The sequence below is a fragment of the Methylobacterium sp. NPDC097929 genome (assembly GCF_049543375.1).
Classification (GTDB): domain Bacteria; phylum Pseudomonadota; class Alphaproteobacteria; order Rhizobiales; family Beijerinckiaceae; genus Methylobacterium.
The window spans coordinates 613,251-830,011 of sequence record NZ_JBMVEP010000001.1; the positions used below are offsets into that span (position 1 = coordinate 613,251).

226 protein-coding genes and 2 tRNA genes (1 of these 228 only partly in view) are annotated in these 216,761 nt (G+C 70.3%); 114 read left to right on the plus strand and 114 right to left on the minus strand.

Annotated features, from left to right (window positions below):
- Positions 1-798, plus strand: a protein-coding gene (prfB, locus tag ACPCJR_RS02880; RefSeq protein ID WP_391510779.1) for a peptide chain release factor 2; it begins 331 nt to the left of the window's first position. Within the gene, positions 1-798 belong to an annotated coding region that runs on past the window's edge; the region does not span the whole gene.
- A 42-nt stretch (positions 799-840) separates the two neighbouring features.
- Here the strand turns inward: prfB and ACPCJR_RS02885 are convergent.
- Entirely contained in the window at positions 841-2,004 is a 1,164-nt protein-coding gene (locus ACPCJR_RS02885; RefSeq protein WP_391510778.1) for a M23 family metallopeptidase, read from the minus strand.
- A 403-nt stretch (positions 2,005-2,407) separates the two neighbouring features.
- Between ACPCJR_RS02885 and ACPCJR_RS02890 the strand changes: the two genes are divergently transcribed.
- From ACPCJR_RS02890 to ACPCJR_RS02920, 7 genes are read left to right on the plus strand one after another with little or no spacing between them, the layout of a single operon-like run.
- On the plus strand, positions 2,408-2,497 hold the full coding sequence (locus ACPCJR_RS02890) for a K(+)-transporting ATPase subunit F (RefSeq protein ID WP_391510777.1): 90 nt from the start codon (positions 2,408-2,410) through the stop codon (positions 2,495-2,497).
- A 24-nt stretch (positions 2,498-2,521) separates the two neighbouring features.
- On the plus strand, positions 2,522-4,237 hold the full coding sequence (gene kdpA / locus ACPCJR_RS02895) for a potassium-transporting ATPase subunit KdpA (protein ID WP_391510776.1): 1,716 nt from the start codon (positions 2,522-2,524) through the stop codon (positions 4,235-4,237).
- Between the two features lies 1 nt (position 4,238).
- Positions 4,239-4,454, plus strand: coding sequence for a hypothetical protein (locus ACPCJR_RS02900; RefSeq protein ID WP_391510775.1), 216 nt, complete (start codon positions 4,239-4,241; stop codon positions 4,452-4,454).
- Positions 4,455-4,512: 58 nt separating this feature from the next.
- Positions 4,513-6,597 (plus strand): potassium-transporting ATPase subunit KdpB, encoded by a 2,085-nt coding sequence (gene kdpB, locus ACPCJR_RS02905; protein WP_391510774.1) that lies wholly within the window; start codon positions 4,513-4,515, stop codon positions 6,595-6,597.
- A 24-nt stretch (positions 6,598-6,621) separates the two neighbouring features.
- Positions 6,622-7,227, plus strand: a complete 606-nt coding sequence (locus ACPCJR_RS02910; protein ID WP_391510773.1) for a K(+)-transporting ATPase subunit C — start codon at positions 6,622-6,624, stop codon at positions 7,225-7,227.
- Positions 7,228-7,239: 12 nt separating this feature from the next.
- Positions 7,240-9,954, plus strand: coding sequence for a DUF4118 domain-containing protein (locus ACPCJR_RS02915; RefSeq protein WP_391510771.1), 2,715 nt, complete (start codon positions 7,240-7,242; stop codon positions 9,952-9,954).
- Positions 9,951-10,694 (plus strand): response regulator, encoded by a 744-nt coding sequence (locus ACPCJR_RS02920; RefSeq protein WP_391510770.1) that lies wholly within the window; start codon positions 9,951-9,953, stop codon positions 10,692-10,694. Before ACPCJR_RS02915 ends, ACPCJR_RS02920 begins: the two co-directional genes overlap by 4 nt.
- Positions 10,695-10,844: 150 nt before the next feature.
- On the opposite strand, the gene ACPCJR_RS02925 is transcribed toward ACPCJR_RS02920, so the two are convergent.
- Both ACPCJR_RS02925 and ACPCJR_RS02930 read right to left on the minus strand, forming a co-directional pair.
- Entirely contained in the window at positions 10,845-11,078 is a 234-nt protein-coding gene (locus tag ACPCJR_RS02925; RefSeq protein ID WP_391510769.1) for a hypothetical protein, read from the minus strand.
- A 152-nt stretch (positions 11,079-11,230) separates the two neighbouring features.
- Complete coding sequence (locus ACPCJR_RS02930; RefSeq protein WP_391510768.1) at positions 11,231-11,698, minus strand: peroxiredoxin; 468 nt, start codon at positions 11,696-11,698, stop codon at positions 11,231-11,233.
- Between the two features lie 151 nt (positions 11,699-11,849).
- On the opposite strand from ACPCJR_RS02930, the gene ACPCJR_RS02935 reads away from it, so the two are divergent.
- The 4 genes from ACPCJR_RS02935 to ACPCJR_RS02950 all read left to right on the plus strand — a co-directional run bounded on the left by ACPCJR_RS02935 (position 11,850) and on the right by ACPCJR_RS02950 (position 18,654).
- Complete coding sequence (locus ACPCJR_RS02935) at positions 11,850-15,305, plus strand: AsmA-like C-terminal region-containing protein (protein WP_391510767.1); 3,456 nt, start codon at positions 11,850-11,852, stop codon at positions 15,303-15,305.
- A 378-nt stretch (positions 15,306-15,683) separates the two neighbouring features.
- Positions 15,684-16,856, plus strand: a complete 1,173-nt coding sequence (locus ACPCJR_RS02940) for a zinc-dependent alcohol dehydrogenase (protein ID WP_391510766.1) — start codon at positions 15,684-15,686, stop codon at positions 16,854-16,856.
- A 71-nt stretch (positions 16,857-16,927) separates the two neighbouring features.
- A complete protein-coding gene (locus ACPCJR_RS02945; protein ID WP_391510765.1) occupies positions 16,928-17,533 on the plus strand; it encodes a cyclase dehydrase in 606 nt (201 codons plus the stop codon).
- A gap of 23 nt (positions 17,534-17,556) precedes the next feature.
- Positions 17,557-18,654: a two pore domain potassium channel family protein gene (locus tag ACPCJR_RS02950; RefSeq protein ID WP_391511210.1), complete on the plus strand. Its 1,098-nt coding sequence runs from the start codon at positions 17,557-17,559 to the stop codon at positions 18,652-18,654.
- Positions 18,655-19,084: 430 nt separating this feature from the next.
- Here ACPCJR_RS02950 and tyrS read toward each other — a convergent pair whose 3' ends face one another.
- A complete protein-coding gene (gene tyrS / locus ACPCJR_RS02955; RefSeq protein WP_391510764.1) occupies positions 19,085-20,356 on the minus strand; it encodes a tyrosine--tRNA ligase in 1,272 nt (423 codons plus the stop codon).
- Between the two features lie 130 nt (positions 20,357-20,486).
- On the opposite strand from tyrS, the gene ACPCJR_RS02960 reads away from it, so the two are divergent.
- The 5 genes from ACPCJR_RS02960 to ACPCJR_RS02980 all read left to right on the plus strand — a co-directional run bounded on the left by ACPCJR_RS02960 (position 20,487) and on the right by ACPCJR_RS02980 (position 24,883).
- Positions 20,487-21,620, plus strand: coding sequence for an anhydro-N-acetylmuramic acid kinase (locus ACPCJR_RS02960; RefSeq protein ID WP_391510763.1), 1,134 nt, complete (start codon positions 20,487-20,489; stop codon positions 21,618-21,620).
- Positions 21,617-22,210, plus strand: coding sequence for a DUF3578 domain-containing protein (locus ACPCJR_RS02965; protein WP_391510762.1), 594 nt, complete (start codon positions 21,617-21,619; stop codon positions 22,208-22,210). The genes ACPCJR_RS02960 and ACPCJR_RS02965 overlap by 4 nt, the downstream gene beginning before the upstream one ends.
- Positions 22,211-22,346: 136 nt before the next feature.
- On the plus strand, positions 22,347-23,438 hold the full coding sequence (gene aroC / locus ACPCJR_RS02970) for a chorismate synthase (protein ID WP_391510761.1): 1,092 nt from the start codon (positions 22,347-22,349) through the stop codon (positions 23,436-23,438).
- A 35-nt stretch (positions 23,439-23,473) separates the two neighbouring features.
- The gene (ribB, locus tag ACPCJR_RS02975; protein WP_391510760.1) at positions 23,474-24,550 is read left to right on the plus strand and encodes a 3,4-dihydroxy-2-butanone-4-phosphate synthase; all 1,077 of its coding nucleotides are present in this window, start codon (positions 23,474-23,476) and stop codon (positions 24,548-24,550) included.
- A 99-nt stretch (positions 24,551-24,649) separates the two neighbouring features.
- Entirely contained in the window at positions 24,650-24,883 is a 234-nt protein-coding gene (locus ACPCJR_RS02980; protein WP_391510759.1) for a hypothetical protein, read from the plus strand.
- 25 nt (positions 24,884-24,908) lie between these two features.
- Here ACPCJR_RS02980 and ACPCJR_RS02985 read toward each other — a convergent pair whose 3' ends face one another.
- Positions 24,909-25,838: a histone deacetylase family protein gene (locus ACPCJR_RS02985; protein WP_331289054.1), complete on the minus strand. Its 930-nt coding sequence runs from the start codon at positions 25,836-25,838 to the stop codon at positions 24,909-24,911.
- A 303-nt stretch (positions 25,839-26,141) separates the two neighbouring features.
- On the opposite strand from ACPCJR_RS02985, the gene ACPCJR_RS02990 reads away from it, so the two are divergent.
- The 7 genes from ACPCJR_RS02990 to ACPCJR_RS03020 all read left to right on the plus strand — a co-directional run bounded on the left by ACPCJR_RS02990 (position 26,142) and on the right by ACPCJR_RS03020 (position 31,838).
- On the plus strand, positions 26,142-26,801 hold the full coding sequence (locus tag ACPCJR_RS02990; protein ID WP_391510758.1) for a L,D-transpeptidase: 660 nt from the start codon (positions 26,142-26,144) through the stop codon (positions 26,799-26,801).
- Between the two features lie 172 nt (positions 26,802-26,973).
- Complete coding sequence (locus ACPCJR_RS02995; RefSeq protein ID WP_391510757.1) at positions 26,974-27,417, plus strand: hypothetical protein; 444 nt, start codon at positions 26,974-26,976, stop codon at positions 27,415-27,417.
- A 238-nt stretch (positions 27,418-27,655) separates the two neighbouring features.
- Positions 27,656-29,659, plus strand: a complete 2,004-nt coding sequence (locus ACPCJR_RS03000; RefSeq protein WP_391510756.1) for an acetyl-CoA carboxylase biotin carboxylase subunit — start codon at positions 27,656-27,658, stop codon at positions 29,657-29,659.
- Positions 29,660-29,939: 280 nt separating this feature from the next.
- On the plus strand, positions 29,940-30,371 hold the full coding sequence (locus tag ACPCJR_RS03005) for a gamma-glutamylcyclotransferase family protein (RefSeq protein ID WP_391510755.1): 432 nt from the start codon (positions 29,940-29,942) through the stop codon (positions 30,369-30,371).
- A gap of 136 nt (positions 30,372-30,507) precedes the next feature.
- A complete protein-coding gene (locus tag ACPCJR_RS03010; protein ID WP_391510754.1) occupies positions 30,508-30,786 on the plus strand; it encodes an acylphosphatase in 279 nt (92 codons plus the stop codon).
- 85 nt (positions 30,787-30,871) lie between these two features.
- Positions 30,872-31,585, plus strand: coding sequence for a DUF599 domain-containing protein (locus ACPCJR_RS03015; protein WP_391510753.1), 714 nt, complete (start codon positions 30,872-30,874; stop codon positions 31,583-31,585).
- Positions 31,575-31,838, plus strand: coding sequence for a DUF3253 domain-containing protein (locus tag ACPCJR_RS03020; protein WP_391510752.1), 264 nt, complete (start codon positions 31,575-31,577; stop codon positions 31,836-31,838). The genes ACPCJR_RS03015 and ACPCJR_RS03020 overlap by 11 nt, the downstream gene beginning before the upstream one ends.
- A gap of 170 nt (positions 31,839-32,008) precedes the next feature.
- Here the strand turns inward: ACPCJR_RS03020 and ACPCJR_RS03025 are convergent, their stop codons facing one another.
- The 4 genes from ACPCJR_RS03025 to epmA form a co-directional block, all read right to left on the minus strand.
- Positions 32,009-32,806, minus strand: coding sequence for a YdcF family protein (locus ACPCJR_RS03025; protein WP_391511209.1), 798 nt, complete (start codon positions 32,804-32,806; stop codon positions 32,009-32,011).
- 61 nt (positions 32,807-32,867) lie between these two features.
- On the minus strand, positions 32,868-33,491 hold the full coding sequence (locus ACPCJR_RS03030; protein WP_391510751.1) for a glutathione S-transferase family protein: 624 nt from the start codon (positions 33,489-33,491) through the stop codon (positions 32,868-32,870).
- Positions 33,488-34,549, minus strand: coding sequence for a lysine-2,3-aminomutase-like protein (locus tag ACPCJR_RS03035; RefSeq protein ID WP_391510750.1), 1,062 nt, complete (start codon positions 34,547-34,549; stop codon positions 33,488-33,490). The genes ACPCJR_RS03030 and ACPCJR_RS03035 overlap by 4 nt, the downstream gene beginning before the upstream one ends.
- The gene (epmA, locus tag ACPCJR_RS03040; RefSeq protein ID WP_391510749.1) at positions 34,546-35,604 is read right to left on the minus strand and encodes an EF-P lysine aminoacylase EpmA; all 1,059 of its coding nucleotides are present in this window, start codon (positions 35,602-35,604) and stop codon (positions 34,546-34,548) included. The genes ACPCJR_RS03035 and epmA overlap by 4 nt, the downstream gene beginning before the upstream one ends.
- A 123-nt stretch (positions 35,605-35,727) precedes the next feature.
- Here epmA and efp point away from each other — a divergent pair, with 123 nt between their 5' ends.
- On the plus strand, positions 35,728-36,294 hold the full coding sequence (gene efp, locus ACPCJR_RS03045; protein WP_391510748.1) for an elongation factor P: 567 nt from the start codon (positions 35,728-35,730) through the stop codon (positions 36,292-36,294).
- A 4-nt stretch (positions 36,295-36,298) separates the two neighbouring features.
- Here the strand turns inward: efp and ACPCJR_RS03050 are convergent, their stop codons facing one another.
- Positions 36,299-37,276, minus strand: coding sequence for a DUF1624 domain-containing protein (locus ACPCJR_RS03050; protein WP_391510747.1), 978 nt, complete (start codon positions 37,274-37,276; stop codon positions 36,299-36,301).
- Between the two features lie 245 nt (positions 37,277-37,521).
- Between ACPCJR_RS03050 and ACPCJR_RS03055 the strand changes: the two genes are divergently transcribed.
- The 6 genes from ACPCJR_RS03055 (at position 37,522) to ACPCJR_RS03080 (ending at position 43,950) form a co-directional block, all read left to right on the plus strand.
- Complete coding sequence (locus ACPCJR_RS03055) at positions 37,522-38,130, plus strand: cold-shock protein (protein ID WP_110349826.1); 609 nt, start codon at positions 37,522-37,524, stop codon at positions 38,128-38,130.
- On the plus strand, positions 38,127-38,636 hold the full coding sequence (locus tag ACPCJR_RS03060) for a DUF192 domain-containing protein (protein WP_391511208.1): 510 nt from the start codon (positions 38,127-38,129) through the stop codon (positions 38,634-38,636). Before ACPCJR_RS03055 ends, ACPCJR_RS03060 begins: the two co-directional genes overlap by 4 nt.
- Positions 38,637-38,641: 5 nt before the next feature.
- Positions 38,642-40,408, plus strand: coding sequence for a magnesium chelatase subunit D (locus tag ACPCJR_RS03065; RefSeq protein ID WP_391510745.1), 1,767 nt, complete (start codon positions 38,642-38,644; stop codon positions 40,406-40,408).
- Positions 40,409-40,422: 14 nt separating this feature from the next.
- A complete protein-coding gene (gene bchO / locus ACPCJR_RS03070) occupies positions 40,423-41,316 on the plus strand; it encodes an alpha/beta fold hydrolase BchO (protein WP_391510744.1) in 894 nt (297 codons plus the stop codon).
- A 65-nt stretch (positions 41,317-41,381) separates the two neighbouring features.
- The gene (locus ACPCJR_RS03075) at positions 41,382-42,908 is read left to right on the plus strand and encodes a phytoene desaturase (RefSeq protein ID WP_391510743.1); all 1,527 of its coding nucleotides are present in this window, start codon (positions 41,382-41,384) and stop codon (positions 42,906-42,908) included.
- A complete protein-coding gene (locus ACPCJR_RS03080; RefSeq protein WP_391510742.1) occupies positions 42,889-43,950 on the plus strand; it encodes a phytoene/squalene synthase family protein in 1,062 nt (353 codons plus the stop codon). The genes ACPCJR_RS03075 and ACPCJR_RS03080 overlap by 20 nt, the downstream gene beginning before the upstream one ends.
- 141 nt (positions 43,951-44,091) lie before the next feature.
- Here the strand turns inward: ACPCJR_RS03080 and ureG are convergent, their stop codons facing one another.
- The 9 genes from ureG to ACPCJR_RS03125 form a co-directional block, all read right to left on the minus strand.
- Entirely contained in the window at positions 44,092-44,706 is a 615-nt protein-coding gene (gene ureG / locus ACPCJR_RS03085) for an urease accessory protein UreG (protein ID WP_391510741.1), read from the minus strand.
- Between the two features lie 16 nt (positions 44,707-44,722).
- Positions 44,723-45,391, minus strand: a complete 669-nt coding sequence (locus ACPCJR_RS03090) for an urease accessory protein UreF (RefSeq protein ID WP_391516787.1) — start codon at positions 45,389-45,391, stop codon at positions 44,723-44,725.
- Positions 45,384-45,887 (minus strand): urease accessory protein UreE, encoded by a 504-nt coding sequence (locus ACPCJR_RS03095; RefSeq protein ID WP_391510739.1) that lies wholly within the window; start codon positions 45,885-45,887, stop codon positions 45,384-45,386. Before ACPCJR_RS03095 ends, ACPCJR_RS03090 begins: the two co-directional genes overlap by 8 nt.
- On the minus strand, positions 45,884-46,396 hold the full coding sequence (locus ACPCJR_RS03100) for a DUF29 domain-containing protein (protein WP_391510738.1): 513 nt from the start codon (positions 46,394-46,396) through the stop codon (positions 45,884-45,886). Before ACPCJR_RS03100 ends, ACPCJR_RS03095 begins: the two co-directional genes overlap by 4 nt.
- Entirely contained in the window at positions 46,396-46,854 is a 459-nt protein-coding gene (locus ACPCJR_RS03105) for a DUF29 domain-containing protein (RefSeq protein WP_391510737.1), read from the minus strand. Before ACPCJR_RS03105 ends, ACPCJR_RS03100 begins: the two co-directional genes overlap by 1 nt.
- Positions 46,855-46,886: 32 nt before the next feature.
- The gene (gene ureC / locus ACPCJR_RS03110; protein WP_391510736.1) at positions 46,887-48,614 is read right to left on the minus strand and encodes an urease subunit alpha; all 1,728 of its coding nucleotides are present in this window, start codon (positions 48,612-48,614) and stop codon (positions 46,887-46,889) included.
- A gap of 2 nt (positions 48,615-48,616) precedes the next feature.
- Positions 48,617-49,177, minus strand: a complete 561-nt coding sequence (locus tag ACPCJR_RS03115; RefSeq protein WP_391510735.1) for an HD domain-containing protein — start codon at positions 49,175-49,177, stop codon at positions 48,617-48,619.
- A complete protein-coding gene (locus tag ACPCJR_RS03120) occupies positions 49,174-49,794 on the minus strand; it encodes an urease subunit gamma (RefSeq protein WP_391510734.1) in 621 nt (206 codons plus the stop codon). The genes ACPCJR_RS03115 and ACPCJR_RS03120 overlap by 4 nt, the downstream gene beginning before the upstream one ends.
- A 79-nt stretch (positions 49,795-49,873) precedes the next feature.
- Positions 49,874-50,779: an urease accessory protein UreD gene (locus ACPCJR_RS03125; RefSeq protein WP_391511207.1), complete on the minus strand. Its 906-nt coding sequence runs from the start codon at positions 50,777-50,779 to the stop codon at positions 49,874-49,876.
- Positions 50,780-51,070: 291 nt separating this feature from the next.
- On the opposite strand from ACPCJR_RS03125, the gene ACPCJR_RS03130 reads away from it, so the two are divergent.
- Positions 51,071-51,592 carry a flavin reductase gene (locus ACPCJR_RS03130; RefSeq protein WP_391510733.1) on the plus strand — a complete coding sequence of 174 codons (522 nt, stop codon included), beginning with the start codon at positions 51,071-51,073 and terminating at the stop codon, positions 51,590-51,592.
- Between the two features lie 197 nt (positions 51,593-51,789).
- On the opposite strand, the gene ACPCJR_RS03135 is transcribed toward ACPCJR_RS03130, so the two are convergent.
- From ACPCJR_RS03135 to ACPCJR_RS03145, 3 genes are read right to left on the minus strand one after another with little or no spacing between them, the layout of a single operon-like run.
- A complete protein-coding gene (locus ACPCJR_RS03135; RefSeq protein ID WP_391510732.1) occupies positions 51,790-52,272 on the minus strand; it encodes a hypothetical protein in 483 nt (160 codons plus the stop codon).
- Entirely contained in the window at positions 52,262-52,621 is a 360-nt protein-coding gene (locus tag ACPCJR_RS03140; RefSeq protein WP_391510731.1) for a rod-binding protein, read from the minus strand. Before ACPCJR_RS03140 ends, ACPCJR_RS03135 begins: the two co-directional genes overlap by 11 nt.
- Positions 52,622-52,647: 26 nt before the next feature.
- Complete coding sequence (locus tag ACPCJR_RS03145) at positions 52,648-53,775, minus strand: flagellar basal body P-ring protein FlgI (RefSeq protein ID WP_110349810.1); 1,128 nt, start codon at positions 53,773-53,775, stop codon at positions 52,648-52,650.
- Between the two features lie 254 nt (positions 53,776-54,029).
- On the opposite strand from ACPCJR_RS03145, the gene ACPCJR_RS03150 reads away from it, so the two are divergent.
- On the plus strand, positions 54,030-54,464 hold the full coding sequence (locus ACPCJR_RS03150) for a flagellar assembly protein FliX (protein ID WP_391510730.1): 435 nt from the start codon (positions 54,030-54,032) through the stop codon (positions 54,462-54,464).
- Between the two features lie 43 nt (positions 54,465-54,507).
- Here the strand turns inward: ACPCJR_RS03150 and ACPCJR_RS03155 are convergent, their stop codons facing one another.
- Positions 54,508-54,816, minus strand: coding sequence for a GCG_CRPN prefix-to-repeats domain-containing protein (locus ACPCJR_RS03155; RefSeq protein ID WP_391510729.1), 309 nt, complete (start codon positions 54,814-54,816; stop codon positions 54,508-54,510).
- A 271-nt stretch (positions 54,817-55,087) separates the two neighbouring features.
- On the opposite strand from ACPCJR_RS03155, the gene ACPCJR_RS03160 reads away from it, so the two are divergent.
- From ACPCJR_RS03160 to dksA, 3 genes are all read left to right on the plus strand, one after another.
- Positions 55,088-56,461 (plus strand): MBOAT family O-acyltransferase, encoded by a 1,374-nt coding sequence (locus ACPCJR_RS03160; protein ID WP_391510728.1) that lies wholly within the window; start codon positions 55,088-55,090, stop codon positions 56,459-56,461.
- Position 56,462: 1 nt separating this feature from the next.
- A complete protein-coding gene (locus ACPCJR_RS03165; RefSeq protein ID WP_391510727.1) occupies positions 56,463-57,494 on the plus strand; it encodes a hypothetical protein in 1,032 nt (343 codons plus the stop codon).
- A 192-nt stretch (positions 57,495-57,686) separates the two neighbouring features.
- On the plus strand, positions 57,687-58,106 hold the full coding sequence (gene dksA / locus ACPCJR_RS03170) for an RNA polymerase-binding protein DksA (protein WP_110349805.1): 420 nt from the start codon (positions 57,687-57,689) through the stop codon (positions 58,104-58,106).
- A 60-nt stretch (positions 58,107-58,166) separates the two neighbouring features.
- Here the strand turns inward: dksA and ACPCJR_RS03175 are convergent, their stop codons facing one another.
- Positions 58,167-58,490: a porin gene (locus ACPCJR_RS03175; RefSeq protein WP_391510726.1), complete on the minus strand. Its 324-nt coding sequence runs from the start codon at positions 58,488-58,490 to the stop codon at positions 58,167-58,169.
- 46 nt (positions 58,491-58,536) lie between these two features.
- Positions 58,537-58,764 (minus strand): SlyX family protein, encoded by a 228-nt coding sequence (locus tag ACPCJR_RS03180; RefSeq protein ID WP_391510725.1) that lies wholly within the window; start codon positions 58,762-58,764, stop codon positions 58,537-58,539.
- 430 nt (positions 58,765-59,194) lie between these two features.
- Between ACPCJR_RS03180 and ACPCJR_RS03185 the strand changes: the two genes are divergently transcribed.
- From ACPCJR_RS03185 to ACPCJR_RS03195, 3 genes are all read left to right on the plus strand, one after another.
- Positions 59,195-59,770: a PilZ domain-containing protein gene (locus ACPCJR_RS03185; protein ID WP_391516788.1), complete on the plus strand. Its 576-nt coding sequence runs from the start codon at positions 59,195-59,197 to the stop codon at positions 59,768-59,770.
- Positions 59,771-59,862: 92 nt separating this feature from the next.
- Complete coding sequence (ilvA, locus tag ACPCJR_RS03190) at positions 59,863-61,419, plus strand: threonine ammonia-lyase, biosynthetic (protein ID WP_391510723.1); 1,557 nt, start codon at positions 59,863-59,865, stop codon at positions 61,417-61,419.
- Positions 61,420-61,482: 63 nt separating this feature from the next.
- Positions 61,483-61,809: a hypothetical protein gene (locus ACPCJR_RS03195; RefSeq protein ID WP_391510722.1), complete on the plus strand. Its 327-nt coding sequence runs from the start codon at positions 61,483-61,485 to the stop codon at positions 61,807-61,809.
- 15 nt (positions 61,810-61,824) lie between these two features.
- On the opposite strand, the gene ACPCJR_RS03200 is transcribed toward ACPCJR_RS03195, so the two are convergent.
- The gene (locus ACPCJR_RS03200) at positions 61,825-62,094 is read right to left on the minus strand and encodes a hypothetical protein (protein ID WP_391510721.1); all 270 of its coding nucleotides are present in this window, start codon (positions 62,092-62,094) and stop codon (positions 61,825-61,827) included.
- Between the two features lie 203 nt (positions 62,095-62,297).
- Positions 62,298-62,525 carry a hypothetical protein gene (locus ACPCJR_RS03205; protein WP_391510720.1) on the minus strand — a complete coding sequence of 76 codons (228 nt, stop codon included), beginning with the start codon at positions 62,523-62,525 and terminating at the stop codon, positions 62,298-62,300.
- A gap of 508 nt (positions 62,526-63,033) precedes the next feature.
- Between ACPCJR_RS03205 and ACPCJR_RS03210 the strand changes: the two genes are divergently transcribed.
- The gene (locus ACPCJR_RS03210) at positions 63,034-63,378 is read left to right on the plus strand and encodes a hypothetical protein (protein WP_391510719.1); all 345 of its coding nucleotides are present in this window, start codon (positions 63,034-63,036) and stop codon (positions 63,376-63,378) included.
- Between the two features lie 33 nt (positions 63,379-63,411).
- On the opposite strand, the gene ACPCJR_RS03215 is transcribed toward ACPCJR_RS03210, so the two are convergent.
- Complete coding sequence (locus ACPCJR_RS03215) at positions 63,412-64,425, minus strand: NAD-dependent epimerase/dehydratase family protein (RefSeq protein WP_391510718.1); 1,014 nt, start codon at positions 64,423-64,425, stop codon at positions 63,412-63,414.
- Between the two features lie 392 nt (positions 64,426-64,817).
- Here ACPCJR_RS03215 and ACPCJR_RS03220 point away from each other — a divergent pair, with 392 nt between their 5' ends.
- Positions 64,818-65,051: a hypothetical protein gene (locus tag ACPCJR_RS03220; RefSeq protein ID WP_391510717.1), complete on the plus strand. Its 234-nt coding sequence runs from the start codon at positions 64,818-64,820 to the stop codon at positions 65,049-65,051.
- A 58-nt stretch (positions 65,052-65,109) separates the two neighbouring features.
- Here ACPCJR_RS03220 and ACPCJR_RS03225 read toward each other — a convergent pair whose 3' ends face one another.
- On the minus strand, positions 65,110-65,739 hold the full coding sequence (locus ACPCJR_RS03225) for a hypothetical protein (protein WP_391510716.1): 630 nt from the start codon (positions 65,737-65,739) through the stop codon (positions 65,110-65,112).
- Between the two features lie 266 nt (positions 65,740-66,005).
- Here ACPCJR_RS03225 and ACPCJR_RS03230 point away from each other — a divergent pair, with 266 nt between their 5' ends.
- Positions 66,006-67,361: an 8-oxoguanine deaminase gene (locus ACPCJR_RS03230; RefSeq protein WP_391510715.1), complete on the plus strand. Its 1,356-nt coding sequence runs from the start codon at positions 66,006-66,008 to the stop codon at positions 67,359-67,361.
- An 11-nt stretch (positions 67,362-67,372) separates the two neighbouring features.
- Here ACPCJR_RS03230 and uraD read toward each other — a convergent pair whose 3' ends face one another.
- On the minus strand, positions 67,373-68,257 hold the full coding sequence (gene uraD / locus ACPCJR_RS03235; protein WP_391510714.1) for a 2-oxo-4-hydroxy-4-carboxy-5-ureidoimidazoline decarboxylase: 885 nt from the start codon (positions 68,255-68,257) through the stop codon (positions 67,373-67,375).
- A gap of 137 nt (positions 68,258-68,394) precedes the next feature.
- On the opposite strand from uraD, the gene pucL reads away from it, so the two are divergent.
- The 3 genes from pucL (at position 68,395) to ACPCJR_RS03250 (ending at position 70,602) form a co-directional block, all read left to right on the plus strand.
- Complete coding sequence (gene pucL / locus ACPCJR_RS03240) at positions 68,395-69,252, plus strand: factor-independent urate hydroxylase (protein WP_391510713.1); 858 nt, start codon at positions 68,395-68,397, stop codon at positions 69,250-69,252.
- Between the two features lie 764 nt (positions 69,253-70,016).
- Positions 70,017-70,265, plus strand: coding sequence for a hypothetical protein (locus ACPCJR_RS03245; protein ID WP_391510712.1), 249 nt, complete (start codon positions 70,017-70,019; stop codon positions 70,263-70,265).
- A gap of 160 nt (positions 70,266-70,425) precedes the next feature.
- The gene (locus ACPCJR_RS03250; RefSeq protein WP_181425401.1) at positions 70,426-70,602 is read left to right on the plus strand and encodes a hypothetical protein; all 177 of its coding nucleotides are present in this window, start codon (positions 70,426-70,428) and stop codon (positions 70,600-70,602) included.
- Positions 70,603-70,641: 39 nt separating this feature from the next.
- Here the strand turns inward: ACPCJR_RS03250 and flgH are convergent, their stop codons facing one another.
- The 4 genes from flgH to flgF are packed head-to-tail and all read right to left on the minus strand — an operon-like array spanning position 70,642 to position 74,080.
- On the minus strand, positions 70,642-71,394 hold the full coding sequence (flgH, locus tag ACPCJR_RS03255) for a flagellar basal body L-ring protein FlgH (protein ID WP_391510711.1): 753 nt from the start codon (positions 71,392-71,394) through the stop codon (positions 70,642-70,644).
- A gap of 53 nt (positions 71,395-71,447) precedes the next feature.
- A complete protein-coding gene (flgA, locus tag ACPCJR_RS03260) occupies positions 71,448-72,518 on the minus strand; it encodes a flagellar basal body P-ring formation chaperone FlgA (protein ID WP_391510710.1) in 1,071 nt (356 codons plus the stop codon).
- Between the two features lie 11 nt (positions 72,519-72,529).
- Positions 72,530-73,321: a flagellar basal-body rod protein FlgG gene (flgG, locus tag ACPCJR_RS03265; RefSeq protein WP_391510709.1), complete on the minus strand. Its 792-nt coding sequence runs from the start codon at positions 73,319-73,321 to the stop codon at positions 72,530-72,532.
- Positions 73,322-73,342: 21 nt separating this feature from the next.
- Entirely contained in the window at positions 73,343-74,080 is a 738-nt protein-coding gene (gene flgF / locus ACPCJR_RS03270) for a flagellar basal-body rod protein FlgF (protein ID WP_391510708.1), read from the minus strand.
- 295 nt (positions 74,081-74,375) lie between these two features.
- Here flgF and fliL point away from each other — a divergent pair, with 295 nt between their 5' ends.
- The 4 genes from fliL (at position 74,376) to ACPCJR_RS03290 (ending at position 77,511) form a co-directional block, all read left to right on the plus strand.
- A complete protein-coding gene (gene fliL / locus ACPCJR_RS03275) occupies positions 74,376-74,894 on the plus strand; it encodes a flagellar basal body-associated protein FliL (RefSeq protein WP_391510707.1) in 519 nt (172 codons plus the stop codon).
- A 70-nt stretch (positions 74,895-74,964) separates the two neighbouring features.
- Positions 74,965-76,185, plus strand: a complete 1,221-nt coding sequence (gene fliM / locus ACPCJR_RS03280; RefSeq protein WP_110349784.1) for a flagellar motor switch protein FliM — start codon at positions 74,965-74,967, stop codon at positions 76,183-76,185.
- A gap of 13 nt (positions 76,186-76,198) precedes the next feature.
- On the plus strand, positions 76,199-76,717 hold the full coding sequence (locus ACPCJR_RS03285; protein WP_391510706.1) for a DUF6468 domain-containing protein: 519 nt from the start codon (positions 76,199-76,201) through the stop codon (positions 76,715-76,717).
- A complete protein-coding gene (locus ACPCJR_RS03290) occupies positions 76,714-77,511 on the plus strand; it encodes a MotE family protein (protein ID WP_391510705.1) in 798 nt (265 codons plus the stop codon). Before ACPCJR_RS03285 ends, ACPCJR_RS03290 begins: the two co-directional genes overlap by 4 nt.
- 4 nt (positions 77,512-77,515) lie before the next feature.
- Here ACPCJR_RS03290 and ACPCJR_RS03295 read toward each other — a convergent pair whose 3' ends face one another.
- Positions 77,516-78,010 carry a glutathione peroxidase gene (locus ACPCJR_RS03295; RefSeq protein WP_110349781.1) on the minus strand — a complete coding sequence of 165 codons (495 nt, stop codon included), beginning with the start codon at positions 78,008-78,010 and terminating at the stop codon, positions 77,516-77,518.
- A 188-nt stretch (positions 78,011-78,198) separates the two neighbouring features.
- On the opposite strand from ACPCJR_RS03295, the gene ACPCJR_RS03300 reads away from it, so the two are divergent.
- The 3 genes from ACPCJR_RS03300 to ACPCJR_RS03310 are packed head-to-tail and all read left to right on the plus strand — an operon-like array spanning position 78,199 to position 80,783.
- Positions 78,199-78,912, plus strand: a complete 714-nt coding sequence (locus tag ACPCJR_RS03300) for an invasion associated locus B family protein (protein WP_391510704.1) — start codon at positions 78,199-78,201, stop codon at positions 78,910-78,912.
- 48 nt (positions 78,913-78,960) lie between these two features.
- Positions 78,961-80,199, plus strand: a complete 1,239-nt coding sequence (locus ACPCJR_RS03305; RefSeq protein ID WP_391510703.1) for a lytic murein transglycosylase — start codon at positions 78,961-78,963, stop codon at positions 80,197-80,199.
- Entirely contained in the window at positions 80,199-80,783 is a 585-nt protein-coding gene (locus ACPCJR_RS03310; RefSeq protein WP_391510702.1) for an NAD(P)H-dependent oxidoreductase, read from the plus strand. The genes ACPCJR_RS03305 and ACPCJR_RS03310 overlap by 1 nt, the downstream gene beginning before the upstream one ends.
- A gap of 6 nt (positions 80,784-80,789) precedes the next feature.
- On the opposite strand, the gene ACPCJR_RS03315 is transcribed toward ACPCJR_RS03310, so the two are convergent.
- On the minus strand, positions 80,790-81,185 hold the full coding sequence (locus ACPCJR_RS03315) for a GFA family protein (protein ID WP_391510701.1): 396 nt from the start codon (positions 81,183-81,185) through the stop codon (positions 80,790-80,792).
- Positions 81,186-81,335: 150 nt separating this feature from the next.
- The gene (locus ACPCJR_RS03320) at positions 81,336-82,682 is read right to left on the minus strand and encodes a dicarboxylate/amino acid:cation symporter (protein ID WP_391510700.1); all 1,347 of its coding nucleotides are present in this window, start codon (positions 82,680-82,682) and stop codon (positions 81,336-81,338) included.
- Positions 82,683-82,994: 312 nt separating this feature from the next.
- Here ACPCJR_RS03320 and ACPCJR_RS03325 point away from each other — a divergent pair, with 312 nt between their 5' ends.
- Positions 82,995-84,860 (plus strand): ATP-binding protein, encoded by a 1,866-nt coding sequence (locus tag ACPCJR_RS03325; protein WP_391510699.1) that lies wholly within the window; start codon positions 82,995-82,997, stop codon positions 84,858-84,860.
- Positions 84,857-86,218 (plus strand): sigma-54-dependent transcriptional regulator, encoded by a 1,362-nt coding sequence (locus ACPCJR_RS03330; protein WP_391510697.1) that lies wholly within the window; start codon positions 84,857-84,859, stop codon positions 86,216-86,218. Before ACPCJR_RS03325 ends, ACPCJR_RS03330 begins: the two co-directional genes overlap by 4 nt.
- A gap of 10 nt (positions 86,219-86,228) precedes the next feature.
- Here the strand turns inward: ACPCJR_RS03330 and ACPCJR_RS03335 are convergent, their stop codons facing one another.
- From ACPCJR_RS03335 to ACPCJR_RS03360, 6 genes are all read right to left on the minus strand, one after another.
- On the minus strand, positions 86,229-87,290 hold the full coding sequence (locus ACPCJR_RS03335; RefSeq protein WP_391510696.1) for a GGDEF domain-containing protein: 1,062 nt from the start codon (positions 87,288-87,290) through the stop codon (positions 86,229-86,231).
- Between the two features lie 240 nt (positions 87,291-87,530).
- On the minus strand, positions 87,531-89,003 hold the full coding sequence (gene gatB, locus ACPCJR_RS03340; RefSeq protein ID WP_391510695.1) for an Asp-tRNA(Asn)/Glu-tRNA(Gln) amidotransferase subunit GatB: 1,473 nt from the start codon (positions 89,001-89,003) through the stop codon (positions 87,531-87,533).
- Positions 89,004-89,076: 73 nt separating this feature from the next.
- Entirely contained in the window at positions 89,077-89,859 is a 783-nt protein-coding gene (locus ACPCJR_RS03345; protein ID WP_391510694.1) for a class I SAM-dependent methyltransferase, read from the minus strand.
- A 145-nt stretch (positions 89,860-90,004) separates the two neighbouring features.
- Positions 90,005-90,892 carry a cation diffusion facilitator family transporter gene (locus tag ACPCJR_RS03350; RefSeq protein ID WP_391510693.1) on the minus strand — a complete coding sequence of 296 codons (888 nt, stop codon included), beginning with the start codon at positions 90,890-90,892 and terminating at the stop codon, positions 90,005-90,007.
- Positions 90,893-90,964: 72 nt separating this feature from the next.
- A complete protein-coding gene (locus ACPCJR_RS03355) occupies positions 90,965-91,267 on the minus strand; it encodes a hypothetical protein (RefSeq protein WP_391510692.1) in 303 nt (100 codons plus the stop codon).
- 31 nt (positions 91,268-91,298) lie between these two features.
- Positions 91,299-91,547 carry a hypothetical protein gene (locus ACPCJR_RS03360; protein ID WP_110349768.1) on the minus strand — a complete coding sequence of 83 codons (249 nt, stop codon included), beginning with the start codon at positions 91,545-91,547 and terminating at the stop codon, positions 91,299-91,301.
- A gap of 159 nt (positions 91,548-91,706) precedes the next feature.
- Here ACPCJR_RS03360 and queA point away from each other — a divergent pair, with 159 nt between their 5' ends.
- The 3 genes from queA to tgt are packed head-to-tail and all read left to right on the plus strand — an operon-like array spanning position 91,707 to position 94,767.
- Positions 91,707-92,795 carry a tRNA preQ1(34) S-adenosylmethionine ribosyltransferase-isomerase QueA gene (gene queA, locus ACPCJR_RS03365; protein ID WP_391510691.1) on the plus strand — a complete coding sequence of 363 codons (1,089 nt, stop codon included), beginning with the start codon at positions 91,707-91,709 and terminating at the stop codon, positions 92,793-92,795.
- Entirely contained in the window at positions 92,792-93,631 is an 840-nt protein-coding gene (locus tag ACPCJR_RS03370; protein ID WP_391510690.1) for an aminoglycoside adenylyltransferase domain-containing protein, read from the plus strand. The genes queA and ACPCJR_RS03370 overlap by 4 nt, the downstream gene beginning before the upstream one ends.
- Complete coding sequence (gene tgt / locus ACPCJR_RS03375; RefSeq protein ID WP_391510689.1) at positions 93,628-94,767, plus strand: tRNA guanosine(34) transglycosylase Tgt; 1,140 nt, start codon at positions 93,628-93,630, stop codon at positions 94,765-94,767. Before ACPCJR_RS03370 ends, tgt begins: the two co-directional genes overlap by 4 nt.
- 64 nt (positions 94,768-94,831) lie before the next feature.
- Here tgt and ACPCJR_RS03380 read toward each other — a convergent pair whose 3' ends face one another.
- Positions 94,832-95,089 carry a hypothetical protein gene (locus ACPCJR_RS03380; protein WP_110350236.1) on the minus strand — a complete coding sequence of 86 codons (258 nt, stop codon included), beginning with the start codon at positions 95,087-95,089 and terminating at the stop codon, positions 94,832-94,834.
- A gap of 214 nt (positions 95,090-95,303) precedes the next feature.
- Positions 95,304-96,371 carry a hypothetical protein gene (locus tag ACPCJR_RS03385; protein WP_391510688.1) on the minus strand — a complete coding sequence of 356 codons (1,068 nt, stop codon included), beginning with the start codon at positions 96,369-96,371 and terminating at the stop codon, positions 95,304-95,306.
- Positions 96,372-96,500: 129 nt separating this feature from the next.
- Here ACPCJR_RS03385 and ACPCJR_RS03390 point away from each other — a divergent pair.
- From ACPCJR_RS03390 to ACPCJR_RS03430, 9 genes are all read left to right on the plus strand, one after another.
- Positions 96,501-96,576 (plus strand) — tRNA-Lys (locus tag ACPCJR_RS03390).
- 229 nt (positions 96,577-96,805) lie between these two features.
- Positions 96,806-98,080, plus strand: a complete 1,275-nt coding sequence (locus ACPCJR_RS03395; protein WP_391510687.1) for a hypothetical protein — start codon at positions 96,806-96,808, stop codon at positions 98,078-98,080.
- A 1,459-nt stretch (positions 98,081-99,539) separates the two neighbouring features.
- Positions 99,540-100,271 (plus strand): ABC transporter ATP-binding protein, encoded by a 732-nt coding sequence (locus tag ACPCJR_RS03400; protein WP_391510686.1) that lies wholly within the window; start codon positions 99,540-99,542, stop codon positions 100,269-100,271.
- 22 nt (positions 100,272-100,293) lie between these two features.
- Complete coding sequence (locus tag ACPCJR_RS03405) at positions 100,294-101,517, plus strand: ABC transporter substrate-binding protein (protein ID WP_391510685.1); 1,224 nt, start codon at positions 100,294-100,296, stop codon at positions 101,515-101,517.
- On the plus strand, positions 101,514-102,359 hold the full coding sequence (locus ACPCJR_RS03410) for an ABC transporter permease (protein ID WP_391510684.1): 846 nt from the start codon (positions 101,514-101,516) through the stop codon (positions 102,357-102,359). Before ACPCJR_RS03405 ends, ACPCJR_RS03410 begins: the two co-directional genes overlap by 4 nt.
- An 11-nt stretch (positions 102,360-102,370) precedes the next feature.
- Entirely contained in the window at positions 102,371-102,913 is a 543-nt protein-coding gene (locus ACPCJR_RS03415) for an OsmC family protein (RefSeq protein ID WP_391510683.1), read from the plus strand.
- Between the two features lie 8 nt (positions 102,914-102,921).
- Complete coding sequence (locus ACPCJR_RS03420; protein ID WP_391510682.1) at positions 102,922-103,998, plus strand: acyl-CoA dehydrogenase family protein; 1,077 nt, start codon at positions 102,922-102,924, stop codon at positions 103,996-103,998.
- Positions 103,999-104,380: 382 nt separating this feature from the next.
- Positions 104,381-106,486 (plus strand): M48 family metallopeptidase, encoded by a 2,106-nt coding sequence (locus ACPCJR_RS03425; RefSeq protein ID WP_391510681.1) that lies wholly within the window; start codon positions 104,381-104,383, stop codon positions 106,484-106,486.
- Positions 106,487-106,494: 8 nt separating this feature from the next.
- On the plus strand, positions 106,495-107,010 hold the full coding sequence (locus tag ACPCJR_RS03430; protein ID WP_110350234.1) for a hypothetical protein: 516 nt from the start codon (positions 106,495-106,497) through the stop codon (positions 107,008-107,010).
- Positions 107,011-107,045: 35 nt separating this feature from the next.
- Here ACPCJR_RS03430 and ACPCJR_RS03435 read toward each other — a convergent pair whose 3' ends face one another.
- Entirely contained in the window at positions 107,046-107,393 is a 348-nt protein-coding gene (locus tag ACPCJR_RS03435; protein ID WP_391510680.1) for a hypothetical protein, read from the minus strand.
- 65 nt (positions 107,394-107,458) lie between these two features.
- Between ACPCJR_RS03435 and ACPCJR_RS03440 the strand changes: the two genes are divergently transcribed.
- The 6 genes from ACPCJR_RS03440 (at position 107,459) to ACPCJR_RS03465 (ending at position 114,908) form a co-directional block, all read left to right on the plus strand.
- Positions 107,459-107,959, plus strand: coding sequence for a hypothetical protein (locus ACPCJR_RS03440; protein ID WP_391510679.1), 501 nt, complete (start codon positions 107,459-107,461; stop codon positions 107,957-107,959).
- Entirely contained in the window at positions 107,956-108,588 is a 633-nt protein-coding gene (locus ACPCJR_RS03445; protein ID WP_391510678.1) for a hypothetical protein, read from the plus strand. The genes ACPCJR_RS03440 and ACPCJR_RS03445 overlap by 4 nt, the downstream gene beginning before the upstream one ends.
- A 1-nt stretch (position 108,589) precedes the next feature.
- The gene (locus tag ACPCJR_RS03450) at positions 108,590-109,246 is read left to right on the plus strand and encodes an HD domain-containing protein (protein WP_391510677.1); all 657 of its coding nucleotides are present in this window, start codon (positions 108,590-108,592) and stop codon (positions 109,244-109,246) included.
- 393 nt (positions 109,247-109,639) lie between these two features.
- Positions 109,640-109,924: a hypothetical protein gene (locus tag ACPCJR_RS03455; protein WP_391510676.1), complete on the plus strand. Its 285-nt coding sequence runs from the start codon at positions 109,640-109,642 to the stop codon at positions 109,922-109,924.
- Positions 109,925-110,613: 689 nt separating this feature from the next.
- Positions 110,614-111,723, plus strand: a complete 1,110-nt coding sequence (locus ACPCJR_RS03460) for an efflux RND transporter periplasmic adaptor subunit (protein WP_391510675.1) — start codon at positions 110,614-110,616, stop codon at positions 111,721-111,723.
- A 2-nt stretch (positions 111,724-111,725) separates the two neighbouring features.
- Positions 111,726-114,908 carry an efflux RND transporter permease subunit gene (locus tag ACPCJR_RS03465; protein WP_391510674.1) on the plus strand — a complete coding sequence of 1,061 codons (3,183 nt, stop codon included), beginning with the start codon at positions 111,726-111,728 and terminating at the stop codon, positions 114,906-114,908.
- Positions 114,909-114,927: 19 nt separating this feature from the next.
- Here the strand turns inward: ACPCJR_RS03465 and ACPCJR_RS03470 are convergent, their stop codons facing one another.
- On the minus strand, positions 114,928-115,170 hold the full coding sequence (locus ACPCJR_RS03470) for a hypothetical protein (protein WP_391510673.1): 243 nt from the start codon (positions 115,168-115,170) through the stop codon (positions 114,928-114,930).
- A 158-nt stretch (positions 115,171-115,328) separates the two neighbouring features.
- Between ACPCJR_RS03470 and ACPCJR_RS03475 the strand changes: the two genes are divergently transcribed.
- The 3 genes from ACPCJR_RS03475 to ACPCJR_RS03485 all read left to right on the plus strand — a co-directional run bounded on the left by ACPCJR_RS03475 (position 115,329) and on the right by ACPCJR_RS03485 (position 118,923).
- On the plus strand, positions 115,329-116,654 hold the full coding sequence (locus ACPCJR_RS03475; protein WP_391510672.1) for a leucine-rich repeat-containing protein kinase family protein: 1,326 nt from the start codon (positions 115,329-115,331) through the stop codon (positions 116,652-116,654).
- A 98-nt stretch (positions 116,655-116,752) separates the two neighbouring features.
- Positions 116,753-118,291 carry a CHAD domain-containing protein gene (locus ACPCJR_RS03480; RefSeq protein WP_391510670.1) on the plus strand — a complete coding sequence of 513 codons (1,539 nt, stop codon included), beginning with the start codon at positions 116,753-116,755 and terminating at the stop codon, positions 118,289-118,291.
- A 125-nt stretch (positions 118,292-118,416) separates the two neighbouring features.
- A complete protein-coding gene (locus ACPCJR_RS03485; RefSeq protein WP_391510669.1) occupies positions 118,417-118,923 on the plus strand; it encodes a CYTH domain-containing protein in 507 nt (168 codons plus the stop codon).
- Between the two features lie 16 nt (positions 118,924-118,939).
- Here ACPCJR_RS03485 and ACPCJR_RS03490 read toward each other — a convergent pair whose 3' ends face one another.
- Genes ACPCJR_RS03490 through ACPCJR_RS03500 form a run of 3 tightly spaced genes read right to left on the minus strand, consistent with a single transcriptional unit; the run spans position 118,940 to position 120,749 of the window.
- Positions 118,940-119,824, minus strand: a complete 885-nt coding sequence (locus ACPCJR_RS03490; protein ID WP_391510668.1) for a sigma-70 family RNA polymerase sigma factor — start codon at positions 119,822-119,824, stop codon at positions 118,940-118,942.
- On the minus strand, positions 119,814-120,278 hold the full coding sequence (locus tag ACPCJR_RS03495; RefSeq protein ID WP_391510667.1) for a carboxymuconolactone decarboxylase family protein: 465 nt from the start codon (positions 120,276-120,278) through the stop codon (positions 119,814-119,816). The genes ACPCJR_RS03490 and ACPCJR_RS03495 overlap by 11 nt, the downstream gene beginning before the upstream one ends.
- Positions 120,279-120,311: 33 nt before the next feature.
- The gene (locus ACPCJR_RS03500) at positions 120,312-120,749 is read right to left on the minus strand and encodes a cupin domain-containing protein (protein WP_391510666.1); all 438 of its coding nucleotides are present in this window, start codon (positions 120,747-120,749) and stop codon (positions 120,312-120,314) included.
- Between the two features lie 181 nt (positions 120,750-120,930).
- Between ACPCJR_RS03500 and ACPCJR_RS03505 the strand changes: the two genes are divergently transcribed.
- On the plus strand, positions 120,931-122,661 hold the full coding sequence (locus tag ACPCJR_RS03505) for an adenylate/guanylate cyclase domain-containing protein (RefSeq protein WP_391510665.1): 1,731 nt from the start codon (positions 120,931-120,933) through the stop codon (positions 122,659-122,661).
- A gap of 26 nt (positions 122,662-122,687) precedes the next feature.
- On the opposite strand, the gene ACPCJR_RS03510 is transcribed toward ACPCJR_RS03505, so the two are convergent.
- Entirely contained in the window at positions 122,688-123,887 is a 1,200-nt protein-coding gene (locus ACPCJR_RS03510; RefSeq protein WP_391510664.1) for an L-dopachrome tautomerase-related protein, read from the minus strand.
- A 382-nt stretch (positions 123,888-124,269) separates the two neighbouring features.
- Here ACPCJR_RS03510 and ACPCJR_RS03515 point away from each other — a divergent pair, with 382 nt between their 5' ends.
- Entirely contained in the window at positions 124,270-124,515 is a 246-nt protein-coding gene (locus ACPCJR_RS03515; RefSeq protein WP_391510663.1) for a hypothetical protein, read from the plus strand.
- Between the two features lie 79 nt (positions 124,516-124,594).
- Here ACPCJR_RS03515 and ACPCJR_RS03520 read toward each other — a convergent pair whose 3' ends face one another.
- The 5 genes from ACPCJR_RS03520 to ACPCJR_RS03540 all read right to left on the minus strand — a co-directional run bounded on the left by ACPCJR_RS03520 (position 124,595) and on the right by ACPCJR_RS03540 (position 129,634).
- Positions 124,595-126,727: a sodium-translocating pyrophosphatase gene (locus tag ACPCJR_RS03520; protein ID WP_391510662.1), complete on the minus strand. Its 2,133-nt coding sequence runs from the start codon at positions 126,725-126,727 to the stop codon at positions 124,595-124,597.
- A 337-nt stretch (positions 126,728-127,064) separates the two neighbouring features.
- On the minus strand, positions 127,065-127,412 hold the full coding sequence (locus ACPCJR_RS03525; RefSeq protein ID WP_391510661.1) for a hypothetical protein: 348 nt from the start codon (positions 127,410-127,412) through the stop codon (positions 127,065-127,067).
- A gap of 112 nt (positions 127,413-127,524) precedes the next feature.
- Positions 127,525-127,740, minus strand: coding sequence for a hypothetical protein (locus ACPCJR_RS03530; protein WP_391510660.1), 216 nt, complete (start codon positions 127,738-127,740; stop codon positions 127,525-127,527).
- A gap of 178 nt (positions 127,741-127,918) precedes the next feature.
- A complete protein-coding gene (locus ACPCJR_RS03535; protein ID WP_110350232.1) occupies positions 127,919-129,139 on the minus strand; it encodes an LL-diaminopimelate aminotransferase in 1,221 nt (406 codons plus the stop codon).
- 135 nt (positions 129,140-129,274) lie between these two features.
- Positions 129,275-129,634, minus strand: coding sequence for a hypothetical protein (locus ACPCJR_RS03540; RefSeq protein ID WP_391510659.1), 360 nt, complete (start codon positions 129,632-129,634; stop codon positions 129,275-129,277).
- A gap of 126 nt (positions 129,635-129,760) precedes the next feature.
- Between ACPCJR_RS03540 and ACPCJR_RS03545 the strand changes: the two genes are divergently transcribed.
- Both ACPCJR_RS03545 and ybaL read left to right on the plus strand, forming a co-directional pair.
- Complete coding sequence (locus ACPCJR_RS03545; RefSeq protein ID WP_391510658.1) at positions 129,761-131,572, plus strand: PHA/PHB synthase family protein; 1,812 nt, start codon at positions 129,761-129,763, stop codon at positions 131,570-131,572.
- A gap of 108 nt (positions 131,573-131,680) precedes the next feature.
- Complete coding sequence (gene ybaL / locus ACPCJR_RS03550) at positions 131,681-133,501, plus strand: YbaL family putative K(+) efflux transporter (RefSeq protein WP_391511206.1); 1,821 nt, start codon at positions 131,681-131,683, stop codon at positions 133,499-133,501.
- Between the two features lie 10 nt (positions 133,502-133,511).
- On the opposite strand, the gene ACPCJR_RS03555 is transcribed toward ybaL, so the two are convergent.
- From ACPCJR_RS03555 to ACPCJR_RS03580, 6 genes are all read right to left on the minus strand, one after another.
- Positions 133,512-134,633 carry a helix-turn-helix transcriptional regulator gene (locus tag ACPCJR_RS03555; RefSeq protein WP_391510657.1) on the minus strand — a complete coding sequence of 374 codons (1,122 nt, stop codon included), beginning with the start codon at positions 134,631-134,633 and terminating at the stop codon, positions 133,512-133,514.
- Positions 134,634-134,959: 326 nt separating this feature from the next.
- Positions 134,960-137,212, minus strand: a complete 2,253-nt coding sequence (glyS, locus tag ACPCJR_RS03560; protein ID WP_391510656.1) for a glycine--tRNA ligase subunit beta — start codon at positions 137,210-137,212, stop codon at positions 134,960-134,962.
- A 284-nt stretch (positions 137,213-137,496) separates the two neighbouring features.
- A complete protein-coding gene (locus tag ACPCJR_RS03565; protein ID WP_391510655.1) occupies positions 137,497-139,398 on the minus strand; it encodes a PhoX family protein in 1,902 nt (633 codons plus the stop codon).
- A 90-nt stretch (positions 139,399-139,488) separates the two neighbouring features.
- Complete coding sequence (locus ACPCJR_RS03570; protein ID WP_391510654.1) at positions 139,489-139,932, minus strand: DUF3828 domain-containing protein; 444 nt, start codon at positions 139,930-139,932, stop codon at positions 139,489-139,491.
- 4 nt (positions 139,933-139,936) lie between these two features.
- Complete coding sequence (locus tag ACPCJR_RS03575) at positions 139,937-140,875, minus strand: glycine--tRNA ligase subunit alpha (protein ID WP_391510653.1); 939 nt, start codon at positions 140,873-140,875, stop codon at positions 139,937-139,939.
- A gap of 84 nt (positions 140,876-140,959) precedes the next feature.
- Complete coding sequence (locus tag ACPCJR_RS03580) at positions 140,960-141,118, minus strand: hypothetical protein (protein WP_391510652.1); 159 nt, start codon at positions 141,116-141,118, stop codon at positions 140,960-140,962.
- Positions 141,119-141,367: 249 nt separating this feature from the next.
- Here ACPCJR_RS03580 and ACPCJR_RS03585 point away from each other — a divergent pair, with 249 nt between their 5' ends.
- Positions 141,368-141,613 (plus strand): hypothetical protein, encoded by a 246-nt coding sequence (locus ACPCJR_RS03585; protein ID WP_391510651.1) that lies wholly within the window; start codon positions 141,368-141,370, stop codon positions 141,611-141,613.
- Positions 141,614-141,617: 4 nt separating this feature from the next.
- On the opposite strand, the gene ACPCJR_RS03590 is transcribed toward ACPCJR_RS03585, so the two are convergent.
- From ACPCJR_RS03590 to ACPCJR_RS03600, 3 genes are all read right to left on the minus strand, one after another.
- Positions 141,618-142,190 (minus strand): TetR/AcrR family transcriptional regulator, encoded by a 573-nt coding sequence (locus tag ACPCJR_RS03590; protein ID WP_391510650.1) that lies wholly within the window; start codon positions 142,188-142,190, stop codon positions 141,618-141,620.
- Positions 142,191-142,193: 3 nt separating this feature from the next.
- Positions 142,194-142,658: a DUF1348 family protein gene (locus ACPCJR_RS03595; RefSeq protein WP_391510649.1), complete on the minus strand. Its 465-nt coding sequence runs from the start codon at positions 142,656-142,658 to the stop codon at positions 142,194-142,196.
- Positions 142,659-143,315: 657 nt separating this feature from the next.
- Positions 143,316-144,176 carry a S49 family peptidase gene (locus tag ACPCJR_RS03600; RefSeq protein WP_391510648.1) on the minus strand — a complete coding sequence of 287 codons (861 nt, stop codon included), beginning with the start codon at positions 144,174-144,176 and terminating at the stop codon, positions 143,316-143,318.
- 256 nt (positions 144,177-144,432) lie between these two features.
- Here ACPCJR_RS03600 and ACPCJR_RS03605 point away from each other — a divergent pair, with 256 nt between their 5' ends.
- Positions 144,433-144,825, plus strand: coding sequence for a hypothetical protein (locus ACPCJR_RS03605; RefSeq protein ID WP_391510647.1), 393 nt, complete (start codon positions 144,433-144,435; stop codon positions 144,823-144,825).
- Between the two features lie 48 nt (positions 144,826-144,873).
- Here the strand turns inward: ACPCJR_RS03605 and ACPCJR_RS03610 are convergent, their stop codons facing one another.
- Together ACPCJR_RS03610 and ACPCJR_RS03615 are read right to left on the minus strand one after the other, a co-directional pair.
- On the minus strand, positions 144,874-145,626 hold the full coding sequence (locus ACPCJR_RS03610) for a tRNA1(Val) (adenine(37)-N6)-methyltransferase (protein WP_391510646.1): 753 nt from the start codon (positions 145,624-145,626) through the stop codon (positions 144,874-144,876).
- Positions 145,616-145,843, minus strand: a complete 228-nt coding sequence (locus ACPCJR_RS03615; RefSeq protein ID WP_391510645.1) for a DUF2007 domain-containing protein — start codon at positions 145,841-145,843, stop codon at positions 145,616-145,618. Before ACPCJR_RS03615 ends, ACPCJR_RS03610 begins: the two co-directional genes overlap by 11 nt.
- 298 nt (positions 145,844-146,141) lie before the next feature.
- Between ACPCJR_RS03615 and ACPCJR_RS03620 the strand changes: the two genes are divergently transcribed.
- Entirely contained in the window at positions 146,142-147,176 is a 1,035-nt protein-coding gene (locus ACPCJR_RS03620; RefSeq protein ID WP_391510644.1) for a polyprenyl synthetase family protein, read from the plus strand.
- Positions 147,177-147,197: 21 nt separating this feature from the next.
- Here the strand turns inward: ACPCJR_RS03620 and ACPCJR_RS03625 are convergent, their stop codons facing one another.
- The 4 genes from ACPCJR_RS03625 to ACPCJR_RS03640 all read right to left on the minus strand — a co-directional run bounded on the left by ACPCJR_RS03625 (position 147,198) and on the right by ACPCJR_RS03640 (position 150,936).
- Positions 147,198-148,073: a 4-(cytidine 5'-diphospho)-2-C-methyl-D-erythritol kinase gene (locus ACPCJR_RS03625; protein ID WP_391516789.1), complete on the minus strand. Its 876-nt coding sequence runs from the start codon at positions 148,071-148,073 to the stop codon at positions 147,198-147,200.
- Positions 148,074-148,227: 154 nt separating this feature from the next.
- Positions 148,228-150,123, minus strand: coding sequence for a tetratricopeptide repeat protein (locus tag ACPCJR_RS03630; RefSeq protein ID WP_391511205.1), 1,896 nt, complete (start codon positions 150,121-150,123; stop codon positions 148,228-148,230).
- A 288-nt stretch (positions 150,124-150,411) separates the two neighbouring features.
- The gene (locus ACPCJR_RS03635; protein WP_391510642.1) at positions 150,412-150,708 is read right to left on the minus strand and encodes a hypothetical protein; all 297 of its coding nucleotides are present in this window, start codon (positions 150,706-150,708) and stop codon (positions 150,412-150,414) included.
- An 18-nt stretch (positions 150,709-150,726) separates the two neighbouring features.
- Positions 150,727-150,936 (minus strand): hypothetical protein, encoded by a 210-nt coding sequence (locus tag ACPCJR_RS03640; RefSeq protein WP_391510641.1) that lies wholly within the window; start codon positions 150,934-150,936, stop codon positions 150,727-150,729.
- 191 nt (positions 150,937-151,127) lie between these two features.
- On the opposite strand from ACPCJR_RS03640, the gene ACPCJR_RS03645 reads away from it, so the two are divergent.
- Together ACPCJR_RS03645 and ACPCJR_RS03650 are read left to right on the plus strand one after the other, a co-directional pair.
- Complete coding sequence (locus ACPCJR_RS03645) at positions 151,128-151,559, plus strand: hypothetical protein (RefSeq protein WP_391510640.1); 432 nt, start codon at positions 151,128-151,130, stop codon at positions 151,557-151,559.
- A 73-nt stretch (positions 151,560-151,632) separates the two neighbouring features.
- The gene (locus tag ACPCJR_RS03650; protein ID WP_391510639.1) at positions 151,633-151,959 is read left to right on the plus strand and encodes a hypothetical protein; all 327 of its coding nucleotides are present in this window, start codon (positions 151,633-151,635) and stop codon (positions 151,957-151,959) included.
- A gap of 39 nt (positions 151,960-151,998) precedes the next feature.
- Here ACPCJR_RS03650 and ACPCJR_RS03655 read toward each other — a convergent pair whose 3' ends face one another.
- On the minus strand, positions 151,999-153,333 hold the full coding sequence (locus ACPCJR_RS03655; RefSeq protein WP_391510638.1) for an LLM class flavin-dependent oxidoreductase: 1,335 nt from the start codon (positions 153,331-153,333) through the stop codon (positions 151,999-152,001).
- A 146-nt stretch (positions 153,334-153,479) separates the two neighbouring features.
- On the opposite strand from ACPCJR_RS03655, the gene ACPCJR_RS03660 reads away from it, so the two are divergent.
- From ACPCJR_RS03660 to ACPCJR_RS03670, 3 genes are all read left to right on the plus strand, one after another.
- Positions 153,480-154,457 (plus strand): SPFH domain-containing protein, encoded by a 978-nt coding sequence (locus ACPCJR_RS03660; RefSeq protein WP_391510637.1) that lies wholly within the window; start codon positions 153,480-153,482, stop codon positions 154,455-154,457.
- A gap of 138 nt (positions 154,458-154,595) precedes the next feature.
- A complete protein-coding gene (locus ACPCJR_RS03665) occupies positions 154,596-154,871 on the plus strand; it encodes a prevent-host-death protein (protein ID WP_391510636.1) in 276 nt (91 codons plus the stop codon).
- Positions 154,868-155,269, plus strand: a complete 402-nt coding sequence (locus ACPCJR_RS03670; protein WP_391510635.1) for a type II toxin-antitoxin system VapC family toxin — start codon at positions 154,868-154,870, stop codon at positions 155,267-155,269. Before ACPCJR_RS03665 ends, ACPCJR_RS03670 begins: the two co-directional genes overlap by 4 nt.
- A 104-nt stretch (positions 155,270-155,373) precedes the next feature.
- Here ACPCJR_RS03670 and parE read toward each other — a convergent pair whose 3' ends face one another.
- A complete protein-coding gene (gene parE / locus ACPCJR_RS03675; protein WP_391510634.1) occupies positions 155,374-157,434 on the minus strand; it encodes a DNA topoisomerase IV subunit B in 2,061 nt (686 codons plus the stop codon).
- Positions 157,435-157,824: 390 nt separating this feature from the next.
- On the opposite strand from parE, the gene ACPCJR_RS03680 reads away from it, so the two are divergent.
- Positions 157,825-158,016: a hypothetical protein gene (locus tag ACPCJR_RS03680; protein WP_391510633.1), complete on the plus strand. Its 192-nt coding sequence runs from the start codon at positions 157,825-157,827 to the stop codon at positions 158,014-158,016.
- A 16-nt stretch (positions 158,017-158,032) separates the two neighbouring features.
- Here the strand turns inward: ACPCJR_RS03680 and ACPCJR_RS03685 are convergent, their stop codons facing one another.
- The 4 genes from ACPCJR_RS03685 to ACPCJR_RS03700 form a co-directional block, all read right to left on the minus strand.
- Positions 158,033-159,073 (minus strand): threonine aldolase family protein, encoded by a 1,041-nt coding sequence (locus ACPCJR_RS03685; protein ID WP_391510632.1) that lies wholly within the window; start codon positions 159,071-159,073, stop codon positions 158,033-158,035.
- A 135-nt stretch (positions 159,074-159,208) separates the two neighbouring features.
- The gene (locus ACPCJR_RS03690; protein WP_331286368.1) at positions 159,209-160,975 is read right to left on the minus strand and encodes an ABC transporter ATP-binding protein; all 1,767 of its coding nucleotides are present in this window, start codon (positions 160,973-160,975) and stop codon (positions 159,209-159,211) included.
- Positions 160,976-161,208: 233 nt separating this feature from the next.
- Positions 161,209-162,564, minus strand: a complete 1,356-nt coding sequence (locus ACPCJR_RS03695) for an MFS transporter (protein ID WP_391510631.1) — start codon at positions 162,562-162,564, stop codon at positions 161,209-161,211.
- Positions 162,561-163,232, minus strand: a complete 672-nt coding sequence (locus ACPCJR_RS03700) for a PRC-barrel domain-containing protein (protein WP_391510630.1) — start codon at positions 163,230-163,232, stop codon at positions 162,561-162,563. Before ACPCJR_RS03700 ends, ACPCJR_RS03695 begins: the two co-directional genes overlap by 4 nt.
- A 305-nt stretch (positions 163,233-163,537) precedes the next feature.
- On the opposite strand from ACPCJR_RS03700, the gene ACPCJR_RS03705 reads away from it, so the two are divergent.
- Positions 163,538-163,909 carry a hypothetical protein gene (locus ACPCJR_RS03705; protein WP_391510629.1) on the plus strand — a complete coding sequence of 124 codons (372 nt, stop codon included), beginning with the start codon at positions 163,538-163,540 and terminating at the stop codon, positions 163,907-163,909.
- Between the two features lie 16 nt (positions 163,910-163,925).
- Here the strand turns inward: ACPCJR_RS03705 and ACPCJR_RS03710 are convergent, their stop codons facing one another.
- A complete protein-coding gene (locus ACPCJR_RS03710; protein ID WP_391510628.1) occupies positions 163,926-164,366 on the minus strand; it encodes a PRC-barrel domain-containing protein in 441 nt (146 codons plus the stop codon).
- Positions 164,367-164,652: 286 nt separating this feature from the next.
- Here ACPCJR_RS03710 and ACPCJR_RS03715 point away from each other — a divergent pair, with 286 nt between their 5' ends.
- The gene (locus tag ACPCJR_RS03715) at positions 164,653-164,985 is read left to right on the plus strand and encodes an SWIB/MDM2 domain-containing protein (protein WP_017486375.1); all 333 of its coding nucleotides are present in this window, start codon (positions 164,653-164,655) and stop codon (positions 164,983-164,985) included.
- Between the two features lie 96 nt (positions 164,986-165,081).
- Here the strand turns inward: ACPCJR_RS03715 and ACPCJR_RS03720 are convergent, their stop codons facing one another.
- Together ACPCJR_RS03720 and ACPCJR_RS03725 are read right to left on the minus strand one after the other, a co-directional pair.
- Positions 165,082-165,873 carry an SDR family NAD(P)-dependent oxidoreductase gene (locus ACPCJR_RS03720; protein ID WP_391510627.1) on the minus strand — a complete coding sequence of 264 codons (792 nt, stop codon included), beginning with the start codon at positions 165,871-165,873 and terminating at the stop codon, positions 165,082-165,084.
- A 90-nt stretch (positions 165,874-165,963) separates the two neighbouring features.
- Positions 165,964-167,379 (minus strand): MFS transporter, encoded by a 1,416-nt coding sequence (locus ACPCJR_RS03725; protein WP_391510626.1) that lies wholly within the window; start codon positions 167,377-167,379, stop codon positions 165,964-165,966.
- A 69-nt stretch (positions 167,380-167,448) separates the two neighbouring features.
- On the opposite strand from ACPCJR_RS03725, the gene ACPCJR_RS03730 reads away from it, so the two are divergent.
- A complete protein-coding gene (locus ACPCJR_RS03730) occupies positions 167,449-168,468 on the plus strand; it encodes an alpha/beta fold hydrolase (RefSeq protein ID WP_391510625.1) in 1,020 nt (339 codons plus the stop codon).
- A 61-nt stretch (positions 168,469-168,529) separates the two neighbouring features.
- Positions 168,530-169,396 carry an NAD(P)-dependent oxidoreductase gene (locus ACPCJR_RS03735; protein ID WP_391510624.1) on the plus strand — a complete coding sequence of 289 codons (867 nt, stop codon included), beginning with the start codon at positions 168,530-168,532 and terminating at the stop codon, positions 169,394-169,396.
- Between the two features lie 22 nt (positions 169,397-169,418).
- On the opposite strand, the gene ACPCJR_RS03740 is transcribed toward ACPCJR_RS03735, so the two are convergent.
- On the minus strand, positions 169,419-170,126 hold the full coding sequence (locus ACPCJR_RS03740) for a glutathione binding-like protein (protein ID WP_391510623.1): 708 nt from the start codon (positions 170,124-170,126) through the stop codon (positions 169,419-169,421).
- A gap of 160 nt (positions 170,127-170,286) precedes the next feature.
- Complete coding sequence (locus ACPCJR_RS03745) at positions 170,287-170,622, minus strand: hypothetical protein (protein WP_391510622.1); 336 nt, start codon at positions 170,620-170,622, stop codon at positions 170,287-170,289.
- Between the two features lie 103 nt (positions 170,623-170,725).
- On the opposite strand from ACPCJR_RS03745, the gene ACPCJR_RS03750 reads away from it, so the two are divergent.
- From ACPCJR_RS03750 to ACPCJR_RS03765, 4 genes are all read left to right on the plus strand, one after another.
- Positions 170,726-171,319, plus strand: a complete 594-nt coding sequence (locus ACPCJR_RS03750) for a PAS domain-containing protein (RefSeq protein WP_391510621.1) — start codon at positions 170,726-170,728, stop codon at positions 171,317-171,319.
- A gap of 191 nt (positions 171,320-171,510) precedes the next feature.
- The gene (locus tag ACPCJR_RS03755) at positions 171,511-171,729 is read left to right on the plus strand and encodes a hypothetical protein (protein ID WP_391516790.1); all 219 of its coding nucleotides are present in this window, start codon (positions 171,511-171,513) and stop codon (positions 171,727-171,729) included.
- A 99-nt stretch (positions 171,730-171,828) separates the two neighbouring features.
- Positions 171,829-171,905 (plus strand) — tRNA-Pro (locus ACPCJR_RS03760).
- Positions 171,906-171,935: 30 nt separating this feature from the next.
- Positions 171,936-172,247 carry an ETC complex I subunit gene (locus tag ACPCJR_RS03765; protein ID WP_391510619.1) on the plus strand — a complete coding sequence of 104 codons (312 nt, stop codon included), beginning with the start codon at positions 171,936-171,938 and terminating at the stop codon, positions 172,245-172,247.
- Positions 172,248-172,272: 25 nt separating this feature from the next.
- Here ACPCJR_RS03765 and ACPCJR_RS03770 read toward each other — a convergent pair whose 3' ends face one another.
- From ACPCJR_RS03770 to ACPCJR_RS03780, 3 genes are all read right to left on the minus strand, one after another.
- Complete coding sequence (locus ACPCJR_RS03770) at positions 172,273-172,734, minus strand: nucleoside deaminase (protein ID WP_391510618.1); 462 nt, start codon at positions 172,732-172,734, stop codon at positions 172,273-172,275.
- Positions 172,735-172,748: 14 nt separating this feature from the next.
- Positions 172,749-173,813 carry a spore photoproduct lyase family protein gene (locus ACPCJR_RS03775; RefSeq protein WP_391510617.1) on the minus strand — a complete coding sequence of 355 codons (1,065 nt, stop codon included), beginning with the start codon at positions 173,811-173,813 and terminating at the stop codon, positions 172,749-172,751.
- A 198-nt stretch (positions 173,814-174,011) separates the two neighbouring features.
- A complete protein-coding gene (locus ACPCJR_RS03780; RefSeq protein WP_391510616.1) occupies positions 174,012-174,791 on the minus strand; it encodes an SHOCT domain-containing protein in 780 nt (259 codons plus the stop codon).
- Between the two features lie 226 nt (positions 174,792-175,017).
- Between ACPCJR_RS03780 and glgX the strand changes: the two genes are divergently transcribed.
- The 3 genes from glgX to ACPCJR_RS03795 all read left to right on the plus strand — a co-directional run bounded on the left by glgX (position 175,018) and on the right by ACPCJR_RS03795 (position 179,436).
- A complete protein-coding gene (glgX, locus tag ACPCJR_RS03785) occupies positions 175,018-177,288 on the plus strand; it encodes a glycogen debranching protein GlgX (protein WP_391510615.1) in 2,271 nt (756 codons plus the stop codon).
- A gap of 204 nt (positions 177,289-177,492) precedes the next feature.
- Positions 177,493-179,082, plus strand: a complete 1,590-nt coding sequence (locus tag ACPCJR_RS03790) for a histidine kinase famiy protein (protein WP_391510614.1) — start codon at positions 177,493-177,495, stop codon at positions 179,080-179,082.
- 33 nt (positions 179,083-179,115) lie between these two features.
- Positions 179,116-179,436: a plasmid stabilization protein gene (locus ACPCJR_RS03795; RefSeq protein ID WP_391510613.1), complete on the plus strand. Its 321-nt coding sequence runs from the start codon at positions 179,116-179,118 to the stop codon at positions 179,434-179,436.
- A 353-nt stretch (positions 179,437-179,789) separates the two neighbouring features.
- On the opposite strand, the gene ACPCJR_RS03800 is transcribed toward ACPCJR_RS03795, so the two are convergent.
- Entirely contained in the window at positions 179,790-180,080 is a 291-nt protein-coding gene (locus ACPCJR_RS03800) for a hypothetical protein (protein WP_391510612.1), read from the minus strand.
- Positions 180,081-180,241: 161 nt separating this feature from the next.
- On the opposite strand from ACPCJR_RS03800, the gene ACPCJR_RS03805 reads away from it, so the two are divergent.
- From ACPCJR_RS03805 to ACPCJR_RS03815, 3 genes are read left to right on the plus strand one after another with little or no spacing between them, the layout of a single operon-like run.
- A complete protein-coding gene (locus ACPCJR_RS03805) occupies positions 180,242-180,361 on the plus strand; it encodes a hypothetical protein (protein WP_391510611.1) in 120 nt (39 codons plus the stop codon).
- A gap of 26 nt (positions 180,362-180,387) precedes the next feature.
- The gene (locus ACPCJR_RS03810; protein WP_391510610.1) at positions 180,388-181,089 is read left to right on the plus strand and encodes a hypothetical protein; all 702 of its coding nucleotides are present in this window, start codon (positions 180,388-180,390) and stop codon (positions 181,087-181,089) included.
- Between the two features lie 3 nt (positions 181,090-181,092).
- A complete protein-coding gene (locus ACPCJR_RS03815) occupies positions 181,093-181,446 on the plus strand; it encodes a hypothetical protein (protein WP_391510609.1) in 354 nt (117 codons plus the stop codon).
- Between the two features lie 10 nt (positions 181,447-181,456).
- Here the strand turns inward: ACPCJR_RS03815 and ACPCJR_RS03820 are convergent, their stop codons facing one another.
- The 3 genes from ACPCJR_RS03820 to ACPCJR_RS03830 are packed head-to-tail and all read right to left on the minus strand — an operon-like array spanning position 181,457 to position 183,215.
- Positions 181,457-181,786 carry a DUF4123 domain-containing protein gene (locus ACPCJR_RS03820; RefSeq protein ID WP_391510608.1) on the minus strand — a complete coding sequence of 110 codons (330 nt, stop codon included), beginning with the start codon at positions 181,784-181,786 and terminating at the stop codon, positions 181,457-181,459.
- Positions 181,787-181,789: 3 nt separating this feature from the next.
- Positions 181,790-181,972, minus strand: coding sequence for a hypothetical protein (locus tag ACPCJR_RS03825; RefSeq protein ID WP_391510607.1), 183 nt, complete (start codon positions 181,970-181,972; stop codon positions 181,790-181,792).
- Positions 181,973-182,000: 28 nt separating this feature from the next.
- On the minus strand, positions 182,001-183,215 hold the full coding sequence (locus ACPCJR_RS03830; protein ID WP_391510606.1) for an NADP-dependent isocitrate dehydrogenase: 1,215 nt from the start codon (positions 183,213-183,215) through the stop codon (positions 182,001-182,003).
- 334 nt (positions 183,216-183,549) lie between these two features.
- On the opposite strand from ACPCJR_RS03830, the gene ACPCJR_RS03835 reads away from it, so the two are divergent.
- Entirely contained in the window at positions 183,550-184,098 is a 549-nt protein-coding gene (locus ACPCJR_RS03835) for a formaldehyde-activating enzyme (protein WP_003597938.1), read from the plus strand.
- Between the two features lie 67 nt (positions 184,099-184,165).
- Positions 184,166-184,900, plus strand: a complete 735-nt coding sequence (locus ACPCJR_RS03840; protein ID WP_391510605.1) for an RNA methyltransferase — start codon at positions 184,166-184,168, stop codon at positions 184,898-184,900.
- 116 nt (positions 184,901-185,016) lie between these two features.
- Here the strand turns inward: ACPCJR_RS03840 and ACPCJR_RS03845 are convergent, their stop codons facing one another.
- The 8 genes from ACPCJR_RS03845 to ACPCJR_RS03880 form a co-directional block, all read right to left on the minus strand.
- Entirely contained in the window at positions 185,017-185,358 is a 342-nt protein-coding gene (locus ACPCJR_RS03845) for a hypothetical protein (RefSeq protein WP_391510604.1), read from the minus strand.
- A 27-nt stretch (positions 185,359-185,385) separates the two neighbouring features.
- On the minus strand, positions 185,386-186,399 hold the full coding sequence (locus tag ACPCJR_RS03850; protein ID WP_391510603.1) for a zinc-dependent alcohol dehydrogenase family protein: 1,014 nt from the start codon (positions 186,397-186,399) through the stop codon (positions 185,386-185,388).
- Positions 186,400-186,518: 119 nt separating this feature from the next.
- Positions 186,519-186,683 (minus strand): hypothetical protein, encoded by a 165-nt coding sequence (locus tag ACPCJR_RS03855; protein ID WP_391510602.1) that lies wholly within the window; start codon positions 186,681-186,683, stop codon positions 186,519-186,521.
- Positions 186,684-186,935: 252 nt separating this feature from the next.
- On the minus strand, positions 186,936-187,481 hold the full coding sequence (locus ACPCJR_RS03860; RefSeq protein WP_391510601.1) for a L,D-transpeptidase family protein: 546 nt from the start codon (positions 187,479-187,481) through the stop codon (positions 186,936-186,938).
- Between the two features lie 5 nt (positions 187,482-187,486).
- Positions 187,487-188,782, minus strand: coding sequence for an O-acetylhomoserine aminocarboxypropyltransferase/cysteine synthase family protein (locus ACPCJR_RS03865; RefSeq protein ID WP_391510600.1), 1,296 nt, complete (start codon positions 188,780-188,782; stop codon positions 187,487-187,489).
- A gap of 144 nt (positions 188,783-188,926) precedes the next feature.
- Positions 188,927-189,313: a response regulator gene (locus ACPCJR_RS03870; protein ID WP_331286349.1), complete on the minus strand. Its 387-nt coding sequence runs from the start codon at positions 189,311-189,313 to the stop codon at positions 188,927-188,929.
- 113 nt (positions 189,314-189,426) lie between these two features.
- Positions 189,427-190,824: a heterodisulfide reductase-related iron-sulfur binding cluster gene (locus ACPCJR_RS03875; protein ID WP_391510599.1), complete on the minus strand. Its 1,398-nt coding sequence runs from the start codon at positions 190,822-190,824 to the stop codon at positions 189,427-189,429.
- Positions 190,825-190,956: 132 nt separating this feature from the next.
- Entirely contained in the window at positions 190,957-191,313 is a 357-nt protein-coding gene (locus tag ACPCJR_RS03880; protein ID WP_391510598.1) for a DUF6460 domain-containing protein, read from the minus strand.
- 229 nt (positions 191,314-191,542) lie between these two features.
- Between ACPCJR_RS03880 and ACPCJR_RS03885 the strand changes: the two genes are divergently transcribed.
- From ACPCJR_RS03885 to ACPCJR_RS03905, 5 genes are all read left to right on the plus strand, one after another.
- Entirely contained in the window at positions 191,543-192,493 is a 951-nt protein-coding gene (locus tag ACPCJR_RS03885; protein ID WP_391510596.1) for an alpha/beta hydrolase, read from the plus strand.
- Between the two features lie 128 nt (positions 192,494-192,621).
- On the plus strand, positions 192,622-193,716 hold the full coding sequence (locus ACPCJR_RS03890; RefSeq protein WP_391510595.1) for a hypothetical protein: 1,095 nt from the start codon (positions 192,622-192,624) through the stop codon (positions 193,714-193,716).
- Between the two features lie 87 nt (positions 193,717-193,803).
- Positions 193,804-196,518 (plus strand): ligase-associated DNA damage response DEXH box helicase, encoded by a 2,715-nt coding sequence (locus tag ACPCJR_RS03895; RefSeq protein ID WP_391510594.1) that lies wholly within the window; start codon positions 193,804-193,806, stop codon positions 196,516-196,518.
- Between the two features lie 55 nt (positions 196,519-196,573).
- Entirely contained in the window at positions 196,574-197,287 is a 714-nt protein-coding gene (pdeM, locus tag ACPCJR_RS03900; protein WP_391510593.1) for a ligase-associated DNA damage response endonuclease PdeM, read from the plus strand.
- Between the two features lie 386 nt (positions 197,288-197,673).
- Positions 197,674-198,447 carry a class I SAM-dependent methyltransferase gene (locus ACPCJR_RS03905; RefSeq protein WP_391510592.1) on the plus strand — a complete coding sequence of 258 codons (774 nt, stop codon included), beginning with the start codon at positions 197,674-197,676 and terminating at the stop codon, positions 198,445-198,447.
- Between the two features lie 11 nt (positions 198,448-198,458).
- Here the strand turns inward: ACPCJR_RS03905 and ACPCJR_RS03910 are convergent, their stop codons facing one another.
- Positions 198,459-198,896 (minus strand): DUF3429 domain-containing protein, encoded by a 438-nt coding sequence (locus ACPCJR_RS03910; protein ID WP_331286341.1) that lies wholly within the window; start codon positions 198,894-198,896, stop codon positions 198,459-198,461.
- Between the two features lie 298 nt (positions 198,897-199,194).
- On the opposite strand from ACPCJR_RS03910, the gene ACPCJR_RS03915 reads away from it, so the two are divergent.
- The 3 genes from ACPCJR_RS03915 to ACPCJR_RS03925 all read left to right on the plus strand — a co-directional run bounded on the left by ACPCJR_RS03915 (position 199,195) and on the right by ACPCJR_RS03925 (position 201,622).
- Positions 199,195-200,517 (plus strand): chloride channel protein, encoded by a 1,323-nt coding sequence (locus ACPCJR_RS03915; protein WP_391511204.1) that lies wholly within the window; start codon positions 199,195-199,197, stop codon positions 200,515-200,517.
- Positions 200,518-200,589: 72 nt separating this feature from the next.
- Positions 200,590-200,769 (plus strand): DUF1328 domain-containing protein, encoded by a 180-nt coding sequence (locus tag ACPCJR_RS03920; protein WP_009866949.1) that lies wholly within the window; start codon positions 200,590-200,592, stop codon positions 200,767-200,769.
- Between the two features lie 4 nt (positions 200,770-200,773).
- Positions 200,774-201,622, plus strand: coding sequence for an SDR family oxidoreductase (locus tag ACPCJR_RS03925; protein WP_391510590.1), 849 nt, complete (start codon positions 200,774-200,776; stop codon positions 201,620-201,622).
- Positions 201,623-201,872: 250 nt separating this feature from the next.
- On the opposite strand, the gene thiL is transcribed toward ACPCJR_RS03925, so the two are convergent.
- The 15 genes from thiL to ACPCJR_RS04000 all read right to left on the minus strand — a co-directional run bounded on the left by thiL (position 201,873) and on the right by ACPCJR_RS04000 (position 213,242).
- The gene (thiL, locus tag ACPCJR_RS03930; RefSeq protein WP_391510588.1) at positions 201,873-202,850 is read right to left on the minus strand and encodes a thiamine-phosphate kinase; all 978 of its coding nucleotides are present in this window, start codon (positions 202,848-202,850) and stop codon (positions 201,873-201,875) included.
- A gap of 5 nt (positions 202,851-202,855) precedes the next feature.
- Complete coding sequence (gene nusB, locus ACPCJR_RS03935) at positions 202,856-203,377, minus strand: transcription antitermination factor NusB (RefSeq protein WP_391510587.1); 522 nt, start codon at positions 203,375-203,377, stop codon at positions 202,856-202,858.
- Complete coding sequence (ribH, locus tag ACPCJR_RS03940) at positions 203,374-203,883, minus strand: 6,7-dimethyl-8-ribityllumazine synthase (RefSeq protein ID WP_391510586.1); 510 nt, start codon at positions 203,881-203,883, stop codon at positions 203,374-203,376. The genes nusB and ribH overlap by 4 nt, the downstream gene beginning before the upstream one ends.
- Positions 203,884-203,985: 102 nt before the next feature.
- A complete protein-coding gene (locus ACPCJR_RS03945; RefSeq protein WP_391510585.1) occupies positions 203,986-204,624 on the minus strand; it encodes a riboflavin synthase in 639 nt (212 codons plus the stop codon).
- A gap of 1 nt (position 204,625) precedes the next feature.
- Entirely contained in the window at positions 204,626-205,702 is a 1,077-nt protein-coding gene (ribD, locus tag ACPCJR_RS03950; RefSeq protein ID WP_391511203.1) for a bifunctional diaminohydroxyphosphoribosylaminopyrimidine deaminase/5-amino-6-(5-phosphoribosylamino)uracil reductase RibD, read from the minus strand.
- Between the two features lie 50 nt (positions 205,703-205,752).
- Positions 205,753-206,304, minus strand: a complete 552-nt coding sequence (gene nrdR / locus ACPCJR_RS03955) for a transcriptional regulator NrdR (protein WP_391510584.1) — start codon at positions 206,302-206,304, stop codon at positions 205,753-205,755.
- 291 nt (positions 206,305-206,595) lie between these two features.
- On the minus strand, positions 206,596-207,900 hold the full coding sequence (gene glyA, locus ACPCJR_RS03960; protein WP_391510583.1) for a serine hydroxymethyltransferase: 1,305 nt from the start codon (positions 207,898-207,900) through the stop codon (positions 206,596-206,598).
- 374 nt (positions 207,901-208,274) lie between these two features.
- Complete coding sequence (locus tag ACPCJR_RS03965; RefSeq protein WP_391511202.1) at positions 208,275-208,760, minus strand: ATP F0F1 synthase subunit B; 486 nt, start codon at positions 208,758-208,760, stop codon at positions 208,275-208,277.
- A gap of 96 nt (positions 208,761-208,856) precedes the next feature.
- Positions 208,857-209,462 (minus strand): F0F1 ATP synthase subunit B', encoded by a 606-nt coding sequence (locus ACPCJR_RS03970; RefSeq protein ID WP_391510581.1) that lies wholly within the window; start codon positions 209,460-209,462, stop codon positions 208,857-208,859.
- Positions 209,463-209,587: 125 nt separating this feature from the next.
- Positions 209,588-209,815, minus strand: a complete 228-nt coding sequence (locus ACPCJR_RS03975) for a F0F1 ATP synthase subunit C (RefSeq protein ID WP_003601125.1) — start codon at positions 209,813-209,815, stop codon at positions 209,588-209,590.
- A gap of 58 nt (positions 209,816-209,873) precedes the next feature.
- Complete coding sequence (locus ACPCJR_RS03980) at positions 209,874-210,629, minus strand: F0F1 ATP synthase subunit A (protein WP_017486420.1); 756 nt, start codon at positions 210,627-210,629, stop codon at positions 209,874-209,876.
- A gap of 116 nt (positions 210,630-210,745) precedes the next feature.
- On the minus strand, positions 210,746-211,114 hold the full coding sequence (locus ACPCJR_RS03985; protein ID WP_391510580.1) for an AtpZ/AtpI family protein: 369 nt from the start codon (positions 211,112-211,114) through the stop codon (positions 210,746-210,748).
- A gap of 177 nt (positions 211,115-211,291) precedes the next feature.
- Positions 211,292-211,945, minus strand: a complete 654-nt coding sequence (locus ACPCJR_RS03990) for a DsbA family protein (RefSeq protein WP_110349670.1) — start codon at positions 211,943-211,945, stop codon at positions 211,292-211,294.
- A gap of 310 nt (positions 211,946-212,255) precedes the next feature.
- Entirely contained in the window at positions 212,256-212,738 is a 483-nt protein-coding gene (locus ACPCJR_RS03995; protein ID WP_391510579.1) for a DUF721 domain-containing protein, read from the minus strand.
- A gap of 150 nt (positions 212,739-212,888) precedes the next feature.
- Positions 212,889-213,242 carry a DUF1428 domain-containing protein gene (locus ACPCJR_RS04000; protein ID WP_391510578.1) on the minus strand — a complete coding sequence of 118 codons (354 nt, stop codon included), beginning with the start codon at positions 213,240-213,242 and terminating at the stop codon, positions 212,889-212,891.
- Positions 213,243-213,378: 136 nt separating this feature from the next.
- On the opposite strand from ACPCJR_RS04000, the gene mutY reads away from it, so the two are divergent.
- A complete protein-coding gene (mutY, locus tag ACPCJR_RS04005; RefSeq protein ID WP_391510577.1) occupies positions 213,379-214,599 on the plus strand; it encodes an A/G-specific adenine glycosylase in 1,221 nt (406 codons plus the stop codon).
- 68 nt (positions 214,600-214,667) lie between these two features.
- Here the strand turns inward: mutY and ACPCJR_RS04010 are convergent, their stop codons facing one another.
- Complete coding sequence (locus tag ACPCJR_RS04010; protein ID WP_391510576.1) at positions 214,668-215,864, minus strand: site-specific DNA-methyltransferase; 1,197 nt, start codon at positions 215,862-215,864, stop codon at positions 214,668-214,670.
- Positions 215,865-216,292: 428 nt separating this feature from the next.
- On the opposite strand from ACPCJR_RS04010, the gene ACPCJR_RS04015 reads away from it, so the two are divergent.
- Positions 216,293-216,640: a septal ring lytic transglycosylase RlpA family protein gene (locus ACPCJR_RS04015; protein ID WP_110349666.1), complete on the plus strand. Its 348-nt coding sequence runs from the start codon at positions 216,293-216,295 to the stop codon at positions 216,638-216,640.
- The last annotated feature ends 121 nt before the right edge of the window (positions 216,641-216,761 follow it).

Sequence of the window (216,761 nt, forward strand, 5' to 3'; positions counted from 1 at the left end):
CGGCAGGTCGAGACCCTGCTCTCGGGCGAGGCCGACGGCTTCGACACCTATCTCGAAGTCCATGCGGGCGCGGGCGGCACCGAGAGCCAGGACTGGGCCAACATGCTCCAGCGCATGTATGCCCGCTGGGCCGAGCGCCGGAAGTTCAAGGTCGAGATCGTCGAGATGACCGACGGCGAAGAGGCCGGGATCAAGGGCGCAACGCTCCTGATCAAAGGCCACAACGCCTATGGCTGGCTCAAGACCGAATCGGGCGTGCACCGGCTGGTGCGGATCTCGCCCTACGATTCCAACGCGCGGCGGCACACCAGCTTCGCGAGCGTCTGGGTCTATCCGGTCGTCGACGACCGGATCGAGATCGAGATCAAGGAATCGGACTGCCGCATCGACACCTACCGCTCGTCGGGCGCGGGCGGCCAGCACGTCAACACGACCGATTCGGCGGTGCGCATCACGCACAACCCGACCGGCATCGTCGTGGCCTGCCAGCAGGAGCGTTCGCAGCACAAGAACCGGGCCACCGCCTGGAACATGCTGCGCGCCCGCCTCTACGAGGCCGAGTTGAAGAAGCGCGAGGAGAAGGCCAACGCCGAGGCCGCCTCGAAGACCGAGATCGGCTGGGGCCACCAGATCCGATCCTACGTGCTTCAGCCGTACCAGCTCGTGAAGGATCTGCGCACCGGCACGCAATCGACCGATCCGGACGAGGTGCTGGACGGCGACCTCGACCCGTTCATGGAAGCCTCACTGGCGCAGCGGGTCTATGGCGGCAGCGAGGAAGTGGCCGATATCGACTGAGCGCGACACCCTCTCCCCGGCTGTCCGGGGCGGGGGTCTCCGTCAATCGGCGAAGACGAGCTGCGCACCCGCGCGCAGAAACCGCTGCGGATCGACCGGCTCGCCGTCGATGCGGGTCTCGTAGTGCAGGTGGCTCCCGGTGGAGCGCCCCGTCGAACCCGCCCATCCGATCACGCTGCCCGCCTCGACCCGCTGGCCGACGGAGACCGCGGCCGCGGAGAGATGCGCGTAGCGGGTGACGAGGCCGCGGCCGTGATCGACCTCGACCATGTTGCCGTAGCCGCCGGCATAGTCGGCGGCGGTCACCCGCCCGGCCGCCGTGGCGTGGACGGGGGCACCGGTCGCCGCGCGCATGTCGAGGCCCGTGTGGAGGGCGTAGCCGCGGGTGAAGGGATCGAGCCGGGCGCCGAAGCCGCTGCTGAAGGTGATCTCGCCGGGCAGGGGCTGGCGGAAGGGGAGGGCGGCGGCGACCCGGCGCAGATGCGTCTCTTCCTCGATCTGGCGGCGGGTCTCGCTCAACGCCCGCTCGAAGGCGTCGCCGGCGAACGGCACCAGGGGACCGCCGACGCCCTCCTTCGGCGCGTCGAAGCGGGCGGGCGAGAGCCCGGTGCGGGCGATCAGGTCGCGAAACCGCTCGGCGCTGCGCTCGGCTTGGCGCGCGACGCCGGCCAGCGCCCGGGACTGGGCCTCGCCGATCCGGTCGAGGGCGGTTTCCAGCCGGGCCACGCGGGCGCCCGGGCCCGGATCCGCCTCGGCGCGGTCGTCGCCGCCGAACCGCAGTTCCGGCGTCGGGAACGGCTTGACCACCCGCGGCGCCTCGGAGACCGGGGCGGGCGCCGGCGGCACGTCGATCTGGGCCGCCGCACCGCCGAGACCGGACAGCAGACCCTGGCGCTTCTCGATCAGGTCCTGCCGCTCGGCCAGAGCCGCCAGACGGCTCTCGACGCCGCCGCGGGCCGTCTGGCGCTCGGCGGCCGCGCGATCGAGCGCACGCTGGAGGGCCCCGAGCCGCTCCTCGTAGGCGTATTGCATCGCGCTCTGACGGGAGACGAAGCGGGCCAGCGCCTCGTCGTGAAAGACGAGATAATAGCTCGCCGCCAGCGCCCAGAGGATGGCGAGGGCGCATCCGATGCCGAGCGTGAGGGCAAGGCGGCGCTCTGAGACGGGGAGGGCGGCGCTGCGGCCGGCCCGGGCAGTCGATGGCATGGGCACGTCGGACGTTCGGTGAGACGTCAGATCACAGCCGATTAAGGTTAAGGAAGCTTGATCCGGCCGGGCGGCCCGCGCCCGTCCCGATGACGCCCCCATGCCGGAGCCTCTGCCGCCGACCTGCTCCCTGAAGGGCTGAGCGACACGTCTCGCGTCGCCGGGCTTGGGCCGATCCTCATGCGATCCTCACGCGATCGCCGTCCGCCCCCTCTCGAACCCTAACGCGGTTCCCGGCCAGATTCCGGGACGGCCGCTCAGGCCCCGCTGCTCCCGGAATCGAGCGGCCGAACGGACAGGGACGCCCCATGCTCGACATCGTCTTCATCGCCGCGGGCCTCGCCTTCTTCGCGCTCGCCGCGGGCTACGCCGCGCTCTGCGAGCGCCTCTGAAGGAAGCCCCCATGACGCTCGACCTCGCCCTCGGCGCCTGCGTGGCGGCCGGACTCCTCGTCTACCTCACCTACGCCCTCATCCGCCCCGAGCGGTTCTGAGCGGCCGAGCACGGACTTTCCCCGATGACACTCCAAGGCTGGATGCAGATCGCGCTGTACGGCGCGGTCGTGCTGGCGCTCGTCAAGCCGCTCGGCGGCTACATGACCCGCGTCTTCAACGGTGAGCGCACCCTGCTCTCACCCGTAATCGTCCCGATCGAGCGCGGCCTCTACCGTCTCTCCGGCATCGAGGCGCGTCAGGAGCAGGGCTGGCTCGGCTACGCGGGCGCGATGGTCGTGTTCAACGGGCTCGGCTTCGTGCTGCTCTACGCGCTGCTGCGCCTGCAGGCGGGGCTGCCGCTGAACCCGGCCGGGCAGGCCGCGGTGGCGCCCGACCTCGCCTTCAACACCGCGACGAGTTTCGTCACCAACACGAACTGGCAATCCTACGGCGGCGAGACCACGCTCTCGTACTTGAGCCAGATGCTCGGGCTCACGGTCCAGAACTTCGTCTCGGCGGGGTCGGGCATGGCGGTCGCCGTGGCGCTGATCCGCGGCTTCGGCCGCGCCTCGACGAAAACGCTCGGCTCGTTCTGGGTCGATCTGACCCGCGCCACCCTCTACGTCCTGCTCCCGCTCTGCCTCCTGCTCGCACTGGTTCTAGTCTCGCAGGGGATGCCGCAGACGCTCGCGCCGTCCGTCGAGGCCACGACCCTGGAGGGCGTCAGGCAGACCATCGCGGTCGGGCCGGTGGCGAGCCAGGTCGCGATCAAGATGCTCGGCACCAACGGCGGCGGCTTCTTCAACGCCAACGCGGCGCATCCCTTCGAGAACCCGACGGCGCTCTCGAACCTCCTGCAGATGGTGGCGATCTTCGCGATCGGCGCGGCGATGACCAACGTGTTCGGCCGCATGGTCGGGGATGAGCGTCAGGGCTGGGCGATCCTCTCGGCGATGGGCGTGCTGTTCCTGGCCGGCGTCCTCGTCACCTACTGGGCCGAGGCGAACGCCAACGGCGTCCTCGCCCATCTCGGCCTGGGCGGCGGAAACATGGAGGGCAAGGAGGTCCGCTTCGGCATCGCGGCCTCCGCGCTCTTCGCGACCATCACCACCGCTGCCTCCTGCGGCGCAGTCAACGCCATGCACGACTCGTTCACGGCGCTCGGCGGCCTCGTGCCCCTGCTCAACATGCAGCTCGGCGAGGTCATCGTCGGCGGCGTCGGCGCCGGGCTCTACGGCATGCTCGTCTTCGTGATCGTGGCGATCTTCGTCGCCGGCCTGATGGTCGGCCGCACCCCCGAATATCTCGGCAAGAAGATCGAGGCCCGGGAGGTGAAGATGGCGATGCTCGGCATCCTCTGCCTGCCGCTGACGATGCTCGGTTTCACGGCGCTAGCGACCGTGCTGCCCGCCGGACTCGCAGGGCCCGCCAATGCCGGCCCGCACGGCTTCTCGGAGATCCTCTACGCCTACACTTCCGCGGCGGCCAACAACGGCTCGGCCTTCGGCGGGCTCACGGCCAACACGCCGTTCTACAACGCCACCCTGGCGGTCGCGATGCTGGTCGGGCGCTTCTTCGTGAAGATCCCGGTCCTGGCCATCGCGGGCTCGCTGGCGGCCAAGAAGACGCTCCCGGCCTCCGCCGGCACGCTGCCGACCCATGGCGGTCTGTTCGTCGGCCTCCTCGTCGGCGTGGTGCTCATCATCGGCGGCCTCACCTTCTTCCCCTCCCTGGCCCTCGGGCCGATCGTCGAGCACCTCGCGGGCGAGGCCGGCCAGACCTTCCCGGCGGGCGGCTGAGATGGCGCTCATCCATCCTTCCCCGCGTCTAACCTCCCGGCGCCTTCCGCGCCGCGGCCTGCCGCGGCAGCGGCCGCCGCTCCATCGCGCCCACGGCGGCGGGCTGAACCCCCTGCGCACCTCCGACCTCGTCCTGGCGCTCCTCGGCGTCGCCCTGCTCGGCGGCCTCGCCCTGATGGCGGCCTTCGCCCTGGCAGGCGGGGCGACCGCCCCCTGAACCGACACGGCCCGGCCCGCTGCCGAGCCCCCTCGCTCCCTCCCGGACACCGACATCCATGTCCCGCAAGACCTCGTCCCTGTTCGCCGCCGCCCTGGTCGGGCCGGCGCTCCTCGGCTCGCTCAGGAAGCTCGACCCGCGCGCCATGATCCGAAACCCGGTCATGTTCGTGGTCGAGGTCGTGGCCGCCCTGACCACCGTGCTGTTCCTGCGCGATCTCGCCACGGGCGGGCCCGACCTGTTCTTCTCCGGGCAGATCGTGCTCTGGCTCTGGTTCACCCTGCTGTTCGCCAACTTCGCCGAGGCCTTGGCCGAGGGGCGCGGGAAGGCTCAGGCCGATTCGCTCCGGCGCACCCGCACCGAGATGACGGCCAAGCGCCTCACCGGGCGCGGGCGGGACTACGAGACGGTGGCCGGCACCGCCCTCAAGGTCGGCGACGTCGTCCTGGTGGAAGCCGGCGATCTCATCCCCTCGGACGGCGAGGTGATCGAGGGCGTCGCCTCCGTGAACGAGGCCGCCATCACCGGCGAATCCGCGCCCGTGATCCGCGAATCCGGCGGCGACCGCTCGGCGGTGACCGGGGGCACGCAGGTGCTCTCCGATGCGATCAAGGTGCGCATCACCGCCGCCGCCGGCTCGACCTTCGTCGATCGCATGATCGCCCTGGTCGAGGGCGCCGCGCGCCAGAAGACGCCCAACGAGATCGCGCTCAACATCCTGCTCGCCGGGCTCACCCTCGTCTTCGTCATCGCGGTGGCGAGCATCCCGAGCTTCGCGAGCTATGCCGGCGGCGCCATCCCCGTGATCGTGCTGGTCGCGCTGTTCGTGACGCTGATCCCCACCACGATCGGCGCACTGCTCTCGGCCATCGGCATCGCCGGCATGGACCGGCTCGTGCGCTTCAACGTGCTGGCCCTGTCCGGTCGCGCCGTCGAGGCGGCAGGCGATGTCGATACGCTGCTCCTCGACAAGACCGGCACCATCACCCTGGGCAATCGGCAGGCGACGGAGTTTCGCGCCGTGCGCGGCGTCTCCGAGCAGGAACTGGCGGATGCGGCACAGCTCGCCTCGCTTGCCGACGAGACGCCGGAGGGGCGCTCGATCGTCGTGCTCGCCAAGGAGGCCTACGGCATCCGGGCGCGTGACATGGCGGAGTTGCGCGCCACCTTCGTCCCCTTCACCGCGCAGTCGCGCATGAGCGGGATCGACATCGACGGCGCCTCGATCCGCAAGGGGGCGGTCGAGGCCGTCATCGCCGCCGTCTCCGGCCCGGTGCCGGCGCGCGGCGAGGCGGATCTCACCCTGGCCGTCCGGCCGGAAATTGAGGCCGTCGCCGAGGTGCGCGCCCTCGCCGAGGCGATCGCCCGAGCCGGCGGCACGCCGCTCGCGGTCGCGCGCGACGGACGGCTGCTCGGCGTCGTCGCGCTCAAGGACATCGTGAAGGGCGGCATCCGCGAGCGCTTCGCGCAACTGCGCCGGATGGGCATCCGCACGGTGATGATCACCGGCGACAATCCCGTCACCGCGGCCGCCATCGCGGCGGAGGCCGGAGTCGACGACTTCCTCGCCCAGGCGACGCCCGAGGACAAGCTGGCGCTGATCCGGCGCGAGCAGGCCGACGGAAAGCTGGTGGCGATGTGCGGCGACGGCACCAACGACGCGCCCGCGCTCGCCCAGGCCGATGTCGGCGTGGCCATGAACACCGGCACGGTGGCGGCGCGAGAGGCCGGCAACATGGTCGATCTCGATTCCGACCCGACCAAGCTCATCGAAATCGTCGGCATCGGCAAGCAATTGCTGATGACGCGCGGGGCGCTCACCACCTTCTCCATCGCCAACGACGTGGCGAAGTATTTCGCGATCCTTCCGGCCATGTTCCTGACGCTCTACCCGCAGCTTCAGGCGCTCAACGTCATGGGCCTCGCGTCACCGCAGAGCGCGATCCTCTCGGCGATCATCTTCAACGCCCTCATCATCGTGGCGCTGATCCCGCTGGCTCTGCGGGGCGTCACCTACCGCGCGGTCGGTGCGGCCGCGCTCCTGCGCCGAAACCTCCTCGTCTACGGCCTCGGCGGCGTCGCGGTGCCCTTCCTCGGCATCAAGCTCATCGACCTCGCCGTCACCGCCCTGCACCTCGCCTGAAGTCCCGGGCACCGGAGATCCCCCATGTCGAACCCGCTTCGCCCCGCCCTCGTCCTGCTGGTCGCCCTGACGGCGGTCACGGGCCTTGCCTATCCCCTCGCCGTGACCGGCCTCGCCGGGGCGATCTTCCCGGCAAAGGCCGCCGGCAGCCTGATCGAGCGCGGCGGCCGCGTCGTCGGCTCCGAGCTGATCGGCCAGAACTTCGCGAGCGCCGGCTACTTCCACGGCCGGCCCTCGGCGACGACGGCACCGGACCCGGCCGATCCCGCCAAGTCCGTCCCGGCGCCCTACAACGCGGGCAACTCCATGGGCTCGAACCTCGGGCCTACGAGCGCGGCTCTGGCGGAGCGGGTGCGGGGCGATCTCGACGCGCTTCGGGCGGAGAACCCGGGCCGGCCGGTGCCGGTCGATCTCGTCACGGCCAGCGGCTCGGGCCTCGACCCCGACATCTCGCCCGAGGCTGCCCTGTTCCAGGTGCCGCGCGTTGCCAAGGCCCGCACCATCCCGGAGGACAGGCTGCGCGACCTCGTCGCCGGCCAGGTTCGGGGGCGCACCCTCGGCCTCCTCGGCGAGCCGCGCGTGAACGTCCTGGCGCTCAACCTCGCGCTGGACGAGCTGAGCTCGCGCTGAGACTCTCAAAAAATGCCCGAGACCGGCCGCGATCCGAACCGCCCCTCGCCCGACGCCCTGCTCGAAGCGGCGCGCCGGGAGGAGCGGACGCGCGGCCGGCTCAAGATCTTCCTCGGGGCGGCTCCGGGCGTCGGCAAGACCTACGAGATGCTGACTGTCGGCCGGGCCCGGCTGAGGGCCGGCGCCGACGTGGTGGTCGGGGTCGTGGAGACCCACGGCCGGGCCGAGACCGAGGCGCTGCTCGACGGCTTCGCGGTGATCCCCCGCCGCGCCGTGCCCTATCACGGCACGGCGCTGGAGGAGATGGATCTCGACGCGCTGCTCGCCCGCCGGCCGCAGCTCGCCCTCGTCGACGAACTCGCTCACACCAACGCGCCCGGCTCGCGCCATCCCAAGCGTTATCAGGATGTCGAGGAATTGCTCGACGCCGGCATCGACGTGCTGACCACCCTCAACATCCAGCATGTCGAGAGCCTCAACGACGTGGTGGCCTCCATCACCCGCATCCGCGTCCGTGAGACCGTGCCGGACGGCATCCTCGACCGGGCCGACGACATCGAGGTGGTGGACCTCAACCCCGACGACCTGATCGAGCGGCTGAAGGCGGGCAAGGTCTACGTGCCCACCCATGCCGAGCGGGCTTTGCGGCACTACTTCTCACGCGGAAACCTCACGGCCTTGCGCGAACTCGCGCTCCGGCGCACCGCCGACCGGGTCGATGACGAGCTCCTGAGCCACATGCGGGCCAATGCCATTCCCGGTCCCTGGGCGGCGGGCGAGCGGGTTCTGGTCTGCGTCAGCGAGGATCCCCGCTCGGCCGGTCTGGTGCGCCACGCCAAGCGGCTCGCCGACCGCCTGCACGCCCCCTGGACGGCGCTGTTCGTCGAGGGCGCCCGCTCCGCCTCCCTGAGCGAGGGAGAGCGCGACCGCATCGCCGAGGCCCTGCGGCTCGCCGACCGGCTCGGGGGCGACGCCGTGACGATGCCGGGCGGGCGGCGGATCGCCGACGACATCCTCGCCTATGCCCGCACGGCCAACGTGAACCACATCGTGGTCGGCAAGGCGACGCGCTCCTGGGCCTTCGAGCTTCTGAACGGCTCGGTGGTGCACGACCTCGTGCGGGGCTCCGGCAACATCAGCGTCCACGTGGTGCCCGGCGAGGCGGCGCCCGCCGAGTCCTCCTCGCGGCGCGCGGTCGCCACGCGTCCGCCCTCCGCCGCGCCCGATCTTCGCGCCTACGCGACCGCCCTCTTGGCCACCGCGCTCGGGCTCGGGCTCGCCCTGCTGCTGCAGCCCTATACGGGCGTCGAGAACGCCGACCTGATCCTGCTGACGGCGGTGGTGGCGGTGGCGGTGCGCCTCGGCCTCGGCCCGTCGCTGGCGGCGGTGGTGATGGCCTCGCTCGCCTACAACTTCTTCTTCCTTCCGCCGGTCTACACCCTGACCATCGCCGACCCGACCAACGTCGCGGCCTTCCTGCTCTTCACCGTGGTGGCGGTTCTGGTCTCGAACCTCGCCGCACGCGTGCGCCGGTCCGCGATGGTCAGCCAGAGCCGGGCGCGGGCGACCGAGCGGCTCTACGGCTTCTCCCGCAAGCTCTCGGGCTGCGGCACCCTCGACGACGTGCTCTGGGCCACCGCGGCGCAGGTCGCGGCCATGCTGAAGGTCCGGGTCGTGCTGCTGCTGCCCGAGGACGAGACCGTCACCGTCCGGGCCGGCTACCCGCCCGAGGACAGGCTGGACGAGGCCGACCGCGCCGCCGCCCAATGGGCCTTCGACAACGAGCGCCCGGCCGGGCGCGGCGCCGACACGCTGCCGGGCGCCCGGCGCCTGTTCCTGCCCCTGCGCACGGGAAGAGGCACAATCGGCGTGATCGGCCTCGACGCGGACGGGACCGGGCCGATCCTGACCCCGGACGGGCGGCGCCTCCTCGATGCGCTCGCCGATATGGGCGCGCTCGCCATCGAGCGGGTGCGGCTCGTGGAGGATCTCGACCGGGCCGAGCGCGCCGCCGAGACCGACCGCCTGGCCCGGGCCCTCCTCACCTCGATCAGCCACGATCTTCGGACGCCGCTCGCCTCCGTGCTCGGCGCGGCCAGCACCCTGCGCGACCTCGACGCGGCGCTTCCGCCCGAGGCCAAGGCGGATCTGCTGGCGACGATCATCGAGGAATCGGAGCGGCTGAACCGCTTCATCGCGAACCTGCTCGACATGACCCGCCTGGAGGCGGGGGCGGTGGCGCCGAACCTCGTGGCCCAGGACGTGACCGAGAGCGTCGACACGGCGCTCCGGCGCCTGGAGAAGGTGCTCTCCGGGCATCGGATCGCGGTCGCCCTCGCGCCCGACCTGCCGACGCTCCGGCTCGATCCGATCCTGTTCGAACAGGTGCTCGTCAACCTGCTCGACAACGCCGCCAAATACGCGCCCGAGGGCACGACGGTGACGGTGCGCGCCCGCCGGGCGGGCGGGAGCGTGCGCATCGAAATCCTCGACGAGGGCGACGGCCTGCTCGAGGCGGAGGCCGAGCGCGTGTTCGACAAGTTCTACCGGGTGCGCAAGAGCGACCGGGTCCGCGCCGGGACGGGACTCGGGCTGGCCATCGCGCGCGGCTTCGTCGAGGCGATGGGCGGCCGCGTCACCGCGGCCAACCGGCCGGACCGCGCGGGCGCCTGCCTGACCGTGACGCTGCCGGTGCCGTCCGGCTCCGCGAAGGACATCGCCGCATGAGCCCGACCATCCTCGTCATCGACGACGAGCCGCCGATCCGAAAACTGCTGCGCATGGGGCTCGCCACCCAGGGCTACGCCATTCTGGAAGCGGCGAACGCCGCCGCCGCACGCGAAACCCTCGGGCGGCAGAGGATCGATCTGATCATCCTCGACCTCGGCCTGCCCGACATGCGCGGCCACGACCTGCTGCGCGCGATCCGGGCGAGCCATCCCGACCTGCCGGTGGTGGTGCTGTCGAGCCGCGACGACGAGGGCGGCAAGGTCGAGGCGCTCGATCTCGGCGCCGACGACTACGTCACCAAGCCCTTCGGCATGGCCGAGTTGCTGGCCCGGCTGCGCACGGCACTGCGCCACCAGCTCGCCGCGATGGGCGAGCGCCCGATCTTCCGCGTCGACGGCCTGTCGGTCGATCTCGTGCGGCGCATCGTGCGGGTCGCGGGCGCCGAGGTGAAGCTCACGCCGCGCGAGTACGACTTCCTGCGGGTTCTGGTGCTCCATGCCGGCAAGGTGCTGACCCATGCCCAGCTGATGCGGTCTGTCTCGGTCTCCTCGGACCCGCAATATCTGCGCGTCTACATGCGCCAGCTTCGGCAAAAGCTGGAGGCCGACCCCGAGCGGCCCCGCATCCTGCTGACCGAGACCGGCGTCGGCTACCGGCTGCGCGCCCCCGACGACGAGCCGAGCCTCGGGCCGCCCGCGATCGGAGAAGCGCCGCCCGATCCGGGAACGAGCCTGTGATGTCCTCTCGCGCATCGCGCCGGCCGGCGCGACGACCGTCGCGACGTGGGATCGGGCCGACGACGGGTGAAGACGACGCCGGCTGGGCTCACTCGGATCGCTCGCCGTCCTTGCGAGGCGGAACCCGAAGGCAATCCGCCGGACGCCGCCTCACAGGCGCAGCTCGACGCGCTCCCCGGACAGGAGCACGGCGTCGGGCCGGTGGCCGGTCTCGTCCGCGGCGAAGTCGACCGCATCCTTCCGGCTCCGGAACAGCCCTCCGGCGCGCCCGTGGATCTCGATGGCGACCCAGCGGCCCTCCGGGTCCTGGCCGACGACGAACCGGGCAGGGTCCGCGGCGGCGGTCTCGGCAGGGACGGCGGCGAGTTGGACGGTCGGAGGCATCACGGGTCGGGGGTTCGCGCGATCCGGCACGGACCGCGCGCTCAAGCTGGGCCGAGTCGCGTAAGGGTTCGAGCGGCAGGAAAGGCCGCTTCCATCAACGTCCCATCAGGATTCCAGCCCGGAGACGGTCCCGCGGGCGCCCATGAGGCGGCTCAGGGCAGGCTGCGGGCGGCCTCCAGCACCTCCTCGGCATGACCCGGCACCTTCACCTTGCGCCAGACCCGGGCGATGCGGCCCTCGCGGTCGATCAGCAGGGTCGTGCGCTCCACGCCCATGTACTTGCGGCCGTACATGCTCTTCTCGACCCAGACGCCGTAGGCCTCCAGCATGCCCTTGGCCTCGTCGGAGGCGAGCGGGAAGCCGAGCCCGTACTTCGCCCGGAACTTGTCGTGACTCTTCACCGAGTCCGGCGAGACGCCGATCACCCGGGCGTCGGCCGCCGCGAAGGCATCGGACAGGCCGTTGAAGGTCTGCGCCTCCAGGGTGCAACCGCTCGTATCGTCCTTGGGGTAGAAGTAGAGCACGATCTTGTGACCGCGCAGGGCCTCCAGGGCGATGGTCTCCCCGCCCGCTCCGGGTAACGAGAACAGAGGTGCGGCATCGCCGGGTTCGAGGGGCATCTCGCCTTCCTTTCGGCCGATTGATGGTGTGCCTGACCCCATGCACGCATCGCTCCGGACGCGCCATGCCGGAGAGGGCGAAATCCTGAGGAAAGACGCCCCGGGCGAACCGACCTCCGCCCGAACCTACGGGTGCAGCAGCGAACGAGTGATGGATCAGGAAACGGCCAGGACCCTGCTCCAGGAGGCGGTCGACATTGGGCCGCCCCGCAATGCGGCCTGCAAGCCGCCCCGTGGGCGCCGCCGCCGTGCCTGCCTGTTCACTGCGCTCGCCCTCGTCCTCCTGGTCGGGCTGGGCGGCGGGCTCGCCCTGTGGCGCCTGTCGCAGGGGCCGATGCGCATCGACGGCCTGACGCAGCAGGTGGCCGAGGCGGTCGCCGGCCGCTTCGGCCCGGGCTGGCGGGTGGCTCTGCGCGACAGCGCCCTCGAACTCGACGCGGAAAACTCCCTCGCCCTGCGGGTCGGCGGACTCGACATCTACAATCCCGACGGTGCCCTGGTCGTGCGCGCGCCCCTGGCGGTGGTGAGCCTCGACACCTGGAGCCTGCTGCAGCTGGCGGTGCAGCCCCGCTCCATCGAGTTCCGCGACATCCAGATGACCGCCCTCGTCCACGACGACGGCTCGATCGCCTTCGCGGCCTCCTCGCCCAATCAGGCGGATGCCGCCAAGCCCCACACCCTGCCCAGCGTGGATGCCGCCCGGGGCACCGTCTCGCCGGTCTCGGCGGCGGTCGCCTCGATCTTCGGCGTGGTGCTCGACCCGGCGGGCGTCATCGGCGCCCTCGACCGGGCGCGGATCACCAACGGTCGCCTCACCCTGATCGACGACGCCAACCATCAGGCGACCTTCGAGCGCGTCAACGGCCTGTTCCGCCGCGGCGCCAGCGACGGCGCGCGGGTGTTCGAGCTGCGCATCGACGGCCCCCACGGCGAGTGGCGCTTCGGCGGGCGCGTCCACGAGGCGGGGGAGGGCCGGCGCGCGGGCGTCATCACCCTGGACGACCTGCCGGTCACCGATCTCCTGCTCCTGTCCGGCCATTCGAAGATGCCGGTGGAAACCGACCTGAAGCTCTCGGCCAAGGCGGATGTGGCCCTGGTGGGCGGCCGCATCGAAACGATGCAGGCGGAGGTGAAGACCGGCGAGGGCCTGTTCCTCATCGACGAGAAGGACTTCAACCCCGTCGTCGTCGAGCAGCTGCGCGCCCAGGCCCGCTGGGACGAGGCGCAGCGCTCCCTCGACATCTCGGCCATCGACTACAAGGGCGGCGGCAACGAGGCCCACCTCACCGGCGCCTTCGCCATCGGCCATTCCGGCGCGCCGGAGGCCTGGACCCTGGACCTCGCCGGCAAGGACCTGCTGCTGCGCGGCGCCGCCCGCTCCGACCCGTCCTTCCGCGTCGGTTCGGTCACGGGGCGCGTGACCGGGCGCGACGGCGGGGTCAACATCGAGTCGCTCGTCTTCACCGGAGACAATCTGAACGGCCGCCTGAGCGGCACGGTCGGAACCCGGGCCGACGATGCGGGCCTGACCCTGCGCATCGGCGCCAGCGGCACCGACGGGCGCAAGGCCCTGCGGCTCTGGCCGGAGAACATCGCCCCGGCGGTGCGCAACTACCTCGTAGACGAGCTGCGCGGCGGCCGGCTCGATCAGGCCGACATCCAGATCGACATGAGCGGGCCGGAACTCGCCGCCGCGACCCGCGGCGACCCGATGCCGGACAACGCGCTCCGCGTCACCTTCGCGATCTCCGAGGCGGGGCTGACCATCTCGCAGGATGCGCCTCCGCTGAGCGGCGGCCGGGTCTCCGGGACGATCACCGGACGCAGCACCACGATCCAGAACGCCACGGCCGAGATCCGCCTCTCCGACAGCCGGGTGCTCTCGCTCTCGGACGGCTCCTTCCTGATCCGCGATCCCGAGCCGCACAAGGTCGTCGCCCAGGTCGGCCTGCGCCTCGCCGGCAGCGCGGATTCGCTGGCCGCGCTCCTCGAAACCCCGATGTTCCGGGGGCTGACCGGCGCCGATATCGACCCCTCCACGATCAAGGGCCGGGCCGACCTGCGCATCGACCTGCCGATCGATCTCAAGCACGTCCCCGAGCTCGCCGAGATGCCGGTGACGCTCACCGGCACGCTCACCGACCTCTCGATGGAGAAGGCGGTCGGCAAGGACCGCTTCGAGGCCGGCCGCTTCTCCGTCTCGTTCGACCGCAGCGGCTTTGCCCTGAAGGGCGACGGCCGGCTGCTCGGCGCGCCCGTCGCCATCGATCTGCGCCAGCCCAAGCCCGGCAGCCCGGGCGAGGCCGTGGTGACGCTCTCCCTCGACGACGCCTTCCGGGCCAAGCGCGGCCTGCCCACGGCGCCGCAGCTCGGCGGCGTCATCCCCGCCCGCGTGGTGGTGCCGGTGGGCCGCCCCGCCTCGGCGGGCAAGCCGCCCGCGCGGATCGAGGCGGACCTGACCCGGGCCTCGATCAACGGATTGCTGCCGGGCTGGAGCAAGCCCGTGGGCAAGGCCGGGCGCCTCGGCTTCACCCTGGTGGAGAGCGCGGGCGGCGGGATGGAATTGCGCGACATCGCCCTCGACGCGGCGCCCGCGCTCGCCCGGGGCAGCGCCACGATCTCGGCGGAGGGCAGCCTGGAGCGGGCGGACCTCACCAGCCTCAAGCTCTCGCCGGGCGACGACATGCGCGTCAGCCTCGACCGGGCGGGCTCGGCCTACAAGGTTGCCGTGAAGGGCGCGGTCGTCGATGCGCGCCCCTTCCTCAAGACCATGACCGGTCCCGACGAGAAGGGCGGGCGCGACGCGGGCAAGGAGATCGACGCCGACCTTTCCGCCAACATTCTGTCGGGCTTCAACGGCGAGTCGCTCACCAACGTGACCCTGAGGGCGAATCTCAAGGGTGGGGACGTGCGCACCGCCCAGTTCAAGGGCCGCTTCGGCGGCGCGCCCCTCAACGCCACCGTGGTGAAGGGCGAGCGCGGGCAGCCGCTGCTCAGCCTCGAATCCGCCGATTCCGGCGCGACCCTGCGCTTCCTCGACATCTACAAGCGGATGTATGGCGGGCGCCTCGCGCTCAACGTCTACCTCAACGACGGTCCCCAATCCGGCGTGGTCCAGATCAAGGACTTCGCCCTGCGCAACGAGCCCGCGCTCTCGAGCATCGTCGCCCAGGCGCCGCCTCCCGCGGACGGACGGCGCGCGGCGGCGAACGCCAACGATGTCGGCTTCGACAAGATGCGGGCGAACTTCGTCCGCAACGGCTCGCGGGTCAGCTTCTCGGACGCGGCGATCTCGAACGCGGCGATGGGCTTCACCGCGGGCGGCTGGCTCGACACCGCCAAGGAGCGCACGCAGATCGACGGCACCTTCGTGCCGCTCTACGGCCTGAACAACGTGGTGGCCCACTTGCCGCTGGTCGGCCCGCTGCTCGCGGGCGGCAGCAACGAAGGCCTGTTCGCGGTCAACTTCAACGTCTCGGGGCCGATCGCCAAGCCGACGGTGAACGTGAACCCGCTCTCGGCCGTCGCCCCCGGCTTCCTGCGCAAGCTCTTCGGCGCCGGCGGCGGCGACGCCCTCGCCAACGGGGCGGGGGCGCCGGAGCGGTAGGGGTGCCGCCCGCTCGGCTTGACCGTGTGAAGGGCTGCTGAGGGTGGGGAGCGGGCATTCGACCGAGGGGCCGCAAGGGACCGCATCGCCACTGGAAGCAGACGTTCGCTGTGACGCAGAGGCGCGGGCCTGGGCTCGCAGCGCTCCGCTCAACTGCGCAGTCGCGCAACATTATTTCATTTGAAATAACGCCGAAGCCTCTGAGGAGTTTGCCAAAGACGTTCGGCAGCGGTTTCAGCCGAAATTACTGTCAAGGTGACACATGTCGCAAATGGTCATCTTTGCTTGCTCCTATGTTGTAGAGGAAGGGGTATTTCTTTGTTAGTTTGTAACTAGAAATTAACTCGCAATAATTCCTACTTGTTGCGGAGAATTCCTATGAGAGCACTGGTTTGGCACGGCACTGAGGATATCCGCTGCGATACGGTCCCCGACCCCAAGATCGAGGATGAGCGCGACGCGATCATTAAGGTGACCACCTGCGCGATCTGCGGTTCGGATCTGCACCTCTACGACCACGTCATGCCCGGCATGGAGAAGGGCGACGTGATGGGCCACGAGTTCATGGGTGAAGTCGTTGAGATGGGAAAAGGGGTCAACGGCGCTCTTAGGAAAGGCGAGCGCATCGTTGTGCCGTTCACGATCATCTGTGGCGAGTGCGACCAGTGCAAGCGCGGCTACTTCTCCGTCTGCGAACGTTCGAACCGCAACAAGCATGTCGCCGACAAGGTCTTCGGACACACCACTGCGGGTCTATTCGGCTACACCCACCTCACCGGTGGCTACCAGGGCGGACAAGCCGAGTACGTCCGCGTGCCGTTTGCCGACAAGACCCACATCAAGGTGCCGGAGCACCTGAGCGACGAGCAGGTGCTGTTCCTCGGTGACATCTTCCCGACCGGCTGGCAGGCGGCGGTGCAAGCCGATATTCAGCCGACCGATACGGTTGCGATCTGGGGCGCCGGTCCGGTCGGCCAGATGACGTTGCGTTCCGCGCTTCTTCTCGGAGCCAAGCAGGTAGTCTGTATCGACAGCGTGCCGGAGCGCCTTGAGATGGCACGCGCGGGTGGGGCTATCACGATCGACAATTCGCAGGAGAGCGTGGTCGAGCGCCTCAATGAGTTGACCGGTGGCAAAGGTCCGGAGAAGTGCATCGATGCTGTCGGCATGGAGGCGCATTCGCCCCGGGCTCTGGAACACGCATACGACCGACTGAAGCAAGCTGTGATGCTGGAGAGCGACCGCGCCGCGGTGCTGCGCGAGATGATTTATGTCTGCCGGCCCGCTGGCATTCTCTCGATCCCGGGTGTCTACGGCGGCCTAGTCGACAAGCTGCCGATGGGAGCTCTGATGAATAAGGGGCTGACCATCCGCACGGGGCAGACCCACGTGAACCGGTGGACGGATGACCTCGTCAAGCGCATCGACGAGGGACAGATCGACCCCTCCTTCGTCATCACCCACCGGGTCGGGCTCGATCAAGGGCCCGAGATGTACAAGACCTTTCGCGACAAGAAGGACAACTGCATCAAGGTTGTACTTCGGCCCTGATTGGCTCCGTCGCTCGCCGTGCTGCGGCGGGCCTGCCACGCCTACCTCATTGCGGAACTGAGGAAGTCTGCATGTCCAATGCCATACCTCACCGCGACAGGGACCGCGCGCCCGTGACCTCTTCCCTGCCGAGTTACCTCACCTCGGACCCGCGCCGTAGACCGGATCCCGCAACCAGGGAACTCGCCCAAGGTCTGGGCTGGTTTTCGATCGGCCTCGGTCTGACTGAAGTAACGTTCGGCGGTGCCATGGCCCGCTGGCTCGGAATGCCGCGCGCGGCCCCGGTCATCCAGGCCTACGGGGTGCGCGAACTCATACAAGGTGCCGGGATCTTGGGCTCGCGAGATCCGACACCGTGGATCTCGGCACGTGTCGCGGGAGACGCGCTCGACATCGCCACCGTCCTGCCAGGGCTTGAGGGCCATAATCCGCACAAGGACAACGTGCTGATCACCCTCGTGGCTTTGATCGGCGTGACAGCCATAGACGTGATCTGTGCGCAAAACCTTTCCGGGGCGCCTCTCAACCCTTCCCAGAAGATCCAGCAGGATTACCGCCGCCGCAGCGGCTTTCGCCGTCCCGCGAAGGCAATGCGAGGGGTGGCACGCGACTTCAAGCCGCCCCCTGATATCATCGGACCGGAGGCAATGCGTCCCTGGACACTGACCAACGCCTGAAGCTCAGAAGGATGGCGAGCATGATGCTGCCTATCCTTGAACAGGCGTTGGGCGCGCTCGGCATGGGCCTCGTCCTCGCCGATATTTTCCTGACGGTCCTCTATGCGCGCATCGGGACAGGCCTGATCGCGGACAGGGTTGCCCATCTCACCTGGGCAATCTTCCGTCGTGCCGCCGGTAGGTTCGGGCAGAGGCGGGACGCCGTGCTCTCCTTCTGCGGCCCGGTCATCCTCATCGCCTACGTCCTGCTCTGGGCACTGGGGCTGACCCTCGGAGCCGGCCTGATCATCCACCCCGCGCTCGGGACCGCCGTTCGAGCGAGCACCGGGGAGACGCCGGCCGACTTCATGACCGCCCTCTATGCCGGCGGTAGCAGCATGGCGATCGTAGGAGCTAGCGACTTCAAGCCGGTCACGGACGCCTATCGCGCCCTCTATCTCGTGAACTCGCTCGTTGGGATGTCGGCGACGTCGTTGGTTCTTACATACGTCATGCAGGTTTACAGCGCGCTTCGGCAGCGCAACGCGCTCGGATTGAAATTGCATCTATTGGCGGGTGAAACGTCGGATGCCGCCGAACTCCTGGCGCGGCTCGGGCCACAGGGGCAGTTCAGCTCAGGTTACAGCCACTTAGCCGACGCCGCGGCATCCATGGCCGAAATGAAAGAGACGCACCACTTCTATCCTGTGCTGTTCTACTTCCGCTTCCGGCAGCCTTTCTACTCGGTCTCAGCACAGGCATTTATCGCTCTCGACACCGTGTCACTGATCCGCAGTGGGATCGCAGACCGGCAGGCGGCATGGCTGAAGGAAACCGCCGCTGTGGATGCAATCTGGCGCGTTGCCATGCTGCTCGTCGTCACGCTTGAAACGACGTTCTTACCGGGAGACCCGCCCGCTCCAGCCGACGTGAACAACGTTGAGAGCGAGGCTTGGTGCAACCGCTTCGCAGCGGCTCTCAGGCGCCTTTCGGCAGCTGGCGTAGAAACAATGCCCAGCGAGGCAGGGGCGGAGACTTACCTCGCGCAAAGGGCACAATGGCAGCCGCATATCGCGCGACTGGCACCCGCGATGGCCTACCACATCCACGACTTCGAACCCGGCGGCCAGAAGCGCAGATGATGCGCTGATGATGTGCTGTGGCCCGGACGGTGGGTGAGCTCTTTCAGTGGAATGGGTCGACACTCTGGAACGTCACCACCCTTGAAGCTCCAGAACTAATTGCAACTACCAAGCCCCTCCGTCTCGCCGGCAGAGGCCACGGAGGTCCGCTGTGCCTTCGTTAGTAGCCCTTCATTGCTGGCATGCCGAACGGCTTCTCTGGGTCGAAAGCAGCCCCTCGTAACGACAAGACGATCGGAACCAGCCTCCGGCGTCCTCGAGAATGGCGCCCCGCTCGTTCCGCTGCATCCGTCAAGCACGGCGGCGGCGGATCGCTTCACCGACGCGCGAGACGATGGGGAGGATGGCCCGCACCGTCATCGCGCGGACAGCGCAGGCAATCGAGCGGTGCGGCGCTCCGGGATGGTCGCCGCGCGCCGCCGCGAAAGGCCTATTCCGGCCGCAGCAGCACGTGCTTCTTGCGCCCGAAGGAGAGCTTGATCACGCCCTCCGCGGTCAGGTCGTCAGAGCGCAGCACCGCCCGCTCGTCCGTCAGCGGCACGTCGTTGACCCGCAGGCCCCCGCCCTTGATCTGGCGGCGCGCCTCGCTCGTGGAGGGAACGAGCCGCGCATGCTCCGGCCCGAAGGCCGTGAGCACGCCGAGCCCGGCCTCCAGCACCGCGCGCGGGACGGCGACGCTCGGCAGCGACTCCGCGAGCGTGCCCTCCACGAAGGTCTTGCGGGCCGTCTCCGCCGCCTGCTGCGCCGCCTCGGCGCCGTGCATCAGCCGGGTCGCCTCGGTGGCGAGCACCGTCTTGGCCTCGTTGATCTCGGCGCCCTGCAGCGCGGCCAAGCGCTCGATCTCGGCGAGCGGCAGCAGCGTGAACAGCTTGAGGAAGCGGGCGACGTCGGCATCCTCGGTGTTGCGCCAGAACTGCCAGTAATCGTAAGCGCTGAGCAGGCCCGCATCGAGCCAGACCGCGCCCGCGGCGGTCTTGCCCATCTTGGCGCCGGAGGCGGTGGTGAGCAGCGGGCAGGTCAGGCCGTAGAGCTGGGGCGTGCCCATGCGCCGGCCGAGATCGATGCCGTTGACGATGTTGCCCCACTGGTCCGAGCCGCCCATCTGCAGGCGGGTGCCGAGGCGGCGGTTCAGCTCGACGAAGTCGTAGGACTGGAGGATCATGTAATTGAACTCCAGGAACGAGAGTTCCTGGTCGCGCTCCAGCCGCATGCGCACGCTGTCCATCGACATCATGCGGTTGACCGAGAAGTGCCGGCCGATGTCGCGCAGCATCTCGATGTAGTTGAGTTGGGTCAGCCACTCGGCGTTGTCGACCATCACGGCCGCGTTCCCGCCCTCGCCGAAGCTCAGGAAGCGCGAAAAGGTCTTCTTGATCCCCTCCTTGTTGGTCTCGATCTGCTCGAGCGAGAGGATCTTGCGCGACTCGTCCCGGCCGGACGGATCGCCGACCCGGGTGGTGCCGCCGCCCATCAGCACGACGGGCCGGCCGCCGGTCTGCTGCAGCCAGTGCAGCATCATGATCGAGAGTAGGTGGCCGACATGCAGCGAGGCCGCCGTGCAGTCGTAGCCGGTATAGGTCGTCAGCCCGCCCTCGGCCGCCAGCGCGTCGATGCCGGCGAGATCGGAGGCCTGATGGATGTAGCCGCGCTCCTGCAGCACCCGGATGAAGTCGGATTTCGGCGCGAAGCTCTCGGCGGTCATCGTGGTCGGTCTCGGGCTGTTGTCGAGCGGCGCGACAGGGGCGCGGCCGGAATGCTATCCCGGGGAGGGGAAGCGCTCGCGCGGGCTCTTAGCAGGGCGGGCCGCGAAAGGCACGGGGAGAGGGGCGGCGATGGCGATGAAGCGCGCGATCGGCCTGATGAGCGGCACCTCGCTGGACGGGATCGACGTGGCGCTGATCGAGAGCGACGGCGAGCGCATCCGGGTCGTGAAGTCCGCCAACGGCTTCATCGCACCGCTCGGCCCGACGGGATATCGCGGCTACGGCGAGGACGAGAAGGCGCTCCTGCGCGAGGCGACCCGCGATGCGGAAGGCATCCGCGATCGGCATGAGCGGCCCGGCCGCCTGCGGCAGGCGGAAGACTTCGTCACCCTGGCCCATGCGGAGGCGATCGAAGCCTTCCTGGCGCAGAACGATCTGCGCCCGGAAGAGATCGACGTGATCGGCTTTCACGGGCAGACGGTGATCCACCGGCCCCGCCTCGGGCTCACCGTGCAGATCGGCGACGGCGCGGCGCTGGCCCGGCGCCTCGGCGTCCGGGTGGTGTCCGACCTGCGCGCCAACGACGTGGCGCGGGGCGGTCAGGGTGCGCCGCTGGTGCCGGTGTTCCACAAGGCGCTGGCCGAGGCCGCCGGCTTTGCCGGGCCGCTCGGCATCCTCAACATCGGCGGACTCGCCAACGTCACCCTGATCGATTCGGACGGCGGCGTGCTCGCCTTCGACACCGGGCCGGGCAACGGCCCGATCAACGACTGGATGAAGGAGCGCGAGGGACGGGATTTCGACGAGGCGGGCGCCACCGCCGCCCGCGGCCGCGTGGACGAAGACCTGCTCGAAAACCTGCTCGGCCATCCGCTGATCCTGCGCGCACCGCCCAAATCCCTCGACCGGAACTGGTTCTCGCACCGGCTCGCCGGCTACCTCACGATCGAGGACGGCGCGGCGACGCTGACCGCCTTTGCCGCGCACGCGGTCGCCCGCAGCCTCGCCTTCGCGCGCGAGCGCCCGACCCGCTGGATCGTCGGCGGCGGAGGCGCGAAGAACCGCACGCTGATGGCGATGCTGGAGCGGCTGCTCGAGGCCGAGGTGATGAATGCCGACGCGATCGGCTGGTCCTCGGACTTCCTGGAGGCACAGGCCTTCGCCTATCTGGCGCTGCGCTCCCTGGAGGGGCTGCCGCTCACCTATCCGACCACCACGGGCGTGAGCGCCCCGGTCACGGGCGGGATCGTCTCGGAGCCGTGACTCTCGGCCACGCCCTGCGCCGCATCGTCGAGGAATATCCGCTCGCGCGCACCGATCCGCCGGCCGGGCACCCGCTCGCGCACGTGATCCGCAAAGGGGCGCCGGACGAGCTGCGCCGGGCGCTTACCCCACTGGGCGGTCCCTTCCTCGTCAAGGGCAGTCCGGGCCGCGGCAGCCGCTGGGCGGCCGTGCCCTGGCTCGCGGTGTTCGATCCGGCGGTGACGACGAGCGCGACCCGCGGCTACTACCTCGTCTACCTCTTCCCCGCCCATCGCGACGCGGTGCATCTCTCCCTGGCGCAGGGAACGGTGGCGGCGATCCGCGCGCACGGGCCGCGCTCGGGCGCGTACCTGCGCGAGAGCGGTGCGCGGTTGCGGAAGCGGCTCTCGGATTTCGCGGCCGACCTGCCGGAAACGTCGATCACCCTCGGCAGCGCGGGCGCGTTGCCGGAGGGCTACGAGGCCGCCCACATCCTCGGGCTGACCTACGATCTCGGTGCGCTGGCCGACGAGCGGCGCCTGCACGCCGATCTCGCCACGGGGATCGCGGCCTACCGCGCTCTGAAGGCGCGGGGCGGGGTCAGGGCGTGACGGGCCGCGAACCCCTTTGGACAAACCCCGTTGGACATGCGTGCGGCCACAAATTGAGCATGTGCGGCGACAGGGCAGCTGACGTGCGCAGCTCGAATTTGTGCCGTCTTTCAAGCCGCGCTAAGGCACGCGCACCATGTCCCACAACAGCTTCGGCCACCTGTTCCGCGTCACGACCTTCGGCGAGAGCCACGGGGTCGCTCTCGGCTGCGTGGTGGACGGCTGCCCGCCCGGCCTCGCGCTGGAGGCCGACGAGATCCAGGCCGAACTCGACCGGCGCAAGCCCGGCCAGTCACGCTTCACCACGCAGCGGCGCGAGCCCGATCAGGTGAAGATCCTGTCGGGCGTGTTCAGCGACGACCGCACCGGCGGGCGCCAGCTCACCACGGGCACGCCGATCGCGCTGATGATCGAGAACACCGATCAGCGCTCGAAGGACTATTCCGAGATCCGCGACAGCTACCGGCCCGGCCACGCCGACTACACCTACGACGCTAAGTACGGCATCCGCGACTACCGCGGCGGCGGGCGCTCCTCCGCCCGGGAGACCGCGGCGCGGGTCGCGGCGGGCGCGGTCGCGCGCAAGGTGATCCCCGGCATCACCATCCGCGCCGCCCTGGTGCAGATGGGCCCGCACGGGATCGACCGCGCGAACTGGGACTGGGCCGAGGTCGGCAACAACCCGTTCTTCTGCCCCGACCCGCAGGCCGCCGCACGATACGAAACGTATCTCGACGAAATTCGAAAAAGCGGCTCCTCGGTCGGCGCGGTGATCGAGGTGGTGGCCGAGGGCGTGCCCCCCGGTCTCGGCGCGCCGGTCTACGGCAAGCTCGACGCGGATCTCGCCGCGGCAATGATGTCGATCAACGCGGTCAAGGGCGTCGAGATCGGCGACGGCTTCGCGGCCGCGGCGTTGCGCGGCGAGGACAATGCCGACGAGATGCGCGCCGGCAACGACGGGCGCCCGCGCTTCCTCGCCAACCATGCCGGCGGCATCCTCGGCGGCATCTCCTCGGGCGGGCCGGTGGTGGTGCGCTTTGCCGTGAAGCCCACCTCCTCGATCCTGACCCCGCGCCGGAGCGTGAACCGCGACGGCGGCGAGGTCGATCTGATCACCAAGGGCCGCCACGATCCCTGCGTCGGCATCCGCGCCGTCCCCGTCGCCGAGGCGATGATGGCCTGCGTGCTCGCCGACCATTTCCTGCGCCACCGCGGTCAGGTCGGCTGATCGCCGGCCCGCTGCCAGAAGCGAGACGTATCCCTGTGTCCCACTGCACCGTCACCGAGGCCATCGAAGCCTTCGCCCGCGGCGAGATCGTGGTCGTCACCGACGACGACGACCGCGAGAACGAGGGCGATCTCGTCGTCGCCGCCTCGCTCTGCACGCCGGAGAAGATGGCGTTCATCATCCGCAACACCTGCGGCATCGTCTGCGCGCCGATCACCCTCGACGAGGCGCGCCGCCTCCATCTCGACCCGATGGTGGCCTCGAACGACGCGCCGCTCGGCACCGCCTTCACCGTCACCGTGGACGTGCGCCACGGGCTGACCACCGGCATTTCGGCCGAGCAACGCTGCAACACGGTGCGGGCGCTGGCCAACGGCAACATGGGCGCGGGCGACTTCGTGCGGCCGGGCCACGTCTTCCCGCTGATCGCCCGCGACGGCGGCGTGCTCATGCGCTCCGGCCATACCGAGGCCGCGGTCGACCTGTGCAAGCTCGCCGGCCTGCCGCCGGTCGGCGTGATCTGCGAACTCGCCAACGACGACGGCACCGTGATGAAGGGGCCGCAGATCGACGACTTCTCGCAGCGCCACAGCCTCAAGCGCGTCTCGGTGGCCGACCTGATCGCCTACCGGCAGGCCCGCGACCGGCTGGTGGAGCGGGTCGGCACCTTCCCGGTCAAGACCGAGTTCGGCGCGATGACGGGCTACGCCTACGTCACGCCGTTCGAGCCGATCCAGCAATTCGCCTTCGTGCACGGCCCCATCGGCGACGGCCGCAACATGCCCGTGCGCCTGCACCGCTCCAACGTGGTCGCCGACGTGATCGAGGGCGGGCGGCAGATCGAGGCGGTGATGCGCCGCTTCGCGGGGGAGGGCCGCGGCATCCTCGTCTACCTGCGCGACGGCACGGCGGGCGTTCCGCTCAACCGCTACGCGGAGGAGGGGGCCGAGGCGCAGCGCGTGCGCCAGTGGCGCGAGGTGGGCCTGGGCGCGCAGATCCTGCGCGATCTGGGCGTCGTCTCCATCCGCAACCTGTCCTCGTCGTCCCGCTCCTATGTCGGCCTGTCGGGCTTCGGGATCGAGCTGGTGAGCGAGGAGCCGCTGGAGGGCTGACGCGGACCCCGGGGGGCGGCCCTTGCGGACAAGCGCGGCCGTTCCCAGCTCCTCGAGAGGTGGTCGGTCCGATCACCGGTTGTGGACGAAGGAGCGCGCATGGGTCTGGTCAACTGTCCCGCCTGCGATCACCGCATCTCCGAGAAGGCCGTCGCCTGCCCGTCCTGCGGGCATCCCGGCGGCGGGCCGGACCGGCACGGCGTCGTGCCGGCCCTGAGCCGCGTCGCCGGAACCACCATCTCCGTCAACGCCGTGACCGGGGCGATCCTCGGCAGCGTGATGTTCCTCAGCGCCGCCGCCGTGCTCATCACCCTGATCCTCGCCCACCGATAGGCCGCCCGGCCGGGGCGGTGCCGGCTCACCGCCCCATCAGCGCATCCATGTGGGCGGCCACCGAGCGGCCGAGCCCGTCCAGGCTGTAGCCGCCCTCCAGGATCGAGACGATGCGCCCGCCCGCGTGGCGATCGGCCACCTCCATCAACTTGCGCGTCGCCCAGCCGAAATCCGCCTCGTCGAGCTGGATATTGCCCAGCGGGTCGAGCTTGTGCGCGTCGAAGCCCGCCGAGATGATGATCAGGTCCGGCGCGAAGGCTTCCAACCGCGGCAGGATCCGCGCCTCGAACGCCTCGCGAAACACCTCGCTGCCGTCGAAGGCGTTGAGCGGCGCGTTGACGATGGTGTCGTGATCGCCCCGCTCCCCCGTCGCGCCCGTGCCGGGAAACAGCGGCATCTGGTGGGTCGAGGCGTACATCACGTCCCGGTCGGCCCAGAAGATGTGCTGCGAGCCGTTGCCGTGATGGACGTCCCAATCCACCAATGCGACCCGGGAAGCGCCGTGCGCCTTGCGGGCGTGGCGCGCGGCGATGGCCGCGTGGTTGAACAGGCAGAAGCCCATGGCGCGGGAGATCTCGGCATGGTGGCCGGGCGGGCGCATGGCGACGAAGGCGTTGGTGCTCTCGCCGCGCATCACCGCATCGACCGCGTGGTTCGAACCGCCCACCGCGTGCAGGCAGGTGTCGAGCGTGCCCGGGGACATCATCGTGTCGCCGTCGATCTGGAAGAAGCCCTCGGTGGGGGAGGCCGCCACGAGCGCCTCGACGAAGGCGGCCGGGTGCACGAGTTCGACGACGGAGGTCTCGGCCTTCGGCGCGTGGCAGCGCACCAGGGGCGCGAAGCGCTCGTGCTCCAGCGCGCGCTCCACCGCCTGCATGCGGGCGGGGCGCTCGGGATGGCCGGTCGGGACGATGTGTTCGACCGCGCTCGGATGGGTGACGTAAAGGGTACTCAGGGTCGTTTCTCCCGGGTGCGGCGCCGGTGGCCCGGAGCGCGACGAGACCGTCTGGTCGCGGTCCGCCCCGCGGATGCGGGTCAGCCCTCGTCCATCGCCGATGCGACAGGTCCCGGTTCCGCCGGGCCTGCCGCCGTTGTTCTTGGGACCGGAGCTTGTCGCCGTTGTCGTCGGCGCGCAACAGCTTGAAATCGTTCTTCGCGCGGGAAGTCGGGATTCCACACCGCGAAGACCGCCCGGCCCCAGCTTGGCCATAAAGCCTTCGTCACACTCGCTGGTTGCCCTCGCACGACCGGCCCCGCCATGCGCCCTCCGTCCGCCCTCGTCCTCCTCGCGGGCCTCGCGCCGCTGGCCGCCTGCCAGTCGTCGCAGACGGCACAGATCGCGCCGGCCGTCGCCTTGCCCGCCGTGCCGGTCCAGACCGCCGCCCTTCCGCCCGTTCCACCCCTGCCGCCGGGACCGGAGCGGGATGCGGCCTGGATGAAGCTGACGCCGCAGGCCCCCGTCGATCCGGCGATCGCCCGGGCGATCGTGGATTTCCCGACCCGGGAGCCGGTGGGCACCATCGTGGTGGGGACCGCCGAGCGGCGGCTCTACCTCGTCCAGCCCGGCGGCAAGGCCCTGCGCTACCCGGTCTCGGTCGGCCGGGAGGGCCAGTCGTGGACCGGCACGGCGGAGATCGACCGCAAGCTCGAATGGCCGGACTGGAACCCGGCCCCCGAGATGATCGGCCGGCGGCCCGACCTGCCGGGGCGCCTGGAGGGCGGCCCTTACAGCCCGATCGGCGCCCGCGCCCTCTACCTCGCGCAAGGTCGCAAGGACACGCTCTACCGCATCCACGGCACCAACGAGCCGGAGACGATCGGGCAGGCGGTCTCCTCGGGCTGCATCCGCATGCTCAACGAGGACGTGATGGATCTCTACGCGCGCGTGCCGGTCGGGACGCGGGTCGTGGTTCGCTGAAGAGAGTCTTACTTTTGGGAAGCAAGATTTCCGAAAGGCTCATTCGTGAGCCTGCGTTTACCTGAACACGGGTTCAGATTTAGCCATTAACCTGTTCGAGCGTTGCCGCCCCGTAATGTCAGCACAGACACGAACGAAGACCGGCGCAACCGAGCCGGGGAGGCATCAAACCATGACCAACACTGCGCTTGAACTGTTCTGCACCCGCATCGTCGATGCCGGCCGCCTCGTCCAGGACGATGTCCGCGAGCTCGCCCGGGAGATCCTTCCCGACGGCATCATGGGCCGCGACGAGGCCGACCTGCTCCTCGCCCTCGACCGGGCGGTGGCCGACACCCACGAGGGCTTCGGCGCCTTCGTCACGGCGGAAGTCGTGAACTTCGCCGTCCACGGCGAGCGCCCCACCGGCATCATCACCCGCGAAATGGCCGCGTGGCTCGCCGCCTCGATCGCCGGCCGCAAGGGCCCCACCGCGCTCGGCAGCCGCATCGCCCAGGAGATCGTGCGCGAGGCCGAGACCAGCGACGAGACGCTGATCGCCTTCGCCCTGCGGGCCAAGAGCCTGAACCGCGAGCCGCAGACGGCCGGCACCGCACGCCTGCACTGCGCCGCGTGAAGACTGCATGATGAATACAAAGTCGAGACCGGGCATGGACCCGGTATCGAGAGGAAGGGAAGGCTTCGGGACCGGCCGAAATTCGAATTGATGAGCCGTCAATCGGATTTCATCGAGGCTGGCCTTTTGGACGGGGCGGCGCAGCTTCCGTCTCCCGCGCAACTGCTTTATCGGGAAGCGGTCAGGCTTGCCTTCGGGAGGGGCGAGCCGGAACAGTCCCCCTGAAGAAGCGGCTGCGATGTTCGAGAAAATCCTGATTGCCAACCGGGGCGAGATCGCCTGCCGCATCATCAAGACGGCCCGCAGGATGGGCATCAAGACGGTGGCGGTTTACTCGGACGCCGACCGCGATGCCGTCCACGTGGCCATGGCCGACGAGGCCGTGCATATCGGCCCGGCCCCGGCCGCGCAGTCCTACCTCCTGATCGACAAGATCATCGACGCCTGCAAGCAGACCGGGGCGCAGGCAGTGCATCCGGGCTACGGGTTCCTCTCCGAGCGCGAAGCTTTCCCGAAGGCTCTCGAGCAGGCCGGCATCGTCTTCATCGGCCCCAATCCGGGCGCGATCGCCGCGATGGGCGACAAGATCGAGTCGAAGAAGGCCGCCGCCGCCGCGCAGGTCTCGACCGTGCCCGGCTTCCTCGGCGTGATCGAGAGCCCGGAGCACGCCGTGAAGATCGCCGACGAGATCGGCTATCCGGTGATGATCAAGGCCTCCGCCGGCGGCGGCGGCAAGGGCATGCGCATCGCCGAATCGGCCGACGAGGTCGCCGAGGGCTTCGCCCGCGCCAAGTCCGAGGCGTCTTCCTCCTTCGGCGACGACCGCGTCTTCATCGAGAAGTTCATCACCGATCCGCGCCACATCGAGATCCAGGTGATCGGCGACAAGCACGGCAACGTGATCTATCTCGGTGAGCGCGAGTGCTCGATCCAGCGCCGCAACCAGAAGGTCATCGAGGAAGCCCCGAGCCCGCTCCTCGATGAGGAGACCCGCGCCAGGATGGGCGAGCAGGCGGTCGCGCTCGCCAAGGCCGTGAACTACGATTCCGCCGGCACGGTCGAGTTCGTCGCCGGCCAGGACAAGTCGTTCTACTTCCTCGAAATGAACACCCGCCTGCAGGTGGAGCACCCGGTCACCGAGATGATCACCGGGCTCGACCTCGTCGAGCTGATGATCCGGGTGGCCGCGGGCGAGGCGCTGCCGCTGGCGCAATCGGAGGTGAAGCTCGACGGCTGGGCGGTGGAGAGCCGGGTCTACGCCGAGGACCCGACCCGCAACTTCCTGCCCTCGATCGGCCGGCTCACGGTCTACCAGCCGCCGGAGGAGGGTGCTCTCGGCGAGGCAATCGTGCGCAACGATACCGGCGTGGAGGAGGGCGGCGAGATCGCGATCCACTACGATCCGATGATCGCCAAACTCGTGACCTGGGCGCCGACCCGGTTGGAGGCCATCGAGGCGCAGGCCACGGCGCTGGACGCTTTCGCCATCGACGGCATCCGCCACAACATCCCCTTCCTCGCCACCCTGATGGCCCATCCGCGCTGGCGCGAAGGCCGGCTCTCGACGGGCTTCATCAAGGAGGAGTTCCCGGAGGGCTTCTCCGCCCCCGAGCCCGAGGGGCAGGTCGCCCACCGGCTCGCCGCGGTGGCGGCGGCGATCGACTACAAGCTCAACATCCGCAAGCGCGGCATCTCCGGCCAGATGCGCGACCCGAGCCTGCTGACCTTCCAGCGCGAGCGCGTGGTGGTGCTCTCGGGCCAGCGCTTCAACGTCACTGTGGACACGCAGGACGACGACCTCCTCGTCACCTTCGACGACGAGACGGTGGCCCCGGTGCGCAGCGACTGGCGCCCGGGCGATCCCGTGTGGACCGGCACGGTCGGGGCTGACCGGATCGCGATCCAGGTGCGCCCGCTCCTGAACGGCGTGTTCCTCCAGCACGCGGGCGCGGCGGCCGAGGCCCGGGTCTTCACCCGCCGCGAGGCCGAACTCGCCGACCTGATGCCGGTCAAGGAGAATGCCGGCTCGGGCAAGCAGCTCCTTTGCCCGATGCCGGGTCTGGTCAAGCAGATCATGGTCACCGAGGGCCAGGAGGTGAAGAACGGCGAGCCGCTCGCCATCGTCGAGGCGATGAAGATGGAGAACGTGCTGCGCGCCGAGCGCGACGGCACCGTCTCGAAGATCGCCGCGAAGGAGGGCGACAGCCTCGCGGTCGATGCGGTGATCCTGGAATTCGCCTGATCGGCGGCCCGGTCATCACGGGCGAAGCGGTCCGGCGGCGCGACCTTTCCCGGGTCGGCCGGCGCCCTGGATCGCTTCGGCTAACGCCTCGCGATGACGATGCGGGTCTGTCTCCATCATCATTGCGAGCGGCAGCGACGCAATCCGGATCGCGACGCCGGCACGTCTCGCGCGTGATCGCTCTCACAGGCGCGGCGCACCCGGCGCAGGCCCACGCCGCGAGGATCGAAGGCATTCTTCGGCGCGCCGGCACCCCGCGCCGCTCCGCTTTGAAAAGACCATGCCCCTCTACTTCGCCTACGGCGCCAACATGGACGCCGCCGCCATGGCCCAGCGCTGCCCGGCCTCGCGCCTGATCGGGCGCGGGCGGCTGCCGCGGCACCGCTTCATCATCATGCGCGAGGGCTGGGCCTCCGTGGTGCGCGCCCCCGGCTCGACCGTCTGGGGCGTGCTGTGGGAACTGGCGCTCTCCGACGTGCCGGCCCTCGACCGCTACGAGGGCGTGGCGGGCGGCCTCTACGTGAAGGCCTACCAGCCGATCGTCAGTGAGGGAGGCACCAAGCGCGCCCTGATCTATCTCGGCCGCAGCCCGCCCGGAGGCCTGCCCCGGCCGGGCTATCTCGAAGCCGTGCTCGCCGCGGGGCAGGCGGCGCAGCTGCCCGGTGCCTATCTTCAGGAGGTCCGCGGCTGGCAGCGCCGGGCTCCGGCCTGATCCCCGGGAGCGATCCCGGGCCGGCGCGGCGCCGCGCGCGGCGACGTGGTATCCAACCGGTCAGCCGCGGGCGATCGCCCGCTCACCGGGAGGCGGCAGAACTCCCAGCCAGCGCCTGTCGGGAGGCCCCTCCGCCGTGAGCACCGAGAGAAAAACCATCCGCGCGGTGATCCGTGGCCGCGTGCAGGGCGTGTCCTACCGCGCCTGGACCAAGAAGCGGGCGGACCGGCACGGCATCGCGGGCTGGGTCCGCAACCGGCCCGACCGAACGGTCGAAGCGCTGTTCTCCGGCCCCGCCGAAGCGGTCGAGGCGCTGCTCGCAGAGTGCCGGCGCGGCCCCTTCGCCGCCCGCGTCGACGGCATCGAGGTGACGGAGGCGGACGCCGAGGGCGAGGGGTTCGAGATCCGCGGGTAGAAACCGGCGGGACTTGCCGTGCGGCCGTCCGGCCTGTAGCCGCCGGAGCCATGACATCTCCGGCCGGCGGGACGACGCCCTGACCATGTGGGACCTCCACGCCTTCTCCCCGCTCGACTTCGCGGCGCTCGTCTTCTTCGTGGCGTCCTGGGTCGGCTACAGCCTCGCCGTGCAGCGGCGGCGGGGCGACCGGCTGAGCCTCAGCCAGATCATGAACCGGCAGCGGCACCGATGGGCCGCGCAGATGATCACCCGCGACAACCGGGTCGTGGACACGACGATCAATGCCTCGCTGCAGAACGGCACCGCCTTCTTCGCCTCGACCTCGCTGATCGCGCTCGGCTCGGTGCTGACGCTGTCGCGCTCGGGCGACGACGTGCTGAACCTGTTCTCGGCGCTGCCCTTCGGCGCGGGCACCACCCGCCAGACCTGGGAAATCAAGGTCGCCGGGCTGGCGGTCGTGTTCGTCTACGCGTTCTTCAAGTTCGCCTGGGCCTACCGGCTGTTCAATTACGGCGCGATCCTGATCGGCGCGGTGCCGCCCAAGGGCTCGGGTGCCTCCGAGGCGGCGATGCTCCGCGCGGCCGAACGGGCCGGCGCGATGAACGTGGCGGCGGGCTCGCATTTCGCGAAGGGCCAGCGTGCCTTCCTGTTCGCGCTGGCCTATCTCGGCTGGTTCGTGAGCGCGCCGGTGATGATGCTGGCGACCGCCAGCGTGGTCTGGGTGATGTGGCGGCGCCAGTTCTCGACCCGGATCCGCGCCTTCCTGCTCGATGAGGATGACTTGCATGGCCGATGAGGCCGCGATCGAAGAGACCATGCTGCGGCTCGTGACCGAGCGCGGGGCGGACAAGACCTGCTGCCCCTCCGAGATCGCCCGCGCGCTCGGCGGCCCGCATCCGGACGGCTGGAGTCCGCTGATGCAGCCGGTGCGCCGCGTCGCCGTGCGGCTGACGAAGGCGGGCCGGGTGCAGATCCTTCGGAAGGGCAAGCCGGTGCCGGACCCGGATGATTTTCGCGGGATCTACCGGCTCAGCCTGCCGCGGGGCTGATACGGCTTCCGTTCGATGGCCTCGACTCTCACCGCCGACCGTCATCGCGAGCGGATTGCGAAGCGATCCAGCGGCGCGACCCCTCCGGATCGTGCGGAGCGCGGGATGGCGTAGGCTCCGCCTCGCCATGACGATCCGGAGCGATCAGGCGGGAACGGGCTGAGGCTCCGCTACGGCCCCGGCATCACCTCGTCGGTGTAGCCGGCGAGTTTATAGGCGATCATGCCGACCCACTCCTTCACGCCGATATCGAGCTCCTTCAAACCGTCGGAGGCGAAGGTGGCGAAGCGGGTGGCGTCGCGGGGCCAGTTGGTGCGGTAATCCACCGGGTAGGCCACGACCGAGAAACCGGCCTTGCGGAAGCAGCCGATCGCCCGCGGCATGTGCCAGGCGGAGGTGACGAGAAGCCAGCGCTCCCCGGGCTTGGGCCCCGTCATGCGGGCAGAGAAGACCGCGTTCTCGCGGGTGTTGCGCGACTGCTGCTCGAGGATCAGGCGGTTGCGCGGCACGCCCAGCGTGTCGGCGAAGCGGCTGACGATCTCGGCCTCCGAGACCGCGTCCTCGCGGGTGCTGCCCGCCCCGCCCGAGAAGACGAGGCGGGCCTGGGGATAGCGCCGGGCGAGGTCGGCGAAGGCGATCGGCCGCTCGCCCGCGTCGTTGACGCTGATCTGGTCGCGCCCGAGCGAGGTGTCCGCTTCTACCGCGCCGCCGAGCACGATGATGCCGGTGACCGGCGTGCCGTCGTCGGCGAAGGCGGGAAACCGGTTCTCCAGCGGCATCAGCACCCAGGCCGAGAGCGGCGAGAGTCCGGCCACGAGGAGCCCGACGAAGCCGGCCGCGACGAGGACGCGCCCGAAGCCGCGGCCGAACTCGGTGAAGAGCAGCAGGCAGCCCAGCAGCCCGAGCAGGATCAGGAAGTTCGACGGGGTGAGGACGAAGAAGACGAGCTTCGAGAGCGGGAAGAACATCTTCTTCGATCCTGATCCGGGTGCGGCATCGGTCACGGTCCGGCCCTCCGCCGCGAACGGCTCAGGTAAGCGGCAGCGACAGAACGGCCGAGGCGGCGGGACGTTGCGCCAGCGTCGCGAGCCAGCGCCGGATCTGGGGCCGCTCCTCCCGCGCCAGGGGAAGCTGGAACCAGCGGTTCGCGGCGAGCCCCACGGCGATGTCGGCGATGGAGAAGCGCTCGCCCGCCACGTAGGGCGTCTCGGCCAGGTGCCGGTCGAGCAGGGCTGCGCAGCGCTCGGAAGCGGCCCGGGAGGCTTCGATCAGGGCGGCGTCGCGCTTCTCGGGCGCGAGGCGCACGAGCTGGAGGAAGGCGTCGCGCATGGCAGGCGTGAAGGACGTGGCCTGCCAGTCGAGCCACTGATCGACCAGCGCCCGGGGGCGGGGCTCCTCTGGCAGGGCGAGGGGGCCGCCATGGGCCTGCGCGAGGTAGCGCAGAATCGCGTTCGACTCCCAGAGCACGAAGCCGTCCTCTTCCAGCGTCGGCACGAGACCGTTCGGGTTCATCGCCCGGTAGGCCGCCTCGCCGACGATGCCGTGAGCGCCGCCCGCCTCGATCGCCTCGTAGGGCAAGCCCAATTCGTCGAGCGCCCAGAGCGCCTTCTGGACGTTGCCGGAGCTCGCCCGTCCCCACAGCCTGCGCGTCATCGCTCGTCCTCGTCGTCTGTCGCGGGCGGATAAGGGTGAACCACCCCTTGCGGGTCGGTCACCTGCCACGCGCCGTCCGATTCCTCCAGATAGTCCGGCCCCACCGGGACCTTTCCGTGACCGCCGGGGATGTCGAGCACGTAGAGCGGCTGGGCAAGGCCGGAGAGGCGGCCCCGCAGCCCCCGCATCAGCGCCTGCCCCTCGGGCAGGCTCGTGCGCAGATGGCCCGTTCCCGGCGCGAGATCGCCGTGATGCAGGTAGTAGGGCTTGATCCGATTCTCGACGAAGCGGCGCATCAGGGCGTCCAGGGTCGCCGCGTCGTCGTTGACGCCGCGCAGCAGCACGCTCTGGCTCACCATCGGAATGCCGGCATCGACCAGCCGGGCGATCGCCCCGCGCGCGGCCGGGGTGAATTCCCGCGGGTGGTTGGCGTGCAGCGCCACGAACACCGCACCGGGGAAGCGCTTGAGTGCGGCCACCAGCCGCTCGTCCACGCGGGCCGGCTCGACCACGGGCACGCGGGTGTGGAAGCGCAGCACCCGCACGTGCGGGATCGCGCCGAGCGCCGCGGCGATGCTCCCGAGTCGGCGGGGCGAGAGGGCGAAGGGGTCGCCGCCCGTCACCACCACCTCCCAGATCTCCGGATGCGCTGCGACGTAGGCGTAGGCCCCTGCCAGCTCCGCCTCGCTTAAGGTGCCCTGTCCCTCGGGCCCGACGCGCTCGCGGCGAAAGCAGAAGCGGCAATAGACCGGGCAGACATGCAGCGGCTTCAGCAGCACCCGGTCGGGATAGCGGTGGACGATGCCCGGCACCGGCTCGTGCACGTCGTCGCCGATGGGATCGGCGCGCTCGTGGGGTGCCGTCTCGATCTCCTCGGCGCGCGGCACGAACTGGCGGGCGATGGGGTCGTCGGCGGCCCCCGGCTCGATCAGCTCGGCCATGTCGGCCGTGACCGAGACGGCGTAGCGACCGGCGACCCGCTCCAGGGCCGGCAGGTCGGCGGCCGGCACCAGCCCGGCCTGGGCCAGCGCCGCGGGGCTCTTGAGGGCGAGGCTCACCGGGCCTGTCCCCGGGCCACCGGCGTCCAGATCACGTCGTCGATCCGCGGCGCGGCCGTGGCCAGCATCACCAGCCGGTCGAAGCCGAGCGCGATGCCGCTGGCCTCGGGGATGAGGGCGAGCGCCGCCAGGAAATCCTCGTCGATCGGATAGCGCTCGCCGTAGATGCGGGCCTTCTCCGCCATCTCCGCCTCGAAGCGGCGGCGCTGCTCGGCCGGGTCGGTCAGCTCGCCGAAGGCGTTGGCGAGTTCGACGCCGCAGGCATAGAGCTCGAAGCGCTCGGCGACGCGCGGATCGCGCGGGCTCGGCCGGGCGAGCGCGGCCTCGCTGACCGGATACTCGCACAGGATGGTCGGGCGGCCCTGGCCGAGATGCGGCTCGATCAGCCCGACGAGGACGCGGCTGAACAGGTCGGCCCAGCTGTCGTCGGCGGCCACGCGCAGGCCCCGGGTCATCACCGCGTCGGCAAGGGCGTCGCGGTCGGTCGCGCCGTCCGCCGAAACGGTGGCGAGGAGGTCGATGGCGGCGAAGCGGTGGAACGCCTCGGCCAGGGTCAGCCGCTCGAAGGGGGCGAACGGGTCGGCCTCGCGGCCGCGAAAGCTCAGCCGTTTTGCCCCGGCGGTCTCGGCGGCGAGCGCCAGCAGCGCGGCGCAATCGGCCATCAGCGCGTCGTAGGTCTCACCGGCCCGGTACCATTCGAGCATCGTGAACTCAGGATGGTGCAGGGCGCCGCGCTCGCGGTTGCGGAAGACGCGGGCGAGGCTGAAAAGACGCGGCTCGCCCGCGGCCAGAAGCTTCTTGCAGGCGAATTCCGGCGAGGTGTGCAGGTAGAGCGGCTCGCGGCGTCCGTCGGGCAGGATCGCCTCGGTGGCGAAGGCGGAGAGATGCGCCTCGTTGCCCGGCGAGACCTGCAGCGCGGCGGCCTCCACCTCCACGAAGTCGTGGCCTGCGAAATGCCCGCGCAGGGCCGCGAGGATGCGGTTGCGGGTCAGGAGCAGGGGCCGGCGATCCGCGTGGATGCCGGGGTGCCACCAGGGCGAGGGGTCGGTGCTCACGCGAACGGAGCCTCGCGCTGGCAACGGAGCCGCGGATAGGATAGGGCCTCGCGGATGATTCCGCTCGCCCGGCCGATGCGCCAGGAAAGAGCCGCCGTTCTCGTCAAGCCAAGGTCCACGCTCGTGAAAGTGATCGCCAGTACCCTTCGCAAGGGCAACGTCGTCGAGAAGGACGGCAAGCTCTACGTCATCCTGACGGCGGAGAACATCCACCCCGGCAAGGGCACCCCGGTGACGCAGCTCGACATGCGCCGCATCACCGACGGCGTGAAGGTGTCCGAGCGCTACCGCACCACCGAGCAGGTGGAGCGGGCCTTCGTCGAGGACCGCGACCACACCTTCCTCTACCAAGACGGCGAGGGGTATCACTTCATGAACCCCGAGAGCTACGAGCAGATCGCGGTTCCCGAGGACGTGATCGGCGATTCCGCCCCCTACCTGCAGGAGGGCATGACCGTCAGCCTCTCGACCCATAACGGCGTGCCGCTCACCATCGAGCTGCCCCAGCGCATGACCTTCGAGATCGTCGAGACCGAGCCGGTGACCAAGGGCCAGACGGCCTCCTCGTCCTACAAGCCGGCAATCCTCTCGAACGGCGTGAAGACGAGCGTCCCGCCGCACATCACCACCGGCACCCGCGTCGTCATCATGACGGCGGACGGCTCCTACGTGGAGCGCGCCAAGGACTGACGTTTCACGGCGGGGCCGCCGTTCCCTCGGCGGCCTCGTAGCAGAGCTGCGAGAGACCCTGCGCCCTGGTCCGCTGCTCGGGCGTGTAGGGCTGCCCCGAGCCCCACAAGCCCTCGCGGCGCAGGGCATCCGCGGTGCAGCGCGAAGCGATGCGGCAGGTCTCCGGCTCGCCGCCGGTGCGGGTGCAGTTGGCGACGTAGTCCTTGCGGAAGCTCGCGAGTCCCGCCTTCGGATGCGGTCCCGTGAGCGCCGCGATCCCCGCGAACAGGGCGAGCAGCACCGGCTGGTGCGCGAGGTAGACGGCGAGGCTGTGCCGCCCGGCGAAGGCCGCCGCCCGCGCGACCGGGTTTCGCGGCCGCCAGCGGGCGAGCCGGGAGCCGGCCAGCGCGGGCCGGACGAGGCGGGCGAGCGCGATGCCCGCGAGTACGAGCCCGAACCAGGGAAACAGCGGCACCCAATCGTTGGTGTCGGGCAGGCCGCGGCCGAGGCCGAGAAAATAGAGCTCGGGCGCGTCGAGCAGCGGATGCGCGGCGAGGCGCGGCGCCAGCATCACCGCGGCGGCGGCCAGCGCCGTCACCCCGGCCGGCAGGAACACGAAGGGCAGCCCCAGCAGGCTGGAGACGGCGATGCAGTGCAGGATGCCGAAGAAGATGTAGCTCTGCGGGAAGGCGAACCACGTGGCCGCCGTGATGAGCAGGGCCGCGCCGCCGATCCGCGCCAGCCGCAGCAGGAAGGGCCGCGGGCGCACGCCATCTCCGTTGGCGAGCACGAGGCCGATCCCGACCAGCAGCAGGAACGCGCCGGCGATGGCGTGCGCCGCGAGCCGGCCCGGCGGCGTCAGCGCGAGGTTCTGCGGCGTGAGTTGAAGGAAGCCGAGATCCCACAGGCCGTGATAGGCGGCCATGGCGGCGAGCGCGATGCCCCGGGCCAGATCGAGGGCGACGATCCGCCGGTCCGTCGCGGGAGAGGGGGAAGCAGGCATGCCGGCGCCCTACCACCCTTCGGCGTGCAGGGCGACGCGCGCCCTCGTTGTGGCGGAGGGCTCGGAAACGGCTTCCTGAATCCGCCGGTTGAATCCGCTCCGCCGCCTGCTGCGGCATGGACGCCATGTGCGCGGAAATTGCTCGCCGCGCTGTCCCAATGCCGGCCAAACGGGCTTCCCGCGAATCGTGACTTTGTTAACGTAGCCTCGGAATTGCGCGGCGCGATTCGGCACGGGTTGCTTACATGTCGAACGAACACGAACTCAGTCCCGTCGGGCCCCGAACCGCGGAGAGCCGGGACCGCGCGACGGACCGGGACAGCGAGGCCGAACTCCCCACGGAACTCGTCGAGGTCGCCGGCCGCATCAAGTGGTTCGACGTCTCGAAGGGCTTCGGCTTCATCGTGCCCGACGACGGCTCGGCGGACGTGCTCCTGCACATCACCTGCCTGCGCCGCGACGGCTTCCAGGCCGCGAGCGAGGGCGCGCGCATCGTGGTCGAGGCGGTGCAGCGGGCACGCGGCTGGCAGACCTTCCGGGTGGTGTCGCTGGATCAATCCACCGCGCTCCACCCCTCCGAACTGCCGATGCCGCGCACGCACGTGAACGTGACGCCGACGAGCGGCCTGGAACTCGCCGTGGTGAAGTGGTTCAACCGCCTGCGCGGGTTCGGCTTCGTCAGCCGCGGCGACGGCACGCCCGACATCTTCGTCCACATGGAGACGCTGCGCCGCTACGGCATCGCCGAGTTGAAGCCCGGCGAGCAGGTGCTGGTGCGCTACGGCGACGGCTCGAAGGGTGCTATGGCGGCGGAAGTCCGCCTCGTCGACGGGGCGCTTCCCGCTTCCCACTGACGGTGATCCGCGTGCCCGCTTCCCGTACCGCGTCCCGCGCCTTCCGCCTCGCCGCCTGCCTCGTCGCCCTGTCGGGAGGCCCGGCCACCATCCTGCGTGCCCAGGAGGCCGCGCCCGCCGCGCAGGCCGCGACCGAGCCGCTCGGCATCGTCGCCAAGAGCGGCCGCCACGCCTTCCAGGTCGAGGTGATGCGCGACGACGCGCAACGCGCCCGCGGCCTGATGTATCGCCGTTCCATGGCGGCGGACCACGGCATGCTGTTCGATTTCGAGCGGCCGATGCCGGTCACCATGTGGATGAAGAACACCTATTTGCCCCTCGACATGGTGTTCATCCGCTCCGACGGCTCGATCGCCCGGATCGCCCCCGACACCGAACCGCTCTCGACCAAGGTCATCGCTTCGGGCGAGCCGGTGCTCGCGGTGCTCGAACTCAACGCGGGCACCGCGGCCAAGCTCGGCATCCGCGCGGGCGACCGGGTCGAGCACATCCTGTTCAGGCGCTGAGAGCGGTGCCGGAGGCGGAGGCTCAGGCTGATCCGGCAGCGGCCTGGGCCGACGCCCTTCGGGTGGCCGACCTGTTCGCCGCCGATCCGCACGGCCTCGGCGGCATCGTCCTGCGGGCCGGGGCCGGCCCCGTGCGCGACCTCTGGCTCGCGGCGCTGCGCGAGCGCTTCGCGGGGCCAATCCGCCGCATGCCCCCTGGCATCGCCGACGACCGGCTGATCGGCGGGCTCGATCTGCCCGCCACCCTGCGCGCCGGCCGGCCGGTGGCGCAACGCGGACTTCTCGCGGAGGCCGATGGCGGTGTCGTCGTCGTGCCCATGGCCGAGCGGCTGGAGCGCGGCACCGTCGCCCGGCTCGCGAGCAGCCTCGATACGGGCGAACTCGCCCTGGAGCGCGACGGCCTCGCCCTCCGCCTGCCCGCCCGATTCGGCCTCGTGCTGCTGGACGAGGGGCAGACGCATGACGGGCAGGAGGACGAGACCGTGTCGGCGGCGCTGGCCGACCGGCTGGCCTTCCGGATCGACCTGAGCGCGGTGGGTCTGCGCGATGCCGTTCCGCTCCCCTCGCCGCTCTCCTCACCCCCCGGCGAAGGCGGCGCGCCGGCCTCCGAGCCCGTCGCCGCCCTCTGCGCCGTCGCGCAGGCGCTTGGCATCGATTCGCTGCGGGCGCCGCTCCTCGCGCTCCGCACGGCCCGGCGGATCGCCGCGGCGGCGGAACGCGACACCGTCGGAGAAACCGACCTGATCGAGGCCGCCCGCCTCGTTCTCGCGCCGCGGGCGACCCGCCTGCCTCCGGCCCCGCAACCGCCGGACGGTGCCGAGAACGACGCGGGCGAGCAGAGGGAGCCGCAGGCGCCGTCCCCTGAGGAATCGCCGCGGGACGAGGCGTCGGAGGCCGCGGAAACGCCGCGGACCTTCGAGGAGGTCGTGATCGAGGCGGCCCGCGCCGCCCTGCCGAGGGATCTGCTCGCCCGGTTGCTGGCGGGCGGACAGCCGCTGGCCGGATCGGCGGCGGGGCGGATGGGCGCGGCCTCGGCCTCGCCGCGCAAGGGCCGCTCGGTCGGAAGCCGTGCGGGCGATCCGCGTCGGGGGCCGCTCGATCTCATCGCGACCCTGCGGGCCGCGGCTCCCTGGCAGGGCCTGCGCCGGACGGGCGATGAGAGCCGCCGCATCGTCGTCGCCCCGGAGGATTTCCGCATCCGCCGGCTGAAGCGGCGCAGCGAGACAACGACGATCTTCTGCGTCGATGCCTCCGGCTCGGCGGCGCTCGAACGCCTCGCGGAGGCCAAGGGCGCCGTCGAGCTGCTGCTCGCCGAATCCTACGTCCGGCGTGACCGCATCGCCCTGGTGGCCTTCCGCGGCACGGGCGCCGAGATCGTGCTGCCGCCCACACGCTCCCTGGTCCGCGCCAAGCGGGCGCTCGCCGGCCTGCCGGGCGGTGGCGGCACGCCGCTCGCCGCCGGGCTCGACGCCGCCGCGCTCGTGGCGCTCGGCGTGCGGCGCTCCGGCGGCAATCCGGTCATCGTCCTGCTCACCGATGGGCGGGCCAACGTCGCCCGCTCCGGCCTCGGCGGCCGGGCGCTGGCGGGGGAGGAGGCTCTGGCGGCGGGCCGGCTGCTGCGGGCGCAGGGGCTCCCGACCCTGGTGATCGACACCGGAAACCGGCCCGACGGCGCGCGCCGCCTCGCCGAAGCGGCGCGGGCGCGCTACTGTCCGCTGCCCCACGCGGATGCCGGCAGCCTCAGCGCCGCGGTTCGCGCCGCGACAGCCTGAAAGTCGGCCCGCCCTTGCCCAGCCACGACAAAGACCGGCCGAAATGGGAGCGCGACGGTCGCGACTGGCCCCACCGCGCCGCGAGCCGCTTCGTGGAGGCTGCGGGGCTCCGGTGGCATCTCCAAGAGTTCGGGGAGCCCGGCGCACCCGGCCTCCTGCTCCTACACGGCACCGGCGCCGCGACCCATTCCTGGCGGGGTCTGGCGCCCCTGCTAGCCAAGGAATTCCGGGTCGTCGCGCCCGATCTGCCGGGCCACGGCTTCACCGACCCGCTGCCCAGCCGGCGGCTCTCCCTGCCGGGGATGGCCGAGGCGGTCGGCGAACTGACGGCGCAGCTCGGCCTCGCGCCGCGCCTCGCGGTGGGCCACTCGGCGGGCGCGGCGGTGCTCGCCCGGATGTGCCTCGACCGGCGCATCGCCCCCGACCTGCTCGTGGCGATCAACGGGGCGCTCACGCCCTTTCCGGGGCTCGCCAACATCCTCTTTCCCGGCATCGCCCGGGTTCTGTTCCTGAACCCCGTGACGCCGAAGGTCTTCGCCTGGGGCGCGGACCGGGCGGCGGTGCGCCGCCTCATCGACGGCACGGGCTCGCGCCTCGATCCCCAGGGGCTCGAACTCTACCAGCGGCTCTTCACCCGCTCCGGCCATGTGGCGGGTGCGCTCGGAATGATGGCGAACTGGGATCTTCCCGCCCTGTCCCGCGACCTCCCCGGCCTCGGGACGCGCACGCTGCTGATCGTCGGCAGCGACGACCGGGCGATCAAGCCGGACGACGCCTTCGCCCTGCGGGAGCGCCTGCCGCAGGCCCGGGTAGAGCTGCTGCGCGGCCTCGGCCACCTCGCCCACGAGGAGGCGCCGGAGCGGGTGGCCGAGGCCATCGCCGCCGAGGTCGCCGCGCTCGCGACCTGAGGCGAGCCCTGTTCTCTCGTCGTGTCCTCTTGCCTTGACGGGGATTCCGGTCCTACTGTCAATCCATGTTGACACTCGCCGCCGAGCCGAGCGACAGGACGGACCCGGATCGCCGGCCGCACGCGGTCGTGATCGGTTCCGGATTCGGCGGTCTCGCGGCGGCGGTCAGGCTCGGGGCGCGGGGCTACCGCGTCACGGTGCTGGAACGGCTCGGCCAGCCCGGCGGGCGGGCCCGCGTCCACCGGCAGGACGGCTTCACCTTCGATGCGGGGCCGACCATCGTCACCGCGCCGTTCCTGTTCGAGGAGCTGTGGCGGCTGTGCGGGCGGGAGATGTCCCAGGACATCGCCCTGGTGCCGATGCTGCCCTTCTACCGCATCCGCTTCGACGACGGGCAGAGCTTCGCCTATAGCGGCGACCGGGCGGCGATGCGCGCGGAGGTCGCCCGCTTCTCGCCCGAGGACGTGCCCGGCTACGAGCGCTTCATGGCCCATAGCGAGGCGGTCTGCCGGGTGGGGTTCGAGGAACTCGGCCACGTTCCCTTCGGCAGCCTCGGTGCCATGCTGCGAATCGCGCCGGACCTGCTGCGGCTCTCGGGCCACCGCAGCGTCTACGACGTGGTGGCCCGCTTCATCCGCGACGAGCGGCTGCGCACCATCTTCAGCTTCCACCCCCTGCTCATCGGCGGCAACCCGTTCCGGGCGAGCGGGATCTACTGCCTGATCGCCCATCTGGAGCGCCGCTGGGGCGTCCACTTCGCCATGGGCGGCACCGGGCGGCTGGTGGAGGGGCTGGCCGGGCTGATCCGCGGCCAGGGCGGCACGGTCCGCTGCGGGGCGGATGTCGCGCGCATCCGCGTCGAGGGCGGGACGGCGACGGGCGTGACCCTGTCGGGCGGCGAGATCATCCGCGCCGACATCGTGGTCTCGAACGCCGATTCCGCCTTCACCTACGGCACGCTGCTGGGCGGCACGACGCGGCGCTGGAGCGCCCGGCGCCTGAAGCGCGCCGCCTCCTCCATGGGCCTGTTCGTGTGGTACTTCGGCACGCGCAGGAAGTACCCGGAGGTCGATCACCACACGATCCTGATGGGGCCGCGCTATCGCGGCCTGCTGCGCGACATCTTCGAGCGGAAGGCGCTCGCGGAGGATTTCAGCCTCTACCTCCACCGCCCGACCGCGACCGACCCGCTGCTCGCGCCCCCGGGCCACGACGCCTTCTACGTCCTCGCCCCCGTGCCGAACCTCGACGGCGGCCAGGACTGGGCGCGGCTCGCCGAGCCGTTCCGCGCGAAGATCGCCCGCGCGCTCGAAGCCTCGGTGATGCCGGGGCTCTCGGACGCGCTCGTCACCTCGCGGGTGACCACGCCGCAGGATTTCGCCGACGACTTCCTCAGTTTCCGCGGCTCGGGCTTTGGGCTCGAACCGGTGCTGACGCAGTCGGCGTGGTTCCGCCCGCACAACCGCTCGGAAGACGTGGCGAACCTCTACCTCGTCGGGGCGGGGACGCATCCCGGAGCCGGCCTTCCGGGCGTCCTCTCCTCGGCCCGTGTCCTCGATTCCGTGGTGCCGGATGCCCGTGTTCCTGCCTGATCCGCTCCTCGCCACCCGCGCGGACCACGCCGCCTGCCGGGCCTCGATCCGCGCCGGCTCGAAGAGCTTCTTCGCGGCCTCGCTGCTGCTGCCGCCGTCGGTGCGCGGTTCGGCCTACGGCCTCTACGCCTTCTGCCGCCTCTCCGACGACGCGGTGGACGAGGCCGGCGGCAACCGCCCGGCAGCGCTCGCCCGGCTGGAGCGGCGCCTCTCGGCGGCCGTCGCCGGGCGTCCCGCGGACCACCCCGCCGACCGGGCGCTGGCCGACGTGCTCGCCCGCCACGCCATTCCCGAGGCCCTGCCGCGGGCGCTCCTCGAAGGGCTCGCCTGGGACGTGGAGGGCCGGCACTACGACACCCTGTCGGATCTGGCGGCCTACGCCGCCCGGGTCGCCGGCACGGTCGGGGCGATGATGACGCTGGTGATGGGGGTGCGCGACGCGCACGCGCTCGCCCGCGCCTGCGATCTGGGCGTGGCGATGCAACTCACCAACATCGCCCGCGACGTCGGGGAGGATGCGCGGGCGGGCCGCCTGTACCTTCCCCGCGCATGGCTCGACGCGGCGGGCCTCGATGCCCGTGCCTTCCTCGCCGATCCCCGTCCCAGCCCCGGCCTGGAGCAGGTCGTGGCGCATCTCCTGGCCGTCGCCGGCCAGCTCTACGTCCGCGCCGAACCCGGCATCGCTGCGCTGCCCCCCGCCTGCCGCCCGGCGATCCGGGCCGCCCGGGCGATCTACGCGGAGATCGGCTGCGAAGTGCAGGCGAACGGCCTCGATTCGGTGACCCGCCGCGCCCGCGTGAGCGGGCTGCGCAAGGCCGGCCTGCTCGCCCGCGCCGCCCTGCCGGCGCCACGCCCGCACGGGCTCGAAGGGCCGCCGCTCTCCGAGACGGCCTTCCTCGTCGAGGCGGTGCTGCGCCACCCGGTGCCGATCCCGAGCCGCCTCCCGGCCTGGTGGGACGTCTCGGGCCAAGTCGTTCGCGTGCTCGACCTGATCGAGGCTTTGGAAGAACGCGACGCCTTCCGCCGCTCGGCGCCGTCGTAAGGGTCGGGATGAGGCGGTCGGCGTCGCGCCGTCTGGATCGCTTCGGCTTTCCGCCTCGCGATGACGGAGGGGATGATCCACCACGTCATTGCGAGGCGAAGCCGAAGCAATCCAGAGCGCGACGCTGATCGGCCGAGCCTCTCAGCCCAACCCGCCGGCCTCCACGATGAACCGGGCGACCGCATCCGCCCCGTGGCCCTCGCGCAGGGAGGCGAAGACGTAGGGCCTCGTGCCCCGCATACGCCGGGTGTCGGCCTCCATCACCGTGAGGTCGGCGCCGACCAGCGGGGCGAGGTCGGTCTTGTTGACGATGAGCAGGTCGGAGCGGGTGATGCCGGGGCCGCCCTTGCGGGGGATCTTCTCGCCGCCGGCCACGTCGATGACGTAGAGCGTGAGGTCGGCCAGCTCCGGCGAGAAGGTCGCCGCGAGGTTGTCGCCGCCCGATTCGATCAGCACGAGGTCGAGCGTCGGGAAGCGACGGCGCATCTGCGCCACCGCCGCGAGGTTGATCGAGGCGTCCTCGCGGATCGCCGTATGTGGACAGCCGCCGGTCTCGACGCCGAGGATGCGCTCCTCGGGCAACGCCCCGGCCACGGTGAGGATGCGCGCATCCTCCTTGGTGTAGATGTCGTTGGTAATCGCGCAGATCTCGTAGGTATCGCGGAAGCGGCGGCAGAGCTGCTCCATCAGCGCCGTCTTGCCCGAGCCGACGGGGCCGCCGATGCCGACGCGCAGGGGTCCGTTCGCGGATGCCATGGGTTCGAGAAACTCCTCAGGAGCGGAAGATGCGGGAATACTGCGTCTCGTGCCGGAAGGAGCCGAGATCGAGCCGCAGGGTCGCGCTGCCGAGCGCGTCCGCGTCGGCCTCGCAGCACGGTCCGGCGAGCGCGGCGATGCGCGGGGTGAGCGCGGCGAGCAGAACGGTGCCCGCGCTCTGGCCCACGGGCGCGACGCGCAGGGCCGCCGAGACGAGGTTCTGGACGAAGGCGAGGCCGTAGGCCGCGACCGTGGCCTCCCGCGCGACGCCGTGCGCGCCCGCCGCCGCGCCGACCGCGACCGGGTAGGCGACCGGCCCGTCGAGACGGGCCGCCATCTCGGTGAGGGCCGGGGAGGGCCACGCGTGCAGCGTCGCGTCGAGGAAGCTGCGGCCCTGCTGGCTCGTCTCCAGATGGAGTTCGCGCGACGGAGCCAGCGCCAGGGCGAGATCGTTGATCCCGGCGAGGTCGTCCGCAGCCCCGGCGGCGCGGTGCGCGCAGGCGCACAGGATCATGTCGTTGCGGCCCGCACCCCGCTCCAGCACGTCGGCGAGCCAGTCGGCGAGGGTGGCGGCATCGCAGACGTCGCCGCACTCCACCGCCCATTCGAGCCCGTGCGAGTAGGCGAAGGCGCCGACCGGATAAGTCGGCGACAGCCACGCCATCAGCCGCAGGGCGTCAATCATGGGGGTGATGGTGCCCGTGCGCGTGCCCGTGCGCATGCCCGTGAGCCTGCCCGTGGTCCTGCCCGCCCGCATAGGCGCCACCCTCGGGCCGGAACGGCCGCGTCACCGGCTCGGCGCTGCCGCCCAAACCGCGCACCATCTCGGCGAGCACATGGTCATGCGCGATCCAGATCGCCGCCTCACCGATCTCGGCGGGGATGTGCCGGTTGCCGATGTGCCAGATCAGCCGTTTCAGGGCGAGCGGGGAGGGCGCGCGGATCTCCAGCAGCGCCTCCGGCGCCGCCTCGACCCAGATCAGCCGCCCGTCCTCCAGCGCCAGGGCATCGCCGTCATCGAGGGCGGCGGCCTCGTGAAGATCCAGCAGGAAGGCGGTGCCGCCGACGCCGCGCATCGCCATGCGACGACGGTGCCGGTCGCCCGAATCGAGCACGATGCGGTCGACGATCTCGCCGCAGTCGAGACGGTTGCGGCGGATGACGCGGGTGGCGCGGATCATGACCGGCGCTTCCACCATCCTTCGCCGCGGATCGCGTCGTCGCCGTACGGATCCGGGAAGAAGCCGTCGCGCAGGATCTCGTCCTCGGTGAAGGGGCAGGATTCCGGGAAGCTGTCGTCGAACAGGGCACTCTCCAGCACGGCACGGGCCTTCGCCGAAGGATAGGCGGCGGCGATCAGGGACGGCACGATCGGACGCAGGCTGGGGCTCTCCGCGAGGATGCGCTCGACCCGGTGGCGCTGGATGTCGATGGTCGCGGCCCACGAGTGGCCGCGCAGATCGACCTGCTCGCCCCAGCGCAGGAGTCCGGTGAGGATCACGCCGAGCCGCGCCTCCAGTTCACCCATCCTCTCGACCGCCAGGTCGTTCACGATGCCGGAGAGGTGATCGAAGTCGAGTGCGTCGAGGCGCTGTTCGCGAAGCACGCGCGCTTGCGCCTCCGCCCAGGCGGCAAGGTCGGCGGCGAACAGCTCGCCGGGCGCGAGGGCTTCGGAGTCGGGGTGCGGCATCAGGGGACGAAATCGGGATCGAGGATCTGTGCGAGCGTGAAGGGCGGTTCGAGCGGGAAGGCGGCCTCGTCCAACCCGGTCTCCAGAACCGCGCGACGTACGGCGTATTCATAGGTCTCGCCAAGGATCTCCGCCGGATAGCCGCGCAGACTCGGGCTCCGGGTCATCAGCCGCTCGATGTCCTGTCGCTGGTTGCGCAGCGTGATGCGCCAGCTCACGGTGGCCCGGGTGGGCTGGAACCGGAACTTCAGCAGATGGAGGATCAATACGCCCAGATGCGACTCGATCGCCGCCCGCTGACTTCGGCCCACGGCTTCGACCTCGTCGATCAGGTTCTCGATATCCAGCGCTTCCCGCTCGCGCGCTGCCATCGCCCGGGCCTGCCCGCGTGCCCAGGCGTAGAAATCCCTCTCGTAGAGGTCGGCCGCCGCAGGCGGCTTCAGCGCGGCCTTGGTCATCAAGGGGCCTCCCGTCACAGGCCGATCATAGCTCAGAACAGGAAGTAGCGCTGCGCCATCGGCAGAACCTCCGCCGGCTCGCAGACCAGCAATTCGCCGTCGGCGCGCACGTCGTAGGTCTCCGGGTCGATCTCGATGGTCGGGGTCGCGTCGTTGAGGATCATGCTCTTCTTCGAGATGCCGCCGCGCACGTTCTCCACCGCCACCAGCTCCTTGGAGACGCGCAGACGCTCCTTGATCCCATCCTCGATCGCCGCCCGCGAGACGAAGGTCAGCGCGGTGGCGTGGGGCGCCCGGCCGTAGGCGCCGAACATCGGGCGATAGTGCACCGGCTGCGGCGTCGGGATCGAGGCGTTGGGATCGCCCATCGGGGCGGTGGCGATCATGCCTCCTTTCAGCACGAGGTCCGGCTTCACCCCGAAGAAGGCGGGCGTCCACAGCACGAGGTCGGCGAGCTTGCCCGGCTCGACCGAGCCGATGTGGCGCGAGACGCCGTGGGCGATCGCCGGGTTGATCGTGTACTTGGCCACGTAGCGCCGGGCGCGCAGGTTGTCGTTGCCCGACGCGTCGCCGGGCAGGGCGCCGCGCTGGCGCTTCATCTTGTCGGCGGTCTGCCAAGTGCGGATCACGACTTCGCCGACCCGGCCCATGGCCTGACTGTCGGACGACATCATCGAGAGCGCGCCGATGTCGTGCAGGATGTCCTCCGCCGCGATGGTCTCCTTGCGGATGCGGCTCTCGGCGAAGGCGAGGTCCTCGGGAATCGACGGGTCGAGGTGGTGGCACACCATCAGCATGTCGAGATGCTCGTCGATGGTGTTCTTGGTGAAGGGCCGCGTCGGGTTCGTCGAGGACGGGAGCACGTTGGGCAGGCCCGCCACCCGCATGATGTCCGGCGCGTGCCCGCCGCCCGCGCCCTCGGTGTGGAAGGCGTGGATGGTGCGGCCCTTGAAGGCGGCGATGGTGTCCTCGACGAAGCCCGACTCGTTGAGCGTGTCGGTGTGGATCATGACCTGCACGTCGTAGGCGTCGGCCACCGAGAGGCAGGTGTCGATGGCGGCGGGCGTCGTGCCCCAATCCTCGTGCAGCTTCATCGCGCAGGCGCCGGCGCGGATCATCTCCTCGAGCGCACCCGGCACCGAGGCGTTGCCCTTGCCGGCAAAAGCGAGGTTCATCGGGAAGGAATCCGCCGCCTCGATCATCCGGGCGATGTGCCAGGGCCCCGGCGTGCAGGTGGTGGCGAAGGTGCCGTGCGCCGGCCCGGTGCCGCCGCCCAGCATCGTCGTGACGCCGGAGCACAGGGCCTCCTCGATCTGCTGCGGGCAGATGAAGTGGATGTGGCTGTCGAAGCCGCCGGCCGTGAGGATCTTGCCCTCGCCCGCGATCACCTCCGTGCCGGGGCCGACCACGATGTCGACACCCGCCTGAATGTCCGGATTGCCCGCCTTGCCGAGCCTGTGAATGCGGCCGCGCACGATCCCGACATCGCATTTCACGATGCCCCAATGGTCGAGCACCACCGCGTTGGTGATGACGGTATCGACGGCGCCCTCGGCGTTGGTCGCCTGCGACTGGCCCATCCCGTCGCGGATCACCTTGCCGCCGCCGAACTTCACCTCCTCGCCGTAAGTGGTGAGGTCGCGCTCGACCTCGATCTCCAGACGGGTATCGGCGAGCCGGATGCGGTCGCCGGTGGTCGGCCCGAACATGGCGGCATAGGCCGCGCGGGGGAGGGCGGCGGGCTTGGGGAGGTTGGACATTTCTAAAGGGTCCCTCGCGCCTCGGCGACCGCGCGGTCGAAGCGATCTTCCAGGGCGGCGTTGGTGCCGCGGCAGCCCGCCACGACCTCTTCCGCCCAGGCGATGTAGTCGTCGATCCGCTGCCGCTCCCAGCCCTCCGGCGGGCTCGCCGTCAGGGAGTTCAGATTGCTGGTCTTGTCGGCGACCTTGATCGCCCTGGCGCCCGCCGATTTGAGCGGCGCGCCCTCGACCTGCCGCCGCTTGCGCTCTGCTTTGGGGAGGGATTTGTCGTCCGTCACCTCCGCGACGAGGGCGGCCACGCGCGGGCCGAACAACCGCTCCAACTCCGCGCGGTCGGTCTGCGTGTCTTCGAGCGTATCGTGGAGCCAACCGGCGGCCACGAGGGCGGGATCGGGTTCTTCCATCGTCTCCGCGAGAAGGCAGGCGACTTCCGCCAGATGGTTGACGTAGGGCTCGCGCGCGGCGCCCTTCCTCTGCTGGTCCGCGTGCCGGCGGGCCGCGAAATCGGCCGCGCGCGACACGAGCACCACGTCGTCCCGGCGATCCGGATCGAGCCCGCTCACAGCGGCCCCATCACGTCGCCGCGGAAGCCGTACACCGTGCGCGCGCCGGAAAGCGGCACCAGCGTCACCTCGCGGGTCGAGCCGGGCTCGAAGCGCACCGCCGTGCCCGGGGCGATGTCGAGGCGCTGGCCCCGGGCCCGCTCGCGATCGAAGTGCAAGCCCGGATTCACCTCGAAGAAGTGGTAGTGCGAGCCGACCTGGATCGGCCGGTCGCCGGTATTGGCGACCTCGATCACCGTGCGCGGCGCGCCTTCGTTGAAGACGATCTCGCCAGGAAGCGTCGTCACCGTGCCCGGCACCTCGGCCGACGGCGTGCCGCGGATCGGGTGGTGGACGGTGACGAGCTTGGTGCCGTCGGGAAAGGTCGCCTCGACCTGAATATCGTGAATCATCTCGGGCACGCCCTCCATGACCTGGGAGGCGTCGAGGACGCGGGCACCCGCCTGCATCAGCTCGGCCACGGAGCGCCCGTCGCGGGCGCCCTCGACCACGAAATCGGTGATGAGGGCGACCGCCTCCGGGTGGTTGAGCTTCACCCCCCGCGCCAGCCGGTTGCGGGCGACCTGCGCGGCCATGGCGACGAGGAGCTTGTCTTTCTCGCGGGGCGTGAGGAGCAAGGGACGCGTCCTGGCAGTGGGGAGATTCCGCCCGAGCAAGAAGCATGCGCGGGCACGGGTCAAGGCAAGCGAAGGCCGGTCAGCTCTGCCAGACGCGAGGCATCGAACGGCCGCGCCAGGCGGCGAGGAAGCGGGCGGCGCCCTCGCGCAAGGGCGCGATCGTGGGCGCCAGCATCCGCACGGCGAGGTGGCCGTTCCAGGCGCTGGCGCCGGCTTCGACGGCGGCCGGCAGCGCGTCGAGGAGCGTGCGGGCTTCCTCGAGCCGCGCCTCGGCGCCCGGCGAGAGATCGAGAAGCGTCGCGAAGGCGCGGGCGCCGCCGCCGATGGCCCTGCGGACCATGAGCGCGGTGACGGCCCCGTCGAGGCGCAGCGAATCGGCGTAGGCGAGGCGGCCGTCGCGGCGGATGCGCCAGCGATCCTCGAACAGGGCTTCCGCCAGCTGCTCGCCGCGGGCGGCGCGGCCCAGCACCACGATCTCCGCCACGAGCAGGGCCGCGTCGGGGGCGAGATCCGCCTCGAAGCGGCGACGGAGCCGCGCGTGATCGAACAGGATCGTCTCCTGCGGCAACCAGTCGAGCCGTGCACCGGGACCGACGGACACACGATTGGCGATCTCGGCGCTCGGCCCGTCGGAGCGGTAGATCTTCTCCGCGGCGGTCGTGGTCAGCACGCAATGCCCACCAGCCTCGACCGTCACCTCAACCGCGAAGCGGTCGCCGCAAGCGATGCCGCCGCCGGTGTTGACGAGCACGCCCTCCAGCATCGCCTCGGCGCCCTGGCGGGGCACGCGAAGGCGCAGGGGACCGCTCTCGGCGAGATCGACGATTCGGGTCGGCCCGGGTCGACCCTCCGCGCTGCCGGCCGGAGCGACGCGCAGCCGCACGACGCCGTGCGAGCGCTGGCGGACCGGAGCGGGCCGGATCGGGTCGGCGGCGGAGATGGGCGATTCCTCGGGGCCGGGCGGGACCGGCCCTTCATCGGTCAGGGAGCGCCCCGGCCGCAAGGCGCCGGCCCTCGTGTCCCTCACGAAAAAACGGCCGCGTCGGTCGCAACCGTCGGCGAGGGGGAGGCTCGCGCGGCCCGCTTACGCCGTGCGGCGTCGTCCTGCACCGATATCGGCCAGGGACGGCGCGCCAGGGGGCGCCCGATGAGCTATCTTGCCCTCGACGCGGGCCGCGTGCATCCCGGTCCGGTCACCCGCGCAGGGACCCGCCCGCGAGCCTTGCGATCCTCCGTATCACGATCGGGCGCCCGTCGGCCCCGAGAGGCACTCGCCATGACGTCACCCGATACCGAGGCCGCCGTCTCCGCCTCGGAATTCCGCGAGGCGATGGCCCGGCTCGCGAGCGCCGTGCACCTCGTCACCACGGACGGGGCCGGCGGCCGGGCGGGTCTCACGGCATCCTCGGTCTGCAGCGTCAGCGACGGGCCGCCGACCCTGCTGGTCTGCCTGAACCGGGCCTCGTCCGCCTATCCGGCCGTGCTGCGCAACGGGGTGCTGTGCGTCAACACGCTCTCGGCCGAGCACCAGGCGCTGGCCGCCGATTTCGCCGGCCGCGTGCCGATGGGGGAGCGCTTCGGCGACCGGGAATGGGGCCGGCTGCGGACGGGCGCGCCGGTCCTGCCGGACGCCCTGGTCGCCTTCGATTGCCGGATCGTGGATCGCCACGCGGTCGGCACCCACGACGTGCTGATCTGCGCGGTCGAGGCCATCGCCGACCCGTCGGATGCCGACGGCCTGCTCTATGCCAAGCGGCGCTATCACATCCTGCCGCACCGGCGCCCGGCCGGAGCCTGATACGATTTCCGGTTGATCGCTTCGGTCTTTTCCGTCGTCCTTGCGAGGCGGAGCCGAAGCAATCCAGGGCGCGGCCCTGTCCGGAAAAGTCGCGCCCCTGGATCGCTTCGCTGACGCTCGCGATGACGGAGAGGGGCGAAGGCCGAGTCGATCAACCGGAGACGATATGACACCGCGGATACGGGTCGGACCCGCGACTAGAGGTGGCGCGAGAGGACCAGCGGCCCAGCCTGCGCAGCGCCCCGTCCGTAGGGCGAGGGCGAGAGGGAGGGCCGGCCGTAGACGCTCGGCGTGCGCGCCTTGGCGACTTCCTCGGCCAGAGCCTTGATCAGCCCTTCCGAGACCGTGCGCGCCGTGGCGAGCACCTGCTGGTTGGTCTCGACCACGGCGGCGAAGCGCCCCTGGGCCGCTTTGAGCGCCTCGAGCCCTTCCGGCGCGAAGCGGGCCAGCGCGATGGCGTTGGCCTTGGCCGCCTCCAGGCCGTTCATGTAGGCCGAGGCCAGGGCGGATTTGGCGTCGGAATCCGCGAGCGCCTGGGCGATGCGCCCCGCCCGCACCCCGTCGCTCTCGCGGGCGAGCACGGCTTCCAGCTCCCGCATGGTGGCCAGCAGGCCCTGGACGAAGGCGCGGGCCGAGGACGGATCGGCAAGGCGCGAGGCCTGTGCGGGGTCAGCGGCCATTTCCGGCCTCCTGCAGGCGCATCATCTCGGAATAGACCTGATTACTGATGCCGACGCCGCCCGTCTTCACGATGGCGTTGGCGTATTCCTTGGTGAGCATCGAGCGCCAGACGCCGCCGCCGGTGCCGTTCTCGCCGAGGGGGCCGTCCGTGCCCTGGCTCTGGGTCAGCTTCTCCAGGCTATCCTCCAGGAACATCTTCTCGAACTCGTCGGCCGTCTTGCGGGCCTTGGCCGAGGCGGCGGACTTGGCGGTGTCCATCGTCTCGGTGTCGGTCTTGGCGAGCGAACCGATCAGGCTCTTGCCGACGCCGACGGCGGCGGAGGCCGCGAAGGTTGCGAGGGGCAGCATGGGGCGGTCTCCCGGTTCGAAAAACGTTACATCAGCTCGATGTCGGCCTGGAGCGCCCCGGCCGTCTTGATCGCCTGGAGGATCGAGATCAGGTCGCGGGGGCCGACGCCGAGCGCGTTGAGCCCGTCGACGAGTTCGCGCAGGCTCACGCCCTCCTTGACCAGGGCGAGCTTGTTGCCGTCCCCGGTATCGACCTTCACGCCCGTGCGCGGCACCACCGCCGTCTGCCCGTTCGAGAGCGGGCCGGGCTGGCTCACCATGGGCTGCTCGGTGATGGTCACCGTGAGGTTGCCCTGCGCGATGGCGACGGTGGAGACGCGCACGTCGCGGCCCATCACGATGATGCCGGAGCGCTCGTCCACGACGACCCGCGCGGTCTGGTCGGGCTCGACCTTGAGTTGCTCCACCTCGGTGATGAGGCGGATCATGTTGCCGCGATACTTGGCCGGGATCTGCAGCGTGATGGTGGCCGGGTCGGTCGGCTCGGCGGTGTCGGCGCCCATGAAGTCGTTGATCGCCGAGGCGATCCGCTTGGCGGTGGTGAAGTCGGGGTTGCGCAGCGACAGGCGCAAGCTGCGCGCCTCGTTGAGCTTGAACGCCATCTCGCGCTCGATCAGCGCGCCGTTGGAGATGCGCCCGTTGGTCGGCACGCCGCGGGTGATCTTGGCGGCCTCGCCCTCCGCCGAGAACCCGGCGATGGCCACCGAGCCCTGCGCCAGGGCGTAGATCTCGCCGTCGGCGCCGAGCAGGGAGGTCGCCACCAGCGTGCCGCCCTGAAGCGACTTGGCGTCGCCCAGCGAGGAGACGGTCACGTCGATATGCGTGCCCTGGGTGGCGAAGGGCGGCAGGTTGGCCGTCACCATCACCGCCGCGAGGTTCTGCGTACGCATGGTGGCGCCGCGGGTGTTGATGCCGAGCCGCTCCAGCATCGCCTGGAGGGACTGCTTGGTGAAGGGGATATTGTTGAGCGTGTCGCCGGTGCCGTTGAGGCCGACGACGATGCCGTAGCCCACGAGCTGGTTGGTGCGCACGCCCTCGACGCTGGCGAGATCCTTCACCCGCGACAGGGCGTCGGCCCGGCCCGGCAGCAGGATCGCCAGGCAGGCGAGGAGGGTGGCCAGGGAGCGGGGCGAGAGGAAGCGAGGCAGGGGCATCGGAACTCGGGCGGCCGGCGGAGGCGTCAAGCGCCGGCTCCTCCTCTGCCAGGGTCGTGCCATCCGGCAAGTCACTGACAATCCTCGCTTTTCACCGAGCGGAAGGCGCCGGCCCGCCGCGGTCGGCCGGGCGTTTCCTGCCGGCCCGGCAGCTTCTGCCGGGCCGTTTACCCGCGCTTAACCCTGTCGGCCGATTTTTCGTGTGGCCAGCGCTCGGCGTCCGTCGGTGCTGCGCCAAGAGGTTTCGAACCATCATGCGCGTCGACACACGCTTCGCCGCCGTCGCGGCCGGCTCGCTGGGCGCGTCCCGGCGGGCCGCCGCGCCGGGCGCCTTCGCCCCGGAAGGGGCGGAGCCGCAGCGGGCCGCGACCGCGGGCACCGCCCAGACCGGGATGCTCGCCGGGCTCGACGCGATCCTCACCCTTCAGGAGCAGGACGGGGCCGACACGCCGCGGGAGCGCCGCCGCCGCTCGGTGCAGCGCGGGCACGACCTGCTCGACGGGCTCGACCGGCTCAAGGCCGCGCTGATCGGCGGACGGGTGGCGACGGGCGACCTCCAGGCCATTGCCGGCCGCCTCGCCGAGCGGATGCCGGAGAGCGGCGACCCGCGCCTCGACGCGCTCGTGGCCGAGATCGAACTGCGGGCGGCGGTGGAACTCGCCAAGCTCGACGTGGCGCGGGGTCTGTGACGACGAAAAAGGGCCGGACCCCGCTGAGGTCCGGCCCGGTCGATCAGTAGAAATAGGGCCGCGGGCGGTAGTAGCCGTAGGGCCGGTAGAGGGGCCGCGGGCGGTAATAGCCGTAGGGCCCGCCATAGACCGGCCGGCCCCAATAGGGCCGGGGTCCCCAGCGGTTGGGGCGGCAGATGCCCCAGGGATTGGGGTGGAAGCCCGGCCCGCAGCCGCCGGCGGTGCGCTCCACGAGCGTGGAGTCCGGGGCGGCGAGGGGGAGGGGGCCGAGAGGGGCGGCCTGGGCGCTTCCGGCCGCGCCGAGGCTGCCGGCGATCACCGCAGCCAATGCGAACGCCTTCGCGTGCGTCATCGTACGATCTCTCCGTTCGGGCCGGACCATCCGGCCGATGCCGGACGTTAGGTCCGCCTCGATGAACCGTCGCTGACCGGCCTCGTCTCCCCCGCTCGATCGGAAAAGCCGCCGTCCGGCCTCGGGCGCACGCGATCACGATGCGGGTGCCCGCTCGGGCCGGCCGCTCGCCGAGATTGACGCTTCCGCCCCGATCCCCGACAAGGCGGCCCGCGCGAGCGGGCGCGCGCCGATCTCGCCGTGATCCTCGAAGGGCCTCGTCCGCGCCGCGATGCTGTTCAATTCCTTCGTCTTCCTGCTCGCCTTCCTGCCGGCCGCGCTGCTGCTGCACGCGGCGGCCGAGCGCTACCGTCCGCAATGGCGCCTGCCGGTGCTCGCGGGGCTGTCCTTCGTCTTCTACGGCTGGTGGGACTGGCGCTTCCTGCCGCTGCTGCTCGCCTCGATCGGCGTGAACTGGGGGGTGGCGCGGGTCCTGCCGCGCGACCGCAACGGCTGGCTCTTCCCGGCCGCGCTCGCGGGCAACCTCGCGGTTCTGGCGGCCTTCAAGTATCTCGGCTTCTTCACCGAACTCGTGGACCTGATCCCCGGCCTCGACCTGCCGCGGGTCGATCTCGCCCTTCCGCTCGGGATCTCGTTCTTCACCTTCCACCACATCATGTACCTGACGGACCTGAGGGCGGGACGTGCCCCGTCCTTCGGGCTCACCCGCTACGCCCTCTACATCGCCTTCTTCCCGCAGGTTCTCGCCGGCCCGCTCGTGCGCTGGAGCGAGATCATGCACCAGTTCGAGGAGCGCCCCTATGCGCGGCCCGACGCGGCCGAGCGGATCGGGCGCGGGCTGATGCTGCTCACCGTGGGGCTGGCCAAGAAGGTCTTCCTCGGCGATCCGCTGGCGGCCTACGCCAACCCGGTCTTCCAGGCGGCCGCCGCCGGCAAGACGATCACGGTCGCGGAGGCGTGGCAGGGGACGCTGGGCTTCACCTTCCAGATCTACTTCGATTTTTCCGGCTACACCGACATGGCGCTGGGGCTGGCGCTGCTGTTCGGGATCGTGCTGCCGCAGAACTTCGACGTGCCGTACCGCGCCACCTCGCTGCGCGACTTCTGGCGGCGCTGGCACATGACGCTGTCGCGCTTCCTGCGCGACTACCTCTACATCGCGCTTGGAGGAAACCGCCGCGGCCTCGCGCTCCAGGTCGGAGCGCTCTTCGCCACCATGACGCTCGGCGGCCTCTGGCACGGGGCGGGCCTGACCTTCGTCGCCTGGGGTGCCGCCCACGGCATCGGCCTCGGCGCGGGCGTGCTCTGGCGCCGGGCGGGCGGACGGATGCCGCAGCTCCTCGGCTGGGCGCTGACGGCCCTGTTCGTGATCCTGACCTGGGTGCTGTTCCGCGCGACCTCCTTCGAGGCGGCTCTGGCGATCTACAAGGGTCTGCTCGGGCTCGCACCCACCGGCACCGGCTTCAAGTGGCGCACGATCCTGCTCGCCGCCGCGGTGGCGATGATCGGCCCGACCGCCTGGGCGGCGGTCCACCGCCTGCCGCCGAATCGCTGGCTCGCGCTGGCCTTCGCCCTCGTGTTCGTCGTCGTGCTCCTCAAGATCGGGGACGATGCGAATTACGAGTTCATCTACTTCCAGTTCTGAGATGGCGTCCCCCTCCGACAGCGCCGGAACGCGGGATTGGGCGGGCTTCGCGCGCCTGTTCGTCCGGGTCGCGGTCGGCCTGCTCGCCGGCTACCTCGCGCTCGCCTTCGTGATCGATCCCTACGACAGCGGGCGCTCGACGCTGCTCTCGGCCGGCGCCGTGCGCCCGCAGGGCCCGCGCACCGCCGCCGCCCTGCGCGGGCGCGACCCGGCCTTCGAGGGCGCGGTGTTCGGCAATTCCCACATCCAGCTGATCGAGCCCGCGCGGCTGGGCGCCGCCACCGGCATCCCCTTCGTGCAGCTCTCGGTGCCCGCGACCGGCCCCGGCGAGCAGCTTGCCCTGCTGGCGTGGTTCCTGCGCCACCATCCGCAGCCGAAGGCCCTGGTCCTGTCGTTCGACGACCTCTGGTGCACGGACGATCCCGCGCTTCCCAACGACAAGCCGTTCCCGTTCTGGCTCTACAGCCACGATCCGCTGGCCTATGCCCGCGGCCTCCTGCGCCTGCCGGTGGCCCAGGAGGTGGTCGGCCGCATCGGCTGGCTGCTCGGCGCGCGCCGGCGGCAGGCCCGGGCGGACGGCTGGTGGGACTACGAGCCGGATTATCTCATGCTGGGCGACCTCGACGGCGAGCGCTTCCGCGCCGCCCGCGAAACCCCGGCCCCCGAGGAGGCCGCACCCGGCCGGGCCGGGCCGGGCTATCCCGCCGCCGATCGCCTCGGGGAGGCCCTGGCTGCCCTGCCGGAGGCGACCGCCTTGGTCGCGGTCCTGCCGCCCGTCTACGCCGCGGGCCGCGCCCGTCCCGGCTCGCCGCGGGCGCGGGCGGACGCCGCCTGCCGCTCGGCCCTGGAGACGGCCCTGCGCCGTCACAGGCGCAGCACCCTCGTCGACGGGCGGCGCGAGCGGCCGGCCCTGCACGACCCCGCCCTGTTCTTCGACCAGACCCATTACCGGCACGCCCTGGCCCGGCCGCTGGCCGACGAGATCGCCGAGGCCGTCCTCCGCCTGCGCGCCGCGCCGCCGACCGCGCCGTGAGGTGCAGGGCGCGGACCAGCCTGCCTTCGGATCGGGCGGACGCCTACCTCAGCGTGTCGTCTGTGCCGCAATGCGGCAGCTTTTCACTTCAGAGTGTGCAAGGCGCCCGCAACGCGTTGTAGAGGCAGCCCGGCTCGACTATAGCCTCGCCGACGATCGCCGCTGACCGGCAGGGAGCGCGAGGATAAGACGATGGCGAAGGTCACGATCGAGGACGGCTACCGGCCCTCCGACGACGAGCCCTTCATGAATGAGCGGCAGCGCGAGTATTTTCGGCGCAAGCTGCTCAATTGGAAGAGCGAGATCCTGCGCGAGGCGCAGGACACGCTGACGGCGCTCCAGAGCGAGAACGAGAACCATCCCGATATCGCCGATCGCGCCTCCTCGGAGACCGACCGGGCGATCGAGCTGCGGGCCCGCGACCGCCAGCGCAAGCTGACGAGCAAGATCGACGCGGCGCTTTCCCGGCTGGAGGACGGCTCCTACGGCTTCTGCGAGGAGACCGGCGAGCCGATCTCCCTCAAGCGCCTCGATGCGCGGCCGATCGCGACCCTGTCGCTCGAGGCCCAGGAGCGGCACGAGCGCCGCGAGCGCGTCTACCGCGACGACTGAGTTCCTCCCTCGACCTTCGCCGGGGCCTACTGGGCGAGCCTTCGCAGCGTCGGAGGCCGGTCAGTGCCGGCCCGCGTCGATCCGCACGAAGCTGCGCACCGGCCCGAGATCGGTCTCGCTGCGCGTATCGACCGAGAGGCGCCCCGTCACCGGCGCCGCCGTCCGGCCCGCGCCCGTCTGGAGGCCGGCCGCGACGCGTCCCGACAGGCGCAGGCAGGTCGTCGTGCCCGGGATGCGAACGAACCCGGCCCCCTCCCGCGGACACGGCTCCATCGGCGCTTCCGACGGCAGCGGGGCGCGCTCGAAGGCGCCCGCCGGCAGGGAAGCCGGCCCGAGGGAAGCCAGCACGAGGCCGATGCCGAGCCTGAAGGCCGCTGTCCTCATCTCTTCCCCTCCCGGTTTCCCGTCATGCCCGTGCGGCGGTGACGCGTCAGTAGTGCGGCGGAGGCGGCTCGGGCGCACCCGGCGCCCGGAAGGCGGCCTCCTCGACCTGCTCCTGCAGCCGGGCCAGCCCGCGCTTGAGCCGGTCGATCACGGCCCATTGCGCGGTGATGGCCGCGTTCAGATCCTCGATCACCGCCTCCTGCTCGGTCAGCCGGATTTCGAGGCGGGCGATGCGGTCGGGGTCGGACGGATTTGCGGACGGCACTTCGCTCATGGACCGACCATGCCCACCGGGAGCGGGCTCTGACAACAGGCCGCAGTTGGCGGGACGAAGCGCGGACCATGATCGGCCTGGGGATCGTTCACCGCCGTATACCTCACCTGCATCTGCTGCATAGCGCGCGATCCGCGCGATTGCGGGGCTCCGCCAGCGACGTGCGCGCAGGGGCGAGAGCCCGCCGCATCGCGCATTCGGCGAAGGATTTCCTCTCGCAAGGACCATTTTCCGCCTCGCGAACCCTTTTCTCACGGAGCGAACCCGCTCCGACCGCGACGGGCCGGACGGGGAGATGAAGGCACACCGATCGTGCCGAACCCGCGCGCCGCCCCGATCGCTCGAAAAACCTTCGCAAATTCGAGGGATGCCGTGCGGCCTCCCTTCAGAAATGTTTCGTCAGTGTCGCCGGACGACGGCACGTGGAACCATGACAGACCGCACGACCCTTGATCACCACACCGTCATCCTTCCGGCGCTGTGCTGGAGTCGGCGACAGCCCGATTTCCACGCGGTGACGCAGGACATTTCGCGCAAAGGAATCGTCTTCCGCTCGGCCGTGTCGCCGCAGGTCGATCAGCTTCTCACCTGCAGCATCCGCTATATCGGGCTGCTGGAAGCCCGGGTCACCGGCACGGAGGAGAACCGCTTCACCGTCCGCGTACGGGCCTCCCGGCAGCGGTCGGCGGAGATTGCCGGCACCATGATGGCGCTGGCGCGCGAGCAGGAACCGTCGCTCGACACCCCGCGTGTCCATCCCCGGATCAGCCCCGCGCGCAAGGACGTGCTCGTCACCCTCGTGGATGGGCGCATCCTGCCGGGCCGGCTCATCAACGTCTCGGCCTCGGGCGCCGCGCTCAGTCTCGATTACGGCCTGGCGAACGGCACGCCCATCACGATCGGCGGCACCGCGGCCCGGGTGGTGCGGACGTTCCCCGACGGGGTCGGCGCCGCCTTCACCTTCCCCCTCGACCCGGCGCAGGTTCACGCCGGCATCCAGTTGTGAGGCCGCTCCCGGCCCCCGCCCTCGCATCCCGGCCGCGGAAGGTCTAAGTCCCGGGTTCGCCCCTGCCCGAGGAAGCGGCCGAAAGCCTGCCCGTGACCGACTACATCAAGAAGATCCTCTCCGCCCGCGTCTACGACGTGGCGATCGAGAGCCCGCTCGACCCGATGCCCCGCCTGACGAAGCGGTTCGGCCGGCCCGTGCTGCTCAAGCGCGAGGATCTGCAGCCGGTCTTCTCGTTCAAGCTGCGCGGCGCCTACAACAAGATGACCTCGCTGCCCCGGGAGCAGATCGAGCGCGGCGTGATCTGCGCCTCGGCGGGCAACCACGCGCAGGGCGTGGCGCTGGCCGCGGCCAAGCTCGGCGTGCGGGCGGTGATCGTGATGCCGCGCACGACGCCCGCGATCAAGGTCGATGCCTGCCGGGCGCGCGGCGCCGAGGTGGTGCTGCACGGCGACGCCTTCGACGAAGCGCTGGCCGAGGCCCGGCGCCTTGAGGCGCAGTGGGGCCTGACCTTCCTGCATCCCTTCGACGATCCGGAGGTGATCGCGGGGCAGGGCACCATCGGCATGGAGATCCTGCACCAGCATTCCGGGCCGATCGAGGCGATCTTCGTCCCCATCGGCGGCGGCGGCCTCGCGGCGGGCGTCGCCACCTTCGTGAAGTACCTGCGCCCCGAGACCAAGGTGATCGGCGTCGAGCCGGACGATGCCGCCACCATGGCCGAGGCGATCCGGGCCGGCGACCGGGTGACGCTGGCCAGCGTCGGCCTGTTCGCCGACGGCGTCGCCGTGCGGCAGGCGGGCGAGGAGACCTTCCGCCTCTGCCGCGAGCATCTCGACGGGGTCATCACCGTCGACACCGACGCGATGTGCGCCGCCGTGAAGGACATCTTCGACGACACGCGGGCGATCTCCGAGCCCTCGGGCGCGCTGAGTCTGGCGGGCGCCAAGGCCTGGGCGGCGGAGAACCCCGGCTCCGGGCCGCTGGTGGCGATCTCGTCCGGCGCCAACCTCAATTTCGACCGCCTGCGCCACATCGCCGAGCGGGCGGAGATCGGCGAGGAGCGCGAGGTGCTGCTCGGCGTCACCATCCCCGAGCGGCCCGGCGCCTACCGCGCCTTCATCGCGGCCCTCGGTCCCCGGGCGATCACCGAGTTCAACTACCGCTACGCGCAAGGCAGCGACGCGCGCATCTTCGTCGGCATCAACCTGCCCGGCGGCAAGGCCGAGAAGCGCGACCTGATCGCGCTGCTGGAGCGGGCCGGCTACGGCGTCGCCGACATGAGCGACAACGAGATGGCCAAGGTCCACGTCCGCTACATGGTGGGCGGCCGCGCCACCGGCCTGCCGGACGAGCGGCTCTACCGCTTCCAGTTCCCCGAGCGGCCGGGCGCGCTGATGAAGTTCCTCGAAGCCCTCGGCGACGATTTCAACATCAGCCTGTTCCACTACCGCAACCACGGGGCCGATTACGGGCGGGTGCTGGCCGGGATCGAGGTTCCGGCCTCGGAGCGCGCCCGCTTCGACGCGGCCCTCGACGCGCTCGGCTACCCGTGCGTGGACGAGACCGACAATACGGCCTACCGGCTGTTTCTCGACAACGGCGTGGGCGCCCATACCGGCCCGGATCGAGCCGTCTTCCGGACGTAAGCCGGGGATCGTAACCTGCGGCCCTTCGGCGGCTCCGCCGCCCGGAGAACGGAGCGACGATCCATGCGCGCAGCCTCCCTCGCTCTCCTCGCCCTCGCTCTATCGGGGCCCGCGCTCGCCGAGCCCCGGGCGCGGCCGGAAACCGGTGCCGACCGGCCGAATCTCGGGCGCGGCGCACCGCATCTCCAGCGCGAATCGGACGAGTCCGCCGCCCGTCAGGCCGATTTCGATCGGCGGATCGCGGAGCGCAGCAACCGGGCGGCCCGCTCGATCTGCGCAGGGTGCGGCTCCGGCAGCGGCGGGCGCGGGGCGGGCGTCACGCCGGGCCTGCGCAATCCCGGGCGGGACGAGCCGAGACCCGCCAACCCGGCCGAAGCGCCGCTCGACTGATCGCCCCGGCTCCGGTCAGGCAACGGTCGCAGGCTGGGAGCGGAACAGCGCGGTGCAACCGGCATCGCGGTGCATGCTCAGGATCGAGGCGCGGTCGATCTCGGGATGCTCGGCGAGAATGCGGCGCACATCCTCGACGACCTTCTCGTAGCGGTGCGCGTCGTAATTCTTCTCGAGCGGACTCACCGCGATATAGGCTTCGACCACGAGAACGCGTTCGGCGCGATCCTTGGTGACATCGACGGCGATCCAGGCCGATTTGACCAACCGGTTGGCGGCAAGCATGGGACGATCCTCCGATGCCGCCGCGTGATCGGGCGGCTTTCGTGCGAGGAGCATGGACCCCGTCGAAGGACTTGCCAAGAGACGGCCGCAGCGGCGACCTGGCCGATACAGATGTTTTGCAACATCGGCACCGGCATGCTCTCACGAAACCGTCTCCGCGCAGGGCCGGTCGGCCTTGCCCCGCCTTTCGCGGCCGGCGCCGATCAGTTGTCCGAGACGATCCGCAACCGCACGGCGCCCGTGGGCCGGGCCTGTTCCGTCGGCATCCCCCTGTCCTGACCGATGACGGAGAGACCGTCCGCCTTCGCGCGTTCCTTCATCAGGGCGGGTCGCGCGATCCAGCGCACCACCTTGTCGCCGTTGTGGCGGCGCGCCTGCCGCTCCGCCATGCGCTGCATCCAGCGCGGATGAATCGCGTCGTCTCGGACCATTGTCCATCCCCTCGGGGAAACGGACCGGCGCGGTCGGCGCCCCCTAGCGCCTACGGCACTCCACCGCCGGTCGTCCCGATAGGCTTAGCAGGCATGGGAGCCGGGAAGATTGCATCCTCCAAATTAGGGATATTCCGCAAAATTCGATCTTAGGTAGTCAGCTTCCATCACCGGCTGCATCCGACCGAAATCGAGCTGAAGTTGATGCCAAGTTATTGAAAAGCAATTGATTTTTAGCCCGTCTCGGAGCCCGTTCCGCCGCCCCGCGCAACGTCCGGACTTCGGTGCCGCCCGAGGAAATTCCTAACACTCGCCGGCCACTTCACCGGCCACGCAATGGTTCGCGCAACAATCCGCCGGAGAATCATACCTCACGTTTCGCGAGAATCGCATGAGGCGGGAGGCACAGCTGACGACCGGAATCCGCCCCTCCGCCGGGACGGCGCGCGTTCGCTTCGCTCGATGCGGAGAGCTTGACCGCGACACGGGCTTGCGCGCACGAGGGCTCATGCTGACGCTCGTTCGCCTGATGGCCTGGACCGTGGCCCTGGCCCTCGTGGTGGTGACGTTGTCGCCGATCGAGGACCGGCCCGTCATCACCTCGCCGCACCTAGAGCGGGCCGCCGCCTACGGGCTGTTCGGCTTCCTGCTCGCCCTGTCCTATCCGCGGCGGTGGATGCTGGCGCTGGTCGCCTGCGTGATGCTCGCCGGCACGCTGGAAGCGGCGCAGGGCCTCACCGCGAGCCGGCACGGCCGGGTGTTCGATTTCCTGGTGAAGGGCGGCGCGGCGGCGGTCGGCGCGCTTGCCGCGCACGCTTTCTACCTCCTGCTCCGCCGCCGGGCCGCACCCTGACGCGGCGTCTGGCGTCGCGCGCGAGACGGCGCCCTACCGCTCGCCGTAATAGGAGAGGTACCACGCCACGAAGGCGGGGATGCCCCGCTCCAGCGGCGTCTCCGGCAAGCTGCCGACGAGGGCCTGCAGGAGTTCGGTGCTGGCATGGGTGCGGATCACGTCCCCGGGCGGCAGCGGCTTGAGCACCCGTTCGGCCCTGCGGCCCAGCGCCGTCTCCAGCGCGCCGATCATCGCGTCGAGCCGCACCGGCCGTCCGCCGCCGATATTGACGAGACGGTAGGGCGCCACCGCGCTCAAGGTATCCGCCGCCGAGACCGGGCCGCCCTCCGTCGGCTTGGGCGGCGGGCGCTCGGACAAGGCGAGGATGGCGTCGATCAGATCGTCGATGAAGGTGAAGTCGCGCTCCGCCGCCCCCTCGCCGAACACCTCGATCGGCTCGCCCGCCAGGATCTTGGCCGTGAACAGGAACAGCGCCATGTCCGGCCGTCCCCACGGCCCGTAGACCGTGAAGAAGCGGAAGGCCGTGGTCGGCACGCCGAACAGGTGCGCGTAGGAATGCGCCATGGCCTCGTTGGCGAGCTTCGAGGCGGCGTAGAGGGTGAGCGGCGAGACGGCCCGGTCTGTCTCGCGGAACGGCACCTGCGCATCCCCGCCATAGGCCGAACTCGTCGAGGCCAGGAGCAGGTGCCGGACCGGATGGGCCCGCACCGCCTCCAGCAGGTTGGCAAAGCCGACAAGGTTCGCATCGACGTAGGCGCCCGGATCGATCAGGCTGTAGCGCACGCCCGCCTGGGCCGCGAGATGGAAGACCAGATCGGGCTTCATGCGCGCCATCACGTCGAGCAGGGCGCCGGGCGTTTCGAGCCGCCCCTCCACCGCCTCGAAGCCCGGATGCCGGGCGAGGTCGGCATGGCGCGCCCGCTTCAGGGCGACGTCGTAATAGGGGGAGAAACCGTCGAAACCGGTGACGCGGTGGCCCGCCGCGAGCAGCCGGCGGCTGAGCGCATGGCCGATGAAACCGGCCGAGCCGGTGACGAGAGCGTGCATGCGGGCCCCGGCGCGTGGTTCTTCGTGAGGGTGCCGGATAGCTCCACCGCTTCCCCGCGGCAAGGAATGCCGCTCGATCGGCTCCTGCCGCCACAGTCGGCCCCAGACGAGGGCGGCAGGCGGATGCGACACCCGAGCCTGCTTCCAGCGCGGACCTGTCGCGCCGGACAAGGGGTTGTTTGTAACGAAATCAGGTTTACTTAGCCCAGACTATCAGCCGACTTACGCCTTGTTCCCGGGCGCGCCGACGGTCCCGCCCCAGGTCGGGTTCCGGATGGCGTTGCGTCCGTGGGATGGAAAGGTCGAGCCGGCCGAGACATCCATCCAAGCCGCAGGGCGCCGAGACGCCCCTCGCTTGGTTCCAGCGAGTTCGAACACCGAGTGTCCGCCCGATGAACCAGCTTTTCCGCCTGCCGCAGATCGGCGAGGCCGACGCGATTGCGGAGCCCTCCGCCGATCTTCGCGTGCCCTTCGCACAATCCGGCGCCTTCGTGTGCAAGTTCATCATCGGCGAGCCCAGCGATCAGGCCGTGTGCTGCGGAGCGCCTGTCGCCGACGGCAAGAGCTGGTGCGCGTATCACCGCCGCGTCGTCTTCGAGCCCGCGCGTCCCGGCCGGATTCGCTGAAGAACCACGCGAGGCGCAACGCACGCCCCGGCCCGGCCGTTCGTGACCGGGCGGGGCCTCACTCCGCCTCGTCCCCGTCGAAGGACGGCCCGCCCGTCACGAAGCCGGCCGGGACGGCGGCTCCGCGCCAGCGCATGACGAGGCGCCCGCCGGCCTGACCTTCGCGGCGGAAGAGACCGAGTTCGCCCGGCGTCACGCCCGCCGTTCCGTATCGCCGCTGCGCATAATAGGCCTCGGCCGGCGCGTCGGGCTCGATCGTGCCGTAGACCGGGCGCCAGCCATGGGCTTGTCGCACCACCGGCGGACGGTACGCCGCCATCCGGGGCGCCGCGCGCAGGGCGACCCGCCTTGCCGGCCGGCTCGCCAGCTTCGGTGCGCGCAACCGTACCTGCCGCTCGTTCCGCTCCCGGCCCGCGATCTTTCGAATCTGCTCCCGGCGTAGCTTGGCCGAGCGCCGCGGCGGCCGATTCTCGACGCGCGCCGATGCAGCGGCCTCGTCCACTTTCGCCGGCATCGCGACGGGCTTCGAGGCGGTGGCGCTTCCCGGTGCGGGCTCGACCCGCGCGGGCGGATCGGTCCATTTCCCGGAAGACTTGGCGTCGGCGCCCGGCTCCTGCGCCCGGACGGACCCGGTCGCCAGAAACGCGCCGAGAACCACGAGAAGGCTTAGGCGGCAGCCGCTCGACATGGAAAACCCCTTCGGGTTCGGAGAACGACAACGCCCCGCTGCGACACCCGTGCCCCGGGTGTGCCTCGGGACGCCGTGCACGCCACGGCTGAATCTAGCGCTCGCCGACGGGAGCGTCCATTGATCCATGTAAGTGTCGCTGACGAAACTCCCAGCCCCCGCGTCGTCGGGGCCGGCACCGGCCGGGCGGCGCTTCCTCGGCCACGCCTTCGTCCTATCTTCCCGAGCGGACTTTAGCCCTCACGGAACGATCTCGGGGACCCTTCATGGCGGACGGCTCGGCGGCGCGGCGCGTCTGGATTCGTGATCCCCTCGCGATCCTGGCGGAGGGGGCGGCCGGCGGTGTCGTCGTCGAGGGCAGCCGGATCGCGGAATTGCTGCCGGCGGGCGCCCGGCCCTCCGCCCCGGTGGACGAAACCTTCGCGGCCTCGCGCCACGTAGTGATCCCCGGCCTCGTCAACACGCATCACCACTTCTTCCAGACGCTGACGCGGGCGCATCCAGCCGCGATCAACAAACCGCTCTTCCCCTGGCTCAAGGCCCTCTACGGGATCTGGGGCCGGCTGAACCCGGAGGCGTTCCGCCTCGCCACGCGGCTGGCCTATACCGAGCTGCTTCTCTCCGGCTGCACCACGGCCGGGGACCATCACTACCTCTTTCCTGAGGGATTGGAGCAGTCGGTCGACATCCAGGTGGAGGAGGCCCGCGCACTGGGCATCCGCGCCGTGGTCACCCGCGGCTCGATGAGCCTGCCGGAGGAGGAGGGCGGGCTGCCGCCCAAGGCCCTGGTGCAGGACGACGACACGATCCTGGCCGACAGCGAGCGCGTGCTGTCCCTGTTCCACGATCCCGCCCCCGGGGCGATGGTGCGGATCGGCCTCGCACCCTGCTCGCCCTTCGCCGTCACCAAGCTGCTGATGCGCGAGAGCGCGCGGCTGGCCGAGCGCTACGATTGCCCGCTCCACACCCATCTCGGCGAGACCCGGGACGAGAACGCCTTTTGCCTCGAAGTCTTCGGGCAACGCCCGGTCGACTACTTGGAGGAGGTCGGCTGGATGACCGGGCGCACCTGGCTCGCCCACGGCATCCATTTCGACGACGACGAGGTGCGCCGCCTCGGCGCGGCGGGCGTCGGCGTGTGCCATTGCCCGACCTCGAACATGGTCCTGGCCTCGGGCCATTGCCGGACCTGCGAATTGGAGGCGGCGGGCTCCCCCGTCGGGCTCGGCGTCGACGGCTCGGCCTCCAACGACAGCTCCAACCTGATGGAGGGCGTGCGGCACGCCCTGATGATCAACCGCCTGACCTACGGCGCGGAAGCAGTGACCCATCTCGACGCCCTGCGCTGGGCCAGCGAAGGCTCCGCCGCCTGCCTGGGGCGCGACGATATCGGCCGGATCGCGGCCGGGCGCGAAGCGGATCTGGCGCTCTTCACCCTGGACGAACTGCGCTTCTCCGGAGCCCACGATCCGCTCGCGGCCCTGGTGCTGTGCGGCGCCCACCGGGCCGACCGGGTGATGGTGGCCGGGCACTGGCGGGTGATCGACGGCCAGCCGCTCGGCGTGGAGACCGGACGCCTGCGCGAGGAGCATTCGCGGCTCGCCCGGCAGCTGTTCGGCTGAAAAGAGACTCCTCAGCTGCCGCGATAGGTCTGGTAGCTCCAGGGAGTGGCCACGAGGGGCACGTGATAGTGCCCCTCCGGCTCGGCCACGCCGAAGCGGATCGGCACCACGTCGAGGAAGGCCGGCTCCGGCAGCGCGATCCCGGAGCGCCGGAAATGGTCGCCGACATGGAAGCGAATCTCGTAGGTGGCGATCGGCACGGGCCGCCCGCCGATCAGCGGCGCGTCGGTGCGGCCGTCGGCGTTGGTGACGGCACGGGCCACGATCACCGCCGCGTCGGGGGCGACGAACTCGGCCAGCTCGACCACGACGTCCGCCGCCGGGCGGCCCGCCACCGTATCGAGGACATGGGTCGAGAGGCGCCCCGTCGTGCGCAGAGGGCCGTCGCCGGTCACGAGCGCGTCGAGACGGATCGCGGCGATGCGCAGCACCTCGGCCTCGGCCACGGGCCGCTCGGCCTCCGCCTCGCTCGACAGCCGTTGCGCGAAGCGGGCGAGCAGCGCGGCGCGGCCGTGCCGCTTGATGCAGAGGATGAAGGGGAACCCGAATTTGTCGCGGTAGGCGGCGTTCAGCGCCTCGAAACGGGCAATTTCGGCCTCGCTGAGCCGGTCGAGGCCGGCGGAGGCCTGTTCGGCCCTCGAGTCGGGTGCGATGGCGCCGGCCCTGGCGGAGCGGCCGGCAAGCTCGGGATGCCCCTTCAGCAGGGCGAGCCTTTCGCCGTCGGGAGCGGAGAGAACCGCCTCCCGCATGGCCGCGAACAGGGCATCGACCCGCGCGAAGGGACGCTGGCGGGCGGCGGCCTCGGCCACCCAGGGCGCGTGCTCGAAGATCGCGCCCAGGGCCGCGACGAAGTCCGGCTCGGAGGCGGCGTTGAGCGCTTCGAGGGTCAGGGTCATGCAGGGGCTCCCAAGGCGGGAACTGCGACAGCGATTCCCGCAACGGCTCGATTATACCTCTCGGGAAGAGCGGGCGGGCGTTCGTCTTGCATCGACGCGCCGGCCGGACGAGCGCGCGGCAGCGACGGGAGAGGCGGATGACCCTGATTGCGGCGACCTACGGCAAGGCGCGGGTGCGGGTGATGCGGCTGACCCGCGAGGGCGACCACCACGTGCCGCGGGAACTGACCCTGACGGTGATGATGCGCGGCGCCTTCGAGGCCGCCTGGACCGGGGCCGACAACCGCGCCTGCGTCGCGACCGACAGCGTGAAGAACATCGTCAACGTGGTCGCGGCGGAAAACCTCTCGCTGAACGCGGAAGACTTCGCGCAAGCGATCGCCGCGCGCTTCCTCGATACCTATCCGCAGATCGCGGAGGTGACGGTCGAGGCCAAGGAGACCCGCTGGCGGCGCCACCCGATCGACGGCACGCCGCACGGCCACACGTTCACCCTCGACGGCAACGGCCGCGGCAGCGTGCGGCTGGTGGCCCGGCGGGACGGATCGGTGCTGCAATCGGGTCTGCGCGGCTTCACCTTCATGAAGACCACGCAATCGGGCTGGGCCGACTTCGTCGACGACCGCTACCGCACGCTGCCCGACGCCACGGACCGCATCGCCGCCACCGCCATGGACGCGACCTGGACCTGGGACGCCGTGCCGGCCGGTTACGAGGCGAGCAACGCCGCAATCCTCGACACGCTGCTCGCGGTGTTCGGCGGCAGCTACAGCGCCAGCGTTCAGGACAGCATGTACCGGATGGGCGAGGCGGCGCTGGCACGGGTGCCGGAGATCGCCGAGATCCGCTTCGCCATGCCCAACAAGCACTACATCCCGATCAATCTGGCCCCGTTCGGGCTCGATAATCCGGGCACGGTCTTTCTGCCGACCGACGAACCGCACGGGCAGATCGAGGCGACGGTCGCGCGCGGACCGGGCTCGCGTCCGACCTGAGAGATCGTTCGACGGGGGAGCGCGGTTTTCCTCGCTTCTCCAGCCTCGGCCTCACCTCAAGGTGCCGCGTCAGCGGCCTCGACGGAGGGCTCCAGGGATCGCGCGGCCGGCTGGAGGAGCCTTCGAGGCTCCGCACCTCAGGATGCGTGGGATCTCTCGGAAGCACGGTCGAACAGCCTCCGATATCGTCTCCGGTTGATCGACACGGCCTTCGCCCCTCTCCGTCATCGCGAGCGTCAGCGAAGCGATCCAGAGCGCGACCTGTCCGGACAGGGCCGCGCCCTGGATTGCTTACGTCTCGCCTCGCAAGGACGACGGAAGAGCCCGAAGCGATCAAACGGAAATCGTATGAAACCTTTCGAGACAAGCACGCGATCCCGCGTGACCCCGGCTGGCTCCGACCCTGGGCGAACGCCCTGCGATCGGCGATGCCGACCATCCGATCATCTTGGGATCACCGCCTAATCCCAGCCCGCGGCAAGCGGAGAGCAGGCTTGTGACCGAGCGCACAGGCCGAACAGGATGCGATCACGATGCCGAGATTCTAAGCAGCACCCGCCGCAGCATCTCAAGTATCTGCAGCAGATGGGGAATTGGTCTAATCCACCCACTTTGCCGAACGCATGACGCCAAGCCCACGCCGTTCATGCCCAAAGCGCGGGCAAACCGCAGCTGCGAAAATCGGCAGAACGATAGAAAATTCAGCACCTTCGCGACCGGTCGTGCTTCAATGGCGCACCATCCACAAGAACCGGAGGCGAAGCATGACCATCCGCATCCTCACGGGCGCAGCCCTCGTCCTGACCCTGACCGTCGGCAGCGCGGCGGCCCAGACCGCGCGGGCACCGGGCGGCGAGCGCGGTCCGGCCGTGACCGGGAGCCTGCGGGCACCGGGCTCCGGCGCGAACGCGTTCGACGCCGCTGCCCCCGCGCCGAGCCTGTTCGGGCCGCAGCGCCCGGCCCGCAGCACCTTCAACGCCAACACCGCGCGCGCCCGCCACTACGAGCGCTGAGGCCGAATTCGGGCGAGACCGGCCGCTACGGTCTCGCCCGGCAACGCTGACGACTTGCGAAAACCGATCTCGTCTTCGTGCGAAAGCTGCGGCTCAGCTTTCGGAACCTTTCCATCGACGATCGGCTTTGCCTTCGATACAATCATCGGAGGAAACGGCCGTGTCGAACGACGTTCTGATTCCGCTTCTGGCCGTCTTCACCATCGTCGCGGTGGCCGGCTTCGCCATCTGGCAGCGCGGCCGGGTCGCGCAATCGAAGAACGACCCGCACCGCTCGAACTTCACCCAGACCCATGGCGAGGCGCCGAGGCCGAACCGGCCCGGTACCGATCACTGAGCCGACCGGCCGGTCCGGGGAGGGGCGTCGCTCCCGCGCTCAGAACGGCAGCAGAATGTCGACGAGCTGCTGGCCGTAGCGGGGCTGCTGCACATCGGTGATCTGCCCCCGGCCGCCATAGGCGATGCGCGCCTGGGCGATCTTGCTCGAATCGATCGTGTTGTCCGACTCGATGTCCTCGGGCCGGACCACGCCGGCCACGACCAGTTCGCGCACCTCGAAGTTGATGCGGATCTCCTGCTTGCCCTCGACCACGAGGTTGCCGTTGGGCAGGACCTGCGTGACCACCGCGGCGACGTTGGTCGTCACCGTCTCGGCGCGCTGCACCGACCCCGCCCCGTCGCTCGACGAGGTGGAGGTGCCGTTGATGAGCTTGTCCGCGCTGATGCCGGCGGCGGCGACCCCCGCGTTCTTCTCCAGACCGAAGGCGTTGGGCAGGCCGAAGGCCTCCGCGTTGGTGCGCGAGCGCTTGGTCTCGTTGTTGAGGTTGGCTCGGTCGGTCACGTTGACCTTGACGGTGACGAGGTCGCCGATCCGGGCGGCGCGCTGGTCCTTGAAGAAGGCCCGCGAGCCCGTGCGCCACAGGGAATTGGGCGCGTAGGAGACCGGGGCCACGTCCGGCATCGCCATCCGCACCGGCCGGTAGCCGGGCTGAGCGGTCGGGTCCTCGATGGCGGAGAGCGTCGGCGTGGCGCCGACCTGCGAGAGCCGGTCGACCGTGTTGCAGGCGCCGAGCGGGGCGAGCGCCAGGATCACGGCGAGACGGACGGGGAAGGCGGGGCGAGCGTTCATCGGAGGGGGTCCGGCGCTGACGGAAGACAATCGGATCGGTCGGATTCGGCGGTTCAGTCGAGGTCTGATGGGGCCGGGACGGCGCTGGCCTGGAGCACGGGGCGCGCCGGCGGGACGGGCCCGACCGAGACCCGGCCGGGGCCGACGACCACCGCCTGGAGCACCTTCTTCGAGGCAGCGTTCATCACTGCGACGCTGGCCCCGAGGCGACCGCTCTCGTTGGCGACGCCGCGCAGCGTCAGGGACACGCCCGGCGTCTCGAACACGATGGCGACGCTGTCGCCGCGGGCGACGAGATCGGGCGGCGCCACGTCGCCGGAGCGCAGGACCGAACCGGCGCTCAGGGAGCGCTGCGCCACCTGGCCGACGATCAGGGACGGTGCGCCCTGCACGTCAGCGGGCACGGCGTCGCGCGGCCGACGCTCGAGCGAGAGATCGGCGCTCGCGACGCGCTCGCCGCGGGGGATGGAGCGGGTCAGCACCGCGACTTCGCGGGTCTCGAGCGCGAGGCCGACCACGCGCAGGGAGGCCTGCCGCTCGCCGAGCACGATCAGGCCGGCGACCCGGCGGGTGCGGGGATCGTAGGTCACGTCGACGGCCACGGCCTGCCCGTCGAGATCGACGGGAGCGAGCAGAACCGGCGCCTCGCCGTCGAGCCGCACCGAGAGGGTCTTTCCATCGAGCCCGTAGCCGGTCTCCAGGGTGCGCTTGAGCGCGGCCTCGATCTCCGGCGGCCCGACCCGGCGGGCGGCGCGCTGCACGCTCACCTGCACCCGCCCGCCGGTCTCGATGCCGGTCAGGCCGAGGCTGGCGGCGGCCTCGACGATGCGGCGGGCCTGGATCGTGCCGACGGCGCCGAGCGCCGGGGCGCGAAAGAGCGGGCGGGCGGCGAGTTCGGCCGGCGCGCCCTCCACGAGGTCGCCGAGGTTCAGCGTGTCGCCCCGGGCCGTCACGTCGCCGCGCAGCCGCAGGGTGCCGGAGGCCGCCATCAGCGGCAGGGCGAACAGCGTCACCGCGACGAAGGCGAGGAGCGCGAACAGGGTGCGGCCGACCATCCCGCGCGAGAGCGGCCGGACGGCGAGCGGGGCGGCGGGGCGGTGGATCGGCCGGAGGGCGTGCGTCACGGGTCCAGTCCTCAACCGCGGAACATCTGCGAGGTGGTGGAGAGCATCTGGTCGGCGGCCGTCACGACCTTGGAGTTCATCTCGTAGGCACGCTGCGCCGCGATCAGCGACGAGATCTCGGTGACCGCGTTGACGTTGGCCTCTTCGAGGTAGTTCTGCTGGAGGTTGCCGAAGCCCTCCGAGCCGGGCAGGCCGGTGATGGCCGGGCCCGAGGCGGCGGTCTCGACGAAGAGGTTGTCGCCGATCGATTCGAGGCCGACCTTGTTGACGAAGCGGGCCATCTGGAACTGGCCCAGCGCCTGCGGCGCGGTCTGGCCCGGCAGGGTCGCCTGCACCGCGCCGGTGGCCGAAATCGTCACCGAAGTCGCGGTGTTGGGCACCGTCACGCCGGGATCGAGCAGGTAGCCGTCGCGGGTCACCATCTGCCCCTGGGCGTCGAGATCGAAGGAGCCGTCGCGGCTGTAGGCGGTCCGCCCATCGGGCAAACGCACGCGGAAGAAGCCCTCGCCGCGGATCGCGACGTCGTAATCCTTCTCCGTCTGGGCCAGCGGTCCCTGCGTCATGGCGCGGGCCGTCGAAGTGGTCTTCACGCCCGAGCCGAGGGCGAGGCCCGCGGGCAGGATCGTGTTCTGGTCCGAGGTCGAGGAGCCGGAGCGGCGCAGGTTCTGGTAGAGCAGATCCTGGAAATGCACCTGCTGGCGCTTGTAGCCGGTGGTGCGCAGGTTCGCGATGTTGTTCGAGATGACCTGGACGTTGAGTTCCTGGGCCGCCATGCCCGTGGCGGCGGCGTAGAGAGCGCGCATCGGGATCTACCTTCCGGGCAATCAGACTTCGGCCAGACGGCGGATCGCCGTCCCGCGCAGCTCGTCGAGGCGCGAGATCACGCTCGACACCATCGTGTAGGTGCGGTTGACGTCCATCAGCCGGGTCATCTCGACCACGGGCTTGACGTTGGAGCGCTCCAGCGCCCCGGCTTCCAGATGCGCGCCCGCGCCGGCCGGACGGGCCGGGGTCTCCGAGGAGAACAGGTTGGCGCCCTCGGACTTCAGCGCCTGCGGGTTGGCGAAGTTCACGAGCCGCAGCCGGCCGCGAATGCCGAGATTGGTCGAGACCGTCCCGTCGGGGGCGATGGAGAGGCCCGTCTCCTGCTGGCCGATGGTGATCGGCCCGCCGTCGCCCTGCACGGCGTAGCCGTCGGAGGTGACGAGGTTGCCCTGGGTGTCGAATTCGAAGGCGCCGTTGCGGGTGTAGCGCAGGCCCTGCGGGGTCTGGACCGCGAGGAAGGCGTCACCGCGCAGCGCGACGTGCATCGGGTTGCCGTCGGGCTCCACCGGCCCCTGCGTCAGGTCGAGCGGGGTGCCCTGGTCGATCACGTAGGAGAGGCGACGGTCGCTGCGCTGGAAGCTGTCGGCGGAGGCCGTCGGCATCAGGAATTCCTGGAAGCGGGCGTTGCGCGCCTTGAAGCCCGTGGTCGAGACGTTGGCCATGTTGTTGGCGATGACGTCGAGTTCGCGCGCCAGGGCGGCCTGGGCCGAGACTCCGACGAAGAGCGCGTTCTGCATGGGGTGCCTCGTGGCGGCGACAAATCCGCCTCGACCACCGCAGGGCCCGTGCCAGTCTCGGATTTTCGATTTTTACCTTAACAGCCAGTGATTTGCCTGGGAGCGACCGAAGCCTCCACCCCGCACCGTCCCGACCCGGCGGCAAGTCCGACCCGGCAAGTTCTGCCGGTTTAACGGAGGGTTAACCACGCCGGCCGAGAAGGGAGGAGAGGGAATTGCGCGCCGCGCGAGACCCCGGCTCCCGGGCTCCGATCCGCCCCGGGGGCGGCATGACGGGCAGGACGACGAGCAGCAGATGGCCAAGAAGCCGAAGAAGGCGCCCGAGGCCGAGGGCGGGGAGGGCGCCGAGGAGGCGCCCAAGTCCAAGAAGAAGCTCGTCATCATCGCCGCCGCCGCGGTTCTGCTGCTGGGCGGGGGAGGCGGCTTCTTCTTCATGAAGGGCAGATCCGCCCAGGCCAACGCCCATGGCGAGCCCGGCGCGGAGAAGGTCGATCCCAAGGCGCAGGCCGTCTTCCTCGACGTGCGCGACATGATGGTCAACCTCAGCCCCGATCCCGGCGCGAGCCGGGCGACCGTGCTCAAGCTGCGCGTCGCGCTCGAACTGAAGGACGCCAAGGTCGAGGCCACGGTGAAGCCGCTGATGCCGCGGGTCGAGGACGCCTTCCAGACCTACATGCGCGAGCTGCGCGCGAGCGATCTTGCCGGCTCCGCCGGCCTCTACCGCCTGCGCGAGGAATTGCTGCGGCGGGTCAACATCGCGATCCATCCGGCCAAGGCCGAGGCCGTCCTGTTCAAGGACGTGCTCGTCCAGTGACGGGCGGCCGAGCCCCGTCGATCCACCCGCACTCCCCCAAGCCCCTGACATCCCGAGCGGCGCGACCCGAATGACCGGACCCGAGGACGAGCTGGAGGACGATTGGGCGGCCGCCTTCGCCGAGCAGGGCTCCGAGGGCGGCGGCGGCGACGCCTCGCTCGCCGAGGAATGGGGCGCGGCGCTCGCCGAGCAGGGCACGACCAAGAGCGCGGGCGACGTCGCCGCCGAATGGGCGACGATGATCGAGGACGGGGAGACCGAGAATCTCCCCGAACTCGCCGGCAACGACCGCATCCTGAACCAGGACGAGATCGACGGCGTCCTCGGCTTCTCGCTGCGCGAACTCTCCGCCTCCGGCGCGGGGGGCGTGCGCGCCATCGTCGATTCGGGCGTCGTCCAGTACGAACGCCTGCCGATGCTGGAAATCGTCTTCGACCGGATGATCCGGTTGTTGTCGACGAGCCTGCGCAACTTCTTCCAGGACAACGTCGAGGTGACCCTCGACAACATCACCTCAGTCCGCTTCGGCGACTATCTCAACGCGATCCCGCTCCCCACCCTGCTCGGCGTGTTCAAGGCGGATGCCTGGGAGGGCTCGGGCCTCGTCACCGTGGAGCAGACGCTCGCCTACTCGACCATGGACCTCCTGCTCGGGGGCAAGCGCGGCGGCTCGTCGAGCCGGCTCGACGGGCGGCCCTTCACCACCATCGAGATGAGCCTCGTGCGCCGCCTCGTGGAGATCATCCTCACCGACCTCGAACTCTCGTTCCAGCCGCTCTCGCCGGTGCGCTTCGGCATCGACCGGATCGAGACCAATCCGCGCTTCGCCACCATCACCCGGCCGGGCAACGCGGCGATCCTGATCACGCTCAAGCTCGACATGGACGGGCGCGGCGGCGGGATGCAGATCCTGTTCCCCTACGCCACCGTCGAGCCCATCCGCGACCTGCTCATGCAGAGCTTCATGGGCGAGCGGCTCGGGCGCGACCAGGTCTGGGAGAGCCATCTGGCCACCGAGATCTGGCAGGCCGACGTGGAGATGGAGGCGGTGCTGCACGAGGTGACGCTGCCCCTGAAGCGGGTGCTCAACCTCAAGGTCGGCGACACACTGATGTTCGACCGCAAGCCCAGCGACCTCATCACCGTGCGCTGCGGCGACTGGGCGCTGACGCAGGGGCGGATCGGCCGGATCGACGACGCCATCGCGGTGCAGGTCGCCCGGCCCCTGCGGCAGTCGCGCACGACGCTGCAGGCCTACGAAATCTCGATGCAGAACCGAAGCGACGGATGAGCGCCGGGAGAGCATGATGACCTTCTTCGTCTCGATGGCCGCCGACGTGCTCGTGGCCGTGCTGCTGGTCGCCACCATCGCCTCCTCGGTGAAGCTCTCGCGCCGCATCAACCGGCTCAAGGCGGACGAGGCGGCCCTGCGCTCGACCATCGGCGACCTCGTGGTGGCGAGCGCCACCGCCGAGCGCGCCATCGCGGGCCTGCGCGCCACCCTCGACGAGTGCGACCGCACCCTGGCGGAGCGCCTCGGCACCGCCGAGCGCTATGCCGCCGACCTCACCACCCACGTTCAGGCGGGTGAGAGCGTCATCACCCGCATCGCCGCCATCGTCGGCCAAGCGCGGGCCGCGGCGGCACCGCCCGTGGCCGCGCCCGCCGCGCCCCGGCCCCAGGCGGCGCCCGCAGCCGTCCACGCGCGCGCCGTCGAGACGGCGCCGCCCGTCGGCAACGGCGAGCGGGTCGGCGCGGCGCTCGCTGCCGCCCAGGCCCTGTCCGAGCGCGCCCTCGACCGTCTCCGGGCCAGGGCCGCATGAACCTGCCCGCGCGCCGACTCGCCCGTCTCGCGAGCCTTCCGGCGCGTCCCTTCCGGCTGCGCCTGATCGACGCCGTGATCCTGGCGGCGATCGGGCTTCTCGTTCTCAAGCTCGCGGCCCTCCTGGGCGGCAGCGAACCGGCGCCGCCCGGCGCGCTGCCGGATTTCGCCCGGGTGCTGGCCAAGGCGCGCAGCGACTACGTTCCCGTCGATCCGATCACGACCGGCTCCGTCTCGGCCCCTCCGAAGAAGACCGAGCCCGCCCCGCCGCCGGTCTACCAGCCGAGCGTGCCGGAGCCGGTCTCGGACAGCGAGCGGGTGATCCTCGAAAAACTCGCCGCGCGCCGCGAGAGCCTGAAGCAGCGCCAGGACGCGCTCGACCTGCGCGAGCAGATGCTCAAGGACGCCGAGCGCAAGCTCGAATCCGGCGTGGCCGACCTGAAGGAGGCCGAGGACAAGGTTGATGCCGGCGGGGCCAAGCGGGCCGAGGCCGAGAAGGCCGGCCTCAAGGGCATCGTCACCATGTACGAGACGATGAAGCCGCGGGATGCGGCGCGGGTCTTCGACCGGCTGAACCTCGACACGCTCGTACCCATCGTGATGGGCATGAACCCGCGCAAGATGGCCGAGGTGCTGGCCCTGATGGGGCCGGAGCCCGCCGAGAAGCTTACCGTGGCGCTCGCCAATCGCGCCCGCGGCCTCGACACCGCCCAGGCTGCCCCGGCCGCCCCCGGCCTGCCGCCCGGCGAACTCCAGGCGATCGACCCGGGGCCGACGGCACGGGCGGGGCGCTGAGGTTCTACCCCGCCGGCGCCGCCAGCGCCCGCTCGATCGCGCCCTCCAGCGCCGCCGGTTTGGTCGAGGGCGAGAAGCGCTCAATCACCCGTCCGTCGCGGCCGATCAGGAACTTCGTGAAGTTCCACTTGATGCCCTGCGTGCCGAACAAGCCGGGCTTGGTCCGCTTGAGATCGACGTAGAGCGGGTCGGCACCCGGGCCGTTCACCTCGACCTTGGCCAGGACCGGGAAGGTGACGTCGTAGGTCAGCGAGCAGAAGCGCTCGATGGCGTCCGCGTCGCCCGGCTCCTGGGCGCCGAACTGGTTGCAGGGCAGGCCGAGCACCACGAGCCCGCGCTCGCGGTGCCGCCGCCAGAGCGTCTCTAGACCCTGGTATTGCGGCGTGAACCCGCATTTCGAGGCGGTGTTAACCACGAGCAGCACCTTGCCGCGATACTGCGACAGCGGATGCGGCCGCCCGCGCGCATCCTGCGGGACGTGATCGTAGATGTCGCTCATGATCGGCCCCGGCGTCCCTTCTTGCTCAATACTCCCGCCTTACACGGGAATAATCCCCTGAAATACATGGAATGATTCCAGGCTTGACCGCAAACACGTCTGTTGCGGTGTAGTGCGGCTTTCGCGCGATTGCATCCGTGCGCGAGCGGCGATAGGCGCCCCGGACGACACCACGTTGGAGCCTTGCCATGCCGCCCCTGTCCCGCAGGACCGTGCCCGCCGCGGCGCTTCTGCTTGCCGGATTGCTGGCCGCGCCGCTGCCGGCAGGACCGACCGCCGCCTTCGCTCAGGACGCAGGCCCCGAGGCCGCGCCCGAGGAGCCGGCTCCCAAGCCGAAGCCGAAGCCCCGCAAGCCGGCCCCGAAGCCGAAGGAGGAGGCCAAGGAGCCCGCCAATCCGGCCACCAGCGGCCCGGTGCTGGAACCGGCCGCAGCGTCCTCGGGTCCGGCACAATGGCCGGCCGGCGCCCGCTCCGTCAGCGAGAGCTACGGCGACTGGACCATGAACTGCAACCGCGAGGAGGCGCGCACGGATTGCGTGATCATCCAGTCGCAGGGCGACCGCCGCACCGGCAAGCGCCTGTTCAGCATCGAACTGCGCACCCCGAAGGACGGACAGGCCGAGGGGCTGATCCTGATGCCGTTCGGCCTGCAGATCGAGCCCGGCGTGACCTTCAAGCTCGACGACCGGGCGCTCGGCAAGGGCGCGCCGTTCTCGACCTGCATCACCGACGGCTGCCTCGTCCCGATCAGCCTGCCGACGCTGGCCACCGACACGATGAAGAGCGCGCAGAACCTGACGGTGACGGCCAAGAAGCCGGACGTTGCCGAGCCGACGGTGATCACCATTCCGCTCTCCGGCTTCGCGGCGGCCTTTGCCCGCGCGAGCGCCTTCGGAAGCTGAAGGCGTCCGGCCTCGCGGTTCGGGCGGGAGGTGATAAGGCTTCGAGCCATGCGGTTCTCAGCGACAGCTCTCCTCCTCGCCCTCCTTCCGCTCGCCGGCCCGGCGCGGGCCGAGGCAGCGCCTCCACCGGAACAGGCACCGGAGTTCGAGCGCTGCCTCGGCGAACTCGCCGCCCTGGCGCAGGAGCGCGGCGTGCCCCGGACGGTGGCCGACGCGGCTCTGTCGGGCATCGCGCCCGATCCCGGCGTGGTGCCGGCGACGCAGTCCCAGGCCGAGTTCGTCAAGCCGATCTGGGAGTACATCGAGGCGAGCGTGACGCCCGAGCGCATCGCCACGGGCCAAGCCAAGCTCGCGGAATGGTCCGAGGTGCTGGGGCGGATCGAGGCGGCCTACGGCGTCGACCGGCACGTGCTCGTCGCCTTCTGGGGCGTCGAGTCGAATTACGGGGCCGCCCTCGACGGTCCGGGCATCCGCCCGGTGATCCCGGCGCTCGCGACCCTGGCCTGCGGCGATACCGGCCGCCCCGGCCTCTGGCGCGACGAACTCGTCGCCGCCCTGCGCATCCTGAGCGACGGCGATGCCGACCGGGCGCGCCTGACCGGTTCCTGGGCCGGCGCCATGGGCCACACCCAGTTCATGCCGTCCGCCTTCCTGCGCCACGCGGTCGATTTCGACGGCGACGGCCGGCGCGACATCTGGCGCTCGGTGCCCGACGCGCTCGCCTCGACCGCGAAGTTCCTGAAGGATTTCGGCTGGCGGACGGGTGAGGGCTGGGTCCTCGAAGTGCGGCTGCCGGAGAGCTTCGACCATCGCCTCGCCGACGAGACCACGGAGCGCAGCTTCGCCGAATGGCGGGCGCTCGGCCTGGAGCCCGCGGCCGGCGCCTTCCCCGAGAGCGCGGAGCGTCGCGCCGCGCTCCTGCTGCCCACCGGCGCGAAGGGCCCCGCCTTCCTGCTCGAACCGAATTTTCGCGTGATCCTGCGCTACAACACGGCGCTCGCCTACGCGCTGACCGTGGCCCACCTCTCCGACCGGCTGCGCGGCGGCACCGGCTTCGTCCGGGACTGGCCGCGGGGCGTGCGCATGCTGACGACGGAGGAGCGCACCGATCTCCAGACCCGGCTCGCCGCCCTCGGCTACGCGGTCGGCGGCGCGGACGGCAAGATCGGGCCGAAGACGCGGAGCGCGATCCGTGCCTTCCAGGCGGCGACCGGTCTCGTGCCCGATGGCTACGCGGAACCCGCGCTCCTCGACCGGGTCCGGGCGGCGGGCGCGCCGGCCCCCTGATGCGCGTTCTCCTCGTCTACGGTCATCCCCGCCCCGACAGCTTCAATGCCGCCCTGCGGGACACGGCCGCCGCGGCGCTCGAAGCCGCGGGTCACGCGGTCGAGATCCTCGACCTCTACGGCCGGGATTTCGATCCGCGCCTGAGCGCGGGGGAGCGGGGCGCCTATTACGATGAGGGAGCCGAGCGGCCCGATCTGGCCGAGCACGTCGCCGCCCTGCGCCGGGCCGAGGCCCTGGTCTTCGTCTACCCCACGTGGTGGTTCGGGCCGCCGGCCATGGTGAAGGGGTGGCTGGACCGGGTCTGGCTGCCGGACGTGGCCTTCGCGCTCGGCGGTGCGAAGGTGCTGCAGCCGCGCCTGACCGACATCCGCCGCATCGCGGTCGTGACGACCTACGGCTCGCCGCGCTGGCTGCTCTGGCTCGTCGGCTGGCCCGACTGGCGCCTGTTCCGCTTCGGTATCCGCCCGCTCTGCGCCCGCGGCTGCCGGCTCGACTGGATCGCCCTGACCGGCATGGACCGGGCGACGCCGCGGATGCGGGCGCGTTTCGTCGCTCGGCTGCGCCGCCGTCTCGCGGCGTTCTGAGCAGCGTCAGACCGGCGGGAAGCGCTCGAAGCGCGGCAGTTCGTGCGCCTCCGCCATCCAGGCGACACGCTCGGCCACTTGGATATGCGCCTGCGGCGGCAGGGCTTCGGGCGTGTCGAGGGTCCCGGTCTGCACGTCGATCATGCCCGGCAGCATCTGCTCGTTGACGTAGAACAGGCCCGTGCCGCAGCGCCCGCAAAAATGCCGCCGCCCGTGCTCGGAGGAGGCGTAGACGGCCGGCTCGCCGGAAATCGTCACCTGCCCGGCCGGCACCATCGCCCAGCCGACCATCGGCGCGCCCGCGTGCCGGCGGCAATCGGAGCAGTGGCAGAGCGCGCTGTGCAGCACCTCCGAGGCCATCTCGTAGGTGATCGCCCCGCAATGGCAGCGTCCCGTCAGCATGGATCGTCCTCTCCGTCGCGCGGCGTTGCGAATCGAGCGGGACTTTAGAGGCCGCGGCCGGGTCCACAAAACGAGAAACCGCGGCAGCCGGATCCGGCTACCGCGGCTCCCTACCGAACGAGGGCCCAGGACGGTGGGCCCCCGCCCGGATTACTCCGCTGCCTGAAGGACCGGGGCCGGGGCAGCAGTCTCGACGATCGGCTTGCCGGCCAGCGCCGCGTGGAGCTTGGCCTCGTCGACCTCGTTCTCCCAGCGGGCGACCACGATGCAGGCCACCGCGTTGCCGATGAAGTTGGTGAGCGCCCGGCACTCCGACATGAAGCGGTCGATGCCGAGGATGAGCGCCATGCCGACGACCGGCACGGAGGGGACGACGGCCAGCGTCGCGGCCAGGGTGATGAAGCCCGAGCCGGTCACGCCCGCCGCACCCTTCGAGGAGAGCATGGCGACGAGGAGCAGGAGGATCTGCTCACCGAAGGTGATCGGGGTGTCGGTGGCCTGAGCGATGAAGAGCGCGGCCATCGTCATGTAGATGTTGGTGCCGTCGAGGTTGAACGAGTAGCCGGTGGGGACCACGAGGCCGACCACGGGACGCGAGCAACCGGCCTTCTCCATCTTGTCGATCAGCGAGGGCAGGGCGGACTCGGAGGACGAGGTCCCGAGCACCAGCATCAGCTCTTCCTTGATGTAGCGGATGAGCTTGAAGATCGAGAAGCCGTTGTAGCGGGCGACCGCACCGAGGACCACGATCACGAAGATGGCCGAGGTCAGGTAGAAGGCGCCGACGAGGTAGGCGAGGTTGGCCAGCGAGGAGATGCCGTACTTGCCGATGGTGAAGGCCATCGCGCCGAAGGCGCCGATGGGAGCGACCTTCATGATGATGTTGACGACGCCGAAGATGGCTTCCGACATCACCTTGATGATGTCGAGCACCGGCTTGCCGCGGTCGCCGAGGAAGGCGAGGCCGAAGCCGAACAGCACCGAGAAGAACAGAACCTGCAGGATCTCACCGCCCGCGAACGCGCCGACCGCCGTGGTCGGGATGATGTTCATCAGGAAGTCGGCGATGTTCTGCTCCTTGGCCTTGCCGGCATAGGTCGCGACCGCCTTCGGATCGAGCGAGTTCGGGTCGATGTGCAGGCCGTGGCCGGGCTGGAGCAGGTTGGCGACGATGAGGCCGACGATCAGGGCCAGCGTCGAGAAGGTGAGGAAGTAGGCCAGCGCCTTGCCGCCGACGCGACCGACCTTTTCTAGGTTCGTCATGCCGGCGATGCCGGAGACGACGGTGAGGAAGATCACCGGGGCGATGATCATCTTGACGAGCTTGATGAAGGCGTCGCCGAGCGGCTTCATGTCGGCGCCGAGCTTCGGATAGAAATGTCCGAGCGTGATGCCGATCGCGACGGCGACCAGAACTTGGAAATAAAGTGTGCGATAGATCGGCTTGGGCTTGGACGGCGCGTGGGGCGCGGTCAGTGGGGACGGCACGGCGGCCATGGGCGTTTCTCCCTGTCGGGTCGATCAATGGGTCCGTCGGCTCGGTCGCCCGGGCCTCCTTTCGGAGGAATCCAGCGCCTGCCGCTCTTGGTTTTGGCCTCGCGGCACACAGCTCTGCGGTTCGCTCATGGCTGCGTTTCGAAATGAGAATGGCAACCTGCGTGCCAACCGATCAAAACCTGTAAAATTTTGCTAATGCCTTGCAATGAATGATATTTCTCCTCTCGTTCCGGATCGGCGCCGGAAAGCCCTTGCGATGATCCGCACGCGGCGCGCCGAACCGTTCCGAGAATTCGCACTGGCTCCCGGGCCATGATCATGACCCCGGCCTCCGCGCAGGATTATCGGCGAGCCCTCATCGTCGCCGCGGGCCTCGCGGCCCTGATGCTGGCCGGCTGGCTCGGCGGCCGGATCGCGGAGCGCTGGGCACTGGCCGACCTGCGGCGCACGGCGGGCTCCGCGCTCGGCCTCCAGATCGCGGCCCTGCGCGCGGAGATGCAGACCCAGAGCTCCCTGCCCCTGGCGCTGGCCGCCGATCCCGAGATCGCGAAGGTGGTGCAGCCCTCGCCCGAGCCCGGCCTCGTCGAGGGCGTGAACGGACGGCTCGCCCAGATCGCCGGGGCCACGGGGGCGGCCGTGATCTACGTCATCGACGCGGAGGGCGTGACCGTCGCGGCGAGCAACGCGGGCAGCGAGCGCAGTTTCCTCGGCCGGGACTACGCCTTCCGGCCTTATTTCCAGCAGGCCATGGCGACGGGGTCCGGGTCGCAATTCGCCCTCGGCACGGTGAGCGGCCGGGCCGGCTTCTACCTCTCCCGCCGGCTGCCCCGCTCGTCCGGCGTCGTCGTCGTCAAGATCGAGTTCGACGGCGTCGAGACGGCCTGGCGCGCCGGCCGCGAGACCGTGTTCGTGACCGATCCGCGCGGGATCGTGCTGGTGGCGAGCGAGCCCGGCTGGCGCTTCACGACCCTGCGCAGCATCGACGCGGCGGAGCGGTGGCGCATCCGCGAGGCGCTCGAGTTCGGCGAGGCGCCGCTCGGCCCCCTGCCGGTCTTCTCGACGGAGGGGCCGGACGACCTCGTCCGGGTCGGCGGCGGACCGACCCCGGCCTGGCCGGCGCTGATGCTCGACGCCCCGATCCCCGGCACGGAGTGGCGGCTGCACACCCTGACGCCGATCGCCGCCCCGGTGGAGCGGGAGCGGGCGCTGGGCCGCGTCGTCGCCCTCCTGGCGATGGGTCTGGTCCTCGGCACGCTCGCGACCCTGATCGGCCGCCGCCGCCGGATCGCCACCCGCCTCGCGGAGGCGGCGGCGCGGCGCGAGGAGCTGGAGGCGCGGGTGGCCGAGCGCACGAGCGCGCTCAGCGAGGCCAACCGGCAGCTGCTGGCCGAGATAGAGGAGCGGCGCCGGGCCGAGGCCGAGCGCGAGCGCCTGGGCCGCGAACTCGCCCAGGCCGGGCGGCTCGCTGCGCTCGGGCAGTTCGCCGCCAGCATGGCCCACGAGATCAACCAGCCGCTGGCCGCGATCCGCTCCTATGCCGACAACACCGCGATCCTCGTGCGCCGGGGGCGGGTCGAGGACGCGGCGGAGAACGTCTCGGCCATCGGCCGGCTCACCGAGCGGATCGGCACCCTGACGCGCCAGCTCAAGAGCTTCGCCCGGCGCGCCTCGGGGCGTCGCGAGCCCGTGCGCCTCGCCGACATCGTCCGCGGAAGCCTGGAGGTCGTCGGCGTCCGGGCGGCGGAGGCCGGCATCCCGCTCGCCCTGCCGTCCCTGCCGTCCGACCTCGCGGTGCTCGGCGACAGCGCCCGGCTGGAGCAGGTCGTCGTCAACCTGCTCCAGAACGCCCTCGACGCGGTGTCGGACCGGCCGGAGCCGGCCGTCGCCCTGCGGGTCGAGGCGCAAGGCGAGCGGGTCGCCCTCGAAGTCAGCGACAACGGCCCCGGAATTCCGGAGACGGTGCAGGCCCAGGTGTTCGACCCGTTCTTCACCACCAAGTCGGAAGGCCTCGGCCTCGGTCTGGCCATCTCCCGCGGCATCGTCGAGGAATGCGGCGGAGCCTTGAGCCTGCGCTCGGGGCCGGAGGGCACGACCTTCCGGATGGATCTGGCGCGGGCCGCGGCCCCGCCGGAATCTGCGCGGAGCGGCGTGCCGGAGGGGAGCCTGGAGGCCACATGAGCAGCGACGCCGATCCGGCCTTCGATCCGTCCGAGCGGGTCGTCTTCATCGACGACGAGGAGGACGTGCGCCGCGCCAACCGCCAGAGCCTGGAACTCGACGGCTTCCACGTCGAGGTCTTCGAGGCGGCCGAACCCGCGCTCGCGGCGATCCGGGCGGAGCCGCCGGGGGTGGTCGTGACCGACGTGCGCCTGCCGGGGATCGACGGCCGCGCCCTGTTCGAGCGCATCCGGGCGACCGATCCGGACCTGCCGGTGATCCTGATCACCGGACACGGGGACATCTCCATGGCGGTCGCCTCGATGCGGGAGGGCGCCTACGACTTCCTCGCCAAGCCCTATCCGGCCGAGGCGTTGATGGGCTCCGTGCGCCGGGCCCTCGACCGCCGCCGCCTCGTTCTCGAAAATCGCCGCCTCCATGCGCGGCTCGACGCGGCGATCGAGGAGGATCCCGCCTTCCTCGGCATCTCGCCGGAGATCGTGCGCCTGCGCCGCCTCGTGCGCGACGTGGCCTCGGCCGATGTCGACGTGCTGGTGCTTGGCGAGACCGGATCGGGCAAGGAGGTGGTGGCCAGCGCCCTCCACCGCTGGAGCCGGCGCGCGTCGAAGAACTTCGTGGCCATGAATTGCGGGGCGCTGCCCGACAGCGTGGTGGAGAGCGAGCTGTTCGGCCACGAGGCCGGCGCCTTCACCGGAGCCCTAAAGCGCCGGGTCGGGCGCATCGAGCACGCGCAGGGCGGCACGCTGTTCCTCGACGAGATCGAGAGCATGCCGCTGGCGCTTCAGGTGAAGCTGCTGCGCGTCCTTCAGGAGCGGGTGGTCGAGCCGCTGGGCACCAACGAGCGCCGGCCCGTGGACATGCGCGTGGTCTCGGCGACCAAGGTCGATCTCGGCCAGGAGGCCGCGGCCGGCAGCTTCCGCGACGACCTCTATCACCGCCTCAACGTCGTCACCGTCGCCATCCCGCCCCTGCGCGAGCGGCGGGAGGACATCCTGCTGCTGTTCCAGCACTTCCTGACCCGCGCCGCGAACCGGTTCGGGCGCGAGGCGCCCGCGCTCACGGGGGCGATGCGCGACCATCTCCTGCGCCATTCCTGGCCCGGCAACGTGCGCGAACTCGATCATTTCGCGGAACGCTGCGCCCTCGGTCTCGCCGGACAGGCGACCCCGGAGGCGCCTGCCGCCGCGCCGCTCAACCTGTCGGAGCAGGTCGAGCGCTTCGAGCGCGGCCTGATCCGCGAAGAACTGATCATGAGCGGGGGCGACGTGCGGCTGGCGTCGGAATCCCTCGGCGTGCCGCGCAAGACCCTCTACGACAAGATCGCCCGCTACGGGCTGACGCCGACCGACTTCCGCTGAGGGGGCCCTCTCAGGCCGCGGCGGCCTGACGGGTCGGGCAGACGCGGTCGCGGCCGGTCCGCTTGGCCTCGTAGAGCGCCCGGTCCGCCCGCTCGACGAGATCGTGGGCGGATTCACCCGGCCGGTACTGCGCGACGCCGACCGAGATCGTCACCTGTCCCACCACCTCGCCGCTGCCGCGCTTGACCAGCCGCTGGCTGCGCAGCCGGTGGCAGATCTCGAGGGCGAGATCGACGCCGGCGGCGATGCCGGCCTGACCCAGCACGATCACGAATTCCTCGCCGCCGTAGCGGGCGGCGAGATCGCGGTCGGTCACCTTCTCCTTGAGCAACCGGCTGACGAGGCGCAGCACCTGATCGCCGAAGCGGTGACCGTGCTGGTCGTTCAGGCCCTTGAAGTGGTCGATGTCGAGGATGAGCAGGGAGAAGGTGCTGCCCGGATCGGCCTGGACCTGCGCGATCGCCTGCCGCAGATGGCCGTCGAAGCTCTTGCGGTTGGCCAGACCCGTGAGCCCGTCGGTGGCGGCGGCGTGCTGCATCGCGACGAGATCCCCGCGCAGCCGGGCGATATCCGTCGCGGCCGCCGAGAGCTGCTCCTCCAGCACGCGGTTGCGCGCCTCCGCCTGCTCGGTCTCGGAGAGCAGGGCAACGACCGCCTTCATCAGGTCGTCGACGGTTGCGCGGGTCTGCAGGCGGCCGGCCCAGTGGGCCAGCACGCTGCCGTACCCGGCCAGGGCGCTCCGGTTGCCGGAGATCCGATCGACGAGCCCGCCCGCCGCCTCCGCCAGCCGGCCCGCCCCGTCGAGCACCCGATCGTCGATTTTCCCGTTGGCGAAGAGCGCCTCGTAGATCTCGCCGGCCCGCTCGTCGGTAAGCCCTCCGTCGGGCGCGAGGCAGGGGCCGAGGATCTCGGTGAGCTGCGGGGTGCCGTCGCTGAAGAAGGCGTGGAGCAGTTCGTAGTTTCGGGGCGAGTGCGGGAGGTCGATCCGTTCCATCGCCTCCCAGGCGAGCTGGGCCGACAGCCGGACGCGCTCGGCGCTCGAGAGGGCCTGCTGCCGCGCATCCCCTTGCATCACCGTCCAAGCCCCCGCCCTTCACCGTTTCGTCCGGCACCCTAAGGCGGCGATCCTTAAATTTCGGTCTTTTCCGGCGCCCGGATCAGATGTCAGCCCGCGGCGACTGTGTCAGGACCTGCGCTCATCATCGGGCCTGGACGAAAGACCAATAGAACCGCATCGGCGGCGGTCACGGGGCCGGATGACGGCTGTCGGAAGCCGGCCCCGCGCGGTTTTCCTCACCGCGCCGCTTACCGCTCACTCGATGCCGAGCTTGTCCTTCAGCAGCGCGTTCACGGCCGCCGGGTTGGCCTTGCCGCCGGTCGCCTTCATGGTCTGGCCGACGAACCAGCCCAGCAGCGTGGGCTTGGCCTTGGCCTGCTCCACCTTGTCCGGGTTCTGGGCGATGATCGCGTCGATGGCCGCCTCGATGGCGCCGGTATCGGTGACCTGCTTCATCCCGCGGGTCTCGACGATCGCGCGCGGGTCGCCGCCCTCGGACCAGACGATCTCGAACAGGTCCTTGGCGATCTTGCCCGAGATCACGCCCTCGCCGATGAGATCGACGATGGTGCCCAGCTGCTCGGCGGTGACCGGCGTGTCCTCGATGGAGCGCCCCTCCTTGTTGAGGCGCCCGAACAGCTCGTTGATCACCCAGTTCGCCGCGGCCTTGCCGTCGCGGCCCCGCGCCACCGCCTCGAAGTAATCGGCGGACGCCCGCTCGGCCACGAGCACGCCGGCATCGTAGGCGCTCAGCCCGTAATCCTTGATGAAGCGGGCCTTCTTGGCGTCGGGCAACTCCGGCAGGCCGGAGGCGAGGCCATCGACATAGGCTTGGTCGAATTCGAGCGGCAGCAGGTCCGGATCAGGGAAGTAGCGGTAATCGTGCGCCTCTTCCTTCGAGCGCATGGAGCGGGTCTCGCCCTTGCCCGGATCGAACAGGCGGGTCTCCTGATCAATCGTGCCGCCATCCTCCAGGATCGCGATCTGGCGCCGCGCCTCGGTCTCGATGGCCTGGCCGATGAAGCGGATCGAGTTGACGTTCTTGATCTCGCAGCGCGTGCCGAGCGGCTCGCCGGGGCGGCGCACGGAGACGTTCACGTCGGCGCGAAGGCTGCCCTTCTCCATGTCGCCGTCGCAGGTGCCGAGATAGCGCAGGATCGTGCGCAGCTTCGTCACGTAGGCCTTGGCCTCCTCCGACGAGCGCAGATCGGGCCGCGAGACGATCTCCATCAGGGCGACGCCCGAACGGTTGAGATCGACGAAGCTCTTGGTCGGGTCCTGATCGTGCAGGGACTTGCCGGCATCCTGCTCCAGGTGCAGCCGCTCGATGCCGACCGTGATCGCGCCGCCATCGGGCAGATCGACCAGCACCTCGCCCTCGCCGACGATCGGGTCCTTGTACTGCGAGATCTGGTAGCCCTGCGGCAGGTCCGGGTAGAAGTAGTTCTTGCGGTCGAACACCGAGCGCAGGTTGATTCTCGCCTTGAGGCCGAGGCCGGTTCGCACGGCCTGGGCCACGCATTCCTCGTTGATGACGGGCAGCATGCCGGGCATGGCCGCGTCCACCAGCGAGACGTGGTCGTTGGGCTCGCCGCCGAACTCGGTCGAGGCGCCGGAGAACAGCTTGGAGCGGCTCGTGACCTGGGCGTGGATCTCCATGCCGATCACGACCTCCCAGTCGTGCAGGCCGCCCTTGATGAGCTTCTTCGGATCGACGCGCTCGGTCATGTTCGTCTCGGATACCGGCGGCGCCGCCGGATCGGCGCCTTTCAGGGTGTGTAGGGAGCGGGTGCGGGACGGGTCAAGCGGGAGCGGGGCTGCCCGGCCGCCAGGCCGCCAGCGTCACGGCGGGCCCGTTCACGAAGTCCGGGTCGTCGGCGATGATCCGCGTCTCGGTCAGCCCGTGATGGGCGAGCACGCGGATGATGTCCGGCAGCTCCATCCAGCGGGTCTTGCTCTGGTTGCCGCCCCAGAAGGTCGCAAGACCGCGATCCCGGTAGACCAGCTCGTGCAGGTTCAGGCGCATCCCCGCGTGCTCGACCGGGCGGGGCACGTGCCGGTTCAGGCGGGGTTGGGCGGCGTAGTAATGCGTCCAGAGGAAGAGCCGGTCGGAGCGGGCGGCGGCGAGCCGGAGCAACTCCAGCGGATCGAGCATGTGGTAGAGGATGCCGCAGGCGAAGATCAGGTCGTAGCGCGGCCCCGGCTCCGCGAGGTGCCGGCTCACGTCGCCGAGCAGGAAGGTCGAGCGGCTGAGCCCGGCGATGTTCTTGACGATGAGCGACTTGAGGAAGGCCTCCGAGTTCGACTCGACCGCCGTCACGCTCTTCGCGCCGAGCGCTTCGAACTGGCAGGTATGGGCGCCTTCCAGCGGCCCGAGTTCGAGGATGTCGTAGCCCTCGAAGCGCCCGTCTCTCCCGAGGATCTCCGCCGCCTGCCGCGGGCGCGGGTCGGCCCGAAAACCCGGCAGGCCGCCGCCGACCGGCAGGTCGGGAACGAGTTCGCTGAGATCGCTCGCCCAGCGCCCCTCGAACAGGTCGTAGGCGTTGCGGTGGCTCGGCGTGGTGGTGAGGAAGACCCGCTTCATGCCGCCCCTATAGCTGCCTCGCGGGTCAGCGTCATGGCGCGTGCAACAGGATCCTGTCGCCTGCGGCAGGATCCTGCCGGCCGAGGGCCTCCGCGGCGCCCTCGCGCGGCCAAGCCGAAGCCGGGCCGCCCGCGGCCGAGCGGCCTCAAACCACCGGCACGCCGCGCCCCTTGGCCTGTTCCGCCGGCTCGACATGGATCACCACCACGGCGCCCTCGACCTGCGCCTCGATCACCTCCTCCAGCCGGTCGCAGATCGCGTGGGATTCCGAGACCGTCATCTCGCCGGGCACGACGAGGTGGAAGTCGATGAAGGTGGCGCTGCCGGCATGCCGCGTGCGCACGTCGTGCGCCTCCAGGGCGCCCTCGCCGTGGGTCGAGATCAGCGCCCGGATGCGGGCGATCATCTCGGGCGAGGCCGCCTGATCCATGAGCCCGCTGATGGAATCGCGCACCATCGTCCAGCCGGACCACAGGATGTTGAGGGCGACGAGGCCCGCCACGATGGGGTCGAGCACCAGCGTGCCCGTCGCCAGCACGAGCCCGACGCCGACGAGGACGCCGCAGGAGGTCACCACGTCGGCGACGATGTGGCGGGCATCCGCCATCAGGGCGGGCGAGCGCAGGCGCCGTCCGCGGCGGAACAGCACCAGCGCCCAGGCGGCGTTGATCACCGTGGCGACCCCGTTGACGGCCAGACCCAGCGCGGGTGCGTCGAGCGGCTGCGGCGCGATGATGCCGAAATAGGCCTCGCGCAGGATCAGCAGGGCGGCCACGATGACGAGCGCCCCCTCGATCACCGCGGAGAAATACTCGGCCTTGTGGTGGCCGTAGGGGTGGTCCTCGTCGGCCGGCTGCGCGGCGACCCGCACCGCCAGGAAGGCACAGGCCGCGGCCACCACGTTGATGATGCTCTCCAGCGCGTCCGAATAGAGCGCGAGGCTGCCGGTAAGCCAGTAGGCAGCGAACTTGAGCCCCATGACGAGCGCGCCCACGGCGGCGCTCGCGAGGGCGGCCTTCTCGGTACCGGTCATGCGCGTTCTGGGGGCGGGGAGGGGATGACCCGGCCATACGATCCGCGGGCCCGGAAGGCCACGGCAAAGGTTTTAGCCCGGGCTATCGCCCTCCGTTGCCGCCGCCGTCGCCGGCCCGGTGGCCGGAAGGCGCCCGCGGGCGACCTCCTTCGCGCGGGCGCGCTCGGCCATGTCGCGGGCGCGCTGCGCCCGGCGGGCATAGCCGCGGCCGAGCCAGCCGAAGCGCGCCCGCTGGGCCAGAGCCTCGAAGCGGCCGGCCTCCCGCTCCCAGTAGCGGATGAGCTGCGCGTCGAGGGTCTCGTGCGGCGCGCGTTTCCCGGTGCCGGCCGTCGCGGGGTTTGAGATGGCGGGGTCTGTCGTGGCAAGGTCTGTCATGGCGAGATGATCCTCGGGGCAGGACCGCAGCTCACGCCTCGGGTGCGGGCGGGGCGTCGGTCTCCTCGACCACCAGCGCGGTCGCGTCGCCGCGGAAGCTGCCGGGGCCGACATCGCCGGTCGGATGGCCCGGCGTGCCGAAGGGCTGGCTCGGATAGGCCTCCTCGAAGCGGCGGCGGGCATCGTCCGCATCCTCCGCCTTGAGGGTGAGCTGCGGCGTTCCGGTCAGGGGCCAGCGCGGATCGGCGGGATCGCGGGGGCGCAGGGCGTACCATTTCATCGGGGGCGGGCGTCTCCATCGTATCGGGAACACAACGCGCGAGAAGCCGCCCGGGCTGCACGCCTACGACCCGGCGCGAGGGGGTGAGGGTGCGCGACGTCCGCGCTCGGAATCGAGCCGCCATTTGCGTCGCGCGCCCATCCGTGCTGATGGCGCGGCATGCGCGTGGACCTGTTCGATTTCGAGTTGCCGGAGGAGGCGATCGCCCTGCGTCCGGCCAGCCCCCGCGACGCGAGCCGCCTGCTCGTGGTGCGGCCCGGCGCGCCGCCGACGGACAGCGCCGTGCGCGACCTGACCGGATTTCTCGGCCCGGGCGATGCCCTCGTCTTCAACGACACCCGCGTGATTCCGGCACGCCTGTCCGGCATCCGCCACCGGCCCGGCGGCACGGGCCTGCGCTGCGAGGCGATGCTGCACCTGCGCGAGGCGCCCGATCGCTGGCGCGCCTTCGCCCGGCCGGCCAAGCGCCTCGCGGCGGGCGACCGCATCCGCTTCGGCGGCGAGGGAGCGAGCGAGGTCTGCGCTCTCGCCGGGCTCGACGCCACGGTGGAGGAGAAGGGGGAGGGCGGCGAGATCCTGCTGCGCTTCGACCTCGCCGGGCCGGCCCTCGACGAGGCCATCGCCGGCCTCGGCGCCCTGCCGCTGCCCCCCTACATCGCCGGCAAGCGCGCAACCGACGCGCAGGACACGACCGACTACCAGACCGTCTACGCCCGCGAACCGGGGGCGGTCGCCGCCCCCACAGCCGGCCTGCACTTCTCCGACGACCTGCTCCGGCAGATCGATGCGGCGGGGATCGAGCGGGTCCACCTCACGCTGCATGTCGGGGCGGGCACCTTCCTGCCGGTGAAGGCGGAGGACACCGAGGCGCATCGCATGCATGCCGAGATCGGCCTTCTCGACGCTCCAACCGCCGAACGGCTCAACGCCGTGCGGGCGCGGGGCGGGAAGATCGTGGCGGTCGGCACCACGGCCCTTCGGCTCCTGGAGAGCGCGGCCTCGCCCGAGGGCACGATCCGCCCCTTCTCCGGGCCGACCGACATCTTCATCACGCCGGGCTACCGCTTCCGCGCGGTCGACGCCCTGGTGACGAACTTCCACCTGCCGCGCTCGACCCTGTTCATGCTGGTCTCGGCCTTCTCCGGCCTCGACACCATGCGCGCGGCCTACGCCCACGCCATCGCCGCGGGCTACCGGTTCTACTCCTACGGCGACGCCAGCCTGCTCTTCCCGGAGGCCGCCGAATGAGCCGCCGCGCGCCGTTGCGGATCGATGTCGCCCGGGTGATCGACCGCTATCTCGGCCTCGTGGCGCGCGAGGGCGCCCCGCGTCTGCGCGGGCTCTACCTCGTCGGCTCGGTGGCACTCGGCGATTACCGGCCGGGCGCGAGCGACATCGACTTCGTCGCCCTGCTCGACGCGCCGCCGACGGCGGAGGAAACGGACGCGCTGGCGCGGGTCCATGCCGCGCTCGCCTCGCACGGCGCCCCCGCCTTCGACGGCTTCTACATCCGGGCCGAGGCCCTGCGGCGCCCGCCCGAACGAGGGGCGGCGCTGCCGTTCAGCCTCGAGGGCCGTTTGCGCAGCGGCGAGATCTGCCGCGAGGTCTCGCCGGTGACTTGGCGCTGCCTCGCCCGCTCGGGCCGCCCGATCCTTGGGCCGGCGCCCGCGGCGCTCGGCATCGCGGACGACGACGAGGCCCTGCGTGCCGACGGCCTCGCCAACCTCGACGGATACTGGCGGCGCTGGATCGCGGAAAGCGAGGCGGCGCTCGCGCGCAAGGCCGAGGGCGAGGCCTGCGCCGCCGACGCCCTCGCCTGGGGCGTGCTCGGGGTCGCCCGCGTAGCCTGCACCCTCGCCACGGGGCAGATCGTCTCGAAGAGCGGGGGCGGGCGCTTCGCCCTGGACCTGTTGCCGGAGGCGCGGCACCCGGTGGTGCGGGAGGCCCTCGCGGCCCATCGCGGCGAGACGGAGCGCGTCCCGCAGGCCACGATCCGCGCCGGCCTCGACACCATGCGTTTCCTGATCGACACCGCGCACGGCTCCGCCCCCGGCGCGCAGGCTCCCACATCCCCGGACCGATGACAGATCCCAGCGACTTCTCCTTCACGGTCTCCGCCACCGACGGACAGGCCCGCACCGGCCACATCGCGATGCCGCGCGGACAGATCCGCACGCCGGCCTTCATGCCGGTGGGGACCGCGGCGACCGTCAAGGCGATGTACCCGGATCAGGTGCGCGATCTGGGCGCCGACGTGGTGCTCGGCAACACCTACCACCTGATGCTGCGCCCCGGCGCCGAGCGCATGGCGCGGCTCGGCGGCCTCCACCGCTTCATGCGCTGGGAGGGGCCGATCCTCACCGATTCCGGCGGCTTCCAGGTGATGTCGCTCTCCGCCCTGCGGAAGATCGACGAGGAGGGCGTGACCTTCCGCTCCCACATCGACGGCACCGCCCACCGCATGAGCCCGGAGCGCTCCATCGAGATTCAGGGGCTGCTCGGCTCCGACATCCAGATGCAGCTCGACGAGTGCGTGCGCCTGCCGGCCGAGCGCTCGGAGATCGAGAAGGCGATGCACCTGTCGCTGCGCTGGGCCGAGCGCTGCCGCGTCGCCTTCGGCGAGCAGCCGGGCAAGGCGATGTTCGGCATCGTCCAGGGCGGCGACCTGCCGGACCTGCGCGTCGAGAGCGCGCGGGCGCTGACCGGACTCGACCTCAAGGGCTACGCCATCGGCGGGCTGGCCGTCGGCGAGCCGCAGGCGGTGATGCTCGCGATGATCGAGACGGTGGAGCCGCACCTGCCGTCCACCAAGCCGCGCTACCTCATGGGCGTGGGCACGCCCGACGACCTGATGCAGTCGGTGATGCGCGGTATCGACATGTTCGACTGCGTGATGCCGACCCGCGCCGGGCGCCACGGGCTGGCCTATACCCGCCACGGCCGGATCAACCTGCGCAACGCCCGCCACGCCGAGGACACGCGGCCCCTCGACGAGGCCTCGGACTGCCCGGCGGCGCGGGACTATTCGCGCGCCTATCTCCACCACCTCGTCCGCTCGGACGAGATCCTGGGGATGATGCTGCTGACCTGGAACAACCTCGCCTATTACCAGTCCCTGATGGCCGGCATGCGCGCGGCGATCACTGCCGGGCGGCTCGCTGCCTTCGTGGGCGAGACCAAGGAAGGCTGGGCGCGGGCCGAGGCCGCCGCGAAGGGCTGACGCCGCCGGCCCCGCCGTCCCGAAGAGGCGGAGCCGATGAGAACGGCCGGGGGTGCGATCCGCCTCAGCGGATCTCGGCGCGCTTCTGAGACTTGTTGTAGCTGGTGATCGCCGCCTGGCAGTCGGGCGAGAGACGCGACTTGTTCTGCTTGAAGCAGGCGCGCACCTCGGCGCTGTCGGGGGCGAAGTCGCCGCAATAGCTCAGGTAGTCGCCGGTGCAGTGTTGGCGCAGGGCGCTGCGGTCGCCCGCCGGGGCTCCGGCGGGGGCAGCGAGCGCCGCGCCGGTGGTCAGCATCAGGGCGATGGCGGTGCGTGCGATCATGAAACTCTCGAACTCCAGAAGATCACGGTCCGGTCCGCCGAGAACTCCGGCCAACCCCGGGTCGGGGGAACGCGTTCAGCGGCATCGGGCGCCCGGATCACGCCGGGCGGGGCTGTAGAGCCCGGCGATCGGGCGAGAGTGCGGCCGGCTCGTGGCAGGCCAAGTCACGAAACCGCCTCGGAAAACGCCCGATTCCGGACGCTGTCCGCACCCCTCAGCGCGGATGGGCCAGCACGCGGAAGACGCCCGTGGGGTCGTCGCGCCCGCTCTCCTGCGCGGCCTTCAGCCCCGCCACGATCCGCCCCGCCACGGGCAGGCGGTAATGCAGCGGGTCCCAGTAATTCGTGTCCTGCGCGGTGATGGGGGAGGGGATGCGGAAATCCACCACCGTCGCGCCGCGCACCGCGCCGATCCGCGCCACCCGCTCCTTGCAGGCGGCCTCGCGCGTCCCGGCCGGCGTGCCGGGCGCGCCCTGCACCGCGACGTGGACGGGGGTGAACAGCACGAGCTTGCGCGTCTCGGCCGGCGCCTGGGCGAGCAGGGCGTCGAGCCAGTCGAGCGCCGGCATCGGCGCGTCGGGCGGTGCCGGCCGGTGGCCCGGCTCGGCCTCGGCAGCCTCCTGGGCCGCGCGGGTGCTGCGGATGTGCTCCGCGGCCCGGGCGGCGTCGTACGACGCCTCGGGCGGGGTGAAGACCGCGTAGCCGTTCGCCGCGAGGCGCGCCCGCACGAGGCCGAGCCGGAACAGCAGCCCGTCGAAGGCGGTGCCGAGGCTCTGCCCGTTGACCTGCCGCAGCGCTCCGAAGGCGGCCCCCGGCGCGTAGAGCCAAGCGGGAAAGGCGCGGAAGGTGAGGCGCCGCCGGTCCGCATCCGGCTCGCACCACGTGGAATCGAGGCCGAGGATCAGCATCCTCGGCCGGTTGTGGCGCAGATAGAGCCGGGCGAGTTCGCTCTGCTCGAAGGGCGTGGCCGCGTTCATCGACAGGTTGGCGAAGCGCCCGCCGAACGCAGTCCTAAGCTCGGCGGGATCGAGCAGGCGCGCCGTGGAGGTGCCGAACACCGCCGCGTCGTAGGCGCCGCTGCGGGCGACCTGCGGGTACATGAAGCGCTGGTTGCCATCCATCAGCGGCCCCTGCGCCCGGCCCGGCCCGGCCCGCAGGCCGTAGGGGTCGAGGGCGGCGACGAAGCCGATGCAGGCCGCCCCGGCCAGGGCGGCCGCGGCCAGGAACAGCAGGGCGAAGCGCCGCCATTCCGGCGGCGACCCGGCCGGGTGCGCTCTCGTCATCGGATTTCGTGTCGACCCTGTGGATGGCGGCGCGGGAGACCGTGTTGACCCTCCCGTTCCGCTCCCCTATTGCGAGCCCCACGCTCCGAGCGCAACCGGCCCGCCCCGCGGCGCCCAGCCCCGGACAGCGAGCGCGTAGCTCAGTTGGTAGAGCAACGGACTTTTAATCTGTAGGTCCTGGGTTCGAGTCCCAGCGCGCTCACCATTCTTCCCAAGGCACTTAGTAGCAGCCATCCCAGGAAGACTCATTGCTGGGTAACGCCTAGAGGTGTCGCCACCGAACGTCGCGGCTGATCACCACCACGAATCACTTGTGAGTCTCTATCGGAAGAGGAATGCTTCCAGCCGGTGCACACGGGCACTGAACAAAAGTTTTTTGACCCTCAACCTTCGGTCCACTTAAGGTGGCAGCCCGACCCGCCGGAAAGCAGTTTATGGCCGTCCCAACCAATGCAGATCCGGCAGTTTTCGCCTCTGCCTCCTCAATTATCGAAGAGTTACGCAAAGACATTAGAGACAATACAACGAAGTTGATGATAGGCGCGACAAGAGTTACATCCAACTACGAAAAAAGTTACAAAATTAAAGCGCTGACACGCGAACAAGCACGCTATGTCGCGAATGCTTCCGATTATGAACTTGATAGCATTATTGAGCATATTTCATACATAAATGATGCCCTGGACGGCATTAGGTCGACCGCAGAAGCCGTCTTGTCTGAGATATATTTAGGCGCAACCAAATCTTCAAAATTTCAATCGCGCCCGGATTCAGCAGAAGATGTAATCAAGGTCGTTAATGCATTGAAAAACAGTTTCGCTCAATTAAAATATTTTCATGGCGTCTTGCAGATTGAGCGGACAACAGTCCCAATCATTCCCGCACAGCAACCTGCGCCAATTAGAGTTGGGATAGTTAACAACCATCTCGATTTGACGATTTCACAGACAGTAACCGGAGCGATTTCCCCAGGATCAATCGAAAAGCTCCGCGCCGCGACTCAAGAGTTACTAAGCCGCACCTTAGATCAAATAGGTTCTAGTTCCAACATCGACCCACGACTTTCCCCAAACCTTTCTGGCCTCAACAATTATTTGTCGAGCAACATGACGGAAATGCCGATTGAGGCACTAGGTTTAAACTACCAGTTTGCCAAGAGAAGCTTCGAATCAACGAAGGAAACAATACCAGAACCACTTGCAGAGCAAATAGATCAAGTGCTTGTGACGGTAAACGTCATCCTTAATCAATACGAAGAATGGCGCTTATACATTTCAGCCGAGACTGCCCTCACACTGTCATCAGCCTCAATGCAGGCCGTCGTAGGAATCAGCCATGATGTTGAAGAATTTTTTGAGAATAACGTAGCCCTCGTTGAGCCGAAGCTAGTGAATAGACTCAGGGAAATCACAGATGCTTATTCTCAAGGTTTAGTGAATCTTGAGTCAGCTGCGGTGCCGTTGATTGAAAGCCTAGGGAATATATTTTCTGAATTGTCCCGCTTCGTCATTAGCCAATCACCTGTAGCCTTGGATGGAATCACTACATCCGGCGCAGTCATACTATTTCTAGGCTTTGCCATTAAATCAATAGAAACCTTTACACCGACCCTTTCTGGATTTCCGCCTCTGAGCTACCTCATTGATGTACAGAAATTTGCACACAAACAATTCTCTTTAATCAAGGACTCACTCCCAGGTGCTTTTTGAGTTTGGATTTCGGCAATCGATTGCGTTTCAGCCAAGCAAGTTAAGTGTTAGGCTACGACGCCCTGTTGAAAAAATTGCCGAGCTATTCGCCTCATTGCTAGCATTTGCTGGTCATTTCTGAAGACATAATCACCGACGTGAGCAACACGGGCATCGAAATGAGTGTGAGCGTCGATAGAAACCATCCGCAAACTGTTGCAGAAGGAGTAGTTCTCTCTCAAGAACAGCCTTGACTTCTCATCGATCGATGCACCGTAAAACAAAATGAATCCATCCCACGAAGAAGGTTAACCCGTCTCCGCCCTCTGTTGATGAAGCTTTTCTCTAATCGGGTGAGGGCTGATCGTTTTATCAGGAGGAATCCTCCTGGAACGCGGGAGCATCTGGTCAAATCTGTTCCAACAGGCGGGACGCTGATTTGTCGGAACGGGAATTACCGGGTTGTGTAGCTCGCAGATACTCGCGACGTCCCACCGGTTCCAACCGACTTGAGCGGTTCGTGCCATAGCTCACACGCATCGATCGGCCGGCCTCGCTGATCAGGCCCACCGTGCTACGGTCGCGCCATGCCTCGTTTCTCCGTCTTCTTCTGCGCCGCTTCCGCCCTGCTCACGGCCTACCTCGCGTGGTCGTATGCCCATGCCGAGGAAATGGAACGCGCGAGGGTGCCGGCCGTGGAGCAACGGATGCACTGAGCGGTGCTGGCCCCTGAGATCTTGGACCGCGTCCAGGCCTCCGGGCGATATTCCGCGAGGCCGGTAACTCCGCCGCTTCTGCCGCGTTGAGCCAGCGAACCACGATGTCGCGGCATGCTTCTCGCGTCGGCTCGGGCCCTCTCCAGCGGTGAAAGTTTGCGCCATGTCCTTTGGCTTCTTCGGCTTCTCCGTCGGACCACCCCCTGCACGCGCCGTCACCGCGCAACCCGCGCGTAGCGGAGCCGACCGTCCGGCGCCGCCGGGAGCCGGCAGTCAGGTTCTCGCGACGACGCATGAAGGGGCGGCCGGGACGGGGCCGGCGAGCCGGCTCGTCCGGCCGGAAACCCCGCGGCGCTGAGACAGGCGTCCGTCGCCCTCTCGCATGGCGGGAGGCGGTGCCGCTCGGGCCGGCACAGGCTGGCCCTTAACGAGGCGCGAAGCGGTTCCAGCGCCGGCATCGTCGTCATCCGGACCGATGGGGCTCGGGCCCCGGCACGGCTCGACAGCCCGGCCAACGCGGTGAATTTCGCCGACCGTCGACGACGGCGTTGCGGGCTTGTCTTCAGACCCTCGACGGGAAAAAGACTTGTCTTCCCTTATCTTCATCCGGAGGAGATCGTTGTTTTCCTCAGCACCGAATGTTTGAACTAAGCATTCATTGATCTTGCGCCGAACGATGGGCCATCCTGGCGGCACGCGGCCCATCGGCTGATCGTCGGCTTGGGGTCGGCGGCGGCGGGGCTGCGCCCAGTTTTCCCGGATCGATGTCGCGTTCAGTCCCCCATCTCTCGCTCGAAGGCGTGGCCTACCGCTACGGCCCGCACCCGGTGCTCGACCGGGTCGATCTCGCCGTCGCGGCGGGGGAGCGCGTCGGGATTCTCGGGCGCTCGGGCGTCGGCAAATCGACGCTGCTGCAGCTTCTCGCCGGCCTCGTCGCGCCCGCCTCGGGGGTCGTGCGGCTCGGCGGCGTGCCGGTGCGCGGGCCGGTCCCGGGCTGCACGGTGATGTTCCAGCGGCCCGCGCTGCTGCCCTGGGCCAGCGTGCTCGACAACGTGCTGCTGCCCGCCCGCCTCTCGGGGCGCCTGGGCCGCGACCGGGCCGGGTGCGAGGGGCAGGCGCGCCGCCTCCTCGACGATCTCGGGCTCGGCGAGCGGGCGGAGGCCAAGCCGCACCAGCTCTCCGGCGGCCAGCAGCAGCGGGCGGCGCTCGCCCGGGCGCTGGCGAGCGAGCCCTCGCTGCTGCTGCTCGACGAGCCGTTCTCGGCGCTCGATCCCGAGATGCGGGCCGCCCTGCGGGCCGACGTGCTGCGGCTCGCCCGCGCCCGGGGCCTGACCCTGATCGTCGTCACCCACGATCTGGCCGACGTCGCCGCGCTGGCCGAACGCGCCGTGGTGCTGGACGGACGCCCGGCCCGGGTCGCCGCCGACTTTCCCCTCGGCGCCGATGCGGAGGCCGCCCTGCGCCGCCGCCTGGATCCGCCGGCCCGCGCCGCCTGACCCCCCGATTTCGAGACCGATGATGAGCGCCCCCGACGACCTCTCCGCCCTGTGGACGCACGAGTGGACGCGCGCCGACTGGACGCGCCGCGACACGCTCGATGCACTCGCCCGCGGCGGGCTCGCGGCCCTACTCGGCGGGGGCGGGCTCGCCCTGCCGGGACGGGCGCACGCGGCCGAGGACGAGACCGTGCGCATCGGCTACCTGCCGATCACCGACGCGACCGCGCTGCTGGTGGCCCACGCCAAGGGCTACTTCGAGGAAGCGGGCCTCAAGGTCGCCGAGCCGACGCCGGTGCGCTCGTGGTCGGCGCTGGTCGAGGGGTTCGCGGCCGGCAAGTTCAACCTCGCCCATCTCCTCAAGCCCATCCCCGTCTGGATGCGCTACAACAACAAGTTCCCGGTCAAGATCCTGGCCTGGGCCCACACCAACGGCTCCGGCATCGTCGTCGGGGGCAAGAGCGGGATCGAGGATTTCCGGGGGCTCGCCGGCAAGCGCGTCGCGGTGCCCTACTGGTACTCGATGCACAACGTCGTGCTGCAATACGCCTTACGCGAATCCGGCGTCGTGCCGGTCATCCGGGGCGATGCGGGTCCCAACGAGTGCGCCCTGCAGATCCTGGCGCCGCCCGAGATGCCGGCGGCGCTCGCGGCGGGCAAGATCGACGGCTACATCGTCGCCGAGCCCTTCAACGCCCTGGGCGAGGTCAAGGCCGGCGCGCGGATGCTGCGCTTCACCGGCGACATCTGGAAGAACCATCCCTGCTGCGTCGTCGTCGCCCACGAGGGGCAGGTCGCGGCCAACCCCGCCTGGGCCGGCAAGGCGGTCGACGCCATCGTGCGCGCCCAGGCCTATTGCGTGAAGAACCGCGAGGAGGTCGCCCGCCTGATCGCGAAGGAGGGACGCGGCTACCTGCCGATGCCCGCCGACATCGTGATCAAGGCCACCACCGATTACGGCCCGGCCTACGAGGCGAGCGGCGCGATCCGCCATCCCGAATGGGCCGCGCAGCGCATCGACTTCCAGCCCTGGCCCTACCCGTCCGCAACGCGGCTGATCGTCGAGGCGATGGGCAAGACCGTGGTCGAGGGCGATGCCGGCTTCCTCAAGGGTCTCGACCCGGACTTCGTCGCGAGAGACCTCGTGGACGACCGCTTCGTGCGCGCGGCGCTGGAGCGCTACCCCGAATGGCCGGGGGCGGCGGACGGGGCCGCGCTCACCCGCGAGGAGACCTTGAGCCTATGAGCGGGGGCATCGAGGCGGCGCTCGCCGTCGAGCGGGCGGTGGACGCGCCCAGACCGGGCCACGGCGGGATCGGCCTCGCCCGCGCCCTCGACCGGCTGGCGCCGCTCGCCGGCCTTGCCGGGCTCCTTGCCCTCTGGCTCCTCGGCGGGCTGATCCTGGAGGCCGTGCCGGCCTATTCCGCCTTCACCGGCTTCGCGCCGGGGCCGGCGCTCGCCTCCTTCGCCGAACTGATCGCTTCGGGCGAGGCGTGGCGGGCCGCCGCCCCGAGTCTGGCCCGTGTCGGCCAGGGCCTCGCCCTCGCCTTCGGGTTCGGCGTGCCGCTCGGGCTGCTGGTCGGCTCGTCGCCGCTGGCCGAGCGCATCCTTCAGCCGCCCTTCCAGCTCCTGCGCATGATCTCGCCGCTGGCCTGGATGCCGGTGGCGGTGCTGGCCTTCCCGACATGGGACGGGGCCATCGTCTTCCTGATCGCGGCGGCCGCGATCTGGCCGATCCTGTTTGCCACCGCCGCCGGGGTGAAGCGGGTCGATCCGGTCTGGCTCGCCATGGCGCGCAATCTCGGCGCGGGCCGGCTGGCCGCCCTGCGCGCCGTGGTGGTCCCGGCCGTGCTGCAGGACATCCTGACGGGCCTGCGGCTGGCGCTCGGCGTCGCCTGGATCGTGCTGGTGCCGGCCGAGTATCTCGGGGTCACGAGCGGGCTCGGCTACGCCATCAACGACGCCCGCGACACGCTCTCCTACGACCGGCTCGCCGCCCTCGTCCTGCTGATCGGGCTGATCGGCTACGCCTTCGACGCCGCGCTCGGGCGGCTGGCCGCCCGCGCCCGCTGGATTCCCGCCACCTGAGGAAACATCCGATGACCGCAGCCGTGAAAGAGATCGTCCAGACCTTCGAGGCGATCGACCGCGACAAACTCCAGGCCCTGTCCGAGAAGGGCCGGGCCGATCCGAGCGCGGTGAGAACCGTGCGGGCCCGCACGATCGCCGAGGGGCGCCGCTTCCGCCACCTCAACTACGTGCGCAACCTCGACGCCCACATCGTCGACGAGCCGCCGGCCCTGCTCGGCGACGACACCGCCCCGAACCCGACCGAGGCCCTGCTCGCGGCGCTCGGCACCTGCGTCGCGGTCGGCCTCCAGGCCAACGCGGTCGCCCGCGGCTGGACCGTGCGGGGCATCGAGATCGAGTCGGAGGGCGACATCAACATCACCTCCGTCTGGGGCACCGGCGATCTCTCGGAGAAGCCGGTCGGGCTCACCGCCGTACGGCTCAAGGCGCATCTCGACATCGAGGGCGCGAGCGAGGCCGAACTCGAAGAGCTCGTGGCCCATGCCGGACAGTGGTCGCCGGTGCTCAACACCGTCAAGAACCCCGTCTCCGTCACCCTGGCGCGGGCCTGAGCCGCACCATGGCCGCCTCCGCCCGCGTCGAGACCGACGCCTCGCCCGGCATCGCCGGGATCGTGCACGATCGGCTGCGCCCCCGCGTCGCCGCGATCGATGCCGGCGCGTACCCGGCGGACATCCTGCATGCCTTCGGGGCGGCGGGCGCCTACGCGCCCCATGCCGACGGCTCGGGCCGCGGCCTGCTCGCCGCCATCGAGGCGATGGCGGAAGCGGGCGAGGCCTGCCTCTCGACCGCCTTCTGCATGTGGTGCCAGGACGCTTTGGTCTGGTACCTCGCCCGCTCGGGCGAAGCGGGCGCGCGGCGCCATCTCGGCGCGTTCGCGGCCGGGACGGCGCTCGGCGGCACCGGGCTGTCGAACCCGATGAAGGCCTTCTCCGGCATCGAGCCGCTGGCGCTTCGCGGAGAGCGCGAGGGCGCGGGCTACCGGGTGCGCGGGCGCCTGCCCTGGGTCTCGAACCTCGCCCCCGGCCACCGCTTCGCCGGGATCCTCTCGTTGCCCGACGGCCGCCGGGTCATGGGGCTGTTCGAAGCCGGGAGCAAGGCGGTCGCGATCGCCGCCAATGCCCGCTTCGTGGCGCTGGAAGGGACCGGCACCGTCACGGTGATGATCCGCGACGCCTTCCTGCCCGACGCGGACGTGATCGCGCACGACGCCGCCGCCTTCGTGCCCGGCATCCGCAACGGCTTCGTTCTGCTCCAGACCGGCATGGGGCTGGGGCTCGCCCGGGGCGTCGCCGCGCTGATGCGCGAGGATGTCCGCGGCCGGGCCCAGGCGGCCCATCTGCCGCTGGGTCCCGAGGCGATCGAGGCTCGGGCTCAAGCTCTGCAGGAGCGGGTGACGATCGCCGCGCAGGCCCACGAGGCGACCGACCGCGCGACCTTCCTGGAGACCCTGCGGCTGCGCCTCGACGTCTCGTGGCTGGCGCTGGAGGCGGCGCAATCCGCCATGCTGCAATTCGGCGCGCGCGGCTATCTGGAGGGTGCCGAGCCGTTCCGCCGCCTGCGGGAGGCGCAGTTCGTGGCCATCGTCACGCCGTCCGTGAAGCACGTGACCGAGGAACTCGCCCGCGGCGCCTGAGCCCCGTCAGACCGCTTTCCGGGTCGATCCGCGAGGACAGTCTCGCCTCTCGAGGATGCGCGCGACATCCCAAATCCGATGCCGGCGCCCTGCCGCCGAACCGGCAGAGGACAGCAATCGGTTGACGCACGCGCTCCTTGGGTTAGAAATCCCACCGCCGATCGAAAAACGGTCTCGGTGGCGTTCAGTTTAGTTCGAATCAAAACAGCAGATCATCGGCGCAATCCGCGTGCCGGTGCCGCGTATTTCTTTGATCGTCTGATCATTCATTCGCCGCGACAACGGTGATCTTCCCGCGCTTCAGGAGAGACCCATTCCGGAGGCAACGATCCCGCACGCCCCCTCGCGTCCGCGCGCCCTGGCGAGCCTCGTCGCGGCCACCGTGCTGCTGCCGCTGCTGATCCTGCTGCTCGGCCTCTGGGAGTGGCAGCGCGGCGCCGAGGACGCGGCGGCCTTCGCGGCGGAGCACGAGCGCCTTGCGCAGGTCGTCACCGATCTGGAGGCGCGGACGCCGCGGGACGGGCGCCCCGACTTCCGCCTGCAGTTCCGCCACAACGGCCAGAACTACGGAGGCCCCTACGCGCTGGTGAAGGCGCGCGAAGCCCGCGACACGGCCGGGACGCTCGCCGCGGTGATGGAGTGGCGCCGCCTGCTGCCGCCGGTGGCGATCGCGGGCGGCGGGATCGCGGCGGGGCTCTCGCTGCTGGTTCTGCTGGCCGGCGCCGGACTCGGGTGGCGGGGGCGGGGCTCTCGCGACGCGCTGGTGCGCGGCTTCTCGCTGATGCGCCGGCTGCTTCCCGCAACGCTCGCGCTCCAGATCCTGGCCGCCACCGCCGGATTCGTCGCCGTCGTCGGCTTCGAGGCCGGCGCCCTCGTGCAGGGCGGCTTCAGCGGCGACGGGATGAAGCTTCTGGGCATCGCCGTCGTCGCGGTGGGCGCCACCCTCGTCGCGGCGGGCGGAACCCTGCTCGGCCTGCGCCGGGCGCTCGACGCCTTCGAGCCCGATCCGCTGACGATCCTCGGCCGCCAGATCACCCCGGCGGAAGCGCCGGGCCTGTGGCGGCTGACCGAGGGGCTCGCGGGGAAGATGGGCGCGCTCAAGCCCGAGGCCCTGGTCGTCGGCCTCACCGAGGGCTTCTTCGTCACCGCCGGCCCGGCCGTGCTGGAGCCCGGCGGGGCGCGGCTGAGCGGCCGTATCCTCTACGTGCCGCTGCCCCACCTCGCCCTGATGCGGGGCGACGAGACCGCAGCGATCATCGCCCACGAACTCGCCCACTATGCCGGCGGCGACACGGCCTACAGCCAGCGCTTCCTGCCGATCTATGCGGGCGTCGGGCGCTCCCTCGACGCGGTGGCCGAGGGCGAGCGGGGCTCGCTCGGCCTGTTCAGGCCCTCCCTGCGTCTGGGCCTCTTCGTGATGGAGCGCTTCCACCTCGCCGTGCGCCACTGGAGCCGGACCCGCGAGTTCGCGGCCGACGCGGGCGGGGCCGCGGCGACCTCGGCCGATGCCTCGGCCCGCGCGCTGCTGCGCTACGGCGCGGTCGGCCCGCGCATCGGCGAGACCCTGGACGCCGCGGCCGAGGCGCCGGAGGCCGCGCCGCCCGACCTCGTGGCGGCGGTGCTGGAGCACGCGGTCGCCCGCGGCCTCGACGATCCCTCGGCGCACTGGGAGGAAGAGCAGGCCCACCCGACCGATACCCATCCGCCGACCCGTGAGCGCGTCGCCGCCCTCGGCCGGACGATCGACGCGGATCTGCTGGCGCAGGCCGGCACCGCGCCGCCGTCCCACGCGCTGGGACAGCTCGCCGCCTTCTTCGCCGATCCGGCCGGCCTGTGCCGGGCGGCGACCGCCGACTTCCTCGGCGCGGTCCGGGCGCAGGAAGCGGCCTTCCGCGCCCATCTGGAGGCGACGGCCGCGGATGTCGGCACCGAGGAGCGGGTGCTGCGCGCGAACTACCGCTCACGCGGGGTCGCGCTGGCGGTCGGCGGCGGACTCTTCGCCCTCATCGCCGGGGCGATCGCCATCTTCGGCATACCGGGGATCAGGCTCCACGAGGTCAACGTCATCCTGTTCGCGGCATCCGCCTTCGCGGCGCTCTTCGGGGCAGCCGGCGCCTTCATTCTGTCGCGGGGCGAGCCCGTCACCCTGATCCTGCGCCCGGAGGGGCTGAAGGCGCCGGGCCTCGACCGGACCATCCCCTGGGACGCCATCGCCGATCTCGACATGACGCTGACCAACGGGGGCGTCGTCACCCGGCTGCTCCTGCCGCCCGACGCCGACTGGCCGCAGCGCGCGCCGGGCCGGCACGCGGTGAAGCTCGACGCCAAGCGGCGCATCGTCACCGTCACGGTCGGCCTGCCGCGCGGGATGAAGCCGCAGGACTTCGCCGACCTGCTCGCCCGCTACCAGGCGGCCCACCGCGCCCGCCAGATCCTGGCCGAGGCCGGCACCGCCCACGCCTCGTCTCCCGAACCGCAGCCGGCCTGAGGATGCCCATGAACCCCGCTTCGAAGACCGCCTCCAACGAGCCCGCCGAGCCCTTGCGCCTGCCGCCCGAGCGCATCGGCTGGACCGGCAGCTTCTTCGTCCTGTTCGGCGTCCTGGCGCTCGGCGCCATCCTGGCCGCCAGCGCGGTCTACACGGCGCCGGTGGTGATCTCGGACTGGCAGGTCCGCGGGACGGCGCAGCCGGCCCCGGCCGCCCGGGTGAGCGAGGGCAAGTGCAGCACCAAGCTCGTCATCCATATCTGCGACGTGACGCTGAGCCTGCGCACGCCCCAGGGCGAGGTGAAGCGCCGGGTGAACTACGTGTTCTCCGGCCTGCATCTGGGCGATTACAGCGCCGGCGTCATGGCCGATCCGGCGCGCCCCGACCTCGTCACCACCGATCTCGGCCTCGACCGGCTCTGGAACCGGACGATCACGCTCCTCGTGCTCGCGGGCGCGATCCTGGCCTGCATCTACGGGGCGCTGCTCTCGCTGATCCGCAACCGTCGCGCGGCGGCCGGGTGACGGAGCGCGCCCGCCGACCGTCTGCGTCCGTCGCCTCAATCTGCCGCGGAAAGGGCTTTCAGAACCGCAGGATCGTCGCGGTGCCGCCGCCGCAGCCGCGCCTCGTCCGCTTCGATCGCGTCGCAACGCAGTGTCCGGACAGCGGCGGCGATCTCCCGGCCGCGGGCCGCGTCGTAGGGCTCCTCGCCGGCCCAGTGCTGGCACCCCTTCAGGCGCGCCGCGAAGGCTGCGACCTCGGCGGGGAGCTTTGCCGGCTCGGCGGCCAGCGGCGGCGCGAGGAGAAGCGCGGCGAGGCACGCGGCCGAGGCTGTCCGTCCAAGCATTCCGTCACGCTCCGCGTCGGGCCTGCCGCGTGGTGAGGGCCATCTTAGCAGCGATTTCATGGCGGGACGCGGCCCGCGCGCCGACCACCCCTTCGATTCCACTTTGTCTCAGGAGACCCCAGGGCATGATCTCACGCCGAACCGCACTCGCTGCCGCCGCGACCTTCCTCTGCGCCCCCGCCCTTCGGGCCGAGCCGACCGTCGGCCTCGCGGAGCGGCGGGCGATCGCGGCCTACCGCGAGAGCCGCTACCCGGCGCAGGAGAAGGCGATCCAGGAGGCGGCGGGCTTCCCCGTGCCGGTGGAGGTGGCCTGGGACCAGCTCACGATTCCGGGCGACGCGAAGTACTATTCGGACGAGGGTTACTTCGAGAAGACGATCTTCGAGCCGCTGGCCGCCGGCTTGAAGGACGTGACCAAGGACCAGATGGGCCGCGAGGCGCTGCGCGCGAAACTCAAGTCGATCCGCATCCGCTTCGACGAGAAGACGGCCCCGGCCTCGAACTATCCCAACGGCCTGACTTTCGCCGGCGGCGTCCTCGACGTGAACTGGCGCCCCTTCTCCAACGTGGCCGACTTCAAGGACCGGGTCGCGGCCGTGGTCCAGATCCTGGAAAAGAACCTGTGAGGAGGCGGCGCCGGGCGGCCGCGTCGGGCCTCGCCGTCGCGCTCGCCCTGTGCGGCGGCGCGGCGGCGGAGCCGGTGCCGGGCTCGGGCCGCTACGGCGCTCTGACCCTGGCGGTGAACGGTGGAACCGTCGCGGGCGTCTTCGCCGAGGGCCGCGGCGAGGCCGGTCCCGGCGGCGCACCGTCGTTCAGCTGCGTCTTCCTTCTGCGCGGGACGCTCTCGGGCTCCCGGGCCGCGGTCGAGACGTGGTATCCGGGCGAGGCTGAGCGCATCTCCGGCACCCTCGCCTTCACTGCCGAGGGCGCCGCCCTGACGCTCGCCGAGGACCACGGCGGCTGCCCGATGGCCAGCGGCAGCATGGTGGGCAAGCCCTACACGCTCCTGAAGGCGGCGCCGGAAGCGGGCGAGGCCTCGGAGCGCTGGAAGGGGGTGGGTCTGGTGACCGCGCGGCGCGCCGGCCTGGGGCCGGAGTCCGGCCCTGCGCCCAAGCGCAGCCCCTATCTCGTCGCGAACGATCCGGTTGCGGTGCTGGAGCGCCGCGAGGGCTGGGTACGGGCGCTCTACCAGGGCGGCAAGGTCCCGGTCGCGGGCTGGCTTCCGGCGGCCGATCTCGCCCTCGTCGGTCCTTGAGATGCCCGCGGAGGCTTGCCTGCGGACGCGATTCGCCGAACTCTGGACCCGCACGGCGGGCGGCGCCGACGCGGAGGCCGCGTGGCGGGCGCTTCAGACCGGCTACGGCGCGGCCGGGCGCCACTATCACGGCTGGTCCCATGTCGCGGATCTGCTGGCGGGGCACGACGCGGTGCGCGGCGTGGCCGATTTTTCCGGGCTCGACCACGACGCGGTCGATCTGGCGATCTTCTTCCACGACGCCGTCTACGACACCGGCCGCAGCGACAACGAGGCGCGAAGCGCCGAATTGCTCGCGGCGCAAGCCGGAGGCGTCGCCGACACGGACCGGTTCCAAGCGGCGGAGGCAATGATCCGCGAGACCGCCGCGCACGGGCCGAGCGCGGACCCGGCCACCCGCCTGATGCTCGACCTCGATCTGGCGGTGCTCGGCGCCCCCTCACCCGCCTACGCGGCCTACGCGGCGGCGATCCGGCGGGAATACGCCGCCGTCCCGGACATCGCTTGGCGTTTCGGCCGAGGGAGCGTGCTCGAACGCTTCCTCGCCCGGTCGCGCCTCTACCAGACCGACCTCTTCCACGACCGCCTGGAGGCCACCGCCCGCGCCAACCTCGCGGCCGAGGCCGAGGCGCTCCGGGCCAGCGATTTCGGAATTTGAACCGGGTGCGCTCGACGCGTCTTGCGGCTCTTTCAGACACAGCTGCCCTCCTCGGTCTCGGCGCCCTTGCGGCGAAGAGCCGGTTCGGGAGCACGGCCTCGCGCGCCGCGACAGCAGGGCCGGGTGAACGCCGATGGCAGCGACACGATCCACCGCGACGGCCCGACCTTCCGTATCGACCTGAAAGCGGAGAGCATCGCGGCGTCCGAGCGCGTCCCGGATGAGCTGCGGGCGCGTCTCGCGGCGTGGCGGCGCTCAGGCAGAAGGCCGAGAGCGGCGCTGCGGTCCCGCGCCCTGCGCGGGACCGAAGAGCGACAAAAATCCGCCGACGCTTCCCGGAACGCCGGACGCGATGGCGCGTCTCTTATCGGGATAGGCAGCGAGGAGGCGACGATGTCGGTTTTCCAGATTCGGCAGAGCGGGACGGGCGCGATCCTCTGGACCGGCGCCGCCGCCAACGAGATTCAGGCCATGGACGCCATGGCGCACGAAGCCGGCTACTACGACCATTCCGACCTGCCCGAGAGCGTGCGCGGGCGGGGATTGCGGGTCGAGGCGCTGAGCTTCGGCGCTGCACCGACCCAGGCCAATGCAGGCCGGGTGCAGGGCGGCCGCACGGGTCAGTTCGCCCAGCACAGCGTGTCGGGCAGCCAGAGCGCCGACAGGGCCACGGGTTAACCCACGTCCCGCCCCCACGTCCCGCCTTGGCTGCGGATGAGCGGACGTGACCGCCCGGCCGGACGACGGTCCGCGGATGGTTGCCGGCTCCCACGATGCTGCGTGTCGGAACGATGGAGACGCAGCGTCACTTTTCTGAGATTCTTTGAGAACGAAAACGCCGATCACGGTCTTAAACCGTCCCTGGCCCCATGATTTCTGGCGTCCCGGGGGCGGAGACGATCATGAAGCCAGAACGACGACAGTTTGGGCGCGCGCTGACGGCACGTCACGAGGCCTGGATCGACCGGCGCTCGCCGCGCACCGCCGAGATCATCCGAAAAACGCGGCGCCGAGGGGCTTGGCCGCCCGCAGGCGGGTCGATCCGAGCGCTCAACGACAATGTATCCACGCCGGACGCATCCGATCCATCGGACTAACGTGCTGCGCTCGCGCGTTGACATCATACCCGTCCCTTGTCGGGTACGAGGTCCCTCTCTTCCCCCGCCCGGCTCCGCCGCGGCGGGTTTTTTCGTGCCGGTCGCCGGGGCGGCGAACGCCTTCGCAGCCGTGATCGCGAGAGAGCACCGGCCTCGCGGCGGGCGAAGCGTGACAGCGGTTGATGGTCGCCAATCCGGGTAGACCTCGCCATGAAAACCGGGCAAAAGTGGCAATACGCGCTCAGAAGGCGCGGTGCGGGAGGTCGGGTGATGCGTGGCAGGGTCGGCCTGTCGATGGGGCTGACGCTCGGCGCCTGCGCCGCCTTCGCGTTCATCCTGCTGTCGGAAACCGGGGCCGGCCTGCGGGTGAAGGCCGGTCCGGCCCTCGCCGACCTGCAGCATCGCTTCGCCGGTCCGGCCTCCCCCGCCGCCCATCCTCCGGCGCCGTCCCGGCCCGCCACGCGGGTCTCGGTGGAGGACGGGCGCACGGTGGTGCGCTTGAGCGACGACGAGCAGGCGCGCATCGGCGTCGCGACGGTTCGCTTCAATCGGGCGCCGCATCGGATCGAGGTGCAGGCCTACGGCTCCGTCCTCGATCTCGCCCGGGTGACCGAACTCACCAACAACTACGCCAGTGCCAAGGCCCAGCTGCAGACCGCGGAAGCCAAGGCAGCGGTCTCGCGCAACGCCTTCAACCGTGCGCGCAACCTCGGACAGTACGCCACGCAGGTCCAGCTGGAGACGACCGAGGGCACCTTCCGCACCGACGAGGCGGCACTCACCGCGGCCCAATCCCAGGTCCGCACGCTGGCCGCGACGGCCCAGCAGGAATGGGGCACGGTGATCGGCCGGGCCATCGTCGAGCGTTCCGGCGTCATCACCCGCCTGATCGAGCGGGCCGAATTCCTCGTGCAGGTGACGCTGCCGCCCGGCGAGACGCTGAAGGCACCGCCCGGCACCGCCTATGCCGAGGTGCCGCCGCAGAGCGAGCGCGTCCCCATGCGCTACGTCTCGCCCGCCACGCGCACCGACCAGCGCATCCAGGGCGTGAGCTACTTCTACACGGTGGCGGGCGAGAGCGGGCTCTTGCCGGGCATGAGCACGCTGGCCTTCCTGACCTCGGAGCGGGAGACCCCCGGCATCGCCGTGCCGGAGAGCGCGGTGGTGCACTGGCAGGGGCGCGCCTGGATCTACCGCAGCGTCGGCGACGACGCCTTCGCCCGCCACCTCCTGCCGGTCGACGCGCCGATCTCGGCCGATTCCTTCGTCCTCGACGACCTCGGCGACGCGGCGGAGATCGTCGTCACCGGGCCGCAGGCGGTGCTGTCCGAGGAGATGAAGGGCCAGATCCAGGCCTCCGGCGAGACGGACGACGACTGAGCATGTCCGACGAACGGCTCGCGCAGTATCCGGCCCGGGACGCTGACGCCTCCGCCCGCCCTGCGGCCCGCACACCGTCCGGCCCGCAGGCGGCGCTGGTGGCCTTCGCCGTGCGCCGGCCCGGGATCGTGCTGGCCGTGGTGCTGGCCCTGGCCGCCTACGGCATCGTCGCCCTCGGTTCGGCCAAGTACGACGTCTTCCCGGAATTCGCGCCCCCCACGGTGACGGTCCAGACCGAGGCGCCCGGACTCAACCCGGAACAGGTCGAGGTGCTGGTGACGCAGGCCGTCGAGGTCGCGATCAGCGGCCTACCGGGTCTGGCGACCATGCGCTCGAACTCGATCCAGGGCCTGTCGGTCATCACCGTCACCTTCGCCTCGGGCAGCGACATCTACCGGGCGCGCCAGCTCGTGAACGAGCGCCTCGCCGCGGTGGCGAGCCGGCTGCCGCAGGGCGTGCTGCCGCCGGCGATGACGGCGCTGACCTCCTCGACCAGTTCGGTGCTCCTGATCGGCCTGACCTCGCCGACGCGCGCCGCGATGGATCTGCGCACGGTCGCCGATTGGCGCGTGCGCCTGCGCCTGCTGGCGGCGCCGGGCGTGGGCGAGGTGCTGGTCTACGGCGGCGACGTCCGCTCGATCCGCATCCAGGTGCGTCCGCAGGATCTCATCCGCTTCCGCATCGGCCTCAACGACGTGCTCGCCGCCGGACGCAAGGCGACGGGCGTGCGCGGGGCGGGCTTCGTCGACACGGTCAACCAGCGCATCACCCTGCAGACCGAGGGCCAGTCCCTGACCCCGGAGGCGGTGGCCCGCACCGTCCTCGTCAACGAGGGCGGGGCGAGCGTGGTGCTCGGCGACGTGGCCGACGTGGCCGACGCCCCGGAGCCGTCGATCAGCGCCGCGCTGGTCGACGGGCAGCCGGGCGTCCTGCTGATGGTCGGCGCGCAGTACGGCGCCAACACCCTCGACGTGACCGCGCAGGTCGAGGCGGCCCTCGCCGAGCTGCGGCCCGGGCTGGAGCGGGACGGGATCGCCCTGCGCGCCGACCTATTCCGCCCGGCGAACTTCGTGACGCAGGCCACCAGCAACGTGGTCCAGGCGCTGGCGCTCGGCGGCATCCTCGTCGTGGTGGTGCTGTTCGTCTTCCTCGCCGACTGGCGCACCGCGCTCATCAGCGCCACCGCGATCCCGCTCTCGCTGATCGGCGCCGTGCTGGTGCTCGGCGCCCTGGGCGAGAGCCTCAACACCATGACCCTGGGGGGTCTGGCCATCGCCATCGGCGAGGTCGTCGACGACGCGGTGATCGGCGTCGAGAACGTGATGCGCCGCCTGCGGGAGAACCGCCGCTCCGAGGCTCCGGCGCCGGAGGCGCGGGTGGTGTTCGACGCCATCCTGGAGGTGCGGGTCTCGGTCGCCTACGCCACCTTCGCGGTGCTGCTCGTGTTCCTGCCGGTGCTGGCGCTCACGGGCGTGCCCGGCCGGCTGTTCGGGCCGCTGGCGCTGGCCTACATCCTGGCCGTGCTGACCTCGCTCGCCGTCGCCCTGACGGTGACGCCGGCCCTGTCCCGGCTGCTGCTCGCCGGCCGCACGAACCTGCCGCGCCGGGACCCGCCGGTCTCCCGCGCCGTGCGCAGCGCCTATATCCGCTGGCTCGCGCGGCTGAACCGGCGCCCGCGGCTCGTCTTCGCGGCCAGCCTCGCGGCCACGCTGGGAGGGGCGGCGCTGGTTCCCTCCTTCGGCGGCATGTTCCTGCCGGACCTCAAGGAGGGCCACCTCATCCTGCACATGGCCAGCGCGCCGGGCACCTCGCTGCAGGAGACGCTGCGGCTCGGCGAACGGCTCACGGCCGGGCTTAAGGCGGTGCCGGGCGTGCGTGCCGTCGCCCAGCAGGTCGGGCGGGCCGAGGCCGGCTACGATCTCGGCGGCACCCACGACAGCGAGGTCCATGTCAGCCTCGAACCGGGCCTCGACGGCGCCGCGCAGGAGCGGGCCGAGGCCGGCATCCGCGCCCTGATGGCGGCCACGCCCGGGGCGAGCTTTTCGCTGAAGACCTTCCTGACCGAGCGCATCGAAGAGGTGGTCTCAGGCTTCACGGCGCCGGTGGTGGTCAGCGTCTACGGCTCGGACCTCGACCGGATCGAGGCCGCCGCCCGGGACGTGGCCCGGGAACTGGCCGAGGTTCGGGGCGCGGCCGATGTCCAGCTCCGCTCCCCGCCGGGCCTGCCGCAGATCAACGTGAGCCTGCGCCCGGCCGACCTGCGCCACTGGGGCCTCGACGCCATCGAGGTGCTGGAGATCGTGCGCACCGCCTATCAGGGCGACACGGTAGGTCAGGCCTACGAGGGCAACGCCGTCTTCAACGTCGTGGTGGTGCTGGAGCGGGCCGCGCGCACGCGCCTGCCGACGCTGGGCGACCTGCCGCTGCGCACGCCGAGCGGCAGCTACATCCGGCTCTCCCAGGTGGCCGATGTCTACGCGACCTCGGGCCGCTATGCCGTCGGGCATATCGGCGCCCAGCGCGTGCGGGTGGTGACGGCGAACGTGGAGGGGCGCGACGTCGCCTCCTTCAGCGAGGCGGCCAAGCGCAAGATCGCGCGCGAGGTGACGCTGCCCGCCGGCACCTTCGTCGGCTTCGGCGGCGCGGCCGAGGCCCAGGCGCGGGCGACCCGCGACCTCGCCCTCGCTTCGGCGCTGGCCGGGCTCGGAATCGTGCTGCTGCTGCTGATCGTGACGGGTTCGCTCACCAACCTCGCCCTGGTGCTCGTCAACACGCCCTTCGCCTTCATCGGCGGTGTGCTGGCGGTCGCGCTCAGCGGGGCGGTGATCTCGCTCGGCTCGATCGTCGGCTTCGTGACCCTGTTCGGGATCTCGCTGCGCAACACCATCATGATGATCGCGCATTACGAGCATCTCGTCCTCGTGGAGGGACGGCCGTGGAACGCCGCCGCGGCCATCGAGGGCGCGGCCGACCGTCTGGTGCCGATCCTGATGACCTCCCTCGTCACCGGCCTCGGCCTGTTGCCGCTCGCGCTGGGTGCCGGGGAGCCCGGCCGGGAAATCGAGGGCCCGATGGCGCTCGTCATCCTCGGGGGGCTCGCGACCTCGACCGTCCTCAACCTCGCCGTGCTGCCGCTGCTGGCGCTCCGCTTCGCCCGGTTCCGGCCGCCGGAGCACGCGGTCTGATCCGCGGGCCCGACCCGGTTCAGAACGGCCAGGGCTCCGGCTCGTCCTCGACCGGCAGCCGCTCGCCCGGCGAGATCAGCGGCACGATCTCGTCGAGGGGCTGCGGCACGCGGATCGTGCGGCCCGCCGCGGTGATGAAGGTCTCGTTGCGCATCAGGTCGGTGTCGCTCACCGCCTGCACGCTGGAGACGCGCAGCAGGTGGCGACAGCCGTCCCCGTCCTGTACCTGCAGGTAGGCGCCGACCCGCCGCACCGCTTCCAACGTCGAATCCTCCGCCCCGATGAGAACGCTCGATGGGACGCGAAGCCTAGAGATGTTCGCCTAATGTTCCAAGATCATCGGGACGAGCCGAGAGGCGAGGGTGCTTGCCGGCGGCCGGCGATCGAACCATCCCGAACGGACGGCTGCACGAGACGACCATGAACGCCCCTTCGTCGCCCATCCTGGACGCCCTTCGCCGGGGCGATCTCGCCGGAGCGCGGGAGCTGCGGTTCGACGGCCCGCTGCGGGAACTCCCCTCCGAGGTCTTCGGCCTCGCCGACACGCTCGAACGGCTCGATCTGAGCGGCTGCGGCCTCTCCACGCTGCCCGACGATCTCGGCCGGCTGCACCGGCTGCGCGTCCTGTTCTGCTCGGGCAACCGCTTCGAGCGGCTTCCGCCGGTCCTCGGGGACTGCGCCTCCCTGAGCCAGGTCGGCTTTCGTGCGACCGGCCTGCGCGAGGTCCCCACGGAGGCGCTGCCGCCGAAGCTGCGCTGGCTGACGCTCACCGACAACCGGATCGAGCACCTGCCCGACGCCCTCGGCGAGCGGCCCCACCTGCAGAAGCTCATGCTGGCGGGCAACCGCCTGCGCGCCCTGCCGCCGACCTTCGCGGGCGCCGACCGGCTCGAACTCCTGCGCCTGTCCGCCAATCGCTTCGAGACGCTGCCGCCCTGGCTCGTGCGGCTGCCGCGGCTCGCCTGGATCGCCTGGGCGGGCAACCACTTCGAGGGCGAGCCGGCGCCGGCCCGGGTGCCGCGCGTGTCCTGGGACGCGCTCGAACTCGGGGCCCAATTGGGCGAGGGGGCCTCGGGCCGGATTCACCGGGCGCTCTGGCGCACCGGAGCCGGAGAGCCGCAGCCCGTCGCCGTGAAGCTGTTCAAGGGCCGCATGACCAGCGACGGCCTGCCCGAGCGGGAGATGGCCGCCTGCCTCGCCGCCGGGCGGCACCCCAACCTCACCGGGGCCTTGGGGCAGGTGGACGGGCACCCCGAGGGAACCGACGGGCTGCTCATGCCGCTGATCCCGGACGGCTGGCGCGTGCTCGCGGGGCCGCCGAGCCTGGAGAGCTGCAGCCGGGATGTCTACGCGGACGATCTTTCCCTGCCGCTCGACGCGGTCCGCCGCATCGCCCACGCGGTGGCGCGGGCGGCGGCCCATCTCCACGGGTGCCGCCTGCTCCACGGCGATCTCTACGCCCACAACATCCTGTGGGACGGGCGCATCGGCGAGGCGGTGCTGAGCGATTTCGGTGCGGCCTGCCGTCTGCCGTCCGGCGAGGACGGCGCGGCGTGGCAGCGCGTCGAGACCCGCAGCTGGGGCATCCTGCTCGGCGAATTGCTCGAACGCTGCGGCGCCGACCCCGCCGAGCTGGCCGCGCTGCGCGCGCTGGAACGGGCCTGCCTTGAGCCCGATCCGCGCGACCGGCCCTCGATGCTGGACATCCTTCACGTCTTGTCGTCGGATCGTCGCGTCGATGCGTGATCCATCCTCGCCATCGCCGCGTTGTGTCAGGCGTTGACCGTGGCCGGTGACCGGCCGCGCCGCGAGGCGGACAGGCGCAAGAAGCAGGACGAGGACGGATGAGCGAACCGCGCGAGATCGAACTGAAGCTGGAATGCGAGGTCTCCGACCTTGCCACCCTTCAGGGCCATCCGCTCCTGCACGAGGCGTCCGCGCAGGAGGAGGCGGATCTCCGCTCGGTCTATTTCGACACGCCCGACCGGCAGTTGCAGGCGGTCAAGCTCGGCCTGCGGGTGCGCCGCGTCGGCGGCCGCTTCGTCCAGACCCTGAAGGCCGAGGGCGACGGCCTCTTCGACCGGCCGGAATGGGAGCAGCCGGTGGAGGGTCCCGAGCCCGACCGCGCGGCGCTCGCCGACACGCCCTTCGCGCGCCTCATCGACGAGGATGCGGATCTGGAGCCGCTGTTCACCACGGCGATCAAACGCTGGACCTACCTCGTCGAGCAGGGTTCCTCGCGCATCGAGGTCGCCCTCGATACCGGCCGAATCGAAGCGCCCGCCGCCGGCGACCGCATCCTGCCGATCTGCGAGGTCGAACTTGAGTTGAAGGAGGGCACGGCGAGCGACCTGTTCGCGCTGGCCCACGCCATCGCCACCCTCGTGCCGGTGCGGCTCGGCGTGCGCAGCAAGGCGGAGCGGGGCTACGCCCTGGCCGCCGGCGAGATCGACCGGGTGCGCAAGGCCGAGCCGGTTCCCCTGCACGAGGACATGAGCGCGGCCGAGGCCTTCCGGGCGGTCGCCCACGCCTGCCTGCGCCACATGCGCCTGAACGAGGCCATCCTGCTCAAGGGCCGCGACGCCGACGCCCTGCACCAGATGCGCGTCGCGATCCGCCGGCTGCGCTCCGCCTTCTCGCTGTTCGGCGACCTCGTGGACGATCCCCTCGGCGCTCGCATCCGAACGGAGCTGAAGGAGGTCACCGAGCCGCTGGGGCGCGCGCGCAACCTCGACGTCTTCCTGGCCACGATCCTGCCCGCCGAGCGCGAACGGCACCCGGACGAAGTCGGCCTGCTCGGCCTGGAGCGGCAGCTGGAGGAAGAGCGCCTGGGGGCCTATCGCGACGTCGATGTCCTCCTGAGTTCGGACGAGTGGCGGATGCTGCTGCTCGACCTCATCAGCTGGATCAATGCCGGTCCCTGGCTGCGGGACGAGGGCAAGGGTCGCGCCTCCCTGCGCGACGAGCCGGCCCGCGTCTTCGCGGCGCGGGAACTCGACCGACGGCGGCGGCAGGTGAAGAAGCGCGGGCGCCATCTCGACGAGCTCGAGCCGGAGGAGCGCCACCGGGTCCGCATCGCGGCGAAGAAGCTGCGCTACGGCGCCGAATTCTTCGCCGCGCTCTATCCGGAGAAGAAGTCGCGCAAGCGCCACGCCGCGTTCGGGAAGGCCCTGTCGGAGCTGCAGGACGAACTCGGCGCGCTCAACGACATCGCCACGGGGCACGAACTGGTGCGGGAACTGGCCGAGGTGCCGGCCGGCGCCTCGACCCTGTTCGCGGCCGGGATGACCGCCGCCGACATCGAGTCGCGCAGTCGCAAGCTCCTGGAGGCGGCCGCCGAGGCGCACGAGGATCTCGTCGAGACGAAGCCCTTCTGGCGCTGAACACGCTCGCGCGCGGCACCCCCGCGTTGCGCTAAACTCGATAGTGCGTAAACCTTTTCTTGCCTAAGCCGGTGCGGTTGAAGGGCGGCGGGGAAACATCCCGCCGCTCAGGTCATATCCAAGTGATGCGTTTCGAGGTCGAGCGGAAATTCCTGGTGGCCGATGACGGCTGGCGGGCGGGCGTGGTGAGGCGGCATTGCCTGACCGACGGCCTGATCGGGCAGTTCGAGACCGGCAAGGTCCGCGTGCGCCTCGATGGAGAGCGCGCCTGGATCACCGTCAAGGGCGCACGCGTCGGCCTGTCACGGCCGGAATTCGAGTACGAGATCCCGCGCCCCGACGCGCAGTCGATGCTGAGTCTGGTCTGCGATACCTGCCTGATCGAGAAGACGCGCCACTGCGTGCCCCATGCCGGACATGTCTGGGAGATCGACGTCTACGGCGGCAGCCTCGCCGGGCTGATCCTGGCGGAGGTCGAGCTGGAACACGAGGCCGAGGCCTTCGAGCGCCCACTCTGGCTCGGCATGGAGGTGACCGGCGATCCGCGCTTCCGCCAATCGTCCCTGCTGCGGCGCTTCGGAGAGGCCGGCCGCCTCGTCACCCTGGAAGAGGTTCTGGCGTCCCCGACCTGAAGCGGCGGAGCCGCCCTCAGGCGGCCGTCGGCGCGTCGGGGGGACCGGCGACGTGGCGGAGCTTGTCGGGATTGCGGGTGATGTAGATGCCCGCGACCCGCCCGTCGCGGATGTCGAGGGCGGTGACCTGAAGCACGCCGCCGCGCTCCAGGCTGACATAGCCCGGCAGGCCGTCCACCCGCACGGGCCTGAGGAAGGCAGCGGGGGCGGCGGCATATTTGCGGGCGAGCCCCGCGAAGAGGCGCAGGACCCGCTCGATCCCCGCGATGGGATTGAGGACGGCGATCACCTTGCCGCCGCCATCCGCCCGGATCGTGACGTCGTCGGAGAGCAGGCCGCGCAGCGCCGCGACATCGCCGCTCTGCGCGGCAGCGAAGAAGGCCCGCGCGATGCGCTCGCCCTCCTCGGGGCCGAGACGATAGCGCGGGCGCTCGGCCCGGACATGCCGGCGCGCCCGCACCGCGAGTTGGCGGGTTGCCGGCGCCGCCCGCCCCAGGGTCACCGCCACCTCGTCGAGGGGCACGCCGAACACGTCGTGCAGGAGGAAGGCGGCCCGCTCCAGGGGGGAGAGCCGTTCCAGGGCCATCATCAGCGTCAGGGTGAGGTCGTCATCGTCCGGCATCGCCTCGGCCCTGTCGAGATAGGGCTCGGGCAGCCACGCCCCGACATAGACCTCCCGCCGGGCGCGGGCCGATTTCATCGCGTCGAGGCAGAGCCGCGTGACGATCCGCGACAGGAACGCGCCCGGTACGCCGACCGAGGCGCGATCCGCCGCCTGCCAGCGCAGCCACGCGCTCTGGACCACGTCCTCCGCCTCGGCGACCGATCCAAGCATGCGGTAGGCGAGGCGGGTGAGCCGGGCCCGCTCCCCCTCGAACGGATCGGAATCTTCAGGCCGCACCGCGCGACGGGTCCGGCTCGTGGACGCCCCGCAGGCCGACCTGCAGCCGGTTCCAGAGGTTGATGGCGCCGATCTGGAGCGTGAGCTGCACCTGTTCGCCCTCCGTGAAAGCCTCCCGCAGCCTGACGTAGTCGGCATCCGGCGCGCCCGTCTCGGACAGGCGCGTCAGCGCCTCGGTCCAGGCGAGCGCCGCCTGCTCCCGCGGCGTGTAGAGGCTCGATTCGCGCCAAGCATCGAGCAGGTATATCCGCATCTCGCTCTCGCCGTGGCGGCGGGCCTCGCTGGCGTGCAGGCCGATGCAGTAGGCGCAGCCGTTGATCTGCGAGGCGCGCAGCTTCACCAGATCGAGCAGGCCGCGTTCCAGCCCACCCTGCCGCAGGCTCGCCTCGACCGCCATCATCGCCTTGATGGCGGCGGGCGCATAGTCGTAGGGGTTTTCGACGCGCGGTGTCATGGGTCTCTCCGGGTCGTTGCTTCGGACGTTGCTTCAGCGGATCGGCGTGGTGAGCACGGTCTCGTTCGTGTCGAGGACGAAGACCGCGAGCAGGCACGCCGGCTCGGTGGCGCTCGCATTGGCGCTGAGCCCGTGGCGGTCACCGGGCATCTCGGCGAAGCTCTCGCCCGCGCGGTAGACCCGCTCCGGCCCGTCGTTCACGCGGCTGCGGATCGCCCCCTCCAGCACGGTTGCATAGATGAAGGCGCTGGGCGCGTGCGTATGCGCGGGTGAGGCGCCGCCCGGCCCGTAGCGGACGAGCACCGCCCGCAGGCTCTTGCCCGGCACGTTGGGCAGGGCGCGGTCGAACACGACCGTCGCGGCCTCGCCCGCGGTTTGCGCGGAGGCACGCTCGCCCCCCGCTTCGTGGGCGGACGCGCCGCTCGTGAGCAGCGTCGCGAGCGCGGCGGCGCGCAGGCGTGATCCGATCATGGTGGTGTCTCCATCGATCCGGCGGGACCGGCCCCTCCGGTGCCTCGCCCCCTATGACGAGACGCCTCTTCCGGGCGTGACATGCGGCGCGCAATTTTCTGGCGGACGGCCGACGGCTTCGTCGCCGGCCCGCGCCGCGCTATGAGGGCAGGGAGCGAAGTTCGAACCGGGAGCCGGGCGAGTGTTAGAGCAGGCAGCGCGTCCGGGCGGGGCCGGCCTCTTGCGCGCGCTGCGTTCGGTCCACCCGAGCACGCGGCAGCTTCGCCTCGGCAGCGGCCTCGTGCTGTTCGCCTACGTGCTCACGCACCTCTCCACCCACGCGCTCGGCAACGTCTCGCTGGAGGCGCTGGAGGCGGGGCTCGCCGTCAAGGTCGCGCTCTGGCGCACGCAGCCCGCTCTCGTGCTTCTCTACGGAGCGCTTCTCCTGCATCTCGTCCTGGGCCTGCACGCCCTCTACGAGCGGCGCTTCTTCCGCCTGCGCCCGGTCGAGACGGCGCAGTTCCTGCTCGGCCTCGCCGTCCCCGTGCTGCTCCTCAGCCACGTCGTCGGCACGCGGCTGGCCTGGAGCCTGGAGGAGATCGAACGCGGCTATCCGCAGGTTCTCTACGCCACCTGGGTCGCGAATCCCGGCTCGGGCGCGATGCTGGCGGCCGGGCTCGTCGCGGCCTGGCTGCACGGCTGCTTCGGGCTCTATTTCTGGCTCCGGCTGAAGCGCGGCTTCGCCCGCGCCGCGCCCTGGCTGCTCGCGGGCGCGGTGCTCGTTCCGGTGCTCGCCCTGCTCGGCATCGTCCAGGGCGGGCGCAGCGTCGCTCTTCTTGCCGCCGATCCGGCTTGGCGGGCGGAGTTCCTGGGGCCCGGCCATGTCGGTCTGCCCGCGCAGGGCGAGCGCTTGGCGGCCGTGCGGCGCGGGCTGATGGGCGCCTACGCGGCGGCGCTCGCGCTCGTGGTGCTGGCCCGCGGAATCCGAACCCTGGCCGAGACCCGCGGCGGCTTCGTGCGCATCACCTATCCGGACGGCCGGATCGTCCGGGTGCCGCGGGGCAGCAGCGTGCTGGAGGCGAGCCGCCGGGGGCGGGTGCCCCATGCCAGCGTCTGCGGCGGACGCGGGCGCTGCTCGACCTGCCGCATCCGGGTCGTCGATACCGAGCGGGGCCGTTTCCTGCCGGAGCCGGAGCGGGCGGAGCGCCTCGTCCTCGACCGCATCGGCGCGAGCCCCGGCATCCGGCTGGCCTGTCAGCTCCGCCCCGACCGCGACCTGACCGTCGCGCCGCTCTTCACCCCGCAGGCCCGCCATGCCCCGAGCCACGACACGGAGCGGGCCGCGACCGGCGAGGAGCGCTTCGTCGTCGTGCTGTTCGCGGACCTGCGCGGCTCGACCCGGCTCGCGGAGGAGCGCCTTCCCTACGACACCGTGTTCGTCATCGGCCGCTTCCTCGGCGCGGTCGGCCGGGGCGTGCGCGAGGCGGGCGGCTCGGTGAACCAGCATCTCGGGGACGGGCTGATGGCGATCTTCGGCCTCGACGACGATCCGAAGCGCGCCGCCCGCGCGGCGCTCGCGGCCGTCGATGGGATCGCCGAGCAGGTGGAGCAGCTCAACCGGACGCTCGCCGCCGATCTCGGCGAGCGGCTGCGCTACGGCATCGGCCTGCACGCCGGCACGGCCATCGTCGGCGAGATGGGCGACGAGGCCGAGTCCCGCTTCACGGTGCTCGGTGACACGGTCAACGTGGCCGCGCGGCTGGAAGGCCTGACCAAGGCGATGGGCAAGGTCGCCGTGATCTCGGAGGCCGTCTACGACTCCGCCGGCCTGCCCGCCGGGGATCTGCACGAGGTGACGCTCACGGGGCGTGCGCAGCCGCTGCGGGTCCGGCTGATCGAGGCCCGCGTAACGGCCGTTTTGCAGGAGGGCTGAGTCAGCGCAGGGCCGCGCGGCACCCGTCAGCGGGCGGGCGCGGCCCCGGTCGAGCCGGTGGCCTCCGAGGCCGACGGCTTGATCGCCCACAATTCCGTCGGCAGGCTGACCGGCGCGCCGGGCTTGTAGTCGGCCGAATCCTGGATGTGCGAGGTGGTGACGTAGATCGTTCCGTCCGGCCCCTCGCTGAAGGTGTCAGGCCAGCGCAAGGACGGGTCCTGCACGAGGGTGGTGAGCCCGTCCCTGCCGGCTGCGAGGTCGCGCACCTTCACCGCGTTGTCCTGCGGCGAGGTCACGTACATCCGCCCATCGCGCCGCGCGATCAGCAGGCCGTCGGCGACGCCGTTCTCGCCGACCTTGGTCACCTTGCCCGACAGGCTCTTGTCGGTGAGGCTGTCGGGCACGACCGAGGCGGCGGTCCAGCCGGTGAGCGCGTCGGTCGGCAGGCTGTAGAGCGTCTTGCCCTTGATCGCCTGCCAGTAGAGCGTCTTGCCGTCGTTCGAGAGCGCGATGCCGTCGGCGGCGAATTCCACGCCGCGGCCGTCGGGCCGGCGCAGCGGCTTGCCGTCATAGGTCACGGTCACGGACTTGTCGGGCATGGTCGAGGGATCGCCCGAGAGGATGCGCTTGGCCGAGCCGCTGTCGAGATCGACCACGATCAGCGCGCCCTCGGCGCCGGAATCGGTGAGGTAGGCGGTCTTGCCGTCGGGCGAGATCCGCACGTCGTTGAGGTAGGAGGCCTGCATCACGGTGCTGGTGTCGAAGGGGATCGTCTTGACGACCCGATTGGTCTTCAGATCGATGCCGACGAGCTTGGGCCCGTCCTTGATCACGTGCGCCATGGCCGGGGCGGCGGCATCCACCACCCAGAGCCGGTCCTGCCCGTCGGCCACCACGCTCTGGACGCAGACGAAGTGATTCTTGGGGTCGATCGCGTCCTTCTTGGCGTTGCGCCAGGAATTCCACTCCGCGTCCGGGTAGGGGACCGGCTTGCCGTCCTTCAGCTCGGCCACCGAGACAGGGGCATCCTCGCTCCAGCGGGGGAAGTTGACGAAGATGCGCCCGTCGCGGGCCACCGTCACGCCGGTGACCTGATGCTCGAAGCCTGCCACCTTGGTGAGCGCCGAGCCGGCCTCCTGCGCCGCGGCGGGCAAGGCGGCGGGCAATGCGCCGGCGATCGTTCCGGCCAGCAGAGCCGCAGCGAGGGTGTGGGACAGTCTCGGCATGTCGGGCGATCTCGGTCGGATGCGGGGCGTTCGTCCGCTGAACCCCGGCCCATCCGGCCGAGGTCCTTCACGAAACCGTTTGCCCGAAAGCGTCGGTGTTCGGCTCAGGCCGGGATTGGGTCGATCGCGGTCGGTTCCGCCTCCGGCACGCGGTTGCGCTCGCGGGGCAAGCGGGAGCGCGCCCGATAGGTCTTGAGCCGGAGGACACCACAAACGTTCGCCCGCGCCGCATCGGCCTCGCGCCGAGATCCACGCTTCGCTTTCCCGCCGGAATACGCTTCCGACTCTGGCGCGCAGAGCGAAATCGCGCTCTCACATTCGCTGGAACGGTTCAGGTTGGTTCGCCGTTACTCGCGCAGTTTTGACCATTTCGGAGGACGACATGCGCAACTCCCTTCTCGCCGCCGCCGCGATCCTGACGCTCGCCGGTGTGTCCGGCGCCAGCGCCCAGACCACCGTGATCGAGCGCGATGCGCCGGACCGGGTCGTGGTGGACCGCCCCGCCAGCACCTCCTCGACCACCGTCGAGCGGCGCGAGAGCACCACGAGCGGCTGCTCCACCAAGTCGGTGACCAAGGAGAACGACCTCGGCGACCGCAAGACGGTCACCAAGGAGAGCTGCGACTAAGCCTCTCGCAAACCGCCCGAACGAGAAGAGCCCGCCGCGGTCCCCCGCGGCGGGCTCTTCCTTTCGATCGAACTCCCGGTCAGGCGTGGGCCAGAACCGCGAGGAGCAGCAGGGCGATGATGTTGGTGATCTTGATCGCCGGGTTCACGGCGGGGCCCGCCGTGTCCTTGTAGGGGTCGCCGACGGTGTCGCCGGTCACGGCCGCCTTGTGGGCGTCCGAGCCCTTGCCGCCGTGATGCCCGTCCTCGATGTACTTCTTGGCGTTGTCCCAGGCGCCGCCGCCCGAGGTCATCGAGATCGCGACGTAGAGGCCGGTGAGGATCACGCCGAGCAGCGAGGCGCCCACCGTGGCGAAGGCCTGGGACTTGCCCGCGATCGCCTGGATCACGAAGAAGATCACGATCGGCGAGAGCACCGGCAGCAGCGAGGGGATGATCATCTCCTTGATCGCCGCCCGGGTCAGCATGTCGACGGCGCGGCCGTAATCCGGCCGGTCGGTGCCCTGCATGATGCCGGGCTTGGCCCGGAACTGGCGGCGCACCTCCTCGACCACCGCGCCGGCCGCGCGGCCCACCGCCGTCATGGCGATGCCCGCGAACAGGAACGGGATCAGTCCGCCCAGCAGCAGGCCGACCACGACGTAGGGGTTGGAGAGCGAGAAATCGACGGAGACGCCCTGGAAGAAGCGGTACTGCGTCGGGCTGGCATTGGCGATGAAGTAGTTCAGGTCCGAGGTGTAGGCGGCAAACAGCACCAGCGCGCCGAGGCCCGCCGAGCCGATCGCGTAACCCTTGGTCACGGCCTTGGTGGTGTTGCCCACCGCGTCGAGGGCGTCGGTCGCCTTGCGCACGTCGGCGGGCAGGCCGGCCATCTCGGCGATGCCGCCCGCGTTGTCGGTGACGGGGCCGAAGGCGTCGAGGGCGACGATGAAGCCGGCCAGCGCCAGCATCGCGGTGACGGCGATGGCGATGCCGAACAGGCCGCCCAGCGCGTAGGTGGCGATGATGCCCGCCACGATGACGAGGGCGGGCAGCGCGGTCGATTCGAGCGAGATCGCCAGCCCCTGGATCACGTTGGTGCCGTGGCCGGTGACGGAGGCGGTGGCGATCGACTTCACCGGCCGGAAGTTCGTGCCGGTGTAGTACTCGGTGATGACCACGATCAGCGCCGTGATGACGAGGCCGAGCACCGCGCAGCCGAACAGCGCACCCGAGGAGAAGGTCAGGCCCGTATTCGTGGTGAAGGTGGTCGAGAAGCCGCCGAACAGGGCGAGATTGACGCCCGCGATGGCCGCGATCGAGAGCACGCCCGCCACGATCAGGCCCTTGTAGAGCGCGCCCATGATCGACTGGTTGGCGCCGAGCTTGACCGCGTAGGTCCCCGCGATCGAGGTGACGATGCAGGCCGCGCCGATGGCCAGCGGGTAGAGCATCATGGCTTCGAGCACGGCGGCGTTGCCCGCAAAGAAGATCGCGGCGAGAACCATCGTGGCGACGACCGTCACCGCGTAGGTCTCGAACAGGTCCGCGGCCATGCCGGCGCAGTCGCCGACGTTGTCGCCCACGTTGTCGGCGATGGTGGCGGGGTTGCGCGGATCGTCCTCGGGAATGCCGGCCTCGACCTTGCCGACGAGATCGCCGCCGACATCGGCGCCCTTGGTGAAGATGCCGCCGCCGAGCCGCGCGAAGATCGAGATCAGAGAGGCGCCGAAGCCAAGAGCCACGAGCGCGTCGATCACTTCGCGGCTGCCCGGCGCCAGCCCGGCGCCGCGGGTGAGGAACAGGTAGTAGAGGGCGACGCCCAGCAGCGCGAGGCCCGCCACCAGCATGCCAGTGACGGCACCGGACTTGAACGCGACCTCCAGGCCGCCGCCGAGCGACTGGGTGGCGGCCTGCGCCGTGCGGACGTTGGCGCGGACCGACACGTTCATGCCGATGAAGCCGGCCGCACCCGAGAGCACCGCGCCGATCAGGAAGCCGATGGCGACCTTGATGCCGAGGAACCAAGCCAGAAGGACGAAGAGCACGAGGCCGACGAGGCCGATGGTGGCGTATTGGCGCCGGAGATAGGCCTGGGCCCCCTCGGCGATGGCGCCTGCGATCTCCTGCATGCGCTGTGTGCCCGCATCGCGGCGCATCACGTCACGGATGGTCACAACACCGTAGGCGACGGCGCACAGCCCGCCCACGATGATCAGCAAGAGTGCGGTCATTCGTGCGTCCTTGGATTTTGATTGTGGTTGCCGAGCCTGGCCGGGATGGCCACGGGACGATCCGCTCGGGGTATCAGGCGCCCTCCCTGGAGAAGCGGAACTTGATTGCCAAAATTCGGCCACCAGCGCAAACGCTTCGGAGCGTTCACAACCTTAGAAACAGCCAAGATGCAGGATACTGACAAGTTTTCGATTGCTGCAATGCAATCATTGCGATGCAATACGATGCGTCAAAGCTGATTTGGCCGCGCGGCCGAGAATGCGGCCGGGCCTGAAACGCCGAAGGGCGCAGGTTGCCCTGCGCCCTTCGGCCAAGTCCGTCGCTATGCGCCGCTCCTCAGCGCAGCGGCGGAGAACGGTAGGCGGGTGCCAGCACGTAGCCGTCGGAGGGCCGGCGGGGCCCCTGGGGCGTGGCGAGCAGCAATTCGCCGAAATAGTCGTTGCCGGTGGGGCCGAACGCGCCGCCGTTAATCACGGTCGGCACGGGCACGGCACCGATGGCGCGCAGATCCTGACCGTCCTTGCTGATCGGCGGCCCCGGGAAGCGGCCGGTCTCGGGATCGACCTCGTAGACCATCGGGCTGCGGGTCTCGCCGTAGGGGCGGTCCCGCAGGCCCTGGGCGGCGGCGGCGCCCGTCACGAGGACGAGCGAGGCGGCGAGGAAGAGAAGGCGGGCATCGGCCAAGCGCGTACTCCGTCGTTGGCAGGCGTCTCGAGGGTGCGATCAAGCCCCGGGACGTGACAAGGAAACGTTGACGGGCGGAGACGCCGGGCGTCCCGCCCCCGATCCGCCGGCCTCAGCCCTTGGAGCGCAGGACGGCGCGCGGCTCGCGCACCACCGGCGTGCAGTCCGTCTTGTAGGCGTTCAACACGAGCGGGGTCGAGCTGCAGGAATAGGCCTCCTCGGGGGAGGGGGCGGGCACGGGGTCGCGGGCCACGATCGGGTGGGGCGCGCAGGCTCCGGCGGCGGCGCCGGCGAGCGCCAGGGCGGCGAAGAGCTTCAGGCGGCGCATGCGGTTCCTCGAAACACGTCCGTCCACCGGGACGGCCCGGCGGCGGAACGGAAGACGACCCTGCGGACGGATCGCCCCGCTGACAAGCTTCTCCGGCCGCACGTGGCCCGGCCCGGAGCCGATTGCCCCGCGCCTGTCGCCCGGCCGCAACAACGGCCGGACGTTGTTCCCGGCTGTCTCAGACCGCCTTCTGCATCGGCACCACGTTGTGGAGCGTGCGGTCGGCGTTGTCGAAGAAGCGGCGCACGTTGCGCGCGGCCTGCCGGATGCGCTGCTCGTTCTCCACCAGGGCGATGCGCACGAACTCGTCGCCGTGCTCGCCGAAGCCGATGCCCGGCGCGACCGCCACATCCGACTTCTCGAGGAGCAGCTTGGAGAACTCGAGGCTGCCGAGTTCCCGGAATTTTTCCGGGATCGGCACCCAAGCGAACATCGAGGCCTCGGGCGCGGGCAGCTTCCAGCCGGCCTTGCCGAAGGACTCGATCAGCGCGTCGCGGCGCTTCTTGTAGGTGGCGCGCATCTCCTTGATGCAGTCGTCGGGCCCGTTGAGCGCGGCCGTGGCCGCGACCTGGATCGGCGTGAAGGCGCCGTAATCGAGGTAGGACTTCACCCGGGTCAGCGCCGCGAGCAGCCGCTCGTTGCCCACCGCGAAGCCCATGCGCCAGCCCGCCATCGAGAAGGTCTTCGAGAGCGAGGTGAACTCCACCGTGCAGTCGATGGCGCCGGGCACCTGCAGCACGGAGGGCGGCGGGTTCTTGTCGTCGAAATAGACCTCGGCATAGGCCAGATCCGAGAGCAGGATCAGCTCGTGCTTCTTCGCGAAGGCGACGAGATCCCGGTAGAAGTCGAGGCTGGCCACGTAGGCGGTCGGGTTCGAGGGATAGCAGACGACGAGCGCCACGGGCTTGGGGATCGAGTGGACGACCGCCTTCTCGAGCGCCGGGAACATGGCCGGGGTCGGCTCGGCGGGCACGGAGCGGATCACGCCGCCCGCCATCAGGAAGCCGAAGGCGTGGATCGGGTAGCTCGGGTTGGGCACCAGCACCACGTCGCCCGGCGCCGTGATCGCCTGGGCCATGTTGGCGAAGCCTTCCTTCGAGCCGAGCGTGGCCACCACCTGGGTCTCGGGATTGAGGCTGACGCCGAAGCGGCGCTGGTAGTAGCCGGCCTGGGCGCGGCGCAGGCCGGCGATGCCCTTCGAGGCGGAGTAGCGGTCGGTGCGCGGCTTGCCGGCGGTCTCGACGAGCTTCTCGATGACGTGGCGCGGCGCGTCGAGGTCGGGATTGCCCATGCCGAGATCGATGATGTCGGCGCCCCGGGCTCGGGCTGCGGCCTTGATCCGGTTCACCTGCTCGAAGACGTAGGGGGGCAAGCGCTTGATGCGGTGGAAATCGGTCATGGCGTCGTTCTGTCCGGTGTCGCGGAACTGATCCTCCCGCAAGCGTCGTCGGCGGTGAGGAGTCGGTCTGTTTACCATCGACGCGCCCGCGCGCCGACCCTGATTCTGCGTGCCCGGCGCGAGAACTGCCGGGACCTACTGCACCGGGTTGGGTGCGAGCCCCTTGGCGGCGTCCTTGGCCGCGCCTTCCGCCGCCCGGCCCTTGGCCTGGTTGCGGTTGCGCGCGCCCTCCAGCTCCGCTTCGAGCGCGCTCTGGCCGGCCGCGTTGCGGGCGCGGATCGTGCGCCGGGGAGCCGATTCTCCGACCGGCATGTAGTCCGCGTCGCTCCAACGCGAGCCGGCGACGAAGTCCGGTGCCGTCACCGGCCGCGGATCGGCGCCGGTGAAGGCGGCTTTGAGGGGGTTCACGTCGTTGGAGCAGCCGCCTGCCGACGCGGCGACAGCGAAGACCGGCAGGGCCAGGGCTGCGGCGCGGAGGGTGCGGCTCAAGAACATGACAACGGTCTGGAAATGGAGCCTGGAGCGGGCGACATCTGCGAGGTGGAGCGTTAATTTGTCGGAAACGAGGCTCGGGCCGCCGCGTGGGGCGGGAAGCGGGCCGATGCCGGGAGGACAGGTCGCGTGGCGACGGAGCAGACGAACCCGGCAATGCCGGATTTCGAGACGATTGCGCGAAACGCGAATCAGCTCGCGGAGGTGTTCCGGCAATCGGCGGCCGCCTCCTTGAAGCCGTTCGAGCAGACGGGCGTCAAACTCCCGGGGCCGAAGCTTCAGGGCTCCGACGAGATCGACGAGATGACCCGCACCCTGACCCGGGTCGCGGAGACGTGGCTCAAGGACCCCGAGAAGGCGCTCCAGGCCCAGACCAAGCTCAGTCAGTCCTTCGCCGCGCTCTGGGCCTCGACCCTGACCCGCATGCAGGGCGCGGCCGCCGTTCCGGTCGCGCAGCCCGAGGCGAAGGACAAGCGCTTCGCCCATGCCGACTGGTCCGCGAACCCGATCTTCGACGTCATCAAGCAGAGCTACCTGATCCTCGGCCGCTGGGCGGAGGAGATGGTCGAGACGGCGGACGGCATCGACGAACACACCCGGCACAAGGCGGAATTCTACCTGCGCCAGCTGCTCTCGGCCTACTCGCCCTCGAACTTCGTGATAACGAACCCCGAACTCCTGCGCCAGACGCTGGAGGAGGGCGGCGCCAACCTGATGCGCGGCATGAAGATGCTGCAGGAGGATCTGGAGGCCGGTGCCGGCCAGCTCCGGGTGCGCCAGACCGACGTCACCGCCTTCACCTTCGGCAAGGACGTGGCGGTGACCCCCGGCGAGGTCATCTTCCGCAACGACCTGATGGAGTTGATCCAGTACACGCCGGCGACCGAAACGGTGCTCAAGCGCCCGCTGCTGATCGTGCCGCCCTGGATCAACAAGTACTACATCCTCGACCTCAACCCGCAGAAGAGCTTCATCGGCTGGATGGTCTCGCAGGGCATCACGGTATTCGTGATCTCCTGGGTGAACCCGGACGAGCGCCACCGCGACAAGGATTTCGAATCCTACATGCGCGAGGGCATCGAGACCGCCATCGACATGATCGGCGTCGCCACCGGGGAGACCGAGGTCGCGGCGGCGGGCTACTGCGTCGGCGGCACGCTGCTCGCCGTCACGCTGGCCTATCAGGCCGCCACCGGCAACCGGCGCATCCAGAGCGCGACCTTCCTGACGACGCAGGTCGACTTCACCCATGCGGGCGATCTCAAGGTCTTCGCCGACGAGAACCAGATCAAGGGGATCGAGGCGCGGATGGCCGAGCGCGGCTATCTCGACGGCTCGCGCATGGCCAACGCCTTCAACATGCTGCGCCCGAACGACCTGATCTGGTCCTACGTCGTCAACAACTACGTGCGCGGCAAGGCCCCTCAGGCCTTCGACCTGCTCTACTGGAACGCCGACGCCACGCGGATGCCGGCGGCCAACCACTCGTTCTACCTGCGCAATTGCTACCTCAACAACACCCTCTCGAAGGGGCAGATGGTAATCGGCAACGTGCGCCTCGACATGAAGAAGGTGAAAATCCCCGTCTTCAACCTCGCCACCCGCGAGGACCACATCGCCCCGGCGCTGTCGGTGTTCGAGGGCTCGAAGAAGTTCGGCGGCCCGGTCGATTACGTGCTGGCGGGTTCGGGCCACATCGCGGGGGTCGTGAACCCGCCGGGCAAGAAGGCGAAGTACGGCTTCCGCACCGGCGGACCGGCCAAGGGACGGTTCGAGGAATGGGTGGAGCGGGCGACCGAGCACGAGGGCTCGTGGTGGCCCTACTGGTCCAAGTGGCTCGAAGAGCAGGCCCCCGAGCGCGTGCCCGCCCGCATCCCGGGCGCGGGGGCGCTGCCCGCGCTCGAACCGGCACCGGGCTCCTATGTCCGCATGAAAGCCTGAGGTTTTCGGGACAAGCGTGGATCGGCAACGTCTCGGCTGCGGACACGGGACCGTGATTTGCCTTATCTGACCCCGGGGCCGGTTCGCGCCCCGGAGGGTTGGACCGCGTTGCCGCACGCCACGGGACTCATTTCGATCATCGCGCTGGGCATGGTCAGCGCCTTCGTCGGCGGCATGCTGGCCCAGCGCCTGCGGCTGCCGCCGCTCGTCGGCTACCTCGTGGCCGGCATCGCCATCGGCCCCTTCACGCCCGGCTTCGTCGGCGATCCGGAGCTGGCGAGCCAGCTCGCCGAACTCGGCGTCATCCTGCTGATGTTCGGCGTCGGCCTGCACTTCTCAATCGCGGACCTGATGGCGGTGCGCACCATCGCCCTGCCGGGCGCGATCGTGCAGATCGCCGTCGCGACGATCATGGGGGCGGGGCTGGCCTGGGCCTTCGGCTGGAGCGCGGGTGCGGGCCTCGTCTTCGGACTGGCGCTCTCGGTGGCGAGCACCGTGGTGCTGCTGCGGGCGCTCGAAGGGCGGGGCCTGCTCGATTCGGACAAGGGCCGCATCGCGGTCGGCTGGCTGATCGTCGAGGATCTGGCCATGGTGCTGGCCCTCGTGCTGCTGCCGGCCCTCGCCCCCTCGCTCGGCGGGGAGGCGGCCGGGGGCGGCGCCCATCACGGCGCGCCTGGGCAGAACCTGTGGCTGAGCCTGGGGCTGACGCTGGCCAAGGTCAGCGTGTTCGTGGCGATCATGCTGGTCGGGGGACGGCGCGTCGTGCCCTACCTGATGGGGCTGGCCGCCCGCACCGGCTCGCGGGAGCTGTTCACCCTGGCGGTGCTGGCCAGTGCCGTCGGCATCGCCTACGCCTCCTCCGAACTGTTCGGCGTGTCCTTCGCGCTCGGCGCCTTCTTCGCCGGCATGGTGCTGTCCGAATCCGACCTCAGCCATCAGGCGGCGGCGGATTCCCTGCCCCTGCAGGACGCCTTCGCGGTGCTGTTCTTCGTCTCGGTCGGCATGCTGTTCGATCCGGGTATCGTCCTGCGCGAGCCGCTGGCGATCCTCGGCGTGGTCGGCGTCATCGTCCTGGGCAAATCGCTCGCGGCCATCGCCATCGTGCTCGCCTTCGGCCATCCGGTCGGCACCGCGCTGACCATCGCCGCGAGTCTGGCGCAGATCGGCGAGTTCTCGTTCATCCTGGCCTCCCTCGGCATCTCCCTGAAGCTGCTGCCGGAATCCGGCCGCGACCTGATCCTGGGCGGGGCGCTCCTGTCGATCACCCTCAACCCGCTGTTCTTCGCCCTGGCCGACCGGGTCTCGCTCTATCTCGGCGAACGGCCGGAATGGCGCCGCCGTCTGGAGCGGCGCGTGGCGGCGCCGCTGCCCATGAGCACCAGCGGCGAGGGCATGCGGGACCATGCGGTCATCGTCGGCTACGGCCGGGTCGGCAGCGCCATCGGCAAGGCGCTGCACGACTGGAAGCTGCCCTTCGTGGTGGTGGAGCGCGACCGGCGCCGGGTCGAGGATCTGCGGGCGCAGGGCGTGCCGGCGGTGTTCGGCGACGCCTCCGCCCCCGGCATCCTGGAGGCCGCCGATATCGGCTCGGCCCGCCTCGTCGTGCTGGCCACGCCCGATTCGCACCAGGGGCGGCGGCTGCTCGCCAAGGCCCGCGCGGCCAATCCCGGCATCGACAGCGTGGTGCGCACCCACAGCGAGGCCGAGCGGCGCCGGCTGGAGGAGGACGGCGTCGGCCTCGTGCTCATGGCCGAGCGCGAACTGGCGCTGGGCATGATGACCTACGCCCTGCGCAGCCTCGGCGTGCGCGAGGGCGAGGTACGGCTGTTCGTGGATTCGAGCCGCTCCGAGAACCAGATCGTGGCCGCGCCCCCGGCGGGTCAGTCGGTGCCCGAGTTGCGCCAGCGCCGGGACGAGCCAGAGGCGTGACGCCCGGGCCTCACAGGCCGTCGAGGCGCGTGATCAGCACCGCCAGCTCGCTCTGGCGACGCAGGGCGAGCTTGGCATAGACCGCCCTGATCTGGCTGCGCACGGTGCTCTCGCCGACCGCGAGTTGCGCCGCCACCGCCCGCGGCGCGGCGCCCCGCCCGACCAGGGCCGCCACACGCGCCTCCGCCCGGGTCAGGCCCAGTTGCTCCAGCAGCGGCTCGATCGCGCGATGGGCCGGCGCCAGCAGGTCGCGCAGCAGCAGGAGCACCCCGCCCTCGAGGTCGGCGGCGCCGATCGCGAACGGATCGGGGCCGCGCAGGGGCAGCGCTTCGATGAAGAGCGGGCCGCCCCGGCGACGCAGAAGGATCGAGGCCGGCTGCGGCCATCCCCGTTCCGGCAGAGCGGCGGCCAGAAAGCGATCGAAGCGGTCCCGGTCGGCCGGCGCGGCGGATTTCGGTACCTCGCCGGTACGCAGGGCGAGCACGCCGAGGCTCAACCCTTCCCCGGCGGGATTGACGAAGCGGACGCGCCCACGCCGGTCGAGAGCGATGAGGCCCGCCCGCATCCGCTCCAGGGCGGAGGCGAAGCCGCTCGCCTCGCTGCGCAGCGCGCCGACGAGCGTGGTCAAGCGGAAGGCGCGGATGACGTGCGGACCGATGAGCGCCAGCCGTTCGACCTCGCTGCCCTCGAACGCTCCCTTGCGGGCATCGCGCGGCGTCGAGAAGGAGAGCGTGTGGCCGTCGACGGCGTCGGCATCGATGTAGCCGCAGAGATTGCCGAGGCCGTGCCGCGTCAGGAAGTGCTGGAAGAACGGGTCGGTGCGCTTCAACTCGGGCGCGACGTACATCTCGTCGACGGTGATGGTGCCCGGTCGCAGCAATCCGCGCTCCCGCCCCAGGCGAATGCGCGTGTCGTGCTGCCACCAACCGCCGACGCTGTAATCGTGGTTCACCTCGGCGAGCCGGGTGGAAGCCAGCGTCTGCGCCGTGCGCGCCGGGTCGTGCGAGACGATCACCGTGCCGCGCGCCTCGACGGCATCGGCGATCCCGTCGAGCGCGTCGGGCCACCGATCGGGATCGAGCGCTGCCGCGTAGCAGGCGTCGATCAGGGAGAGGGGATCGAAACCTGACATCGACCGGTACGGAGGAAGATATGCTCAAGTTTGAAGCATATTTTCGATCCGGAAACCGTGTGAAATCGGCAACAATGCAGCAGCTTGAGCGTGATTGTGCAGCAGCACACACTACCTGAAGCTAGGAGGTGCCGAGGCTTACTACGACCCGCCGCGTGGCGACCGCCAAATGTATCTTCCCATCGCCTCGACCCAAGCAAAACGACTAGAAGTTGAAAAACTTTTGTCGTGATGCGTCGCGCGCCGTCCGGGCCGCCGGTGCAGCCGGGTCCGGCCACCGGGCCGAATCCAGGCGGCAGACGCGCCGCCTGTCGGCTTTATCCGCCTCAGCCCTCGATGCGGGAGAAGTCGGCCACCTCGCGGGTGGCCGCGCGCAGGGCGTTGAGGAGGAGGAGCCGGTTCTCGCGCAACGCCGGGTCGTCGGCGTTAACGGTGACGCCTTCGAAGAACGCGTCCACCGGCGCCCGCAGCCGTGAGAGCGCCCGCATGGCCCCGGCAAAATCCTCCGCCGCCACGGAAGCGGAGGCTTCTTCGCGCGCGGCCGCCAGGGCGTCGGCCAGCGCCTGCTCCTCGGGCTGGCCGGAGGCCGCGAGCGCGGCATCGGGGGCGGCGTCGTAGGCGCGCCCGTCCTTCTTCTCCTCGATGCGCAGGATGTTGGCCGCGCGCTTGTAGCCCGCGAGCAGGTTCTTGCCGTCGTCGGTGGCGAGGAAGGCACCGAGCGCCTCGACCCGGCGGACCACCATCAGCAGGTCGTCCTGGCCGGGCAGGGCGAAGACGGCGTCGATCAGGTCGTGGCGGGCGCCCTGATCGCGGAGGTAGACCTTGAGGCGATCGGCGAAGAAGGTGAGGAGATCGGTTGCTTTCGCTGACGCCGAGCTTTGCCTTTCGCCCTTCGATGGATCGAGGCTCAGAACAAACTTTGCCTCAATTCTTTGCACGATTTTGACATTTGGAAACGCCTGCTCGAAAGAATTTACAGTCGTCTCAAGCGAATTTAGTGCAAAACCTTGTTTTTTTGAAGCAATGAATTGATCCCAAGATTTCGTTACAGAGCACAAAGAAGAGAGTAGATTTACGCGAATTGATCTTTCGAGAAGCAAGCGAATCATGCCTAGTGCCGCCCGCCGCAGCGCGTACGGGTCCTTACTCCCCGTCGGCTTCTCGTCGATCGCCCAGAACCCCACCAGCGTGTCGAGCTTGTCGGCGAGCGCCACGGCGATGGAGACCGGATCGGTCGGCACCCGGTCGCTCGGGCCGACCGGCTTGTAATGCTCCTCGATCGCCGCGGCGACGCTGGCGTGCTCGCCCTGGAGCGCCGCGTATGTGCGGCCCATCAGGCCCTGGAGCTCGGGGAACTCGCCGACCATCTCGGTGACGAGATCGGCCTTGGCGAGCCGCGCCGCGCGCTCGGCGAGCGCCGGATCGGCACCCACCAGCGGCGCGATCTCTTTTGCGAGCGCGGCGATGCGGGCGACGCGCTCGCCCTGCGTGCCGAGTTTTTCGTGGAAGACGATCGCATCGAGCTTCGGGAGGCGGTCCTCCAACTTCGTCGCCCGGTCGGTCTCCCAGAAGAACTTTGCGTCCGAGAGCCTGGCGCGCACCACGCGCTCGTTGCCCGCGGTGATCGCCGCGCCGCCGTCCGAGGCGACGAGGTTCGAGACCAGCACGAAGGCCGGGGCCAGCTCCTCCGAGCCGGACCGGCGCAGCACGAAGCACTTCTGGTTGGCGCGGATGGTCGCGCGGATCGCCTCGGCCGGGATCTCCAGGAAGCGCTCCTCGAAGGAGCCCATCAGCACCACGGGCCGCTCCACCAGCCCGGCGACCTCCTCCAGCAGGCCCTCGTCCTCCACGAGGTCGAGGCCGCGGGCGAAGGCGAGGTCGCGGGCATCGTGCAGGATGATGTCCTTGCGCCGGTCGGCATCGAGGATCACCTGGGCGCGGTCGAGGCCCTGCACGTAATCGTCGAAGCGGCGGACCTCGAACGGCTCCGGCGCCAGGAAGCGGTGGCCGCGGGTCGTTGTGCCGGCGGTGATGCCGTCGATCGAGAAGGGCACCACGTCCGGCGTCTCGGTCTCGGGGCCGAAGGTGGCCACGATGGATTGCAGCGGACGCACCCAGCGCAGGGAACCCGGCTGCGCGGAAGCCGCGCCCCAGCGCATCGATTTCGGCCAGGGGAAATTCCTGATGATCCCCGGCAGGATCTCGGCCAGCACGTCCAGCGTCTCGCGGCCGGGACGCTCGATCACCGCGAGGTAGAATTCGCCCTTCTTCGGGTCGGTAACGGTAGTGGCCTGATCGAGGCTCGCGAGCCCGGCGCTCTTGAGGAAGCCCTGCACCGCCGCCTCGGGGGCACCGACCCGGGGGCCGCGCCGCTCCTCGCGCACGGCCTCGCCGCGGGCGGGCAGCCCGGCCACGTGCAGCGCCAGCCGCCGCGGCGTCGCGAAGGCCTTGGCGCCCTCGTAGAGGAACCCGCGCTCCACCAGCGCATCGGTGACGAGCCGCTTCAGATCCTCGGCCGCACGCCGCTGCATGCGCGCGGGGATTTCTTCGGAGAGGAGTTCGAGCAGGAGGTCAGGCATGCGCGCGGGAATAGCCGCCCGCTCCGGCCGCGTCGAGACGGGAGATAGGGTCGCTCTGTCAGGGCAGCCGATCCGTTATTTTCTGCGGAACGGATCGAACGGGGGCCCGCGACGCGAGCCACTGTCGCGCAGTTGGCTCACTGTCGCGGTCCGTCCGCAGCGAGGGACGAGGGGGCCCACACCGTCTTCGCGAGGCGAAGCCGACGCAATCCAGAGCGCCCGCTCGTCCGGGAAGGTCGCGCTTCTGGATCGCTTCGCCGACGCTCGCGAAGACGGCTGTGCCGTCACCCGATCCGCCCGCCCCCCTTGCGCGTCACCGCGACCACGGAGGGCCGGGGCGGCAGGTCGGGGGAGAAATCCGGCCAGCGGGTGGAGGGATTCTCGAAGGAGCCCAGCGCTCCGTCCTCGTCCGGTTCGCCGGGATGCTGCACGGCGACGAAGAGGGTCTCGTCGTCGGGCGTGAAGCAGGGGCCGCACATCTCGGCGCCCACCGGCACCCGCAGGAAGTGGCGCGACGTGCCCCGGCGCGGTCCCTCCGTCTCCACCGCCCAGATCCCGTCGGCCCGGCCGGTGGCGCGGCGGTTGTTGCCGTCGGTGGCGACCCAGAGGCGCCCGCGCCCGTCGAAGGTGCAGTTGTCGGGCATGCCGAACCAGCCGTCCGCCGTGGTGAGCGCGGAAAAGCTCGCCTTCACCTCCGGCTTGGCCGGGTCGCCGCAGCGCACCAGCACCTCCCAGCGGAAGGTCTCGGCGCCGTGGTCGGTGCCGTCGGGGATGATCTCGATGACGTGACCGAAGAGGTTCGGCCCGCGCGGGTTGGCCGGCTCCGCCTGATCGGCGCTGCGCTTGGCGTTGTTCGTCAGCATCACGGTGACGCGGCCGGTGCGCGGGTTGGCCTCAATGTCCTCGGGCCGGTCCATCGGGGTGGCGCCCGAGAGCCGGGCGGCGCGGCGGGTCTCGATCAGCACGTCGGCCTGGCTGGCGAATCCTTTGCCCGCATCGAGCCTGCCCTGGCCGTGGACCAGCGGCAGCCAGCGGCCGGTGCCGTCGGGCTCGAACCGGGCCGCGCTGAGCGTGCCGGAATCGAGCAGATCCGCGTTGGCCCCGCGCTCCGGCCGGACCTTGCCCTCGCTGACGAAGCGGTAGACGTGCTGGAAGCGCTCGTCGTCGCCGAGATAGACCGCGTAGCGTCCGTCGAGGGTGCGGGCGCCGGCCGCCCCCTCGTGCTTGAAGCGGCCGAGCGCAGTGCGCTTCCTGGGGGTCGAGGCGGGATCGAACGGATCGATCTCGACCACCCAGCCGAAGCGGTTCGGCTCGTTCGGCGTCGTCGCGAGGTCGAAGCGCGGATGGAAGCGGCTCCAGGCGTATTGCAGGCTGCCCATGCCCATCGCCTTGGCGTTCTCGGCCTCACGATGTCCGGCGGGGAGAGCCCCGGCGAAGTAGTAGTTGATGTTCTCCTCGCCCGAGAGCCACGTGCCCCAGGGCGTGACCCCGCCCGAGCAATTGTTGATCATGCCGTGGACGCGCCGGCCGCTGGGATCGTCCGCGGTCACGAGGCGCGGATCGCCGGCGGCGGGGCCGGTGAGGTCCATGGGCGTCTGCGCCGTGATGCGCCGGGTGTAGGGCGAGCCGATCACCGGGCGCCAGCCCTCGGCCTCGCGCACGATCTCGACCACGGAGCCGCCATGGGCCGCCATCTCGACCGCGACCTGATCCGCGCTCAGGGCGGCGATCACCGCCTTGCGCTCGGCGGCGCCGAGGCCGGGGAACATCAGCTCGGCGTTGGTGTATTCGTGGTTGACCACGAGCAGGCCGCGCCGGCCCGCCTCGTCCAGCGGGATGAAGCCGACGAAGTCGTTGTTGTAGCCGAACTGGCGTGCCTGGGCGGCGGCGGACTGGCGCTTCGGGTCGAAGGCGGGCGCGTCGGAAAAGAGCGGGTCGCCCCAGCGCAGCAGGGGCTCGGCCTCGTAGCCGGCCGCCACGTGCAGGTGCTCGTCGACCCCCGCGCCCAGCTCGGGGAAGTCGAAGGTGGGCGCCGCCTCGGCCGCGGCGGGAACGGTTCCCGATCCGATCCCGGCGGCGAGTGCGGTCGCGAGGGAGCCGCGCATCAGGTCGCGCCGGGAGAAGCGGTGCGCGATGACCGCGTCGAGGGTGGGCGCTCCGGTCGGTGCGTCGGGCATATCGGACATCGTGCGCCTCGGATCAGCCATCGAAAGGCGGGGCGCTACCCCTCTCGAATGTCGCTTCGATGACGGCGCCCGCCCGGCGGCGCCCTCGGCTCACGGCAGCGGGGCGGAGAGGATCTCGATCAGATCCCAGCGCTCGCCGTTCAGCGAGCGGACATTCGCGATCTTCCAGGCGCCGGCCTCGCGCAGGAGGCTGTAGCGCAAGTCCTGCGGACCGCCGTTGCGGAACCGCGCCTGCACCTCGGCCCGATCCCCCTCGCTGGAGAGGGCGGTGAGCCGCAGGGACTTGGCCCAGCCCGGTTCGGTGTCCTGCCCGTTGACGTGGAAGGCGAAGCCCAGGCGGCCGACCTCGCCCTTCGACTCGCGCCGATCCCGCTCGTAGAGCCCGCGCAGGTTTCGGGCGTAGAAGCGGACGGCGTTGATGTCGTCGGCCGCGTAGAAGGCCCGCACCGTCTCGACCGGATCGGCCGCCGGCTGCCCGAGTGCGGGGCCCGCGACGAGCCCGAGTGCTCCGGCGAGGAGGGTGCGGCGGCGCATCGCCTCAGGCCGCGACGGCGTGGCCGCCGGCCTCCGTCCTGAGCCAAGCCGCACCGCAGGCCTTGGCCAGTTCGCGCACCCGCAGGATGTAGCTCTGACGCTCGGTGACCGAGATCACGCCGCGGGCGTCGAGCAGGTTGAAGACGTGGCTCGCCTTGATGCACTGGTCGTAGGCCGGCTGCACGATCCGGTGGCGGCCCCCTTCGCTCTCCGGCGCGCCGGCCTCGAGGTAGAGGCGGCAGGCCTTCTCCGCATCGGCGAAGTGGCGAAACAGCATCGCCGTGTCGGCGGCCTCAAAGTTGTGGCGCGAATATTCCTGCTCGGCCTGAAGGAAGACGTCGCCGTAGGTGACCTTCTCGTCGCCCTCGCCGCCGTTGAAGTTCAGGTCGTAGACGTTCTCGACGCCCTGCACGTACATGGCCAGCCGCTCCAGCCCGTAGGTCAGTTCCCCGGCGACCGGTGCGCATTCGAAGCCCGCGACCTGTTGGAAGTAGGTGAACTGGCTCACCTCCATCCCGTCGCACCAGCACTCCCAGCCGAGACCCCAGGCGCCGAGCGTCGGGCTTTCCCAATCGTCCTCGACGAAGCGGATGTCGTGGAGCTTGAGATCGACGCCGATGGCCTCCAGCGAGGCGAGGTAGAGTTCCTGGAGATTGGGCGGGTTCGGCTTCAGGATGACCTGGAACTGGTAGTAGTGCTGCAGCCGGTTCGGATTCTCGCCGTAGCGCCCATCCTTCGGGCGCCGCGAGGGCTGCACGTAGGCGGCCTTCCAGGGCTTGGGGCCGAGCGCCCGCAGGGTGGTGGCCGGATGGAAGGTGCCGGCGCCGACCTCCATGTCGTAGGGCTGGAGGATCACGCAGCCCCGGGCAGCCCAGAAGCGCTGCAGGGTCAGGATCAGGCCCTGGAACGAGCGTGTGGGCGAGAGGTCGGCGTCGCTCGGCATGAAAGGTCCGACGGCAGGGAAGGGGAGGCCGGACCGTTTAAGAGCGGGCGGCAGGGTGTCAAGCGGACACCCCGCCCGCCCGGGTCAGGTCCGGGGGGCGGACCGGTTGAAGGTGCGGCGCTCCTTGCGCTCCTTCGGCACGATCGCCGTTTCCGGCTTGGCGGCCAGCAACTGCTTTACGCGATCGTTGAAGTCCGAGGAGGACACGGGGCGGGCGCCCCCTTTTTCGGGAGAGTGAGCCATATCGGCCTCCGCAAGGTCGCCCAAAGCACGGGATTGCGCGGAGGGTGTCTCCTATATGGGGCGCCGCCCTGCGGTTGCGAGGCCGGGGCGCGCATTCGCCCGTCCCGCCGCGCTTCGTGCGCGCCGACACATCTTTTTGCACCTCGAGGCCCGACAGGGGGAACGGCAAAGGTTTCTGCCAAGTTAATACGGCAAATGAACAGCCACGCTTCGCCGTCAGGGCGGGCGGATACGATGGTTCGAAAGATCATGCGCAAGGGATTGACTGTTTTCGCCGCCCTCGTCGCGGCCTCGCTCGCCGCCACGCCGCTCGTGATGGGCGCCTCCAACGCTCTGGCCACCTCGGACGGAAGCGAGACGGTGGAGAAGACCCTCGCGGTCGCGCCGGTCGAGGTTGCCCCGGTCGCCGCGCTGGCCACCCCCGAGAGCTGCACCCGCAAGGTCCGCGTGGTCTATAGCGGCTACGCCGCCGCTCCGGCCGGCTGCGCCCGCTGAGGCGTCAGCTCGAACGCGGGAGCGCGAGACTTCGCGCCCGCAGGCCCGTGACAATCCGCTCGAACGCTTCGGGGCGGTCGAGCGCCCGGGCCAGCACCACGGCCCCCTGGATTCCCCCTACGATCTCCTCGGCGAGCGGACCGGCCGTATCGGGCGCGTGGCCGGCCCGCGCCAGGGCCTGCGCCAGCGCCTCGACCCAGCGGGCGAAGTAGTCCCGCAGGGCGCCCGCGAAGAGGTCGCGGGCGTCGCTGAGGCTGAGCGCGCCGACGAGGCAGACCCGGCGGCCGGAGCGGAAATAGTCGCTCACGGTTCCGAACATGGCCGCCACCGCTCCGACCGGATCCTCCGCCGCGCGAAGAGGGGCGAAGACGTTGGCCTCGAACCAGCCGTCGATCTCGACGAGCACGGCCCGCGCCATCTCCGCCTTCCCCCCCGGGAAGAAGTGGTAGAGGCTGCCCTTGCCGAGCCCCGTCGCCTTCGAGATCAGCGCGAGGCTCGCGCCCTCGTAACCGTGCTCGCGAAACACCTCCGCGAGCAACGGCAGCAGGTCCGAGCGCTCGGCGACGCTGCGCGCCACGCCTCAGAGGCCCAGATCGCTCAAGGACGGATGGTCGTCGGGGCGCCGGCCGAGCGGCCAATGGTACTTCCGCTCGGACTCGGCGATGGGCAGATCGTTGATGGAGGCGAGCCGGTGGCGCATCAGGCCCGCCTCGTCGAACTCCCAGTTCTCGTTGCCGTAGGAGCGGAACCATTGTCCGCTGTCGTCGCGCCACTCGTAGGCGAAGCGCACGGCGATCCGGTCGTCCCGATGCGCCCAGACCTCCTTGATCAGGCGATACTCCAGTTCCCGCGCCCATTTGCGCCGCAGGAAGGCGGCGATCTCCTCGCGGCCGCGGATGAACTCGGCCCGATTCCGCCAGAGGCTGTCCGGCGTGTAGGCCTGCGCGACGCGCTCCGGGTCGCGGCTGTTCCAGGCATCCTCGGCCATGCGCGCCTTCTGCGCGGCGGTCTCGGCGGTGAAGGGCGGGAAGGGAGGACGGGACATCGCGAGCCTTTCTGTACCGTTCGGTAAACTCAGGACCGATCGGTACAGGAGAATTCAGGCGTCGACAAGGGGCAGCGCGGTGCGCAGCCAATCGATCGGGCGCGTGATGCTTCGGACGACGCGCAAAGGTGGGATCAATGTGGTGCGCGGCCTCTCGGCGCCACGATCCGCGGTTCGACCAGCGTATCGCGGACCGTGGTCGCCGCCTTTTCTCGCCTGGGGTCGGATGATTGTTCCGCTGCCGGCGCGAGAGGATCCCCGTTCGACGCATAGGCTTCGACTGCGCGAGGCCGGAGTTCTTCGATTGCTCTGGCGAAGACCCCGTCGATCGAACCAGTCGAAGATCGCACTTTGCAGGCCGTCAAGTCGAAATGACAAATCCTATAGTATGACACCCCAATGACAGCGTTGTCGTGTGCATTGTTGCAAGCACGACACGGCGAGCAACACCCACATCAGGTATGCACTATTCAGTTCCATTCTGAGACCAGGAACCGACTTACGGCGCGTTGCGGCCCCAGCTGCACGCGCCGCTTTCATTTTGCTATCGTTGTTACTTTGGAACGAAGCTAGCCCAAAGTCCGAGTTCGAGACGGTGACCGTTCGCGACCCGCCTTCGCATCAGGCAGAGGCGGCTTCGAAGTCTGGCGGCCCCGCCTACAACCCGAGCCGCGCCCAGGCGGCGCGCTCCTCCACCGCCGCGATCAGCGCATCGGGAAGCTCGGTCGCCGTCTGGCCCGGGCCGGCCCGGCGCAGCAGGCGGGCGATCCACGAGCCGTGGGCCTCGGCCACGAGACGCAGTTCGACCGTGTCGCCGTAGCGGGCGCGCAGGGTGCTGCGCAGGTCGCCCAACGCATCGACGAGGCCGAGTTCGACCGCCTGCCGCCCGGTCCAGACCGCGCCGGTGAAGAGGTCGCGGCTGCCATCCAGCGACGGCCGGCGCTCGCGCACCAGTCCGGTGAACAGCGCCTGCACGTCGGCCTGGATCTCCTTCAGTCGCACGATGTCCTGCGGGTTCTCGGGGCGGAAGGGATCGAGCATCGCCTTGGCCTCGCCCTGGGTGTGGACGCGCCGCTCGACGCCGATGCGCTCGATCAGCCGATCGAAGCCGAAGCCCGCCGAGACCACGCCGATGGAACCGACGAGCGAGGCGGGATCGGCGACGATCTCGTCGGCGGCGCAGGCGATCATGTAGCCGCCCGAGGCCGCGGCATCCTCCACGAAGGCGAAGACCTTGACGTTCTTCTCCGCCGCGAGCGCCCGGATGCGCCGGTAGATCAGGTGGGACTGCACCGGCGAGCCGCCGGGCGAGTTGATGACGAGGGCCACCGCCGAGAGGTCGGGCACGGAAAACGCCCGTTCCAGGCTCGGTGCCACCGTACTCATCGAGAGCCCCGGCCGGATCGGCGAGACGGCGCCGATGGCCCCGCTCAGGCGCACCACCGACACGCGCGCAACCTCCTTTCGGAAGCGGCGGGGCAGGAGGGCGCGCATCCAGTTCGGGAGGGCAAGCGGCATGGCGGCGTCTCGGGATGCGCAGGGCGTGGGCGCGGAGTCGTGCGCGAGGGTCCGCCCCCGTTAGCAGGAGGGGGCCGGCCGATCCATCGCCGCCCGAGGCCGCCGGAACGTTCACGAAGTCGCGCCGGGGGCGAACCGAACTTGGCCGCGCGACGTTGCTCTCGGCCATGCCCGGGCCTCGTCCCGGCCCGGCGAGGTCGTGGACCGTCCGCGCGGCCCGGAACGAACCGGACGGAACGGAAGGAATCTCTGCCCGATGCGTGTCCTACGTCTGCTCATCCTGGCGTTCGGGATGCTCGGCGGTCTCGCCGGCCTGAACGCCACGGCGAACGCCGCCCCGCTGCCCGTCGCGCCCCTCTCGGGGGCTGCCGCCGAGACGCCCCTGATCAACCCGGTCGGCTGGTACGGCCGGCGCTACTACCGCCGGGCCTACTGGCGCCCGCGCCATTATTATCGCCGCGCCTATTGGCGGCCGCGTCCCTATTACCGTCGCGCCTACTGGGGGCCCAGGCCCTATTACCGCCGCGCGTACTGGCGTCCGCGCCCCTATTATCGCCGGGCCTACTGGCGGCCGCGTTACTACCATCACCGTCCCTACTGGGGTGTGCGCTACCATCACCGCCCGCACTTCTACCGCCCCTGGTACTGAGGCGCAGAACAGCCGCTTTCGAGAGGGCGCCCGGCCGGGCGCTCTTTTTCATGACGGCGGCCAGGGCTCGCCCCGGTGCAGCGCCTCGGCTTCCGGGGTGAAGCGCCCCGCTTCGTCCTGAAGCACCAGGGGCGGCAGCAGGCGCAGCGGGGCCCGGCTGCCCTTCACCGCCGCGATCAGGATGCGGATCGCCGGGCGGTCGGACCGCGCGTGGACGGGGCGGACGGCACAATCTCCGAAGCGCCCATGCAGGGCTTCGAGGCAGGCGGGCAGGGCATCCGCCCGATGGATCAGTCCGAGCCGCCCGCCCGGGCGCAGCAGGTCGGCGCAGGTTCTCAGCCAGCCGTCGAGCCCACCGTCCGCGAAGGTATGCGCCGAGGCCTTCTCCGGGACGGGGGAGGGGCGGTGGCCGCCCGCCTCGAAGAAGGGCGGGTTGGTCAGAACCGCGTCGGCGGCGCCGGACTCGAGGCCTGCCGCCCGGCGCTGCGTCCCCGGCGCCAACAGGTCCGCCTCGACGACGCGGACGCGGTCGTCCAGGCCGTTCTCGCGGGCGTTCTCCCGGGCCAGGGCCGCGAGCGCCGCCTCGCGCTCCACCAGCACCACGCGGCAATCGTCCGCGATGCGCGCCACCGCGAGCCCGACCGCCCCCGTGGCGGCGCCGAGGTCGTAGATCGTCTCGCCGGGGTTCGGAGCCAGCCATCGGGCGAGCAGCACCGCGTCGGTGCCGGCGCGGTGCGCGCCGCGGGCCGGCTGGCGCAGGCGCAGGCGTCCGCCGAGAAAGAGGTCCGGCTCAGCGCTCATCGCGCAGTTCGGCGGCCAGCCCCGCATCCACGAGGATGCGCCGGGCCTGCCGCGCGTGGTCGTCGGGCACCAGCAGGCGGCGCCCGAACATGCCGATCGAGCCCTCCATCAGGCTCATATGCTCGTCGGCCACGAGGAGCGGAATCTGCGCCTCCTCCAACAGCGAGCGGGCGAAGCCGATCAGGACGATGTCGTTGCTGCGGATCAGTTCCGTCACGGCGCCATGTCCCCATCCAGCCGAATGCGCGGCCTTCCGCTCCTAGAGCCAGACGCGATCGCGATGCAATCGGGCAGGAGGCCGAGTCCCTCGGGAGGCCAAGTCCCTGTCCCTGCGCGTTCTTTCCCGTATGTCGCCGCTCCGCTTCGACGCAGGGTGGTCCGGAACCATGCACGCCTTCGTGCAGCCGTGCGTCACGGGCACGTGTTGCAGTGCGCCCGGCCCCGTGCGACAGGGGCAGCCGCGGGGCAGGGGTTCCGGCAGGGCGCCGGCAGTGGGTTTTCCGGAGGCATCGCGTTTGGGCGTCGTCGTTTCCCTCGATGAGGGCCGCTCCGATCCGGAGGCCAGCCTCACCGATCTCGTCGGCCTCGTCGCGGCCGGAATGGAGGGGGTGAACGCGACCATCCTGTCGCGTACGGGCTCCGACGTGGCGATGATCCCCGAGGTCGCCAATCACCTGATCGCCTCGGGCGGCAAGCGCTTGCGCCCGATCCTGACGCTGGCCTGCGCCGACCTGTGCGGCTACGGCGCGGACGATCCGCGGGCGGACGGCGCCGTGAAGCTCGCTGCCGCGGTCGAGTTTATGCACACCGCCACGCTGCTGCACGACGACGTGGTGGACGAGAGCGACATGCGCCGCGGGCGCGTGGCCGCCCGCATCAAGTGGGGCAACGAGGCGAGCGTGCTCGTCGGCGACTTTCTGCTGGGCCAAGCCTTCCGCATGATGGTCGAGGTCGGCTCCCTGCGCGCCCTCGACATCCTCTCGGCGGCCGCCACCGTGATCGCCGAGGGCGAGGTGATGCAGCTCACCGCCGCCAAGAACATCGAGACCAGCGAGGACGAGTATCTCGCCGTGATCCGCGGCAAGACCGCGGAGCTGTTCGCGGCGGCCTGCGAGGTCGGCCCCGTTCTGAGCCAGCGGCCGGACGCGGAACAGGCCGCCTGCCGCGCCTACGGCATGAATCTCGGCATCGCCTTCCAGCTCATCGACGACGTGCTCGATTACGGCGGTACCAGCGCCTCGCTGGGCAAGAACGTCGGCGACGATTTTCGCGAGGGTAAGATCACCCTGCCGATCGTGCTGGCACTCCGCCGCGGCACGGACGAGGAACGGGCCTTCTGGCGCCGCACCCTCGAACGGGAGGATCTGGGGGAGGGCGACCTTCAGCAGGCGCTGGCGATCCTGCGCCGCCACCGCGCCCTGGACGACACGATCGAGCGCGCCCGCCATTACGGCGATCAGGCCCGCGCGGCGCTGGCCCCGTTCCCGAGCGGGCCGATGAAGGCCGCGCTGCTGCAGGTGGTCGATTTCTGCGTCGCCCGGGCGCACTGACGCGCCCCTCGACGGCCATCCTCAGGCGAGGCGCGTCGGCTCGACCCACCAACCCGGCTGCGCCGTGCGGATCGCTTCGGCGGCACCCTGCGCCGCCGCGTCGTCCGAAAAGATCGCGAAGACGGTCGCGCCGGAGCCCGACATCCGCGCCAGCCGGCACCCGCCCTGTGCCCGCAGCCGCGTCAGCGCCTCGCCGATCACGGGGGCGACGGTGAGGGCCGGGGCCTCCAGATCGTTGCGGGCGGGGGCGATCGCGCCGAGCACGGCCTCCGCATCGAGGCCGACGCCGATCGATGGATGCGCGGCCCCGTCGAGCCGCTGGCCGACCGCGAGGCCGAGCGCCTTGAAGACCGGCGCCGTCGCGACCGGCACGCCGGGATTGACCAGCACCGCCGGCAGGGGCGCAAGGTCGAGCACCGGCCCGATCTCCTCACCCGCGCCGCGCATCATCCGCGCCCGCGGATCGAGGCAGACCGGCACGTCCGCGCCGGTGGCCCGCGCCGCCGCGATCAGCGCCGGGTGATCGAGGGAGAGCCCGTTTCCTTCCGCGAGCAGCCGCAGCGCGGCGGCCGCGTCGGACGAACCGCCGCCGATCCCGGCCGCGACCGGCAGCTGCTTGTGCAGGCGGAAGGCGCCCTGTCTCAGTCCAGGCACGGCCGCGGCGAGGTGGCGGGCGGCGCGCAGGACGAGGTTGTCGTCGAGCGGGCCCGCCGGGCCGGCCGTGGGGCCGGCGACCTCCAGGGTCAGATCCTCCCCCGGCACGAGTTCGAGCGTGTCGGCCACCTCGGCGAAGGCGACGAGACTCTCCAGCGCATGGTAGCCGTCGCCCGGCCGCCGGCCGAGCACGTGCAGCGTCAGGTTGATCTTGGCCGGAGCGCGGGTGGTGAGGCGGGACACGGGGGCTCTCGGCCGAAAAGGGCAGGGGTCGCGCCCTGCCATAGGGGCCCGGATCGGAGCGGGCAAGGCGCCTCACCGACCCGCCCGCCAGAGCGACGGCGCGGTGCCTCAGTTTAAGGAGCGGAGGTGAAACGGCTCGCTGACGCGGTCGATCTCAGTTCCCGGGCTTCTTGTCCGCGGAACCCGGCGCGTCGCCGGGGGCGGGAGCACCCTTCGGCAATTCGGGGTTCTGCGGGTTGTGCGGGGCCGCCACGGGAGCCGGCACCGCCTGCGCCGGGTCCTGGGCGGGCGGGTTCTCGGCGGTGGCCGTCGGCTTGTCCGGCTCGGGCAGGCCGTCCTTGAGCTTGGCGTTGATCTTGGTCAGCTCCTCGGGCTCGGGGTTCAGATCCTTGGCGTGCTGCCACTGGAACTTGCCCTCGAGCCGCCGGCCGGTGCGCCAGTAAGCGTCGCCGAGATGATCGTTGATGGTCGGATCGCCGGGCTTCAGCTCGACCGCCTTCTCCAGCTCGCGCACCGCGTCGTCCCAGCGGCCGAGGCGGAAATAGGCCCAGCCGAGGCTGTCGATGATCATGCCGTCGCGGGGCGAGAGATCGACGGCCTGCTTCAGCATCGTGAAGCTCTCGTCGATGTTCATGTTCCGGTCGACCCAGGAATAGGCAAGGTAGTTGAGCACCTGCGCCTTGGCGTTCGGCTGGGTCGGCGGCACGAGGGCGAGCGCCTTCTTCAGATCGGTCTCGGCCTTCTGCCACTCGCCGGCCCGCTCGTAGGCGGTGCCGCGGAAGTAGAACAGCGTCCAGTGATTGGCCTCCCGGCCCGGCCCGATCAGGTTGATGGCGCGGGTATAGGTCTCGGCCGCCTCGGTGAACTTCTTGCGCGCGCGCTGCACGTTGCCGAGCGCCGAGATCACGTCGATGTTGTCGGGATTGGCCTTGAGTACGGTGTCGAGGTGCTGAAGCGCCTCGTCGCCCCGGCCCATCTGTTCGAGGTTCAGCCCGATCTGGATGTCGGCGTTGAGCTTGAGCGGCGAGTTGGCCGGGATCTGCGCATAGGCCTCGTTCGACCGCTCGGTCTGCTTCATGCGGTCGAGCGTGTCGGCGAGCGTCAGCCGGCCCACGGCGTGCTCGGGCGCAAGGTAGAGGGCGAGCCGCATGTAGACCACCGCCGGCAGCTCGTCGCCCTGGGTGGAGCCTGCCGAGCCGAGCCCGTAGAGCACCTCCGCGGCGCCCTCCTGGGCCGAGGAGACCAGCGGCGAGAGCGGCTTGCCGGCCTTGAGCTTGTCGAGAGCGTCCACCACCAGCGGGTGGCGCGGCATCACCTTCTCGAACTCGCTGTAGGCGTCGATGGCCAGATCGGTCCGTCCGATGCCGGCCTCGAAGCGGGCGTAGCCGTCGACGATGCGCAGGGTGTTGCGGTCGGCGTCGTAGGCCGCCTTCAGCTTGCGCTCGGCCTCCGCCCGGTCGCCGACGACGGAGGCGATCAGCCCGGCATGGTAGTCGCGGAAGACGTTGAAGTAGCGCTCGCCCCGCAGGCGGTTCAGCGTCTCGTTGGCCCGCTTGCCGTCGCCCGCGCCGGCATAGGCCCAGGCGGTGAGCAGGGTGGCGGTGAGATCGCCGGCAGCCCCCCGTCCGCTGCGGCCGAAGCTCTGGCGGGCGGCGGCGTACTGGCCGGCCTTGAGCTGGCGCACGCCGAGGGCGAGATGGGCGAGGCCGTTCGTGCTCTCGCGGGTGGCCAGCCGCTCGGCGGCGCGGAAGGCGTCGGTCATGGCGCCGTCGGCGAGCAGCGAGACGAAGGCGCGCTCCAGAAGCTCGGCGTTGCGCGGATCGCCCTTCACCGCCTCGCGGTAGAAGCTCGCCGCGGCCGCGGTGTCCTTCGAGGCGCCCGCGATATAGGCGGAGAGGAAGTTGCCCTCGAGCGACTCCGCCGGCTCGTATTCGGAGATTGGCGAGGATTCCCGCGGCTGCATGGCCGCCGCCGGCAGGATGCCGAGACCGGTCGACGAGAGCAGCAGGGCGAGCGCGGCGGCGCTCCGGCGGGCGGCGTATCCAGACATGGGCACCAGTCGCGGCTCCTTGCGGGTCCGGCGCGAGAGGCTCCTGCAGGGGGCTTCTTCGGCCGGGTCCGGTTTGGCGGGGGACACTGGACTCTTCCCGCCATGACCGCAAGGCGAAAGGATGGCGCCCGGGATGCCGCAAAATGCCCTGGTGCGCCCCCGTCCGAGAGGCCAGGACGGTGCCCGCCCGGAGCCCTCTTTTCGGGCTCGGAGCGCCTTACGAAACGTCCGTCACGGGCTACCCTTGCTCCCGCGCCGATGGCGCGGCGGGCATTTCGTGCGACAGATTCATCCGCCCTCGCCGATCTCCGCTCGCGCGTCCTCGACGAGTTGCGCGAGGCCGGCATCGACCTCCGCCCCGAGGAGCGCCCGCTCCGCCGTCGTCAGGTCCTTGGCCCAGGCGCCGGAACCGAAGCCCTCGCGGCAGCGCACCCGCTCGGAGTCGATGAAGGCCGCGGTCGCGTCGGGCCGGGCGCGCATCGCCTCGACGAAGCCGAACCACGCCGCCCGTTCCACCACCGCAAGGCGGGCGCGCAGCCGCACCTCGGCGGCGCGGGCCGGATCGACCGTCCCGTTCTCAGCCATCGATGCCTCCGCCATCGCCTACCGCTGCTTCCGCTGCTCGCAGCGGGTCTTCACGTAGGTGTTGGCATCGGAATGGCCCGCGCTGGCCGCCAGCACCGGCCCCTGGATCAGGCATTCCTGAAGGGTGTGGGCCGGCCCGATGATGACATCGAGCGCGGTTTCCCGTGAGCAGTCGGGCTGCTGCACGGTGGACGCGCAGACCAGGGCAACGACGAGAATGGGGTTCATGAGATCGGCACCTCTCCGCCGGGATCAGGACCTTGGCAACGTCCCGACGGGGTTCCTGCCTCATCGAGCCCCTGCGCGCGGCGGGCCGGCGTAGGAAGCGTAGACCGCAGCGGCCACGGGTCGGAACGATCAAACCGCCGCGCGCGGATGCGTCGCAGAAGACCGGCCAGCCTGGCGATATCGGAGCGCCGATGACCGACTCCGCCGATCGCGGTGGGCTCGGCCATCCGCGATACACAGCCCTAAATCACGGCAGAGACAGCGGTTTTTCCCGGCAAGGACAGGCTGCCCCAAAAAAGTCGCATGGCGGTCCTGTCTTCGCGGCCATCGGACCACCGTGTCATCCGGACATTCACCAAGAGTTTTGCAAGGAGGCGACGATGTCTTTCGAGGTCGTTCTCACGCAGTCCGCGCAGGAAATCGCCGAGAGAAGCGGTGTTGTTCCGGCTCTCGAAGAGCGTGCGCGTGACGAGATCGCGGATCTTCCGGGCGAGGGCTTGGAAGAACTGGAGCGGCGTCTGTTCCATGCCTTCGCGCTGGGCGACGGCACCGAGGTGATCTGCTCCCTGACCGCCGACGGCGCCGTGCGGGTGGATGCCTGCGAGGCGGGGGAGGCGGCCTGAACCTCTCTCACGGAACCGTGAGGGGCGGGGCCGGATTGCTCCTCCCGCTTACCGTATCCGTCGAGGAGGAAACATGTCCCACGAGACTGTCGGCGTCGAAGCCGACTTCACCAGCCTCGAAGCCGCCCGTGCCGCCAAGCAGCGCCTCGTCCGGGCGGGGTTCGCCCGCAACAGCATCGATATCGACCGCGAAGGCGACACCTTCATCGTCCATCTGCCGACCCGGGAAGCGAACCGGAGGCGGGCCGAGCGCATCCTGCGGGGCCGCGCCTTCGTCGAGAGTGCCAAGAGCACGGGCTGGGCCGCCGCCGACACGCTGGGCAGCAACCGCCTGCTCGTCCTCGGGCTCGCCGGTCTCGCGGGCTTCGCGCTTTTCGGGCTGACGAACCGGCGCTCGTGACCTTGCCGCCCGGCGCCGCTCCAGCGTCGGGCGCATCCCTCAGGTATCGTCGAAGAAGCGGTTAGCCGGCCGCGCCAGCCCGAGATGATCGCGCAGGGTCGTGCCCTCGTACTCCGTGCGGAACAGGCCGCGGCGCTGCAATTTGGGAACGACGCCGTCCACGACATCGTCGATTCCCTCGGGCACGAAGGGGAACATGATGTTGAAGCCGTCGCAGGCCTCCCCTTCCAGCCATTCCTGCATTCCGTCGGCGATCTGCTCCGGCGTGCCGACGAAGCTGAGGCCGCCATAGCCGCCGACGCGGCGGGCGAGGTCGCGCACGCTGGCGCCCGTGCGGCGGGCATAGTCGACGATCTGGGCCTGCGCGCTCCGGCTGGCGTTCGATTCCGGAATCTCGGGCAGCGGCGCGTCGAGGTCGAAGCGAGAGGCGTCGGCGCCGAGCCGCACCGAGAGGTTGGCGAGCCCGCTCTCCACCGGAACCAGCGCGTCGAGCCGCGCCCGCTTTTCCCTGGCTTCCGCTTCCGTCCCGCCGACCACGACGAAGGCGCCGGGCAGGATCTTGAGGGCGTCCGGCTTGCGGCCCGCCGCCAGCATCCGGCCCTTCACGTCGGCGTAGAAGGCCTGGCCGGCGGCGAGCGAGGAAGCCGAGCCGAACACCACCTCGGCGGTCTCGGCCGCGATCTGTCGCCCCGCATCCGAGGCGCCCGCCTGCACGATCACCGGCCAGCCCTGAACCGGCCGCGCCACGTTGAGCGGGCCCTTCACCTTCAGGAACGCGCCCTTGTGGTCGAGGGTGTGCAGCTTGGCCGGATCGAAGAACAACCCGTTCTCGGCGTCCCGCAGGAAGGCATCGTCCGCCCACGAGTCCCACAGGCCGGTGACGACCTCGAAGAACTCGCGGGCGCGGGCGTAGCGGGTGGCGTGGTCGAGATGCGCGTCGCGGCCGAAATTCAGGGCCTCATCCGGGTTGCCGGAGGTGACGAGGTTCCAGCCCGCGCGGCCCTTCGAAATGTGGTCGAGCGAGGCGAACTTGCGGGCGACGTGGTAGGGCTCGTTGTAGGTGGTCGAGGCGGTCGCGATCAGCCCGATGCGCTCCGTCACCATGGCCAGCGCCGGCAGCAGGGTGAGCGGGTCGAAGGAGGTGACCGTGGCCGAGCGCTTCAGCGCCTCCATCGGCATGTTCATCACCGCCAGATGGTCAGCCATGAAGAAGGCGTCGAACTTCCCCGCCTCCAGCTTGCGGGCGAAGCGCACGAGGTGGTCGAGGTTGAAGTTCGCGTCGGGGAAGCCGCCGGGGTAGCGCCACCACGCGGTGTGGATGCCGATCGGGCGCATGAAGGCACCCAGATGGAGTTGCTTGCGGGGCTCGCTCACGAGGCTCTCCAGGCGATGCGGTCGCTCGAAGCCTCGGTATGCCGCGCGCCTCATGCCCGGCACAACCGCCGGCCCGCACTGCTTGCGCCCGACGGCCCCCCTCCCGCACAACATCCGTGCGATCACGGCCTTACGGGAGAGACGGCATGGCGGGACCAGCAGAGGAGGCGCGGGCGACGCGGGACGTGCCCTATCGGGGGCTCAACGGCTGGCTGGCACTCCTCATCGCGGTGCCCTGCCTCGGCCTGGGCGCTCTCACCTTCCTCGGCGGCGGCGTGCTGGTGCTCGGCCGCGGCAGCGCCGGCCCCGCCTTCCTGGCCGTGGCGGCGGTGGCGCTCGTCTCCGGCATCGTCCTGCTCGCCGGTCTTCTCACCCTGAAGCCCCGGCAGGCCGCCGTGCTGACCCTGTTCGGGCGCTATCATGGCACCATCGCCCGCGACGGCTTCTGGTGGCGCAACCCGCTCACGGCCGTGGCCAAGGTCTCGCTGGCGACGGAGGCGCAGGAGACCAAGATTATCACGGTCAACGACCTGATGGGCAACCCGATCACCATCGCGGCGGCCGCGATCTGGCGGGTGCAGGACGCGGCGCGCGCCACCTTCGACGTCGGCAGCTACCACGACTTCGTCTCGCTCCAGGCGGAGGCGGCGCTGCGCAACATCGCCTCGACCCGGCCCTACGACCACGAGGAGGCGGAAAACGTCGGCGACGAGGCGGGCGACGCCAAGCGCCGGCTCGCGGAGAAGGCCACCCGCGTCGCCTCGCTCCGGGCCGACCGGGACGCGATCCACGGTGACCTGATCGCGGAACTGGGCCAGCGCGTCGCGGTGGCGGGCGTGGTGGTCGAGGACGTGCGGATCACCCATCTCGCCTACGCGCCGGAGATCGCGGGCGCGATGCTCAAACGCCAGCAGGCCGGCGCCATCATCGCGGCCCGTCGCCAGATCGTGGAGGGCGCGGTCGCCATCGTGCGCGACACGATCGCCCGCCTGGAGCAGCCTGAGAACGGCCGCCCCGGCATCGCCTTCGACGATCAGGGGCGGGCGAGCATGGCGCAGAACATGCTGATCATGATCGTGGGCGACCGCGAGGCGACGCCGGTGGTGAGCGTGGGGAAGGGGTGAGGCGCGCCTCAACGAGGCAGGAGGTTTCCGCCCGCGGCGACCGGCGATCCGAGCCCCTGGTCTTTCTACGCCTCGTTATCTTTCTGCGCGTCGTTCGTGTACACACTTCGCGTACACTAGAGATTCCAGGGGGCCGCAATGAGCGAACCGAAGGCGGGCGATGCAGCGGAACCGCGGCGGCTCGGCGTGCGCGAGTTCCGCGGCAACATGGCCGGCTACCTGCGCCAGGTTCGGGAGGGACAGTCGTTCCTCATCATGTCCCGTGATGAGATCCTCGCCGAGCTTCGTCCGCCCGCAGCGCCGTTCGTCTTCGGCCGCCAGCCGGGTGCCTTGCGCGGCAAGATCCGCATGGCGCCCGACTTCGACACGCTCCCGTCCGATCTGCTCGCGGCGATGGAAGGGGAGGCGGAGTGAGGCTCCTCCTCGATACGCACGCCCTTCTCTGGTGGCTGAGCGACGACCCGCGACTGGAAGAGCGGGCGCGCGCCCTGATCGCGGATCGACACAACACCGTTCTGGCCAGTGCCGTCTCGCTCTGGGAGATCGTCGTCAAGGTCCGGATCGGGAAGCTCGATGCCGAGATCGATGCGATCGTGCAGGCAATCGATCAGCAGGGCTTCGCGATCCTGCCGATCGATCCGGCTCACCTCACAACGCTGGCCGGTCTTCAGCGACTGACGGACCACCGCGATCCGTTCGATCACCTGCTCATCGCCCAAGCCATCGCGGAAGGCGCCACGCTCGTGTCCGAAGATCGCAACATGCCGCGCTATCCCGTCACGCTCCTCACCTGCTCGGACGCGCCGGGCTGATCAGACGAGCGTCTCGCCCGGGTCAGCACCATGCCCGTGGCAACCGGACCGCACCGCGCAGAAGTTGCGGCGGCCCGTCCTGTCCGCCGTGATGCCGAAGCGGTTCAGATATCCAACTCCGTCCCATCCGCGAACGCTGCCCGTTCGGTGATGAACGCGAAGCGCGCCTCGGGCTTGTTGCCCATCAGGCGCTCCACCGTGTCGCCGGTCGATTCCCGCGCCTCGTCGAGGATGGCGACGCGCAGGAGCGTGCGCTTCTTCGGGTCCATCGTCGTCTCCTTGAGCTGCGCCGGCATCATCTCGCCGAGGCCCTTGAAGCGGCCGATCTCGACCTTGCCGTTCTTGAACACGGTCTTGATGACCCGCTCCTTGTCCGCGTCGTCGCGGGCATAGGCCGATTTCGCACCCTGGCTGATCCGGTAGAGCGGCGGGATCGCGAGGTAGAGGTGCCCCTTGTCGATGAGCCGGGGCATCTGCCGGTAGAAGAAGGTGATGAGGAGCGAGGCGATGTGGGCGCCGTCCACGTCCGCGTCGGTCATGATAATGACCCGGTCGTAGCGAAGATCCCCTTCGCGGAAATTGGCGCCGGTGCCGCAGCCGAGCGCCAGCGTCAGGTCCGAGATGAGTTGGTTGGCCCCGAGCTTGTCGCGGCTGGCCGAGGCCACGTTCAGGATTTTTCCCCGCAGCGGCAGAACCGCTTGCGTGGCCCGGTCGCGGGCCTGCTTGGCCGAGCCGCCGGCCGAGTCGCCCTCGACGATGAAGATCTCCGAGCCCGCGGTCCCGGCGGCCGAGCAATCGGCGAGCTTGCCGGGCAGGCGCAGCTTGCGGGTGGCCGACTTGCGGGCGACCTCCTTCTCCTGGCGGCGGCGCAGGCGCTCCTCGGCCCGGTCGATCACCCAGTCGAGCAGCTTGTTGGCCTGGGCGGGCGAGGCGGCGAGCCAGTGGTCGAAAGCGTCGCGCACCGCCGTCTCGACGATGCGGGAGGCCTCGACCGTCGCGAGCTTGTCCTTCGTCTGACCCTGGAATTCCGGCTCGCGGATGAAGACCGAGAGCATCGAGGCGCAGGTCGCCATCACGTCGTCGGTGGTCACCGCATTCATGCGCTTGGCCTGGTTCACGCGCTCGGCATGCTCGCGCAGGGCCCGGAGCAGGGCGACGCGCAGGCCGGATTCGTGGGTGCCGCCCTCCGGCGTCGGGATCGTGTTGCAGTAGGAATGCGAGACGCCGTCATCGGCGACCGTCCAGGCCACGGCCCATTCGAGCGAGCCGTGCGAGCCGGGCTTCGTCACCTTGCCCGAGAAGATCGTGTCGAGGACGAGCTCCTTCCCCTCGATGTCCCGGGCGAGATAGTCCGAGAGGCCGCCGGGGAAGCGGTGCACGGCCTCGGCCGGCACATCGTCGAGCCCTTCGAGCAGACTGGGCGCGCAGCGCCAGCGGATCTCGACGCCGCCGAAAAGGTAGGCCTTGGAGCGGGCCATCTTGAACAGGCGGCGCGGATCGAACTTCAGCGAGCCGAAGATCTGCGCGTCGGGGTGGAAGCGCACCCGCGTGCCGCGGCGGTTCTGCACCCGCCCGATCGTCTCCAGCGCACCCTGCGCGTGGCCGCGCGAGAAGGTCTGGCGATAGAGGGTTTGGTTGCGGGCGACCTCGACCTCCAGCACGTCGGAGAGCGCGTTGACGACCGAGATGCCGACGCCGTGCAGGCCGCCGGAGGTCTCGTAGACCTTGGAGTCGAACTTGCCGCCCGCGTGCAGCGTGGTCATGATGACCTCGAGCGCGGACTTGCCCGGAAATTTCGGGTGCGGATCGACCGGGATGCCGCGGCCGTTATCGGTCACGACGAGGCTGCCCGATTCCTCCAGCTCCACTTCGATGAAGCTCGCGTGGCCGGCGACCGCCTCGTCCATGGAGTTGTCGATCACCTCAGCGAAGAGGTGGTGCAGCGCCCGTTCGTCGGTGCCGCCGATATACATGCCGGGCCGGCGCCGCACCGGTTCCAGCCCCTCCAGCACCTCGATCGCCGAGGCGTCGTAACCGGCCTCCGCCGGCTCCGGCGCGGGTGCCGGCTGCGCCGCCGCCACGGGCGTCAGGCGTCGCCGCCGCTCGGCCTCCGCGGCCGGCGGCTTGGCACCGGGTCCAAACAGGTCGCGTGCCGGATCGCTCACGCGACGGCTCCTCGAATCGGGTCGGAGGCGGGCTGCATGGCTCTTCATACCCTCGTTGTACTAGAACAAACAGGAAACAAAAAGCCTCCTGTCCGCTTCCGCCGGTCGCAGCGCTCGCGCATGCCGGTCGCGTTCGCGCTCGGTCCGCACTCACGCTCGGGCCCGGCCACGGCGTCAGACTTGCCGTCGAACCCGCTCCAGTGATGCGGGCGGATGGTTAAGCGTCTGTCACGATCCCGTGCCACGATCATCCGCGGCCGCCGCTTCCCTAGCATCCGCTCGCGGAAGGCAGAACGTTGATGGGAGGCAGCCGAGGGTGGCGACGGGAACAAACACCGACCGCCGGACGTTGAATTCGCAAGCCCAGCTTGACCGTAGGGAGCCACGCCGATGACCCCCGCTGCCGCCCAAGCGCGTCACACCTCGCTCCTGCGTCTGGAACAGGCCGCCGGTCAGGCCTTCGGTTATGCCGAGGAGCAGGAGCCGGCAAGCGCTCGTTCCTCCATGCTGCTCTCCTCGTCGAGCTTCGCCATCGCCACGGTGGCGACGGCGCTCGCCGCCACCATCACCTATCTCGTCTGAGCGGAAGGCGGCGTCCTCACGCCGCCGCGGGCAGGGCGCAGAGGCGGATGTCGCGCGCCAGCGCATCGACCCGGGCCGGGTCGGAATCCCAGGCGAACATGAAGCGGGCCGCTCCCCCGATGAAGCCGTAGAACTGCCAACCGCGGGCGCTCAGCCCCTCCTGCACCGGGAGCGGCAGGTTCAGGAACACTCCGTTGGCCTCGACCGGCGCGGCGAGCGAGACGCCGGGCAGGTCGGCGATCCCCCTGACGAGCCGCCGGGCGCAGTCGTTGGCGTGCCGGGCATTGCTCAACCAAGCGCCGCTCTCCAGCATCCCGACCCATGGCGCCGAGAGGTAGCGCATCTTCGAGGCGAGTTGCCCCGCCTGCTTGCAGCGGTAATCGAAATCCTGCGCGAGCCGCGGATCGAAGAAGATCACGGCCTCGCCCACCGCCATGCCGTTCTTCGTGCCGCCGAAGCAGAGCACGTCGACCCCCGCCTTCCAGGTCAGCTCGGCCGGCGAGGCGTCGAGCGAGGCGCAGGCATTGGCAAAGCGCGCGCCGTCCATGTGCAGGCGCAGGCCGAGCGAGCGGCACGTCTCGGCGATGCCCGCGATCTCCGCCACCGTGTAGACCCGCCCCGTCTCCGTCGCCTGGGTCAGCGTCACCGCTCGCGGCTTGGGAAAATGGATATCGCTGCGCTTGCCCGCGATCGCCCGCACGAGGTCGGGGGTGAGCTTGCCGTCCTCCGTGGAAGCGGTGAGCAGCTTCGAGCCGTTGGAGAAGAATTCCGGCGCGCCGCACTCGTCGGTCTCGATATGCGCGGAATCGGCACAGATCACGCTGTGGAAGGATTGGCAGAGCGAGGCGAGCGCCAGTGAGTTGGCCGCCGTGCCGTTGAAGACGAAGAAGACCTCGCACGGCGTCTCGAACAGGCGCCGGAAGCCGTCCGCAGCGGCCTGGGTCCAGCTGTCGGCGCCGTAGGCCGGGGCGTGGCCGGCATTGGCCGCCTGCATCGCGGAGAGGGCTTCCGGGCAGATCCCGGCATAGTTGTCGCTGGCGAATTGCTGCTCGGCCACGGCGCGTCCCAGACTTGCTCACCGAAAAGAAAGGGCCGGACGACATCGCGGTCGTCCGGCCCGACTCTTCGAAGGTTAGGCGGTCGTGGGGCGGCCCGGCAACCGCTCCGTGCCGGGGGCTGCGTTGCGCGCCCCTCAGGCGGCGGCGAGCGACATCGACATCGATTCCTTCTTCATCAGCTCGCGGTAGAAGCCGTCGAGATGGGTGAGCTTCTCTGGCGAGCCGTCCTGAACGATCTTGCCCCCCTCCAGCACGACGATCCGGTCGAAATCCTTCAGCGTCGAGAGGCGGTGGGCGATGGCGATCACCGTGCGGCCCTTCATCAGGTTGGCCAGAGCAGCGCGGATCGCCTCCTCGGATTCGGCATCGAGCGCCGAGGTCGCCTCGTCGAGGAGCAGGATCGGCGAGTCCTTCAGGATCGCCCGGGCGATGGCGATGCGCTGGCGCTGGCCGCCCGAGAGCTTCACGCCGCGGTCGCCGACGATGGTGTCGAAGCCTTCCGGCAGAGCCTGGATGAAGTCGGTGCAGTGCGCCGCCTCGGCCGCCTTCCAGACCTCCTCGTCCGTCGCGTCGGGGCGGCCGTAGCGGATGTTCTCGCGCAGGGAGCGGTGAAACATCGACACGTCCTGCGGCACCACCGTGATCGCCTCGCGAAGCGATTCCTGCGTGACCCGGTTGATGTCCTGACCGTTGATCAGGATGCGGCCGCCCTGCACCTCGTAGAAGCGCTGGATCAGCGAGAACAGGGTCGACTTGCCGCCGCCCGACTTGCCCACGAGGCCGACCGTCTGGCCCGGCGGGATCAGGAGATCGAAGTCGGAGAAGACGGTGCGCCCATCGGGGTAGCTGAAGGCCACGTGGTCGAAATGCATCTCCGCGCCGGTCTGGCCGACGAGGGTTTCCGCCTCGGGGTGATCGACGAGTTCGTGCGGTTGCAGCAGGGTGTGCAGCGCCTCGGAGAGGCGGGCGGTGTGCTGGGTCGCGTCCACCAGCGCCACGGCGAGGTCGCGGGTCGCGGCCAGGATGCGGATGCCCAGCGTGCAGACCAGCACGACCTGACCGGTGGTGGCTTGGCCCGCTTCCCACATCTTGATCGACCAATAGAGCAGGCCGAGGATCGAGATGACGGTGAGGATGGCGTGGGTGATGCGCAGCTTCTCGAGATAGAGCAGCGACGAGCGGCGCGCCCGCATCTCCGAGCCGATGGTGCCGTCGAAGCGGACGATCTCTCGGTTGAAGGCGGAGAAGGCGCGAACGAGCGGCATGTTGCCGACGAGATCGACCATCTCGCCGTCGACGCTGGCGGCTTTTGCCGCGAAGTCGTGGTGCAGCGGCTTGCCGGCCGAGGCCATCTTGAACATCAGGAGCACGACCGCGGCGAAGATGCCGGCGAGAACCAGCGCCATCGTGAGGTTCACGGTGCCGATGTAGATGATCGACAGCGTGGCCGCGACGCAGGGCGGCATCACGTTGAACGTGAACATGTTCTCGACGGTGAAGATCGCGTTCGAGGTCGCGGTGATGCGCGAGGCCAGCGTGCCCGGCTGGCGGTCCGCGAAGAAGGACGGGGCGTGGCCCGTCATGTGGCGGAAGAGATCGCGACGGATGTCGCCGGTCACGCCCACGAAGGTGAAGGCGCCGACCAGCGCCGCGACACGCCAGAGCAGGTTGTCGGCGGCGATGAAGGCGATCAGCAAGGCCAGCGCCGACCAGACCTGCCCGGTGCTCGGCCCCTTGCCGAGGGCGTCCACCACGCCCTTCAGGGCGTAGTCCGTCGAGACCGAGAAGGTCACGGCGCCGAGAACGGCGAACAGGATCACCAGATGGGGGATGATCCGGCGCTTGAGATAGCGCCCGACGAAGGCCCCCGGCCTGTTGGCGTATTGGCAGAGATCTTCCATCGCGATCGTCAGTCCCGATTCGATCAGACCCGCTGGGCGCCGATTGTGGCTGAAGGGCGCGCAAGGCACCCGTTAACCGCAACGCGAAGCGTCGCCTTATGTTTCGCGCGCATGCAGCTTTCCACCCGGTAAGGCGGCGAAGCTGAACCGAACTTGAGCGTGGATGCGGCGCACAACGATTCCAAGCGCGTCGCGCCGCGCAGGTCAAGGCTCCCGGCGGAAGCTCTCCCCCCTCACGCCGCCTCGTTTCCATCCGTTCGGCGGGTTTCCGGCATGATGAGAAGGACGAGTGCCAGCCCGGCCGCTCCGACCACGGCGAGACCGAGGAAGGCCGCTTGGCTGCCGAGTTCGTCCGCCATGAAGCCGGCGAGCGCCGTGGACAGGGCCGCGCCGATGCCCATGCCGGTCCCGACCGCGCCGAGCGCGGTGTTGAAGCGGCCCGTTCCCCGGGTCACGTCGGAGACGATCAGCGGCACCATCACCCCGAGCACCGAGGCGGAGATTCCGTCGAAGACCTGGATCGCCACCATCCAGTAGGGGTCGCTCACGAGGGCGAAGAGCAGCCCGCGGATCGGCAGGGCGGCGAAACCGATCAGGAGGAGGGGCTTTCGGCCCCAGCGCTGGGCGAGCCGGCCGACGAAGGGGGCGGTCAGGGCCAGCACCGCCTGCGGGACCATGATGCAGGCGGCCACCAGGGCCGTGGCGGTCTCGCTCGCCCGCAGGGTCATGACGCTGCCGACCAGCGGCAGCATCGCCGCGTTGGCGAGGAAGAACAGCACCATGCAGGCGGCAAAGCACAGCAGTGCCCGGTTCTTCAGGAACGCGCCGAGGCCGCCGGCCGCAGGCCGCTCGGGCTCGCGGGGCGCCGCGCTCCGGGCCTGACCCGGCTCGGGGTTCCGGCCCGACGGAATGAAGGAGAGCGAGACCAGGGCCGGGATCACGAGGAGGCCGGCGAGGTAGAACACCGCGTCGTTCGAGAGGTAGTAGCCGATCGCCCCCATGCCGGCGGCGCCGAGCGCGTTGCCGATCGCCGAGAAGCTGGCGTTGCGCCCCAGCCGCTCGCCGGCACGGGCATGGCCGACGAGGCCGATGGAGATCGCGGCGATGGACGGCGTCAGCACGCAGCTCGCCGCCGAGTGGAGCGCCATGGCGAGCATGACGGAGAGATAGGTGGGGAAGGCCGCGAGCATCACGGCGCTCGCCCCGACCCAGAAGGCGGAGAAGGCGGCCGCGAAGCGCTTGGAACGGGAGGCGTCGACGAAGGCGCCGCCGGGCATCTGCCCGAGCAGGCTCACGAGGCTGCCGACGGTCAGGGCGAGGCCGATATCGGCCTGCGTCCACTTCTGCTGGGTGAAGTAGACGGCGACGAAGGGCCCGAAGCTGGTCTGAAGGTTGGCGATGAAGAAGGTGAACGCGTCCAGGCCGTAGGTCGCCCGGCGCGACGGCCCGGTCGGGCCGTGCGCGGGCTCGCTCGGACGACCCGGGCGGCGGCCCGGCCGCGCACCGGCGCGGTCGCGGGGGTCGCTGCGGGGGATGTCGCGTTCGCGCGAGGGAACCGCGCGCCTCTCCGTCACCGGGCTGGCCGTCATTTGTCCGGCGTCTTCTCCTGCGGCCGGTCGGCGGCCTTGTCGGAGGGCGCGGCGGCCTTCTCGGCGGCGGGCGCGGCGGAGGCGTCGCTCTCGGGCGGCGGGCTCGGGCTGGTGGCGCCGAGCACCACGATGGGCTCGCCGGACTTGTACTCGGGCGAGACGCGGACCTGATTCCGGTTGAGCTGGAGCGTCAGGCGGCCGACCTTGCCCTCGGTCGTGAACTTCAGGACGCGCCAATCGACGGCGATCTTGCGGGAGCCGACCCCGAGGAAGCCGCCGAAATCGATCACCGCGGCGCGGGGGCGCCCGTCGCGGTCGACGATGACGTCGATGATCCGGCCGAGGTCGTCGCCGTTCATGGCGCGCACGCTCTTGCCGAGCAGGCTCTCGTAATCCTGGGTGTCGAGCACCACCGCGGGCGTGCCCCCGCCCTGGGAGGGCACCGCGGTGCCGTTCTGGGTGGGCAGCGGCTGGGACGCAGGCGGCGTCGCCGGCGCCACGGCCGGCTGAGGCGGCGAGGCCGCCGGGGGAGGCGTCGGCGTGGCCGCGGGGGGCGGGGCCTCGCCGGATGCGCCCGATGGTCCCCCCGATGTCCCCTCTGCGGCCACGGCCGCCGTGGCGAGGAGGGCGATCGCCGGTGTCACGATCGTCCGTAGCAGTCTGACCACCCCAGTACCTCTCGACAGTCTGGCAATTCGCGCGCCGGGTCCGACGGATCGGTCGCACCCGGACGGTATGGTGCAGGCGGACGCATCGTCCATGCCCGGCAACAAGGGCGAAGTTGTGGATGGCTCGGCGCAGCGCCGCCGGAAGCCCCACCCGCTCCCGGGCAGCCGGAGCGGGCGGGCAGGTGGCGTGGACACCGTCGCGCGCCGTCTGGTTTTCGCCAAATCCCTGTCCTAGAGCGGTATTCGAGACGACACGACAGGACGCCCTGAGGTTCGGGGCGCCCGGCACGAGGACAGGACTGCCCATGCCCCACCCGTCCAGACTTTGCGCTGCGGCGCTCCTCGCCGCGAGCCTCGGCGGCTGCCAAGCCCTGGGCGGCGGCGGCGGCGTCATGCCGGAATCCGAACTCGGACCGCCGCCCTCCATGCGCGGAAGCCTGCCGGCGCGCGCGACCCGCAGCGCCCAGGTCGACGACGACGCCCCGATCGCGACCCGGCCGACGCGCTCGCTCGAACTGCCCAAGAACGTCCGCGGCGAGACCCGCACCGCCGATACCGGCCCCCGCCGCATCCGGCGCGAGGAGATCGACGGCGAGCCGGCGGCGCAGAGCAGCTCCGGCGGCCTCGCGCCTCAGATGGGGGCGGGCGGCAGCGTCGGCCTCGGCGGCAAGTTCTGAGCGGGGTCGGCCGCGACTACGCGGTCGGCGCCTTGCGGCCCCCGTAGTGATCGTCGAGGCGGCCGCCATAGCCCGGATCGGAGAAGGGATCCTCGCCGGGCCCGTGGGTCGGCGCACCCTCCAGCTCGGCGGGGTCGATGTCGACCACGTAGCCGCCGAGTTCGACCGAGTAGGTCAGGGCCTTCCACGGCAGCGGATGGTAGGCCTCGCCGAAGCCGAGGAAGCCGCCGAAGGACAGGACGGCGTAGGCGACCTGCCCCGAAACCTTGTCGACCATGAAATTGTGAACGCTGCCGAGATGGCGGCCGGTGCCGTCGTAGACCGGCGTGCCCTCGACCTTGTCGGAGGCGATCAGCCGGGGCGTCTCGGAGGTCGCCACGCCCTCGCCGGAGCCGGGGTCCAGCTCCAGGCTTCCCGGCTTCCGGTAGCTTCGCTCCTCGGGCAGGTCCGTCGGCATCCGCATCTCCACGCTGTCCCCGATCGGGGTCTTGTTTGAATGCGGCGCACCCGTCACGGTTCCGCGACCGATCACGATGCGCGATTCGCGGGGCCGGACACCCGCTCCGCACGTGTGAAGGGCCCGCCGCGCTGCGGATAAGCTCCGCTGATCTGTGGATGGACGAGGGTCCGACACCGTTCTCCCCTTGGAACGGGCGCGGCACCGCTTAGTTGTTGGACCTTAGTGCCCCGAGGCCCCCGGGCTCGTGTCACCTATCTGCCGGACCGCAGGACGGAGGGAAACCATGGCTACCAAGACGACGGAGAAGAAGGCGGCTGCGCCCAAGAGCGCTCCGAAGAAGGAGACTGCCACCAAGGCCGCCTCCGGCACGAAGCCCAACGCCCTTCAGCAGCCCCTGAAGCCGTCTCCCGAACTCGCCGCCATCGTCGGCGACAAGCCCCTGCCGCGCGGCGAAGTCGTCAGCAAGGTGTGGGAGCACATCAAGAAGCACAATCTCCAGAACCCGGAGAACAAGCGCGAGATCGTCGCCGACGACAAGCTGAAGAAGATCTTCGGCAAGGATAAGTGCTCGATGTTCGAGATGAACAAGCACCTCGCCGCGCACCTGAAGTCCTGATCGCGACCTGAGACGTTCGCGGACCGTCCCTCCGGAGCGGTGCCGGCTTGGCGCAGGCCGGCCCGTCTTCCCCGGCGGCAGACCCCACGCGACGCCTCAGGCGATCCCGCGCAGCACGCCGCCATCGACCCGCAGGGCCGCCCCCGTGGTGGCGCTCGCGGCGGGCGTGCAGAGATAGGCCACCATGCTGGCCACCTCCTCCGGCTGCGCGAGGCGCTTCAGGAGCGAGGTCGGACGGTTCTCGGCGATGAAGGCGCGGCCCTTGGCTTCGAGGTCGCCCTCGCCCCCGCCCATCGATTCGAGGAAATCGGCGACGCCTTCGGTGAGCGTCGGGCCGGGCAGGACGCTGTTGACGGTGACGCCGCTGCCTCCGACCGTCTCGGCGAGACCGCGGGAGACGGCGAGTTGGGCCGTCTTCGTCACGCCGTAATGGACCATCTCGACGGGGATGTTGATCCCCGACTCGCTTGCGATGAAGACGATCCGCCCCCAGCCGCGCTCCGCCATGCCGGGGCCGTAGGCCCGTGACAGGCGGATGCCGCTCATCACGTTGACCTCGAAGAAGCGGCGCCACTCGGCATCCGGGATCTCGAAGAAGGGCTGCGGCTCGAAGATCCCGGCATTGTTGACGAGGATGTCGACCCGCGGCAGCGCGGCGACGAGTTCGGCCGTGCCCTCCTCGGTGCCGACATCGCCGATGCCGGCGATGAACGCACCCTCGGGCACCTCGCCGCGCAGCCGCTCGATCGCCGCATCGACCCGCTCGGCGGTGCGCCCGTTGACCGCGACGTAGGCGCCGAGCTGCCCGAGAGCGCGGGCGACGGCGTAGCCGATGCCGCCGGTCGAGCCCGTCACGAGGGCGCTGCGCCCCTTCAGATCGATGTCCATCGCCCGTCCCGCCCAAGGCGCCCGCGCCCAGCGGACGCTTCCATGGCCACAACGCGCGAGCCCGGAATTGGTGCGTCGCGGGAGCGGCGATCAGGGTCCCGTCCGGCGCAGACCGCTCGCCACCGCCCCGGCCAGCGACAGGGCGACGGCGCACCACAGCGTGAGGGCGAAGGCGCCCGCCGGCCCGCCGGCGGCGATGCCGAACAGCACGGCCACCAGCGCCGCCCCGAGGGATTGACCGACGAGACGGGCGCTCGACTGCATCCCGCTCGCCCCGCCGCTGCGCTCCCGTGGGGCGCTGGTGATGATGATCTTGTTGTTGGGCGACTGGAACAGCCCGAAGCCGAGTCCGCAGAGGGTGAGGCGCCAGACCACGTCGAGGGTCGTCGGTGCCGGGGGCAGCAGGGCCAGCCCGGTGAGGCCCACCGCCAGCAGGACGAGGCCGAGGCTGCCCAGGAGGCCCGGCGGGTAGCGGTCGGCGAACCGGCCCGAGAGCGGCGCCACCGCAGCGATGGCGAGCGGCCAGGGCGTCATCAGCAGGCCGGTGTGCGCCTCCGAGAAGCCCAGGCCTTCTTGGAAGTAAAAGGGCAGAGCGACGTAGGCGGTCATCTGCGCCGAGAACGAGCAGATCGAGGCCACCATCGAGAGGGCGAAGGCCGGAATCCGCAGGAGGTCGAGGGGCAGGAGCGGCACGGCCCGGCGCAGCTGCATGCGCACGAAGACGAAGCCGACGACGAAGGCGGCGGCGATCTCCGCAGAGGCGAGCGGACGCATGTTCGGATCGGCGAGTCCGTCGACCCCGACGATCAGGAGGCCGATGGTCAGAGCGTTGAGGCAGGCGCTGCCGATGTCGAAGCGGCGGGCGGAGCGGGGGGTGAGCGGCAGGGTGCGCGAGCCCACCGCCAGAGCCACGGCCCCGACCGGCAGGTTGACGAGGAACAGCCAGGGCCATGTCGCCACCGAGAGGATCGCGGCGGCGATGGTCGGCCCCGCGGCGGAGGCGACCGCCACGATGAGCGCCACGTTGCCGACCCCGCGCCCGATCAGGCGGTGGGGATAGATGAAGCGCACGAGCGCGATGTTGACGCTCATGATCCCGGCCGCGCCCAGGCCCTGCGCCACCCGCGCGGCGGTGAGGCTCGTCAGGTCCGGCGCGAGCGCGCAGGCGAGCGAGGCGAGGGTGAAGACGGCGAGCCCGCCGAGATAGACCCGGCGATAGCCCAGGATTTCCCCCAGGCTCGCGAGCGGCAGCAACGCGGCGGTGACCGCGATCTGGTAGGCGCTGACGACGAAGATGGCTTCGGAGGGGGGCACGGTGAGATCGCGGGCGATCACGGGCAGGGCGACGTTGACGATCGCCCCGTCGAGCACCGCCATGGTCATGGCGAGCGCGATTGCGCCGAGCGCCAGCCAACGCTCGCGCGGCGGCAGCCCGTCCGTGCCGCTTCCCCCCGTGATCGTCTGCGCGCTCACCTTGTCACCTTCCGGAGCTTGCAGGCGGCCCATCCGCCCTATCTGTCCGTCACCGGACGACACCGAGCCAACAGCTGGCCGACAGGCCGAGACGGAGCTTCCATGCGTGCCCTCCCGATCCTCGCGCTGTGCCTCGCGCCGCTTCTGGCGCTGACACCCGCCCCGGCGCCTGCCGAGGAGACGCCGCCCCCTGTGCCGCTCGGCATCGGGCTCGAAGGCTTCGCCTATCCCTTCCCGGTGCGCTTCCTGCCGCTGACCCGCGACGGCGAGGCCCAGCGCCTCGCCTACATGGACGTGCCCCCCCCCGACAACGCCAACGGCCGCACGGTGCTTCTGCTGCACGGGCGCAACTTCCCCTCGAGCTACTGGGAGCCGGTGATCCGCACCCTCTCGAATGCGGGCTTCCGCGTCGTGGTCCCCGACCAGCTCGGCTTCGGCAAGTCCTCGAAGCCGATCGGCGCCTTCACCTTCGACCGCATGGCCGCCGACACGGTGGCGCTCGCCGACAGCCTCAAGATCCCGCGCTTCGACATCGTGGCCCATTCCATGGGCGGCATGCTCGCGGTGCGCATCGCCCGCAGCTTCCCGCAGCGGGTTAATTCCCTGGTGCTGGAGGCGCCGATCGGTCTCGAGGATTACCGCTACAGCGTGCCGCCCGTCTCCGACGAGACGCTGATGGCCCGCGAGGGCGACCTGAGCGCGGAGGCCTACCGCAAGCAGCTGATGACGAGCTACGCGCTCTCGATTCCGGCCTCGGCGATCGAGCCGTTCGTGTCGATCCGCGAGCGGGTGAAGGGCTCGGGCGAGTACCCGCGCTGGCTCAGGTCCTTCGTGAATTCCTACCAGATGATCTGGGGCCAGCCGGTGGTCCACGAGATCCCGCTCGTCAAGGCGCCGACCCTGTTCGTGATGGGCGCCAACGACCGCAACGCGCCGGGGAAAGGCTTCGCGCCGACGGAACTGCGCTCCGGGATGGGCGACAACACCGGCCACGCTCGGGCGCTCGCCAACCGGATGCCCAACGGGAAGGCGGAGGTCATCAACAATGTCGGCCACCTCGTCCACATGGAGGCGACCGAGATGTTCAACGCATTGACGCTCGAGTTCCTCAACACGCACTGAACCGGGCGCAGCGCGCCGGCCCTTCGCCACGGAAGATCGACGGAAGATCGGGAGACGGACGATGGATGTCGGCTTCATCGGGCTCGGACGGATGGGCCGGGCCATGGCGGCGCGGCTCGTCGCGGCGGGCCACCGGGTGCGGGTCTGGAACCGCTCGCCCGAGGCGGCCCGTGCGGTCGAGGGCGCCGAGCCCGTGACGAGCGCCGCGGAGGCGTTCGCGGGCGATGCCGCGTTCACCATGCTCGCCGACGACGCGGCCCTGCGCGCCGTCACCGTCGAGGGGGGGCTGCTCGATTCCGGGCAGCGGCCCGGCGTGCATGTCGGCATGTCCACGATCTCGGTGGCGCTCGCCCGGGAGCTGGCGGCGATCCACGAACGGGCGGGCGTTCCTTACGTCTCCGCCCCCGTCTTCGGCCGGCCGGACGCGGCGTCGAGCGGCGCCCTTCACATCATCGCCGCGGGCGACGACGCGGCCATCGCCCGGGTGCAGCCGCTCTTCGACGCCATGGGCCAGAAGACCTGGCGCTTCGGCGCGGAGCCGGAGCGGGCCAACGCCGTCAAGCTCGCGGGCAATTTCATGCTGGTCTCGGCCATCGAGGCGATGGGCGAGGCGGCGGCCTTCGCGGAGGGGCACGGCATCGCCGGCGCCGACGTGCTGGAAATGCTCACCAGCACGCTCTTCGCCTCGCCGGTCTACAAGAATTACGGCGCCATGATCATGGAAGGGCGCTACGAGCCGCCGGGCTTCACCATCCGGCTCGGTCTCAAGGACGTGCGGCTCGCACTGGCCGCGGGCGAGGCGGTCAACGTGCCGATGCCCTTCGCCAGCGTGCTGCGCGACAACCTCCTCGACGCCATCGCCCACGGCGACGGCGACAAGGATTTTGCCGGCCTTGCGACGGTGGCCGCCCGACGCAGCGGGCGCTGAGGCGCCCGCCCGGGTCGAACCGCTACCGCTTGGTGTTGGTGGCGGTCTGGCCGAACATCACTTTCTTGGCGTCCTCGTTCATCGGCTGACCATAGTTCGGGTTGACCTCGGCGGCACGGGCATAGGCGGCCTGGGTCGCGGGACGCTCGGCAATCGCCTCGAACCAGCGCTTGAGATGCGGGTGGTCGTCGAGGCGCTGGCCCTGCTTCTCCCACGGCACGATCCAGGGATAGGCCGCCATGTCGGCGATGGTGTAGTCGGCGCCCGCGACGAAGGCACGGTCTGCAAGCCGCCGGTCGAGCACGCCGTAGAGGCGGTTGGTCTCCTTGAGGTAGCGGTCGATCGCGTAGGGGACCTTCTCCGGCGCGTATTGCGAGAAGTGATGATTCTGGCCGAGCATCGGCCCGAGGCCGCCCATCTGCCAGAACAGCCATTGCAGGGTCTCGGCCCGGCCGCGCAGGTCGGCGGGCAGGAAGCGCCCGGTCTTCTCCGCGAGGTAGAGCAGGATCGCTCCCGACTCGAACAGCGAGACCGGCTCGCCGCCATCGGCGGGCGCCCGATCGACGATGGCGGGCATGCGGTTGTTGGGCGCGATCTTGAGGAAGGCCGGGTCGAACTGGGCGCCCTTGCCGATGTCCACCGGATGGATCGTGTAGGGGAGGCCGGCCTCCTCCAGGAACATCGTCACCTTGTGGCCGTTCGGGGTCGGCCAGTAGTGGAGGTCGATCATCGTGTGCCTCGTTTCCGGGCGCGCGGGGCGCCGCCGCCGGTTCTGCGGCGAGGTGGCATCGCCCCACCGCGCGATCAAGCCGGGCGCGCTTGCGCGTGAGGGTCCGAACCCAATCAGTTCGCCATCATCAAAAGCAGCTTTTGGTGGTGGGAAGACGCCATCAATTCGTAAGATGCATCACGAGCAACCGGTCGATGAGAGCAGTGAGTGCTTCACGCTGCGGGCTTCCTTCGTCGCGCCGCAAAAACGAGGCAACGGTCTCTTCTGTTGTGTTCCGATTTGCACCCTCACCAACCCGGCGCACGACAGGCCTGCCTTGAGCGTCGAGCGTCAAGAACCATCGCGTACCATCTTCATCTACACTGAGATGCTGAAGCTCTTTCGACTCCCGGAATGCCTCGATCGGAACGCCGAGCGATTCCGCGAGTTCACGCAGACGATTTGTTTCTGACGTGGCATTCGGCCTCTTCCAGTCCGAAGGCAGGATAGAGCTCATGTCGTTCGACTTCCCTACACGCCCAAGACCTTTGGCAGCGAAGCTGATAGAAGCAACTCCCTTAAGGGACTCCCTGTTTTAGCATCGGGCTGGGTGTTTGGGCATGCCGTATGGTGCAAGTCGATACTGGCTGGACTTTCTGCCCGACGCATTGACTGCCTCTCAAGTCGGCATTTGGGAGACGGATTTCGAAAACGACCGTACCGTTGCGGACGCAACCACCGCCGCCTTGTTCGGTCTCGACCCGGCGCAAGCCGCGAGGGGATTGCCGCTGGCAGCTTATGCGCAAGCCATCTTTCCGGCTGACCGGGAAGAGTTTTCCACCAACATCCATCGCGTGTGTGAGCATGGAGGATTGTTAGTCACCGCGTATCGCGTGCGCTCGGCAGCGAGCGGGGTACGTTGGCTGTTGGCGCGAGGTCACTACAAACGCGATGATAACACCGGAGAAGTTGTCGGGCGAGGCATCGTCGTTGACATTTCCGAGATCAAGCAGAATGCGCAAGCGCAAGATTGCGCCCTCTTCGTTCTGCCGAGAAAGGACGAGCATCCGCTCGATCGTCTCGCGACCTATGCGCTTCAGGCACGGCGCGTGATTGATGAAACTGCCGAGCATGAGCGGCCAGCGCTGCAGCAGGCCGTCGAGACCTTGCTTTGGGCAGTCGGACGAGCGCTTGCCAAGCGTAGCCACTTTTGAAATTTGTTTGCCGAAAGCAAGCAACGCCCGCTCTGTCACGCGAACAGTCCCTCACGAGGTCAAGCCGATTCAGTCTTGGCCTTCGGGTCATCGCTCCGCGCGACGGCCCTGGCTCCCGAGCCTTGTGCGCATTCTTCCAACGAAGCCTTCACTGTTTCCGTGCTGCGATGGCGCGTCGGTGAGGGGAGTGAATGATGATCTCGGCGGTCTCGACAAGCTCGGCGGGCCTCAACGCCGCCCTCCAGCGCTTCGACGGGGCGGCGGCTCTCGTCGCCTCGCCCCAGTCGGCGGCCGAGCCGACCGCGGCGGTCACCGACGTCGTCTCGGCCTCTTTCGGCGTGGCGGTGAACACGGCGGTGCTGAAATCCTCGATCGAATCCGAGAAGCGCGTCCTCGATATTCTCGTCTGAGGGAGGTTTTGGGCCGCGCCAACGCCCATGCGTGCATCCGTCCGCCTTGCCGCGGCGGGGCCGAGGCGGTATCTCCGTCGGGCCCTTGAGAGGGGGTGTCGGGGTGTAGCGCAGTCTGGTAGCGCATCTGCTTTGGGAGCAGAGGGTCGTAGGTTCGAATCCTATCGCCCCGACCATGCTTAAAGCCCGGAGCCGTCAGCCGTCCGATGTCGAGCGCCCGCATCTATCGTCCCACCAAGGATCCCACGCAGTCCGGGCTCGCCCGCACCAAGCAGTGGGTGCTGGAATTCGATCGGACCAGCCCGCGCGAGATCGATCCGCTGATGGGCTGGACCAGCTCGTCCGACATGCTCCAGCAGGTGCGGCTGGAATTCGACACGGCCGAGGAAGCGGTGGCCTACGCCAAGTCGGCTGGCATCGCCTTCCAGGTCGAGGAGACCAAGCCCCCGCTGCCGCGCCGGGGCCTGTCCTACTCCGACAATTTCAAGTTCAACCGCACCGCGCCCTGGACGCATTGAGGCCTCGCCTCGACGCGAGACCGGCTCAGCGGCCCTTCCGCTCCGCCCAGGCGCGGTAGGGGCTGGGCTCGCCCGGCAGCGGATGGTGGCGCACCTGCATCGGCTGCTCGTCCAGCGGCCGGCAGAGTTCGGCGTAGATGCCGGCGCTGACGAGCCCTTCGGCCTCCGCCTCCTCCGCCGTGAAGGCGAAGTAGCCTCGGCCGATCCCGGCGAGCCGCATCGCCGCGTGGCACATCGGGCAAGGCCGCCCGCTGGCGTAGACGATGCAATCCGCGAGCTTCGGCCGGCCGAGGCTCCGGCTCGCCGCGCGCAAGGCCACCATCTCGGCATGGTCGGTGGGGTCGTTGGTGGCGTGGATGCGGTTGGCCGCCCGTGCGACGACCCGACCCTCGGCAACGATGACCGCGCCGTAGGGGCTGCCACCCTCGGCGACGTTGGCGAGCGCGAGTTCGGTGGCCTCGCGCAGGTAGCTCTCGTGATCCGGCATCTCGTCTCCTCTCGTCAGAACGCGTAGCGCACCCGGCAATAGGGCATCCGCTCGGCGAGCAGCGCCTTGAAGCGGGCGAGCCATTTCCCCTTCCAGCCCGTGCGGTAGCGCAGGTTGTCGCCGCCGCCCTCGGAGCGCTTGGTCTCCTGGATGTCCGGCCGCCAGAGCAGGTCCTCGGCTTTGGGGTGCCAGCCGAGATTGACGTCATGCAGCCCGGCATTGTGGGTCAGCATGATGATCTCGCATTTGAGCTGGGCTTTGGCCGCCTGCGAGATCGTCCCGTCGATCTCGTCGAACAGGGCCGCCCAATCCGCCTCCCAGCCCTCGTAGAGGATCACGGGGGAGAAGTTGACGTGGACCTCGTAGCCCGCCGCCAGGAAGTCGTCGATCGCCGCGATCCGTTCCGGCATCGGCGCGGTGCGCACGTCGACCACCCGGGCGATCCGAGCGGGCATCAGCGAGAAGCGGATGCGGGTGCGCCCCTGCGGATCGTAGGCGAGCAGGTCGCGGTTGACCGCCTTGGTGGCGAAGGAGCCCTTGGCGTTGGGCAATCCACGGAACAGCGCCACGAGATCGCGGACGTTGTCGCAGATCATCGCGTCGACCGAGAGGTCGCCGTTCTCGCCGAGATCGTAGACCCAGGCCGCCTCGTCGATCTGGTCGGGCTCGGGCAGCGGACCCTGCTTGGCCGCGTGGCGGGTGATCGCCGCGCCGACCGCCTCGACGTTCACGAACAGCGAGATCGGGTTGGAGAAACCCTTGCGGCGCGGCACGTAGCAATAGGCGCAGGCCATGGCGCAGCCGTTGGAGGTGGACGGCGCGATGAAGTGGGCGGACCGGCCGTTGGGGCGCATCGAGAGCCCTTTCTTTACGCCGAGCACCAGCGTCGAGCGCTTGATCTGCAGCCAATCCTCGACCGAGCCCGCGTTGCCGTGGAGTGCCGGGATGTTCCAGTGCGAGGGCACCGCGATCCGCTCGGCGTTGGGAAACCGCGAAAGAATCTCGCGCCCGCGCGGATAATCGGCGACCGCGGCCTCGTGGAAGATGCGGTCGATGTCGATGAGGTCGCGCCGGGCCATCGCCGGGATCTAGGGCGGCCCCGGCTCTCCGGCGGGTCCTGCGGCGACAGGCCGTCCCCTCATGCCGTCCTGTCGTCGGCCGACAGATACCGCGCCGGGTCCCGTCCTCGCGCGCGAACGCGAAGGGGTCCGACGCCCCCCCGAGCGGGCCGAGACCCGGATGGCTTGCCGCCCGCCTCGCCGTGGCGGGGTGGGCGTTTAGAGCCGTGCGAGCAGCTCCGCTTTCTTGGCGGAGAATTCGGCGTCGGTCAGCACGCCCTTCCGGTGCAGCTCGGCCAGCCGTTCGAGAACCGAGAGGATGTCGGCGGAGGCCGCGCCCGATGCAGTGGGACGCTGCGAGGGGGCGGCGGGCTCGGGCGAGGTCGGGCGAGCCCCGACCGCGGACGACACGGATGACGATACGGGCGCTGCGCCGCCCGTCGGCGCCGACGGTGGGGCCGCCGCGTCCCGCTCGACCGGCGTCAGATCCTCCAGGGAAAAGCTCCCCTGCGGTCCGCTGAAGCGGAACGAGGCGGTCCCGCCCTGCTGCTGCGAGGTGCCGGTGACGATCCGGTCGCCGGTGTCGTAGAGGGCGAGCTGCCCCTCCGTCTCGACGGCCAGGCGCTGCGCCGCGGGGAAGAACGCGTAGCGCGTTCCGTTCTGCGCGCCCGCGCTCGACGGCTGGCCCAGCTCCGCCGGCCACCAATGGCCCGAGGCGGCCTCCTCGCGAAAGCCGGAGAGGGGGAGGGCGGCAGCGAGTTCCGTGCACAGGGCATCGACCCGGGCCTTGAGCGCATGATCGTTCATGCGCCCGACCATGACCATGCCGCCCCGCGACCATTGGCCGAAGCCACCGAGGTCGGGATGATCGAACTGGGCCATGTTGCCCTGTCCCGATTGAAGGGCCCGCAGCAGGTGGCGCACCGCCTCCAGGCTCACGCCGTGACGGTCGGCCAGGGCTTGCAGGCCGCCGGGCCGGTGCTCGGGTTCTTCGATCATGGGCGATTCCCTGCTCGAACGCGGCGCGGCTGACCGTGGCCGCATTGAAACGCGAGCCCGCACCGCCAGTTTCGTCCCTGGCCTAACACATCCGCGTCGGCGCGCTCCGGCGATCAGAAAAATTTGCTGCATCGCGTCAGTCGGCACGGAGCTTCGCCGTTCCGCGCACGTTCTGAATTCGGCCGGGCCCGAGGCGGGGCACCACCAAAACGAGAATGGGACGACGATGGCCGATACCGACAGGACCGCGATGCCGAAGCCGCGCACCTCGCGCACGCGTATCCGCGAGGGCTCGCCCCATCCGCGCGGCGCGACCTGGGACGGGCGCGGCGTCAACTTCGCGCTGTTCTCGGCCCACGCCACCAAGGTCGAGCTGTGCCTGTTCGACGACGAGGGCAAGAACGAGATCGAGCGGATCGAGCTGCCGGAATACACTGACGAGGTCTGGCACGGCTATCTGCCGGACGCGCGCCCCGGCACGATCTACGGCTACCGCGTCCACGGCCCCTACGAGCCGGAGGCCGGTCACCGCTTCAACCCGAACAAGCTCCTGATCGACCCCTACGCCAAGGGGCTGGTGGGCACCATCGAGTGGAACCCGGCCCTGTTCGGCTACAAGATGGAGACCGGCGACGACCTCACCTTCGACGAGCGCGATTCGGCCCCCTACACCCGCCGCAGCCGCGTGATCGACCCGGCCTTCACCTGGGGCCGCGACGCCAAGCCCCGCGTGCCGTGGGAGCGCACCATCGTCTACGAGACCCACGTCAAGGGCTTCACCAAGCTGCACCCGGCGGTGCCGGAGAAGCTGCGCGGCACCTATGCCGGCATGGGCCACCCCGCCGTGCTCGACTACATCAAGAGCCTCGGCATCACCTCGGTCGAGCTCTTGCCGGTGCATTCCTTCGTGCAGGACGACTACCTGCAGCAGAAGGGCCTGATCAATTACTGGGGCTACAACACGATCTCGTTCTTCACGCCCGCCCGGCGCTACGCGGCGGTGCCGGACTTCGCCTTCTCCGAGTTCAAGGAGATGGTGGCCCGCATGCACGGCGCCGGCCTCGAGGTGATCCTCGACGTGGTCTACAACCACACGGCCGAGGGCAACGAGAAGGGTCCGACGCTCTCGTTCAAGGGCGTCGACAACGCCTCCTACTACCGGCTGCTGCCGAACCAGCCGCGCTACTACATCAACGACACCGGCACGGGGAACACCTTCAACCTCTCGCATCCGCGGGTGCTGCAGCTCGTCACCGACAGCCTGCGCTACTGGGCGACCGAGATGCGGGTCGACGGCTTCCGCTTCGATCTCGCCACCATCCTCGGCCGCGAGCCCTACGGCTTCGACGAGGGCGGCGGCTTCCTCGACACCTGCCGCCAGGATCCCGTGCTCAACGACGTGAAGCTCATCGCCGAGCCGTGGGATTGCGGCCCCGGCGGCTATCAGGTCGGCGGCTTCCCGCCGGGCTGGGCCGAGTGGAACGACCGGTTCCGCGACGACGTGCGCGGCTACTGGAAGGGCGATTCCGGGCTGCTGCCGGGGCTCGCCTCGCGCATCACGGCCTCGGCCGACAAGTTCAACAAGCGCGGGCGCCGCCCTTGGGCCTCGGTGAACTTCATCACCGCCCATGACGGCTTCACGCTCAACGACACGGTCTCGTACAACGAGAAGCACAACGAGGCGAACGGCGAGGGCAACCGCGACGGGCACGGCCACAACCTCTCCTACAATTATGGCGTCGAGGGCCCGACCGACGATCCCGAGATCCGCTCGGTGCGGTTGCGCCAGATGCGCAACCTGCTCGCCACCCTGTTCCTGTCGAAGGGCACGCCGATGCTCCTGGCCGGCGACGAGTTCGCCCGCACGCAAAGGGGCAACAACAACGCCTATTGCCAGGACAACGAGGTCTCCTGGGTCGATTGGGGCGCCATCGGCGAGGAGGAGCGGGATCTCGCCGAGTTCACGCAGCGCCTGATCCTGCTGCGCAATTCGCTTCCCATGTTGTCGCGGGGCCGCTTCGTGACGGGCGCCTACGACGAGGAGTTCGGCGTCAAGGACGTGACCTGGCTCACCCCGACCGGCACCGAGATGAGCCCGGAGAACTGGAACGACGGCAACTCGCGCACGCTGGCCGTCCTGCTCGACGGGCGAGCCCAGGCCAGCGGCATCCATCGGCGTGGGGGCGATGCCACCCTGCTCCTGTTCTACAACGCCTATCACGACGTGGTGGACTTCACCTTCCCCGAGGCGCCCGGCGGCACCGCCTGGACTCGGCTGCTCGACACCAACCTGCCCGACAGCCAGGAGGTGGAGAGTTTCGCGGTCGGCGAGAGCTACTCGGTCACGGGCCGCTCGATGCTGATGTTCGTGCTCAAGCCGGTCGAGAACGAGGGCGAGGAGCACACCGACATGGAGCGCTCCTACCAGTACGTGATGCAGGCCTTCGAGCGGGCGAATGTCGAGAGCGTCAGCTTCGGCATCGACGAGGAGGGCTGATCGCACCCGCCTCAGGCACCGCGACCGCATCGTCCCGAAAGTCGCTTTTTAGACTTTCGGGACGGGATCGGCGATGCGAAAGCGAGTGACCGAGCCACGCGTTGCGGAATCGGCGTTCCCGCGATGCGCGGCTCGTCCCTCGTGTCGAGAACGCCGCGGCGCGGGTGCCGACGGTTCGGACGTAACGCCACGCCGCGGGTTCGCATGACCGACGACATTCCCGAGAAGCGCCCGCACGGCACCCATCGCAGCGTCGAGGCGGCGGCCGCCGGCCGGGAATTCGAGGCCGGCAGCGGCATCTTCTTCGCCGCCGTCGAGATGACGCGCATGCCGATGGTCGTGGTCGATCCGCATCAGGACGACGATCCGATCGTCTTCGTGAACCCGGCCTTCCTGACCATGACGGGCTACGCGCGCGACGAGGTGGTCGGCCGCAACTGCCGCTTCCTGCAAGGGCCCGAAACCGACCCCAGGACCCGGGCCGAGGTGGCGGAGGCCGTCCGGCAGCGGCGGGACGTGGCCGTCGAGATCCTCAACTACCGCAAGGACGGGTCGAGCTTCTGGAACGCGCTCTTCGTGAGCCCGGTCTACGACCCGGCCGGCAAGCTGCTCTACTTCTTCGGCTCGCAGCTCGACATCACCCGCCGCCGCGTCGCCGAGGATGCGCTGCATCAGGCCCAGAAGATGGAGGCGCTCGGCCAGCTCACCGGCGGCATCGCCCACGACTTCAACAACCTGCTCCAGGTCATCCTCGGCTACGCCGATTCGCTCGCGACCAATCTGGACCGGCCGGACGCCGACAAGGGGCGGATGAGCCGGGCCGTCGGCAATATCCGCGACGCGGCCGAGCGCGCCTCGACGCTGACGCAGCAGCTGCTCGCCTTCGCCCGCAAGCAGCGCCTCGAAGACCGCACCATCAACCTCAACGATCTCGTCGCGGGGATGCAGGAGTTGGCCGGGCGCACGCTGGGCGAGGCCGTGACGATCGAGACCGATCTCGCCCCCGATCTCAAGACCTGCCGGATCGATCCGACCCAGGCCGAGGTCGCGCTGCTCAACGTGCTCATCAACGCCCGGGACGCGATGCCCGAGGGCGGGCGCGTCACCATCGCCACCCGCAACGAGGAGGCCGGCCGCTCGGGCCGCTCCGTCTGCGTCCGGGTCACCGATACGGGCGCCGGCATGCCGTCCGAGGTGCTGGCGCGGGTGATGGACCCGTTCTTCACCACCAAGGAGGAGGGCAAGGGCACCGGACTCGGCCTCTCCATGGTCTACGGCTTCGCCAAGCAGTCGGGCGGCTCCGTCCAGATCGCGTCGGTGGTGGGAGAGGGCACCACGGTCAGCCTGTGCTTCCCGGCGACCGACGAGGCCGCGAGCGAGGAGAGCCCGCCGGCCGCCATGGCCGAGGAGCGGCCGGGCACCGAGACGATCCTGATCGTGGACGACCACCCCGACGTGGCCGAACTCGCCCGGGCGATCCTGCGCGATTACGGCTACGTCACCCTCATGGCCCGCCACGGCCGCGAGGCCCTGGAGATCTTGAGCGACCACCCGGAGATCGATCTGCTCTTCTCCGACCTGATCATGCCCGGCGGCATGGACGGCCTGTCGCTCGCCCGCGAGGCGCGGCGGCGCCATCCCGATCTCAAGGTTCTGCTCACCACCGGCTACGCCGAAGCGAGCCTGGAGCGAACCGGACTGGAGCGTCCGGAGTTCGATATTCTGAACAAGCCGTACCGCCGCGCCGAGCTGATCCGGCGGGTGCGGGCGGCGCTCGACAGCGCAGGCGGCTAGCGCGACGCGCCGCCGGTTCCCCTCGGAGGTCCCATGGCCCGCGGCGACAAATCGAAATACACGGACAAGCAGATCCGGAAGGCGGAGCACATCGCGGACTCCTACGAATCCCGCGGCGTGCCGGAGAAGGAAGCGGAATCCCGCGCCTGGGCCACCGTCAACAAGGACGATGGCGGCGGCAAGCATCCCGGCGGCTCGGGCCGCGGAAAGGCGACGGATCATCCGGCGGCCCATAAGGGCGGCCGCAGCGGCGGCACGGCCTCGGCCTCCCGCACGAAGGAGCAGCGTTCGGCTTCCGCGAAGAAGGCGGCGGCGACGCGCAAGCGGAACGCGGAAGCGAAGAAGGCGGGGTGACCGAGCGCGCGTCGTCCTTCCCGGACAGTCGCCATGCTGGCATCGAAGGGCGGATCGTCTGGGATGAATGGAAAATGCGTCCTCGGGAGGAGGCCGCAACATCCGAGGCGGACGGCTCCCGGCCCGCGCGGGGAACGCAACGATGTGCGATGCCTCCGACACGCTGGCCGCACCCCGCGCGGTTCTCGCGTTGCCGGCAATCCGCGTTGCCGTTCAAGCCCCTCGATGAAGCGCACATGATCGGCAGCCATTGCCGGTCGGGGATGCCCACGGGCCGAGGCGCCTTAAATCCCCTGGGTGTAATTTGATTAAAGCACGACTTGCAGATGCGCGCGTTTACCGGCAGGATCTCGTCACGAGATCGGCGTCGCTGCAATCATTGGACCGCGGCAATCCGATGAAAGCAGACGAGTCGATACCGACCGATCATGGCCGACGATCCGCCCGGTCCAAAATCCGATGCGGAGTGCATCGACGATTGCGGACGTCGGAGCCGAAACGCCCGCAACAAAGCCCGGCGTATGAATTGCGCGTAGCTCCTCGACAAGATCAAGGAGCTCATGGACACGGAAAAGAGTGGCAGGGCCGGGCCCAAGGGCCTCGTCCAGCGATTCAGGGACTTCCGCGGCGACGATGCAACCCATTCGGGAAACATCCTCAACGATCAGGCGGCGCTCAACTCCTATCTCGATGAATACGACAGCCAGGGTTGTGGTGATCCCCCGACGGCGCCCGTGCACTGGCCAACCGCCCCTTGCCGGCCCCATCTCCGCAAGCGGGCTCGAACAACGCGCTCGCTCGCAACGTGCTGATCACCGGTGGCGTCGTTGGCGGTGGGTACCTCGTCTACCGGGGATTACGACTCCTGCCGTCTCTCTTCCCGCCCCTCTGGCCGACCCTTCCCGCCAACTTGGTTGTGCCATGACAAGTTCGCCGCCACAGGCCGATCCCGTGACCGCCGCCCAACGGACGGGGCTCGCCGTCGCGCTGCTCAGCCTGGACTCCGTGAGGCCGTTCCTGCCTCTGATCGGATTTCCCTCCGAGATCGATGCGCTGGCGCTGCGCAATGCGTTGCGGGAGGCGATCCTGGAGAACCGAGAGGCGTTTGAGAGCAGCGGCGAAATCCCGGACCTCTGGGCTCGGACGAGACGGATCCTCACGCAACGCCTCGGCCCCTCCTCCGCCGACGCGACGGAAGCGTGGCTCTCACGAAGCTTCGTCTACGCTCCCGCGGATTTCCGCCGATTCGCGAATTGGAAATACGTCCTGTCCGATGCGCGTCGGGATCCCGGGCGCTGGCGGCGGCTAGGTCTGCCGGAGGGCGTCGCGGAGCGGGCTCTCGCAGCGCTTAATGAGGCGCTCGATCTCGAGCCTCTGCACGCGATCGATGATTCGGTCGGTGATCGCCCGCTCTCCCTATGGGATACCGAGATGTACGCGCGTCATCACTTCCATGATGAGAGGCGCGATCCTTACATCCCGATCCAGCAAACCTATTCCGGCCTGAAGTTCCGACGATTTCTGGCGTGGTTGGTGGCTCACACTTCTGCCGATGACCGTAGGCGGCTGCGCGTCCACGCGTCCGAGCTGATCCGGGAAAGGCCGGGGCAGTATGCCGATGGGGAACTGCCGAATATCGAGGACTTGGTCTAGGCGATGATGACGCTCAACAGCGACGAGTTCGCCTCAATCAAAGCCGGTTTCCGGGAGCGCCGCCGCAGGATATTGCTCACGAGACTTCGGGAGCAGGGAACGATTCCCGACGACATGCCGGACCCGGCTGCGATCGCGCAGATCGATGCAGTCGTCGAGGATGGAAAAAGTCTCGGGATCAGCGACGACGCGGATGTCGTTCTGCTGGCTCAGATCGCATTTCTGCCGAAAGAGGTCCGCCACCATCCCATCATCGGGCCAAGCATGATGGCCGTACTTCTCGATCTCGACCAGCCCGCAAACGACCGCTTGGAATTCATCGTCCGGCGTGTTTTAGCGCGAGAACGTAACGCGTGACGGGCGCATCTCAGCCGTCGACCGAGGCTTCGGTGTCCAAGGTCACCGTCGCAATGGAGCCGGGCGCCTCGCCCCACATGATCAGTGTTTGCGCCGGGCCGAACAGGCGGGTTGCGTTCTCACCTCGCAGACTCATCGCGACGATCGACATCACCCTGGGATCGGCGTGTCGCAAATGAACCGCCTCACCCGAGGGAAGCCGAACCAGGTTGAGCCTGCGCAAGTGACGAACCATCGCGGCCTCGTCCGTCTCCGCGTACCAGAACACGCATAGGGTGGGATGCGCGGCAGCCAGAGCCGCAGCGCGCCCGATCCGCTCGGCGTCGCGGCCCAAGGTCATCAACTAGGGACCGGCCAGTTGGCTCTCGGGATCCGTCCCGCCGATGAACAGCGGGCGAGCCGACAGCGCTCGCGCATCCAGTTCGTCCGGAAGATGGCCGACGGCCGCACCATCGAGCCCGACAAAGACGGGGATGCCTTCGTCGAGCAACGCACGTGCGAGCCGTTCGGCAGGGCTGCCGGCCATCACCGGGACGCTTGGTGGCGAAGTGCCCTCACACCGCCATCGCCGCCTTCAGGTTCTCATCGACCTTGTCGAGGAAGCCGTCGGTGGTGAGCCACTTCTGGTCCGGGCCGACGAGGAGGGCGAGGTCCTTGGTCATGTGTCCGGACTCGACCGTGTCGACGCAGACCTTCTCCAGGGTGGAGGCGAACTTCGCGAGATCGGCGTTGTCGTCGAGCTTGGCCCGGTGGGCGAGGCCGCGGGTCCAGGCGAAGATCGAGGCGATCGAGTTGGTCGAGGTCGCCTTGCCCTTCTGGTGCTCGCGGTAGTGGCGCGTCACGGTGCCGTGGGCGGCCTCGGCCTCCACGGTCTGGCCGTCCGGCGTCATCAGCACCGAGGTCATCAGGCCGAGCGAGCCGAAGCCCTGCGCCGCCGTGTCGGACTGCACGTCGCCGTCGTAGTTCTTGCAGGCCCAGACGTAGCCGCCCGACCACTTCAGGCAGGAGGCGACCATGTCGTCGATCAGGCGGTGCTCGTAGACGAGGCCGAGCGACTGGAACTTCGATTTGAACTCCTCGTCGAACACCTTTTGGAACAGGTCCTTGAAGCGCCCGTCATAGACCTTGAGGATGGTGTTCTTGGTCGACAGATAGACTGGGTACTTGCGAGCCAGACCGTAGTTGAACGAGGCCCGGGCGAAGTCGATGATCGACTGATCGAGATTGTACATCGACATCGCGACGCCGGCGTCCGGGAACTTGAACACCTCCTTCTCGATAACGGTGCCGTCGTCGCCCTCGAACTTGATGGTCAGGCGGCCCTTGCCGGGCACCTTGAAGTCGGTGGCGCGGTACTGGTCGCCGTAGGCGTGGCGGCCGATCACGAAGGGCTGGGTCCAGCCCGGCACGAGGCGCGGCACGTTCGAGCAGATGATCGGCTCGCGGAAGATCACGCCGCCGAGGATATTGCGGATCGTGCCGTTGGGCGAACGCCACATCTCCTTGAGCTTGAACTCTTCGACGCGGGCCTCGTCCGGCGTGATGGTGGCGCATTTCACGCCGACGCCGTGGCGCTTGATCGCCTCCGCCGCATCGACCGTCACCTGATCGTTGGTCGCGTCGCGGTGCTCGACGCCGAGGTCGTAATAGTCGAGGTCGAGATCGAGGTAGGGGTGGATGAGCTTGTTCTTGATGTCCGCCCAGATGATCCGGGTCATCTCGTCGCCGTCGAGCTCGACGACCGGATTGGCCACCTTGATCTTCGCCATGTCGGTCCCTCGCATGCCCGGTGCCGCGCGGCCGGCCGACTGCCCTCCGCACGTCTCCCCGGAACCTTGTCGCCGCCCCTATAACGCAGCGCAGCAACGCGACAAAGCCGGTGCCGGACAGCCCGTTTCGGACAAGCGATTCTGTTACCGAGCCTGACCAAGCGGATGGCGGCGCGGGCAAAGCCGAAGCCGGTCCCCTTCTGAGGCGCTCGGCCAAAGCGGATGTCGCTCCAGCGCAAGAGTGCACGCCGGCCCGGCGCTAAGCGGCCTGGACAAACGCGGGCGGCACTGCGACCACCCGCGCATCAACGAAGAGCAAGAGGACGGAGACACCATGAGCGACCGCATCATCCTGCGTGCCGGCGAGGCCCTCGTCGCGGGCGGCCCGCCCAACACCGCCTCCGAGCCGGAAGTCATCATCGGCGAGCTGGACGGCCCGGTCGGCACCGCGCTGGCCACCCTCACCGGCGATCAGGTCGTCGGCCACAGCCGCGTCTTCGCGCTGCTCAACACCGACATCATGGTCCGCCCGGTGACGCTCTGCGTTTCCAAGGTCAGCGTGACCGAGAACAAGTACACCTCGATCCTGATGGGCACGGTGCAGTACGCCATCGCCAACGGCGTGCTCGACGCGGTGCGCGCCGGCTACATCCCCAAGGAGAAGGCCAACGATCTGGGCATCATCTGCTCGGTCTGGCTCAGCCCCGGCGTGATCCAGGCCGAGAGCGTCGATCACAAGGCGCTGTTCGAGATCCAGCGCAAGGGCATGACCGAGGCGATCCGCAAGGCCATGACCAACGAGCCCTCGATCGACTGGCTCTTGGAGAACCAGGACAAGATCGTCCACAAATACTACCAGATGGGCCTCGACGGTAAGATCTGAGAATTTCCAAACCCGCGCCGCCGGCTTTGCTGGCGGCGCGGCTCCCTTGCGTCGCGTGTCGGAAGAAATGAGCACCCCCGTCGTCATCCTGGTCGAGCCGCAGCTGGCCGAGAACATCGGCATGACCGCCCGCGCCATGGCGAATTTCGGGCTCTCCGAGCTGCGCCTCGTGGCCCCGAAGAACGGCTGGCCGAAGAAGGGCGTGCGGGAGGCCGCCTCCGGCGCCACGCACGTGCTCGACGGGGCGAAGGTCTACGCCACGGTGCCGGAGGCGATCGCCGACCTGCACTACCTGCTCGCCACCACGGCGCGCGAGCGCGGCCAGATGAAGCGGGTGATGGACCCCGAGGCCGCGATGGCGGGCAGCGCCGAGCGCGTCGGGCGGGGCGAGCGGGTCGGGCTGATGTTCGGGCGCGAGCGGGTGGGCTTGAGCAACGACGAGGTGTCGCTGGCCGATGCCATCGTCACCTTCCCGGTCACGGACGAGTTTCCCTCGCTCAACCTCGCCCAGGCCGTGCTGCTGATGGGCTACGCCTGGCGCCGCGCCGCCGGCCTCGCGTCCCTGCGCTTTGCGGGCGAGATGCTCTCGCCGCCCGCGACCCGCGAGGCGGTGCTCTCGCTGTTCGCGAGCCTGGAGGAGACCCTGGCCGGAGCCGGCTTCTACCCGCCGGAGAAGCGCGAGATCATCGCCCGCAACATGCGCGACATGCTCCATCGCATGGCGATGACGGAGCAGGACGTGCGCACCTTCCGCGGAGCCTTGCGGGCGCTGAACCGCCGCGGGAAGGCGAACGAGGCGTAGAGCATCCTCCCCGTCCTCGCGAGCAAAAGCGAAGCGATCCAGGGGCGCGACCTTTCCGGACCGGCCGCGCGCTGGATGGCTTCGGCTCCGCCTTGCCACGAGGGACGGAAGGCGCGCTACCGACGCGCGAGCCCGAAGCGCGTGAGGCAGACATGCTTGGCGAGCGAGGCCGGCGCGATCGGCACCGCCGGCGTCGTGCCGTAGGGCTCGCCGGTCGCGGTGTCCTCGGGCGCACGGAAGGCGCCTTCGACGTAGCGCGTCTCGCACTGGTCGAACTTGTTGCAGACCGAAAGCTTGGTGCAGATCGTCCGGCCCGCCCGCTCGTAGACGTAGTAGGTCGCCCCGGAATAGGGCGGCCGGGGGAAGGACTCGGTCCGCACCGTCGTGACGTCCTCAGCGGTCGCCGCCGCCGGCAGGAGCAGCGCCGGAAGAAGTGTCCACCCCGCGACCCAGCGCATCCTCTGCCCCTTCGACCGTCCGGCCCGTCAATCGATCCGGATCACGATCTTGCCGACATGCGTCGCCTTGGCCAAGTCGGCGAGGGCGGCGGGCGCCTCGTCGAAGGCGTAGACCCGATCGATCACCGGCTCGATCCGGTGCAGGGCGAACGAGCGGTTCATGTCCTCGAACATCTCCCGCGAGCCCACGGCGACGCCGCGCACGATGCAGCTCGCACCGAGGATCGCCAGCGGGTCGATGGCTTCACCGGGCGCGAGCAGTCCGATCAGGCCGACATGACCGCCGGGACGGGTCGAGGCGATGGAGCGGGGCAGGGTGCCCGTGCCGCCGACCTCGACCACGTGATCGACGCCCGCACCGTCCGTCAGACGGCGTACCTCGTGCTGCCAGTCGGGATGGCTGCGGTAGTTGATCGTGTCGTGCGCCCCGAGCGCCTTCGCCCGCTCCAGCTTGGCCTCGCTCGACGAGGTGGCGATGACCCGCGCGCCTGCCGCCCGGGCGAGCTGGATCGCGAAGATCGAGACGCCTCCGGTGCCCAGCGTCAGCACCGTCTGCCCGGCCCGCAGGGGCTTCAGGCCGTAGAGCGCGTTCCAGGCGGTCACCGCCGCGCAGGGCAAGGTCGCCCCCTCCTCGAAGCTCAGGCTCTCGGGCAACGTCACGAGCCCGTCCTCGTCGAAGACCCGGTACTCGGCCAGCACACCGTCGACGGCGCCGCCCAGCGCCGTCTGCCACATGTCGGCGACCTGAGCGCCGCCGAGCCAGCTCTGCGAGAAGATGCCGGCGACGCGCTCGCCGCCCCGGAAGCGGCGGACTCCCTCGCCGAGCGCCACGACTTCGCCCGCCCCGTCGGAGACCGGGATCATCCGATCGAGATTGATCGCGAAGGGATAGCGCCCCTCGCAGATCAGCAGGTCGCGGTAGTTCAGGGAGGCGGCGCGCAGCCGCACCAGAACCTGCCCGCGCCCCGGCTCGGGCGTCGGCCGCTCGGCGCTTCTCCAGCTGTCGAGGCCATCGGCTGCGGACATCTCGTAGGCGCGCATGGCGGTCTCCCGTCGCGATCAGGTCGGGTGCGTATCGGAGCAGATATGGAAAGAGGCCGCCCGAAGGCGACCTCTTCCTCACGATCCCGGAAACCCGTTCACGACCGATTGCGGCCGGATCACTCCTTGTCGCCGCGGTGGACGCCCTGATCGCGGTTCTCCTTCAGGCGGCCGTCGTCCGAGTGCTGGACCGAGCCCTTATGCCCCTGCCCAGAGTTCTTCGATCCATCTTGATCAGCATTGCGCGAGTTGTTGCTCTTCGTGTGCTGGTTCGGCTGAGTCATTAGAAGATCCTTTGACTTATCCGACGATCGATTGTGATCGCTGACCCAACAACCCTGTACCTGCTTTTGCGTTCCTGGGTGTTTTGCTCGTCTTCGACTGTGCTTCGATGCGACATCGCGTCGTCTCGAACAGGATTTTTTCGAGCTTCGTCAGGCCGATGCGAATGCGCCGTCCGTCTTCCCCTCAGGAGACCTCGAAGGGAGCGGAATCCACCGCGGCATTCTGTCCACCGAGCGGCTGGGACGGAGCCTTCAGGGCGTGATCTCGATGGGCGTGCCGAGATCCACGCGGGCGTAGATCTCCCGCATCTCGGCGTTGGTGACGCCGACGCAGCCCTGCGTCCAGTCCATCAGCCGGTGCAGGCGGCCGAACCACGAGAAGCCGTTCATCAGGCCGTGGATCATGATGTCGCCGCCGGGCGGATAGCCGCCGGCCCGCGCCGCCGCCTCGTCGGCGGGGGAGGGGTAGGACACCTTGAGCGAGAGATGCGCGACGCTGCGCGGGTTGCGGTAGGCGATGGCGTAGCGGCCCTCGGGCGTGCGCCCGTCGCCTTCGCGGGCCTTGTGGCCCTCGGGCGTGAAGCCGAGCGAGACCCGATACGTCGCGAGCACGCGCCCCTCGCGCAGCAGGGTGAGGCGGCGGGCCGCCTTCTCCACGAGGATGCGGTCGGCCCGCTCCGCCTCGGGCCGCAGCGGCGGCTCGGTGCGGCCGATCTGGAGGAAATCGATCAGGGCCAGCGCGCCGACGCCGACGAGGACGACGGCGCCGAGAACGAGAGCCCAGTGCCGCCGCCGCATCGGCCTCAGCCGATCTTGGCCAGAGCCTGCTCGATATCCGCGATCAGATCCTCGGGATCCTCCAGGCCGATCGAGAGACGCACCGTCTCGGGGCCGACGCAGGCCGCCGCACGCTCCTCGGGGCGGAGCTGGCGGTGGGTCGTGGTGGCCGGGTGGATCGCCAGCGACTTGATCTCGCCGATGTTCACGAGGTGGGAAATCAGCTCCAGGTTCGTGATGAACCGGAGTGCGGCCGGCTCGCCGCCCTTGAGCGCGAAGGTGAAGATCGAGCCCGGCCCCTGCGGCACGTAGCGACGGGCCAGCGCCTCGCCCTTCTGGCCGGGCAGGGCCGGATAGCTCACCCACGCCACCGCCGGGTGGTCCTTGAGGAAGGCGGCCACCGCCTTAGCGTTGGCACAGTGGCGCGCCATGCGCAGGGGCAGGGTCTCGATGCCGGTGAGGGTGAGGAAGGCGTTCATCGGCGAGAGGCCGGGGCCGAGGTCGCGCAGGCCGAACAGGCGGCAGGCCACCGCGAAGGGGATCTCGGGAAAGCGCTCGCTGACGATCAGGCCGTCATAGTCCGGCCAGGGATCGTTGATGAGATTGTAGCGCGAGCCGTGGCTCTTCCAGTCGAAGGTGCCGGCATCGCAGATCATGCCGCCGATCACCTGGCCCGAGCCGCCCAGGAACTTCGAGGTCGAGTGCACGACGATGTCGGCGCCGTGCTCGATCGGCCGGATCAGGGCGGGCGAGGCCAGCGTGTTGTCGATGACGAGCGGCAGGCCGTGGCGCTTGGCGACCGCCGCGATGCCCTCCAGGTCCATCACGGTAGCGCAGGGGTTGACGATCGACTCGCAGATGATCGCCTTGGTCTGGGGCGTGATCGCCGCCTCGAAGGCTTCCGGCGTCAGGTCGGCGGCGAAGTGCGGGGTGAGGTTGTAACGGCCTTCGAGCCGGCGCATCAGGCCGAGCGAGCCGCCGAACAGGCGCGGCGAGGCGACGTAGGCGTCGCCCGTCTGCATCAGCGTCATCATCACCAGCAGCACCGCCGACTGGCCGGAGGAGACCGCCACCGCCGCCTTGGCGCCCTCCAGCGCGGCGACCCGGCGCTCCAGCGCGGCGACCGTCGGGTTCGAGCCGCGCGAGTAGGAGAAGCCGGTCTTGCGCATCGCGAAGATGTCGGCCGCCTGCTCGGTCGAGTCGAAGACGAAGCCGTTGGTGAAGTAGATCGGCTGCGCCCGCGCGCCGGTGGCGGGGTCGGGCGCGGCGCCCGCATGGACCGCCTGGGTGGCGAGGCGATAGGGCTTGGGGTCGGCGGTCATGGCGGGACCTGAACTGATCGGTCTGGGCTCGCGCGTCGCGGGACGCGTCCTTCACCGCCTTCTGCCGCGAAACGGGCGGCGGCGAAACCCGCGATCCGCGCCTTTCGCAGGCGCGACCGCCATGCGCTTCGCGTCTGAGGAAACTCAGGCGGCGCGCTTGAGGCAGGCCTTGAGGGTGCGCACCAGCATGGTCGGCGCGTAGGGCTTGGGAATGAAGCGGGCGCCCTCCGGCATGTCGCCGGGGCCGGGCGTGCCCATGCCCGAGACGATCAGCACCGGGATTTCGGGCCAGCGATGGGCAACGAGCCGGGCCAGGGCGAAGCCGTCCATCGAGCCCATGGGCATGTCGACGTCGGTCATCAGCACCCCGACATCGGGGCGGCCTTCCAGCACCGTGAGCGCCTTGTCGGCGTGGTGCGCTTCGAGGACGTTGAACCCGGCCTCGGCCAAGGTATCGGAGGCTTCCATCAGCAGCAGACCGTCATCTTCGACCAAGAGGACGACGGGCTGCTCTGCGGGGTTCTCTGTCATGAAGCTGCAAACGATCTCGGGCCGACGCTGGTTGCGGGCCTAATTCGCACCTGCAGCGAGGTCAAGGAAGGGCCGCAACACAATTGTGCATGGCGGCGAGAAACAGCTTGACCTCAAGCGTGTGCCGGGACAGGGCCGGATCTGGCCGGCAGGTTCGCCAAAGCCTCCGGCCGCGGGCCGCCGGTCGCCCAGTCGAGCAGCTCGACCGTATGCACGATCGGGATGTCGGTTCCCTTCCCGATCTGGGTGGCGCAGCCGATATTGCCGGTGGCGATGAGGTCGGGCCGGACGCGCTCGATATTGGCCACCTTGCGGTCGCGCAGGCGGGCGGCGATCTCCGGCTGGAGGATGTTGTAGGTCCCGGCCGAGCCGCAACAGATGTGACCTTCGGGCACATCCTTCACCGTGAAGCCGGCCTTCTTGAGGAGGGTCTTCGGCTCGGTGCGGATGGCCTGGCCGTGCTGCATCGAGCAGGCGGAGTGGTAGGCGACCACGAGGTCGGTGTCCTCCACCGGCGGCAGCAGGCCGATCTCGGCCATGTACTCCGTCACGTCCCGCGCGATGCCCGAGACCCGCGCCGCCTTCTCGGCATAGGCCGGGTCGTCGCGGAACATGAAGCCGTAATCCTTGATCGTCGTGCCGCAGCCCGAGGCAGTGACGACGATGGCGTCGAGGCCCGGCCCGTCCATCTCGGCGATCCAGGCGTCGATCGTGCGCTTGGCGTGGCCGTGGGCGTTCTCCTCCTTGCCCATGTGATGGGTCAGCGCGCCGCAGCAGCCCTCGCCCTTGGGCAGGACGACCTCGACCCCGTGGCGGTTGAGCAGGCGGATCGCCGCCTCGTTGAAATCCGGCCGCAGGACGCTCTGGGCGCAGCCGCGCAGCAGCGCGACCCGGCCGCGCTTTTTGGCCGGCGCGGCGTCCTCGCCGGTCTGGAACAGGTCGCTGATTTCCTGCGCCGAGGTGTCGGCGGGGAAGGTGCCGGGCCGGTCGGTGCGGTTGCGGTTCGGCAGCTGGGCGGGGGCGAGGTCGAGCATCGCCGCGAGCCGGTTGCCGACGCGCGGCAGCCGCGCGACCAGCGGACGGAACGGTGCGCCGAGCTTGGCCGCGAGCAGCGCCAGCCGGAAGCGGTTCGGATAGGGCAGGACGAGGGCCAGCACCGCGCGCAGCAGCCGGTCGGAGAGGGGCCGCGCGTAGGTGTTCTCGATATGGGTGCGGGCGTGATCGACGAGGTGCATGTAGTGCACGCCCGAGGGGCAGGTCGTCATGCAGGACAGGCAGGAGAGGCACCGGTCGACATGCTTGACCACCTCGCGGCTGGCCGGCTTGCCGCCCTCCAGCATGTCCTTGATGAGGTAGATGCGGCCGCGCGGGGAATCGAGTTCGTCGCCGAGCAGAAGGTAGGTCGGGCAGGTGGCGGTGCAGAAGCCGCAATGCACGCAGGTGCGCAGGATCTTCTCGGATGCCGCCATCGCGGGATCGGCGAGCTGCGCGGGAGCGAAGTTGGTCTGCACGACACGCCTCGGTGCGGTTTCTTCTTTCTTGGATCGTCTTAGAACCGTTCCCGAGGATGGGGCAATCGGGAACGGTTCTAAGCTGCCGCTTTGTCGCGCCCCGCCCCCATCGGGGACCGGCCCGGCATCGCCTCAACGGTCGCGGGAGACGGTGAGCAGGCGGGCGATGAACCAGATCGGCACGACCACCGCCGCGCCGGCGAGGATCCAGCGACCGAAATCGTGGAAGGTGTCGAGCCCGAGGTCGATCAGCGAGCGGGTCAAATCGTAAATCTGCCAGAACAGCAGGCCCGGCGTGAGGCCGAACATCGCCATCACCGCGCCGACGAGCACGGAGAGGAAGAGGAGCTTCACGAACACCGCCATCGGCGAGCCGCCGAGGAAGCGGTTGAGCCCGGAGCGGGGCCGGTGCCCGCCGGCGCGCGGCTCGACCGGGTAGGCGCCGTGGTCGGGCGCGGCGCGGCGTTGCCTGTCGTAATCGCCGATCATGTTCGTCGGTGTCCTCGCCAATTCCGGCCGAGCGCGCGAGACGGCGTGGCCGCACCGCAACGGCGTTGCCTGCCAGTCACACTCGTGCGAAACCGCCCGCGATCGGCGGCATTCGGCCCGTTCGGGATGGCAGCCAGATGGCATCCCCGGGCGTTCCACTCAAGATGGTGGGCCGCAACGGGCTCCGCCCCATGATCTCCCATTCACCGCACGCGACCTGAGAAGGGCCATGATCGATCACGCTCTGTTCGACCCGGCGACGATCGATGCCGAGACGAAAGCGCTCAATGCGGAGATCGTGGCCGCCCACGCCGCGCAGGCCGATCCCTGGACCCTGCCGATCGAGGAGGTGCGGGCGCGCCGCCGGGCGGGCACGAAGGCCTCGCCGGCCATGCCGCGCAGCACCCGCGCCGAGACGCTCACCATCGAGGGGCCGGGCGGCCCGCTGGCGCTGCGCGTGATCCGACCCAACGGCAAGCCGCGGGGCGCCTACCTGCACATTCACCGCGGCGGCTGGGTCTGGGGCGCGGCCGACGAGCAGGACCCCTGGCTGGAGCGCATCGCCGACGCCTGCAACTTCGTCTGCCTCTCGGTCGAGTACCGGCTGGCGCCGGAGCATCCCTACCCGGCGGCGCTGGAGGATTGCGAGGCGGCCGCCCTCTGGCTCGCCGGCCCCGGCAAGGCGGAACTCGGCGTGCACGCACTCACCATCGGCGGCGAGTCGGTCGGCGCGCATCTCGCGGTGATGACGCTCCTGCGCCTGCGCGACCGGCACGGCCTGCCCCGCGCCTTCCGCGGCGCCAACCTCAATGCCGGCTTCTACGATCTCGGCCTGACGCCGAGCGTGCGGCTGTGGGGCGAGGAACGCCTCGTCATCAACACCACCGACCTCAAGCGCTTCGCCGACGGCTACGTGCGCGAGGGCATCGACCGCCGTCGCCCCGACGTCTCGCCGCTCTACGCCGACCTGAAGGGGCTGCCGCCCGCGCTCTTCACCGTGGGCACCGCCGATCCGCTGCTCGACGACACGCTCTACATGTCGGCCCGCTGGGCGGCGGCCAACAACGGCGGCCACACCGCGGTCTATGCCGGAGGCTGCCACATCTTCGTGCGCTATCCCGGCGCGCTGACCGAGCGCGCCCTGGAGCTGATCGACCGCTTCCTGATGGCGCTGGCGTGACGCGGGCGCATCGAGTGCCCGAGGCACACTCGCGGGACGACAGACCTTCGCGACATCAAAGCTCCGCAACCGGAGATTGACAGATACCCGGATTTTCAATCGAATGCTCCGCGTTTGGAGATTCGATCATGTTCGGGTCTGAAGTCATCGATGTCGCGATCGGCGTCTCGTTTCTCTATCTCTTCATGAGCCTGATCGCGAGCGCGCTTCGAGAGCTCGTGGAGAGCATCTTCAAGAGCAGGGCGAAGGATCTGGAGAGAGCACTGAGGGAGATCGTTCGAGGGGATAATAATACTCTTCAAAATCTCTACAATCATCCATTGATCGCCTCCCTCTACGCGGGAAGTTATAAGTCGCAGGGCAGGAACCTTCCCTCCTACATCCCGCGGAAGAATTTTTCGGCAGCTCTGCTCGACCTCGTCGCCGGGTCGAGCGAGCAAGGCAAAATCCTCTCGATCGAGCCGCTCAAGGCTTCCCTTACCGCAACGGCGACGCCGAATCCGGTCCAGCGCGTAGTCCTCAACGCGATCGCGACGGCGGAAGGGGACCTCACCAAGGTTCGCCGCTCCATTGAGGATTGGTACGACGGCACGATGGACCGGGCCGCCGGCTGGTACACGCGGCGAACATCCTGGGTTCTCCTGGCGCTGGGCTTCGGGGCGGCGGTTGCCTTCAACGTCGATACCTTCTCGATCGTCGACCGCCTGATGCGCGACCGGCCGCTGAGGGAAGCGATCGTCGCCCAGGCCGAACGCTTCGAACTCCCGAGCGGAGGCGACGCCACGGGGCTCGCGACCGTGACCCGCCTGAAGGATCAGCTCGACGCGGTGGGCTATCCGATCGGCTGGAAGCTGCAGGACGGTCTGCCCTATCCGGCTCCCCAGACCTGCAGCAGCCGGAAGCAGGCAGCGGAAGCCGTCGCCGCCAGCGGTTCGGCCCCGAAGAGCACGGCAGGAGCCGACGCGAATCCGGACTCCACCGACAGCAAGAGCCTAGCCGACAAGGTCCCGGCGCAACGCGCCGCCGAGCAACGCGCGACCGATCAGGAATGCCGGTTCGACAACCCCGTCTCGCGCGGCATCTCCATTCTCGCAGGATGGTTCATCACCGCGCTCGCGATCATGCTCGGCGCGCCGTTCTGGTTCGATCTGCTGAACAAGTTCATGATCGTTCGCTCGACGATCAAGCCGAAGGAAAAGAGTTCCGACGAAGCCTCGACCTGAAAGGCCCCTCACGCGCCTCGCCCCGAAGTCCATGATCCGCGATGGACCGCCGCCACCGGGCCGCCCCGAGATCGGCCCGGTGGACGGATGGACGCCCCGGCGGGAAGGACCCAACACGGCGTGCAGAACGTTCTTGGTCGCCTGATCGCTGCGCTCACGGACCACGTGCACCCCACCTGCCTTCCGCCCCGTTTCTGCGCGTGGTTCGCCGAGCGCGGCTGGTCGCCCCGCCCGCACCAGCTCGAACTGCTCGCGACCGTACGGGCCGGGCGCTCGGCGCTGCTCGTCGCGCCGACGGGCGCGGGCAAGACGCTGGCGGGCTTCCTGCCGAGCCTGGTCGAGCTGAGCGAGCGGACGGGTGGCGCAAAGGGCAGGGCGAAGGGGCTCCACACCCTCTACGTCTCGCCGCTCAAGGCGCTCGCGGTCGACATCGCCCGCAATCTCGATGCGCCGATCGCCGGCATGGATCTGCCGGTGACGGTCGAGACCCGCACCGGCGACACCCCGGCGCACAAGCGCGCCCGGCAGATCCAGCGCCCGCCGGACATCCTGCTCACCACGCCCGAACAGCTCTCGCTGCTGCTCGCCCACCGCGAGGCGGAGACGTTCTTCGCTGGGCTGAAGACGGTCGTGCTGGATGAGCTGCACGCGCTCGTCACCTCGAAGCGCGGCGATCTCCTCTCGCTCGCGCTCGCCCGGGTGCGGCGTCTGGCGCCCGAGGCCCGCGCCATCGGCCTCTCGGCGACCGTGCGGGAGCCGGACGAGCTGCGAAAATATCTCGTGTCACAAAACCCTCCCCCCTCTGCGGGGGAGGGTGCCCGCGAAGCGGGCGGGAGAGGGGCCGGCTCAGATCCTTCCGGAGACGGCGCTCCCCTCTCCCGACCCTCGCTGACGCGAGGGCCACCCTCTCCCGCAGAGGGGGGAGGGGATAAGGCCGCACCCATGGCCGACCTCGTCGTGGTGAGGGGCGGGGCCAAGCCCGACCTACACATGCTCGAGATCGGGCGCACGCTGCCGCTCTCCGGCCACACCGCCCGGCACGCGATGCCGGCGATCTACGACCTGATCCGTGGGCATCGCATGGTGCTCGTCTTCGTCAACACCCGGCTCCAGGCGGAGTACACCTTCCAGGAGCTGTGGCGGCTCAACGACGACACCCTGCCGATCGCCCTGCACCACGGCTCGCTCGACGCCACGCAGCGCCGCCGGGTCGAGGCGGCGATGGCGGCGGGGCAGTTGCGCGCCATCGTCTGCACCGCCACGCTCGATCTCGGCATCGACTGGGGCGACGTCGATCTCGTGGTCAATCTCGGCGCGCCGAAGGGCGCGAGCCGGATCATGCAGCGGATCGGCCGGGCCAACCACCGCATGGACGAGCCGTCCAAGGCCTATCTCGTGCCCGGCAACCGCTTCGAGATGCTGGAATGCCGCGCCGCCCTCGACGCGGTGGAGGAGGCCGCGCAGGACACCCCCGACGCCCGCCTCGGCGCACCCGACGTGCTCGCCCAGCACGTGCTCGGCATGGCCTGCGCCGACGCCTTCGATCCGCTTGACCTCTACGAGGAGATCGTCTCGGCCGCGCCCTACGCGAGCCTGTCCTGGAAGGATTTCGAGGCGGTGGTCGATTACGTCGCCACCGGCGGCTATGCGCTGCGCGCCTACGAGCGCTTTGCCAAGATCCTGCGTGGGTCCGACGGCAGGTGGCGGGTGCGCGACGCCCGGGTGGCGCAGCAATACCGCATGAACATCGGCACCATCGTCGAATCCACGCATATCAAGGTGCGCATGGCCCGCAGCCTGCGCGCCAAGCCCGGCACCGTGCTCCCCAAAGGCGGCCGGACGCTGGGCGAGATCGAGGAGGATTTCGCCGAGACGCTGACGACCGGCGACACCTTCCTGTTCGCGGGCGAGGTCTTACGCTTCGAAGGACTCGCCGAGGACGAATGCCTCGTCACGCGGGCCGGCCCCGGCACCGATCCGGCCATTCCCTCCTACGCGGGCTCGAAGTTCCCGCTCTCGACCTTCCTTGCCGCGCGGGTGCGGGCGATCATCGCCGACCCGTTCGAGTGGGACCGGCTGCCGCGCCAGCTCTCGGACTACCTCGCCCAGCAGCGCCGGCACTCGGCCCTGCCCGGCGAGCGCGACCTCCTGGTCGAGACGTTTCCGCGCGCGGGGCGCCATTACCTGACGGCATTCCCGTTCGAGGGGCGGCTCGCCCACCAGACGCTCGGGATGCTGCTGACCCGGCGCCTGGAGCGTGCCGGCATGCGCCCCCTGGGATTCGCCGCCAACGATTACGGCATCGCCATCTGGTGCACGCGGGATGTCCGCGAGCGTGCCGCGCTCTCGCCCGGGTTCATGGAGGCCCTGTTCGACGAGGACATGCTCGGCGACGATCTCGAAGCGTGGCTCGACGAGTCGGCCATGATGAAGCGCACCTTCCGGCAATGCGCGGTGATCGCCGGGCTGATCGAGCGGCGCTTTCCCGGCCAGAAGAAGACCGGCCGGCAGGTCACGATCTCGACCGACCTGATCTACGACGTGCTGCGCCGCCACCAGCCGGACCACCTGCTCCTGCGCGCCGCGCGCCAGGATGCGGCAACCGGACTCCTCGACGTGACCCGCCTCGGCATGATGCTGAAGCGCATCCGGGGGCGAATCACCCACAGGGCGCTCGACCGGGTCTCGCCGCTCTCCGTGTCCGTCATGCTCGAAATCGGGCGCGAGCGGGTCTACGGGGAGGGGGCCGACGAGATCCTGGCCGAGGCCGAAGCCGAGCTGCTGCAAGAAGCCTTAGCTTAAGGCGCTCGGCCGACGCGGCGTGCCGCCTCCTCCGCGATGTTTTGAGGATGCGACCTTGGCACTCAGCCAGAGACTCGAGAAGACCGTGAAGGGCACCGACCTTGCGCTCGCCGGAGAGGCCCTGAGCCTCGACCGCAGCGGCGCGCTCTGGCTGCCCGAGCACCACACCCTGGTGGTGTCGGACCTCCACTTGGAAAAGGGTTCGTCCTTCGCCGCCCGCTCCGGCCAGTTCCTGCCGCCCTACGACACCCGCGAGACGCTGAGCCTTCTGCACGAGGTGATCCAGCGGCTCGACCCGGCCTGCGTGGTCGCGCTCGGGGATTCCTTCCACGATACCCGCGGCCCCGAGCGGATGGAGCCCGGCGACCGGGCCATGATCGCCGCGCTGCAGGAGGGCCGCGACTGGGTCTGGATCGCCGGCAACCACGACGCGGCGGTGAGCGAGGGCGTCGGCGGGCGCTACAGCGAGACGGTTTGCGTCGGCGGCCTCACCCTGCGCCACGAGCCCCTGGCGGGGGCCGACGCGGGCGAGATCGCCGGCCACCTTCACCCGTGCGGCAAGGTCAGCATGCGCGGCCGCTCCGTGCGCCGCCGCTGCTTCGTGAGCGACGGCCGCCGCCTCGTGATGCCGGCCTTCGGCGCCTATACCGGCGGCCTCAACGTGCGCGATGCCGCCTTCGAGCCGCTCTTCCCGAAGGGCTTCACCGCCTACCTGCTCGGCGACGGCCGCGTCTTCGCCATCGGTCGGACGATGCTGGGCAAGGACTGACCCTTTCGGGCGCGTCCCCGGGCGCTGCGACCGGCACCGTCTCCTATCGTCTCCGTTTGATCGCCCCGGCCTTCGCCCCTCTCCGCCATCACGAGGCGGAGCCGAAGCGACCCGCCCGGACGGTGCGGAGCCCTGGATTGCTTTCGCTGAGCCTCGCAAGGACGCGGGAAGAGACCGAAGCGATCGAACGGAAATCGTATCGGAACCCACAGCCGGACCGTCGAGAAATCGCTGTCCGAGAAATCGCTGTCGAAGCTGCCCCGCGCATCCGTCCGGGCTCAATCTCCGGTATGATGCGCGGGACGACGGGCGCCCGTTTCCGGGCGGCCCGACTTCGGCGACGTGGCATTTTTCAGCACGACATTTCGGTAGAGAGGCAATCGGACATGCTTCAGCATTCGCGGATGAAGTATTCCGGCTGTCCGCTCTGCGAATCCACCGCGTTTCAGCCGGTCAGGACCGCGAGCGTCGCCGGTCATCCGCGCTACAAGCTGGAGTTGCCCGCCGAGCTGGTCTGGATGGCGTGCACGGCCTGCGGCCACGAATTCGCCGAAGGCTACTTCGACGACGCGGCCCTGGCGCTGATCTTCAGCGAATCGAATACCGGCCAGCAGGTCGGCGAGGGCTACGAGCAGGCGCGCTGGATCGCCGCGCGGATGGTTCAGCGGGTCGCCCGCCATGTCGGCGAGGGGCGCTGGCTCGATGTCGGGTTCGGAAACGCCGCCCTGGTCTTCACCGCCGACGAGTTCGGCTACGAGGCCGTGGGGCTCGACCTGCGCGAGCAGGAGGTGGCGACGCTGAGACGCCTGGGCTTCGAAGCCCATTGCAGGCTCATGGAGGATTTCGAGGCGAGCGAACCCTTCGACGTTCTCAGCCTCGCCGACGTGCTGGAGCACATGCCGTTCCCGAAGACGGGTCTGACCGCGGCACGGCGTCTGCTGCGCCGGGGCGGCGCCCTGCTGGTCTCGATGCCGAACGCCGACGCCTTCGTCTGGCGCGGAATGGCGGCCAATCCCTATCACGGGGAGATCGAGCACTATCACAACTTCGGGCGCAGGCGCCTCTACGACCTCCTGCGGGAAGCTGGCTTCGAACCCTGCGAGTACGGGGTCAGCGAGCGCTACCGCGCCTGCATGGAAGTCATCGCCCGCCGGACGTGAGCGGGACGCCGCTACGCCGCGACCAGCAGCGCGATGCCGGCGATCCCCGACAGGGCCAGCCGCAGCCGTCCCATCCAGACCGGGACCATGCCGCGGCGGGGAAGGTCCTGATCGACGATGCCCCACAGCAGTACGAGCGCCCCGAGGATCCAGAGATCCCAAGGGGGCGGGGCCGCGAGCGCCGCCCAGGCCAACAACGAGGGCACGATGGCGAGCCCGTAATCGCGCCAGCCGGCCTCCCGGGCCGCCGCCGCCCCCCAGCGGATCCCGCCGAGGAAGGAGGCGATCACCGCGCCGTAGGCCGAGAGGATGGTGCGGGGCGACAGGCCGATCGTGCCGAGCCCGCCATCGGACCCGCTGACCGACAGGGCGGCGAAGCCCACGAACGGGATCAGCCCCGCGATGCCGAGAACCACCGCGCTCGCGGGAACCGTGCTCAGCCGCCCCATGCCGTCTCCCCGCTCGATCCGCCGGATCGACATCACTCGGTCGCAACGCCCCCCGAAGGCCCGAAGGCGGCCGGCCGGCGGCGTTGCCGTGGAGCCTTCTAAACGCGCAGATCCGCCTTGGTCCCGCAACCGGGACCATTTGTTGCAGTGCGGCCAGGGGAGGTGGCCTGGGGAGTTGGCCTGGGGAGGGGGCATGGGGAGAGCGAATGGCGCGGGGACATCGTCCGCGCGGGCATGGCTCTTGCCGGGGCGGACCGGCAGGATGCGCTCACCCGGTCCGCACGAGCTCACCGACTCCATGCCGCTTCGCCCCTCGGACCCGAGACCCGCCCTGCGCCGGCTGCGCGGCGCCTCCACCGATGCCTGGACCACTTGGCGCCGACGGACCCTGTTCCTGGCGGGGGGCATCTGCGTCGGTCTGGCGGCGGTCCTCATGGCCAAGGCGGCGGATGCGGCGCAGGAGGGCTTTCGCCACGCACTCCATCTCTCGCCGGCCCTGGCGCTGCTGCTCTGCCCGGCCGGGTTCGCGCTGGCGGCGTGGCTGGCCCGGACCGTCTTCCCGAACGCGCAGGGCTCGGGCATCCCGCAGGTCATCGCGGCCCGCGCCCTCGACGATCCGGGGGCGCGCCACGCCCTGATCTCCCTGAGGGTCGCGGCGGGCAAGATCGTCGTGATGTGCCTCGGCCTGCTCTGCGGGGCCTCGATCGGGCGCGAGGGGCCGACCGTGCAGGTCGGCGCGGCGATCATGGCCGCCTTCGGCCGCCTCAGCCCCGAGCGGATGCGGGGCCTGCTGCTCGCGGGCGGCGCGGCCGGCGTCGCCGCCGCCTTCAACACGCCGCTGGCCGGCATCGTGTTCGGCATCGAGGAACTGGGGCGCGCCTATGACAGCCGGGGCAGCGCGCTCATCGTCGCCACCATCGTCGCGGCCGGCCTGACCTCGCTCGCGATCCTCGGCGATTACAGCTATTTCGGCACCACGGATGCCCGCCTGACCCTCACCGCCGGCTGGCTCGCCGTGCCGATCCTCGGCGTGGCCGGCGGCCTCACGGGCGGATTGTTCAGCCGCATCGTCATCGCCTTCGCGCGGGGGCTTCCGGGCCGGGCGGGCCGCCTCGTCGGCCGTCACGCCGTCCTCTTCGCCGCCCTGTGCGGTCTCGGTCTCGCGCTATGTGGGCTCGCCTCCGGCGGCACCGTCTACGGGACCGGCTACGAGGAGGCGCGGGCGATCCTCCACGGCGCGGAGGCGCCGCGCTGGGATTTCGCCCCGCTGAAATTCCTGGCCACGGTGCTCTCCTCGATCAGCGGCATCCCCGGCGGGCTGTTCGCCCCCTCGCTCGCCGTCGGCGCCGGCCTCGGCGCGGAGGCGAGCCTGCTGCTGCCCCACGTGCCGGTCGGTGCGCTCGTGCTGATCGGCATGGTGGCCTACCTCGCCGGGGTGCTCCAGGCGCCCATCACCTCCTTCGTCATCGTCACCGAGATGACCCAGGACCACGCCATGATGATCCCGCTGATGCTGGCCGCGCTGATCGCGGACGCGGTGTCGAAGGCGGTCTGCCGCGGCGGCCTCTACCACACCCTGGCGGAGGTGCTGGTGCGGCGCGCGGCCGAGCCCGGCGCCTGAAGCATGGGGCGCGGCGGAACGCCGCCGCCCCTTGGTGGTTATTGCTCCGCTTTCGTTTCGGAGTGAACTGCCATGACGCTTCTCAAATGGGCCGCCATCGCCTTCGTCATCTCGCTCGTCGCGGGTGCCCTCGGCTTCACCGGCATCGCTTCCGGCGCGAGCTCCATCGCCCGCATCCTGTTCGGCCTGTTCCTCGTGCTTGCCATCGTCATCGTGGTGATCGCGCTCGCCGTCGGCCAAGCGGTCTTCTGAGCCGGTGCGCCTCGACGGCCGCACCGCCCTCGTCACCGGCGCCTCCTCCGGGATCGGCGCCGAGACGGCCCTGGGGCTCGCGCGCCTCGGGGCGCGGGTCGGCCTCGTCGGACGCGATCCTCGCCGGACCGAGGCAGCCGCCGCGCGCATCCGCCGGGAGACCGGCGGCGCGGCGGAGGTCTTCGTCGCCGATCTCGCCTCGCAGGCCGAGATCCGCCGCCTCGCGGGCGCGGTGCGGGCACGCTACCCCTCCCTCGACATCCTCGTGAACAACGCAGGCGCGATCTTCAGCGAGCGCAGCCTGACGGTGGACGGGATCGAGCGGACCTGGGCGCTCGATCACCTCGCCTACGTGCTGCTGACGCACGAACTGTACGGGGCGCTCGCGCCCGGTGCCCGCATCGTCAACCTCGCCTCGGCCGCCCATACGCGCGGAAAAATCGACTTCGACGATCTCGGGGGCGAGCGGCGCTATTCCGCGATGAAGGCCTACGCGCAGGCCAAGCTCGGCAACGTGCTCTTCACCTCTGCCCTGGCCCGGCACCTTTCGGGCAGCGGCATCACCGTCAACGCGGTGCATCCGGGCGTCGTGGCGAGCAACTTCGCCAAGAACACGAGCGGCGTCCTCGGCTTCGCCTGGGGGTTGATCCGCCCCTTCCTGATCTCGCCGCAGGACGGCGCCAAGACCTCCCTCCACGTGGCCACCGCCCCGGAATTGGAGGGCGTGAGCGGGCGCTACTTCGCGAAATGCCGCGAGACGCCGTCCTCCGCCCTCAGCCGGGACGAGGCCCTGCAGGAGCGGGTCTGGACCCTGAGCCGGCGGCAGGTCGGGATCGAGGCGGGCGGCGTGTAGTCGGCGCGCTACCCTCTCCGGAGGGCGGCGCCCGATCGCTTCCGCTCCACCTGGGGGAGGGGCGATCTCGCCAAGCGTCCCGTACGGCCTTCGCAATGACGACGTCGCTGACGTTGCCGTCACTGCGAGGCGAAGCCGTGGCAGTCCAGGGCTCCGCACCACCCGGAGAGGTCGCGCCCTGGGTCGCTTCGGCTCCGCCTCGCGATGACGAGAGCGGGGCAAGAGCCGAGGCGATGGACCGGAGACGAGATCAGAAGTGGCTGAACGAGGTCCGCGCGAAATCCATCGCGCGTCCCTCGCCGTCGAGGAAGAGCGGCGGAGCGTCGCCCGGCTCGACGCTGCCGATCTCCGCCGCCGGCACGTCCGCCGCCCGCGCCTCGGCGAGGAAGGCGGGGAGGTGTTCCGGCGCCACCGCGCAGAGGATCTCGTAATCGTCCCCGCCGGTCAGCGCCGTGGCGAGGCGTTCGGGCGCAAGGGCGACGGCCGCCCGCGCGGCCTCCGAGAGCGGCACCGCGGCGGCCTCGACCCGGCCGGTCAGGCCGGTGCCGGCGAACATCTTCGCCAGGTCGCCCGCGAGCCCGTCCGACACGTCCATGGCCGCGCGAGCGTAGCGCCGCAGGGCCGGTACGAGCGCCAGACGCGGGCGCGGATGCAGGTAGCGATCGCGCAAGGCGCGGCGATGGACGGGGTCCAGCGCCGGATCGGGCGCCAGATGCAGGGCGAGCCCGAGGGCGGCGTCGCCGATGCTGCCGCTGACGCAGAGCCGGTCGCCGGCCCGTGCCGCCTGCCGCCGCAGCATCGCACCCGCCGGCACCTCGCCGAAGGCGGTCACGCCGATCAGTGCCGGGCCGCCGGAGCGCACGGTGTCGCCGCCCAGAAGCGGACAGCCATGGGTGCGGCTCGCCGCGCCGAGCCCTTCGGCGAAGGCGGCGAGCCAATCCTCGGTCCAGTCGTCCGGAAGGGCCAGCGTCAGCAGGAAGCCGCGCGGGCTCGCTCCCTTGGCGGCGAGATCCGAGAGGTTCACGCCGAGCGCCTTCACGGCGATGGAGCTCGGCGGGTCGTCGGGGAAGTAGTGCACGCCGGCCACGATCGCGTCGGCGGTCACCACGAGGTCGTGGCCGGGGGTCGGCGTCAGGCTCGCGGCGTCGTCGCGCAGGCCCTCGGCGCCGGGGCCGGCGAGCGGCGCGAAGTAGCGCGCGATCAGCGCTTCCTCGCCCGCGCGCGCCATGCTCCTCAGCCCTTTTTCGGGGGCGCGGCCGGGATGCCGAACTCGGTGGAGCGGACCTCGCGGCCGACCCGATCGAGCACCGCGTTGACCATGCCGGGCTCGTCGCCGCCGTAGAAGCTGTGGGCGACATCGACGTATTGCGAGATCGCGGCACGGGCCGGCACGTCGCGGCGGAACATCAGCTCGTAGGCGCCCGCGCGCAGGATCGCCCGCAGCACGGCCTCCAGGCGGCGAAGCGGCCAGCCCTTGGCCAGCGCCGCGTCGAGCTTCGGGTCGATGGCGCGCTGCTCCTCGACCGCGCCGCGCAGCACGTCGCGGAAGAAGGCGGTCTCGGCCGGCGGGTGGACGACGCCGTCGATCTCCTGGCCGATCCAGTGCGCCTCGAACTCGGCCAGCGCCTCGATCACGCCCTTGTCCGAGATCTCCATCTCGTAGAGCGCCTGCACCACGGCGAGACGCGCCCCGGTGCGGGTGTTCGGCTTGGGTTGGGCCGGCGTATGGGCCGGTGTGGCGGCGGGCTCGCTCATCGGGCGGGTTCCAGCTTGGCGGCGCGCTTGATGGCGAGGAGGCTGAGCGCCGCCTCCGCCGCACCGCCGCCCTTGTTCATCTCGGAGACCCGGGCGCGGGCCAGCGCCTGCTCCATGGTCTCGACGGTGAGGATGCCGTTGCCGAGCGGCAGGTGCTCGGCGACGGAGAGATCCATCAGCGCGCGGGCGCTCTCGCCCGCGACGATGTCGTAATGCCCCGTCTCGCCGCGGATGACGCAGCCCAGCGCCACCACCGCATCGTAGGGGCCGCCGGCCTTGCGGCCGGCATCGAGCAGGATGGCGATGGCCGCGGGAATCTCCAGGGCGCCGGGCACCGTGAAGATCCGCGCCTCGGCGCCGACCGCTTCGATCGCCGCGCGGGCACCCGCGAGCAATTCGTCGGCGATGTCGTCGTAGTAGCGTGCCTCCACCACCAGCACGCGCGTGCCGGCGAGGCTCTCGAGGATGCTCCTGGGCGCGTCCGCGTTCCGGTTCTGGGATACCATACCTGTGCCGTTCCGGAGCGAGTGCGCGGATGTTGGGGCGGGCCGGAGGGTTAGCCCAAGTGCCGCGGGCTCGACAAGCGTCGGAGGCGTCGCGCGTCGCCCTCAGCCCTGCATCAATCCGCGCGCCTCGGCGAGGCGCGCGGCGTAGCGGGCCAGCAGATCGACTTCGAGGTTGATCCGGTCGCCCGCGCGGCGCTCCTCCCAGGTCGTCACCGAGAGGCTGTGCGGGATCAGCAGCACCGTAAAATCGGCCCCGGAGACGGAATTGACGGTCAGCGAGGTGCCGTCGAGGCAGACCGAGCCCTTTTCGGCGATGAAGCCGGCCAGAGCGGCCGGTGCCCGCAGGGTGAAGCGCTCGCTCGCACCCCAGGGATTGTCCTCCCCCGTCATCGTCTCGCGGGCGAGGATCTCGGCGACGCCGTCGACATGGCCGGTGACGAGGTGGCCGCCGAGTTCGTCGCCGATCTTCAGCGAGCGTTCGAGGTTGACCCGCGAGCCCTCGCGCCAGTCGCCGACCGTGGTACGGGCCAGCGTCTCGGCGGCGGCGTCCACGGCGAAGCGGCAGCCCGTGCCGTGCGGCTCGACCGCGACGGCGGTGAGGCAGGGGCCGGAGCAGGCGATCGAGGCGCCGAGCGCGATCCCGGCGGGATCGTAGGCGCTCTCGATGACGATCCGGCGCAGGCGCTCCCCGCCCTCCATCGAGACGACCCGGCCGACATCGGTGACGAGCCCGGTGAACATGTCAGATCCTCTCGTAGGTGAGCGCCGTGTCGGGGCCGAGCGCCCGCGCCTCGACCTCGGCCAGGGTGCCGTCGGCCAGACGGCGGGCGAGATTCGGCCCGACCGCGGGCAGCCCGCCCGCCTCGCCCAGGACGGCCGGGCCGGTGATGAGCGTGCAGGCATCGATGAGATCGTGCGCGGCGAGCGCATCGGCAAGCGCCGGGCCGCCCTCGCTGCAGATCCGGGTCAGCCCGCGCTCGGCGAGCGCCGCGAGAGCGGCGGGCAGGTCGATCCGGCCCTGCCCGTCGGTGGGCACGGCGGCGACCTCGACGCCGAAGGAGGCGAGCATCCGCCGGGCATGGGCGGGCGCGCCGCGCCCGGTCAGCACCAGGGTCGGCAGGTCGCGGGCGCCCCGCACGAGGTGGCTGGCGGGGTTGAGGCGCAGGCTCGAGTCGAGGACGATCCGCACCGGCGAGCGCTCGGCGAGCCCCGGCAGCCGCACCGTGAGCGAGGGGTCGTCCGCGCGGGCGGTGCCGATGCCGACCATGATGGCGTCGGCATGCGCGCGCCAGAGATGCACCGCCCCGTCCGCGATCTCCCCCGTGATCTTCAGCCGCTCGCCGGTCGCGGGGGCAGCAAAGCCGTCGCGGGTCCGGGCGAGCTTGAGATGCAGGCTCGGGCGCCCCCGCGTCATGCGGGTGAAATGGCCGCGATGGTCGCGGGCCGCCTCCTCCCGCAGGAGGCCGGTCTCCACGGTGATGCCGGCCGCGCGGAGCTGGGCATGGCCGCGCCCGGCCACCCGCGGGTCGGGATCCTCGATCGCCGTGACCACGCGGCTGACGCCGGCGGCGACCGTCGCGTCGGTGCAGGGCGGCGTGCGGCCGTGATGCGAGCAGGGCTCCAGGGTGACGTAGAGGGTCGCGCCGCGGGCCGCCGCGCCGGCCATGGCGAGCGCCAGCGGCTCCGCGTGCGGGCGCCCGCCCGGCGCGGTCACCGCCTGACCGACGATGCGGCCTTGGGCCACCACCACGGCGCCGACGCTGGGGTTCGGCCAGGTCCGGCCGAGATTGCGCCGCCCCAGCGCCAGGGCGAGGCGCATGGCGCGTCGGTCGAGCGCGGCCTGCGCGGCGGCGTCCACGGCCGTGCCCGTCACGTGCGGGGCCGGGCCGGCCGGCGGCGCGGCTTCACGGCCGCCTCGGGGGGAGGGGGCGCGGCCTCCGGTTCCCCGAGCGATGCGACCTCACCGTCGAGCCGGCCGCCGAGGGTGCCGAGCAGATCCTGGAAGTCCTGCGCCTCGCGGAAATTCTTGTAGACGGAGGCGAAGCGGACATAGGCCACGTCGTCGAGGCCTTTGAGACCCTCCATCACCGCCTCGCCGATGGCCTCGCTGGTGACCTCGCCCTCGCCGCCGCTCTCGAGCCGGCGGGTGACGCCGCTGACCAGCCGGTCGATCCGCTCAGGGTCGACCGGGCGCTTGCGCAGGGCCACGTCGACGGAGCGCTGGAGCTTGTCGCGGTCGAAGGGCACGCGCTTGCCCGAGCGCTTGAGCACCACGAGTTCGCGCAGCTGCACGCGTTCGAAGGTGGTGAAGCGTCCCCCGCAATCCGGGCAGACGCGGCGGCGGCGGATCGCGGCGGAATCCTCGCTCGGCCGCGAATCCTTCACCTGCGTGTCGGGCCCCCCGCAGAACGGACACCGCATCGCGCGCTCACCACCTCGTCCCGAAGGCCCGGCCGGGCCGCTTCGTCTCTCCTCTGCCCCAGCCGGCGATCAAATGCCAGAACGGGCGAACCGTACGGCGAGAGCGAGCGGCGCGAGACGGTCGCGTCGGGAAGGCCGGCTCCGCCGCAACCGGGTGACCGCTCCGGGCTCGGCCGGAGACGGCGCCGATGGCGACCCAAGAACCGATTGCTGACAAAGAAAAAGCCGCGGATCCCGGGGATCCGCGGCCGCACCGGCCCGTATCCGGGCCGGTGAACGTCGTGGTGAGGCTTAGCTGTAGATCGGGAAGCGGTCGGTCAGGGCGTGGACCTTCTCCTTGACCGCGGCCTCGACGGCCGCATCGCCGCCCTCGCCCTTCTCGGCGACGCCATCGAGTACTTCGACGATCAGCGAGCCGACCTGCTTGAACTCGGCGACGCCGAAGCCGCGGGTGGTGCTGGCCGGGGTGCCGAGGCGGATGCCGGAGGTGATCGTGGGCTTCTGCGGGTCGAACGGCACGCCGTTCTTGTTGCAGGTGATGTCGGCCCGCGAGAGCGCCGCCTCGGCCGCCTTGCCGGTGAGGCCCTTCCGCTGGAGATCGACCAGCATCAGGTGGTTGTCGGTGCCGCCCGAGGTGATGTCGTAGCCGCCCGAGATGATGGTGTCGGCCAGCGCCTTGGCGTTGTCGATCACCTGCTTGGCGTAGATCTTGAACTCGGGCTTGAGCGCCTCGCCGAAGGCCACCGCCTTGGCGGCGATGACGTGCATCAGCGGGCCGCCCTGGAGGCCGGGGAAGATCGCCGAGTTGAACTTCTTGGCCAGAGCCTCGTCGTTCGTCAGGATCATGCCGCCGCGGGGCCCGCGCAGGGTCTTGTGCGTCGTGGTGGTGGCCACGTGGGCGTGCGGGAAGGGCGAGGGGTGCAGGCCCGCGGCGACGAGACCGGCGAAGTGGGCCATGTCGACGAAGAAGAAGGCGCCCACGGAATCGGCGATCTCACGGAACTTGGCGAAGTCCCAATGGCGCGGGTAGCCCGAGCCGCCGGCGATGATCACCTTCGGCTTGTGCTCCTGGGCGAGGCGCTCGACCTGCTCCATGTCGATGCGCTGGTCTTCGCGGCGCACGGTGTAGGAGACCGGCTTGAACCACTTGCCCGAGACGTTCGGGGGCGCGCCGTGGGTGAGGTGGCCGCCGGCAGCGAGATCGAGGCCGAGGAAGGTATCGCCGGGCTGCATCAGGGCCATGAACACGCCCTGATTCGCCTGGGAGCCGGAATTCGGCTGCACGTTGGCGAAGCCGCAGCCGAACAGGCGCTTGGCCCGGTCGATGGCGAGGTCCTCGGCGATGTCCACGAACTGGCAGCCGCCGTAGTAGCGCCGGCCCGGATAGCCTTCCGCGTACTTGTTGGTCAGCACCGAGCCCTGAGCCTCCAGCACCGCGCGCGAGACGATGTTCTCGGAGGCGATCAGCTCGATCTCGTGCTGCTGGCGGCCCAGCTCCTGCGAGATGGCCCGGGCGATCTCGGGATCCGTCTCGGCGAGGTGAGCGGAGAAGAAGGTGTCGAGGTCGGTGGTGTCGGACGCGGTTCCGGCGCTCATGAGCGTAGCCTCTTTTCGTTGTTTACGGGCAAACCCACCCGTTCTCCCGCTGGCGTTCACGGGGGTGTTTTTCAGGCAGGATTACTACACGTCGAGGAAGGACAGGCCAAGCACAGGCATTTTTTTGCCGCCCTTCAAAATTTTTGAAGATACGAACCTGAGCTGCTGCGGCGCAGGCAGGTCAAGAACCCTCGCAAGATCTTCAACAAACGAAAACACCCGGTATGAGACCGGGTGTCGCAGCGCCGATCAAGTCGGCGGATCATCGGCCGCGCCCCGTTTCACCGAACTTAGGCGCAGGGCCGGGCGACGCTTGTGCGTTCGCGCCCGATCCTTGCCGAAAGGCGGCAAGGATCGGCTGGAGGCTCCGCCGTTCAGGCCTGGAGGCGGCTCTTCACGTCGCCGAGGCTGGCGCGGACGAGATCCTGGGCGGCGGCGCCCTGAAGGCGCTCCCGCAGGATCGTCTCGGAAACCTTGACCGCGGCGTCGGCGGCGGCGGCCCGGACCTGCGCGGTGGCGGTCGCTTCGGCCTGGGCGATCTTGGCCTCGGCGGACTTGGTGCGGCGGGCCACGAACTCGTCGAGGCGGCTCTGGCCCTCGGCGGCGGCGCGCTCGGCATCCTGGCGGGCGCCCGCCACGATGGCCTCGGCCTCGCGCTCGGCCTCGGTGCGGCGGCGCTTGTAATCGGCGAGGACGGCGGCGGCCTCCTCACGCAGGCGGCGCGCCTCGTCGAGTTCGTGGCGCACACGCTTGGCGCGGTTGTCGAGTCCGCTGGTCATCATCGAGAAGCCACCGACCCGCCAGACGATGACCAGGAACGCCACGAAGGCGACGGCGACCCAGAATTCGGCGGTCAACAACATGTCGGTCTCAAACCCTTGGTCGGCCTTGCGCCCGGCATGCCGGGACGGGGTCGGAACGGAAGAGCGGGGCCGGCGCGGGGCCGGCCCGCCGGATCAGTGGGTCGCGGGCGTCGCGTCGAGGGCGCGGTTCAGGGTCGCCTGATCGGGCGCCTGACCGGTCAGCCGCTCGACGATCGCGGAGGCGGTCTCGCCGGCGATCGAGCGGACGTTGCCCATGGCCTCGGTCGTGCGGGCACGAAGCGTCGCGTCGGAGGCCGCCAGGCGCTGGTTCAGCTCGGCCTCGAGGGCCTTGCGCTTGGCGTCGGCTTCCGCGGAGAGCGCGTTCCGGGTGTCCTGGGCGATGCCCTGCGCCTTGGCCTGGGCCTCGCGCAGCGACTGCTCGTAGGCGGCGCCGGCGGCATCGGCCTCGGTCTTCATGCGCTGCGCCTCGCCGAGATCGGACGCGAGGCGGTTGGAGCGCTCACCGAGGATCGCCTCGATGCGCGGCAGCGCGACCTTGGACATGAGGTAATAGAGCAGGCCGAAGGCCAGCGCGAGCCAGATCAGCTGCGAGAGGAAGGTGTGGCTCTCGAAGGGCGGGAAGGCCCCGCCATGGCCGCCGGAGGGCTGCTCGGTGTGGGTATGGGGGCTTCCGGGCGGAACGATCGTCGTGTCCGCGTTCGGAGAGGGAGTCGTGAGGGGATTCTTCTGCTCGGCCATGGCCCTGTCCGGTGACGTCGGAAGGCCGGCTCCGCGGGCGGAGCGGCCGGATCAACGAGCGGGGGAGCGCGGGGCGGACCCGGCGGGCGAAACACCCTGGGCCGGCCCGCGCTCCCCCGGAAACGTCAGACGGCGAAGAGGAGCAGCAGGGCGACGAGCAGCGAGAAGATGCCCAGCGCCTCGGTGAGCGCGAAGCCCAGCAGCAGGTTGGTGCGCTGGCTGTCGGCGGCCGACGGGTTGCGCAGGGCGCCCGCGTAGAACTGGCCGAACAGGTTGCCGAGGCCGATGCTGGCGCCCGCCATGCCGAGGCAGGCGAGGCCGGCGCCGATGTACTTCGCAGCGACGGGATCCATGAAACACTCCTGAAGTTCGAACGGGGTTCGTTAGGGCGGAAGGGTCCGGCCGGGGTGATCAGTGGCCGGGGTGGAGGGCGTCGGCGAGATAGACCGCCGTCAGCGTCGCGAAGACGTAAGCCTGGAGGGCCGCGACGAGGAACTCGAGGGCCGTCAGCGCGATGGTGAGCGCGAGCGGCAGGGGCGAGAGCACGCCCCAGGCGCCGGCCACCAGGAGCTGGACCACGAAGAAGGCGAAGATCTTCAGCGCGATGTGGCCGGCCAGGATGTTGGCGAAGAGACGAACCGAGAGGCTGATCGGACGCGACAGGAACGACACGATCTCGATCGGCACCATGATGAGGAGCAGCGGCTTGGGCACGCCCGACGGCACGAAGACGCCGAGGAAGTGGGTGCCGTGCTTGGCCACGCCGTAGATCACCACGGTCAGGATCACCACCAGCGCCAAGCCGAAGGTGACGATGAGGTGGCTGGTGACGGCGAAGGCGTAGGGGATCATCCCGAGCAGGTTCAGGATGAGCACGAACATGAAGAGCGAGAACACGAGCGGCAGGAAGCGCTTGCCGTCCGCGCCGGTGGCTTGGTGCACCGTGTCCGCGATGAACTCGTAGAGCGTCTCGGCCAGCGCCTGCAAGCGGCCCGGAACGACGGCGCGGCCGGAGGTCGCCACGATGGTCAGCAGCGCGATGATGCCCACCGCGGCGAACATGTAGAGAGCCGATTGCGTGAACGCGAGCTGCTGGTTGCCGATGTGACCCAGCGAGACGAGCGGCTGCAGCTCGAACTGGTGGATCGGGTCGATACTGACCGCCATGTGCCCGCTTCCGCCCCTTATTGTGTCGCGCGTGGAGCCAGGCGGCTCCCCTCTCGCGCGTCGCCCTTACACGATGCCGGGCGAGTCTCAAGACCCTAGAGGCTTCTTGGAGACCCTTACCGGCGATCTTTTCCCGCTTTGTTGCCGCTGAAGCCGCTGATCCGCATGACGTTGTAGATCCCCGTCACGAAGCCCAGCATCAGCAGCACGATCATTCCCCAGGGCTTGGTCCCCAGAAGATGATCGGCGATGTAGCCGAGGATTCCACCGGCGATCACGCCCGCGATGAACTCGGTCGAGAGACGCATGGCCTGACCGAGCGGGGCTGACCCGCCGGACGTGCCGGTGCGCGCAGCTTCGCCGGAAGCGGCTTTGGGCCGCTTTCCCTCGAGCTGCGTCTCGAGACGCTTGAGCCTCGCGGAGAGATCGCCTTCGGCGGGCGCCTTTTCCAGCCCGCCCCCGGGCTCCGTCGGGCCGCCGCTCACGGGCGACCCCAGACGTCGTCGGGAGCGGAGGGAAACGACAGGCCCCCTCGGCGCGGCGCACCATAGTTTCGCCAACCTTGAGTGTCAAGGCGACCCGGCCGCTCATTAAAGCATTGATTAATCATAAGATTTCTTGCTTTTCCACGGCCTTCTGCGGGGCCGCCCGGACGCTCGCGATCAGGCGCCCAAGATCGGCTTGATGATCTTCTCGATCTCCTCGATCGAGAGCGCGCCCGCGCGCTTCTCGCCGTTGATGAAGAAGGTCGGCGTCGATTCAACCTTGAGGGTTTCGAGGCCCCGGGTCTTCACCGCGTTGATGGCGGCATAGGTCTTCTGATCCTTGAGGCAGGCCTCGAACTTCTCCTTCGAGAAGCCGGCCTGACGCAGCAGCTGCTCCAGCGCATCCACGGGTGATTGGGGCTTGCGCACGAAGGCCCAGTTCGCCTGCTGGTCGAAGAGCAGATCGGTGATGGGATAGTACTTCGCCTCGCCGTCGCAGCGCGCCAGCATGAAGGCGGCGGTGGCGAGCGGATCGAGCGGGAATTCGCGCAGGGTGAAGCGGACCTTGCCCGTGTCGATGTAGCGCTCCTTGAGCACTGGCCAGGTCGTGGCGTGGAAATGCGCGCAGTGGGAGCAGGTCATCGAGGCGTACTCGATGATCGTGACCTTGGCGTCCGCCGGGCCGAGCCAGACGTCGCCGAGGGGGCCGGGCTGGAGGAGGGCGGCCGCGTCGGCCGATTGCGCCAGCGCCTCGGCGGAAAACCGGGGCAACAGGGCGGCCGCGCCGATGGCGAGGCCGGTCATCTTCAGGGCGTCGCGCCGGGTGATCATGGCTGGGACGGGCTCCGTTGGCGGGCCACCCACGGCCCGATGACGCTCAGAATAGGACGGAACGGCTCCGTCCGACCGCCGGACGCGTCGCCGCACGGCGTGTCTCGAGAGCCGCTTATCACGGCGCCGCGCGGCAGGCACGCCCCCGGACGCCAGCCCGACGCGCTGTCCCGGGCGCCGCTCGCCGGCATGTGGACGGGGCGAGGCGGCTAGACCATCGTGCCGGATATCGTATCCGGCACGATGGTCTAGCCTCTTGTTTCGCATCGTCTTGTTCCAAAAGCCGGCGGCCACCTTTCGGGACGATGCTCTAGCGCGGCCCGGTCGCCACCACGGCGACGCCGAGCCGGTCGAGGGCGTCGCGCAGGCGATCCTCCTCGATGCGCGCGACGGCGAGCGCCACCTCGCCGCGCCGGGCCGGATCGAGGGCGCGCGGCGGCTGGCGCCGGGCGGCGCGGTGCAGCCGGTCCTGGCGCAGGACGATCTTGCCGATGCAGGCCCAGCCGTAATGCGCGTTGACGCGCTGGATCACGATCGGCGCGAGGTGCTGGAGTTCGAGGGCGAAGGCGCCCTCCACCCGCACCACGAGGGTTCCGGGCTCGGGCCGCCCTTCCGCGTCGCGGCGGGCGCGGCGGGGCCATTCGAGCTTGACCGGCTGGCAGGCGTCGGCGAGGCGCGTGCCCACGATGTCCGGCCAGGCGGCGAGGATGTCGGAGGAGGCAAAGCCCTGCGCGGCGAAGGCCGGGCCGATGCAGCCCTCGATCAGTTCGCTCAGCGGTTTGACGCGCGCCATCGGCACCCCGGACACCGGGCGGCGCGCGGTGGGCGCCTCCCTCCGCGCAAGACTACCCGAAATACGGCCCGCGCGGGAGTCGGGCCAGGCAGGCCGCGGGTCTCGCACGGACGGTCGAGACGACCCGAGGAAGCAACCCCCAAAGCCGGGTCAGACCTCGACCAAGGTCTCGAACCCGCCAAAGATCAGGCGCTTGCCGTCGAAGGGCATCGTCTCCGGCGTGCAGGTCATGCGCGGGTCCTTCATGACCCGGGCGTTGGTCTCGTCGCGGGCCTGCCGCGAAGCGTGCAGGATCCAGGAGAACACGACGACCTCGTCCTCCTTCGCCTGGACCGCGCGGGGAAACGAGGTGAGTTCGCCCAAGGGCACGTCGTCGCCGACCGCCTCGACCACCGCGAGCGCCCCGTATTCCCGCCACACCTCCGCGGCGGTCTGGGCGACCTGCCGGTAGGCGTCGAGATTCGCCCGCGGCACGGCCAGCACGAAACCGTCGACGTAAGCCATATCCTGCTCCTTCCCCGGGTTTGCCCCTCAAGGACGCTTCGTCCGCCGTGGAGCCGACAGCACACCTCGGTTTTTCTCAAGGGTCGGCAGGATCGGAGCGCTTTTTCCGTTCGCGCGGGGCGGCTATGGACAGGCCATGCCCGCGCACGCCGCCTCGGCCGCAGACCTCCTCGTCTGGTACGACCGCCACCGCCGCGCGCTGCCCTGGCGGGCGCTTCCGGGCGAGCGGCCCGACCCGTACCGGGTCTGGCTCTCGGAGGTGATGCTGCAGCAGACCACCGTCGCGGCGGTGAAGCCGTACTTCGAGAAATTCCTGCGGCTGTTTCCCGACGTGACGGCGCTCGCCGCCGCGCCCGAGGAGGCGGTGATGTCGGCCTGGGCGGGCCTCGGCTACTACTCGCGTGCCCGAAACCTGCACGCCTGCGCGAAGTTGGTCGCGGCCGCGGGCGCCTTTCCCGACACCGAGGAGGGTCTGCGCAAGCTGCCGGGGGTCGGCGCCTACACGGCCGGCGCCATCGCGGCCATCGCCTTCGACCGGCCGGCGGCGGCGGTCGACGGCAATGTCGAGCGGGTGATGAGCCGCCTGCACGCCATCGAGACGCCGCTGCCGGCCGCCCGCGCGCCCATCCGGCTGCTCACGCAAGGGATCGTGCCGCGCGACCGGCCCGGCGATTTCGCGCAGGCGCTGATGGATCTCGGCGCGACGCTCTGCACGCCCAAGCGCCCCGCCTGCGCCCTCTGCCCCTGGATGGCGCCCTGCCGCGCCCGGGCCGAGGGCCTGCAGGAGACGTTTCCGCGCAAGCTGAAGAAGGAGAAGGGGACCCTGCGGAAGGGGGCTGCCTTCGTCGCCCTGCGCGCCGGCGACGGGGCGGTCCTGCTGCGCACGCGGCCGGCGGAAGGACTGCTCGGCTCCATGGCCGAGCCGCCGACCAGCGCCTGGCTGCCCGATTACGATCCGGCCAAGGGCCTGCTCGACGCGCCGCTGGACGCCCGCTGGAAGCGCCTGCCCGGCGTGGTGAAGCACGGCTTCACGCATTTTCCGCTCGAACTGACGGTGTTTCTGGCTCGCGTCGCCGCGGAGACGCGGGCGCCCGAGGGCATGCGTTTCACGCCCCGGGACGCGCTCGACGCCGAGCCCCTGCCGGGCGCCATGAAGAAGGTGCTCGCCCACGCGCTCGCCGGCCCGGTACCCGTGGCCGCCCCGATGCCGGCTCCGGTCCGGGAGCCCGATCTCGCCACGATGCCGGAGCCCGAGCCGCCGCCCCGGCGCGGGCCGATCCCGAAGCCCGCCTCGTCGCGCCCCTCGGATCTGGCGCGGATCGTCAAGAAGCCGCCCAAGCCGGTGCGGACGCGATAGTAGGCGTAGATGCATGGCTCTGCCCTGCACCCGCGAAAGGACTTGTCCTTTCGAAACCCAGACAAAAACTACGCCTCTATCCGCGCCCGCATCTCGCTGCGGTAGTCGTCGATGCAGACGAGTTTGCCGTTCCGCTCGGCGTGCCAGAAGGTCCAGCCGTTGCAGGCGGGCAGGCCCTGCACCAGGGCGCCGACCTTGTGGATCGAGCCCATGGCCGGCCCGACGCTGAGCTGGCCGTCGGGGCGCACGGTCGCCCGGAAGCGGCGGCGCTCGTCGGTGAGGCTCTCGCCCGGGCGGACGAGGCCCGCCTCGACGACGCTGAGGAAGGGGATCCGCGGCTCGGCCCGCTTCGGCGTCGCGAGCGCGAGCGAGGCGGCCGACAGCGTCTCGATGCTCTCGATCCGGGCGCGCGCCGCCGCGGCATAGGTCGCGTCGCGCTCGCAGCCGATGAAGTGGCGGCCGAGCCGCCTCGCCACCGCGCCGGTCGTGCCGGTGCCGAAGAAGGGATCGAGCACCACGTCGCCGGGATTGGTCGCCGCCAGCAGCGTGCGGGCGAGCAGAGCCTCCGGCTTCTGGGTCGGGTGGACCTTGCGGCCCGCCGCGTCCTTCAGCCTTTCCTCGCCCGTGCAGAGCGGGATGAACCAGTCGGAGCGCATCTGAAGGTCTTCGTTGCCGGCCTTCAGGGCGTCGTAGTGGAAGGTGTACTTGGCCTGCGGCGAGCGCGAGGCCCAGATCAGGGTCTCGTGCGCGTTGGTGAAGCGCTTGCCGCGGAAGTTCGGCATCGGGTTGGCCTTGCGCCAGACGATGTCGTTCAGGATCCAGTAACCGAGATCCTGCAACGCGCTCCCGACCCGGAAGATGTTGTGGTACGAGCCGATCACCCACAGGGTCGCGTTCGGCTTCATCACCCGGCGCGCGGCCTTGAGCCAGGCACGGGTGAACGCGTCGTAGGCTTCGAAACTGGAGAACTTGTCCCAGTCGTCGTCGACGGCGTCGACCACGCTCTGGTCGGGACGGGTCAGGCCCGCCTCGCCGAGTTGGAGATTGTAGGGCGGGTCGGCGAAGACGCAGTCGACGCTGTCCGCCGGCAGACGGTCCATCGCGGCGATACAGTCGCCGATCAGGATTTCGTCGAGGGGTAGGGTGTTGGGGAGACGCTGAACGGAGGGTGCAAGACCCATCCGCGGCGCCGACGCGATCCGCCCGGTACGCGAGACCTGATTCCGGGCGGTGGCGCCGACGACCGCGGTACGCGGGGAAGCCATGGCAAACACCGGTTACGCGACTGACAACCGGACTATGCCCCGATCACGGTAAAGGCCGGGTTTGCCGGCGCGCGAGCCCTGCGTCTCGATATGGGGCGGCAGTTTTTGCCGGGCTCATCCATGCAACAAATGCAAACCTGCGTCGCGCCTCGGGCAGCCGGCCGGGAAGCTCTGTCAAGGCTTATCCGCGCGCCGCGCCGTCGCCCACGAATGCTTGCGCGACAAGTTCTGAGCATTGAACGCCTCCCCCGCGCGATGCAGCCGTAAGTATTCAGTTCTTTCCGACACAGGCGGGCAGGAAACCGCGACCGATAGTCTTCTGCGGCGCGGCGGCCGGGCGCCGAAATCCACGTCTTATTTTGGCCGAGATCGGGCTCATTTTCCGCGGCGCTCAACGCATCGCAAAAAACAAGGGAATGCGATCCACGATGAAGGTCACCAACCGGTCCGTTGCCGTCTGCCTCGCCACCGTCATCGGCGCGTTCGTCGCGCTGCCCGCCCAGGCCCAGAGCGGCCAAGCCTCCTGGTACGGAAGCGGCCGCAAGACGGCCAACGGCGAGCGGTTCAACCCGAACGGATACACCGCCGCCCACCGCCACCTGCCCTTCGGCACCCGCGTGCGCGTGACGAACCGCGCCAACGGCCGCTCCGTGGTGGTGCGCATCAACGACCGGGGGCCCTTCGTCGGCGGCCGTGTGATCGATCTCGCCCGCGGCTCCGCCCGCGCCATCGGCATGTCGGGCACGAGCTACGTCTCGCTCAACGTGGTGCGCTGAAGCGCGCGACGCTCCAAGCTCTGGATGGCACGGAGACGTTGCCGGGGAACCGAGCCCTTCCCATAATCATCTTACGGTCGATGAAGGCCCGGGGCGGCAACCGCCTCGGGCCGCTTGCGAT

Excerpts from the sequence above, each read along its gene's own strand:
- ACPCJR_RS02885 (WP_391510778.1), bottom strand. The coding sequence starts at position 2,004 with ATGCCATCGACTGCCCGGGCCGGCCGCAGCGCCGCCCTCCCCGTCTCA.
- ACPCJR_RS02890 (WP_391510777.1), top strand. The coding sequence starts at position 2,408 with ATGACGCTCGACCTCGCCCTCGGCGCCTGCGTGGCGGCCGGACTCCTC.
- kdpA (WP_391510776.1), top strand. The coding sequence starts at position 2,522 with ATGACACTCCAAGGCTGGATGCAGATCGCGCTGTACGGCGCGGTCGTG.
- ACPCJR_RS02900 (WP_391510775.1), top strand. The coding sequence starts at position 4,239 with ATGGCGCTCATCCATCCTTCCCCGCGTCTAACCTCCCGGCGCCTTCCG.
- kdpB (WP_391510774.1), top strand. The coding sequence starts at position 4,513 with ATGTCCCGCAAGACCTCGTCCCTGTTCGCCGCCGCCCTGGTCGGGCCG.
- ACPCJR_RS02910 (WP_391510773.1), top strand. The coding sequence starts at position 6,622 with ATGTCGAACCCGCTTCGCCCCGCCCTCGTCCTGCTGGTCGCCCTGACG.
- ACPCJR_RS02915 (WP_391510771.1), top strand. The coding sequence starts at position 7,240 with ATGCCCGAGACCGGCCGCGATCCGAACCGCCCCTCGCCCGACGCCCTG.
- ACPCJR_RS02920 (WP_391510770.1), top strand. The coding sequence starts at position 9,951 with ATGAGCCCGACCATCCTCGTCATCGACGACGAGCCGCCGATCCGAAAA.
- ACPCJR_RS02925 (WP_391510769.1), bottom strand. The coding sequence starts at position 11,078 with ATGCCTCCGACCGTCCAACTCGCCGCCGTCCCTGCCGAGACCGCCGCC.
- ACPCJR_RS02930 (WP_391510768.1), bottom strand. The coding sequence starts at position 11,698 with ATGCCCCTCGAACCCGGCGATGCCGCACCTCTGTTCTCGTTACCCGGA.
- ACPCJR_RS02935 (WP_391510767.1), top strand. The coding sequence starts at position 11,850 with ATGGATCAGGAAACGGCCAGGACCCTGCTCCAGGAGGCGGTCGACATT.
- ACPCJR_RS02940 (WP_391510766.1), top strand. The coding sequence starts at position 15,684 with ATGAGAGCACTGGTTTGGCACGGCACTGAGGATATCCGCTGCGATACG.
- ACPCJR_RS02945 (WP_391510765.1), top strand. The coding sequence starts at position 16,928 with ATGTCCAATGCCATACCTCACCGCGACAGGGACCGCGCGCCCGTGACC.
- ACPCJR_RS02950 (WP_391511210.1), top strand. The coding sequence starts at position 17,557 with ATGCTGCCTATCCTTGAACAGGCGTTGGGCGCGCTCGGCATGGGCCTC.
- tyrS (WP_391510764.1), bottom strand. The coding sequence starts at position 20,356 with ATGACCGCCGAGAGCTTCGCGCCGAAATCCGACTTCATCCGGGTGCTG.
- ACPCJR_RS02960 (WP_391510763.1), top strand. The coding sequence starts at position 20,487 with ATGGCGATGAAGCGCGCGATCGGCCTGATGAGCGGCACCTCGCTGGAC.
- aroC (WP_391510761.1), top strand. The coding sequence starts at position 22,347 with ATGTCCCACAACAGCTTCGGCCACCTGTTCCGCGTCACGACCTTCGGC.
- ACPCJR_RS02980 (WP_391510759.1), top strand. The coding sequence starts at position 24,650 with ATGGGTCTGGTCAACTGTCCCGCCTGCGATCACCGCATCTCCGAGAAG.
- ACPCJR_RS02990 (WP_391510758.1), top strand. The coding sequence starts at position 26,142 with ATGCGCCCTCCGTCCGCCCTCGTCCTCCTCGCGGGCCTCGCGCCGCTG.
- ACPCJR_RS02995 (WP_391510757.1), top strand. The coding sequence starts at position 26,974 with ATGACCAACACTGCGCTTGAACTGTTCTGCACCCGCATCGTCGATGCC.
- ACPCJR_RS03000 (WP_391510756.1), top strand. The coding sequence starts at position 27,656 with ATGTTCGAGAAAATCCTGATTGCCAACCGGGGCGAGATCGCCTGCCGC.
- ACPCJR_RS03005 (WP_391510755.1), top strand. The coding sequence starts at position 29,940 with ATGCCCCTCTACTTCGCCTACGGCGCCAACATGGACGCCGCCGCCATG.
- ACPCJR_RS03015 (WP_391510753.1), top strand. The coding sequence starts at position 30,872 with ATGTGGGACCTCCACGCCTTCTCCCCGCTCGACTTCGCGGCGCTCGTC.
- ACPCJR_RS03020 (WP_391510752.1), top strand. The coding sequence starts at position 31,575 with ATGGCCGATGAGGCCGCGATCGAAGAGACCATGCTGCGGCTCGTGACC.
- ACPCJR_RS03025 (WP_391511209.1), bottom strand. The coding sequence starts at position 32,806 with ATGTTCTTCCCGCTCTCGAAGCTCGTCTTCTTCGTCCTCACCCCGTCG.
- ACPCJR_RS03030 (WP_391510751.1), bottom strand. The coding sequence starts at position 33,491 with ATGACGCGCAGGCTGTGGGGACGGGCGAGCTCCGGCAACGTCCAGAAG.
- ACPCJR_RS03050 (WP_391510747.1), bottom strand. The coding sequence starts at position 37,276 with ATGCCTGCTTCCCCCTCTCCCGCGACGGACCGGCGGATCGTCGCCCTC.
- ACPCJR_RS03055 (WP_110349826.1), top strand. The coding sequence starts at position 37,522 with ATGTCGAACGAACACGAACTCAGTCCCGTCGGGCCCCGAACCGCGGAG.
- ACPCJR_RS03075 (WP_391510743.1), top strand. The coding sequence starts at position 41,382 with ATGTTGACACTCGCCGCCGAGCCGAGCGACAGGACGGACCCGGATCGC.
- ACPCJR_RS03080 (WP_391510742.1), top strand. The coding sequence starts at position 42,889 with ATGCCCGTGTTCCTGCCTGATCCGCTCCTCGCCACCCGCGCGGACCAC.
- ureG (WP_391510741.1), bottom strand. The coding sequence starts at position 44,706 with ATGGCATCCGCGAACGGACCCCTGCGCGTCGGCATCGGCGGCCCCGTC.
- ACPCJR_RS03090 (WP_391516787.1), bottom strand. The coding sequence starts at position 45,391 with ATGATTGACGCCCTGCGGCTGATGGCGTGGCTGTCGCCGACTTATCCG.
- ACPCJR_RS03095 (WP_391510739.1), bottom strand. The coding sequence starts at position 45,887 with ATGATCCGCGCCACCCGCGTCATCCGCCGCAACCGTCTCGACTGCGGC.
- ACPCJR_RS03100 (WP_391510738.1), bottom strand. The coding sequence starts at position 46,396 with ATGCCGCACCCCGACTCCGAAGCCCTCGCGCCCGGCGAGCTGTTCGCC.
- ACPCJR_RS03105 (WP_391510737.1), bottom strand. The coding sequence starts at position 46,854 with ATGACCAAGGCCGCGCTGAAGCCGCCTGCGGCGGCCGACCTCTACGAG.
- ureC (WP_391510736.1), bottom strand. The coding sequence starts at position 48,614 with ATGTCCAACCTCCCCAAGCCCGCCGCCCTCCCCCGCGCGGCCTATGCC.
- ACPCJR_RS03130 (WP_391510733.1), top strand. The coding sequence starts at position 51,071 with ATGACGTCACCCGATACCGAGGCCGCCGTCTCCGCCTCGGAATTCCGC.
- ACPCJR_RS03135 (WP_391510732.1), bottom strand. The coding sequence starts at position 52,272 with ATGGCCGCTGACCCCGCACAGGCCTCGCGCCTTGCCGATCCGTCCTCG.
- ACPCJR_RS03140 (WP_391510731.1), bottom strand. The coding sequence starts at position 52,621 with ATGCTGCCCCTCGCAACCTTCGCGGCCTCCGCCGCCGTCGGCGTCGGC.
- ACPCJR_RS03145 (WP_110349810.1), bottom strand. The coding sequence starts at position 53,775 with ATGCCCCTGCCTCGCTTCCTCTCGCCCCGCTCCCTGGCCACCCTCCTC.
- ACPCJR_RS03150 (WP_391510730.1), top strand. The coding sequence starts at position 54,030 with ATGCGCGTCGACACACGCTTCGCCGCCGTCGCGGCCGGCTCGCTGGGC.
- ACPCJR_RS03155 (WP_391510729.1), bottom strand. The coding sequence starts at position 54,816 with ATGACGCACGCGAAGGCGTTCGCATTGGCTGCGGTGATCGCCGGCAGC.
- ACPCJR_RS03160 (WP_391510728.1), top strand. The coding sequence starts at position 55,088 with ATGCTGTTCAATTCCTTCGTCTTCCTGCTCGCCTTCCTGCCGGCCGCG.
- ACPCJR_RS03165 (WP_391510727.1), top strand. The coding sequence starts at position 56,463 with ATGGCGTCCCCCTCCGACAGCGCCGGAACGCGGGATTGGGCGGGCTTC.
- dksA (WP_110349805.1), top strand. The coding sequence starts at position 57,687 with ATGGCGAAGGTCACGATCGAGGACGGCTACCGGCCCTCCGACGACGAG.
- ACPCJR_RS03175 (WP_391510726.1), bottom strand. The coding sequence starts at position 58,490 with ATGAGGACAGCGGCCTTCAGGCTCGGCATCGGCCTCGTGCTGGCTTCC.
- ACPCJR_RS03180 (WP_391510725.1), bottom strand. The coding sequence starts at position 58,764 with ATGAGCGAAGTGCCGTCCGCAAATCCGTCCGACCCCGACCGCATCGCC.
- ACPCJR_RS03185 (WP_391516788.1), top strand. The coding sequence starts at position 59,195 with ATGACAGACCGCACGACCCTTGATCACCACACCGTCATCCTTCCGGCG.
- ACPCJR_RS03195 (WP_391510722.1), top strand. The coding sequence starts at position 61,483 with ATGCGCGCAGCCTCCCTCGCTCTCCTCGCCCTCGCTCTATCGGGGCCC.
- ACPCJR_RS03200 (WP_391510721.1), bottom strand. The coding sequence starts at position 62,094 with ATGCTTGCCGCCAACCGGTTGGTCAAATCGGCCTGGATCGCCGTCGAT.
- ACPCJR_RS03205 (WP_391510720.1), bottom strand. The coding sequence starts at position 62,525 with ATGGTCCGAGACGACGCGATTCATCCGCGCTGGATGCAGCGCATGGCG.
- ACPCJR_RS03210 (WP_391510719.1), top strand. The coding sequence starts at position 63,034 with ATGCTGACGCTCGTTCGCCTGATGGCCTGGACCGTGGCCCTGGCCCTC.
- ACPCJR_RS03215 (WP_391510718.1), bottom strand. The coding sequence starts at position 64,425 with ATGCACGCTCTCGTCACCGGCTCGGCCGGTTTCATCGGCCATGCGCTC.
- ACPCJR_RS03220 (WP_391510717.1), top strand. The coding sequence starts at position 64,818 with ATGAACCAGCTTTTCCGCCTGCCGCAGATCGGCGAGGCCGACGCGATT.
- ACPCJR_RS03225 (WP_391510716.1), bottom strand. The coding sequence starts at position 65,739 with ATGTCGAGCGGCTGCCGCCTAAGCCTTCTCGTGGTTCTCGGCGCGTTT.
- ACPCJR_RS03230 (WP_391510715.1), top strand. The coding sequence starts at position 66,006 with ATGGCGGACGGCTCGGCGGCGCGGCGCGTCTGGATTCGTGATCCCCTC.
- uraD (WP_391510714.1), bottom strand. The coding sequence starts at position 68,257 with ATGACCCTGACCCTCGAAGCGCTCAACGCCGCCTCCGAGCCGGACTTC.
- pucL (WP_391510713.1), top strand. The coding sequence starts at position 68,395 with ATGACCCTGATTGCGGCGACCTACGGCAAGGCGCGGGTGCGGGTGATG.
- ACPCJR_RS03245 (WP_391510712.1), top strand. The coding sequence starts at position 70,017 with ATGACCATCCGCATCCTCACGGGCGCAGCCCTCGTCCTGACCCTGACC.
- flgH (WP_391510711.1), bottom strand. The coding sequence starts at position 71,394 with ATGAACGCTCGCCCCGCCTTCCCCGTCCGTCTCGCCGTGATCCTGGCG.
- flgG (WP_391510709.1), bottom strand. The coding sequence starts at position 73,321 with ATGCGCGCTCTCTACGCCGCCGCCACGGGCATGGCGGCCCAGGAACTC.
- flgF (WP_391510708.1), bottom strand. The coding sequence starts at position 74,080 with ATGCAGAACGCGCTCTTCGTCGGAGTCTCGGCCCAGGCCGCCCTGGCG.
- fliL (WP_391510707.1), top strand. The coding sequence starts at position 74,376 with ATGGCCAAGAAGCCGAAGAAGGCGCCCGAGGCCGAGGGCGGGGAGGGC.
- fliM (WP_110349784.1), top strand. The coding sequence starts at position 74,965 with ATGACCGGACCCGAGGACGAGCTGGAGGACGATTGGGCGGCCGCCTTC.
- ACPCJR_RS03285 (WP_391510706.1), top strand. The coding sequence starts at position 76,199 with ATGATGACCTTCTTCGTCTCGATGGCCGCCGACGTGCTCGTGGCCGTG.
- ACPCJR_RS03290 (WP_391510705.1), top strand. The coding sequence starts at position 76,714 with ATGAACCTGCCCGCGCGCCGACTCGCCCGTCTCGCGAGCCTTCCGGCG.
- ACPCJR_RS03295 (WP_110349781.1), bottom strand. The coding sequence starts at position 78,010 with ATGAGCGACATCTACGATCACGTCCCGCAGGATGCGCGCGGGCGGCCG.
- ACPCJR_RS03300 (WP_391510704.1), top strand. The coding sequence starts at position 78,199 with ATGCCGCCCCTGTCCCGCAGGACCGTGCCCGCCGCGGCGCTTCTGCTT.
- ACPCJR_RS03305 (WP_391510703.1), top strand. The coding sequence starts at position 78,961 with ATGCGGTTCTCAGCGACAGCTCTCCTCCTCGCCCTCCTTCCGCTCGCC.
- ACPCJR_RS03310 (WP_391510702.1), top strand. The coding sequence starts at position 80,199 with ATGCGCGTTCTCCTCGTCTACGGTCATCCCCGCCCCGACAGCTTCAAT.
- ACPCJR_RS03315 (WP_391510701.1), bottom strand. The coding sequence starts at position 81,185 with ATGCTGACGGGACGCTGCCATTGCGGGGCGATCACCTACGAGATGGCC.
- ACPCJR_RS03320 (WP_391510700.1), bottom strand. The coding sequence starts at position 82,682 with ATGGCCGCCGTGCCGTCCCCACTGACCGCGCCCCACGCGCCGTCCAAG.
- ACPCJR_RS03325 (WP_391510699.1), top strand. The coding sequence starts at position 82,995 with ATGATCATGACCCCGGCCTCCGCGCAGGATTATCGGCGAGCCCTCATC.
- ACPCJR_RS03330 (WP_391510697.1), top strand. The coding sequence starts at position 84,857 with ATGAGCAGCGACGCCGATCCGGCCTTCGATCCGTCCGAGCGGGTCGTC.
- ACPCJR_RS03335 (WP_391510696.1), bottom strand. The coding sequence starts at position 87,290 with ATGCAAGGGGATGCGCGGCAGCAGGCCCTCTCGAGCGCCGAGCGCGTC.
- gatB (WP_391510695.1), bottom strand. The coding sequence starts at position 89,003 with ATGACCGAGCGCGTCGATCCGAAGAAGCTCATCAAGGGCGGCCTGCAC.
- ACPCJR_RS03345 (WP_391510694.1), bottom strand. The coding sequence starts at position 89,859 with ATGAAGCGGGTCTTCCTCACCACCACGCCGAGCCACCGCAACGCCTAC.
- ACPCJR_RS03350 (WP_391510693.1), bottom strand. The coding sequence starts at position 90,892 with ATGACCGGTACCGAGAAGGCCGCCCTCGCGAGCGCCGCCGTGGGCGCG.
- ACPCJR_RS03355 (WP_391510692.1), bottom strand. The coding sequence starts at position 91,267 with ATGACAGACCTTGCCACGACAGACCCCGCCATCTCAAACCCCGCGACG.
- ACPCJR_RS03360 (WP_110349768.1), bottom strand. The coding sequence starts at position 91,547 with ATGAAATGGTACGCCCTGCGCCCCCGCGATCCCGCCGATCCGCGCTGG.
- queA (WP_391510691.1), top strand. The coding sequence starts at position 91,707 with ATGCGCGTGGACCTGTTCGATTTCGAGTTGCCGGAGGAGGCGATCGCC.
- ACPCJR_RS03370 (WP_391510690.1), top strand. The coding sequence starts at position 92,792 with ATGAGCCGCCGCGCGCCGTTGCGGATCGATGTCGCCCGGGTGATCGAC.
- tgt (WP_391510689.1), top strand. The coding sequence starts at position 93,628 with ATGACAGATCCCAGCGACTTCTCCTTCACGGTCTCCGCCACCGACGGA.
- ACPCJR_RS03380 (WP_110350236.1), bottom strand. The coding sequence starts at position 95,089 with ATGATCGCACGCACCGCCATCGCCCTGATGCTGACCACCGGCGCGGCG.
- ACPCJR_RS03385 (WP_391510688.1), bottom strand. The coding sequence starts at position 96,371 with ATGACGAGAGCGCACCCGGCCGGGTCGCCGCCGGAATGGCGGCGCTTC.
- ACPCJR_RS03395 (WP_391510687.1), top strand. The coding sequence starts at position 96,806 with ATGGCCGTCCCAACCAATGCAGATCCGGCAGTTTTCGCCTCTGCCTCC.
- ACPCJR_RS03400 (WP_391510686.1), top strand. The coding sequence starts at position 99,540 with ATGTCGCGTTCAGTCCCCCATCTCTCGCTCGAAGGCGTGGCCTACCGC.
- ACPCJR_RS03405 (WP_391510685.1), top strand. The coding sequence starts at position 100,294 with ATGAGCGCCCCCGACGACCTCTCCGCCCTGTGGACGCACGAGTGGACG.
- ACPCJR_RS03410 (WP_391510684.1), top strand. The coding sequence starts at position 101,514 with ATGAGCGGGGGCATCGAGGCGGCGCTCGCCGTCGAGCGGGCGGTGGAC.
- ACPCJR_RS03415 (WP_391510683.1), top strand. The coding sequence starts at position 102,371 with ATGACCGCAGCCGTGAAAGAGATCGTCCAGACCTTCGAGGCGATCGAC.
- ACPCJR_RS03420 (WP_391510682.1), top strand. The coding sequence starts at position 102,922 with ATGGCCGCCTCCGCCCGCGTCGAGACCGACGCCTCGCCCGGCATCGCC.
- ACPCJR_RS03430 (WP_110350234.1), top strand. The coding sequence starts at position 106,495 with ATGAACCCCGCTTCGAAGACCGCCTCCAACGAGCCCGCCGAGCCCTTG.
- ACPCJR_RS03435 (WP_391510680.1), bottom strand. The coding sequence starts at position 107,393 with ATGAAATCGCTGCTAAGATGGCCCTCACCACGCGGCAGGCCCGACGCG.
- ACPCJR_RS03440 (WP_391510679.1), top strand. The coding sequence starts at position 107,459 with ATGATCTCACGCCGAACCGCACTCGCTGCCGCCGCGACCTTCCTCTGC.
- ACPCJR_RS03450 (WP_391510677.1), top strand. The coding sequence starts at position 108,590 with ATGCCCGCGGAGGCTTGCCTGCGGACGCGATTCGCCGAACTCTGGACC.
- ACPCJR_RS03455 (WP_391510676.1), top strand. The coding sequence starts at position 109,640 with ATGTCGGTTTTCCAGATTCGGCAGAGCGGGACGGGCGCGATCCTCTGG.
- ACPCJR_RS03460 (WP_391510675.1), top strand. The coding sequence starts at position 110,614 with ATGCGTGGCAGGGTCGGCCTGTCGATGGGGCTGACGCTCGGCGCCTGC.
- ACPCJR_RS03465 (WP_391510674.1), top strand. The coding sequence starts at position 111,726 with ATGTCCGACGAACGGCTCGCGCAGTATCCGGCCCGGGACGCTGACGCC.
- ACPCJR_RS03475 (WP_391510672.1), top strand. The coding sequence starts at position 115,329 with ATGAACGCCCCTTCGTCGCCCATCCTGGACGCCCTTCGCCGGGGCGAT.
- ACPCJR_RS03480 (WP_391510670.1), top strand. The coding sequence starts at position 116,753 with ATGAGCGAACCGCGCGAGATCGAACTGAAGCTGGAATGCGAGGTCTCC.
- ACPCJR_RS03485 (WP_391510669.1), top strand. The coding sequence starts at position 118,417 with ATGCGTTTCGAGGTCGAGCGGAAATTCCTGGTGGCCGATGACGGCTGG.
- ACPCJR_RS03495 (WP_391510667.1), bottom strand. The coding sequence starts at position 120,278 with ATGACACCGCGCGTCGAAAACCCCTACGACTATGCGCCCGCCGCCATC.
- ACPCJR_RS03500 (WP_391510666.1), bottom strand. The coding sequence starts at position 120,749 with ATGATCGGATCACGCCTGCGCGCCGCCGCGCTCGCGACGCTGCTCACG.
- ACPCJR_RS03510 (WP_391510664.1), bottom strand. The coding sequence starts at position 123,887 with ATGCCGAGACTGTCCCACACCCTCGCTGCGGCTCTGCTGGCCGGAACG.
- ACPCJR_RS03515 (WP_391510663.1), top strand. The coding sequence starts at position 124,270 with ATGCGCAACTCCCTTCTCGCCGCCGCCGCGATCCTGACGCTCGCCGGT.
- ACPCJR_RS03520 (WP_391510662.1), bottom strand. The coding sequence starts at position 126,727 with ATGACCGCACTCTTGCTGATCATCGTGGGCGGGCTGTGCGCCGTCGCC.
- ACPCJR_RS03530 (WP_391510660.1), bottom strand. The coding sequence starts at position 127,740 with ATGCGCCGCCTGAAGCTCTTCGCCGCCCTGGCGCTCGCCGGCGCCGCC.
- ACPCJR_RS03535 (WP_110350232.1), bottom strand. The coding sequence starts at position 129,139 with ATGACCGATTTCCACCGCATCAAGCGCTTGCCCCCCTACGTCTTCGAG.
- ACPCJR_RS03540 (WP_391510659.1), bottom strand. The coding sequence starts at position 129,634 with ATGTTCTTGAGCCGCACCCTCCGCGCCGCAGCCCTGGCCCTGCCGGTC.
- ACPCJR_RS03555 (WP_391510657.1), bottom strand. The coding sequence starts at position 134,633 with ATGTCAGGTTTCGATCCCCTCTCCCTGATCGACGCCTGCTACGCGGCA.
- glyS (WP_391510656.1), bottom strand. The coding sequence starts at position 137,212 with ATGCCTGACCTCCTGCTCGAACTCCTCTCCGAAGAAATCCCCGCGCGC.
- ACPCJR_RS03565 (WP_391510655.1), bottom strand. The coding sequence starts at position 139,398 with ATGTCCGATATGCCCGACGCACCGACCGGAGCGCCCACCCTCGACGCG.
- ACPCJR_RS03570 (WP_391510654.1), bottom strand. The coding sequence starts at position 139,932 with ATGCGCCGCCGCACCCTCCTCGCCGGAGCACTCGGGCTCGTCGCGGGC.
- ACPCJR_RS03575 (WP_391510653.1), bottom strand. The coding sequence starts at position 140,875 with ATGCCGAGCGACGCCGACCTCTCGCCCACACGCTCGTTCCAGGGCCTG.
- ACPCJR_RS03580 (WP_391510652.1), bottom strand. The coding sequence starts at position 141,118 with ATGGCTCACTCTCCCGAAAAAGGGGGCGCCCGCCCCGTGTCCTCCTCG.
- ACPCJR_RS03585 (WP_391510651.1), top strand. The coding sequence starts at position 141,368 with ATGCGCAAGGGATTGACTGTTTTCGCCGCCCTCGTCGCGGCCTCGCTC.
- ACPCJR_RS03595 (WP_391510649.1), bottom strand. The coding sequence starts at position 142,658 with ATGTCCCGTCCTCCCTTCCCGCCCTTCACCGCCGAGACCGCCGCGCAG.
- ACPCJR_RS03600 (WP_391510648.1), bottom strand. The coding sequence starts at position 144,176 with ATGCCGCTTGCCCTCCCGAACTGGATGCGCGCCCTCCTGCCCCGCCGC.
- ACPCJR_RS03605 (WP_391510647.1), top strand. The coding sequence starts at position 144,433 with ATGCGTGTCCTACGTCTGCTCATCCTGGCGTTCGGGATGCTCGGCGGT.
- ACPCJR_RS03610 (WP_391510646.1), bottom strand. The coding sequence starts at position 145,626 with ATGAGCGCTGAGCCGGACCTCTTTCTCGGCGGACGCCTGCGCCTGCGC.
- ACPCJR_RS03630 (WP_391511205.1), bottom strand. The coding sequence starts at position 150,123 with ATGTCTGGATACGCCGCCCGCCGGAGCGCCGCCGCGCTCGCCCTGCTG.
- ACPCJR_RS03635 (WP_391510642.1), bottom strand. The coding sequence starts at position 150,708 with ATGGCTGAGAACGGGACGGTCGATCCGGCCCGCGCCGCCGAGGTGCGG.
- ACPCJR_RS03640 (WP_391510641.1), bottom strand. The coding sequence starts at position 150,936 with ATGAACCCCATTCTCGTCGTTGCCCTGGTCTGCGCGTCCACCGTGCAG.
- ACPCJR_RS03645 (WP_391510640.1), top strand. The coding sequence starts at position 151,128 with ATGACCGACTCCGCCGATCGCGGTGGGCTCGGCCATCCGCGATACACA.
- ACPCJR_RS03650 (WP_391510639.1), top strand. The coding sequence starts at position 151,633 with ATGTCCCACGAGACTGTCGGCGTCGAAGCCGACTTCACCAGCCTCGAA.
- ACPCJR_RS03660 (WP_391510637.1), top strand. The coding sequence starts at position 153,480 with ATGGCGGGACCAGCAGAGGAGGCGCGGGCGACGCGGGACGTGCCCTAT.
- ACPCJR_RS03665 (WP_391510636.1), top strand. The coding sequence starts at position 154,596 with ATGAGCGAACCGAAGGCGGGCGATGCAGCGGAACCGCGGCGGCTCGGC.
- ACPCJR_RS03680 (WP_391510633.1), top strand. The coding sequence starts at position 157,825 with ATGACCCCCGCTGCCGCCCAAGCGCGTCACACCTCGCTCCTGCGTCTG.
- ACPCJR_RS03690 (WP_331286368.1), bottom strand. The coding sequence starts at position 160,975 with ATGGAAGATCTCTGCCAATACGCCAACAGGCCGGGGGCCTTCGTCGGG.
- ACPCJR_RS03695 (WP_391510631.1), bottom strand. The coding sequence starts at position 162,564 with ATGACGGCCAGCCCGGTGACGGAGAGGCGCGCGGTTCCCTCGCGCGAA.
- ACPCJR_RS03705 (WP_391510629.1), top strand. The coding sequence starts at position 163,538 with ATGCCCCACCCGTCCAGACTTTGCGCTGCGGCGCTCCTCGCCGCGAGC.
- ACPCJR_RS03710 (WP_391510628.1), bottom strand. The coding sequence starts at position 164,366 with ATGCCGACGGACCTGCCCGAGGAGCGAAGCTACCGGAAGCCGGGAAGC.
- ACPCJR_RS03715 (WP_017486375.1), top strand. The coding sequence starts at position 164,653 with ATGGCTACCAAGACGACGGAGAAGAAGGCGGCTGCGCCCAAGAGCGCT.
- ACPCJR_RS03720 (WP_391510627.1), bottom strand. The coding sequence starts at position 165,873 with ATGGACATCGATCTGAAGGGGCGCAGCGCCCTCGTGACGGGCTCGACC.
- ACPCJR_RS03725 (WP_391510626.1), bottom strand. The coding sequence starts at position 167,379 with ATGGGCCGCCTGCAAGCTCCGGAAGGTGACAAGGTGAGCGCGCAGACG.
- ACPCJR_RS03730 (WP_391510625.1), top strand. The coding sequence starts at position 167,449 with ATGCGTGCCCTCCCGATCCTCGCGCTGTGCCTCGCGCCGCTTCTGGCG.
- ACPCJR_RS03735 (WP_391510624.1), top strand. The coding sequence starts at position 168,530 with ATGGATGTCGGCTTCATCGGGCTCGGACGGATGGGCCGGGCCATGGCG.
- ACPCJR_RS03740 (WP_391510623.1), bottom strand. The coding sequence starts at position 170,126 with ATGATCGACCTCCACTACTGGCCGACCCCGAACGGCCACAAGGTGACG.
- ACPCJR_RS03745 (WP_391510622.1), bottom strand. The coding sequence starts at position 170,622 with ATGAGCTCTATCCTGCCTTCGGACTGGAAGAGGCCGAATGCCACGTCA.
- ACPCJR_RS03750 (WP_391510621.1), top strand. The coding sequence starts at position 170,726 with ATGCCGTATGGTGCAAGTCGATACTGGCTGGACTTTCTGCCCGACGCA.
- ACPCJR_RS03755 (WP_391516790.1), top strand. The coding sequence starts at position 171,511 with ATGATGATCTCGGCGGTCTCGACAAGCTCGGCGGGCCTCAACGCCGCC.
- ACPCJR_RS03765 (WP_391510619.1), top strand. The coding sequence starts at position 171,936 with ATGTCGAGCGCCCGCATCTATCGTCCCACCAAGGATCCCACGCAGTCC.
- ACPCJR_RS03770 (WP_391510618.1), bottom strand. The coding sequence starts at position 172,734 with ATGCCGGATCACGAGAGCTACCTGCGCGAGGCCACCGAACTCGCGCTC.
- ACPCJR_RS03775 (WP_391510617.1), bottom strand. The coding sequence starts at position 173,813 with ATGGCCCGGCGCGACCTCATCGACATCGACCGCATCTTCCACGAGGCC.
- ACPCJR_RS03780 (WP_391510616.1), bottom strand. The coding sequence starts at position 174,791 with ATGATCGAAGAACCCGAGCACCGGCCCGGCGGCCTGCAAGCCCTGGCC.
- glgX (WP_391510615.1), top strand. The coding sequence starts at position 175,018 with ATGGCCGATACCGACAGGACCGCGATGCCGAAGCCGCGCACCTCGCGC.
- ACPCJR_RS03790 (WP_391510614.1), top strand. The coding sequence starts at position 177,493 with ATGACCGACGACATTCCCGAGAAGCGCCCGCACGGCACCCATCGCAGC.
- ACPCJR_RS03795 (WP_391510613.1), top strand. The coding sequence starts at position 179,116 with ATGGCCCGCGGCGACAAATCGAAATACACGGACAAGCAGATCCGGAAG.
- ACPCJR_RS03800 (WP_391510612.1), bottom strand. The coding sequence starts at position 180,080 with ATGGGTTGCATCGTCGCCGCGGAAGTCCCTGAATCGCTGGACGAGGCC.
- ACPCJR_RS03815 (WP_391510609.1), top strand. The coding sequence starts at position 181,093 with ATGATGACGCTCAACAGCGACGAGTTCGCCTCAATCAAAGCCGGTTTC.
- ACPCJR_RS03820 (WP_391510608.1), bottom strand. The coding sequence starts at position 181,786 with ATGACCTTGGGCCGCGACGCCGAGCGGATCGGGCGCGCTGCGGCTCTG.
- ACPCJR_RS03825 (WP_391510607.1), bottom strand. The coding sequence starts at position 181,972 with ATGGCCGGCAGCCCTGCCGAACGGCTCGCACGTGCGTTGCTCGACGAA.
- ACPCJR_RS03830 (WP_391510606.1), bottom strand. The coding sequence starts at position 183,215 with ATGGCGAAGATCAAGGTGGCCAATCCGGTCGTCGAGCTCGACGGCGAC.
- ACPCJR_RS03835 (WP_003597938.1), top strand. The coding sequence starts at position 183,550 with ATGAGCGACCGCATCATCCTGCGTGCCGGCGAGGCCCTCGTCGCGGGC.
- ACPCJR_RS03840 (WP_391510605.1), top strand. The coding sequence starts at position 184,166 with ATGAGCACCCCCGTCGTCATCCTGGTCGAGCCGCAGCTGGCCGAGAAC.
- ACPCJR_RS03845 (WP_391510604.1), bottom strand. The coding sequence starts at position 185,358 with ATGCGCTGGGTCGCGGGGTGGACACTTCTTCCGGCGCTGCTCCTGCCG.
- ACPCJR_RS03850 (WP_391510603.1), bottom strand. The coding sequence starts at position 186,399 with ATGCGCGCCTACGAGATGTCCGCAGCCGATGGCCTCGACAGCTGGAGA.
- ACPCJR_RS03855 (WP_391510602.1), bottom strand. The coding sequence starts at position 186,683 with ATGACTCAGCCGAACCAGCACACGAAGAGCAACAACTCGCGCAATGCT.
- ACPCJR_RS03860 (WP_391510601.1), bottom strand. The coding sequence starts at position 187,481 with ATGCGGCGGCGGCACTGGGCTCTCGTTCTCGGCGCCGTCGTCCTCGTC.
- ACPCJR_RS03865 (WP_391510600.1), bottom strand. The coding sequence starts at position 188,782 with ATGACCGCCGACCCCAAGCCCTATCGCCTCGCCACCCAGGCGGTCCAT.
- ACPCJR_RS03870 (WP_331286349.1), bottom strand. The coding sequence starts at position 189,313 with ATGACAGAGAACCCCGCAGAGCAGCCCGTCGTCCTCTTGGTCGAAGAT.
- ACPCJR_RS03880 (WP_391510598.1), bottom strand. The coding sequence starts at position 191,313 with ATGATCGGCGATTACGACAGGCAACGCCGCGCCGCGCCCGACCACGGC.
- ACPCJR_RS03885 (WP_391510596.1), top strand. The coding sequence starts at position 191,543 with ATGATCGATCACGCTCTGTTCGACCCGGCGACGATCGATGCCGAGACG.
- ACPCJR_RS03890 (WP_391510595.1), top strand. The coding sequence starts at position 192,622 with ATGTTCGGGTCTGAAGTCATCGATGTCGCGATCGGCGTCTCGTTTCTC.
- ACPCJR_RS03895 (WP_391510594.1), top strand. The coding sequence starts at position 193,804 with ATGGACGCCCCGGCGGGAAGGACCCAACACGGCGTGCAGAACGTTCTT.
- ACPCJR_RS03905 (WP_391510592.1), top strand. The coding sequence starts at position 197,674 with ATGCTTCAGCATTCGCGGATGAAGTATTCCGGCTGTCCGCTCTGCGAA.
- ACPCJR_RS03910 (WP_331286341.1), bottom strand. The coding sequence starts at position 198,896 with ATGGGGCGGCTGAGCACGGTTCCCGCGAGCGCGGTGGTTCTCGGCATC.
- ACPCJR_RS03915 (WP_391511204.1), top strand. The coding sequence starts at position 199,195 with ATGCCGCTTCGCCCCTCGGACCCGAGACCCGCCCTGCGCCGGCTGCGC.
- ACPCJR_RS03920 (WP_009866949.1), top strand. The coding sequence starts at position 200,590 with ATGACGCTTCTCAAATGGGCCGCCATCGCCTTCGTCATCTCGCTCGTC.
- thiL (WP_391510588.1), bottom strand. The coding sequence starts at position 202,850 with ATGGCGCGCGCGGGCGAGGAAGCGCTGATCGCGCGCTACTTCGCGCCG.
- nusB (WP_391510587.1), bottom strand. The coding sequence starts at position 203,377 with ATGAGCGAGCCCGCCGCCACACCGGCCCATACGCCGGCCCAACCCAAG.
- ribH (WP_391510586.1), bottom strand. The coding sequence starts at position 203,883 with ATGGTATCCCAGAACCGGAACGCGGACGCGCCCAGGAGCATCCTCGAG.
- ACPCJR_RS03945 (WP_391510585.1), bottom strand. The coding sequence starts at position 204,624 with ATGTTCACCGGGCTCGTCACCGATGTCGGCCGGGTCGTCTCGATGGAG.
- ribD (WP_391511203.1), bottom strand. The coding sequence starts at position 205,702 with ATGCGCCTCGCCCTGGCGCTGGGGCGGCGCAATCTCGGCCGGACCTGG.
- nrdR (WP_391510584.1), bottom strand. The coding sequence starts at position 206,304 with ATGCGGTGTCCGTTCTGCGGGGGGCCCGACACGCAGGTGAAGGATTCG.
- glyA (WP_391510583.1), bottom strand. The coding sequence starts at position 207,900 with ATGAGCGCCGGAACCGCGTCCGACACCACCGACCTCGACACCTTCTTC.
- ACPCJR_RS03970 (WP_391510581.1), bottom strand. The coding sequence starts at position 209,462 with ATGGCCGAGCAGAAGAATCCCCTCACGACTCCCTCTCCGAACGCGGAC.
- ACPCJR_RS03975 (WP_003601125.1), bottom strand. The coding sequence starts at position 209,815 with ATGGATCCCGTCGCTGCGAAGTACATCGGCGCCGGCCTCGCCTGCCTC.
- ACPCJR_RS03980 (WP_017486420.1), bottom strand. The coding sequence starts at position 210,629 with ATGGCGGTCAGTATCGACCCGATCCACCAGTTCGAGCTGCAGCCGCTC.
- ACPCJR_RS03990 (WP_110349670.1), bottom strand. The coding sequence starts at position 211,945 with ATGATCACCCGGCGCGACGCCCTGAAGATGACCGGCCTCGCCATCGGC.
- ACPCJR_RS03995 (WP_391510579.1), bottom strand. The coding sequence starts at position 212,738 with ATGGCGCGCGTCAAACCGCTGAGCGAACTGATCGAGGGCTGCATCGGC.
- ACPCJR_RS04000 (WP_391510578.1), bottom strand. The coding sequence starts at position 213,242 with ATGGCTTACGTCGACGGTTTCGTGCTGGCCGTGCCGCGGGCGAATCTC.
- mutY (WP_391510577.1), top strand. The coding sequence starts at position 213,379 with ATGCCCGCGCACGCCGCCTCGGCCGCAGACCTCCTCGTCTGGTACGAC.
- ACPCJR_RS04010 (WP_391510576.1), bottom strand. The coding sequence starts at position 215,864 with ATGGCTTCCCCGCGTACCGCGGTCGTCGGCGCCACCGCCCGGAATCAG.
- ACPCJR_RS04015 (WP_110349666.1), top strand. The coding sequence starts at position 216,293 with ATGAAGGTCACCAACCGGTCCGTTGCCGTCTGCCTCGCCACCGTCATC.